This is a genomic window from Planococcus sp. FY231025 (assembly GCF_052078085.1).
In the GTDB taxonomy this organism is placed as follows: Bacteria; Bacillota; Bacilli; order Bacillales_A; family Planococcaceae; genus Planococcus.
Map to the genome: position 1 here is coordinate 168787 of NZ_JBQJJG010000009.1, position 164220 is coordinate 333006.

Annotated in this window: 163 protein-coding genes, 8 tRNA genes, 1 pseudogene and 1 other annotated feature (1 of these 173 only partly in view); of the genes and pseudogenes, 137 read left to right on the forward strand and 35 right to left on the reverse strand. The window is 51.2% G+C overall.

Annotated features, from left to right (window positions below; translation table 11 throughout):
* Positions 1 to 825, reverse strand: partial view of a BCCT family transporter gene (locus ACTL32_RS14415; protein ID WP_441342147.1) — the 5' portion only. It extends 675 nt beyond the left edge of the window; the window shows 825 of its 1500 coding nt (coding positions 1–825); it begins with the start codon at positions 823 to 825; its stop codon lies off the left edge, out of view.
* Between the two features lie 229 nt (positions 826 to 1054).
* On the opposite strand from ACTL32_RS14415, the gene ACTL32_RS14420 reads away from it, so the two are divergent.
* The 9 genes from ACTL32_RS14420 (at position 1055) to ACTL32_RS14460 (ending at position 7329) form a co-directional block, all read left to right on the forward strand.
* The gene (locus ACTL32_RS14420; RefSeq protein ID WP_441342148.1) at positions 1055 to 1669 is read left to right on the forward strand and encodes a 3D domain-containing protein; all 615 of its coding nucleotides are present in this window, start codon (positions 1055 to 1057) and stop codon (positions 1667 to 1669) included.
* A 192-nt stretch (positions 1670 to 1861) separates the two neighbouring features.
* Positions 1862 to 2608, forward strand: a complete 747-nt coding sequence (locus ACTL32_RS14425) for a gluconate 2-dehydrogenase subunit 3 family protein (protein WP_441342149.1) — start codon at positions 1862 to 1864, stop codon at positions 2606 to 2608.
* 19 nt (positions 2609 to 2627) lie between these two features.
* Positions 2628 to 4340, forward strand: a complete 1713-nt coding sequence (locus ACTL32_RS14430; protein ID WP_441342150.1) for a GMC family oxidoreductase — start codon at positions 2628 to 2630, stop codon at positions 4338 to 4340.
* A 15-nt stretch (positions 4341 to 4355) separates the two neighbouring features.
* Positions 4356 to 4556 carry a twin-arginine translocase TatA/TatE family subunit gene (gene tatA, locus ACTL32_RS14435; RefSeq protein ID WP_441342151.1) on the forward strand — a complete coding sequence of 67 codons (201 nt, stop codon included), beginning with the start codon at positions 4356 to 4358 and terminating at the stop codon, positions 4554 to 4556.
* Between the two features lie 10 nt (positions 4557 to 4566).
* Positions 4567 to 5439: a twin-arginine translocase subunit TatC gene (gene tatC, locus ACTL32_RS14440; protein WP_441342152.1), complete on the forward strand. Its 873-nt coding sequence runs from the start codon at positions 4567 to 4569 to the stop codon at positions 5437 to 5439.
* A 197-nt stretch (positions 5440 to 5636) separates the two neighbouring features.
* A complete protein-coding gene (locus ACTL32_RS14445) occupies positions 5637 to 6107 on the forward strand; it encodes a GNAT family N-acetyltransferase (RefSeq protein ID WP_441342153.1) in 471 nt (156 codons plus the stop codon).
* Between the two features lie 67 nt (positions 6108 to 6174).
* Entirely contained in the window at positions 6175 to 6681 is a 507-nt protein-coding gene (locus tag ACTL32_RS14450) for a GrpB family protein (RefSeq protein WP_441342154.1), read from the forward strand.
* A complete protein-coding gene (locus ACTL32_RS14455; protein WP_441342155.1) occupies positions 6681 to 7097 on the forward strand; it encodes an NUDIX hydrolase in 417 nt (138 codons plus the stop codon). The genes ACTL32_RS14450 and ACTL32_RS14455 overlap by 1 nt, the downstream gene beginning before the upstream one ends.
* Before the next feature lie 64 nt (positions 7098 to 7161).
* Positions 7162 to 7329, forward strand: a complete 168-nt coding sequence (locus ACTL32_RS14460) for a hypothetical protein (protein WP_441342156.1) — start codon at positions 7162 to 7164, stop codon at positions 7327 to 7329.
* A 92-nt stretch (positions 7330 to 7421) separates the two neighbouring features.
* On the opposite strand, the gene ACTL32_RS14465 is transcribed toward ACTL32_RS14460, so the two are convergent.
* Positions 7422 to 7730, reverse strand: a complete 309-nt coding sequence (locus ACTL32_RS14465; RefSeq protein WP_441342157.1) for a hypothetical protein — start codon at positions 7728 to 7730, stop codon at positions 7422 to 7424.
* Between the two features lie 405 nt (positions 7731 to 8135).
* On the opposite strand from ACTL32_RS14465, the gene abc-f (ACTL32_RS14470) reads away from it, so the two are divergent.
* Together abc-f (ACTL32_RS14470) and ACTL32_RS14475 are read left to right on the forward strand one after the other, a co-directional pair.
* Complete coding sequence (abc-f, locus tag ACTL32_RS14470; RefSeq protein ID WP_441342158.1) at positions 8136 to 9770, forward strand: ribosomal protection-like ABC-F family protein; 1635 nt, start codon at positions 8136 to 8138, stop codon at positions 9768 to 9770.
* Between the two features lie 89 nt (positions 9771 to 9859).
* Entirely contained in the window at positions 9860 to 10624 is a 765-nt protein-coding gene (locus ACTL32_RS14475; RefSeq protein WP_441342159.1) for an STAS domain-containing protein, read from the forward strand.
* 19 nt (positions 10625 to 10643) lie between these two features.
* Here the strand turns inward: ACTL32_RS14475 and ACTL32_RS14480 are convergent, their stop codons facing one another.
* Complete coding sequence (locus ACTL32_RS14480) at positions 10644 to 10988, reverse strand: winged helix-turn-helix transcriptional regulator (RefSeq protein WP_441342160.1); 345 nt, start codon at positions 10986 to 10988, stop codon at positions 10644 to 10646.
* Between the two features lie 128 nt (positions 10989 to 11116).
* Here ACTL32_RS14480 and ACTL32_RS14485 point away from each other — a divergent pair, with 128 nt between their 5' ends.
* Positions 11117 to 11968, forward strand: a complete 852-nt coding sequence (locus tag ACTL32_RS14485; protein WP_441342161.1) for a VOC family protein — start codon at positions 11117 to 11119, stop codon at positions 11966 to 11968.
* A gap of 26 nt (positions 11969 to 11994) precedes the next feature.
* Here the strand turns inward: ACTL32_RS14485 and ACTL32_RS14490 are convergent, their stop codons facing one another.
* Positions 11995 to 12231 carry a hypothetical protein gene (locus ACTL32_RS14490; protein WP_441342162.1) on the reverse strand — a complete coding sequence of 79 codons (237 nt, stop codon included), beginning with the start codon at positions 12229 to 12231 and terminating at the stop codon, positions 11995 to 11997.
* Between the two features lie 146 nt (positions 12232 to 12377).
* Here ACTL32_RS14490 and ACTL32_RS14495 point away from each other — a divergent pair, with 146 nt between their 5' ends.
* The 9 genes from ACTL32_RS14495 to ACTL32_RS14535 all read left to right on the forward strand — a co-directional run bounded on the left by ACTL32_RS14495 (position 12378) and on the right by ACTL32_RS14535 (position 24335).
* Positions 12378 to 13448 (forward strand): NAD(P)H-dependent flavin oxidoreductase, encoded by a 1071-nt coding sequence (locus tag ACTL32_RS14495; protein ID WP_441342163.1) that lies wholly within the window; start codon positions 12378 to 12380, stop codon positions 13446 to 13448.
* A gap of 261 nt (positions 13449 to 13709) precedes the next feature.
* On the forward strand, positions 13710 to 14843 hold the full coding sequence (locus tag ACTL32_RS14500) for a CAP domain-containing protein (RefSeq protein ID WP_441342164.1): 1134 nt from the start codon (positions 13710 to 13712) through the stop codon (positions 14841 to 14843).
* 107 nt (positions 14844 to 14950) lie between these two features.
* On the forward strand, positions 14951 to 16030 hold the full coding sequence (locus tag ACTL32_RS14505) for an AI-2E family transporter (RefSeq protein ID WP_441342165.1): 1080 nt from the start codon (positions 14951 to 14953) through the stop codon (positions 16028 to 16030).
* Positions 16031 to 16737: 707 nt separating this feature from the next.
* Entirely contained in the window at positions 16738 to 17181 is a 444-nt protein-coding gene (locus ACTL32_RS14510; RefSeq protein WP_441342166.1) for a MarR family winged helix-turn-helix transcriptional regulator, read from the forward strand.
* A 3-nt stretch (positions 17182 to 17184) separates the two neighbouring features.
* The gene (locus ACTL32_RS14515; RefSeq protein ID WP_441342167.1) at positions 17185 to 19809 is read left to right on the forward strand and encodes an MMPL family transporter; all 2625 of its coding nucleotides are present in this window, start codon (positions 17185 to 17187) and stop codon (positions 19807 to 19809) included.
* 729 nt (positions 19810 to 20538) lie between these two features.
* On the forward strand, positions 20539 to 20991 hold the full coding sequence (locus ACTL32_RS14520) for a hypothetical protein (protein ID WP_441342168.1): 453 nt from the start codon (positions 20539 to 20541) through the stop codon (positions 20989 to 20991).
* The gene (locus tag ACTL32_RS14525; protein WP_441342169.1) at positions 20991 to 21461 is read left to right on the forward strand and encodes a GNAT family N-acetyltransferase; all 471 of its coding nucleotides are present in this window, start codon (positions 20991 to 20993) and stop codon (positions 21459 to 21461) included. The genes ACTL32_RS14520 and ACTL32_RS14525 overlap by 1 nt, the downstream gene beginning before the upstream one ends.
* A 106-nt stretch (positions 21462 to 21567) precedes the next feature.
* Positions 21568 to 22596 (forward strand): hypothetical protein, encoded by a 1029-nt coding sequence (locus ACTL32_RS14530; protein ID WP_441342170.1) that lies wholly within the window; start codon positions 21568 to 21570, stop codon positions 22594 to 22596.
* A 95-nt stretch (positions 22597 to 22691) separates the two neighbouring features.
* Positions 22692 to 24335: a serine hydrolase gene (locus tag ACTL32_RS14535; RefSeq protein ID WP_441342171.1), complete on the forward strand. Its 1644-nt coding sequence runs from the start codon at positions 22692 to 22694 to the stop codon at positions 24333 to 24335.
* A 250-nt stretch (positions 24336 to 24585) separates the two neighbouring features.
* Here the strand turns inward: ACTL32_RS14535 and ACTL32_RS14540 are convergent, their stop codons facing one another.
* Positions 24586 to 24786, reverse strand: coding sequence for a cold-shock protein (locus ACTL32_RS14540; RefSeq protein ID WP_006830093.1), 201 nt, complete (start codon positions 24784 to 24786; stop codon positions 24586 to 24588).
* 241 nt (positions 24787 to 25027) lie between these two features.
* On the opposite strand from ACTL32_RS14540, the gene ACTL32_RS14545 reads away from it, so the two are divergent.
* From ACTL32_RS14545 to ACTL32_RS14605, 13 genes are all read left to right on the forward strand, one after another.
* On the forward strand, positions 25028 to 25570 hold the full coding sequence (locus tag ACTL32_RS14545) for a topology modulation protein (RefSeq protein WP_441342172.1): 543 nt from the start codon (positions 25028 to 25030) through the stop codon (positions 25568 to 25570).
* A gap of 72 nt (positions 25571 to 25642) precedes the next feature.
* A complete protein-coding gene (locus tag ACTL32_RS14550; protein ID WP_441342173.1) occupies positions 25643 to 26356 on the forward strand; it encodes a hypothetical protein in 714 nt (237 codons plus the stop codon).
* 101 nt (positions 26357 to 26457) lie between these two features.
* Positions 26458 to 26988 carry an NfeD family protein gene (locus ACTL32_RS14555; RefSeq protein WP_441342174.1) on the forward strand — a complete coding sequence of 177 codons (531 nt, stop codon included), beginning with the start codon at positions 26458 to 26460 and terminating at the stop codon, positions 26986 to 26988.
* An 18-nt stretch (positions 26989 to 27006) separates the two neighbouring features.
* A complete protein-coding gene (locus ACTL32_RS14560; protein WP_441342175.1) occupies positions 27007 to 28539 on the forward strand; it encodes an SPFH domain-containing protein in 1533 nt (510 codons plus the stop codon).
* A gap of 226 nt (positions 28540 to 28765) precedes the next feature.
* Positions 28766 to 30253 carry a UDP-N-acetylmuramoyl-L-alanyl-D-glutamate--2,6-diaminopimelate ligase gene (locus tag ACTL32_RS14565; RefSeq protein WP_441342176.1) on the forward strand — a complete coding sequence of 496 codons (1488 nt, stop codon included), beginning with the start codon at positions 28766 to 28768 and terminating at the stop codon, positions 30251 to 30253.
* A gap of 94 nt (positions 30254 to 30347) precedes the next feature.
* On the forward strand, positions 30348 to 31730 hold the full coding sequence (gene fumC / locus ACTL32_RS14570) for a class II fumarate hydratase (protein WP_441342177.1): 1383 nt from the start codon (positions 30348 to 30350) through the stop codon (positions 31728 to 31730).
* Positions 31731 to 32266: 536 nt separating this feature from the next.
* Complete coding sequence (locus tag ACTL32_RS14575) at positions 32267 to 32929, forward strand: diphthine--ammonia ligase (protein ID WP_441342178.1); 663 nt, start codon at positions 32267 to 32269, stop codon at positions 32927 to 32929.
* 5 nt (positions 32930 to 32934) lie between these two features.
* On the forward strand, positions 32935 to 33930 hold the full coding sequence (locus ACTL32_RS14580) for a GNAT family N-acetyltransferase (protein ID WP_441342179.1): 996 nt from the start codon (positions 32935 to 32937) through the stop codon (positions 33928 to 33930).
* Positions 33931 to 33994: 64 nt separating this feature from the next.
* Positions 33995 to 34492 carry a DUF2243 domain-containing protein gene (locus ACTL32_RS14585; protein ID WP_441342180.1) on the forward strand — a complete coding sequence of 166 codons (498 nt, stop codon included), beginning with the start codon at positions 33995 to 33997 and terminating at the stop codon, positions 34490 to 34492.
* Between the two features lie 4 nt (positions 34493 to 34496).
* Positions 34497 to 35288, forward strand: a complete 792-nt coding sequence (locus ACTL32_RS14590; protein ID WP_441342181.1) for a cytochrome c oxidase assembly protein — start codon at positions 34497 to 34499, stop codon at positions 35286 to 35288.
* Positions 35289 to 35425: 137 nt separating this feature from the next.
* Positions 35426 to 35884: a CopY/TcrY family copper transport repressor gene (locus ACTL32_RS14595; RefSeq protein ID WP_441342182.1), complete on the forward strand. Its 459-nt coding sequence runs from the start codon at positions 35426 to 35428 to the stop codon at positions 35882 to 35884.
* Positions 35885 to 35902: 18 nt separating this feature from the next.
* Positions 35903 to 38362, forward strand: a complete 2460-nt coding sequence (locus tag ACTL32_RS14600; RefSeq protein WP_441342289.1) for a heavy metal translocating P-type ATPase — start codon at positions 35903 to 35905, stop codon at positions 38360 to 38362.
* 26 nt (positions 38363 to 38388) lie between these two features.
* Positions 38389 to 38670 carry a glutaredoxin family protein gene (locus tag ACTL32_RS14605; protein WP_441342183.1) on the forward strand — a complete coding sequence of 94 codons (282 nt, stop codon included), beginning with the start codon at positions 38389 to 38391 and terminating at the stop codon, positions 38668 to 38670.
* 510 nt (positions 38671 to 39180) lie between these two features.
* On the opposite strand, the gene ACTL32_RS14610 is transcribed toward ACTL32_RS14605, so the two are convergent.
* On the reverse strand, positions 39181 to 40227 hold the full coding sequence (locus ACTL32_RS14610) for a glycosyltransferase (protein ID WP_441342184.1): 1047 nt from the start codon (positions 40225 to 40227) through the stop codon (positions 39181 to 39183).
* A gap of 205 nt (positions 40228 to 40432) precedes the next feature.
* Here ACTL32_RS14610 and ACTL32_RS14615 point away from each other — a divergent pair, with 205 nt between their 5' ends.
* Positions 40433 to 41131 (forward strand): ABC transporter ATP-binding protein, encoded by a 699-nt coding sequence (locus ACTL32_RS14615; protein ID WP_441342185.1) that lies wholly within the window; start codon positions 40433 to 40435, stop codon positions 41129 to 41131.
* On the forward strand, positions 41121 to 42386 hold the full coding sequence (locus ACTL32_RS14620; RefSeq protein WP_441342186.1) for an ABC transporter permease: 1266 nt from the start codon (positions 41121 to 41123) through the stop codon (positions 42384 to 42386). Before ACTL32_RS14615 ends, ACTL32_RS14620 begins: the two co-directional genes overlap by 11 nt.
* Positions 42387 to 42483: 97 nt before the next feature.
* Here ACTL32_RS14620 and ACTL32_RS14625 read toward each other — a convergent pair whose 3' ends face one another.
* Both ACTL32_RS14625 and ACTL32_RS14630 read right to left on the reverse strand, forming a co-directional pair.
* Entirely contained in the window at positions 42484 to 43041 is a 558-nt protein-coding gene (locus ACTL32_RS14625) for a hypothetical protein (protein WP_441342187.1), read from the reverse strand.
* 57 nt (positions 43042 to 43098) lie between these two features.
* Positions 43099 to 43653, reverse strand: coding sequence for a M15 family metallopeptidase (locus ACTL32_RS14630; protein WP_441342188.1), 555 nt, complete (start codon positions 43651 to 43653; stop codon positions 43099 to 43101).
* A gap of 101 nt (positions 43654 to 43754) precedes the next feature.
* Here ACTL32_RS14630 and nfsA point away from each other — a divergent pair, with 101 nt between their 5' ends.
* The 5 genes from nfsA to ACTL32_RS14655 all read left to right on the forward strand — a co-directional run bounded on the left by nfsA (position 43755) and on the right by ACTL32_RS14655 (position 46871).
* Positions 43755 to 44486: an oxygen-insensitive NADPH nitroreductase gene (gene nfsA, locus ACTL32_RS14635; protein WP_441342189.1), complete on the forward strand. Its 732-nt coding sequence runs from the start codon at positions 43755 to 43757 to the stop codon at positions 44484 to 44486.
* 12 nt (positions 44487 to 44498) lie between these two features.
* A complete protein-coding gene (locus ACTL32_RS14640; RefSeq protein ID WP_441342190.1) occupies positions 44499 to 45113 on the forward strand; it encodes an NAD(P)-dependent oxidoreductase in 615 nt (204 codons plus the stop codon).
* A gap of 24 nt (positions 45114 to 45137) precedes the next feature.
* On the forward strand, positions 45138 to 45860 hold the full coding sequence (locus ACTL32_RS14645) for an alpha/beta hydrolase (protein WP_441342191.1): 723 nt from the start codon (positions 45138 to 45140) through the stop codon (positions 45858 to 45860).
* A 149-nt stretch (positions 45861 to 46009) separates the two neighbouring features.
* A complete protein-coding gene (locus ACTL32_RS14650) occupies positions 46010 to 46429 on the forward strand; it encodes a hypothetical protein (RefSeq protein WP_441342192.1) in 420 nt (139 codons plus the stop codon).
* Between the two features lie 208 nt (positions 46430 to 46637).
* Positions 46638 to 46871, forward strand: coding sequence for a hypothetical protein (locus ACTL32_RS14655; protein WP_441342193.1), 234 nt, complete (start codon positions 46638 to 46640; stop codon positions 46869 to 46871).
* 51 nt (positions 46872 to 46922) lie between these two features.
* Here the strand turns inward: ACTL32_RS14655 and ACTL32_RS14660 are convergent, their stop codons facing one another.
* The gene (locus ACTL32_RS14660) at positions 46923 to 47177 is read right to left on the reverse strand and encodes a hypothetical protein (RefSeq protein ID WP_441342194.1); all 255 of its coding nucleotides are present in this window, start codon (positions 47175 to 47177) and stop codon (positions 46923 to 46925) included.
* A complete protein-coding gene (locus ACTL32_RS14665; RefSeq protein WP_441342195.1) occupies positions 47174 to 48331 on the reverse strand; it encodes a class I SAM-dependent methyltransferase in 1158 nt (385 codons plus the stop codon). The genes ACTL32_RS14660 and ACTL32_RS14665 overlap by 4 nt, the downstream gene beginning before the upstream one ends.
* A 156-nt stretch (positions 48332 to 48487) precedes the next feature.
* Between ACTL32_RS14665 and ACTL32_RS14670 the strand changes: the two genes are divergently transcribed.
* The 5 genes from ACTL32_RS14670 (at position 48488) to cydC (ending at position 55679) form a co-directional block, all read left to right on the forward strand.
* On the forward strand, positions 48488 to 50131 hold the full coding sequence (locus ACTL32_RS14670) for an AMP-binding protein (RefSeq protein ID WP_441342196.1): 1644 nt from the start codon (positions 48488 to 48490) through the stop codon (positions 50129 to 50131).
* Between the two features lie 242 nt (positions 50132 to 50373).
* Entirely contained in the window at positions 50374 to 50991 is a 618-nt protein-coding gene (wrbA, locus tag ACTL32_RS14675) for an NAD(P)H:quinone oxidoreductase (protein WP_441342197.1), read from the forward strand.
* Positions 50992 to 51068: 77 nt separating this feature from the next.
* On the forward strand, positions 51069 to 51800 hold the full coding sequence (locus ACTL32_RS14680; protein WP_441342198.1) for a hypothetical protein: 732 nt from the start codon (positions 51069 to 51071) through the stop codon (positions 51798 to 51800).
* A 451-nt stretch (positions 51801 to 52251) separates the two neighbouring features.
* Positions 52252 to 53976 carry a thiol reductant ABC exporter subunit CydD gene (cydD, locus tag ACTL32_RS14685; protein WP_441342199.1) on the forward strand — a complete coding sequence of 575 codons (1725 nt, stop codon included), beginning with the start codon at positions 52252 to 52254 and terminating at the stop codon, positions 53974 to 53976.
* Positions 53973 to 55679 (forward strand): thiol reductant ABC exporter subunit CydC, encoded by a 1707-nt coding sequence (gene cydC, locus ACTL32_RS14690; protein WP_441342200.1) that lies wholly within the window; start codon positions 53973 to 53975, stop codon positions 55677 to 55679. The genes cydD and cydC overlap by 4 nt, the downstream gene beginning before the upstream one ends.
* 551 nt (positions 55680 to 56230) lie before the next feature.
* Here cydC and ACTL32_RS14695 read toward each other — a convergent pair.
* Complete coding sequence (locus ACTL32_RS14695; RefSeq protein WP_441342201.1) at positions 56231 to 56461, reverse strand: hypothetical protein; 231 nt, start codon at positions 56459 to 56461, stop codon at positions 56231 to 56233.
* 198 nt (positions 56462 to 56659) lie between these two features.
* Between ACTL32_RS14695 and ACTL32_RS14700 the strand changes: the two genes are divergently transcribed.
* The 3 genes from ACTL32_RS14700 (at position 56660) to ACTL32_RS14710 (ending at position 59509) form a co-directional block, all read left to right on the forward strand.
* On the forward strand, positions 56660 to 57682 hold the full coding sequence (locus ACTL32_RS14700) for a fatty acid desaturase (RefSeq protein ID WP_441342202.1): 1023 nt from the start codon (positions 56660 to 56662) through the stop codon (positions 57680 to 57682).
* 97 nt (positions 57683 to 57779) lie between these two features.
* Positions 57780 to 58913: a sensor histidine kinase gene (locus ACTL32_RS14705; protein ID WP_441342203.1), complete on the forward strand. Its 1134-nt coding sequence runs from the start codon at positions 57780 to 57782 to the stop codon at positions 58911 to 58913.
* Positions 58910 to 59509: a response regulator gene (locus ACTL32_RS14710; RefSeq protein WP_441342204.1), complete on the forward strand. Its 600-nt coding sequence runs from the start codon at positions 58910 to 58912 to the stop codon at positions 59507 to 59509. The genes ACTL32_RS14705 and ACTL32_RS14710 overlap by 4 nt, the downstream gene beginning before the upstream one ends.
* A gap of 117 nt (positions 59510 to 59626) precedes the next feature.
* Here the strand turns inward: ACTL32_RS14710 and ACTL32_RS14715 are convergent, their stop codons facing one another.
* On the reverse strand, positions 59627 to 60175 hold the full coding sequence (locus ACTL32_RS14715; RefSeq protein ID WP_441342205.1) for an alpha/beta hydrolase: 549 nt from the start codon (positions 60173 to 60175) through the stop codon (positions 59627 to 59629).
* Between the two features lie 219 nt (positions 60176 to 60394).
* Positions 60395 to 60763, reverse strand: coding sequence for a DUF2188 domain-containing protein (locus ACTL32_RS14720; RefSeq protein ID WP_441342206.1), 369 nt, complete (start codon positions 60761 to 60763; stop codon positions 60395 to 60397).
* 112 nt (positions 60764 to 60875) lie between these two features.
* Here ACTL32_RS14720 and putP point away from each other — a divergent pair, with 112 nt between their 5' ends.
* The 3 genes from putP (at position 60876) to hflX (ending at position 64590) form a co-directional block, all read left to right on the forward strand.
* Positions 60876 to 62372, forward strand: a complete 1497-nt coding sequence (putP, locus tag ACTL32_RS14725) for a sodium/proline symporter PutP (RefSeq protein WP_441342207.1) — start codon at positions 60876 to 60878, stop codon at positions 62370 to 62372.
* Between the two features lie 127 nt (positions 62373 to 62499).
* On the forward strand, positions 62500 to 63219 hold the full coding sequence (locus ACTL32_RS14730; RefSeq protein WP_441342208.1) for a VOC family protein: 720 nt from the start codon (positions 62500 to 62502) through the stop codon (positions 63217 to 63219).
* Between the two features lie 99 nt (positions 63220 to 63318).
* The gene (hflX, locus tag ACTL32_RS14735) at positions 63319 to 64590 is read left to right on the forward strand and encodes a GTPase HflX (protein ID WP_441342209.1); all 1272 of its coding nucleotides are present in this window, start codon (positions 63319 to 63321) and stop codon (positions 64588 to 64590) included.
* A 306-nt stretch (positions 64591 to 64896) separates the two neighbouring features.
* On the opposite strand, the gene ACTL32_RS14740 is transcribed toward hflX, so the two are convergent.
* Positions 64897 to 66615 (reverse strand): ABC transporter ATP-binding protein, encoded by a 1719-nt coding sequence (locus tag ACTL32_RS14740; RefSeq protein ID WP_441342210.1) that lies wholly within the window; start codon positions 66613 to 66615, stop codon positions 64897 to 64899.
* A gap of 341 nt (positions 66616 to 66956) precedes the next feature.
* Between ACTL32_RS14740 and ACTL32_RS14745 the strand changes: the two genes are divergently transcribed.
* The 5 genes from ACTL32_RS14745 to ACTL32_RS14765 all read left to right on the forward strand — a co-directional run bounded on the left by ACTL32_RS14745 (position 66957) and on the right by ACTL32_RS14765 (position 71030).
* Positions 66957 to 67907: an ABC transporter permease gene (locus ACTL32_RS14745; RefSeq protein WP_441342211.1), complete on the forward strand. Its 951-nt coding sequence runs from the start codon at positions 66957 to 66959 to the stop codon at positions 67905 to 67907.
* The gene (locus ACTL32_RS14750; protein WP_441342212.1) at positions 67900 to 68850 is read left to right on the forward strand and encodes an iron chelate uptake ABC transporter family permease subunit; all 951 of its coding nucleotides are present in this window, start codon (positions 67900 to 67902) and stop codon (positions 68848 to 68850) included. The genes ACTL32_RS14745 and ACTL32_RS14750 overlap by 8 nt, the downstream gene beginning before the upstream one ends.
* Positions 68847 to 69608, forward strand: coding sequence for an iron ABC transporter ATP-binding protein (locus tag ACTL32_RS14755; RefSeq protein ID WP_441342213.1), 762 nt, complete (start codon positions 68847 to 68849; stop codon positions 69606 to 69608). The genes ACTL32_RS14750 and ACTL32_RS14755 overlap by 4 nt, the downstream gene beginning before the upstream one ends.
* Positions 69609 to 69699: 91 nt before the next feature.
* Positions 69700 to 70650 carry a siderophore ABC transporter substrate-binding protein gene (locus tag ACTL32_RS14760; RefSeq protein ID WP_441342214.1) on the forward strand — a complete coding sequence of 317 codons (951 nt, stop codon included), beginning with the start codon at positions 69700 to 69702 and terminating at the stop codon, positions 70648 to 70650.
* A 71-nt stretch (positions 70651 to 70721) separates the two neighbouring features.
* Positions 70722 to 71030, forward strand: a complete 309-nt coding sequence (locus tag ACTL32_RS14765) for an antibiotic biosynthesis monooxygenase family protein (protein WP_441342215.1) — start codon at positions 70722 to 70724, stop codon at positions 71028 to 71030.
* A 398-nt stretch (positions 71031 to 71428) separates the two neighbouring features.
* Here the strand turns inward: ACTL32_RS14765 and ACTL32_RS14770 are convergent, their stop codons facing one another.
* Together ACTL32_RS14770 and ACTL32_RS14775 are read right to left on the reverse strand one after the other, a co-directional pair.
* Entirely contained in the window at positions 71429 to 72709 is a 1281-nt protein-coding gene (locus tag ACTL32_RS14770) for an ammonium transporter (RefSeq protein ID WP_441342216.1), read from the reverse strand.
* Between the two features lie 12 nt (positions 72710 to 72721).
* Positions 72722 to 73063, reverse strand: coding sequence for a P-II family nitrogen regulator (locus ACTL32_RS14775; protein ID WP_204893292.1), 342 nt, complete (start codon positions 73061 to 73063; stop codon positions 72722 to 72724).
* Between the two features lie 130 nt (positions 73064 to 73193).
* On the opposite strand from ACTL32_RS14775, the gene ACTL32_RS14780 reads away from it, so the two are divergent.
* The 22 genes and pseudogenes from ACTL32_RS14780 to ACTL32_RS14885 all read left to right on the forward strand — a co-directional run bounded on the left by ACTL32_RS14780 (position 73194) and on the right by ACTL32_RS14885 (position 95476).
* A complete protein-coding gene (locus ACTL32_RS14780; RefSeq protein ID WP_441342217.1) occupies positions 73194 to 73838 on the forward strand; it encodes a uracil-DNA glycosylase in 645 nt (214 codons plus the stop codon).
* A 99-nt stretch (positions 73839 to 73937) separates the two neighbouring features.
* On the forward strand, positions 73938 to 74747 hold the full coding sequence (zupT, locus tag ACTL32_RS14785) for a zinc transporter ZupT (RefSeq protein ID WP_441342218.1): 810 nt from the start codon (positions 73938 to 73940) through the stop codon (positions 74745 to 74747).
* Positions 74748 to 74943: 196 nt separating this feature from the next.
* The gene (locus ACTL32_RS14790) at positions 74944 to 76161 is read left to right on the forward strand and encodes an MFS transporter (RefSeq protein WP_441342219.1); all 1218 of its coding nucleotides are present in this window, start codon (positions 74944 to 74946) and stop codon (positions 76159 to 76161) included.
* Between the two features lie 177 nt (positions 76162 to 76338).
* Positions 76339 to 77193 carry a GNAT family N-acetyltransferase gene (locus tag ACTL32_RS14795; protein ID WP_441342220.1) on the forward strand — a complete coding sequence of 285 codons (855 nt, stop codon included), beginning with the start codon at positions 76339 to 76341 and terminating at the stop codon, positions 77191 to 77193.
* Between the two features lie 296 nt (positions 77194 to 77489).
* Positions 77490 to 79127 (forward strand): ribosomal protection-like ABC-F family protein, encoded by a 1638-nt coding sequence (gene abc-f, locus ACTL32_RS14800; RefSeq protein ID WP_441342221.1) that lies wholly within the window; start codon positions 77490 to 77492, stop codon positions 79125 to 79127.
* A 56-nt stretch (positions 79128 to 79183) separates the two neighbouring features.
* On the forward strand, positions 79184 to 80152 hold the full coding sequence (locus ACTL32_RS14805) for an ABC transporter ATP-binding protein (protein ID WP_441342222.1): 969 nt from the start codon (positions 79184 to 79186) through the stop codon (positions 80150 to 80152).
* Positions 80149 to 80787, forward strand: a complete 639-nt coding sequence (locus ACTL32_RS14810; protein WP_377340914.1) for an ABC transporter permease — start codon at positions 80149 to 80151, stop codon at positions 80785 to 80787. Before ACTL32_RS14805 ends, ACTL32_RS14810 begins: the two co-directional genes overlap by 4 nt.
* A gap of 13 nt (positions 80788 to 80800) precedes the next feature.
* Positions 80801 to 81709, forward strand: a complete 909-nt coding sequence (locus tag ACTL32_RS14815) for a glycine betaine ABC transporter substrate-binding protein (protein ID WP_441342223.1) — start codon at positions 80801 to 80803, stop codon at positions 81707 to 81709.
* Positions 81710 to 81855: 146 nt separating this feature from the next.
* Positions 81856 to 83004, forward strand: a complete 1149-nt coding sequence (locus ACTL32_RS14820; protein ID WP_441342224.1) for a thiolase family protein — start codon at positions 81856 to 81858, stop codon at positions 83002 to 83004.
* A gap of 18 nt (positions 83005 to 83022) precedes the next feature.
* Complete coding sequence (locus ACTL32_RS14825; protein ID WP_441342225.1) at positions 83023 to 83793, forward strand: 3-hydroxyacyl-CoA dehydrogenase; 771 nt, start codon at positions 83023 to 83025, stop codon at positions 83791 to 83793.
* A 13-nt stretch (positions 83794 to 83806) separates the two neighbouring features.
* Positions 83807 to 84955, forward strand: a complete 1149-nt coding sequence (locus ACTL32_RS14830; RefSeq protein WP_441342226.1) for an acyl-CoA dehydrogenase family protein — start codon at positions 83807 to 83809, stop codon at positions 84953 to 84955.
* Between the two features lies 1 nt (position 84956).
* A complete protein-coding gene (locus ACTL32_RS14835) occupies positions 84957 to 85931 on the forward strand; it encodes a CaiB/BaiF CoA transferase family protein (protein ID WP_441342227.1) in 975 nt (324 codons plus the stop codon).
* 50 nt (positions 85932 to 85981) lie between these two features.
* On the forward strand, positions 85982 to 87622 hold the full coding sequence (locus tag ACTL32_RS14840) for a long-chain fatty acid--CoA ligase (protein WP_441342228.1): 1641 nt from the start codon (positions 85982 to 85984) through the stop codon (positions 87620 to 87622).
* A gap of 105 nt (positions 87623 to 87727) precedes the next feature.
* Positions 87728 to 87960, forward strand: a binding site (T-box leader).
* A gap of 62 nt (positions 87961 to 88022) precedes the next feature.
* Positions 88023 to 89015, forward strand: a complete 993-nt coding sequence (gene trpD, locus ACTL32_RS14845; RefSeq protein WP_441342229.1) for an anthranilate phosphoribosyltransferase — start codon at positions 88023 to 88025, stop codon at positions 89013 to 89015.
* Positions 89012 to 89785 carry an indole-3-glycerol phosphate synthase TrpC gene (trpC, locus tag ACTL32_RS14850; protein WP_441342230.1) on the forward strand — a complete coding sequence of 258 codons (774 nt, stop codon included), beginning with the start codon at positions 89012 to 89014 and terminating at the stop codon, positions 89783 to 89785. The genes trpD and trpC overlap by 4 nt, the downstream gene beginning before the upstream one ends.
* A pseudogene (locus ACTL32_RS14855) lies at positions 89782 to 90354 on the forward strand (phosphoribosylanthranilate isomerase); the annotation flags it as partial. The gene trpC and the pseudogene ACTL32_RS14855, both read left to right, overlap by 4 nt.
* Before the next feature lie 30 nt (positions 90355 to 90384).
* A complete protein-coding gene (trpB, locus tag ACTL32_RS14860) occupies positions 90385 to 91578 on the forward strand; it encodes a tryptophan synthase subunit beta (RefSeq protein WP_441342290.1) in 1194 nt (397 codons plus the stop codon).
* On the forward strand, positions 91575 to 92345 hold the full coding sequence (gene trpA / locus ACTL32_RS14865; RefSeq protein WP_441342231.1) for a tryptophan synthase subunit alpha: 771 nt from the start codon (positions 91575 to 91577) through the stop codon (positions 92343 to 92345). The genes trpB and trpA overlap by 4 nt, the downstream gene beginning before the upstream one ends.
* A gap of 23 nt (positions 92346 to 92368) precedes the next feature.
* Positions 92369 to 92959 (forward strand): DNA-3-methyladenine glycosylase, encoded by a 591-nt coding sequence (locus ACTL32_RS14870; RefSeq protein WP_441342232.1) that lies wholly within the window; start codon positions 92369 to 92371, stop codon positions 92957 to 92959.
* A 69-nt stretch (positions 92960 to 93028) separates the two neighbouring features.
* The gene (locus ACTL32_RS14875; RefSeq protein WP_441342233.1) at positions 93029 to 93550 is read left to right on the forward strand and encodes a type 1 glutamine amidotransferase domain-containing protein; all 522 of its coding nucleotides are present in this window, start codon (positions 93029 to 93031) and stop codon (positions 93548 to 93550) included.
* A gap of 287 nt (positions 93551 to 93837) precedes the next feature.
* Positions 93838 to 94167 (forward strand): ArsR/SmtB family transcription factor, encoded by a 330-nt coding sequence (locus ACTL32_RS14880; RefSeq protein ID WP_204893468.1) that lies wholly within the window; start codon positions 93838 to 93840, stop codon positions 94165 to 94167.
* A gap of 13 nt (positions 94168 to 94180) precedes the next feature.
* Positions 94181 to 95476 (forward strand): arsenic transporter, encoded by a 1296-nt coding sequence (locus tag ACTL32_RS14885; protein WP_441342234.1) that lies wholly within the window; start codon positions 94181 to 94183, stop codon positions 95474 to 95476.
* 33 nt (positions 95477 to 95509) lie between these two features.
* Here the strand turns inward: ACTL32_RS14885 and ACTL32_RS14890 are convergent, their stop codons facing one another.
* The gene (locus tag ACTL32_RS14890; RefSeq protein ID WP_441342235.1) at positions 95510 to 96307 is read right to left on the reverse strand and encodes a GNAT family N-acetyltransferase; all 798 of its coding nucleotides are present in this window, start codon (positions 96305 to 96307) and stop codon (positions 95510 to 95512) included.
* Positions 96308 to 96676: 369 nt separating this feature from the next.
* Between ACTL32_RS14890 and ACTL32_RS14895 the strand changes: the two genes are divergently transcribed.
* The 4 genes from ACTL32_RS14895 to ACTL32_RS14910 all read left to right on the forward strand — a co-directional run bounded on the left by ACTL32_RS14895 (position 96677) and on the right by ACTL32_RS14910 (position 101304).
* Positions 96677 to 97603 (forward strand): manganese-dependent inorganic pyrophosphatase, encoded by a 927-nt coding sequence (locus ACTL32_RS14895; protein ID WP_441342236.1) that lies wholly within the window; start codon positions 96677 to 96679, stop codon positions 97601 to 97603.
* A 603-nt stretch (positions 97604 to 98206) separates the two neighbouring features.
* On the forward strand, positions 98207 to 98914 hold the full coding sequence (locus tag ACTL32_RS14900; protein ID WP_441342237.1) for a DsbA family oxidoreductase: 708 nt from the start codon (positions 98207 to 98209) through the stop codon (positions 98912 to 98914).
* Between the two features lie 94 nt (positions 98915 to 99008).
* Positions 99009 to 99638, forward strand: a complete 630-nt coding sequence (locus ACTL32_RS14905; protein WP_441342238.1) for an FMN-dependent NADH-azoreductase — start codon at positions 99009 to 99011, stop codon at positions 99636 to 99638.
* Between the two features lie 106 nt (positions 99639 to 99744).
* Positions 99745 to 101304 carry an FAD-dependent oxidoreductase gene (locus ACTL32_RS14910; RefSeq protein ID WP_441342239.1) on the forward strand — a complete coding sequence of 520 codons (1560 nt, stop codon included), beginning with the start codon at positions 99745 to 99747 and terminating at the stop codon, positions 101302 to 101304.
* Between the two features lie 56 nt (positions 101305 to 101360).
* Here the strand turns inward: ACTL32_RS14910 and ACTL32_RS14915 are convergent, their stop codons facing one another.
* Positions 101361 to 101882, reverse strand: a complete 522-nt coding sequence (locus ACTL32_RS14915) for a YceI family protein (RefSeq protein ID WP_441342240.1) — start codon at positions 101880 to 101882, stop codon at positions 101361 to 101363.
* 204 nt (positions 101883 to 102086) lie between these two features.
* Here ACTL32_RS14915 and murB point away from each other — a divergent pair, with 204 nt between their 5' ends.
* From murB to ACTL32_RS14940, 5 genes are all read left to right on the forward strand, one after another.
* The gene (gene murB, locus ACTL32_RS14920) at positions 102087 to 103004 is read left to right on the forward strand and encodes a UDP-N-acetylmuramate dehydrogenase (RefSeq protein ID WP_441342241.1); all 918 of its coding nucleotides are present in this window, start codon (positions 102087 to 102089) and stop codon (positions 103002 to 103004) included.
* Positions 103005 to 103097: 93 nt separating this feature from the next.
* Entirely contained in the window at positions 103098 to 104573 is a 1476-nt protein-coding gene (locus ACTL32_RS14925) for a potassium/proton antiporter (RefSeq protein ID WP_441342242.1), read from the forward strand.
* 104 nt (positions 104574 to 104677) lie between these two features.
* Positions 104678 to 107044 carry a penicillin acylase family protein gene (locus ACTL32_RS14930; RefSeq protein WP_441342243.1) on the forward strand — a complete coding sequence of 789 codons (2367 nt, stop codon included), beginning with the start codon at positions 104678 to 104680 and terminating at the stop codon, positions 107042 to 107044.
* A gap of 35 nt (positions 107045 to 107079) precedes the next feature.
* The gene (locus tag ACTL32_RS14935; protein WP_441342244.1) at positions 107080 to 107433 is read left to right on the forward strand and encodes a fluoride efflux transporter FluC; all 354 of its coding nucleotides are present in this window, start codon (positions 107080 to 107082) and stop codon (positions 107431 to 107433) included.
* A complete protein-coding gene (locus ACTL32_RS14940) occupies positions 107430 to 107759 on the forward strand; it encodes a fluoride efflux transporter FluC (RefSeq protein WP_441342245.1) in 330 nt (109 codons plus the stop codon). Before ACTL32_RS14935 ends, ACTL32_RS14940 begins: the two co-directional genes overlap by 4 nt.
* 472 nt (positions 107760 to 108231) lie before the next feature.
* Here ACTL32_RS14940 and ACTL32_RS14945 read toward each other — a convergent pair whose 3' ends face one another.
* The 3 genes from ACTL32_RS14945 to ACTL32_RS14955 all read right to left on the reverse strand — a co-directional run bounded on the left by ACTL32_RS14945 (position 108232) and on the right by ACTL32_RS14955 (position 111189).
* Positions 108232 to 109218 (reverse strand): DmpA family aminopeptidase, encoded by a 987-nt coding sequence (locus ACTL32_RS14945; protein WP_441342291.1) that lies wholly within the window; start codon positions 109216 to 109218, stop codon positions 108232 to 108234.
* A 74-nt stretch (positions 109219 to 109292) separates the two neighbouring features.
* A complete protein-coding gene (locus ACTL32_RS14950) occupies positions 109293 to 109712 on the reverse strand; it encodes a universal stress protein (protein WP_204893455.1) in 420 nt (139 codons plus the stop codon).
* A 13-nt stretch (positions 109713 to 109725) separates the two neighbouring features.
* Complete coding sequence (locus ACTL32_RS14955; RefSeq protein ID WP_441342292.1) at positions 109726 to 111189, reverse strand: SulP family inorganic anion transporter; 1464 nt, start codon at positions 111187 to 111189, stop codon at positions 109726 to 109728.
* 213 nt (positions 111190 to 111402) lie between these two features.
* Between ACTL32_RS14955 and ACTL32_RS14960 the strand changes: the two genes are divergently transcribed.
* The 3 genes from ACTL32_RS14960 to ACTL32_RS14970 are packed head-to-tail and all read left to right on the forward strand — an operon-like array spanning position 111403 to position 114956.
* On the forward strand, positions 111403 to 111774 hold the full coding sequence (locus ACTL32_RS14960) for an ArsR/SmtB family transcription factor (RefSeq protein WP_204893453.1): 372 nt from the start codon (positions 111403 to 111405) through the stop codon (positions 111772 to 111774).
* Positions 111752 to 113821, forward strand: a complete 2070-nt coding sequence (locus tag ACTL32_RS14965) for a heavy metal translocating P-type ATPase (RefSeq protein ID WP_441342247.1) — start codon at positions 111752 to 111754, stop codon at positions 113819 to 113821. Before ACTL32_RS14960 ends, ACTL32_RS14965 begins: the two co-directional genes overlap by 23 nt.
* Before the next feature lie 22 nt (positions 113822 to 113843).
* Entirely contained in the window at positions 113844 to 114956 is a 1113-nt protein-coding gene (locus ACTL32_RS14970) for a GNAT family N-acetyltransferase (protein ID WP_204893451.1), read from the forward strand.
* A 56-nt stretch (positions 114957 to 115012) separates the two neighbouring features.
* On the opposite strand, the gene ACTL32_RS14975 is transcribed toward ACTL32_RS14970, so the two are convergent.
* On the reverse strand, positions 115013 to 115168 hold the full coding sequence (locus tag ACTL32_RS14975; protein WP_204893450.1) for a lmo0937 family membrane protein: 156 nt from the start codon (positions 115166 to 115168) through the stop codon (positions 115013 to 115015).
* 162 nt (positions 115169 to 115330) lie between these two features.
* On the opposite strand from ACTL32_RS14975, the gene mntR reads away from it, so the two are divergent.
* From mntR to ACTL32_RS15005, 6 genes are all read left to right on the forward strand, one after another.
* Positions 115331 to 115753 (forward strand): transcriptional regulator MntR, encoded by a 423-nt coding sequence (gene mntR, locus ACTL32_RS14980; RefSeq protein WP_441342248.1) that lies wholly within the window; start codon positions 115331 to 115333, stop codon positions 115751 to 115753.
* 18 nt (positions 115754 to 115771) lie between these two features.
* Entirely contained in the window at positions 115772 to 116632 is an 861-nt protein-coding gene (locus tag ACTL32_RS14985) for a CvfB family protein (RefSeq protein WP_441342249.1), read from the forward strand.
* Positions 116633 to 116684: 52 nt separating this feature from the next.
* Complete coding sequence (locus tag ACTL32_RS14990; RefSeq protein WP_441342250.1) at positions 116685 to 117572, forward strand: DUF1002 domain-containing protein; 888 nt, start codon at positions 116685 to 116687, stop codon at positions 117570 to 117572.
* A 148-nt stretch (positions 117573 to 117720) separates the two neighbouring features.
* Entirely contained in the window at positions 117721 to 118689 is a 969-nt protein-coding gene (locus ACTL32_RS14995; protein WP_441342251.1) for a ring-cleaving dioxygenase, read from the forward strand.
* Between the two features lie 21 nt (positions 118690 to 118710).
* The gene (locus ACTL32_RS15000) at positions 118711 to 118992 is read left to right on the forward strand and encodes a GNAT family N-acetyltransferase (protein WP_441342252.1); all 282 of its coding nucleotides are present in this window, start codon (positions 118711 to 118713) and stop codon (positions 118990 to 118992) included.
* Positions 118993 to 119345: 353 nt separating this feature from the next.
* The gene (locus ACTL32_RS15005) at positions 119346 to 120113 is read left to right on the forward strand and encodes a DUF4064 domain-containing protein (protein ID WP_441342253.1); all 768 of its coding nucleotides are present in this window, start codon (positions 119346 to 119348) and stop codon (positions 120111 to 120113) included.
* A gap of 75 nt (positions 120114 to 120188) precedes the next feature.
* On the opposite strand, the gene ACTL32_RS15010 is transcribed toward ACTL32_RS15005, so the two are convergent.
* Positions 120189 to 120683 (reverse strand): GNAT family N-acetyltransferase, encoded by a 495-nt coding sequence (locus ACTL32_RS15010; protein ID WP_441342254.1) that lies wholly within the window; start codon positions 120681 to 120683, stop codon positions 120189 to 120191.
* Between the two features lie 95 nt (positions 120684 to 120778).
* Between ACTL32_RS15010 and ACTL32_RS15015 the strand changes: the two genes are divergently transcribed.
* Both ACTL32_RS15015 and ACTL32_RS15020 read left to right on the forward strand, forming a co-directional pair.
* Positions 120779 to 121243 (forward strand): GNAT family N-acetyltransferase, encoded by a 465-nt coding sequence (locus tag ACTL32_RS15015; protein ID WP_441342255.1) that lies wholly within the window; start codon positions 120779 to 120781, stop codon positions 121241 to 121243.
* Positions 121244 to 121315: 72 nt separating this feature from the next.
* Positions 121316 to 121714 carry a hypothetical protein gene (locus tag ACTL32_RS15020; protein ID WP_441342256.1) on the forward strand — a complete coding sequence of 133 codons (399 nt, stop codon included), beginning with the start codon at positions 121316 to 121318 and terminating at the stop codon, positions 121712 to 121714.
* Between the two features lie 25 nt (positions 121715 to 121739).
* Here ACTL32_RS15020 and ACTL32_RS15025 read toward each other — a convergent pair whose 3' ends face one another.
* Entirely contained in the window at positions 121740 to 122876 is a 1137-nt protein-coding gene (locus ACTL32_RS15025) for an MFS transporter (protein ID WP_441342257.1), read from the reverse strand.
* Positions 122877 to 122977: 101 nt separating this feature from the next.
* Between ACTL32_RS15025 and ACTL32_RS15030 the strand changes: the two genes are divergently transcribed.
* The 4 genes from ACTL32_RS15030 (at position 122978) to ACTL32_RS15045 (ending at position 126212) form a co-directional block, all read left to right on the forward strand.
* Positions 122978 to 123883: a diacylglycerol/lipid kinase family protein gene (locus tag ACTL32_RS15030; protein WP_441342258.1), complete on the forward strand. Its 906-nt coding sequence runs from the start codon at positions 122978 to 122980 to the stop codon at positions 123881 to 123883.
* Between the two features lie 295 nt (positions 123884 to 124178).
* A complete protein-coding gene (locus ACTL32_RS15035) occupies positions 124179 to 124964 on the forward strand; it encodes a helix-turn-helix domain-containing protein (protein ID WP_204893430.1) in 786 nt (261 codons plus the stop codon).
* A 172-nt stretch (positions 124965 to 125136) separates the two neighbouring features.
* Positions 125137 to 125916, forward strand: coding sequence for a membrane protein insertase YidC (gene yidC / locus ACTL32_RS15040; protein ID WP_204893428.1), 780 nt, complete (start codon positions 125137 to 125139; stop codon positions 125914 to 125916).
* A 41-nt stretch (positions 125917 to 125957) separates the two neighbouring features.
* On the forward strand, positions 125958 to 126212 hold the full coding sequence (locus tag ACTL32_RS15045; RefSeq protein ID WP_441342293.1) for a hypothetical protein: 255 nt from the start codon (positions 125958 to 125960) through the stop codon (positions 126210 to 126212).
* Positions 126213 to 126483: 271 nt separating this feature from the next.
* Here ACTL32_RS15045 and ACTL32_RS15050 read toward each other — a convergent pair whose 3' ends face one another.
* Positions 126484 to 127635, reverse strand: coding sequence for a 3-phenylpropionate MFS transporter (locus ACTL32_RS15050; protein WP_441342259.1), 1152 nt, complete (start codon positions 127633 to 127635; stop codon positions 126484 to 126486).
* 423 nt (positions 127636 to 128058) lie between these two features.
* On the opposite strand from ACTL32_RS15050, the gene ACTL32_RS15055 reads away from it, so the two are divergent.
* Positions 128059 to 129006, forward strand: a complete 948-nt coding sequence (locus ACTL32_RS15055; protein ID WP_441342260.1) for a M15 family metallopeptidase — start codon at positions 128059 to 128061, stop codon at positions 129004 to 129006.
* A 74-nt stretch (positions 129007 to 129080) separates the two neighbouring features.
* On the opposite strand, the gene cls is transcribed toward ACTL32_RS15055, so the two are convergent.
* The 5 genes from cls to ACTL32_RS15080 all read right to left on the reverse strand — a co-directional run bounded on the left by cls (position 129081) and on the right by ACTL32_RS15080 (position 134677).
* Positions 129081 to 130535 (reverse strand): cardiolipin synthase, encoded by a 1455-nt coding sequence (gene cls, locus ACTL32_RS15060; RefSeq protein ID WP_441342261.1) that lies wholly within the window; start codon positions 130533 to 130535, stop codon positions 129081 to 129083.
* A gap of 167 nt (positions 130536 to 130702) precedes the next feature.
* A complete protein-coding gene (locus ACTL32_RS15065; protein ID WP_441342262.1) occupies positions 130703 to 131533 on the reverse strand; it encodes a squalene/phytoene synthase family protein in 831 nt (276 codons plus the stop codon).
* A 191-nt stretch (positions 131534 to 131724) separates the two neighbouring features.
* Positions 131725 to 132444 carry an HAD-IIB family hydrolase gene (locus ACTL32_RS15070; RefSeq protein WP_441342263.1) on the reverse strand — a complete coding sequence of 240 codons (720 nt, stop codon included), beginning with the start codon at positions 132442 to 132444 and terminating at the stop codon, positions 131725 to 131727.
* Positions 132389 to 133651 carry a glycosyltransferase gene (locus tag ACTL32_RS15075; RefSeq protein WP_441342264.1) on the reverse strand — a complete coding sequence of 421 codons (1263 nt, stop codon included), beginning with the start codon at positions 133649 to 133651 and terminating at the stop codon, positions 132389 to 132391. Before ACTL32_RS15075 ends, ACTL32_RS15070 begins: the two co-directional genes overlap by 56 nt.
* 174 nt (positions 133652 to 133825) lie before the next feature.
* Complete coding sequence (locus tag ACTL32_RS15080) at positions 133826 to 134677, reverse strand: MBL fold metallo-hydrolase (protein WP_441342265.1); 852 nt, start codon at positions 134675 to 134677, stop codon at positions 133826 to 133828.
* A gap of 161 nt (positions 134678 to 134838) precedes the next feature.
* Between ACTL32_RS15080 and ACTL32_RS15085 the strand changes: the two genes are divergently transcribed.
* Positions 134839 to 135960, forward strand: a complete 1122-nt coding sequence (locus ACTL32_RS15085) for an NAD(P)/FAD-dependent oxidoreductase (RefSeq protein ID WP_441342266.1) — start codon at positions 134839 to 134841, stop codon at positions 135958 to 135960.
* A gap of 62 nt (positions 135961 to 136022) precedes the next feature.
* Here ACTL32_RS15085 and ACTL32_RS15090 read toward each other — a convergent pair whose 3' ends face one another.
* Entirely contained in the window at positions 136023 to 137237 is a 1215-nt protein-coding gene (locus tag ACTL32_RS15090) for a helix-turn-helix domain-containing protein (RefSeq protein ID WP_441342267.1), read from the reverse strand.
* 113 nt (positions 137238 to 137350) lie between these two features.
* Between ACTL32_RS15090 and ACTL32_RS15095 the strand changes: the two genes are divergently transcribed.
* Together ACTL32_RS15095 and ACTL32_RS15100 are read left to right on the forward strand one after the other, a co-directional pair.
* Positions 137351 to 138649 (forward strand): MFS transporter, encoded by a 1299-nt coding sequence (locus ACTL32_RS15095; RefSeq protein WP_441342268.1) that lies wholly within the window; start codon positions 137351 to 137353, stop codon positions 138647 to 138649.
* Positions 138650 to 138834: 185 nt separating this feature from the next.
* Positions 138835 to 139692: an SDR family oxidoreductase gene (locus ACTL32_RS15100; protein WP_441342269.1), complete on the forward strand. Its 858-nt coding sequence runs from the start codon at positions 138835 to 138837 to the stop codon at positions 139690 to 139692.
* Between the two features lie 654 nt (positions 139693 to 140346).
* Here ACTL32_RS15100 and ACTL32_RS15105 read toward each other — a convergent pair.
* Both ACTL32_RS15105 and copZ read right to left on the reverse strand, forming a co-directional pair.
* Positions 140347 to 141528, reverse strand: coding sequence for an MFS transporter (locus tag ACTL32_RS15105; RefSeq protein ID WP_441342270.1), 1182 nt, complete (start codon positions 141526 to 141528; stop codon positions 140347 to 140349).
* Positions 141529 to 142005: 477 nt separating this feature from the next.
* On the reverse strand, positions 142006 to 142224 hold the full coding sequence (gene copZ / locus ACTL32_RS15110; RefSeq protein ID WP_204893402.1) for a copper chaperone CopZ: 219 nt from the start codon (positions 142222 to 142224) through the stop codon (positions 142006 to 142008).
* A 255-nt stretch (positions 142225 to 142479) separates the two neighbouring features.
* On the opposite strand from copZ, the gene ACTL32_RS15115 reads away from it, so the two are divergent.
* The gene (locus ACTL32_RS15115; protein WP_377340221.1) at positions 142480 to 142611 is read left to right on the forward strand and encodes an Lmo0850 family protein; all 132 of its coding nucleotides are present in this window, start codon (positions 142480 to 142482) and stop codon (positions 142609 to 142611) included.
* 39 nt (positions 142612 to 142650) lie between these two features.
* Here the strand turns inward: ACTL32_RS15115 and ACTL32_RS15120 are convergent, their stop codons facing one another.
* Positions 142651 to 143838 (reverse strand): FtsW/RodA/SpoVE family cell cycle protein, encoded by a 1188-nt coding sequence (locus tag ACTL32_RS15120; RefSeq protein WP_441342271.1) that lies wholly within the window; start codon positions 143836 to 143838, stop codon positions 142651 to 142653.
* A gap of 159 nt (positions 143839 to 143997) precedes the next feature.
* On the opposite strand from ACTL32_RS15120, the gene ACTL32_RS15125 reads away from it, so the two are divergent.
* From ACTL32_RS15125 to ACTL32_RS15155, 7 genes are all read left to right on the forward strand, one after another.
* Entirely contained in the window at positions 143998 to 144768 is a 771-nt protein-coding gene (locus ACTL32_RS15125) for a hypothetical protein (RefSeq protein ID WP_441342272.1), read from the forward strand.
* Positions 144769 to 144957: 189 nt separating this feature from the next.
* Positions 144958 to 146028 (forward strand): D-alanine--D-alanine ligase, encoded by a 1071-nt coding sequence (locus ACTL32_RS15130; protein ID WP_441342273.1) that lies wholly within the window; start codon positions 144958 to 144960, stop codon positions 146026 to 146028.
* 13 nt (positions 146029 to 146041) lie between these two features.
* Entirely contained in the window at positions 146042 to 147406 is a 1365-nt protein-coding gene (locus tag ACTL32_RS15135) for a UDP-N-acetylmuramoyl-tripeptide--D-alanyl-D-alanine ligase (protein ID WP_441342274.1), read from the forward strand.
* A gap of 12 nt (positions 147407 to 147418) precedes the next feature.
* On the forward strand, positions 147419 to 148117 hold the full coding sequence (locus tag ACTL32_RS15140) for an alpha/beta hydrolase (protein ID WP_441342275.1): 699 nt from the start codon (positions 147419 to 147421) through the stop codon (positions 148115 to 148117).
* A 334-nt stretch (positions 148118 to 148451) separates the two neighbouring features.
* Positions 148452 to 149960 (forward strand): DEAD/DEAH box helicase, encoded by a 1509-nt coding sequence (locus ACTL32_RS15145; protein WP_441342276.1) that lies wholly within the window; start codon positions 148452 to 148454, stop codon positions 149958 to 149960.
* Between the two features lie 175 nt (positions 149961 to 150135).
* Positions 150136 to 150615 (forward strand): PH domain-containing protein, encoded by a 480-nt coding sequence (locus ACTL32_RS15150; protein WP_441342277.1) that lies wholly within the window; start codon positions 150136 to 150138, stop codon positions 150613 to 150615.
* Entirely contained in the window at positions 150608 to 152137 is a 1530-nt protein-coding gene (locus ACTL32_RS15155) for a PH domain-containing protein (protein WP_441342278.1), read from the forward strand. The genes ACTL32_RS15150 and ACTL32_RS15155 overlap by 8 nt, the downstream gene beginning before the upstream one ends.
* A 2-nt stretch (positions 152138 to 152139) precedes the next feature.
* Here the strand turns inward: ACTL32_RS15155 and ACTL32_RS15160 are convergent, their stop codons facing one another.
* Positions 152140 to 152748: a rhomboid family intramembrane serine protease gene (locus tag ACTL32_RS15160; RefSeq protein WP_441342279.1), complete on the reverse strand. Its 609-nt coding sequence runs from the start codon at positions 152746 to 152748 to the stop codon at positions 152140 to 152142.
* Positions 152749 to 152817: 69 nt separating this feature from the next.
* Here ACTL32_RS15160 and acpS point away from each other — a divergent pair, with 69 nt between their 5' ends.
* The 22 genes from acpS to ACTL32_RS15270 all read left to right on the forward strand — a co-directional run bounded on the left by acpS (position 152818) and on the right by ACTL32_RS15270 (position 164061).
* Entirely contained in the window at positions 152818 to 153168 is a 351-nt protein-coding gene (acpS, locus tag ACTL32_RS15165; RefSeq protein ID WP_441342280.1) for a holo-ACP synthase, read from the forward strand.
* 14 nt (positions 153169 to 153182) lie between these two features.
* Entirely contained in the window at positions 153183 to 154286 is a 1104-nt protein-coding gene (alr, locus tag ACTL32_RS15170) for an alanine racemase (RefSeq protein WP_441342281.1), read from the forward strand.
* A gap of 97 nt (positions 154287 to 154383) precedes the next feature.
* Entirely contained in the window at positions 154384 to 154668 is a 285-nt protein-coding gene (locus ACTL32_RS15175) for a transcriptional regulator (protein ID WP_377340230.1), read from the forward strand.
* Positions 154669 to 154672: 4 nt separating this feature from the next.
* The gene (locus tag ACTL32_RS15180; protein WP_204893385.1) at positions 154673 to 155023 is read left to right on the forward strand and encodes a type II toxin-antitoxin system PemK/MazF family toxin; all 351 of its coding nucleotides are present in this window, start codon (positions 154673 to 154675) and stop codon (positions 155021 to 155023) included.
* A 195-nt stretch (positions 155024 to 155218) separates the two neighbouring features.
* On the forward strand, positions 155219 to 156049 hold the full coding sequence (locus ACTL32_RS15185) for an RsbT co-antagonist protein RsbRA (RefSeq protein ID WP_441342282.1): 831 nt from the start codon (positions 155219 to 155221) through the stop codon (positions 156047 to 156049).
* Positions 156046 to 156408 (forward strand): STAS domain-containing protein, encoded by a 363-nt coding sequence (locus ACTL32_RS15190; RefSeq protein ID WP_106534565.1) that lies wholly within the window; start codon positions 156046 to 156048, stop codon positions 156406 to 156408. Before ACTL32_RS15185 ends, ACTL32_RS15190 begins: the two co-directional genes overlap by 4 nt.
* 2 nt (positions 156409 to 156410) lie before the next feature.
* Positions 156411 to 156812, forward strand: a complete 402-nt coding sequence (locus ACTL32_RS15195; RefSeq protein ID WP_204893383.1) for an anti-sigma regulatory factor — start codon at positions 156411 to 156413, stop codon at positions 156810 to 156812.
* A gap of 11 nt (positions 156813 to 156823) precedes the next feature.
* The gene (locus ACTL32_RS15200) at positions 156824 to 157831 is read left to right on the forward strand and encodes a PP2C family protein-serine/threonine phosphatase (RefSeq protein WP_441342283.1); all 1008 of its coding nucleotides are present in this window, start codon (positions 156824 to 156826) and stop codon (positions 157829 to 157831) included.
* An 86-nt stretch (positions 157832 to 157917) separates the two neighbouring features.
* Entirely contained in the window at positions 157918 to 158247 is a 330-nt protein-coding gene (locus ACTL32_RS15205) for an anti-sigma factor antagonist (RefSeq protein ID WP_441342284.1), read from the forward strand.
* A gap of 1 nt (position 158248) precedes the next feature.
* Entirely contained in the window at positions 158249 to 158719 is a 471-nt protein-coding gene (rsbW, locus tag ACTL32_RS15210; protein ID WP_204893380.1) for an anti-sigma B factor RsbW, read from the forward strand.
* A complete protein-coding gene (sigB, locus tag ACTL32_RS15215) occupies positions 158697 to 159479 on the forward strand; it encodes an RNA polymerase sigma factor SigB (protein WP_204893379.1) in 783 nt (260 codons plus the stop codon). Before rsbW ends, sigB begins: the two co-directional genes overlap by 23 nt.
* Complete coding sequence (locus ACTL32_RS15220) at positions 159479 to 160078, forward strand: PP2C family serine/threonine-protein phosphatase (RefSeq protein WP_204893378.1); 600 nt, start codon at positions 159479 to 159481, stop codon at positions 160076 to 160078. The genes sigB and ACTL32_RS15220 overlap by 1 nt, the downstream gene beginning before the upstream one ends.
* Before the next feature lie 188 nt (positions 160079 to 160266).
* Positions 160267 to 162435: a Tex family protein gene (locus tag ACTL32_RS15225; protein ID WP_441342285.1), complete on the forward strand. Its 2169-nt coding sequence runs from the start codon at positions 160267 to 160269 to the stop codon at positions 162433 to 162435.
* A 70-nt stretch (positions 162436 to 162505) separates the two neighbouring features.
* Positions 162506 to 162958: a SprT family protein gene (locus ACTL32_RS15230; protein WP_204893377.1), complete on the forward strand. Its 453-nt coding sequence runs from the start codon at positions 162506 to 162508 to the stop codon at positions 162956 to 162958.
* A 93-nt stretch (positions 162959 to 163051) separates the two neighbouring features.
* A tRNA-Asn gene (locus tag ACTL32_RS15235) sits at positions 163052 to 163126 on the forward strand.
* A 6-nt stretch (positions 163127 to 163132) separates the two neighbouring features.
* Positions 163133 to 163204: transfer RNA gene (locus tag ACTL32_RS15240), tRNA-Glu, on the forward strand.
* 231 nt (positions 163205 to 163435) lie between these two features.
* Positions 163436 to 163512 (forward strand) — tRNA-Met (locus ACTL32_RS15245).
* A 3-nt stretch (positions 163513 to 163515) separates the two neighbouring features.
* Positions 163516 to 163591: transfer RNA gene (locus tag ACTL32_RS15250), tRNA-Asp, on the forward strand.
* Between the two features lie 6 nt (positions 163592 to 163597).
* Positions 163598 to 163672 (forward strand) — tRNA-Gln (locus tag ACTL32_RS15255).
* Positions 163673 to 163779: 107 nt separating this feature from the next.
* Positions 163780 to 163865 (forward strand) — tRNA-Leu (locus tag ACTL32_RS15260).
* Between the two features lie 14 nt (positions 163866 to 163879).
* Positions 163880 to 163956: transfer RNA gene (locus ACTL32_RS15265), tRNA-Arg, on the forward strand.
* A 31-nt stretch (positions 163957 to 163987) separates the two neighbouring features.
* Positions 163988 to 164061: transfer RNA gene (locus tag ACTL32_RS15270), tRNA-Gly, on the forward strand.
* Positions 164062 to 164220 lie beyond the last annotated feature (159 nt).

The following is a 164220-nucleotide window of genomic DNA, read 5'->3' on the forward strand; positions in this document are numbered from 1 at the left end:
ATAGAGTGTCGGTCCAGCGAAGAGGAGGGTAATCAGCAAAATCACCGCCAGCACCATATTGATATTGCTCAGGTACTTGATGCCGCGGCCAATGCCTGACCAGGCGGAACCGATAAATAATATAGTAGAGACACCAAGGATCAATAATTGAAATCCGAATGTATTCGGGGTGCCGAATAGGAAAGAAAACCCTTCATTCAATTGTGCAGTCCCGAAACCGAGCGTAGAAGCGACACCGATAACGGTCGCAAACACAGCTAGGATGTCAATCAGTTTGCCGGGAACCCCAGCCATTGCTTTGGTGCCGAAGATCGGCGTCAACGTGGCGCTGATTAATCCGGGTGCGCCGTTATGGAATTTGAAATAAGCAAGCACCAAAGCGACGATGCCGTAAACTGCCCACGCATGGATGCCCCAGTGGAAGAAAGAGAACTGCATCGCTTCCGATATGGCTTGCGGGGAGCCGATTTCTGACCGGGGAGCGCTAGTGAAGGCGTGGGAGATTGGTTCTGCTGTAGTCCAGAAGACAAGGCCCATCCCCATTCCAGCGCTGAACAGCATCGCGAACCAGGACGGAAGTGAGAACTCCGGCTCTTCATCCGGCTTGCCCAGTTTAATGTTGGCGTAGCGGGAAAAAATCATATAAATGCAGAAAACCAAGATTAAAAAGACGGTGACCAAGTAATACCAACCGAATGTTTCTGAGATGGCAGCCGTCCATTGCCCTGTCATCTCTTGAAAACCGGTCGGTGAAAACAACCCCCATATGACAAGACTTAAACAGAGTGCTAAGGAGATCCAAAATACAGAGGTGACTTTGTTCATGTTATCCCTTCTTCCTTTTTGAAAATTTCTTTAACAATCTATTGTTCCCTAATAGGCACCGAATAAACGCAGGATTCTACTAAAAATGACTTTCTTATATTACAACGTGTAATACAAATCACTTTCACGTAACGTAATTGTTATGTTATAACCGTCGTTTTGTCATCGTCATGAAATACAGAGGTGTTATGATGCTACTTGTGTTAGTGAAAAGGAGGAAATTCATTTTATGAAAAAACAAATCGTTACACTAACTGCTATCGCAGCATTAAGTTTCGGAGCAGCTAGTACAGCTAGTGCCCATTCATCGTATACAGTAGAATCAGGTGACACTCTTTGGGGAATCTCACAGAAAAACAATATTTCGGTTGATCAATTAATGGGTTGGAACGGATTAAACTCTGATTTAATCTTCCCGAACCAAAAACTATCTTTAGAAGCAGGCCAAGCGGCAGCAGCGTCGTCAGCAGCTCCGACGCCAGCAAAAGCGCCAGCTAAAACAGCTGCGCCCGTACAAGCATCTGCACCAGCTCCGGCTGTTTCACAGCAAGCCGGCAAAACCATGACAGTATCAGCAACGGCTTACACCGCTTATTGCGCAGGATGCTCAGGGACGACTGCTACAGGGCAGAACCTTCGTGCAAATCCTAACCAGAAAGTCATCGCGGTAGATCCGCGCGTCATCCCGCTCGGTTCAAAAGTTTGGGTTGAAGGCTACGGAACTGCAATTGCCGGCGACACAGGCGGCGCTATTAAAGGCAACAAGATTGATGTATTCATCCCTTCACAAAGCGCTGCACTACAGTGGGGCCGCAAAAACGTGACGATCAAAGTATTAGACTAATAAACAGCAACAGAGCCGAGGTGTCCATTCCTTCGGCTTTTTATTTTCCTTAAAATGCAAATCCTCAGCGGATTTGCATTTTTTTTGTTAGTGGTTTATTAAATAACCCGGAAAATGGTTTAAAAATCGTAAAAAAAGTATATACTTATATAATATTCAGAATAATTAATTATGTAAAAGGGAGGTTATATAATGGCCAAAAACGAAAAGAATTATTCGCGGCGCGATTTTTTGAAAACTTCAGGAATCGCAGCAGGCGCACTTATTGGCGGCGGAGTTATAGGCGGCTTAATTGGTGCGAACGTCAATGATGGCGCATCCCCTACAGAAGCGCCTGCGACCAGTGATGGTGGTTCAGCCGGTGGCGTAAGAGGGTTGATGTTCTTTAAGAACGATGCAGAGTTCCAAATTCTTGCTCAAGCAACGGAGCGGATTTTTCCTGAAGATGATTTGGGGCCTGGCGCTATCGGATTAGGCGTGCCTTATTTTATCGATCAACAGTTGGCGGGGGCATACGGTGAAAACTCTAAAGAATACATGCAACCCCCATTTTTGGAAGGGGAAAGAACCCAAGGCTACCAAAGCAGGCTAAAACGAAACGAGATGTTCCGTCAAGGTCTTCAAGTTATGCAGCAAGAAGCTCAATCGCGGTTTAAAGCCAACTTCGCAGATTTGGAAGGGGGGCAGATGGATGAAATTTTAACGGCCTTTCAAGAAGAGGAAATTCAAATGAAGGGCGTATCTTCCTTGTTCTTTTTCCGGCTTTTGCGCCAGGCGACGCTAGAAGGCGCTTATGCCGATCCGATTTATGGCGGTAACCAAAACATGGAAGGCTGGAAAATGAAAGATTTCCCTGGTCATCAGGCAGCTTATATCAATCAGATTGAAAGTGAAGATTTTGTGGAGATTGAACCGCAATCGCTTGGAATGGAGCATTAATCGAAGAGGGGGAGTCTAAATGGTCACAACTTTGGATAAAGTAGATGTAGTCACAGTAGGCGTAGGGTGGACCGGAGGGATCATCGCTGCTGAATGTGCAAAGGCGGGTCTAAAAGTAGTCGGACTGGAACGAGGGCATGAACGGAGTACGAGTGATTTCAATATCGTCCATGACGAATACCGCTATGCCATCCGCTATGAGTTGATGCAGGATTTGTCCAAAGAAACGATAACCTTCCGCAACAACCGTCAACAACGGGCCCTTCCGATGCGCCAGATGGGATCATTCTTGCTTGGTGAAAACCTCGGCGGCGCCGGAACCCACTGGAATGGCCAGACATGGCGTTTCCTGCCTTATGATTTTCAAATCAAAACGATGACGGAACAGAAATATGGGGCCAACAAGCTGCCAGCGGAGTACCTGCTGCAGGATTGGGGCATCACTTATGATGAATTGGAACCCTATTTCGATAAGTTCGAGAAGACAGCGGGCATTTCTGGAGAAGATAAGAACCCGTTCTGGGGTAAGCGCTCTGCTGAGTACCCGACGCCTCCGATGAAGAAGACACCGATTTTGCAAAGGTTTGAAACTGCCACTTCCAACCTGGGCTATTCACCTTTCATGATGCCATCCGCTAATTTGTCAGAGCCGTATGAAAATCCTGACGGAGCGGCTATCAATGCTTGCCAGTATTGCGGATTTTGCGAACGTTTCGGCTGTGAATACGGAGCGAAATCCTCCCCCGAAGTTACTGTTGTTCCGACTGCGCTGGAGACAGGGAATTACGAAATCAAGTTTCGTGCCAATGTAGTAGAAGTGATGAAGGAAGGAGATAAAGTGACTGGGGTCCGGTATATCGATACGATCACGTTCGAGGAATTCATCCAGCCGGCGGAAGTGGTCGTGTTGACCAGCTACATCTTGAACAATGCGAAATTACTGATGGTATCAAATATCGGCGAACAGTATGACCCTGCGACTGGCCGCGGTACTTTAGGCAAAAACTACGCGTATCAGATTTTGCCAGGTGCATCGGGTTTCTTTGATGAAAGAATGAACACCTTCATGGGAGCTGGAGCTCTCGGGATGACGGTTGATGATTTTAATGGCGACAATTTTGACCATGGCGACCTTGATTTTATCCACGGGGCCAGCCTTTCGATGACGCAGACTGGAAACCGGCCAATTTTATCAAATCCGATTCCGCCGGATACGCCGTCCTGGGGAGCGGATTTTAAGAAAGCTTCCATCGAAAACTACACGAGAACATTGGGCGTCGGGGGCCAAGGGGCTTCCATGCCGCATAAAGAGAATTACATGGCACTTGATGGCACTTACAAAGATATCTACGGTGTGCCGTTATTGCAGCTGACTTATAATTTCACCGAGCAGGACAAGGCGCTGCATGCTTATATAACGGAAAAGGCAGCGGGCATCATGCAAGAGATGGGCGCCAAGACGGTTGTTGGCGGAAGCCCGATTTCCGATTACGATATTGTACCTTATCAAACAACGCACAACACCGGCGGCACAATCATGGGTGCCGATCCGGCAAACAGTGTCGTCAACAATTACTTGCAGCATTGGGATGCTGAGAACTTGTTTGTGGTCGGTGCAGGGAATTTCGCCCATAACGGCGGCTATAACCCGACGGGCACCGTCGGGGCACTTGCTTACCGGTGTGCAGAAGGTATCATCAATTACAGCAAAAACGGCGGTTCGCTCGTATAAAAGGAGGAGAAAGCAATGGGAGGATTAGCATCAATTGGAGTGCCAGGCCTAATCATTATTCTGGTGATTGTACTTATAATATTCGGACCGAAAAAATTGCCGGAAATCGGCGGGGCGGTCGGAAAAACGTTTTCTGAGTTCAAACGCTCGACCAAAGGGCTCATGGACGATGATGAGGAAGAGGTAAAAGAAGAGAAAAAATCCGAAAAAGTTTGAAGGTGATCCCATGGATCCATATGGAGAAAGAAATTTAGTCAGCCCGTTAAGCAAAAAGAAATCCGAAACAGCAGCGTCCGCCCAATCAGCAGAACCGGAAATTCCTGAGGTGCAAGCGGCGGCAGAGAAGCCGCCGGAAGCGCCGGAACCTCCTCCGGAAGAGCGAGATGCGCATACGGAAACGCTGATTGACCATTTGGGGGAATTGCGGAAACAGCTTATTAAAAGCTTGTTTGTTTTCGCGTTTTTCCTGATTGTGGTTTTTGCAACGCTGAATTTTTGGTTCCCATATGTGGTGAAAGGCCATGACTTGGTCATTCTCGGCCCGCTTGAAGTCATAAAATTCTACACGTCAATTTCTGTGACGCTGGCAATTGGTTTGGCGTTGCCTTTCCTCTGCCATTTCATCTGGCAATTCGTCAAGCCGGGGCTGAAGGAAGAGGAAAGCAAGTTCATCGGCCTATACTCTCCGGCAATGCTGCTATTGTTCATCGGCGGCGTGGCTTTTGGCTATTTCATTGTCAATCCGCTAAGTTTCCAATTTCTGATCGGCCTTGGTGCAGCCAATTTTGCGGTCATGATTTCCGCAAGCGAATATATCCATTTCCTCATCATGACGACAATTCCGCTCGGGCTTCTTTTCGAGATGCCCATCGTGGCGCTTTTTCTGTCGTCCATCGGCATCCTGACTTCTGTGTCGATGAAGAAAGTGCGGAAGTGGTCCTATTTGGTGCTGGCAATTGTTTCGGCACTCATTACACCGCCGGATTTCATCAGCCAATTGTTGGTGCTGATTCCGATGGCATTGCTTTATGAAGCGAGCATCTACATTGTACGGAAAATGGAGGCGAGGAAAGCGTCAATGGAAACAACAGCTGTATAATCAACCCAGGCGCGTTCGGCATAGGCCGATGCGCCTTTTGAGTGTGCATCCGCCTTCACTCGAAGCAGGGAGTATGGTAAATATAAAGAAAATTCCGATTTTTTTACTGGCGCTCTTTCCCCGTTTTCTATACACTGAAAGGGCAAGGCAACTAAAGAGCAAGACGGAATCGGCAGACCATGATGAGGAGGAGCGACATGACACTTGAATGGAAAGAAATTACAGACTTAAAATCAGTCGATGTCTCAAAATTAGTGGAGGAAAGCGAAGCGGAAGGCTACCGCTTTTTGCGTCGGTTGGTTGATCAATACGAGGACGGCACTAACACATTCAATAAAGAAGGCGAAATCTTATATGGCGCTTGGGACAACGGCCAATTGGTCGCAATTGGCGGATTGAACAGGGATCCCTATTCGGATAAAAGCGGAGTCGGCAGGCTGCGGCGCTTTTACATTTCGGAGAAGGTCCGCAGGCAAGGCATCGGAACTCAGTTGCTTAAAAAGATTGTCGACCATGCGCGCGGCCATTTCAAGGAATTGGTAGTCCGTACGGATTCGGCAAATGCGGATGCGTTCTACAGGGCAAACGGCTTTTCCGGGGACCTGGGGCTTCCGGATGCATCCCATGGGCTGACGCTCGACCACGATTATTCAAAAACGACACAATAAAGTTGGGACGGCGGCTTGCATATGCAGGCCGCTTTTTAGTATGTTGAAAACAGCAGGAGGAGTGAGTATGAGAAAAGTGGAGGTGTTTCCGTTTGACCCGGATTGGCATCGCCGGTTTAAAGAGGCAGCCATGGAAATTGAAGGGATATTCGGAGAGGAATGTGCAGAAATTCATCATATTGGTAGCACAGCGGTGGAAGGGCTGTCCGCAAAATCCGTCATCGACCTGTTGCCGGTAGTACGGTCCATTGAAAACGTCGATGCTTTCAACCGGAAAATGGCGGAAGCGGGGTACGTGGCAAAAGGCGAAAACGGGCTGCCGGGCAGAAGGTTTTTCCAAAAAGGCGGCGATGAACGCACGCACCACATTCATGTCTTCGAGAAAGGCAGCCGGGAAATCAGGCGCCATCTGGCATTTCGCGATTACTTGCGCGCCCATCCTGAAAAAGCACAAGAATACGGAGCGTTGAAAGAGAAATTGGCGTCCGAGTACCCGATGGATATCGAAAAGTACATCGCGGGGAAAACAGAACTTGTTTCCGTGATTGAAAAATTGGCAATGGAGGAATCGTAATGGAAATGTCCGATTGGAAAGGTGCAGCCGGTGTCTGCGTCAACGAAAAAAACGAGGTGCTGCTAGTCTTGCAGAACATCTCTGTAGAAGACGGTGATAAATGGGCCGTTCCGGCTGGCGGGGTTGAGCCGGGCGAAAGCCTGGAAGAAAGCTGCAAGCGCGAGTTTTTTGAAGAAACCGGGCTTGAAGTGGCGGTTTTAGAAGAACTGAAAGTCAAAAGCGGGCAATATGAAAACTTTGACGTGTCATTCAATGTGCATTACTTCCGGGTGGAAGTCACGGGCGGCGAACTCAATGTCCATGATCCATTCGGTTTGATCTTGGATGTAGCGTGGAAACCGGTCGGTGAACTGGATGCTTTGGAAATGGCTTACCCGGATGACCGGGCGTTGATCCAGTCCTTGGTGAAAAACTGAAACAGGATTAAAAGCCGTTCCAGGGGGTATTTTAAAGGTAACAGCAAACAGAGGAGGCACGAGCATGAAAAAGGATAAGGAAGGCCATGAAGGGGAAGAACTGATTCCGGAAGTCGAGCCGCGCCGAAACATGCCAGAGAAAAAAGAGATGGATCCGATGCCCGACCGGGACTTGGAATACAAGGAAAACTCCAATGAAAAGTATCGGGACAAACAGCCGGAAAACGAATAAAAACAAGCCAGCATTGGCTTGTTTTTTTATTGTCCCAATCGCTGAAAAGCAAGAGGGAAAGAGAAAAGCAAGAAGCAGCACTTCCCGCTTTTTTAGTAATGGGCTTTGTCTTTTTCTAGTTCCTCCACCAATTCGGAGTAGCGCTGCAGATCGTGGTTTCCGTACTTTTCGATGTAATTGACAATTTGGGTTTTCAATTCTTTCCGCAGGCGTTCAACGGCTACCAGTTTTTCTTTCATTGACTGGCGCCGCCATAATTCGGCATCTTTGACGTCCTCCATCTTTTCCAGCATGTCGATCTCTGCCAGTAAAACGAGCGCTTCCGTCTTTTTGTCTTCATACTTCTTCAATGCTTTCTCCACTTTCCGCGTATCATTGTCAAAAGCCATTTTAGAATACATTGACAAGCTGCCCACCGCCCTTTCTTTGAGCTACTTTTTCCTTATTTACCCTTGCTACCTTCATTATAAGCCCGGCTGCTATGAAATTAAATAGAAATATTCAGATAAATCATTGACGCTTGGACTGGTTTTGATTATGATGGAAGAAATAACGCGAGGGGGTGGGTATGATGGTTCGAACTGGTAAGCGCATGACAGAGTGTCAAGAATATCTTTACATTCTTCATGGCGTTACTTTCACTGAAACACATGTACGGGACAAGTCTGTCCTTTTTCAGACAACTGCATGGAGTGAAAAATACCAGTAAGAGACATCTGCCTGCGAACGGAAATTAGCAAAAGGCATGCGTCCCTGCATGCCTTTTTTGTATGGCGAGGGTCTCTTCGATGGAGAGGAAGAGAACGATGATAATCAGCCAATTTCAACAAATCATGTGCCATTTTGCCAATCAGAAATTATTCAACCATATAAAAGGGGAAGTTGCAGAAGGCCAGCGGATCGGCCTGGTCGGCCGCAATGGCGAAGGGAAAACCACGCTTTTGAATGTGCTGGCCGGTGAACTGCATCCGACCGAAGGAACTGTGACCTGGAAAAAAGGCTGTTCAGTCGGCTTGCTGAAACAGTCGCCGCAAGAAGAGCCGGAATGGACAGTCGAACAATTGCTTAAAACCGCGTTTGCGGATCTGTTGGAAGCCGGCGAGCGTCTGGCAGAAATGGAAAAGAAAATGGAGACGGCTGATCCTGGCACACTCGAGCGCCTGTTGGAACGCTACGGCAGTTTACAGGACGAGTTCAGCCGCAAGGGCGGTTACGAAATTGATGTGCGGATCGACCAGGTACTGAATGGATTGAAGATCACTTCCCTGAAGCATGAACAATGGGGGCATTTGAGCGGCGGTGAACGGACGAAAGCCGGACTGGCAAAGCTGCTGCTCCAGGAACCGGATCTGCTTTTGCTGGATGAGCCGACGAATCATTTGGACTTGGAAGCGATTGAATGGCTTGGTGCATTTATCGGCCATTACAAAGGAACGATTGTCCTCGTTTCCCACGACCGGTACTTCCTGGACGAAGCGGTAACTTGTATATGGGAACTGGATCAAGGAGATTTGATTCAGTACAAGGGAAATTACTCGGATTACGTCAAAGAACGGGAAGCGCGGCTACTTCTTGAATTCCAGCAATACCAGGACCAGCAAAAGAAAATCCAGAAAATGAAAGAGACAATCAAGCGATTGAAAGAATGGGCCAACCGGGCGAATCCGCCCAATGCCGGCATGCACCGCCAGGCAAAGAGCATTGAAAAGGCTTTAGCGCGAATCGAACTGCTCGATCGGCCGGTGCTGGCTAAAAAACAGATGGCCCTTGATTTCAGCATGGCCAACCGCAGCGGCAAAGATGTCGTCCGCATTGAAGGCTTATGGAAAGAGTTCGGCGACCGGACCTTGTTTCAGGAAGCGGGGATGCATGTGCGTTTTGGCGAGAGAGCTGCGATTGTCGGAGCGAATGGCGCCGGCAAGACCACGCTGCTCAACATCATTCTTGGCAGTGATAAGGCGGATGCCGGAGAGGTGCTGATTGGCAGCGGGGTGTCGGCAGGCTACCTGTCCCAACATACACTCGAGATGGACAATGACCGTTCAGTGATTGAAGAATTCCGGGATGTGGTAGCTGTATCGGAATACGACGCCCGGCCGATGCTGGCGAAATTCCTGTTCTTCGGAAATATGGTGTTTCAGCCGGTCCGCCAGCTTAGCGGCGGGGAACGGATGCGGCTGCGGCTGGCGCAATTGATGCACTCTGATTGCAACTTGCTTATCCTGGACGAACCGACAAACCATCTCGATTTGGAAGCCAAAGAAGTAATGGAAGAAGCGCTTTCCGGATTCCCGGGTACAATCATTTCCGTATCCCATGACCGATACTTTCTGGATAAACTGTTTGGGGCGACGTACTGGATCGACAATGAATCCATCGAACGTTTTGATGGGAATTACTCTTTTGCCAAAGGCAAAAAGAGCGCCCAGGTTTTTTCGTGAAAATTCGCCTGAAATCGGCATTAGGGCATAAAGCTGTGGGATAATAGGGATAAGCTTAACGACCAAGACTGAAGAATAAGGTGGAATACATGACAGCCATAGGGACAATACCAGAAAAAATTTCCTTGCTTAACGCGCTCGACCATATCGGCGAAACGATCATGATAGCGGACGAGGCTTACAACATCCGCTGGATGAACAGTGAAGCCCATCGGCTGCTTTCAAAAGTGGTGCCGCTATACGGAATTGAAGATACACGCGAGCTGATCGGCATGAATATGGATGCGTTCCATCAGCATCCGGCACGCCAGCGGGAAAAGATGAAACAGATTAGCGAAATGCACCGCGCAAGAATCACGATCAAAAATGAGTTTGTGACGGATATTGTGGTTACGCCCGTCAAAGGCAAGGACCAGGAAATTTCCGGCTACATCGTCATGCTGATGGATGTGACAACACAGGCAGAAGAGCTGAAACGGAACGAACAGCTTATAAAAGACCTGTCCATCCCAATTCTGCACATCTGGCATAAAACCATAGCGCTTCCGTTGATCGGGGAATTCGACCGGCATCGTTCGGATGAGCTGCTGGCCAAGGTGCTGATGGAATGTTCGAACAGGAATATTGAATATGTGCTGCTCGATCTGAGCGGCATCACTGAGTTTGAAAACGAAATCCGCTACCAGATCCAAATGATGACGGACAGTTTGAAATTGATCGGTACCGATTGCATTTTGGTGGGCATCAACCCCAAACTGGCAATGTCGATTGTTTCGCTTGAAACCTGCACACCCATCTTCAGCACTGCGCATGCAGGCCTGAAGTATATAATGGAACTTCAAGAGCAGCGATAAGACTGCAATAAAAAACAGCTTACCCTTTAGGGATAAGCTGTTTTTTTGTGTCGGCCGGTTCGATCCATTCCTGTGACCAGTCCTGGATGGCATCCATGACGGGCTTAAGGGAAAAACCTTTTTCAGTCAACTCATATTCAATCCGGACAGGGGTTTCCGGATATACTTTTCGAACAACGACGCCTTGTGCTTCGAGATTTTTCAGCCGTTCAGACAACAGCCTGCCGCTGATTCCAATGACTTCCGTCAAATGGCTGAAGCGCTGCGGCCCAGACAATAACTGATATATGATCAAACCGGTCCAACGTTGGCTGAGAAGTGAAATGGCACTTTCAAAACGGGGGCAGATTACAGTAGTATCCATTGCAGTCACTCCTTTTTTACATAATAACATAAATACCGCATTGAATAAAGGAATGTAGTTACTTGACACCTTATTGTTCTTAAAATATAATTGGTTACATAAAGTAACTAGAGAAAAGAGGGCATCCAATGAATTTTCATGTGAAACCCGTCACTTATGTAGGCGAAGTCGGATTAAAAGTTCTGGATTTAGAAGAAATGGTCCGTTTTTATAAAGATATTATCGGTTTCGAAGTGTTGGAAGAAACGGGCAATGCCGCTGTTCTCGGAGCGGGCGGGCAGGCCTTGCTGAAACTGGAGACAGGTGAAGGGATTGTCCCTAAAAATCAGCGTTATGCAGGCTTGTACCATTTTGCAATCTTGTTGCCGGATCGCAAGGAATTAGGGAAAATACTTCTTCACCTCCATAACAACGGGGTGGGGATCGGATCGTCGGATCATTTGGTCAGCGAAGCACTGTATTTAAGCGATCCGGAAGGGAACGGAATCGAAATCTACCGCGACCGGGAACCGGAACAATGGGACTGGAACGGCAGCCAAGTCGTAATGGCAGTGGATCCGATCGATGCTGCCGGCCTTGTCCAGGCTGCTGAAGAGTCTGGCGAAGTGTTTCAAGGGTTGCCTGCCGGAACGGTAATGGGGCATATTCATCTCCACGTTTCGGATTTGGTGAAAGCGAAGGATTTTTACGTGGATGGTTTAGGGTTTGAAGTGGTTTCTTCTTTAGGAGGACAGGCATTGTTCCTGGCAGACCAGAAGTATCATCACCATATTGGATTGAATGTCTGGAACGGCATCGGGATTCCGGCGCTTCCGGAAAACGCAGCGGGCCTCGGGTATTATACATTGGTGCTTGAGAGCGAAGAGAAGCGCAAAGCCGCAATCGAACAGCTGCGTGAGTTCGGATCGGAAGTTGACATGCAAGATGATCTTGTTGAAGTGAAAGATCCAGCAGGAAATACAATCCGTTTAACTGTATAGCACGAGGAAAAGAGGCAGTCTCTGGATTAATCAGAGACTGCCTCTTTTTGTACAGCGACAGGGTAATTGCAGCTGTCGGCTGCCTCTAGCAGGAAATCCAGGTCCGGAGTTTTCGCCGTCTGGTTTTGCCGTGTTTCCATATATACGTTCATTCTCTCTTTGCTTTTCAATTCTTCGAGAGGAATATCGGAATAAGATAAAAGGATCAACCCGAATGCCGCGACGATTAAAGTGATGCCTAAAAGTGAAAGGAATCCCTTCATAGTAAACCCCGCCTTCTAAATGTTTGCTTATGGTAAAGAACGCCTCAGCAAACAGAAAGTTCCTGCTTGAGGAAAAAGGGGATTTTCGCAATACTGAAAAGAAAGAAACTTCATTTTGCGTGAAGTTCCGGAAGGAGGAAAAGAAGATGATTTCATTGGAAACCGATATTTGCCGATTGTTAGGAATCACGAACCCCATTATTCAGGCCGGAATGGCAGGAGGGCCTACCACTGCCAGTCTGGTGGCTTCAGTCAGTGAAGCGGGCGGCCTCGGAAGCCTTGGCGCTGCGTACATGCCGCCTGAGGTGTTGAGGAAGACGATAAAGGAAATCCGCAAACAAACGTCAAAGCCGTTTGCCGTCAATATTTTTGCGGAAAATGCCAAAGACGATTTCGGGAGGGCCGAAGAAGTCCAAACAGCATTGAATAGATTCCGCCGCGAATTGGGGGTAGAGGAAGCGGCCGGTCCATTCTCTTCGCCTGACTGGAGCCGGGAGCAATTTGAAGTTTGCCTTGCAGAAGGGGTGCCGGTCATAAGCACCGCATTCGGCTCGCTGCCTGCCGAACAAATGAAAGCGGCAAAACAGCGAGGCGTGAAAATTATCACAATGGTCACCACTGTACGGGAAGCCTTGGAAGCCGAGCGAGACGGTGCAGATGCCATTGTTGCACAGGGCAGTGAAGCTGGCGGGCACCGGAGTACTTTTTCACTTGAGTCTCACCCGGACGGTGCGCTGGTCGGACTGATGTCGCTTGTTCCCCAAATCGTAGATGCGGTGAACGTTCCCGTGATTGCCGCCGGCGGAATTGCCGATGGGCGCGGGTTGGCCGCTTCGTTGGCGCTGGGGGCCGCAGGCGTGCAGATTGGCACGCGGTTTTTATGCGCCGCGGAATCAGCTGCCCATCCGGCACATAAAAGGGCGATATTCGAAAGTGATGAAGAAAGTACAGTCATAACAAAAAGCTTCTCCGGCCGGCCTGCTCGGGGCATCAAGAACCGCTTCATTTCAGAATTTGATGAAACGGGCTGCCAGCCGCTTCCGTTCCCATCGCAAAATACAATCACCAAAGATATCCGCGCAGCAGCCGCTAAGCGGGGCGATGCCCAGTTCATGTCGCTGTGGGCCGGGCAGTCGACCCGCATGCTCAGCGAAGAAGAAAGCGCCGCAGGCATCGTACGGTCTATTATGGAAGAAGCGCAGCGGATCTGCCGCTAGAAGCGGGTGAAACTTTTCCTTCTGCTGTCCGTAAATGTTCTAAAGGAAAAATATTCGGATAAAAAATGGATTAGATTATGGGATGGATACTAGTATTAGAAGCCGTTCGACCGGAATCTGTTCGCTGTGGCCGGTCTCGGCACGCTGTTTTCAACAAAAAATCCTTTTGCTTGCTGAAGCAAAAGGATTTTTTCCATCCGATAGAGAAGCTTATTACTTTATAGAAACGAATTATATGATTACACTGTGGGAAGAGAGGTGATGCGCGTGCGGAAACTGGTATGGCTGATGGTAGTGCTTGTGGCTGTTTTTTTGGCACGGCCCCTATGGGAAGAAAAAGCAGGGGAATATGTGGATCTCGGTTTTCTTGATTCGATCGATGAGACGATCGGCCAAGTGAAGGATGATCCTTCTTTAGCGGAGGCGTTTGAAGGAGCGAAGCAATTTACGCTCCAGGTCGGCGGCCAGCTGGAATCGATGATCAGGAACAGCACGGCGGAAATGCCTGAAGCGGCAGCGAAGCCTGAACTGGACGATACGCAGTCGCTGTTTGCGGTGCATAATGTGACGCTTGGCATGACGAAAGAACAGGCACAGGCGAACGTAGGGCTGCCGTTGCGATTGATGCGGAATGAATATGGCACGGATTGGCATAGCTACCATCAGGATTACCAGAATTACGTCCTCTTGTCGTATGACCGGGAGGGGCATGTCAATGGCATGTTCACCAATCAGGACCTGATTTCTTCGACAAGGGGGATCACCATGAATTCGCATAAAGCGGAAGTGCGCGCAGCGCTCGGAATCCCGCTTAAAAGCCTGCAAAAAGGAAACGTCCAGTATATTCTCGACACCCGGGACGAATACGACGTCTTTAAAGTCGACTCCTTGTACGTCACTGTGTTTTATGATGTCCACGAGGAAGATACGGTGACTGCGCTTCAAGTGATAGACGGGGAGCTGGAGCAGAAGCGCCCGCAGATATATGCGGAGCCGGACGGAGAGCTTAAGGAAGGTTTCGAATTCCTGTTGTTCGAACTCACGAACTCGGCCCGCATCCAGCGGGAGCTTCCGCTTTTAAAGTGGGACGAAGCGACGCGCGAAACAGCCCGTAAACACAGTGAAGACATGGCGGAGAACAGGTACTTCAGCCATACAAACCTGGTTGGGAAGTCGCCGTTTGACCGGATGGGGGATGACGGCATCTCGTTCTTCGTTGCCGGTGAAAACCTCGCGTACGGACAGTACAGCAGTATTTTTGCACATGAAGGCTTGATGAATTCGATGGGGCACCGTGAAAATATCGTCAAACCCGATTTTGGTTATCTGGGTGTTGGCGTCTCGTTCAATTCCGACGACCAGCCGTATTTTACAGCCAATTTTTTCAATCGATGAAAAGGCAGCCTCCACAGAAAATGGGTGGAGGCTTTTTTATCTGTAAATTTCTATGCTGCATTACGTGATAATATGGGTATACTAGCAAAAGAAAGGAAGTGAACTATTTGACTAATAAACTTTGGTTTCAAGTGGGAGTAGGAGTCATCCTCGTTTTAGTCATTATTCGTTTATTCATTGAAGTCCAGGCAATATTTGATCCATTATTTATCATTGCCCAAACGATTTTCGTTCCACTCCTTCTTGGAGGGGTGCTATTCTATCTCAGCCGCCCATTGCTCCGTTTGTTGGAGAGGCGGAATTTTCCGCGCTGGTCGGGAGTATTGATTGTCCTTCTTTTGATTCTCCTCGTGTTCTATCTGCTGTATGCAATGATCGGGCCGATAGTGTCAAAACAGGTGAACTCGCTGGTCGAAAATGCCCCAGCCATCATTGAAGACGTAGAAGATTATACGATGTACTGGTTCAACCAACGCGACCGCCTTCCGGATTCGATTGAAGAACAGATCAACGGATTGCAAGGCAAAGTCGGGGAATGGGCCGGCAATATCGGATCATGGATCTTGTCATTCATTGGAAGCTTCATCTCAGGGGTCATCACGCTCGTCCTGGTGCCGTTCTTCCTGATTTATCTTTTGCTCGACCATGATAAATTCGCACCGTTTATCGCCAAGTTCTTCAAAGGCGAGCGCAAGACATGGATCCGCAAAACCTTGAGCGACATTGACGCTACATTGCAGGCATACATCCAGGGCCAGCTGTTCGTCAGTTTCCTGGTAGGGATTATGCTGTTGATCGGGTACCTGATCATCGGGCTGGATTACGCATTATTGCTCGCGCTGATCGGCATGGCGACAAACGTCATCCCGTTTCTTGGGCCCTACCTCGCCGTCATCCCGGCGATCATCATCGCGCTGGTGCAGGAACCGATCATGGCTGTTTACGTCATGATCATTATGCTGATTGCGCAGCAGATTGAAAGCAATCTGATTACGCCGAACGTCATGGGGAATGCACTTGATGTGCATCCGCTGACGGTTATTACATTGATCCTGGCAGCCGGTAATATCGCAGGCCTTTGGGGCATCATCCTGGCGATTCCGGTCTACGGCGTCATCAAGACGATTGTCAGCAATATCTACGCACGCCGGCAAGACATCAGGGAAACCGCAACGAAAGAAGTCTAAAGGAAAACCCGTGAACTCTGTTCGCGGGTTTTTGCCTGTTGACGAAAGAATATTTATTTCTCTTAAAGAATAAAGAAACATTTAAGAGAAGCTATCCCGGATCCTCCACTTCAGGCGGACGCTTTCCGGGGGCTCGCGCCGAACTAACTCGGACTGGCGTCCGAGTGGATTTCGGCACTTCGCAATCCCGCAGGCAAAACCGGTGCTCCTGCATCGCTGCGCTGCTTCGTCGCAAACAAGTTGACCGAACTACCTTCGGCCAACTTGCTCGCCGCCTTCCGTTGCGGATCCCGAAGCCAGCGGCTTGTTCCCAGCAGGCCAAAGCAGGATTAGTATTCTTATCACATCTATTAGATACTGGTGGCGCTCCCGACCGGGTTGGCTACGAGACTCCTGTGGGAGCAGCGAAGCGACTCGAGCTGAAGGCTCCGCAGGAAAGACTTGGCCTGCCAAGTCTTTGCGACGAAGCTAGCGCAGCGATGCAGGAGCATGGTTTTTCAGTGACGAGGAGACTGAAGCCGAGCCCACGGAAAGCGAAGTGGCCAGCCCGGTCGGGCTTATACATCTTTATTCATCGAAAGTAGACTTTGTCTACAGTCTGAAACCCGTAAACTCTGTTCTCGGGTTTTTTTCTTATGCGCTCCTTATCTCTTGACTCCAGATAGTTTACCCCCTAAACTGTTATTTAGTTGAGGGGGTAAACTATTATGGATGCACGTATCAAAGAAGCCGTCGATTTGTTCACGGAAGTGATGGTCTATGGCACAGAACGGGTCATCAAATCAGTCGACGATCCGCTTTGGAAGGAATATTCGCCGGAACAGATCCAGCTGTTGAAATTGATCAGGCGTGAACAGCGCATTACTTCGGGCCGTTTGGCGGTGATGCAGGGAGTACATAAGAGCGCCGTCTCTAGCCGCATCAAGAAATTGTTGGAAAAGGATCTGATCCGGGTGGTCGAAACGGCCAACCGCCGGGAAAAACTGCTGGAGCTGACGGATAAAGGGATCCATATCCAGGAGCAATCCGACAAAGTGCTGACGGAATATGTCGAAAAGCTGTTCGGCCAATATATAGAAGATGAGGAAATTGAGCAGTTCCTGACGATTTTCCGCAAGTTGAAAGATATCATCAAAACGGATGGAGTGTAAGGCATGCATACAGTATTGAAATTGAAGTGGCCGATTGCCATCGGCCTGATTGTCTTGACCGTCGCCTTGTTTTTATTGGCGCCGAATTTAACCGAACAGGCGGAGCAGGCAGGCTCGTTCCAATTGTCCGATGAAGCCGCTTCCCGGCAGGCAGCTGCAATTCTGGAGGAAGCCGGCGTTTCTGCCCAGACGATTTCGCTGGTAATGCCGCTTGAAGAAGAGCTTGATGAAGCGATGCGGGAAACACTTTCCGGCATGGCAGCAGACATCGAAGCGCTTGGCGAACCGGTTTCCAGTGTGTTGAATCCGGTGGAAAGCGAAGAGCTTGAAGAACAACTGGTGTCGGAAGACGGCAAGACGGTCCTCATGCCGGTTACCGTTGACGGCACCGATGAAGAAGTGAACGCGGTCGCGGATGAGATCCGTGAGACGGTTGTCCCCGAAGGCATGACCGCTTATGTCACCGGGGAAGCCATCATCAACAATGATGTCAACATCAGTGCGCAGGAAGGATTGAAACGGACGGAAATCATTACGGTGGTATTGATTTTCGGCTTGCTGCTTGCAGTGTTCCGTTCCATTGTCACACCGTTCATTCCACTGGTGGCTGTTGGGATTTCGTACTTGTTGAGCCAATCGATCGTCGCGTTTTTCATCGACTGGTTCGGTTTCCCGGTATCGAACTATACACAGATTTTCCTTGTGGCGATTTTGTTCGGCATCGGGACGGACTATTGTATCCTGCTCTTGAGCCGCTATAAAGAAGAGCTGTCGGCAGGCCACGGAGTTGAAGAATCCATCATCAACACGTATAAAACGGCAGGGCGCACGCTCTTGATCAGCGGTGTCGCCGTATTCATCGGATTTTTTGCCATCGGCTTTGCAGAATTTCCGATCTTCAAGTCAGCTGTAGCAGTTGCAGTCGGCATATTCGTCCTGCTGCTCGTCCTGTTCACCATCGTGCCGTTCTTCATGGCGCTTTTGAAACAGAAATTATTCTGGCCGGCCAAGAAATCAGCATCCCATCATGACAGCAAAATCTGGATCTGGATGAGCAAATTGTCCATCAACCGGCCGCTGCTGTCGATGCTCGTGGTCGCCATCATTACCGTGCCGCTCTTGTTTACGTATAATAACGACTTGTCGTTCAATACCGTAGACGAAATCGGTTCGGATTATGAATCGGTAAAAGGCCTTCGTGCAATTGAAGACGGCTTCGGAAAAGGCGACTCGCTTCCGGTGGAAGTGATCGTGAAATCGGATGAACCGTTGACGGAAGAAGCGGTCGTCCCTTACTTCGAATCACTGAGCAGGGAAATCGAAAAAATCGAAGGCGTTGACACGGTCCGCGCCATCACCCGGCCGACAGGTGAAGTGATCGACGATCTTTACGTCGACAGCCAGTTGGGATTGCTTGCAGACGGTCTCGCTGAAGCGCGGGACGGATTGGGCGAAGTGCAGTCCGGCCTTACGGAAATTGAAACCAACTTGACCGGCATCAGCGAACAGGCCGGTGGCAGCGCAGGTTTGGGCGATGCGGCTGCAGGACTTGCACAATTGAACGGCCAATTGGGCCAAGTGTCGCAAGGGCTTCAGGCAACCGGCAATATTCCGCAAACAGTCGGTGCCCTGAATGAAATCAGCAGCGGCTTAGCTGGTATCCAGCAGGGCCTTGCCGGAGCGGCCGGCCAGTCCGGTGAATTGGGTGCCGGACTGGCGCAGCTTGCGCAAGGCGTCGGAGCTTCCAATGACGGCCTTCTCGAAATCCAGAACGGGCTTTCCGAAGCAGTTGAGATGATGCAGGCCATGAGCGAGAGTGAAACAGTGCGCAGCACCGGCTTGTATATCCCTGACGGAACATTGGAAAGTGAAGAGTTTGCACAAGTGCTGGACCGTTATGCGTTTTCCGACGGTACAGGCATGAAGATGGAAGTCATTCTGGCGGACGATCCGTATTCGCCGGAAGCGATTGAAACGACCGCTGACATCAAAGCGGCCGTTGAGCGCACAGTCAGCGGAACGCCGCTTGAAGATGCAGACATCGCTTACGGCGGCATTGCAAGCATCAATAATGACCTGCAAGACGTATCGTCAAGCGACTTCAGCAAAACGGTCACCATCATGTTGATCAGCTTGTTCGTTGTCCTAGCGCTGTTGTTCCGTTCATTAATCATGCCGCTTTACATGATCGGTTCGCTCTTATTGACGTATTACACATCGATTTCGATAGCGGAGCTGATTTTCGTCAACGGCATGGGCTATGACGGCATCAGCTGGGCAGTGCCGTTCTTCGGATTTGTCATGCTAGTTGCGCTCGGGGTCGACTATTCGATCTTCCTGCTCGACCGCTTCCGCGAAGAGTCGGCAAACGGGGCGACAGTACGCGACGCAATGCGTGTGTCCATGGCGAAGATGGGGACGGTCATCATTACGGCAGCCATCATCCTTGCCGGGACATTCGGTGCCATGATGCCATCCGGCGTCTTGAGCCTGGTGCAAATTGCGACGATTGTCATCACGGGCCTCTTGCTATACGGCTTGATCGTTCTGCCGCTCCTGATTCCGGCAATCTCGGTTTCATTTGACCGGGGTGTCTGGTGGCCATTCGGCAATAAAAAACGTTCGTAACAGAAAGAAAGCTGCCTCGCAAAATTGAGGATGCAATTAAAAGAATAGAGAGTTCTAAGTTTTATTAATATTTATGGAATGAAAGAAATACTGAATCCTCCACTTCAGGCGGACGCGTTCCGCGGGCTCGCGCCGAACTAACTAAGAACCTGTGCTCCTGCGCAAGCTCGTCGCAAATACTTGCCCTCGCAAGCTTCGGTCAAGCATTGACTGGCGTCCGAGTGGATTTCGGCACTTCGCTATCCCGCAGGGAAAACCGGTGCTCCTGCATCGCTTCGCTGCTTCGTCGCAAACAAGTTGGCCGCCTTCCGTTGCGGATCCTAAAGCCTGCGGCTTGTTCCCGGTAGAATAAAGCAGGGTCAGCATCCTTATCTTATCTATTAGTTACAGATGATGCTCCGACCGGGCTGGCCACGGAGACTCCTGTGGGAGCAGCGAAGCGACTCGAGCTGAAGGCCCCGCAGGAAAGACTTGGCCTGCCAAGTCTTTGCGACGAAGCTAGCGCAGCGATGCAGGAGCATGGTTTTTCAGTGACGAGGAGACTGAAGCCGAGCCCACGGAAAGCGAAGTGGCCAGCCCGGTCGGGCTTGTACATCTCTATTCATTCAAATTAAAATTTGTCTACACTTTGAGCTGCCGCCGGGCGGCTTTTTTCTGTTTAATGGGGGATTAGGGCGTGCCGTGTTATACTAAGCTAAGAATGAACAATTATGAAACGGGGTAACTATTGTGCTTACATTTGAACAAAAACTGGCGGTCATTGAATCCTTCCCGGACCTTACACGGAAAGATGTTTCGATGAAGCGTGTGAATTTCCATTATGAAGAAAGCCTCTACGACAAGAAAATCGTTGTCTACCATCTTCACCCGAACGGCAACGGCTTTGTTTACGTCGGCAACTTGCCGCAGTACCAGGCGGATGACAAAGGCTTCGTCAATATCCGTGATTTTTCCGAGACTGAGCTCAGCAGCATTATCGCGGATGCTGTCGACTATTTATCGCTTGAGCCGGAACCGCCTTACGACAAGACATGGACAAACCGGGACAATGTGAAACTGGATCTGGTGTACGAAGAGCCGTTCTGGAACATCTACACCGGCAAGAACTTGGAAGAAAGCTTCGGCACATTCAGTGATGCGGAAGATTACCTGATTGACCAAGGCTTCAAAGAACCGAAATAATGAAGATCCGGCTGCTCGGGAAAGAAGAAGCGCTGCCGATGGGTTTATTGCTCGAAGCGGACCCTTCAGAAAAGCTGGTGCGGGCGTATTGTGCGCCGGGCCGCTGCTATGTAGCGGAAGAAGGGCAGGCCGTGCTCGGCGTCTACGTGCTGCTGCCGCTGAGCGACACTGTTGTTGAAATCAAGAATATTGCCGTTGAAGAAACACGGCGTGGACAAGGGTTGGGCAAGCAGCTGGTGCTGCATGCGTTAACGGAAGCCGAGGGGCTCGGGTTTCGGATGGTGCGGATCGGTACAGGAAACTCGAGTTTCGGCCAATTGGCGCTCTACCAAAAATGCGGATTCCGCATGGCTTCAATTGACCGTGATTTTTTCGTCCGGAATTATCCGGAACCGATTTTCGAAAACGGCATCCCTTGCCGCGATATGATTTATTTGGAATATGAAACAAGCAAAAACCCTCATTACTGAGGGTTTTTTATTTTGGCGTAAAAAAGATTACGCTTTGGCGTAAATTATTATTGCGTTAAAGAGTAATTTAATTTACTATTAAAAGTAACAAGAGAGGAGTGATGAGATGGATGAAATCAGGTTGAATTGTGCGTTGTTAAGGAAACGGGTGCCGAATTTGACGGCAGCTGCCAAAGAAGCTGGCATTCGCCCGGCCACGGTATCCAATTTGTGCACGGGAAAAATCGATTTGGGGAAAGCGGAAGTGAAAACGCTGGTCGGACTGGCGAGGCTGGCGAATTGCACGGTGGACGAGTTGATCATACGGGGGGAGAAGATGAAAATGATCGAAACACAAATCAAGGCACTGGATTTTTTCGCGCCGCTGGTCCAAGGCGGAACGACAGGAATTGTTGCACGTCCGGGAATGGGGCAGGTTGTCATCATTGCCGAACTGCTTCACCGTTTCAAAGAACAAGACTTGAAAACCGTTTATTTGCTGCCTGATTCTCCGCATCCAGAATTGGAAGGCACGGTTGAACTTGCAGACCATACGGCCGATTCGGTCGCGGATACGCTGGCATTATTGAAGCGGCTGGGCGAAAAAGCGGTCCTGGTAACCGATAAAGGGCGCATCGACTCCGGCGAATTGTTCGAACTGCAGGATCAATTGGGGGATCAATCTGTTACGACGCTGCTAGTCGATTTGTCCGGGGAAGTGGTCGACGACGACTTCCCGTTCGGGCCGCTTGAAACGCTTTGGCAATTGGATGCCGATCTGGCTGCACGGCACCAGTATCCGGCTTTGAGCCCGCTGCATTCCGCGTCGTCGATACTCGAAGAAGCAGATGCCAGCGAACGCCATTTGCAGCTTCGCCAACGCGCGCAGAAAACGCTTCGGCGCTATCGCGAGCTGCGGTCGATTGCAGCAGCCCATGGAATGGAGCGCATCCAACAGGCAGAGCTCGAAACATACCGGAGAGGCGAGCGCCTGGAAGCCTACTTTACACAGCCGTTTTTCGTGGCAGAGGAATTTACCGGCCAAAAAGCGGTTTCAGTTCCGCTTGAAGGAGTGCTGCAGGACGTCGAAGCGATTCTGGCAGGCCAAGCTGACAGCCGGGACCTTTCCGAGCTGCAATACACTGGAGCGTTATAAGGAGCCTCGGCTCCTTTTTTTATTGCCATTTCGGGAAATGAAAAAAGAGGAAAAAAACACCGGTTTTCGGTATGCTTAAAGCAAGAGGTGATCGCATGTTCAAGAAAGTGACCTTATACACCGATCGGTTGGAAGAGATGAAAGGGTTTTATGAATACCAGCTCGGGTTCCGGATTGTAGAAGAGGACGAGGCGAGCTTTACGCTCGCAATCGGAGAATCTGTGCTGATCTTTAAGAGAGCCGGCCGCAGTGCGTTCTACCATTTTGCCTTCAACATTCCCGGCAACCAGTTCACACTCGCCAAAAGCTGGGCGAGTTCCCGTGTGACGCTGAACCGCCAGGAAGGCATGGACGAAATCTTCTACGCCAATTTCAACGCGGATGCTTTTTATTTTGAAGACCCGGCCGGCAACATCATTGAGTTCATAGCACGGCGCAACGTGGACCGGATGGGCGACTTCACGATCGACTCGCTCCTCAACATCAGCGAAGTCAGCATCACGACCCCGTTTGTCGAAAAGGTCGGCGAGCAGCTCGAAGCGATGGACATCCCGGTCCGGGGAAATAAAGGCATCGAACCGAAGGCGCTGAATTTCCTCGGCCAAGGCGATGCATTTATCCTGCTTGTGGCGCCAAAACGGGTGTGGTATTTCTCAAAGCACAAGAGTGAAGTCCATCCATTGGCAATCCAATTGCAAGACGGCCGGCAAATCGAGATTGACGAAGAAGGGGATCTGCTTGAAACCCGGCCGGAAGACCCGATTTCAGACGGTCTTGAGGGCATGGCGTTTTCCGGTGTGGTCCTGCTGAAAAAGGATGAAGCCTGGGCAGCTGCCAAGGGGTACGCCGACCGTTCAAACGAACGGCCGAATTCGCTTGGCACCCGGTTCGGCATTGCATCTGGCTGCAAGATTTTCACGGCTATCGCCGTCTGCCAGCTTGTTGAAGAAGGCCTGCTTTCGTTTGACACCAAGCTTTCAGAGCTGTTGCCGGACCATTTTCCGAACTTTCCGGCGGCCATCCACCACCTGCTCACCCATACATCGGGGCTTCCTGATTATTTCGATGAAGAAGCGGAAGGCGGTTTTGAAGCGGTCTGGGCAGAGCAGCCGATGTATAGGATGCAGTCGCCGGCCGATTTTGTGCCGCTGTTCCGGGACAAACCGATGATGTTCAGCCCCGGTGAACGCTTCCACTACAACAATGCAGGATTTATCGCATTGGGGCTGGTCGTGGAAAAAATAACCGGCCGTCCATTTGATGAAGTCGTTGCAGAAAAAATCTTTGCCAGAGCAGGGATGGCAGCTTCCGGCTATTTCCGCCTCGATCAGCTGCCCGCTGAAACCGCAAACGGCTATATTGATGAAGGGGAATCCTGGCGCACGAACCAGTACGCCATCCCGGTCAAAGGAGGACCAGACGGCGGTGCATTTGTCACAGCCGGCGATATGTCGGCTTTTTGGGAACGGCTGATGGACGGCACGCTTTTGTCCGAGGGAATGCTGAAGACCTTGCTGCATCCCCACGCGTCCGGGGAACACAACGATTACGGCTACGGGCTATGGATTCGGCGAGGCAGCGGGAGTCCATCCAAGTACTTCGTCACAGGGTATGACCCGGGGGTCAGTTTCCAATCCGGCTATTATCCGAACGAGGGGGCGACGCTGTCGGTCCTTTCGAATAAAAGCGAAGGCGCATTTGAAGCGATGAAATTGATTGAAGAAAAAATGAAACTTTGAAATTTGCTGAATGAGGTGAAAGCATGGACGGAAAGAAAATAGCCATTTTTATTTTAGGCGGCACGCTGCTCGCCATCATATTGATCTTCCTGGGGTTCCAGCTTTATTTCCAACTGAATCCCACGCAATAAAGAAATCTGGATGCCGGAACTGGACAATGAAAAAAGCGCAGCCTGCATGGGCTGCGCTTTTATTTGTGCATAAAAAAACAGGCTCTTCCGAAGAAGAGCCTGAAATAGGTAGCTTAGAATTAAGCTTTTTGAACGTTAGTAGCTTGAAGACCGCGTTGGCCTTGCTCGATGTCGAAAGTTACTTCTTGACCTTCGTCAAGAGATTTAAATCCTTCGCTTTGGATAGCTGAGAAGTGAACGAATACGTCGTCGCCGCCTTCGCGCTCGATGAAGCCGAATCCTTTTTCTGAGTTAAACCATTTTACTTTACCTTGTTCCATGTGTGTTTCCTCCTCGTATGCATATGCATACATTGTATTACTATCCTTGCTCAAATCTTGCAGATGAACATCTGACACTTTGTTAAAAGTTATCCGAACAAAAATAATTCTTCCTTAGAATAACACGGTCATTTTCATATTGCAAGCGAAAAGCTGAAATTGTATAATCAACTATTCGGATTGTCTAGGGAAAAGCAGTTGGGACAAGGCTTGCCCAGCTGAAAAAAAGGGGATGGAAAGAATGGGGAGAATCATGGTTGTCGGAGTTTCAGCAGGCGTCGGAAAGTCGACGTTTGCAAGAGCGCTCGGAGAGGAATTGGGTTTGCCGGTCTATCATTTAGACCGCTATCATTGGAAGCCCGGGTGGGTCGAGGCGGATAAAAACGAATTCAGGGAAGCGCTTGAAGGGCTAGTCAATGAAGACGCCTGGATCATTGAAGGCAATTACTCTTCAACCATCGACCTCCGGCTGTCTCGGGCGGATACCCTCATTTATTTAGAGCTGCCGCTTCGGGTCTGCCTGTACCGGGTGTTGAAGCGCTGGCTGACGAATATCGGCCGGACCCGTCCCGATATGGGCGAAGGCTGTCCGGAGAGGATGGAATGGGAATTCCTGAAATTCATCATCACTACCTATGGAAGGCGGAAAACGGAGATGCGGCAGCGCCTTGCGGCATTCCAGGAGATGGATCCCCGCTACCGGCCGGTATTGCTCGCGAGCAAAGAGCAGATTGACGGTTTCCTGTCAGGGCTGCGGGAGAACCGCAGGAAAAAGGAACAATAAAAAAATCCTCCCGGGCCTAGAAAAGACATGCTATTCTTAACGTATGAAATCCCACCATTAGGAGAATGCGCCATGAACAATCTATATGAGGGCACCATTACCAACCAGGCGCTCAGCAAGAAAGAGCCGCTGAATATGAAGCGCTTGTATCTAGAGGACCTGCCGGAAATCGAAAAAATCCAGCAGCACGTCATCGATTCGCTTCCGGACAAAGGAACGCTTCAGCCATTGAGCACAGAGGAATTTCTGTTCATTTTGAACGAACGCGGCCTGCTGGTCGGGGCGTATGCCGAAGATCGGCTGATCGGTTTCCGTGCCTTGCTGGTGCCGGAAATCGATGCAGAACATCTCGGCTATGACCTGGGCCTCCCGGAAGAAGACTTGCCCCATGTAATCTACCAGGAAATTTCGGTCGTATTGCCGGAATACCGCGGAAACCGGCTTCAGCAAAAGCTGGCGGACGTGATCATGAAAGAATTGCCGAATCTTGAAGGGCGTTTCCGGTATGTGTGCTGCACAGTCGCACCGCTGAATATCCCGAGCCTGAAAGACAAGTTTTCACAAGGGATGCATATCGGCGCTTTGAAAGAGAAATACGACGGCATGCTGCGCTATATCCTGGTGAAGGATCTGCAGGATGCCGCGCCGGAATACACCGGCTATACATCGGCCAAAATCGACGACTTGGAAAAGCAGCAGGAATTGCTGGCAGACGGCTTCGTCGGAATCGGCATCCTAATCGCCAAAGGCTTCCATGAACTTCAATTTGCAAAACCTGTCCATTAATGGCCAGGTTTTTATTTTTTATTCAATAATTCTGAAACTTAATGGCAAGTGGACCGTATATAAGACAAGAGAAAGACATACTCTTATGGGAGGTTCTGGAAATGGAAGTATTCGGGTTGTCGATGGAGCAATTATATATGTACATACTGATTTTTTCCGGGGCGCTGACCGTGCTGTACGTCTTTTTCGGGGATGTAGCGGATGCAGGGGACGGAGTGCCGTTTTTGAACCCGGCTGTCCTGCTAGCCTTTTTCACCTTGCTGTCAGCCGGCGGCTATCTGCTCGAGGCGGCTACGGATTGGAGCAGCGCTGCCATCCTAATGGCGGCAGCGGCAGCGGCTTTCTTCCTGGACCTCTTGCTTTACTTCTTCGTCCTGGTGCCGCTCGCTTCGGCGGAATCGTCCATCGCCTACACCGATGAGTCGCTTGCGGGGCAAGTCGCCAAGGTCATCACACCGATCCCGGTGGACGGCTTCGGCGAGGTGGTCATCGAAACTTACGGAGGCATCATTTCCAAACGCGCCACCGGCTATGACAACGAAGCGATCGAGCATGGCAAAAGCGTCCTGATCATCGAAGTGGCTGACGGCACATTGTATGTCCGGGATTATGAACCAATGTCCATAAAATAAAAAATAGGGGGAAATGAGATGGAAATGACATGGATTGCAATAGGAGTCGCAGCGTTCATTATTTTAGCAATAGTGGGCGTCTACATTACGAAATACAAGACGGTAGGGCCAGATGAGGCGCTGATCGTAACAGGGAGCTACCTTGGTTCGAAGAACGTCCATACGGATGACTCTGGAAACCGCATTAAAATCATTCGAGGCGGCGGGACGTTCCTGCTGCCGGTCTTCCAGCAGGCAGCGCCGCTCAGCTTGTTATCAAGCAAACTTGAAGTGACGACGCCGGAAGTCTATACGGAACAAGGCGTACCGGTCATGGCCGATGGGACAGCCATCATCAAGATTGGCGGCTCGATCTCGGAAATTGCAACAGCGGCAGAACAATTTTTAGGGAAATCGAAAGAAGATCGTGAGAATGAAGCGAAAGAAGTGCTTGAAGGCCATCTGCGGTCGATTCTTGGCTCGATGACAGTAGAGGAGATCTACAAAAACCGCGACAAGTTCTCTCAGGAAGTGCAGCGCGTCGCATCCAATGATTTGGCGAAAATGGGCTTGATCATTGTATCGTTCACTATCAAGGATGTCCGTGATAAAAACGGCTATTTGGATTCACTTGGTAAAGCACGGATAGCACAAGTCAAGCGCGATGCCGATATTGCGACGGCAGAATCGGAAATGCAGACGCGGATCAAACGGGCGGAAGCCGGAAAAGACGCGCAGCGCGCTGAAATCGAGCGTGCCACGGAAATCGCGGAAGCGGAAAAAGAGAATTTATTGAAAGTAGCTGAATACAAACGTGAGCAGGACAGCGCAAAAGCACGTGCTGACCAAGCGTATGAGCTGGAAACGGCCCGCTCGAAGCAGGAAGTTGTGGAACAGGAAATGCAGATCCGCATCATCGAGCGCCAGAAGCAGATTGAACTGGAAGAAAAAGAAATTCAGCGCCGTGAGCGCCAGTATGATTCCGAAGTGAAGAAAAAAGCGGATGCGGACCGCTACTCGGTCGAGCAGGCAGCAGCGGCAGAAAAGTCCAAGCAATTGGCAGATGCTGATGCACAGAAATACCGCGTGGAAGCGATGGCAAAAGCCGATGCCGAGAAAATCCGCATGGATGGCCTGGCGAGAGCTGAGTCGCAGCGCGCACAAGGTGAATCGGAGGCGGACGTTATCCGCTTGAAAGGTCTTGCGGAAGCGGAGGCGAAACGCAAAATCGCCGAAGCGTTTGAAATGTACGGCCAAGCTGCAACGCTTGATATGATCGTCAATATGTTGCCGGAATATGCGAAGCAGATTGCTGCGCCGCTTGGCAATATCGATAAGATCACCGTTGTGGATACGGGCGGCGGAGAAGGCGGCGGCGCCAACCGGGTGACTTCTTATGCGACGAACTTAATGTCTTCGCTGCAGGAAACGCTGAAAGAGTCATCAGGCATTGATGTAAAGGAAATGCTTGAAAATCTTACAGGGAAATCGGATTATGCTCCGGCGCTCGAGCAATTGCGCTACGAGCTGAATGAAAAAGACAAAGATGCAAAAGAACAGCAAATCAAATAAGGGAAAGCCGGCAAAAAAGCATTATCGCTTTTATTGCCGGCTTTTCTTTGATATTTTTGTAAAAATATGGGTTAAAAAGGGCTTATGACTAAAGAATCACAAAAAAATACGGCAGATTTTCTTAAACGGTTTCCGCGCCTATCGGGAAATGATAGAATAATGACACGAGTCTTATGTAGAGAAGAATCCATGAAACCGTACTTATTCTTACGTTAAGAGGTGCTCAATGAATATGCAATTCGACCACATTCCAGATTTTCCAATCATAGAACAGTTTGGTCCAGCAGAACAAACAATCAGTTCTCTTGTATATAATTCCAATGACGTAAGCAACGGTGCTGCGTTCTTCTGTGTGGCCGGTGAAAATACAGACGGCCATCTCTATATCCCGGAAGCGATCGAAAAGGGGGCGGCTGCCATCATTGGGTCCAATGCGGAGTTATTGGCGCAATATGCCGGGCAATACCACAGCATTTCGTTCATCGTTGTAGCGGATGTACGCCGTGCGCTGGCCTACGCGTCGATCTTTTTCTTCCAAGATGCCAAAGATCGGCTCATCAAAGTCGGCGTCACCGGCACGAACGGCAAAACGACCACAGCGACCTATGTCTACAACTTGTTCAATCTGCTCGGAATCCGCAGCGGATTTATCGGAACGACCGGCGTCTTCAATTCGGACGGGAAATTCCCTTATAAAAAAAGCACGCCCACCACACCGATTTCTTCGGACATTCACCAGATATTTTCGCAGTTGGTATCCCATGGTGACGCAGCGGTGTCGATGGAAGTATCGTCGATTGCATTGGACCAAAAACGCGTCGAAGGCATCGATTTCGATGTTGCCATCCACACCAATATTTCCGAGGAACACCTTGAATACCACAAGACATTCGAGCATTATTTGAACAGCAAATTGCTGCTGTTTGCCCAGGCGAAAAGTGCAGTGGTCAATCTGGACGACGGTATGGCTGAACAGATTTTGGCGGCAGTCGATTATCCTGCGCTCAGCTACAGCCGGTCTGCCGATTCTGGAGCGGATCTGATCTGGGGCAACCTGGACAGCAGCGGTTCCGGCATGCGTTTCGACTTGCGCTACGACAATCAGGTATTCGGAGTGGAAGTGCCGCTCTTTGGCGAATACAATGCTGGCAATCTGACGGCTGCCATTGCGGCTGCCTTGTTGTCCGGCGCCTCGATGGAAGATATCCTTAGCGTCTTGCCGCGCATGCCGCAAGTCGAAGGACGGTTCCAGGTGATTCCGGGTCCCGAGGGCCGGAAGATCATCCTGGATTACGCCCATACGCCAGTGGCGCTTGACCTAGTCATGCGGGAAGTGGGCAAGCTGCCGCATAACCGCCTGATTGCCTTGATTGCCGGGATCGGCATCCGGGATTTCGGGAAGATGCCGAAAATGGCGAAAGCGGCAGAAGGGAAGGCGGACGTCATCATCGTCACAGTCGACCATCCGGACTTCAATGACCCGGAAGACGTAGTCAATGAAGTGCTGAAAGGGTTCACAGTTCCTTATAAGCAGCAAGTAGTGACGGCGCCTACCCGCAAAGAGGCCGTAATGGCCGCGTTGCAAGAAAGCGGGCCGGATGATATTGTCCTGCTGTCAAGCGGCTGCATCAACGGAGCGCAGAAAGTGCGCGGGGAATTCGTGCCGCACTCGGATGAAGAAATCATCGAAGGGTATTTCCAGGGGCAGAACTAGCGTTTTTTTTGAGTGGAAAGGTCGCTTTTTTCGGCCTCCTTGTGTTTAATAGAAGAGAAGGCTACATAACGACATACGAATTGGAGTGAATGGAATGCAATATCGTACAGAGAAAGACACGATGGGCGAAATTCAGGTAGAAGCGGACAAAATGTGGGCAGCGCAGACGCAGCGCAGCCTCCAGAACTTTGCAATCGGCACCGAGCGCATGCCGCATGAAGTGGTGATGGCATTTGCCCAATTGAAAAAAGCGGCAGCGAAAGCCAACCACAAACTCGGCAAGCTTTCCGAAGCGAAGATGAAAGCAATCGAAGCGGCAGCGAACGAAGTGATCGAAGGCAAATGGAACGACCACTTCCCGCTAGTGGTTTGGCAGACAGGAAGCGGCACGCAGTCCAACATGAACATGAACGAAGTTCTGGCACGCCGCGGAAACGAAATCCTGGCGGAGCAATCGTCAGAAGAAAAGCTTCACCCGAACGACGACGTCAACATGTCGCAGAGCTCGAACGATACATATCCGACAGCGATGCATGTAGCGGGCGTTTTAGCCGTAACGGAAAACCTGGTTCCGGCCATCCAGAAACTGAAAGCGACGCTTGATGAAAAAGCGAAGCGTTTCGACGACATCATCAAAATCGGACGCACACATCTGCAAGACGCAACGCCTTTGACGCTTGGCCAGGAAATTAGCGGCTGGCGGCACATGCTCGAGAAAAGCGAGCGCATGATCCGTGCAAGCGTTGAAGAAATGCGTGAACTCGCAATCGGCGGAACAGCAGTCGGCACAGGCATCAACGCGGACCCGACATTCGGCCCGTCTGTTGCGGAGTTCATCGCAGAATCAGTCGGCTCTGCATTCACATCTGCTGAAAACAAATTCCATGCACTGACAAGCCATGACGAAATGGTTTACACGCACGGTGCGATCAAAGCGCTTGCGGCGGACGCCATGAAGATTGCCAACGATGTTCGCTGGCTGGCAAGCGGTCCGCGCAGCGGCATTGGCGAAATCACGATTCCGGAAAATGAGCCGGGCAGCTCGATCATGCCAGGGAAAGTCAACCCGACGCAAAGTGAAGCATTGACGATGGTTGCTGCTCAAGTTATGGGCAACGACGCAACAATCGGATTTGCAGCGAGCCAAGGGAACTTCGAGTTGAACGTCTTCAAACCGGTCATTGCATACAACTTCCTGCAGTCGGTGCGTTTGTTGACAGACAGCTTGATCAGCTTTAACGACAACTGCGCAGTAGGCATCGAAGCGAACCTTGAAGTGATCCAGAACCACGTGAGCAATTCATTGATGCTCGTTACGTCTCTGAACCCGCACATCGGCTACGAAAAAGCGGCAGCGATTGCGAAACAGGCACATAAAGAAGGCACAACGCTGAAAGAGTCTGCAGTGAAGAGCGGACATTTGACGGCTGACCAATTCGACGAATGGGTACGTCCGGAGAATATGGTAGGAAAATGATTTGAATGGGCAGCTGCAGATTTTCTGCAGCTGCTCAAGCTGTCGAAAAATCTTTTATAAGTAAAATCGAGAAACAAAATTTTCACACCGCTTCGGTCGCTTTGGGCATGGCTCCCGCCATGAGCCGAGAAGTACATTCGTCTCCTGGCTTCGCCTAGCCCTTGGACGCGCCGGCGCTGGATAAGCTACTATCAGAGAAATATCCAGGGAATGTATCTAGTTGAGTAAAATTCTTTGAGATATGGAGCAAAACAGCGGAGACGCCTGCGGGAAAGCGAGACAGCCGAGACCCCACAAGGCGCGCAAGCGCCTGAGGAGGCTTGGCGCTCGCCCGCGGCAAGCGGAGCTGTTTTGCGGAATATCGGTGTATCAATAAAAGAGAAAAGCATTTTATATCTTTCTCAATAAGCCACAGCTGCAGATTTTTGCAGCTGTTTTTTTATTTGGCAGCGGCAATCTTGCCGGGTTCCGCAGGTTTTTTGTGGCCCAGCGTCGAACTAGGGAAAGGTAGCGAAAAGCGGAAAAAGAGGTGCAATATGCAAAAAACATTTGTTATGTCCTGGAGCGGCGGAAAGGATTCGGCGCTCGCGTACTACCGGGCAGTCATGGCTGGCCACGTGCCGGCAGCCCTGTTCACCATGTTTGAAAAAGACGGTTCGCGCTCCCGTTCGCACGGGCTCCCGCTCGAGGTCATGGAAGCGCAGGCCGAGCGGATGGGCCTGCCGCTGGTCATCGGCAAAGCGGACTGGGCCGGCTATGAGGAAGAATTTATCCGTCAGCTGAGGCGCTTCAAAGAAGAAGGCATCGGGATGGGCGTCTATGGCGACATCGATCTGGAAGATCACTTGGCTTGGGTGCAGAAGGTCAGCGCCATAGCTGGCGTAGAAGCGAATCATCCGTTGTGGCAGGAGCCGCGGAAAGATCTGTTGCTGGAACTGATCCGGGAAGGCTTTAAGGCGGTCATCACGGTCGTGGATACGGAGCGATTGGATAAACGCTTCCTAGGCCGTGAATTCAATGAAAGCCTGATTGAGGAGCTGGAAGCGAGTGGTGTGGACGCCTGCGGCGAAGAAGGGGAGTTTCATACCGTCATCGTCGACGGCCCGATATTTGTCGAACCGGTTCCAGTGGTTTTTGGAGATAAAGTGGAAAATGGGAACTATCATATGCTCGAGGTAAAACTTCAGACCAAGGAGTGAGTGCAATGATTCGGTTTATGGGCATGGAAGAAAAACACATTCGCCAAATGGCAGCTTTGCTTGCCAAACGCCAGGAACGGGAGCGGAAGATCTTTCCGTTTCTGCCGGCGCGCTTCGAAGAAATCGATGAGGCGGAAGCGGTGATCCGGAAGATGCTTGAGCGCCCGTTTATCGGAGGCATCGCTGCCGTTCGCGGAATTGACGTCATCGGCTACCTGCTGTACGAATTCAAGGAAAATGCCGAACGCGGCAGATACGTCTGGATGGACTATGAATCGATTGCCATCAGCGAACATGAACATCCCCGGCTGGTCCGTCTCCTCTATGCCGATGCCGGAGCGGAATGGATCAAGCACGGCTATTTCACCCATGCACTGATGGTGCCGCTCGGTGAACAGAAGCTGCTATCCGAATGGCTCGACCAGTCATTCCATTTTGAACAGAAATATGCAATGTTGCCGCTGGATAAGTACGAGCCGAAAGAAGTGGTGCCTGACCCCCCGCTGAAGATCCGGCGCGGCACTAAGGAAGATGTCCAGCTGTATAAAAAGATGGCGTTGTGGAACAGTATCCACCAGACCGCTGCCCCTTCCTGGAACCCCATCACAAAAGAAACGATGGAAGAAGTGAAAAAGGGCTATGAAGAAATCTCGGAAGAAGAGAATTCCTATGTCTGGATTGCGGAACAAGGGGAACAGGTTGCAGGTTTCCATGTCTATTACAAAGACGGGGATCCGTTCAATCTGGTGATGCCTGACAAGTGCATCGAGCTGCCGGCGGCATCAACCAATCCGGATCTCCGCGGAAGAGGCGTCGGCCGGTCCATGGCAAACCAATGCTTCGCGGAATTGCAAAAAGAAGGATTTGACTTTATTTATACTGACTGGCGCACGGCCAATCACCTGGCTTCATACTTCTGGCCGCGCCTCGGCTTCGAGCCGGTCATGGTGCGCATGAGCCGCCAGATTGACCCCCGCATCGCTTGGGCGCATGGGCGGTAAAAGGGTTTGAAGAAGTTCCGGAAGGGTGTGTTTTTAGAAAACCTGATAGAAAGAAGGGGAAGGGATGGCAATCCAGTCGGAGCGGTCGGATAGGCAAAACCGTGAGGGATTTCAGAAGGAGCATGCTTCACGCAACCTGTGGTCCGGCCTTCTGTTCGGCATCGGGCTAATGGCATTTGTGGATGAAGTGATTTTCCATCAATTGCTGCAATGGCACCATTTCTATGATTTATTAACACCGCGGATCGGAATATTCGCCGATGGCTTGTTGAATTCGTTCGCCTGGTTTTCAGCGATTGGCGGCTTGTTCCTGTTCGCAGATCTCAGAAGGCGAAGCGCTGTCTGGATGAAAAGATGGACGGCTGCTGTGTTCATAGGGCTCGGCGGCTTTCAATTATTTGACGGCCTCATCGACCACAAAGTCCTGCGGACCCACCAAGTGCGTTATGGCGTTGAGCTGCTGCCGTACGATTTGGCATGGAACCTGTTCGGGGCGGCTCTATTGGGAATCGGCATTTTTCTGATGATGCAGTCGAAAAAGTCCGCAGCGGAAGAAGGGTGATCGAATGGCAGGACATGGCCACGGGGCACCCGGTTTCGGAGGGATGGAAGCCGCGGCATGGCTGCTTGCCGCGCTTTTTGTCGTTTACACCATAGCGGCTGTTGCCTCAGGGGAAAAATACAGGAAATGGCCGGTACGCCGCTATTTATTCTGGTATGCCGGGCTCGCTTCGGCAGCTGCAGCGCTCCTCGGGCCGATCGGGGAGCTTGCCCATTCGAATTTCAAGGCCCATATGGCCGGGCATTTGCTGCTTGGCATGCTTGCGCCGCTGCTGCTGCTTTACGCAAAGCCGGCCACGCTATTGTTAAGGGCATTGAGTGTTCCTTCAGCAAGAAAGCTGACCCGGGTGTTGAAGAGCCGGCCGCTTCGGGTGGCCAGCCATCCGGCGGCAGCGGCCCTTTTGAATGTCGGAGGGTTGTACGCGCTTTATCTGACCGGCCTTTTCGAAGCGATGCATGACTCGGTCTGGCTGTATGCGTTCGTCCATCTCCATGTTTTCTTGGCGGGATATCTGTTTACGATGTCCATCATCTACGTCGATGTGGCCACGCACCGCTATGGGTTCATTTTGCGGTCGGCCGTTTTGGTCCTGGCGCTGGCGGGGCATAAAATCTTGGCGAAGCTGATTTACGCCGATCCGCCGGCCGGTGTCGCAAGAGCGGACGGAGAAGCGGGGGCGCTATTGATGTATTACGGCGGCGATGCCGTTGATTTGGCGTTGATCATCATCCTTTGCTATCAATGGTACCGTTCAGCTGCGCCGCGGAAAGAGCTGCAGCCGGATTTGCTGAAATAAAAGAAGCTGCGTTTCTATTCTGGAATTCCAGAATAGAAACGCAGTTTTTTTTAGGAACAAAGTGGTTGACAAGAAACGATTACAGTTGTAAACTTTGGTTAACGATTACAAATGTAACCGAAAAGGGGCGTGAGGAAATGACTGTCGAAGAAAAGGTGGAAATCACTGATTCGGAATGGGAAATCATGCGTGTTGTTTGGACGCTCGGACAAGCGACGAGCAAAGAAGTGGTCGAAGTGCTGCAGGAAAAGAAAGACTGGAAGCCGGCGACTACCAAGACTTTTATTGGCCGTCTGGTCAAAAAAGGCGTCTTGCTGGCAGAGCCGCAAGGCAATAAATTCATTTATTCCGCGGCGATCAGCGAAGAAGGAAGCGTCAAGAGCGCGACAGACCGGCTATTCGGCCAAATCTGCAGCCGCGCTGTCGGCAAGACGATTGCCGAAATGATTTCGAAAGCGGAACTGAGCCATGAAGATATCCGGCTGCTGACAGAGGCGCTGGAAGCAAAAGCGCCGGAAGCGGTGGATGAAGTAGCGTGCAATTGCGTGCCCGGCCAGTGCAAGTGCAAGGAACATCATCAGATTAGCTGCCATTAATGGGAAGAGGAGTGAAAAATCGTGGAAAAATTATTGAATGTCGAAGGGATGACATGTGCATCTTGTGCGCAATCGGTTGAAAAAGCCATCAAGAAATTGCCCGGCGTGACTGAATCGAATGTCAACCTGGCAACAGAAAAAGTGAAAGTCGTGTACGACGAAGGCGTCGTATCCGTGCAAGATATACAGGAAGCGGTGGAAGATGCGGGTTATAAAGCACTGACTGACACCGTGACGAAAACGTTCGTGGTTGAAGGGATGACTTGTGCTTCCTGCGTCCAGTCGGTTGAAAAAGCGACCCGGAAATTGCCGGGCGTTATTCAATCGAATGTCAACTTGGCTACTGAAAAGATGGCCATCCAATACGATCCCGCATCGTTGAGTGTCGGGGAAATTAAAGCGGCAGTTGTCGATGCTGGTTATGAAATTCACGAAGATGCCGCTACGCAGGAATCGGCGGATGAGGACAAAGAGAAAAAAGAACAGCACATCAAAGAAATGTGGCGGCGCTTCTGGCTGTCAGCCGTCTTTACAGTACCGCTCCTGCTCATCTCGATGGGCCATATGTTCGGCATGCCTTTGCCGTCCATCATCGATCCGGAAGTCAATCATACAAATTTCGCGCTGATCCAGCTGCTCTTAACCATTCCGGTAATGATTCTAGGCGGCAAATTCTTCACAGTCGGCTTCAGAACCTTGTTCAAGGGGCATCCGAATATGGATTCGCTTGTCGCACTCGGAACAAGTGCCGCATTCGTCTATAGTCTGGCGGTCACAGCATTGATGTTTGCAAGCAACGACCATAACGCAGACAACCTTTATTACGAGTCGGCAGCGGTCATTCTGACCTTGATCACTTTAGGGAAATATTTTGAAGCGTTATCCAAAGGGAAAACGTCTGAAGCCATCAAGAAATTGATGGGCATGGCGCCCAAGACGGCAGTGGTCGTCCGCAACGGGCAGGAACAGGAAATCTCGGTCGATGAAGTGGTGGTCGGCGATATCTTGGTCGTGAAGCCGGGCGAAAGAATGCCAGTGGACGGCATTGTCGTAGAAGGCAAGACCGCGGTGGATGAATCGATGCTGACCGGCGAAAGCTTGCCGAGCGAAAAAGGGCCTGGCGACACGATTGTCAGTGCAAGCATCAATAAAAACGGGGCTATCCGCTATAAGGCGACAAAAGTCGGCAAAGATACCACCCTCGCACAAATCATCAAATTGGTGGAAGACGCCCAAGGTTCGAAAGCGCCGATTGCCAAACTGGCGGACATCATTTCAGGCTATTTCGTGCCGATTGTCATTGTACTGGCGCTGCTATCAGGCGCTGCCTGGTATTTTGGCGGACAGACCGGCGTATTCGCCTTGACGATCGCCATCTCTGTGCTGGTAATTGCCTGCCCTTGTGCGCTCGGGCTTGCCACGCCGACCGCCATCATGGTCGGCACCGGAAAAGGCGCTGAGTACGGCGTCCTGATCAAAAGCGGCGAAGCGCTCGAAACGACACATAAAGTGGAAACGATTGTCTTTGATAAAACAGGAACCATCACTGAAGGAAAATTGAAAGTGACCGATATTGTCGGGGCCAACAATGAGATTACTTCGGATGAACTCCTGGCACTTGCTGCGGCTGCCGAAAAAGGGTCAGAGCACCCGATCGGTGAAGCAATCGTCAAAGCAGCGGCCGAAAAAGGCTTGGCGCTGGGCCAGGCGACCGGCTTCCAGGCGGTTCCGGGATATGGAATTGAAGTGGAAGTGGATGGCCGCACGGTAGCAATCGGCAACCGGAAGCTGATGGACAAAAAAGGCATCCGCTTCGGCAATGCGCTCGAAGCGGCAGACCGCCTTGCTGGCGAAGGGAAATCGCTGATGTTTGTTGCAATCGGCGAGCAGCCTGCCGGCGTCATTGCAGTGGCAGACACCATCAAACCTTCCAGCGCTGCTGCGGTGAAGAAACTTCAAGCGATGGGCATTGAAGTAGCGATGCTGACCGGCGACAACAAGCTGACGGCAGAAGCCATTGCGAAACAAGTCGGCATCACGCGGGTACTGAGCGAAGTTTTGCCGGAAGACAAAGCGAATGAAGTGAAGAAACTGCAGGCAGGCGGTAGAAAAGTCGCCATGGTCGGCGACGGCATCAATGATGCGCCGGCCCTTGCACAAGCGGATGTCGGTATTGCCATCGGCACCGGCACGGACGTGGCAATGGAATCAGCGGATATCATCCTGATGCGGAGCGATTTGATGGACGTGCTGACAGCCGTAGAGCTGAGCAAATCGACTATCAAGAACATCCGCCAGAACTTGTTCTGGGCATTCGCCTATAACGTCATGGGCATCCCGGTTGCGATGGGTATCCTGTTCTTGTTTGGCGGCCCACTGCTCAACCCGATGATCGCGGGAGCGGCGATGAGCTTCAGTTCGGTTTCCGTTTTGATCAACGCGCTGCGGTTGAAAGGCTTTAAACCGGCTGCGGCATAAGCAGGAAAACAAAAGGAGCGATAGCGATGAACAACGATTTGGAACTTGTCCTCTACACGCGCCCGACGTGTTCGGATTGTCAGGATGCCAAAGCATATCTGGCTTCCAAAGGCATTCCGTATGAACATAAAGACGTCAGTGCGGACACAGGATTGGAAGAAGACATGAAGAAACTGGCCGGCAATCGGGTCGTTCCGCTTTTGGCTTTCTACAAAAAGGGGCTTTTCGGAAAGCGGAAGCTCGTCCGGCACTATACGGGATTTGAAATGAATAAAGAAGAAATCGACAGCCTGCTCGGCCTTCGATAAGACAAAAACTCCGCTTCCTTGTAAAAAGGGAAGCGGAGTTTCAGACTGTAGACGAAGTCTAATTTGAATGAATAGGGAAGCATAAGCCCGACCGGGCTGGCCACTTCGCTTTCCGTGGGCTCGGCTTCAGCCGCTTCCCTCGCTTTGCTCAGTCCAGGGTCTTCAGCTCGAGCTGGTCCCACAGGAGTCTCGCGGCCAGCACGGTCGGGAGCTTCACCTGTATCAAAAGATAAGGTTAGGATACTGATTCTGTTTTGTATGCTGGGTACAAGCCGTTGACTTTAATATCCGAAACGGAAGGCGGCGACTCCTGCGGGATAGCGAAGTGCCGAAATCCACTCGGACGCCAGTCCGAGTTAGTTCGGCGCAAGCCCGCGGAACGCGTCCGCCTGAAGTGGAGGATCGGGTATGGACTCTTCTAAATGCACGATCATTCATTAAGAAAAATAAATATCCCTCTGTCTATAAGCTCAAACTCCGCTCCCCGATAAAAAGGGAAGCGGAGTTTTTTTATTCTTTCCGGAATACCCAGGCACGCTGGGCGATGAAGCCGAAGATGAAGAGTACGGTGTCGACTCCGACTTTCAGAATGACCTCCCCGCGGCCGAGCCATTCGGCGTACAGCAAATGCACCGAACCGGCGGAAGCCAGCATGATGAACGCTGCCAGGATGTAGTAGCGGATGAACGATTTATGCGACCCTTGCCCGAAGACTTTATTGCGGTTGATATAGTAATTGAATAATGATGACAGTACGCGCGCCGCAATGGTCGCAAGTATGATGAAAAGTTCGGGGGCTTCATCGCGCAGCAATTGGATGAAGATCCAGTAAAGACCGATATCGAGTCCGAACGATGCCGCACCCGAAAGGCCGTAGAACAGGAATACCTTATAGATGTGGAACGAATCCCGGAGCGGGTTGAAATGGGACGACTTGTTTTCATCGAGGTACACCGTTTCAATCGTCACTTCTGAAACCGGGATGTAATTCTTTTTCAGCGCAGCCAGCATGTTCATTTCATATTCGAAGCGTTCGCCGTAGACGGCGAGCAGCCGCTCCAAGTACTTGACAGGAATGCCCCGCAGCCCGGTCTGGGTATCGGACAGGACGGTCCCGGTCGAAAGCCGGAACAGCAGGCGGGTGAACCGGTTGCCGAACCGGCTTCGGAACGGCACATCTTTCTGGGTGAAATCGCGGGCGCCAAGCACGACGTGGCGCGGTTCTTCCTCCAGGCCGCGTGCAATTTTGAGCATGTCGGAGACAAGGTGCTGGCCGTCGGCATCAGCGGTGATGATCGCTTCGTAGGGAAGCTTGTTATTGAGTATGTAATGGAAAGCGGTTTTCAGTGCCCGTCCTTTTCCTTGATTGGCCGCATGCCTCAACAAGGTCACTTCGGGAATGGCTGAAAGCGATTCGAAAATGTCCCTGTACGCCGCGCCGCTGCCATCATCAATGACAATCACTTCAGGAAACCCTGCCGCCAAAATATCACGGATCAGATGGGTGCATCTTTCATCCGGTTTATAAGCTGGAATCACAATGGCGTACTGCTTCATACGACGCCCCCCTTTCAGCAGCTGGTATCTTTCTCTATCAACAAGGATTGCATATCCTTGCAGGCAAGTCAAAACGCTTATTGAATGGATACCCTTCTTTCGGCGGGCTTAATTGCTTTCTTAAGGATTTCTTCAGAAAGACCCTTCCTGTTTGTTAAGAATTCCCTTTTATAATAAGGACAAGCAAAAGGAAGGAGCGATTTTTTTGATCTATATCAACAATCTGTACCATGCATTTGCCATCGGCAAAAAAGGGGAGGAACGGACCATTCCAATATTAAAAGGCGTGTCACTGGAAGTCCGGCAAGGCGATATCACAGCGATTCTAGGGAAAAGCGGCTCGGGCAAATCGACGCTGCTTAATATCGTGGCCGGATTCATGGCACCCGAATCCGGAACCGTCACGGTCAATAAATGCGAGATATCAGCAATGGACGAATCGCAAATGGCTGCTTTCCGGTTGGAGAATTTCGGCTTCGTGTTCCAGAATTTTCAGCTGATGCCGGGGCTGACCGCTTTTGAAAACATTGAATTGCCGTTGAAGATCAAAGGGATTGAAAGCGATGAGCGGAAAGCGGCGGTCCGCGGGCTGATGGCATCCGTAGGCCTTACGGAGGTGGCCGGCCATTACCCGAACGAACTTTCAGGCGGCCAACAGCAGCGCGTCTCAATTGCCCGGGCGCTGATTACCAAGCCGCCGGTGATTTTGGCGGACGAACCGACGGGCAGCTTGGATTCAGAAACCGAACAGGAAATTCTGGAGCTTATCCGTTCCCTGAACCGGGATCTCGGGATCACTTTTGTCATCATCACCCATGACGATGAAGTCGCCGGCATCGCCCACCGGCAGTATCGCCTGCGAGACGGCGAATTGATGAAAGGGGAAAAGCGGCATGCAGTTTAAGGACCAGATCGGCTTTATCAAACAACATATGCAGCGCAATAAACTCCGTGTGGCGACCACCATTCTGGCGGCGACGATGGGATGCGCTTTCCTTATCGTTCTGGCCTCGGTCGGTTTCGGGCTCCATAAGACGTTGACGGATGACGTGCTGGACAATAATATGGTGACGAAAATCGAAGTGGCAGGCAAGGAAGAGGAAGGTGCCGAAATTACGCCGGAAGACGTAGGTGCCATGCGGGAGATGGACCATGTCATAGCGGTTACCGAACGCAGCCGCCCGCAAGCGGAAGCGATGGTCCGCCTTGGCGAGCGAAGCGGTTTTGGGTCGCCGATATTTGCCGGACTTGAAAACGAGCAAAAAGCGGGGCTTGCGTTATCGGAAGGCAGGATGCCGGTGTCAGATGATGAAGTGGTCGTGGGCTACCATTTCGCTGCAGGCTTGTTGACGGAAGAAGAAACAAAGCAAGAGGGCGATGAGCCGAAAGGCTTCCAAGGGGCGGTAATCGGACAGACGTTTGAAATGGAACTTACTCCTTATGAAGGTGAAGGAGAACCGGCAACCTGGCGCTTTAAAGTTTCAGGCGTTGCCGAAGAACCTGCAAAAGACTGGATGATGGATGGTTCCGTCTATATTGACGATAGCTGGGCAGGACCGATAAATGAAAAACTGGGCATCGAAAAATCGCCGAGTGAAATCGCGGTTTTCGCTGATGAGCTCCAAAGTGTCGGCGGCATCACAGAAGCTTTGAAAGATGAAGGGTATTATGTTTATTCGGTCACAGAAGAACTCGGGTCGATGAATATGTTCTTCACAGTGCTGAAGGCCGGCCTCATTTTTGTCGGGACGATTGCGGTATTGATTGCCTCCATCGGCATCTTCAACACGATGACCATGGCCGTGACCGAACGGACACGCGAAATCGGCGTCATGAAAGCGATCGGTGCGAAGCCGAAGCTGATCCAACGGCTGTTCCTGATGGAAAGTGCCGCCATCGGCGTGATCGGCACCGTGCTCGCCGTTGCGATTTCCTATGCCATCAGCATGCTGGCCAATTGGCTCGTGCCGCTTCTCGTCATGAGCTCGCTCGGCGAGGAAGGGGCGAGTGATGTGGACATCCTGATTTCGGTCATCCCGTGGCAGCTCGTTGTTATTTCGGCAGCCATCAGCATAGGCGTGGCTATGGCGTCCGGCTGGCGGCCCGCCCGAAAAGCGACGCGGATCGATGTCATCCAGGCGCTGCGCCAGGAACTTTAGGGGCGGAAAGAGCTGTTTCGGCAAATAAACGAAGCGTTGTGCAAATGAATATAGAAAACCCGCCCGGTTCCATTGGAACCAGGCGGGTTTTTCCTTGTCATTGGACTACTTCGAAACTGATGGCGGCGTGGATATCGTAATCAGTCTTGTCCGCCTCCGGATTTTCAGTATAGAAATTGGCGGATCCGTCCACTTCGTAGAAGCCTACCGGAAAGCGCCCGTCCATCACTCGTTGGATGAACTCCCGGTATTCCTCCGGATCTTCTTGCGCATAGCCGCCGCTGCCGCGGTAGCGTTCACGCAGCGGCTCGCCTTTGATAAGCGTCGTCATAATCAGTGGCTCATTCATAGGATATGGGACTTCGAAATCCCGTGTTTTTTCATGCAGATGAAAATAGAACGGCGACGCGGCGTGATAGATATCGATGCTTTCGCGCTCGCCGGTGTATTCCAGTTCCGCGTACATGCTGACCGGGCCGCCCGCTTTGAACGAATCACTTTCTGCCGCTAGCCGGTAAATGAAATCGCCCTCGGCAGATTCAGCGATAGGATCGGTTTTCCGATCTTCTGGCGGTGCCCCTGCCTGTTCCTCTGTTCCGCAAGCCGCCAACAAACCTGCCATGGCCATCAATAAAAGAATTCCTGGTTTCTTCATCCGCCATCGCCCCTTTACTGAATAAGACGAAGCAGCGGCGCGGGCGTTACAGCGATATTATTCCATGACGTCTTCCGGGCGGTAGCCCTGCTGCAGTTCGGAGATCGACAAGCCGAAAGACATCTGCAGATGCGGATAGTCTTTGAAGTGCTGCCAGTCGCCGCCCCATGTGAAGCCCAGTTCCTTAGCAATCGCCGCGACTTCGAACCAGTCGCGCTTTCCATTGCCGTTGCCGTCCCGCTCGGTATCCCAGACCACTTCTCCATTTTCCAGGCGCAGTGCGAAATCGATGGCAAGCCCATAATTGTGGTAGGATTCGCCGCCGCGCGCATGGGTGACGATGCTGCCTTGGGCGCCCCTGCCTTGGGCATGGAGGCCGTTCTGTTCTTCAATCGAACGGAAGCCGTCCGTAATCAGGATCTTGATGCCCGCTGCTTCCGCTTGCCGCGCCAGTTCATCGGTTTTTTCCTCGACGACGGGGTGCAGCCCGGATGGCAGCGGACGCTGTTGCAATTCTTCCTGGAATTCCATTTCCCGTTGGATCCATACAAATAAAAAACCGCCCAGCACTAACAGAAACAAGACGGAAAAAGCGGTTTTGGCGTGTTTCAATTCGTTCACCTCTGGATTTTATTGTACCAAAAATCGTTGCGGCAGTATCCTTCGGGAGTTTTTGATAGGATAGAAGAAACAAAGGAAAGGGGTTAGGTAAAATGGTTATCGAATTGATGAAATCCCACGCTTCTGTGCGTGATTACAAAGACAAGCAATTGACGCGCGAGGAGGTCAGCGAATTGATCGAAGCGGCGCAGCATGCGGCCACTTCCCATTTTGTCCAGGCGTATTCGATCGTCTGGGTGACAGATCCGGAAAAAAGGAAGGCGCTCGGAGAACTTTCGCGCAATCCGCAGCAGATGGAAGGCGCAGGTGCCGTATTCCTGATGTGCGCCGATTACAACCGGTTGAAGCATGCCGGCGAACTGCAAGGCGAATCGATCGTATTCGACCAGGCGGAAAACCTGATTGTGGCGGTGACCGACGTCGGCTTGCTGGCGCAGAATCTGGCGCTCGCTGCAGAATCGAAAGGTTACGGCATCTGCTACATAGGCGGCGTGCGCAATAATATGGAGGCGGTCAGCGACTTGGTCGGGCTGCCGGACGGCGTATTCCCGGTATACGGGCTGACGGTCGGAGTGCCGAACGAAGCCAACGAAGTGAAGCCACGCCTGCCGGTCGAAGCAATTCTCCACGAAAACGAATATGATGAAGCGAAATATGAAACCCTGCTGCCGGCTTACGACGAGACGATGGCGAGTTACTACGAAGCGCGCAGCACCAACCAGAAACAGGCGACATGGAGCGAGCAGATGGCGCAGTTCCTGAGAAAGCCGCGCCGGCAAGACATCAAAGAAGTGCTGGCGAAAAAAGGCTACCACTTTAAATAAAGGAGGAAGACCATGAAAATCGCGATGTTTGGCGCCACTGGCCGTGTAGGCCAGCAATGGATGAAGCATGCACTTGCCAGTGGGCATGAAGTGAAAGCATTGGTGCGGACGCAGAAACTGGAGACGCTTCCCGGCATTGAAATTCTTCTTGGCGATGTCCGCAATGCCGAAGACGTCGAGCGGACGGTTGAAGGGACAGAAGCGGTCTTTTGCGCCCTTGGCACGGACCGGACGACCACTTTGTCCCAAGCGGTGCCGCTGATCATCAGCGCGATGGAAAAGCGCGGCATCAGCCGGATCATCACCATTGGAACGGCCGGCATCCTCAACAGCCGCCTGACGCCAGGAGTGCTCCGCTACCAAGGCGGCGATTCCAACCGCAAGCTGACATTTGCAGCAGAAGAACATGAAAAAGCGTTCCGCCTTCTCGAAAACAGCGGGCTTGAATGGACAATTGTGTGCCCGACTTATTTGCCTGACGGGGAAGCGCGGGGCAATTACCGCACAGAAAAAGATTTCCTGCCGGAAGGCGGAAAGGAAATCACAGTGGGGGATACCGCGGAATTTGCATACCGTGAACTGGAGCATCCGGCGTTCCTTCGCTCTCGCGTGGGTTTGGCTTATTAAAAGCAGAGCGAGGAGCTGGCAATCATGGTGAAATGGGGCATCCGGCTGCTTTTGGCAGTCGCGGCTTTATTATTGGCGGCTGTTGCCGGCTTCTTCATCTACGCGCAATTCGATTACGGGCCGAGCGAAGAACTGCGGGAACGGGTGGATCTGGCTGCAATTGAACGGGACGGCTCCGGACTTGTTTTCCATCCGGAAAATGCCAATGGCAAAGGCGTCATCTTGTATCAGGGAGCGAAGGTGGAAGCGGCGGCTTACGCCTACCTCGCCGAAAAGCTGCAAGCGGCTGGCTATACGGTGTCCATACCGGACATGCCGCTGAAATTCCCGATTTTGGCGGCGGATCAGGCAGATGAGGTGATTGCCGCTTATCCGTCGATTGAAAAATGGTTTATCGGCGGCCATTCGCTCGGCGGCGTCGCTGCAGCCCAATACGCGGAAGAACATCAGGACGAGCTGGGCGGCCTTTATTTTCTGGCCGCTTATCCGGCAGGCGATTTTGCGTTGAGCGATTTGCCGATGCTGTCGGTGTCTGCGGAGAACGACGGATTGACAACTGCCCAAGACATCGAGGATCGGCGGATGCAGTTCTCGGCAAATAGCAAATTCGTTGAAATTGCTGGAGGCAATCACGCTCAATTCGGCATGTACGGCGAGCAGAAAAATGATTTGCCGGCCGAAATCGGCCCGTTCGAGCAGCAGGACCAAACGGCCGAGGCGCTGATCAATTGGATGGCCAATAAATAAGCGCCGGCTGTCTTGCCTGAAGTTCGTGGCGGGGAGCAGGCGGTCTGCTCCTTTTTCGGCGGGATTTTCAACCTCGCACCCTTCCCGATGCATAATGGCCATCGAAAAAGGGAATGAACCAGTAAACGATACTTACTGGAGGGGTTTCCATGAAAGAATTGCTGGATAAGGAACAAGTGTTGATGGCCTATTATGCACAGTATTACAAAGGTGCCACGTTCGATGAGGTGAAAGCGCTTGACGGGCGCCTTGCGGAAGGCATCGGCAAGGAACGCTACGAAAAAGCCATGAAAGAGCTGCAGGATGAAGGATTGATCATCGGCATTGAAGAAGCGGAAAAACGCAATGGTGAAGGCGTGCCGGCCCCGATGGCGACCAATGAAGGGATGCTTTATATCAACGATACCTTAAATCTCCAGTCCTATGCAGTAGAAGAGCACCAGCTCGACTACCTCGAAAATAATTTGGAGACAAGCGGGCTGCAATTGACGCTTGAACCGGTGAAAAGCTATATCCAGGAAGCGATCCAATCAGAAGCTGATGAAGAACCGAACGCCAACCGTCCGTAAACGGGGCGTGTTGATTGAAAATCCATAGTTCGACTCAGGACAGCGGCCATTCCGCCTGTCCTTTTTTTGCGGAAATTGACTGTGTGGATAGCCATTCATCAGTTGTCCGGCCATGCCCAAATGTTAAGAATCTGTGAAACTGGCACTTTTTTCTTCCCTTTTGCAGTGATTCTCGTATAATGCTGTGTATTGGGAGGGAATGCACAGAATGAGTAAATTGGATTTGAAAGAGATCAAAGAACAAAACAGCAAGTCTGCAAAAGCCATGGGGTTTTTATTTGCAGCGATCATTGCATCGCTGTCCTGGGGGTTCTACCAAGGGTCGCTTCCCGCGTTTCTTCTGGCAGGCGTATTTCTGGTGCTCGCAGCAGCTGAATCCCGAGAGTACAGAAAAAATTATCAACTCGAAATCGATGCATCTAACGACAACCGGATTTCCTGAAAACAGCAAAAGACCGTCAGCCTGCTACAGGCGACGGTCTTTTTTTTAGTGTCATAAGCCAAGTGCGAAAAATGCGATGAAAATAGCAGCGATCACGATGAAATTGGTGATGTTCGCGGTCCGCTTGGCGACAGGCGCTTCGAGTGCTGGAAACCGGTCCACCACTTTCATCAAGCCGTAAATCAGGCCGGCTGTCAGCAGGAGAGTGACGATCAAGTTCATGTCGTAGATCCGCACATCGATAAAGCGGATGAAGATAACGGAAAATGCCAGGATGATGCCGTTGACCAGATTTTTTCGTTTCATAGGAGCTCCTTCAATTCGTTTTCAAGAAACGGCTTCGCCGATAATAATCCTGTGAACGCCTGGTAGCGCTCCAACTGGCCGGGTGCCGGTTTTTTGCCGGTCTGATAGGCCCGGATCAGGATATTTTTCGGTGTATGTTCGATGTCGATGAATTCCATCAGCTGGGTTTCGTAGCCGACCAGCGACAGGAGCTCCGCACGGATGGAGTCTGTGGCAAGCGCACTGAACCGCTCCTTGATCAGGCCATGCTGCAGCATGACGCCAAGCTCCGGTGCGTGGATCTGGCTGTTCAGTTCGTGCTGGCAGCACGGCACGCTGAGGATGACTTTGGCGTTCCATTTCACCGCGCGGGCCAGGGCCATATCAGTTGCCACGTCGCAGGCATGCAGCGTGACGACCATATCAACTGCAGATTCTTCGTTGTAATCATTGATGTCGCCAACAAGGAATTCGAGTTGGCTGTACTGCAAGTCTTCAGCGATGCGCTGGCATTCCTCGATGACTTCTTTTTTCAGATCGAGGCCGGTGACGCGGAGGTCGAGCCCTTTTTCGATGCGCAGGTAATGGTAAAGCGCAAACGTCAGATAGGATTTGCCGGAACCGAAATCGAGGATCCGCACAGTCCGGTCTTTCGGCAGGTGGGCAAGCGCATCATCGATGAATTCGATAAAGCGGTTGATCTGGCGGAATTTATCGTATTTTTGCTTTTTCACTTTGCCGTCGGGCGTTTGGACGCCGAGTCGCACGAGAAACGGATACGGAATCCCGTCCTGCAGCAAATACTGCTTTTGGCGGTTATGGGCCAGTTCAGCGGTTTTGGCGGCAGTCCCTTCCGACTTCCAGGAAACCTTGAATTTTTTGGACAGCTGGACCTGGATCCGTTCCGTACTGAACTGGATCAGCCCCTGGCGAAATTCCCCGAACAGCTCCTCGAGCTTGCCGGCGGCTTCTGCAATCGGCAGGTTTTCGTGTTTCAGCACGTGTTCATGCTGATACTCGAACTGGACGAAATATTGGCCTTTGATCTCCACCGGCTTCAGTTTCACGCGTTTGACATCGTTCGACTTGGAACGGGGCTGGCTGATGGTGCCGGAAACCAGTTCCTTGCGCTCCAGCCGCTCCGCCAATTGTTCATTCATTGTTTGGAATTCCATTGCTCGTTCCTTTCATCATGCATAGTGGTTTTATTTTATCACGGGGCAAGGGGAAAGGGCGAACAGCCTGTTCGGCAAACAGAGGAGGTTCACAAGGTTTGGAATTTTGTGATAATATAGGAGGGTGATGAGAGCGTTTACATAAGGGGGATTCAAATGGCGATTGTACAAAAAACAGTTGGTCAAGTGGTGCGGGAGGCAGCCTCCCGGCATCCGCAGACAGAAGCCTATGTCTATCCGGAGCATGGCATCCGCAAGACCTACCAAGAGTTCGACGAAGAAACAGACCGGCTCGCCAAAGCCTTCATGGGCATCGGCCTCGAAAAGGGCGAACACATCGCCATCTGGTCAGACAATAAACGCCACTGGCTCTTGAGCCAGTTCGCGACAGGCAAAATGGGCGGCGTTCTGGTGACAGTCAACACCAGCTACCAGGCGAGCGAACTGGAGTACTTGCTGCGGCAATCCGATGCCACGACGCTGATTCTGGGAGAGGAATTCAAAGGTTCAAACTACATCGATATCCTGAACACCGTCTGCCCGGAATTGCAGGATGCCCCAAAAGGGGACGTCAAAAGTGAAAAACTGCCGCATTTCAAACGGGTGATCCTGATGGGGGAGAACAGCTATCCGGGAATTTATACATGGAGTGAATTTGAAGCGTTTGCGTCGGGTGTTTCAGATGCCGAATTGGAAGAGCGGTTTTCATCGATGGACCCGGACGATGTCATCAACATCCAATACACATCCGGGACGACCGGTTTTCCGAAAGGGGTCATGCTGACGCATGCCAATGTCGTCAATAACGGCAAACTTGTCGGCGATACCATGAACCTGACGGAAAAGGACCGGCTGTGCATCCCGGTGCCGTTTTTCCATTGCTTCGGCTGTGTGCTGGGGACGATGGCAGCGGTCACGCATGCGGCAACGATGGTCATCGCCGAACAGTTTGAACCGAAAAAAGTCCTGCAGATGGTGCAGGATGAAAAATGCACCGCACTCCACGGCGTGCCCACCATGTTCATCGCGGAATTGAACCATCCGGACTTTGCCTCTTTCAATACCGCGACACTGCGCACGGGCATCATGGCAGGCTCGCCTTGCCCGATTGAAGTGATGAAAAAAGTCATCAGCGACATGGGGGCATCTGAAATCACGATTGCATACGGCCAGACGGAATCGTCGCCGGTCATCACCCAGACGCGCGCGGACGACGACATCGAAAAACGGGTGTCGACCGTCGGCAAGCCCCATGCGGAAGTGGAAGTGAAGATCATCGATCCGGCGACGAATGAAAGGGTGCCGGCCGGCGTGCCGGGCGAGTTGTGCACACGCGGGTACCATATCATGAAGGGCTATTATAAGAATGAGGAAGCCACCCGCGGCGCCATCGACGCGGAAGGCTGGCTCCATACGGGCGACATCGCCGTTGAAGATGAAGACGGCTATATTGCGGTAACCGGCCGCATCAAGGATATGGTCATCCGGGGCGGGGAAAATATCTACCCGCGGGAAATCGAAGAGTTCCTCTATCAGCATCCATCGGTGCAGGATGTCCAGGTGGTCGGTGTTCCGGATCCGAAATACGGGGAAGAGCTGATGGCTTGGATCATTTTGAAAGAAGGGGAGAAATTGGACGCTGAAGGGCTGCGGACATACTGCAAAGGAAAAATCTCGCACCACAAAATTCCGCGCTATATCGAATTCACGAAAGAATACCCGATGACAGCTTCCGGGAAAATCCAGAAATTCAAGCTGCGGGAAATCGCGATCGAGCGCAGCAAAGAAGCGAATGTATGATAGTGCACTCCCGCAAAAGCCATTGCGGGAGGTTTTTTGTTTAAATATGCCGCTATTTGATTGATAAGGAGATGGATGACACACAACGCCGCCATTCGACATTTTAAAGATTTCGGACAATTTCCTGTTTAGGCTTCTGTTGGATAGGGGAAAGGATAGTGTATTGAAGTCTCGGATTCAGAACATTATTTCTCGATTTACAAGATACGATCGGAAATTCGAATCGAAAAGGAGAGAAAAAAATGGCAAATATCAAATTAGCAGTAATCTACTACAGTTCTACAGGCACGAATCATCAAATGGCAAAATGGGCTGAAGAAGCCGCCGCTGAAGCAGGCGCAGAAGTCAAACTGGCTAGAGTACAGGAAAACGCCCCACAACAAGCGATTGAGTCTAATCCTGCTTGGAAAGCACATTTTGATGCCACCCAGGATATTCCTGTAGCAGAACCGGACTTATTGGATTGGGCAGACGCCATCATATTTAGTGTCCCGACACGCTTTGGGCATGTAACATCCCAATTTCAGCAATTCTTGGATACAACGGGCGGCTTATGGGCACAGGGGAAACTTGCAAACAAAGTAGTAAGTGCGATGAGCTCTGCGCAAAATCCGCATGGCGGCCAGGAAGCGACGATTTTGGCGGTTTATACTTCAATGTTCCACTGGGGCGCAATTGTAGCGGCACCAGGCTATAACGACCCTGTCTTGTTTGCAGCTGGCGGAAACCCATACGGCACCAGCGTGACAGTCGACCAAGAAGGAAATATGGTTGAAGATGTCGAAGCGGCAGTGAAATTCCAAGCTAAACGGACAGTGGAAGTTGCAGGATGGGTTAAAAACGGTCAAAGCCAATTGTGAAAATCACACAAAAGTAGGACTTAAAGCAGGCGGTGAATGTCCGCCTGTCTTATTTTTTTTGAAAGGGGCTGAAACGTTTGTTGTGGCTCAGTTTTGCACTGGTGATCGGATTGGTGCTCCTCCATGTCTTTTCAAAAAGAATGACGTTCCTGAAAACCGTTCCGCGGAGCCGGCTCCTTTCAGCCGCAGGCGGCATTTCGGTGGCCTATGTTTTCCTGCACCTGCTGCCCGAACTTGGCGTATTCCAGGAAAACCTGAGAGGGGAAATCGAAGGTTCAGCCTGGAGCTTTCTGGAAAGCCATATCTACGTCGTGGCGATGATCGGCCTCGTTCTCTTCTACGGCTTGGAGCAGATGGTCAAATCTTCGAAACGTCGGCATAAAGAGAAACGGCCGGATGAACCAAAAGACGGCGTTTTCTGGGTCCACATCGGTTCGTTCACGCTCTACAATGCGCTGATCGGCTATTTGCTGGTGCGTGAAGAATACGAAAGCGAATGGGGCATGGTGCTTTTCTTTGTTGCGATGGGCGTCCACTTTATTACGAACGACAAAGGGCTGCGGGAAACCCATAAAGAAGATTACGATAAATACGGAAGATGGCTTTTGGCCGCTGCAATCTTGATCGGGTGGGGCATTGGCGTCATTGCCGAGGTCAGTGAACTGGCCATTTCCATCCTGACAGCGCTGTTGGCAGGCGGCGTCATCCTGAACGTTTTAAAGGAAGAATTGCCGGAAGAACGAGAAAGTAGTTTTGGTTCTTTTTGCATAGGTGTGGTCGGTTATTCCGTGATATTACTATTAATATAAATAAGTTTTTGCTTATTAGTGGAATTTTGCACGTTTTCTTGTTATGCTAGCAAAAATGCGGCGGTATAAAGGCGGGTTATGGAAATAAAATTTTTGGGGTGTAATTAGTGATCACAAAAGAAGAAAAAATGGTCTTCGAATATGAATTGAATAAGCTGAACCATGAGTATCGGACCTGTGCAAATGATTACGTGAAAACTCAAATCAAAGAAGACATCTCTTTTTTGTATACGGTTCTTAGCAGCTTGTCTGATCGAGAAACTGAAATGGAGATGTCTTGAGAAAAAGCCGGAGGGAAAATCCTCCGGCTTTTTCTTTTAGGGAAAATAGGGCGATTTGTGAACAACGCTGTAACAAACCCCGGATTTCTGCCGGAAAGCCGGACGGCTGCAACGGATTACGATCCCGGATGAATTATAATGGAACCATGAAAGTTAAAGGAGAGAATGGCATGGTGGAGTTGAAAAAGCTCGCATATCAACAAAAAAAGATTATGGCGTTCCTGGCGGTTGCTTCAGTCCTGAAAGGGCTGGCAATGGTCGGGCAGGCTTTGTTTTTTGTATGGGTCACCACTGACGTCTTTTTGGGAGGGGCTTCGTTCGGGAAGATTGTTCCGCTCTTATTCGGCTTGTTGGCGGCAATCTTGCTTCGGGTTGCCAGCGGATATGCCATCGGCCGGTCGGGCGTGGAGCTGGCGTCAAAAGTAAAGCGGGAGCTGCGGCAGAAACTCATCGGTTCCTTTGCTGGCGATCCGCTGCTGTCGTCATTCCAAGGGCAGTCCGGACAAAAGGTCAGCCTGCTTTTGGATGCCGTAGACGAAACGGATGGCTATTTCAATAAATACATTCCGCAGATGATCCAGACGTATACCATCCCGCTGATCCTGTTGGCCGTCATTTTCAGCCAGCACTGGGTAACTGGGTTAATTATTTTGATTACGGCCCCCTTTATTCCGGTCTTCATGGCACTGGTGGGCATTCGGACCAAAGAAAAAGCGGATGCACAAATGGAGCAGCTGGGCCGGTTTTCGGGCACATTCCTGGACGTTCTCCAGGGATTGCCGACGTTGAAGCTTCTTGGGCAGGCAGAGCGCCAAAAGGAAACGATTAAGAAAAGCAGCCTCGATTTCCGGGACGCCACGATGGATGTGTTGAAATCCGCGTTCCTGTCATCGTTGGCACTTGAATACATTTCCATGCTGAGCATGGGGATCATTGCGCTTGAAATCGGTCTCCGATTGGTCGTTTTTGACAGCTTGACCTTTTTCACCGCCTTTTTCGTCATGATTCTGGTTCCCGATTTTTTCAATATGCTAAAAGACTTCGGGAGTGCATTCCATACAGGGCGCAGCAGTGCGGCAGCGGCAGGCAAGCTGTCTGAGGAACTGGCGAAAGAGCGCCGGAATGTCCGGTTCGGTTCTGCGGAGCTGCCGGAAGGGCCGGTCCATCTGACATTGGACAACCTGGAATTCCAGTACGGGGAAGGGTTCGGGTTAGGCCCGGTATCCGTGGAGATCCCTCCTTTGAGCCAGATTGCCATCATCGGGAGGAGCGGTTCCGGCAAGTCCACGCTGCTCCATAGCGTTGCAGGGCTCCTGCCGGTAGCGGACGGGAGCATCCGGGTGAACGGGATGCCGCGCGAGAAAATCGCCGAACGCTCCTGGTTTGCCAATTTGAGTTATATTTCGCAGCACCCGTATTTGTTCGCGGGAAGCATCCGCGAGAACATCGCCATCGGAACCGGCCGCGCGGTGACGGATGAAGAAGTGGCCGCTGCGGCGGAACAGGCGGGCATCTCGGAATTGATCCGCTCGCTCGATAAAGGGTTTGACACGCCGATCGGCGAATCCGGAAGAGGCCTGTCAGGCGGGGAAAAACAGCGGATTGCATTGGCACGGGCATTTTTGAAGCAGCCGACCATTGTGCTATTTGACGAGCCGACAACCGGCCTTGATTTGAAGACAGAGCAGATTCTGCAGCGTTCGATCCAAGAGCTCGGCAAGCGGGCGACGATTTTGACGGTTGCCCACAGGCTGCATACCGTCAAACAGGCGGACCGGATTTTGGTGCTTGAAGACGGAAAAGTGGCAGCGTCCGGAACCCGCGAAGAACTCGCAGAGGCCGGACAGCCGTATAGCGGCCTGTTCGCTATGCAGACAGGAGGGGTGGCAAAGTGAGGCAATTGAAGCACGTATTATGGTTGACGCTCCGTGAAAAAAGAGATGTTTCGCTTGCTGTCTTCTTCGGCTTTATTGCAGGGCTTGCAGGTGTCGCGCTGTTGGCATCAAGCGGATATTTGATATCAAAAGCCGCCTTGACGTCACAGATCACCGTGTTAATCGTTTTGGGAGCGGGGTTGAAATTGTTCGGCTTGGCTTCGGCGCTCAGCCGCTATGCGGAACGCCTATTCTCGCACCGGGCGACATTCACAATGCTCAGCGATTTGCGCTCCTCGTTTTTTGAAAAGCTTGCGCCTCTCGCGCCGGGCATCTTTGTCCGCTTCCGCAGCGGCGACTTGCTGGCACGCATCGTCGGGGACGTAGAAAGCCTGCAGAACTTTCTGCTCCGGGTCCTGTATCCGCCGATTGTCCTCGGGCTTGTGTTCTTGAGCACCATCTTTTTCAGCATGTACTTCTCCGTATGGATTGCGCTCGCCATTGCAACAGGGATGCTGCTGACGATTTTTGCAGTGCCAGCCATTTTCGCCTGGAGGCAGCGCAAGTTCGGTTCACAAAAGCGGAAAAGCCGGGCAGCGCTCTCGACGGAAGCGACCGAATTCATCTACGGCTTCCGCGATCTGAAGATCCATCAGGAACTGGAGGCCAAAGAGCGGGAGCTGAAGGCGTTTGCTGAAGCATACGAAGAGCAGCAGCGGAAAGAGGGGCTGGAAGAGAATTTGAGCCAGTCTGCCAATGCGCTTGTTGCGCTTTTGGCTTCCCTTGCCGTGCTTGGCATCGGGGCTTATTTCACAGCGGCAGGCGAATTGGACGGTTTGTACCTGGCCATGCTTGTCATGATCTCGATCGGGGCATTTGAGAACGTCGCCCCGATGGCGGTTTTTTCGGCCCATTTTGAAGAAAACCGGAAAGCCGCCGTTCGCCTGGACGAAGTAGTGGCGGAAGCGCGGCCGGAAACCGGCAGTCTGGGATTGCTGCCGGGTGAAATCGGAATCGAAGTGGACGGGGCATCGTTCACCTATCCCAGCGAAGAGCGTGCAGCGCTCAAGGATCTACGGCTGGCGATAAAACCTGGCACGAAAAATGCAGTTGTCGGGCCAAGCGGTTCCGGAAAATCCACGCTCCTGCAGCTTTTGCTGAACGTGCTTCCGGCTGACGGAGGAACGGTCCGTTTCAACGGGCATGCGCTTGGGGAACTGGATCCGGAAAACTTGTGGGACCGGATGAATGTGGTGCTGCAGGAAAACCATTTCTTCTTCGGCACCGTCAAAAGCAATCTGCAGATTGCAAATGAAGCAGCAAGCGACCGGGAGCTCAAAGAAGCGCTGGACCGTGCCATGCTGGACGGATTGGCTCTCGAACAAGTGGTTCAGGAAAAAGGGCAGAACTTGTCCGGCGGCCAAAAGCAGCGGCTAGCGATTGCGCGGGCGCTCTTGAAAGGGCAATCGCTATGGCTGATGGATGAACCGCTGTCGTCGGTGGACGGCGCCACTGCCAAAACGATTTACGCGGCTCTTTTTGAAGAGCATAAGACCGATACATTCGTCGTGATCAGCCATGACTTGTCAGGGCTTGAAGGGATGGACCAGATCATTGTCATGGAAGATGGCAGAATCGTGGAGAGCGGCACATACAAGGAATTGATGGACCGAAAAGGCTACTTCTACGAAATGAAAGAAATTGAAAAAAGCGTTTTCGCATGAAAATCTCCGCTTAAACAGCGGAGGCTTCAGCTGGTAGACAAAAGAATATTTATTCCTTTTCAAGAACGAAGAGTCATTTAGGTGAAGCTATTCCGGATACTCCACTTCAGGCGGACGCTTTCCGCGGGCTCGCGCCGAACTAACTCGGACTGGCGTCCGAGTTAGTTCGGCACTTCGCTTTCCCGCAGGAGACGCCGCCTTCCGTTGCGGATCCTGAAGCCAGCTGCTTGGACCCAGCTACACAAAGTAAGATAAGTGTCTTATCCTTTTTTAGTTGCAGGTTACGCTCCCGACAGGGCTGGACACGAGACTCCTGTGGGAGCAGCGAAGCGACTCGAGCTGAAGGCACCGCAGGAAAGACTTGGCCTGCCAAGTCTTTGCGACGAAGCTAGCGCAGCGATGCAGGAGCATGGTTTTCCAGTGACGAGGAGACTGAAGCCGAGCCCACGGAAAGCGAAGTGGCCAGCCCTGTCGGGCTTGTACTTCTCTATTCATCATAATTAACCTTTGTCTACAGTCTGAAGCCTCCGCTTAAACAGCGGAGGCTTTTTTCATTTCGTAAGGAGGCTCTGGCGTTCTTTGGCATCATTCAATCGCATCTGCTCCAGCTCGACCCGCATCTTCTGTGTTTCGATGATGTAATTTTCATGCTTAAGTTTCTCGAGCTCCACTTGCGACTCGATCAGTCTCTGTTTAGCGGCAGTATGTTTGCGCAAGTGGGTAGTGATGATAGCTGTTAAAGGAATTGAGAAAATCATAACAATGGCAATTATTCCTTCCACACCGTCCACACCTTTCTGATTTTTCTGATTACTTAAGTGTAACGCAGTAAAGGGTTTTAAGAAAGCGGAAATTCTAAGAAAGATATGACAAGTGTCATGTCTAAACCAAACGTTTATGTCTTTTTTGCAGGAGCCCGATTCTTTATGATAAGGATAATAAGTTATCCGGGACGATGAGCCCGTATAAGGAGGAAGAACATGACTAGAGAGAAAACAGCCCAATTGCGGAAATTCGTAGCACCTTTTGAAAAGGCCGATGTGAAAGCGAGCGTCCAGCAGTTATTGAACACGATTCCACCATTCATCCTTTTTTGGTTCCTGGCTTACCAAGCACTTGATGTATCCATCTGGTTGACCATCGCTTTATCAGCGGTAGCAGGAGGGTTTGTCATCCGTACATTCATCATTTTCCATGATTGCACCCACGGATCGTTCTTCAAAAACAAAAAAGCGAATGCTGTTGTCGGAACCATTACAGGCATCATGACTTTGTTCGCTTACGAAAAGTGGAAACGCGAGCATTCAATCCACCACGCTTCAAGCGGCAACTTGGACAAGCGCGGTGTGGGCGATATCTGGGTCATGACAATTGAAGAGTATATTGAGGCTTCGAAATGGGAACGCTTCAAGTACCGCATGTACCGCAACCCGCTGGTCATGTTCGGTTTCGGGCCATTATTCTTAGTTCTGATCTCTAGCCGTTTCAACCGCAAAGATGCACGCAAGAAAGAACGCAACAACACGTATTTGATCAACATTTCTCTAGTAGTCATCTACTCATTGCTTATCTGGGCAATCGGCTGGCAGGCATTCTTGATCGTTCAAGGGTCGACAATGTTTATCGCAGGAGCTCTTGGCATCTGGTTGTTCTATGTGCAGCACACATTCGAAGATTCGTATTTTGAAGACGAAAGCGAATGGGATTACGTGAAAGCGGCTGTGGAAGGAAGTTCATATTACAAGCTTCCAAAAGTCCTGCAATGGGTTACCGGAAACATCGGTTTCCACCATGTGCATCACTTGAGCCCGCGTGTTCCGAACTACAATTTGGAAAAAGCGCATGAATCGACTCCGCCGCTTCAGCAAGCGACGACAATCACGCTTAAATCAAGCTTGAAATCACTGCGTTACAAACTATATGATGCAAAAAACAAAACCTTCGTCACATTCGGGGACATCAAGCATTTGATGAACCAGGACAAAGACAAGTTGGCTGCATAAGCGTTGCCAGAAGAGAAAACCATTCGGCTGAATGGTTTTCTCTTTTTGCCGTTTGTTTGTTAAAATGAATCTTAATAGTGAATTGAGGAGCGAAATTATGCAAAGCTGGTACCAAATCTTCCCCAAAAACCCTTGGCTCAGTTTATATGCATGGGTCATTTTCTGTATATTGCCGTTCTTTTTCATTTTCCGGTCTTCATCATTGCTGGAAATCGGGGCCGGCATCTTGTTGCTGCTCCTGTTTTTCCTGGCATACCGGCTGTCGTTCAATTCGAAGACGGGCTTTGTGTATGTCTGGATCGGCATTGAAATCGCCATTAACATCGGCATGATTTTCATGTTCGGCTATGTTTACCTGGCCATTTTCCTGGCGTTCTTTATCGGAAATATCCGCAACAAAGTCGGGTTCTTCATCATCTACGGAATCCATATCGGTACAACCCTCCTGGCGCTGGGGTTCGGAATGGTGCTGCACCAATCGCTGTATACTTCGCAGCTGCCATTTATTGTCCTGAGCGTATTGGGCATCATCTTGCTTCCTTTCAATACGTATAACCGGCACAAACGGGAAAAGCTGGAAGGGCAGCTGGAAGATGCGAACAAGCGGATTTCCCAGCTCATCGTCATCGAGGAGCGCGAGCGCATTGCACGCGATCTCCACGATACGCTCGGCCAAAAATTGTCGCTAATCGGCCTTAAAAGCGACCTGGCCGGCAAATTGCTGCACCGGGACGCCGAAGCGGCCATGAATGAAATCAATGACATCCGGCAGACGGCGCGCACTGCGCTGAAAGAAGTGAGGGAATTGGTTTCTGACATGCGCGGCACCAAATTGGAAGATGAACTTCTGCGCATCCAGCAGATTCTCCGGGCTGCGGATATCGACTTTGTGCTGTACGGCAACGCCAAGCTGACCAATACGCCGCTCTTGGTCGAGAACGTATTGAGCATGTGTTTGAAAGAAGCTGTCACCAATGTGGTGAAGCACAGCCAGGCGACCCGGTGCAGCGTTCTCATCAAGCAAAAGCCCGAAGAAGTGCTCGTGCAGGTGCAGGATGACGGCATCGGGCTGGAAGGCGGCCATTGGAACCAAGGGAATGGCTTGGCCGGCATGCGGGAGCGGCTGGAATTCGTCAATGGCAGCGTCGACATCCAGACGATGGATGGGGTAACGCTGAATATTCGCGTACCGAATGTCATCCTTTATCAAAACAAGGAGGAATCGATATGATACGGATTGTATTAGCGGAAGACCAGCGCATGATGCTCGGGGCCTTGGGTTCGCTGCTGGATTTCGAAGAGGACATGGAAGTGGTCGGAAAAGCCGGAAACGGCGAGGAGGCCATTGCATTGGTAGAGGAGTTGAATCCGGATATTGTCATCATGGATATTGAAATGCCGCTTAAAAGCGGGCTTGATGCCGCTGAGCTGCTGAAAGATCATCCCTGCAAAATCATTATCCTCACAACCTTCGCCCGGTCCGGTTATTTTGAACGCGCCCGTAAAGCGGGTGTCAGCGGTTATTTGCTGAAAGACAGCCCGAGCGAAGATCTGGCGGCTTCCATCCGCTCTATCATGGAAGGCCGGCGGATCTATGCACCTGAACTGGTGGATCTCGCATACGCAGATGCCAATCCGTTGACCGAAAGGGAGTCCCAGGTCATGGAACTGATCGCCGAAGGCAAGAGCACGAAAGAAATTGCCAAGGAATTGTTTATCACGACCGGCACTGTCCGCAATTACATCTCGACCATCTTCGATAAACTCGAAGTCGGAAACCGCATCGAAGCCATTTCGCGTTTCAAGGAAAAAGGCTGGTTCAAATAAAGATCCGCTGCATGAGAGCAGCGAATCTTTTCAGGCTGCCGGGGAAACCCGGCGGCTTTTTTTGTTGTTCCGCCGGATGCACCGGTGGCCACGTACAGAAGGGATGGTGTACCGGGTTTAACTTCCACGGATTTCTTCCGCCGCTTCCGGGAGCCCGTCCTGGAAAGCATGGTCGTTTCCGGGCAACTGCCGGACAGCAGCACCCGGCAAATTTTCCATGTATTTCTCCAAATGTTTGAACGGCACGATTTCGTCGCCGATGCTGTGGAAAAGAACGACATCAGGCAACAGGGAAGCCCGGGACACAAAATCTTCCGGCAGCGTAAAGCTTTCCAATTCCCATTCCGCGTCAATTCCCCAAAAAGGAGCGGCAATCGTAATAACTTTCTCAAACGACTTTCCAAGCTCTTCTTCTGACAGGAATTTCAGCAAAGCCGACCCGCCGATAGAATGGCCCACCAACACTGCTCCATCTTCCAAGGACGCCAGTTCTTCCTTCAGCTTTTCTTTCCATGCCGAATATTGCGGGTCTTCGGGATCGGGCATTTTCGGGGCCATCACCTGAAAAGCGGAGCCCAGTTCACGCTCCAGATACTGCAGCAGCCCCGCGCTTCCTTGTCCTTCGCCTTGCGGACCGGCACTATGGATGAATAAAACCTGCTTCATTGCATCCGCCTCCTATGATTTGTCCGGAATCCATCTCCTGAAAGCCATAAACCTGTCTGCCGTTTCATCATTTTCACTTTATGTTTCTCCGTTATCCTGTGGTTCAAACATCCTTTTTTGATTCCGGTATTTTTTCATCCTGAAAGAAGCCGACGAAGGCGGAATCGGCTCCCTGGCCAATGCGAAAATCCGCTGCAAGGGAGCAGCGGATTTTAGCGTTCAGTCATTTTCATAAAGCTTGTCTTCTAGAGAGCCGTCTTTCGTATAGATGTGAAGTTCTCCGTTGTGCTTGTTGGCGTAGCGTTTGGCTTCGCCCATCAGATCGTCTTTGGTATCTTCGATGAGAATCGCTTTTTTGCTGTCCTTCTTCTTGAGCTGCCAGCCTTCGTCGTGTGCCCTGATTTCAAAAATCACCTTTTCCTCTTCGCCTTCCACGCTTTTCCTTGCCCGGTCCAGCGCAATCGGAATGGCCCGCCCTTCTTCGTATCCATCCCGCAGCAGGGCGTTTGCGATTTCAATCGCTTTGTTCCGGACGTCCGTATTCAAGTTCTTGAATGAATCGGGGTAATCATTTTTGCTCCATGGCACGGCAATCGCCTCCTTGTCTTCTCTTTTCCCCCTAAAATTCAGCGGCAAAACAAAATTTTTCTGGTAAAAAGACGGCAAGATGATAAACTTATATCGGAAAGGGGAGATAGAAATGACAGATACAACTTATCAGATTATTGCTTTGGTCATTTACATGGCTGCCATGCTGTTCATCGGCTGGTATGCATACAAAAAGACAGTTAACCTGACAGACTATATGTTAGGCGGCCGGGGCCTCGGCGCTGCAGTCGGCGCCTTAAGCGCAGGAGCTGCGGACATGTCCGGATGGCTCTTGATGGGATTGCCAGGGGCAATTTACGTCAGCGGGCTCGTGGAGGTTTGGATTGCCATAGGTTTGACAATCGGTGCATATTTGAACTGGTTCTTCGTGGCACCGCGCCTGCGGGTTTATTCATTTGTTACAAGCGATTCCATTACGATTCCAAGCTTTTTGGAGAATCGCCTGAAAGACAAGTCGCGCCTGCTGCGCATTGTTTCAGGGATTATTATCTTAATTTTCTTCACCTTCTATGTTTCTTCAGGCATGGTAGCGGGAGGCGTATTCTTTGAAAGCTCATTCGGGTTGGATTATCAGCTCGGCTTGGTGATCGTTTCCGCAGTTGTAGTCGCTTATACGTTATTCGGCGGCTTCCTTGCGGTAAGCTACACGGACTTCGTCCAAGGGCTGATGATGTTCCTGGCCCTGATTGCTGTTCCGATTATCGGGGTTTTTGCAACCGGCGGATTCGGGCAGACAGCTGAAAGCATCCGTTCGGTGGATCCGACATTCCTGTCCTTGACGGCAGGGGCTTCGTTCATCGGCGTCATTTCGGCAGTCGCGTGGGGCCTTGGCTACTTCGGCCAGCCGCACATCATCGTCCGTTTTATGGCAATCAGCACGCTGAAAGAAGTTCGCCAGGCACGCCGCATCGGTATTGGCTGGATGATTTTGAGCCTTCTTGGGGCAACTGCAACTGCTTTGGTGGGGATTGCGTATTTCCAGCAAAACCCGGACATGACGCTTGGCGACCCTGAAGGGGTATTCATCGTCCTTGGCCAGATTTTCTTCCATCCATTGATTGCAGGCTTCATGTTGGCTGCTGTATTGGCGGCAATCATGAGCACGATTTCTTCCCAGCTGATCGTTACTTCTTCAGCATTGATCGAAGATCTTTACAAAATCGCCTTTAAAAAGGCGTCTACCGATAAGCAATACGTCACATTGGGACGCCTTGCGGTATTGGTCATTGCCCTTATCGCCGGATTCCTGGCATGGGAGCGCAACGATACGATTTTGGACTTGGTCGCTTATGCATGGGCAGGGTTCGGAGCCGCGTTCGGCCCGGTCATCCTCTTGTCCTTGTTCTGGCGCAAATTGACGACGTGGGGAGCGCTTGCGGGAATGGTTGTCGGCGCAGCTACGGTCATCATTTGGGATAGCCTCGATTGGGAGTTTGCTGTCAACCTTTACGAAATCGTTCCAGGATTCTTGCTATGTTTGATTACAGCGGTTGTTGTAAGTTTGGCAACGTTCAAACCGAATGCACAAATCGAAGAAGAGTTCAGCGAAACAGAACGTTTGATTAAAGAAAAACCGGCAAAACTATAATCGAACAAAAAGCTTCAGTCCGCCAATTGGCAGGACTGGAGCTTTTTTCAATTCCTCCGCTGAATTAAAGGAACCGAAGCCCGCTGTAGCGAACGGTATAAACAACCATTAAAAAAGAGGTGCTTGGATGTATTTGGATCATATTGTGCATTTTATTGAAGAAGACCCGGAAAAAGCGGTAGATGTTTGGAAGAACCACGGCTTCCATGCCGCAAAAGGCGGACGGCATTTGAATTGGGGAACCCATAATGCATTGCTTTATTTCAAGGACAGCTACATCGAGTGGCTCGCTGTCGAAAAAATGGATATTGCAAAAGGAGCGGATCATCCGTTGACGCAGCTGCTGCTGCACGACCGCAAAGGCTTCGGCACCATTTGCCTGCGGACGGAAGACATTGCACAGCTTGATGCGCGGCTGGAGCGGGAAGGGATCGAAACGACGGGTGTCCTGGCTGCGGAGCGGAAAACGGAATCGGGCGACTTGATCAAATGGAAGATGCTGTTCCTAAAAGAAGCGGTCTCGGACAATCTGCCGTCTCCGTTCTTTATCGAATGGAATGACGGCGACAGCGAACGCTATGAAGGGCTGAGGAAGAGAGGCGCTATTTTGCCGGACAATGAAAAACAATCGATTGAACGCTGTATTTTCGGAGTCCATGAGCCGGCTGCAAGTGCAGAAAAATGGCGCTCTTTGATCGGTTCGCTGGAGCTGCCGAATTGCCGGTTTGAATTCCGGAAGACGGACCGGAAACAGGAGCGCCTTGAAGAAGTGGTCTTGTCTCGTGGGACGCAGGAAGTCTCTTTTGAAGAAGGGGTTTATTGTATTCCGCCTAACGGGAATATATGATAGTACAAGGAATCAAACGGAATTACCGGAAGAAGAGTGCAAACTCTTCTTTTTGCCGTATGGCCAAAGAGGTCCATTGGCATTGAAGGAGGAAAACAAATGGATGTATTGATAGAGAAAGCGATCATTGTAGGGGTTCAGCTGCAGCAGGACCTGCATTTTGAATATGAAATGGAAGAACTGCGCAATTTGGCGGAAGCTTGTGAAGTGGAGGTGGTGGGCGAAATCAGCCAGAACCTTGACCGGATCCATCCCGCAACGTATGTCGGCAAAGGCAAGGTCGAAGAAATCAAAGCGTTCTACGAAGAAGCGGAAGCGAATTTGGTCATCTTCAATGATGAATTGTCGCCTTCCCAGATCCGCAACCTGGAAGAAGACCTGGAATGCAAAGTCATTGACCGGACAATGCTCATCCTGGATATATTCTCGCGCCGCGCCAGAACGCGCGAAGCACAGGTGCAAGTGGAGCTTGCCCAGCTGCAGTATATGCTGCCAAGATTAGTCGGCCTTCGGGCTTCACTCGGTCGGCAAGGGGGGAGCAGCGGCGGCGGATTCTCCAACCGTGGTGCCGGGGAAACGAAACTGGAGCTCGACCGCCGGAAAATCGAAGACCAGCTATCCAAACTCCATAAAGAACTGGAGCATATCCGCGCCCAACGCGAAACCCAGCGCAAGCAGCGCACAAAAACCGGTACGCCGGTCGTGTCGCTGGTTGGCTATACCAACGCAGGAAAATCGACCATCATGAACGGCCTACTGACGAAAACCGGCCAGCATGAAGAAAAGCAGGTATTCGAAAAAGATATGCTGTTTGCGACACTTGATACGTCTGTGCGGCAAATCCGCTTGGAGGACAACAAGCATTTCCTGCTTTCCGACACGGTCGGTTTTGTCAGCAAGCTGCCGCACCATTTGGTGAAGGCGTTCCGTTCCACGCTGGAAGAAGCGCGGAATTCGGACCTGCTGCTCCATGTTGTCGATGTTTCCAACGAAGAATACCGTCACATGATCGATGTCACCAATACAACGCTCCTTGAAGTGGGCGTTGAAAATGTCCCGACACTGTTCGTCTACAACAAAGCGGACCTGGCAGGCATCCCGTATCCGAAAGTTGGCCGCAATGAGTTGTGGATCTCGGCGAAAGAAGGGAAGGGCCTGGATGAACTGCTGGAGATGATCAAAGGAAGCATCTTCTCGGGCCATGTGACGTGCCGTATGCTCGTTCCATTCGAGCGCGGGGACGTCGTGGCGTACTTGAACGATTCAGCAACCATCCTGGAAACCGAGTATGAAGAAGAAGGCACCATGCTGAAAGTCGAACTCGGCAAAGTGGATTACGACCGCTTCGAGCAATTCGTGATCGGAAAATGATAAAAACAGAAAGCCGCGTCCTGCATGGACGCGGCTTTCTATGCAGACTGTAGACAAAGTCTAATTATGATGAATAGAAACGTCAAGCCCGACCGTGCTGGCCACTTCGCTTTCCGTGGGCTCGGCTTCAGTCTCCTCGTCACTGGAAAACCATGCTCCTGCATCGCTGCGCTAGCTTCGTCTAAATGAATCTTCATTTTTGAAGTGGAATAAATATTTTTTTGTCTACAAGCTCAACAAAAAGCCGCGTCCTTTATGGGCGCGGCTTTCTGTTTATTTATTTCTGCTGAAGGGCTTTTATTGCCATCACTGTTGGAACTGGATGCGGTGCAGGTTGGCAAAGATGCCATCCTGTTCGAGCAGTTCAGCGTAGCCGCCCTGTTCCGCGATGCCGTCTTCTGTGACGACGATGACCCGGTCGGCGTCGCGGATAGTGGCGAGCCGGTGGGCGATGATAAGCGTTGTGCGGTTTTCGGCAAGTTCGCCTAGGGCTTCCTGGATCACGCGCTCCGTTTCCGTATCAAGCGCCGATGTCGCTTCATCGAGAATCAGGATCGGTGGATTTTTCAGGAACATGCGGGCGATGGCGAGCCGCTGCTTCTGGCCGCCTGACAGCTTAAGGCCGCGTTCGCCGATCTGCGTGTCATAGCCATGCGGCAGTTTGCTCACGAAATCTTCCAAATGTGCTTTCTTCGCTGCTGCCAAAATTTCTTCTTCACTGGCATCCCGTCTGCCGTACGCGATATTCTCGCGGATGGTGCCGGTGAACAGGAACACATCCTGCTGGACGATCCCGATGTGCGAGCGCAATGAATGCTTCGTCATGTCGCGGATGTCGATGCCGTCAATGGCGATTCTGCCGGATTGGATATCGTAGAACCGGGGAATCAGCGAGCAGATGGTCGTCTTGCCGGCGCCGGATGGCCCGACAAAAGCCACCGTTTCCCCGGATTTCACTTCCAGGTCGATGCCTTTCAGGACCGTCTTGTACTGGTCATAGCCGAAGTGGACGTCTTCGAACGTGATATTGCCTTTCAATCCGGATACTTCAATGGCATCCGGGCTGTCCAGGATTTCCGGCGCTTGGTCCATCAAGTCCTGGAACCGGCTGAAGCCGGCCATACCTTTCGGGTAAAGCTCCAATAGCGCGCTGATTTTGTCGATCGGTTTGATCAATACATTCAGAAACAGCACAAAGCTGACCAGTTCCCCGTACGACAATTCGTTTTGATAGTTCAGCCATGCCCCGTAGACAAGGACGAGGAGCGTCAAGAGGCGCGTCATCATATAGATGCTCGAATGGGTCGCGGCCATGACTTTATAAGCGACAAGTTTTGCGAGGCGGAACCGGCCGTTGTCATTTTTGAAGCGGCTGATTTCATATTCTTCGTTTGTGAAGGACTGGACGACGCGGGAGCCGGAGACGCTGTCTTCCACGCGGCCGTTGACGTCGGCGATTTTCCCGTACATGCTGCTCCACGCGCTGTTCATCTTAATGTTGCAGTATGTGATGAGCCAGATGAGGAACGGGATGACGACGAGCGTGACGAGCGCCAATTTCGGGTTGATCCAGAACATGATACCGAATGCCCCGAAAAACGTCATGATGGCGATAAAGGCGTCTTCCGGCCCGTGATGGGCGAGTTCGCCGATGTCGAATAGATCATTCGTGATGCGGCTCATGACGTGCCCGGTTTTGATGTTATCAAAAAAGCGGAACGACTGGCGCTGCACATGCGTGAACAATTCCTCCCGCATGTCTGTTTCGATATTGATCCCCAGTTTATGCCCCAGGTAGCTGACGATAAACTGCAAAAATGTGCTGAGCACGAATACAGCGAGCAGCAGGATGCTGACGGTTACAATGGTGTTCCATTCGCCGCTCGGCAGCAGGTCGTCGATGAACCATTGCACAGCGACCGGGAACGCAAGTTCAAGGATGGCCACGATCACCGCACTGGAAAAGTCGATGATGAAGAGGCGCTTATGCGGTTTGTAATAACTGAAAAATTGTTTTAATCTCACTAGAAGTCACCTCATGAAGTTTTGTGCTAAAGAAAAGTATAATCGAAAGCGGCCCAATAAACGAATATAAGTTTCTAGAATCGAAATATTTCATGCGAAATTATGGAAGAGTAGCACAGGTCTTTAATTAGGAATACATCTTCTAGGGAGCGCGTATTACCAATTTCCAAATGTGGCAAACTTTTTACAACTGGGAAAAACGAAGGTTTAAATGAAAATAATTCTCATTTAGGTGTTGATAGTTCTTCCCCGAGTGATATACTAAGAAATGTGCAGCACTGATAATGATTATCATTGTTAATTGGTGTTCAGATTTTATTGTTGAAAGATGAGGGGCAGTAATGAAAAAACGTGTTTTAATTCCCATACTGATCATACTGTCGTTCGTCTCGTTATTCGTCGGAGTCAGCAATATCAGTCCAATCGATTTGCTCGATTTCCAGTCGGAAGAAACTCAGATATTCTTGATCAGCCGCCTGCCAAGGCTGGTCGCCATATTGCTGGCGGGAGCAGGGATGAGCATGGCAGGGCTCATCATGCAACAGCTCAGCCGCAATAAATTTGTTTCTCCGACAACGGCAGGCACGCTTGACGCCACACGGCTCGGAATTCTCGTTTCGATGCTGCTGTTTGCAAACGCATCGATGCTTGAGAAGATGACCGTGGCGTTCGCTTTCGCACTTGCCGGGACGTTCCTGTTCATGCAAATTCTCAACCGCATCAAATTCAAGGATGCGATTTTCATCCCGCTTGTCGGGCTGATGTTCGGCAATATCCTTTCATCCATCACAACGTTTTTTGCCTACCGGGCGGATGTCATCCAGAACATGTCCGCATGGCTGCAAGGTGACTTCTCGATGATCATGAAAGGCAGCTACGAGCTTTTGTACGTCAGCGTGCCGGTGTTCATCATCGCCTATATCTACGCCAACCGCTTCACGGTAGCAGGGATGGGGGAGGATTTCTCCAAAAACCTCGGGCTGAAATACCGCAGCATCGTCAACATCGGGCTGACGCTGGTCGCTTTGATTACGGCGACTGTCGTGTTGACGGTCGGCATGATTCCGTTCCTCGGGCTCATCATCCCGAACATCGTCTCGATCTTCAAAGGGGACCATCTCCAAAAGACATTGCCGCACACGGCGATGCTTGGAGCGATCTTCTTGCTGCTCTGCGATATTTTAGGAAGAGTCTTGATTTACCCGTATGAAATCTCCATCAGTTTGATGGTCGGCGTCATCGGAAGTTTCATTTTCCTCTTCTTGCTGTTTAGGAGGAAAGCGTATGCGTGATTTACATAAGATGCTTATCCTTATTGTCTTGGCGCTGGCTGCATGCGGCGTCTACCTGTTCCAGGATTTGAACGGCAGCTTTGATTATGCCTTGCCGCGGCGAGGTGTGAAGGTGTTCGCCATGATCCTCACCGGAGTAGCGATTGCCTACGCGACGGTCGTTTTCCAGACCATCACCCATAACCGGATTTTGACACCGAGCATCATGGGGCTCGACTCGCTGTACATGCTGCTCCAGACCTTGCTGATTTTCTTCCTCGGTTCGGATCACATTACGATTCTCAACAAGCAAGTGAATTTCATGCTGTCGATTGCCGTCATGGTCATCTTCGCCTTGCTGTTCTACCGGCTGCTCTTCAAAGGGGACAACCAGCCGATTTACTTTCTATTGCTGATCGGCATCATTTTCGGAACGTTTTTCTCCAGTATTTCCACGTTCCTGCAAGTGCTGATCGATCCGAATGAATTCCAGGTCGTCCAGGACCGGATGTTTGCCAGCTTCAACAACGTCAATGCCGATCTGGTGTGGACATCGCTGGTGATCATCGCGCTTTTGATCGCGTTTGCCTGGCGCCATAACCCCTCGATGGATGTGCTGTCTTTGGGGCGTGACACAGCGGTCAACCTCGGCGTCAATTACGACTCCCTGGTCAAAGGCATGCTGGTGCTGTCGGCGGTATTGATTGCCATCGCGACGGCTCTGGTCGGCCCGATAACCTTCTTCGGTTTGATCGTCGCCAATTTATCCTATCAATTCTTCAAATCATACAAGCATTCGGTGATCCTTACCGGTGCGATTGTCATCAGCATCATCGCCCTGGTCGGCGGACAGTGGGTGGTCGAGCGGATCTTCACATTCAACACCACGCTGAGCGTCATCATCAACTTCATCGGTGGAGTTTACTTCATCTATCTGCTATTAAAGGAGAGTCGGTCTAAATGATCCAAGTCCGTGAATTGACAAAGCTGTATGGAAAAAAACAAGTGGTGGAAAATGTCTCCGTCGATATCCGGCGCGGGCAGATCACCTCTTTTATCGGGCCGAACGGAGCCGGGAAATCCACGCTGCTGTCCATGGTCAGCCGGCTTTTGGATGCGGATACCGGAGAGGTGCTCATCGATTCGACAAACATGAAAAAACTGAAGTCGAATGAATTCTCGAAACGGGTTTCGATCCTGAAGCAATCCAACTACATGAATGTCCGGTTGACGATTCGCGAACTTGTCTCTTTCGGCCGCTTCCCGTATTCAAAAGGGCGCCTGAATGACGAAGATGAAAAAATGGTCGACCAGGCGATCGGTTATATGGATCTGAAAGAAATGGAAGATATGTATTTGGACGAATTGTCCGGCGGCCAGCGCCAGCGCGCCTTTATTGCGATGGTCATCGCGCAGGACACCGATTATGTGCTTTTGGATGAACCTTTGAACAATCTGGACATGAAACATTCAGTCCAGATCATGAAAATCCTCCGCCGATTGGTGGACGAACTCGGCAAGACAGTGGTGATCGTGCTGCATGACATCAACTTTGCGTCTGTCTATTCCGACCGCATCGTGGCCTTGAAAAATGGCCGTGTCGTTAAAGACGGAACCACCGAAGAAATTATTCAAAGCGATGCCTTAAAGGAAATCTACGATATGGATATTCCGATCCAACAGATGAACGATTGCCGGATCTGCGTTTATTTTAATTCTTAAGAAAAGCAGAAAAGGCCATTGGAGTCTGAACAAGAAACAAAGAGCTGGAAAATGATACGTTAAAAATATTGAATAGAGGAGCCCGGGCAAAATGAAAAAATGGTTATTGATCGCATTCGCATTGGTGATGGCTGCAGTTCTTGCAGCGTGTGGAGCAGAAGAAGCAGCGGATACCGCTTCTGCTGAAACAGAAAAGAAAGAAGAAATGACGGTTACACATGAGTTGGGTGAGACAACTTTCGAGAAAAACCCGAAAAAAGTCGTTGTTTTCGATTTCGGCGTTCTTGATTCAATGGACAAATTAGGGATTGAAGCTGTAGCAGGCGTTCCGCAGGAATCCCTTCCAGGCTACCTTGAAAAATACGCAGACACGGAAAAATACGAAAATGTCGGCACGCTGAAAGAAGCGGATTTTGAAGCGATTCATGCATTGGACCCGGACCTGATCATCATCTCCGGCCGCCAGGCGGATATGTATGAAGAGTATGAAGAAATTGCGCCGACCATCCACATGGCGGTCGACACGGACAATTACATGGAATCTTTCAAAAGCAACATGACGACATTGGGTGAAATCTTCAGCAAAGAGGATGCGGTCAAAGAAGAACTGGCTGCAGTAGAAGTGCAGATTGAAGAAGTGAAAGCGAAAGTCAGCGAAAGCGATGCAAAAGCGCTGATCGTGTTGGCGAACGAAGGCAAAGTAAGTGCTTATGGAGCAGCTTCGCGTTTCGGCATCATCCATGATGTTTTTGGTGTAAAGCAAGCTGACGAAGGCATTGAAGTATCCACGCACGGACAGAGCATCTCGTTCGAATACATCCTCGAAAAGAACCCGGACATGATTTTCGTCGTTGACCGCAATGCGGCAGTAGGGGCGGATGCAAGCGCTAAAGATTCACTTGAAAACGAATTGGTGCAAAAAACAAACGCCTATAAAGACGGCAAAATCATCTACCTGGATCCGGATTACTGGTACCTGTCAGGTGGCGGACTCGAGTCGGTCAGCCAAATGGTGACGGATATGGAATCGGCATTTGAATAAAAGACCGGCCACTCAGCGGGAAGTTTCCTGCTGAGTTTTCATTTTATATAGAAGGAAGAGGAGGTAATTGCATGTTTGTCCAAATGAAAAGAATTGTCGTTAAAGAAGGATTTTCGGAGCGGGTGCTGAACCGTTTTTCGGGAGAAGGGAAGCTGGAGAAGCAGCCAGGCTATATCGACCGGACCGTATTGAAGAAGAACGTCCGGCGCGGCGATGAAGAAGTGATCGTCTATGTCCGCTGGGAATCCGAAGCGGATTGGAAGAACTGGGAAAAGCATCCCGACCACATCGCCGGCCATAAGGCGAACCTCGGGAAACCGAAACCTGATCACGTCATCGAATCCTCCCAGAACACTTACCATGTGCACGCAGTAAGATAAGAAAGAATCGCTGCGGTTCTCCGCAATAAAAATGGTGGGCTGATGTCAATTGCGGCGGACGCTTTCCGCGGGCTCGCGCCGAACTAACAAAGAACCTGTGCTCCTGCGCAAGCTCGTCGCAAATACTTGCCCTCGCAAGCTTCGGTCAAGCATTGACTGGCGTCCGAGTTAGTTCGGCACTTCGCTGTCCCGCTGGAGTCGCCGCCTCCATTCCCATCAGCTGTTATAGAATATTAAAAAGGTCAAAGAAGAAAAAGTAGTGCTTTTTCTCCTTTGACCTTTCTTTTATGAACTGATGGCCAGCCGGGTCGGGCTTATACATCTCTATTCAGTAAAATTAGCCTTTGTCTACAGTCTGAGCATGGCCCTTATCCGGCCGTGCTTTTTTGTATGGAATCTCAAAGTTTGGTGGGCGCAGGCTTCTCGCCTATTTTATTCAGCCGTGTGGCAAAGGATTCGGTTGAAGGGGCGGACCCGCGCAGGACGTCCTGCATAGCGTAAGCCTGTGAGCCGTGTTCCGAAAAGTCCAGGCCGCTCTCTTCTTCTTCGGCGGACACGCGGATCGGCGAAAGGGCATTGACTGCCAGGACCACTAGCCCGGAGGAAATGGAAGTCCAGGCGATGACCGCCAGGACGCCCACGGTCTGGATGCCGAGGATTTCAGGGCCGCCGCCATATAACAAGCCGCCCGTTGTGTCGAAGAAGCCAAGCGCCATGGTGCCCCAGATGCCGGCGACGCCGTGGACAGCGATTGCGCCGACGGGATCGTCCACACGGATTTTCGAGTCAAGCAAGTGAACGGCTTCGGTCATGATGATGCCGGCGAGAAGGCCGATGGCCATGGCGCCGAGGAAGGAGACGTTCGCCGCTCCGGCAGTGATGCCCACCAATCCGGCAAGCGCTCCATTCATTGTCAGTGACGGGTCGATTCGACCGTAGCGCAAACGGGTATAAAGAGCAGTGGAGATGACCGCTGCCGATGCGGCGAGCAGGGTGTTCACGATGACGGGCGGCACAAGTTCAGGATCTGCGGCCAAAGTGCTGCCGCCGTTGAAACCGAACCAGCCGAGCCAAAGGATGAAGACGCCCAATGCGCCGAGCGGCAGGTTATGGCCAGGGATCGAGTTTACGATGCTGCCGCTGTATTTGCCAAGGCGCGGACCCAGTTTCCAGGCGGTGATGAAAGCTGCCGTTGCACCGGTCAAATGGACCACGGTGGAGCCGGCAAAGTCAATAAAGCCGATTTGGGAAAGCCAGCCGCCTCCCCATACCCAGTGTCCGACAATCGGGTAAATGACGGCGGTCATAGCGACCGTCAGCATGATATAAGAAGACAATTTCATTCGTTCAGCAACTGCGCCGGAAATGATGGTGGCGCAAGTAGCGGCGAAGACCGCCTGGAAAACGAAGAAACCGATGTCTTCACGGCCGGCAAGCACGAAGCCATCCGTGCCGATCAATCCGAAAGCGGACGTACCGAACATTAACGCGAATCCGACAAAGAAATACAGGATCGAGCCTAAGCCGACGGTGATCAGGTTTTTCATTAAAATATTCAAGGTGTTTTTAGAGCGGGTAAAACCGGTTTCGAGCATTGCGAATCCGGCATGCATGAAAAAGACCAAAATCGTTCCGAGCATCACCCATAACATATCAACTGAACTTTGAACTGCTTCCATCCGATCTCCTCCTTAACCAACGGCGATTGCGCCGCGTTCTTTTGTTCTGATGCGAATTGCTTCTTCAACGGGAAGGATGAAGATTTTGCCGTCCCCGACTTCTCCGGTGGCGGCGTATTCCAGCAAGGCTTCGACAATGTCTTCGACTTTGGAATCATCCACGACCATCTCTAATTTCAATTTCGGGGAGAATTCCATGGTGTAAGCATTTCCCCGGAACAAGCCGGTGCGCCCTTCCTGTTTGCCGATTCCGGCGATTTCCGTGACGGTCAGGCCGTCAATTCCTTCAAGCGCCAAAGCTTGTCGAACTTCGGCGAAGACCGAGGGACGGATGATGGTTTCAATCTTTTTCATGTTCTCTCCTCCTTGATGTTAGGTTTGTTAACATATTAATCAATATTTTCAGACAATGCAAGCTTTATTTTAAATTTATGTTAGAAAACGTGACATGAAGAATATAGTAAACTGAAAAAGAGGTGATGGCATGTATAAAATATCAGATGATTTGATTCAATTAGGCATTGAAAGGATCAAGGATTTTCCAGTGGAAGGGTTTGTGCCGGGCCATGGGCCTGACAGTCCTGCGCTGATGCTTGTAGGAGAAGCGCCGGGGGAAAATGAGGTGGAAACGCGCATACCTTTTACGGGGCGGGCCGGAAAGGAATTGATGGCGTCGCTCTCCAGTGTCGGGCTTGCCCGCGAAGATGTCTATATCACAAGTGCCGTCCGCAGCCGGCCTTATAAATGGGGGACCAAAAAAGAACGCGACGGGTCACAGACCGAACGGAAGTACAACCGGGCACCTACGAAAAAAGAGATCATTGCCCATGCGCCCATTCTCGATGCAGAAATCCGGGACATCGATCCGCCGCTGATTGTGACGCTCGGGAATATCGGGCTGCAGCGGCTTATAGGGCCCGAGGCCAGAGTGACGCAATTGCACGGCGTGCTGATGGAGACGCCGATTTTGAAGTGGAATGAAGAAAATCAGCGGTTTGAAAAAACTGAGCAGACTTACCATATACTTCCGACATTCCATCCTGCTAGTGTATTTTACAACCCGCCCGTGCGCGCTTTGAAAGAGGAAGACTGGCGTAAGATCGGCGCCTTATTGAAGTTTAAAAAATGAAAGAATAATGGGAAACCTTTCCGTGTTGAAAAATGTTGCGCGAAGGAAACTTTTAGCGTACAATAACATTAATCATTGGAACGGAAGGACGTCGGGTCTATGGATAGTACAGTACTTTTTGCGCTCGGGCTGACTTTGTTCGCCGGTCTGGCGACTGGGATCGGGAGCTTGCTCGCGTTTTTCGCATCCCGCACTAATACAAAATTTCTTTCAGTCTCGCTTGGTTTTTCGGCCGGCGTCATGATCTATGTCTCGATGATCGAGATTTTTGTGAAAGCCAAAGTTTCACTGGTCGGGGCGCACGGCGACACCTTGGGCTATTGGATGACCATTCTTGCGTTTTTTGGCGGCATGGTCTTCATGGCTGTGCTGGACCGGATTTTGCCGCAATTGGGGAATCCGCATGAAGTGCGGACAATTGAAGACATGGACGACGGGCCGAGCAATGCGGAGTACGCCCGGCTCCGGAAAATGGGTATCTTTACCGCACTCGCAATCGGTATCCACAACTTTCCGGAAGGGATTGCGACATTCATGTCGGCTATCCAGGATCCGGCCCTCGGAATCGCTATTGCGATAGCGGTGGCAATCCACAATATTCCGGAAGGCATTGCGGTATCGGTGCCGATCTATTATGCGACAGGAAGTCGCCGGAAAGCATTCCAGTACAGCTTCTTGTCCGGCATTTCCGAACCGATCGGGGCGATAGCGGCTTGGCTGATTTTAATGCCGTTCCTCAGCGACACGCTGTTCGGCCTCATTTTTGCCGGAGTGGCGGGCTTGATGGTCTTCATCTCGCTCGATGAACTGCTGCCGGCAGCGAAGCGCTACGACGAAGCCCATCTGTCGATTTACGGCCTGATTGCCGGCATGGCGGTCATGGCAATCAGTTTGGTGTTGATTGCGTAAAAGAAAAGTGTCAGCCTCTTTGTTCCCGGGTATGGGAACAAAGAGGCTTTTTACATGCGTAAAATTGTAGGGCTTCTTTCGGTTGATTATTCGGAAAAATGGAACTTTTACAGCTGTCTTGCCACGCTGGCAGGCTCGGCGTATAGTGAATGTGTAAAGACACTATATTACATGTGTAAAGACAGGGAGGATTATAATGGCTACAGTATCGGTGAAGAATTCCACCGGGATTTCACGCAATAAATTACTCGGGGTTGCAGGGTTGGGATGGCTTTTTGATGCAATGGATGTCGGCATTTTGTCTTTTGTCATCGCTGCGCTGAAAGTGGATTGGAATTTGACAGTCCAGCAGATGGGCTGGATCGGCAGCGTCAACTCAATCGGGATGGCAGTCGGGGCATTCGTCTTCGGGATTTATGCCGACCGTGTAGGAAGAAAGAAAATATTTATCATCACGCTCTTATTATTCTCTATCGCAAGCGGAGTCTCTGCTTTTGCCACAACACTCGCCGCATTCATGATCCTGCGCTTTTTTGTCGGCATGGGGCTTGGCGGGGAATTGCCGGTTGCGTCGACACTTGTCTCCGAAAGTGTCCCGGCAAAAGAGCGCGGACGCGTCGTCGTGCTTTTGGAAAGCTTCTGGGCTGCTGGCTGGCTTCTCGCTGCTATCATTTCGTATTTCATCATTCCTGAATTCGGCTGGCGGGTCGCATTGATCATCACGGCATTGCCGGCGCTTTATGCATTGTACTTGCGCATCAATTTGCCGGACTCGCCGCAGTTTTCGGCGAAGAAGAATGTCCTGCGTTCCGTATCGACGAATGTTAAAGAAGTATGGTCCAAGAAATACCTGCGTCCGACATTGATGCTCTGGATCGTCTGGTTTACCGTGGTCTTTTCGTATTACGGCATGTTCCTGTGGCTGCCGAGCGTCATGGTGCTCAAAGGCTTTACGTTGATCCAAAGCTTCAAATACGTCTTGATCATGACGCTCGCACAATTGCCGGGCTATTTCTCGGCGGCCTGGCTTATTGAACGGGCAGGGCGCAAGTTTGTGCTTGTCACGTACTTGCTTGGAACCGCAGCAAGCGCGTTGGTATTCGGCAACGCGGAAACAGTTGGCATGCTGATCGGGGCCGGGATTTTCCTGTCGTTCTTCAATCTCGGGGCCTGGGGCGCGCTTTATGCGTATTCTCCGGAGCAGTATCCGACGGTCATCCGCGGCACCGGCACCGGAATGGCTGCGTCGTTCGGGCGTATCGGCGGAATCCTGGGACCGCTTTTGGTCGGTACGATGCTTGCCGCTGATTATGGAGTCGGCTGGATTTTCGCGATATTCTGCGTTGCTATCGTCATTGGCGCTTTGGCCGTTGCCTTCCTCGGAATCGAAACCAAACAAATGGAACTGGAATAAAAAAGGCAGCTCCGACCATTCTGGTCGGGGCTGTTTTTGCCATATTGGAGAGAATCGGCAAGACGCTGCGGGGATGAAAGTGGACAAAGAACAATTTAATGGGAAATCAGGCAGGAGATTTCCCAGATTTAGCTAATACATATTAGTCAGAGAGATTAATTGGAAGCGGGTGGGAACATGGAATGGAAAGTTTATGCGGATCCGCTGGCATACGCAGAGCAAGTGGAGCGTTTATTATATGAACGGGAAGACGAGTACAGCCTTTTTTTAGGGATTCTCGAGCAAATAAAGGCGGAGCGCTACGAGGATTATTTTTTGGCGATCGCTTTTGAAGGCGACGAAGTGGCGGCAGCTTGCCTGATGACGCCGCCGCATCCGCTGCAGCTGATCGTCTTCAAGGAAATGCCGGCAATCGAAGCGCAGGTTGCAGAGCGGTTGATGAATGGAGGAATCGTGGTTGAAGCGATTGTGGGAGACCGCGGCACGGCCCGGCGTTTTGCGGAAGCGTGGACGGCGAAAATGGGAGGCAGTTACCACGTGCTGATGGACCAGGGGCTTTACCGGGCGGATGCTGTCAACCGCAAACTGGAAAAAAGCCCGGGATCCTGGCGGGTCGCCAGCAAAAAAGATGCAGCGCTTCTTGAACAGTGGCTGCTTTTGTTCGAGCAGGAAACCGGCATCGCATCCTCGACGCCCGCCCAAGCGGCGCACCGGATCGATTCGTTCATCGAAGGCAAGGAAGTATATGTCTGGGAAGTGGACGGGGAAGTCGTGTCCTGCATGAAAAAATCGCGGCCTTCCAAGCATGGCATTACGGTTTCGTTTGTTTTCACGCCTCAAAAGCATCGCCGAAAAGGCTATGCCCGGACGCTCGTCGCTGAAGTGACGGAAGAGCTGCTCCAGGAATATGATTTTGCCATGCTGTACACCGATTTGAAAAACCCGACATCCAATAAAATCTACACCGAAATCGGCTATAGCCAGATAGCCAATCCGGTGCACTTGGCGCTTGATGAAGTGCAGCCGGAATAATGTGGTATACTGGATGCATCAAATTGAAGGGAAGATGGGCGGCCGATGAAGTTTTAATCCTTTTTCTGCGAAAAACAAAAAGTTCGCGTTAGTGAAATAGGATTCGTCTGCCCATTTTTAGAAAAGCTGCAAACATACAGGCTGCTGATGCTTCCCGGCTAGGGAAGGTCTGCGGCAATTTTGCGGCAGTTCCAACAAGCAACGGCCCGGCCTTTCGGGCGGCTCGTTGGGCATGCGAATTCTTCCGGAAATCATTCGGAGGAATTTTTTTATTTCTCCGGCAAGGGGGAATGGCAATGGCCATCATAGGAAGATTGAACAAACTGGAAATCGGCTTTAACGGAGAAGTGATTTTGGAGGGCGTGCACGCTGAAATTCATGCCGGTGAACGGATTGGCATCGTCGGGGTGAACGGGTCCGGAAAATCATCGCTGCTCAATGCCATCGCGCGCGGCGATTCTGCCGTCCAATGGAGCGGGCGGCGTCCGAAGATCGCCTATCTGGAACAGGAAGTGAGAGAGTTTCTCGGGGAGGCGCGGACTGCCGAAAGCGCCGTGCTGGAAACCAAATGGAACGTGCCGGAAGGACGGGACGCGCTGAGCGGCGGAGAAGCGATTAAAATGCGGCTTGCCAAAACCTTTGCGGAAGGGGCCGAGGTGCTCCTGCTCGATGAACCGACAAACCATCTTGATGCCGGGAGCGTGGAACTCATCACGGAACAAGTGAAAAACTACCGCGGGACGCTCCTCATCGTCTCGCATGACCGCCACTTTCTTGACAGCGCGGCAACGCGCATCTGGGAACTCGAGGGCAAAAAACTCACGGCTTATGAAGGGAATTACAGTGCATATCGCGAACAAAAAGAACATCGGCAATTGACGCAGACGCGGAAGTACGACAAGCAGCAAGCGGAAATCGCCAAAGTCGAACAGCAGATTTCGGAACTGCAGTCCTGGTCCGGAAAAGCGCATGCTGACTCGACAAAACAGGACGGATTCAAGGAGTTTTACCGTTCCAAGGCCAAGCGCATGGATGTGCAGATCGGAAGCAAGCGCAACCGGCTCGAAAGAGAGCTCCAAAAAGAAAGGGTCAGCCAGCCGAAGGAAGAAGTGGATGTGAAATTCGGCATCGGTGGTGCAGCCAAAAAAGGCAAGCGCGTCCTGGAAGTGAAGGGAGCGGGGAAAAGCTACGACAGCCGGGTTCTGTTCGAGGATGTTTCGTTTACAGTGCAGCAAGGGGAGCGGATCGGGTTGGCCGGCAAAAACGGCAGCGGGAAATCCGCCTTGTTCCGGATGTTTATGGGAGCGGAGGATTACACGGGTGAGATTTGGGTGACAAGCGGCATGAAGATCGGGTACTTGAGCCAGGATGTCTTTGATTTGCCGGAAGGAAAAACGCCAGCGGAAATGTTCGGCTCGGGCAGTTACGCGCAGGGCGGTCGGACCCGCACCTTGATGGACAATCTGGGATTCGAAAAGCGGCACTGGCTGGAGCCGATCGGGCATATGAGCATGGGGGAGCGGGTCAAATTGAAGCTGATGGAGTTTATGCTCCATGACTGCAATGTCCTGCTGTTGGATGAACCGACCAATCACCTGGACCTGCCTTCAAGGGAAGGGTTGGAACGGACGCTCGAGTCGTTTTCGGGGACGCTGCTGTTCGCTTCCCATGACCGTTATTTTATGGAAAAGCTGGCCCGCAAAGTGCTGGTTTTCGAAGATGGAAAGGTTAAGAAATTCGAAGACACCTACAAGGAGTGGGCAGGCCAGCCGCCGAGCCGGCCTAAAGGGGATTTTTTGCAGCTGGATACCGAACGCCAAGCCGTTCTTGGCAAACTCAGTTTCCTGAAGCCCGGAGACAAGGCGTACGGGGAACTTGACCGCCGTTTCAACGAATTGACGGCCGCCATCAAAGCGCTGGAAAATCAGGAGTAGCGTGCCGGGGTTAAGGGTAAAGAAGAAAGCGAAACAAATGGAAAGGGGCGGATGCAGTGATTCGCTTTGACAATGTCACTAAACGTTTTCCGGACGGCACAGAAGCTTTGAAAGGCATTTCTCTGGCGTTTCCGGCGCATCAGCTCACAGCCATCATCGGGCCGAGCGGCTGCGGAAAGACAACATTGATGAAAATGATCAATAAACTTGAAAAACCGACCGAAGGCGAGATCTACATCGACGAAGAGCCGATCACCGGTTTGGAGGAAGTCAAACTGCGCCGTTCGATCGGCTATGTCATTCAGCGGATCGGGCTGATGCCGCACATGACCATTGCGGACAATGTGTCGATGGTGCCAAAGCTTCTCGGTTGGCCGAAAGACAAGACAGAAGTGCGGGCGCGGGAATTGCTTTCGCTTGTCGGCCTTGAACCGGATACGTATTGGAGCCGCTATCCACTTGAACTCAGCGGCGGCCAACAGCAGCGGGTCGGTGTCGTCAGGGCGCTGGCCGGCGATCCGAACATCATCTTGATGGATGAACCTTTTTCGGCGCTTGACCCGATCAGCCGGGAGCAGCTGCAGGATGAATTGCGGAACCTGCAGCAGGAAATCCGAAAGACCATCGTTTTTGTGACGCATGACATGGACGAGGCACTGAAAATCGCTGATAGGATCATCGTTCTGCGTGCAGGGCAGGTGGAGCAGATCGGCACGCCGCAGGAACTGGTGGCGGAGCCTGCCAATGATTTTGTCCGCGACTTTATCGGGACTGAACGGATCAACCGGCAGCGGGCGTTTGGCGAGAAGAAACTCAAGGAATTCGTATTCCAGTTTGATGCCGATTGGAGCGGCGATGCCCGAAAGATCGATTCCTCTGCGAGCATCGAAGAAGCGGCAAGGCAGCTTGAAGCGAGCCCGCACAGCCGCCTTGCCATCACGGAAGGCGGGCATGTGGTGGCTTACGCCGCTGAGCGCGATTTGTTGAAGGCGGCCCTTCAAAAGGATAGGGGGACATCGAATTGAACAACTTCCTGAATACGTTGGCGGCCAGGCAGGAAATGATTCAGACTGCTTTCCTGGAACATATCTATTTATCATTTGTGGCGGTAGCGGTCGGTGTCGCAATTGCACTTCCGACAGGCATCCTCATTGCCCGCTACCGGAAATACGCGGAGCCGATTATAGGCGTGACCGCAGTATTTCAGACCATTCCAAGCTTGGCGCTGTTTGGCTTTTTGGTGCCGATTCTCGGCATCGGATCTCCGACGGCACTGATCGCCCTCATCATTTATGCGCTCCTTCCAATCCTGCGCAATACCTATACCGGAATCACAGGCGTGGACAGTTCCATCATCGAAGCCGGCAGAGGCATGGGAATGACGCGGACACAAATTCTGCGGCAGATTGAATTGCCGCTGGCGCTCCCATTTATCATGGCGGGCATCCGGACCGCGACCGTGCTGACGGTCGGCATCGCGACGCTGGCAACATTTGTCGGTGCAGGCGGCCTCGGGGATATCATCTACCGCGGGCTGCAGTCCTACAACAATTCGCTGGTCCTGGCTGGGGCACTGCCTGTCGCTTTGCTGGCCATCGGATTTGACCTGGTCCTGAAATGGATTGAAAAACGGGCGACGCCTAAAGGATTGAAACTTTAAAGGGGGAAGAAACATGAGAAAACCGGCAGCATTGATTTTATTGGCAGCTTCGGCTGTTTTGGCAGGATGCGGAGGCACGTCAGGCGAAAGTGAATTAGATCCGATCGTTATCGGAGGCAAGCCGTGGACGGAGCAGTACATCCTGCCGCATATCCTTGGGCAGTATATCGAAGCGAATTCCGATTATACGGTCGAGTACGAAGACGGCCTCGGGGAAGTGTCGATTTTGACGCCGGCGCTTGAAAAAGGCGATATCGATATGTATGTGGAATACACCGGAACAGGGTTGAAGGATGTCCTGAAAGAGCAGTCGGAGCCGGGCCAGTCGTCCGAGGAAGTGCTCGAGCGGGTGCGGACAGGCTATGAAGAAACGCTGGGGGCAACGTGGCTGGAGCCGCTCGGATTCGAGAACGGCTACACCCTCGCTTTCTCCAAAGACAGCAGCTTTGTGGCAGAGACCTATTCCGACCTGGCCGAACTCTCCAAGTCTGAAGACATGACGTTCGGCGCGCCGCACCCATTCTACGAACGACAAGGGGACGGCTATGACGATCTGGTGAAGACATATGGCTTCGAATTCTCGGCGACCGAGAGCTTTGATCCGGCCATCATGTATGAAGCGGTGAAAAACGGGGACGTGGATGTCATTCCGGCCTTTACGACCGACAGCCGGATCAATTTGTTCGATCTAGAGACGACCGAAGATGACAAATCGTTCTTCCCGAAATACGACGCTGCACCTGTCGTGCGGATGGAGACGCTCGAAGAATATCCAGAGCTTGAAGAAGTGTTGAGCGGGTTGGCCGGGCAGATCAGCGAAGAAGAGATGCTGGCCATGAACGCCAAAGTCGACGTCGATCAGGAAGTGGCGAGCGATGTGGCCCGTGAATTTTTGGTGGAGCAAGGCTTGATAGAAGAATAAACCCCGAATCCCGCAGAGCTTCTGCGGGATTTTTTCTATGGCATTTACAAGGGTATTCTTGTACAATAACTTTAATGAGTGAATAGTCATTCAATTCAGGAAAATGAAAACGCTCACATATAAAATTTGAAGATGAGGTGCAAATTATGAGAGAAGTTGTAATCGTAGAAGGCGTGCGTTCGGCGGTCGGCCGGCGCAAAGGAATGTTCGCCGGGACGCGTCCGGATGAACTGGCGGCATTGGTATTAGAGGAATTGATCGGGCGTGCAGGCGTTGAGAAGGGTGCTGTGGAAGACGTCATTCTCGGCTGCGTTTCGCAGTCCGGCGAACAAGGCGGGAATATCGCCCGGACGGCAGCGCTCATTGCCGGCTTCCCAGATTACGTGCCGGGTGTCACGATTGACCGCCAATGCGGCTCGAGCCAACAGGCGATCCATTTCGGCGCACAGGCCATCATGGCAGGCGATATGGATATCGTCATCGCAGGCGGGGTTGAAAGCATGACACGGGTTCCGATGTTTTCGAACATGCAAGGGGCGGAACCGAGCAAAAAGCTGACAGAGCAGTACGAAATCATCAACCAGGGCTTGTCTGCAGAACGCATTGCGCAAAAATGGGGATTCTCGCGGGAACAGCTGGATGCTTTCGCCGTCGAAAGCCACGCGCGGGCGCAGCGGGCGATCGACAGCGGGAACTATGAAAAGGAAATCGTGCCGGTCGAAGTGGAAGAAGGCGACGGCGGAAAACGGACAGTGGCTGCCGATGAAGGCCCGCGTCCGGGAACGACGATGGAAGTGCTGGCGGGGCTGAAGACGGCATTCCAGGAAGACGGCGTCATTACGGCAGGGAATGCCAGCCAGATGAGCGACGGCGCTTCCGCGGTATTGCTGATGTCGCGCGAGAAAGCGGACGAGCTGGGCTTAACGCCGAAAGCGCGCATCGTGGCGCGCACGGTCGTCGGTTCGGATCCGACGCTGATGCTGACCGGGCCGATTGCAGCGACGAAGAAAGTGCTGGAGAAGGCAGGGCTTGGAATCGAAGACATGGACCGCTACGAAGTCAATGAAGCGTTCGCGCCGGTGCCGCTTGCCTGGCTGGCGGATATCGGGGGCGATCCGGAAAAGCTGAATGTCAACGGCGGAGCGATTGCACTGGGCCATCCGCTCGGGGCGACTGGCGCGAAATTGATGGTGTCGCTGCTGCATGAACTGGAACGGAGCGGCGGGCGCTACGGGCTGCTTGCCATCTGCGAAGGTATGGGCATGGCGAACGCCACCATCATCGAGCGGCTTTAACGGAAGGGGAGAAATGCAATGGAATTTCGCGATATGAAAGCAATCGTAACCGGTGGAGCATCGGGCCTGGGGGAAGCGACGGTCCGGCGTATTGCGGCAAACGGCGGCAAGGCGGCAATTTTTGACGTCAACGGCGAACGCGCCGAGCGGCTGGTGAAAGAGCTGGGCGAAGAATCGGTCATCTACTTGAAAACCGATGTAACAGACGCCGCACAAGTGGAAGCGAACGTCGCAGAAGTGATCGGGCGGTTCGGCCTCATCAATGCGGCGATCAATTGCGCGGGCATCGGAACGCCGGGGAAAGTCGTATCCAAAGGGGAGCCGCTGGCACTCAACCAGTTTGAAAAAGTGATCCAAATCAATTTGATCGGGACGTTCAACGTCATTCGCGTTGCGGCTGCTGCGATGCAGAAAAATGAGCCGAATGCAGCCGGTGAAAGAGGGCTGATCATCTCGACTGCATCAGTCGCTGCGTACGAAGGGCAGATCGGCCAGGCGGCGTACAGCGCTTCCAAAGGCGGCATCGTTTCGATGACGCTGCCGATTGCACGTGAATTGGCGCGCGACGGCATCCGGGTCATGGCGATAGCGCCAGGGCTCATGCAGACGCCGATGTTCGATGGGCTGCCGGAAGCGGCGGTCCAATCGCTGTCGGCTTCCGTCCCATTCCCGGCGCGTCTCGGCCGGCCGGATGAATACGCGCAACTGGTGCAAAGCATTGCTGAAAATACGATGTTGAACGGCGAAGTGATCCGCTTGGACGGCGCGATCCGCATGCAGCCAAAATAAGGGGGAGAATTGAATGGGCAAGTACCGTTTTGAAGAAGAAGAACACGTGATGTTCCGGAAATCGCTCCGCAAATTCCTGGAAAAAGAAGCGGTGCCGCAGTATGAAGGGTGGGAGCGCGACCATTTGATCCCGAAATCGTTCTGGAAGCGCTTGGGCGAAATGGGTTTCCTTTGTCCGCAAGTGGAAGAACAGTACGGCGGGCTGGGCCTTGATTTCCGCTATGCCGTCATCATCAGTGAAGAAATGGAACGGGTCGGGGCCAGTTTGACCGGCGTCGGGCTGCATAATGACATCACAGTTCCGTATATTGAAGCCTACGGCAATGAAGAACAGAAGCAGCGCTGGCTGCCGGGCTGTGTGTCGGGGGATTATATCACCGCCATCGCCATGACAGAACCGGGAGCAGGGTCTGACCTTGCGAACATCTCGACGACGGCAGTCCGTGACGGGGACAATTACATCGTCAACGGCCAGAAGACGTTCATCACCAACGGCATCAATTCGACGCACGTTGTCGTCGTGGTGAAAACGGATCCGAAAGCGGAACCGAAGCACCGCGGCATTTCGCTCCTGATGATTGAAGAAGGGATGCCGGGCTTCTCGAAAGGCCGGAAACTCGATAAGGTCGGCCTGCATGCACAGGATACATCCGAGCTGTATTTTGAAGATTGTGTCGTACCGGCCGCCAACCTGATCGGCGAGGAAAACAAAGGCTTTACATATTTGATGGAAAAACTGCAGCAGGAGCGCCTGGTGGTGGCGATCGCTGCACAGACCGCTTCGGAAGATATGCTCGAGATGACGCTTGATTATGTGAAATCGCGGAAAGCGTTCGGCAAGCCGATCGGCTCATTCCAGAATTCACAGTTCAAACTGGTCGAGATGGCAACGGAAATCGAGCTGGGCCACTCTTTCCTCGAATCGCTCATCGAAGATCATATGGCCGGCAAAGATGTCGTGTCAAAAGTGTCGATGGCGAAATACTGGCTGACGGATACCGCGAAAAAGATTTCCGGTGAATGCATGCAGCTCCACGGCGGCTACGGCTACATGGAGGAATACAAGATTGCGCGGCGATACCGCGATATTCCGGTCGCAGCCATCTATGCCGGATCCAATGAAATCATGAAAACCATCATCGCCAAGCGGATGGGCTTGTAATATGAAGGATGCGCTGAAAGGGGTCCGGGTGCTGGACGTTACGTATTACGTGCCTGGCCCCTATGCGGGCATGCGGTTGGCGGAGTTGGGCGCGGACGTCATCAAAATCGAGCCGCCAGCCGGCGATCCAGCCCGCTCAATGGGCGGCGGATTGGTGCACAAAGCGAATAACATAGGGAAGACGATCATCAACATCGACCTGAAAACAGAGGCAGGCCATGCGGAAATGATCGAACAGGTCAAAAGGGCGGACGTGCTGTTGGAGACATTCCGTCCCGGCGTCATGGAGAAATTGGGCCTTGGCTACGCCAACCTGAAAAAGGTCAAACCGGATCTCGTTTATTGTTCGCTGTCAGGCTACGGGCAGGAAGGGCCACTTGCCATGCTTGGAAGCCATGACTTGAATTATTTGGCGCTTTCCGGGGCATTGGACCAGATGGCGGACAGCAATGGCCGACCGGTCCATCCGGCTAATACGTTTGCGGATTACACAGGCGGCTTGTTGGCGGCTGAACAGATCCTTGCTGCACTTTTGAAGAAGTTCCGCACCGGCGAAGGAGAGCATCTCGATATCGCTTTAGCGGAAGCGATGGCTGAGTTCCAGGGGAACCACGATATTTACCACGAAGCCGGTGTGTCGGACAGCGGCATCCCGGAAATCGGGGGCACACGCATCTCCTATGCCATTTATGAAACGAAAGACGGCCGTTACGTCACGCTTGGTGCGCTTGAAGAGAAGTTCTGGCATAATTTCTGCCTCTTGGCCGGAAAGCCACACTGGCAGAGCTGGAGCGCCAAAAGGCAGGGCAGCCCGGAACATCGGGAAGTAGCGGATTTCATGAAAGGAAAGACCTGGCGCGAATGGTATGAGCTGTCGCTCAGTGCCGACTGCTGCCTGGCACCGGTGCTGAAAGCGCATGAACGGTTCGGGCATCCGCAGTTTATCGCGCGGCACAAGAAGGCGGCATACCGCTGAATCCGGATGCTGCGCCAAAAAATCGAGGGGAAAAGGGAGTTGGACATTTTATGATGAATGCACCGCTGTTATTATCGTCTTTTGTGAAAAGAGCTGAACGGTACTTTCCTGAAAAACTGATCATTTCCCGTACGGGCGAAAATTCGATCCACCGCATCCCGTACAAAGATTTTGCCAAGCGCACTCGCCAGCTGGCGTCGGCGCTCCAAAAGCTCGGAATGGGCAGAGGTGTGAAAGTGGGCAGCTTCGCCTGGAACCATCACCGCCATTTGGAGCTGTATTTCGGAGTTCCGGGAGCAGGGGCGATCTTGCACATGATCAACATCCGGCTTTCGCCTGAACACATCATTTATGTCATCAACCATGCAGAAGATGAAATTCTGCTGGTGGACCATGACCTGTTCCCGCTGATTGAAAAAATTGCGCCGCAGCTGAAAACGGTCAAGCATTTCATCATCATGAAAGACGGCATGGACTTGCCGCAGACCTCGCTCCAAAATGTACATTCCTATGAAGAGCTGATGGCGGCGGAAGACGGCAGCTATGAATTCCCGGAAGACCTGGACGAAAACACGCCGGCCGGTATGTGCTACACGTCCGCGACAACCGGCAATCCGAAAGGCGTCGTTTATACGCACCGGGGGCTTGTACTGCACAGCTATGCGCTCGGCATGGCGGACTCCATGGCGCTGTCGGAACGGGACATTGCGCTGTCGATCGTCCCGATGTTCCATGCGAATGCATGGGGGCTTCCGTTTGCAGCGGTTTTGTTCGGCACGACGCAAGTCTTGCCGGGGCCGGGCTTTGCGCCGGGCATGCTGCTGGATTTGATCGAGCAGGAAGGGGTCACATTGACCGCTGGCGTGCCGACGATCTGGCTCGGCGTGCTGAAAGAGCTGGAAGCCAATCCGCGCAACATCGACACGCTGCGCATGATCATCTGCGGCGGTTCGGCGTCTCCAAAAGGCTTGATCCGTGCATTTGAAGAAAAGTACAAAGTGCCGTTCGTCACCGGCTACGGCATGACGGAAACGTCGCCGCTTGTCAGCCTGGCGGTCACAACTTCCGCGATGGCGGACCTATCGATGGATGAGCGCATTGACCGGCGTGCGATGGCCGGCCTGCCGATGCCGGGCCTTGAAGTGCGCATTGTCAATGAAAACGGCGAGGCGCCTTGGGACGGCAAGACGATGGGCGAGCTGAACGTCAAAGGACCGTGGATTGCCGATGAATATTACAAGGACGAACGAACGGACGAAGCGTTTCGCGACGGCTGGCTCTATACCGGGGACATCGCCGTCATCGAGCCGGACTGCTTTATCAAGCTGACTGACCGGACGAAGGATTTGATCAAGAGCGGCGGTGAATGGATCTCGTCGGTCGATCTGGAAAATGCGCTAATGACGCATGAAGCGGTGTTTGAAGCTGCGGTCATCGCCATCCCGCATGAAAAATGGCTGGAGCGCCCGCTTGCTTGTGTTGTCCTGAAAGAAGGGTACGAGGAGGGGGAAGCGATGAAGGAAGAATTGCTCGCGTACCTGGAAAGCCAGTTTGCAAAATGGTGGGTGCCGGACGACATCGTCTTCTTGAAAGAAGTACCGAAAACGTCGGTCGGGAAATTCTTGAAAGCCGCACTGCGCAGGGAGCTGGGCGAATATTACGACGGCCGGGATGTCGAAGTTCAAAGATAAGACTTGACAGAATAAACAAAACCTTTTAATATGAGGGACAACTTGTTGAACGAGCGACAAGTCTATTTGAGAGAAGAGCCCAGAAGAGACCAGAATAGAAGAGCGTATAAATCGAGGATTGAGACGAGTAGGCAAGGAAATCCATCTTAGAGAGTCAGCGGCTGGTGAAAGCTGATTGGATCCCTTGTGCGAATGGACTTAGGAGAGCTGGCCTGAAAGCGGAAGCGAGTAAGGGAGACGTAGGCCCTGCGTTAAAGGGAAAGGCGAAGAGCCTGTTTTAAGTGAGTGCAAAATTGCATTAATGCGTGGTGGTACCGCGGTTTAACCCCGTCCCCGCAACCGGATATCAGTCCGGTTGCGGGGATTTTTGCATTTTAATACGAGTCGAGGAGAGCTGAGAATGAGCAGAGTAGAGCATTTGACAGAACAGCAGATGATGGAGCGGTCATTGGATTTATTGGAAGGCCGCATGGAAGAAGGTCAAGTGGAGCGTTTTCTGGTGGATCTTCACCAGAAAGGCGAAACAGCAGATGAGCTCGTCGGCCTGGTCAAGGCGATGCGCCAAAAAGCAGTGGTGCTTCCTGAGGTGGACGGGGAATTGGTGGATGTCTGCGGAACCGGCGGCGACCGGTCAAACAGCTTCAATATCAGCACGATGTCCGCTTTTGTGCTGGCGGGATGCGGCATGACGGTTGCCAAGCACGGAAACCGCAGTGTATCAAGCAAAACTGGCAGTTCCGATGTGCTCGAGGCACTCGGCATTTCAGCGGATACAGACATTTCGAAAATCCCTGAACTGCTGGAAGGGACCGGCATCGCGTTTTTATTTGCACCGGCCATCCATCCGGCTCTCGGGAAATTGCGGGAAGTGCGCAAGCGCATCGGCACGCCGACCATTTTCAACCTGGCGGGGCCGCTTGCCAATCCGCTGCCAGTGACGATCCAGATGACGGGCGTTTACCGCAGCGATGTCATGGAGACGATGGCGGATGCATTGATGCGCCTGGGCAGAAAACGCGGCGCGATTATCCACGGCGCTGGCGGGCTGGATGAATTATCGCTGATCGGCACAAGCGAACTCGTCGTTTTTGATGAAAACGGCAAGCGCCGGATGGCTTTCCATCCGAGTGAAGCCGGCTTGGAAGCGGCGCCGATCGAAGCCATACAGGGAGGCGATCCGAAGCGCAACGCTGAAATCTTCATGGAAGTGCTCAGCGGCAAGGAAAGCCCGTATTTGGATACGGTGGCGTTAAATGCAGGTGCTTGCCTGTTCATCAGCGGGCGTGCGTCAAGCATTGCTGAAGGCGTGCACCAAGCGCGGAAATCGATTCTCGCCGGTGAAACGGCGCGCGTATTCGAACTTCACCGGCTGGCTTCGGGGGTGCTGGTATGACAATCCTCGACCAAATCATCGAAACCAAACGGCAGGAAATCAAGACCTACACAGAAATCGGATCGGGGGAGACCCATTATCCGGCGAAAAACCGGCTGGCTGATTCCCTCCGCAATGCCCGCGGGGTCATTTCGGAAATCAAACGGGCATCCCCTTCAAAAGGCGACATTTCGATGGAAGTGGATGTTCTCGCGCAGGCGAAAAAATACGAGGCAGCTGGAGCGGCGGCGATTTCGGTGCTGACCGATGAAACGTATTTCAAAGGATCCATTGAAGATTTGCGGAAAGTGGCAGGAGCGGTGTCGATTCCGGTGCTTTGCAAAGACTTCATGATCAGTGAGATCCAGATTGACCGGGCAAAAGAGGCAGGCGCCACCATTATCCTTCTGATTGTGGCGGCGCTCGGGCAAAAAGAGCTGCGCGAGCTGTTCGGCTATGCCAGCATGCTCGGCCTGGAGGTATTGGTGGAAGTGCACGATGCAGAGGAACTGGCGGAAGCGCTGGACCTCGGAGCAGAACTGATCGGCATCAACAACCGCGATTTGAAGACATTCCAGGTTTCCCTTGAAAGGACTGCAGAGCTTGCGGAAAATTTTCCTTTCGGCAGCGAGCGCTTGCTGATCAGTGAAAGTGGGCTGCATACGGAAGAGGATGCAGCATTTGTCTTCGGGCACGGCGCGTCCGGCATCCTTGTCGGCGAAGCGCTGATGCGTTCTGATGATCCAGGAGCTTGGATTCGGGAAGCGGTTGCGAAGGGGGCAGTGAAATGACAAAAGTGAAAATATGCGGGCTGATGGAGTCGCAACATGTAGAAGCGGCAGCGGGCGCGGATGCCATCGGCTTCGTTTTCGCACCGAGCAAGCGGCGCGTCTCTATCGAACAGGCGGCCGAGCTTGCAAAGCATGCGCCGGCAGATGTGGAAAGAATCGGCGTTTTTGTCAACGCCTCTCTTGAAGATATCGAACGGGCAGTCCGGGAAGTGCCGCTGACGATGGTGCAATTGCACGGCGACGAACCGGACGAATTGGTCCGCTCTATATCCGTCCCGGTCATCCAGGCGTTTTCGATCCGGAACACAGGAGACGCCGCCCGGCTTAAGGGATCGGGTGCTGACTTCATCCTGGTGGATGCGCCGGGTACGGATTACCGCGGCGGCAGCGGACATGTTTTTGACTGGTCCCTTCTGGAAGGAGCGGATATTGAAACTTCCCGCCTGATTGTTGCGGGTGGGCTGAATCCAGGGAATGTGGACGCGGCAATCCGCCAGACGGCGCCTTATATGGTGGACGTTTCAAGCGGCGTCGAAACAGATGGAAGAAAAGACACGGTGAAAATAACGGAATTTATTCGGAAAGCAAAGGGTGATTCGATGCAGCAGGCAGTTGAGAAAACCGGATTTTTCGGGAAATACGGCGGACAGTTTGTGCCGGAAACGCTGATGAAAGCGGTCAAGGAATTGGAGGACGCATACGCGGAAGCGAAAGCGGACCCCGCTTTCCAAGAGGAATACCATACGTATTTAAAGGAATATGTCGGACGCGAGCAGCCTTTGACGTTCGCGAAACGGCTGACCGAAGCATGGGGCGGCCCGAAAGTTTATTTGAAGCGTGAGGACTTGAACCATACAGGCGCCCACAAGATCAACAATGCGCTCGGCCAGGCGCTCCTTGCGATGCGCATGGGCAAACGGAAAATCGTTGCTGAAACCGGTGCGGGGCAGCATGGCGTCGCGACAGCGACCGTCTGCGCGCTGTTTGACCTGGAATGTGTCATTTTCATGGGGGAAGAGGACATCAAGCGCCAGCAATTGAATGTCTTCCGCATGAAACTGCTCGGCGCCCGTGTAGAAAGCGTCACCAAAGGCAGTGCGACGCTGAAGGATGCGGTCAACGAAGCGCTCCGCTACTGGGTCACCAATGTTGAAGACACGCATTACCTGATCGGCTCCGCTTTGGGGCCGCACCCCTTCCCGACAATGGTCCGCGATTTCCAGAGCGTCATCGGAGAAGAGACGCGCCGCCAGATCGTTGAGCATGAAGGGCGCTTGCCGGATGCGATACTCGCTTGCGTCGGCGGCGGCAGCAACGCAATCGGCATGTTCTATCCGTTCCTGAAAGACGAAGCGGTCCGCTTGATCGGCGTTGAGGCGTCGGGAGAAGGTTTGGATACAGACAAGCATGCAGCCACGATGTCCAAAGGGACCGAAGGCGTCCTACACGGCGCGTTCATGAAACTCCTGCAGTCGGAATCCGGCCAGGTGCTGGAAGCGCATTCTGTTTCTGCCGGCCTCGACTATCCGGGCATCGGGCCGGAGCACGCTTACTTGGCGGATATCGGACGTGTGGAATATGTAGCCATCACCGATGCGGAGGCGCTCGAAGCGGTCGTCGCGTTCTCACGCCTTGAAGGGATCATTCCGGCGCTGGAATCCGCGCATGCGATTTCGCAGGCAGAAAAAACTGCGAAAGAAATGGCGGCGGACGAAATACTCGTCATTTGTGTATCGGGTCGCGGAGACAAAGACATGGCGACTTACGCCGAAAGACTGGAGGGCTTGGCATGAAACAACTCGCAGCATTGAAAGAAGCGGGCGACAAGGCTTTTGTCGCCTATATCATGGCCGGGGACGGCGGCTTGGACCGATTGAAGAGCCAAGTGCAATACCTGCAGGAGGCAGGAGTGACGGCGATTGAAATCGGCATTCCGTTTTCGGACCCTGTTGCAGACGGCCCGACAATCGAAGCCGCAGGCAACCGTGCGCTGAAAGAAGGCGTCACACTCGAAAAAGTGCTGGCCGAGCTGAAGAGCTGGGAGTTTGAAGTCACTGTGCCGCTGCTTGTGATGACCTATCTGAACCCGGTCATTAAGTTCGGCATCGAACGTTTTGTGGGCGAATGCAAAGAGGCGGGGGTGGCGGGCATCATCATCCCGGATTTGCCGTACGAGCACCGGCAGCTTGCCAAAGGCCATCTGGAAAAAGCAGGAATCGCCCTCGTCCAGCTGGTGACGCTGACCACGACCGAACAGCGGCTCGAGGCCATCCTTCAGGAAGCGGAAGGGTTCGTCTACGCAGTCACCGTGACAGGCATCACCGGAGCGCGGGATGAAATGTCGGAAAGCGTGCGTGATTTCATGCGCCGCGTCCGGGCGAAAAGCCCGGTGCCGGTTTATGCCGGATTCGGGATTTCGCGGACGGAGCATGTGGACATGCTGCGCGAGGATGTCGATGGGTTCATTGTCGGGAGTGCAATTGTCCAGGCTTTCCATGAAGGGCGGATTGACCATATCAAACCCTTGATAGAGGCAGTGACGGCTCCGAATCCGGTATAATAGCGGATAGGAGGGATCTGTCTATGTTTACACCAATCGCTGCATCATTTTTTGATGCGCCGACGCTTGAACTGTCGCGCAGCCTGCTCGGCCAGATTCTGGTCCATGAACTGCCCGGAGGCATCGTCGGCGGCCGCATCGTTGAAACCGAAGCGTACATGGGAGCCGGGGATAGGGCTGCCCACAGTTTCGGCAATCGCCGCACCAAACGCACCGAAATTATGTTCGGCAAAGCCGGCAGCGTCTATACGTACCAAATGCATACCCATACATTGATCAATGTCGTCAGCGGACCGGTTGACACGCCGCGGGCGATTTTGATCCGCGCTGTGGAGCCGGTCGAAGGCATCGACCTGATGGCGGAACTCCGCGGAAGACACCTGCCCATCAAGCAATGGACAAGCGGCCCCGGCAAGCTTACGAAAGCGATGGGCATCACGATGGAATATTACGGCCACCATTTCACGGAACGTCCGCTCTACATCGCTGAAGGCGATCCGGTCCACGCGGTCGCTGTCGGGCCGCGCGTCGGCATCGGCAACTCGGGGGAAGCGGTCGATTACCCATACCGCTTCTGGGAGCAGGACAACCCGTTCGTTTCGAAGTTCCGGTAATTCCGGTGTTTAAGAAAGGTCTCTCGTGGAATAATAAGAGAGACTAATTAAACAGAGGAGTGAAAGATTGTGGCGAAAATTGCAACGTTGATTACAGATATGTTTGAAGATGTTGAATATACAGAGCCGACGAAAGCATTTAACGAAGCCGGCCACGAAGTCATTACGATCGAAAAGGAAGCGGGCAAAGAAGTGACCGGCAAGCAAGGAGAAGCGACCGTCTCCATTGATAAAGGAATCGACGATGTGAAACCGGAAGATTACGACGCTCTGTTCCTGCCGGGCGGCTTTTCTCCCGACCAGCTGCGCGCCGATGACCGTTTTGTCCAATTTACGAAAGCGTTCATGGATGCGAAAAAACCGGTCTTTGCCATTTGCCACGGGCCGCAGCTTCTCATTTCGGCGAAGTCGCTTGAAGGCCGCGATGCGACCGGCTACAAATCGATCCAGGTCGACATGGAATACGCCGGCGCGAAAGTGGTCGATAAAGAAGTGGTGGTCTGCCAGGAGCAGCTGGTGACCAGCCGCCAGCCTGATGATATTCCGGCGTTCAACCGTGAAGCGCTGAAAGTGCTCGAAAAATTAGGATAATGAAACCGAACGAAAGCTCCGCTTAGGCGGGGCTTTTTGTTTTGGAGAAAAGGTTGTGTTTGATTCGCAGAAGAGGGGCGCAAGGGAATCCGGAGCTGCTGCAAGTAAAAGGGCATTTGCTGCAAGTAAAGTATGAGTTGCCGCAAGTAAGGCCCTGTTTGCTGCAAGTAAATATCATTTGCCGCAAGTATCCCCCGATTTGCCGCAAGTAAAAAGCGTTTCACCTCTTGAACTTATAAGCATCCGCTTATATAATGGTGGAAGCGTTGAAAAAACGAGGTGAAGAAATGGATTATCTTCAAATGGAATCATACTTGAAAGCGATCAGCGACCATAACCGCATGCTAATTTTGAAATACTTGATGAAAGATTCGCTGTGCATTTGCGAATTCACCGAACTTCTTGATATGACGCAGCCGGCCATCAGCCAGCATATGCGCAAATTGAAGCAGGCAGAACTTGTCACCGAGGAAAAGCGCGGCCGCTGGACGATTTGGTCGTTGAACATCCGGCATGCCCAATACCCGATGCTGATTCATCTGCTGAGTTTGTTGCCGGAGCCGGAGCGGACTGTGGAAACGCTGATTGCACAAGGGAAAAAAGTAGTTTGTGATTAAGGAGCTGTAGAGAGTGGATATTTGGTTAGCCAGTTTTATTTTTCTTGTAACATTGATATTTGTCATATGGCAGCCGCGCGGGCTGTCGATCGGCTGGTCGGCGATTGCGGGAGCGGTTGTAGCGCTGTTGTTCGGCGTAGTCGATTTCGGTGATGTCTGGGCTGTAACAGGCATTGTCTGGAACGCGACATTGACGTTTGTCGCGTTGATCATCATTTCCCTGATCCTCGATGAAATCGGGTTCTTTGAATGGGCAGCCCTGCACATGGCGCGTTTTGCCAAAGGCAGCGGCGTTCGGATGTTCCTGCTCGTCATCGCACTCGGAGCCGTCGTGGCGGCACTTTTCGCCAATGATGGAGCGGCGCTTATTCTGACGCCGATTGTGCTTGCGATGGTGCGGGCATTGAAGTTCAAGGATGCGATGATTCTGCCGTTCATCATGGCTTCCGGCTTTATCGCCGACACGGCATCTTTGCCGTTCGTGGTCAGCAACCTGGTGAACATCGTTTCCGCGGACTTTTTCGACATCAGCTTCACCCAATACGCGTTGAACATGTTCCTTCCGAATTTATTCAGTGTAGCGGCGAGCATGCTGGTGCTGTACTTGTATTTCCGAAAAGACATCCCTGCGCATTTTGACGAAGGGGCGCTGAAGACGCCAAGTGCTGCAATCAAAGACTTGAAGATGTTCCGGCTGTCCTGGGTGGTGCTCGGCATCTTGCTGGTCGGCTATTTTATCGGCGATCCGCTCGGCATTCCCGTGTCGTTCATTGCCGGTGCTGTGGCCATCATCTTCCTGATAATCTCCCGCAGAAGCGAAGCCGTGGAGACCATGACGGTGCTCAAGGGCGCACCGTGGGCGATCGTCTTCTTCTCGATCGGCATGTACGTTGTCGTCTACGGCTTGCGCAACGCCGGACTGACTTCAGTGCTGGCTTCTGCGATTGAATGGACAGCGGACCACGGCTTGTTTGCGGCGACGATCGGCATGGGCTTCATCGCCGCTATCCTGTCGTCGATCATGAACAATATGCCGACCGTCATGATCGATGCGCTGGCGATTGCAGAAACCAATACGACCGGCGTTGTCCGGGACGCGTTGATCTATGCCAACGTCATCGGCTCCGATCTGGGGCCGAAAATCACGCCGATCGGGTCGCTTGCGACGCTGCTTTGGCTTCATGTGCTGAAGGCGAAAGGCGTCGAAATCAGCTGGGGATATTATTTCAAAGTCGGCATCATCTTGACGATCCCGATTCTGTTCATCACATTGACCGGCTTGTATGTATCATTGATGATTTTAAATTAAAGAAAAAAGAGGGTCGCGACTGCGATCCTCTTTTTAGTCTAAAAACTTCGCCATGTAAAGTTCGTTATGCGGCTTGCCATCAATCATCAGTGCCTGCTTGCGGACGCCTTCTTGCTCATAGGCGGTTTTTTCATAAAGTTTGCGGGCTGCCGTGTTTTCTTCCACAACAGTCAGTTCCAGTCGTTTGACGCCTTTCTCTGCGGCCCATTCTTCCGCTTTTTGCAGAAGGGAAGTGGCGATGCCTTTGTTCTGGGCACTTTCCTGGACGCCGAGCACAATCGCTGCCCGGTGTGCCGCTCGTTTAGCGGTATTGCCGATAATCATCAAGTACCCGACATGTTCGCCGTTCAGGATAGCGATGAAAATCGCGGAATGGCCTTTTTGCTTCCATTCGATAATCTGTTTCCGCATGCTTTGAGTGGATTGGACGCGTTCATCCTTGCCGTAAAGCATGAAATCGGATTCGCCTTCCACCACGCGCTGAAGCGCAATAAGAGAGCGGGCATCCCCGTGTTCTGCCTGGCGGATCAAGAGAATATCTTCATTGTCCGCTTTTTCCAGGTCATTTTCAGAGGAGTCGATTTTCTCGAATGTCACCGAACGGTTCGTGATCACATCGCTTACATAGTAGCCGGCATCCATCCATGCATGGAAATGTTTTGCGGGCGGCTTGGTCTTCTTCCACCAGCTTTTGTTCAAGTAGGCGGCGTTCGGAAGCTGCTGCCCCATGATTTGTTCGATTTCATTGAAAGATAAGGTAATTTTTGGATTAGATGCAGAGGCAAAGTAATCGGCTAAAGGAATGTATTTTTTTTCCAAAATTATAGTCACTCTAAACTCTCCTTTCTCGAAAAGAATTGGATTAGTTATGGGGATTATATCATTTGTCCTATTTAAATGTATATAATTATTTCCTTTTTCTTAAAATATTTTTATATGAGAGAATTATCATGTCCTTTTTTCCTGTATTATATATAATAGTAGGTATAAAGAATTACAATTCTCTACAAAAAGAAATAAAATTCGAATTTTTCACTTTGATGGACCATTTCCGGAAAAAGGAATGTGCTTTTCTTGAGTTTCAATGCATAATTCACAATGGAAATGCATTAAAGGTCCCATCGCACAATTGTATTTTGGCTCCCGGGGCAGTTGTGTTAAAATTATCACGGAAACCAACACCATTCAGGAGGCTAAAACATGTCAAACGTTTTTGTATTAGGCCATAAAAATCCGGACACAGATTCCATCTGTTCCGCTATATCGTATGCATATTTGAAAAAAGAGCTTGGAATGGATGCAGAGCCGATCCGTCTGGGCGAAGTGAACAACGAAACGGCATTCGCGCTCCAAAAATTCGGCTTCGACCAGCCGCGCCTGGTTGAACGCGTCTCGGAAGAAGTTTCACAAGTGATCCTGGTCGACCATAACGAACGCCAGCAAAGCGCTGTGGATATCGCGGATGTACAGGTGATTGAAGTGGTGGACCACCACCGGATCGCGAATTTTGAAACAACAGATCCGCTTTATTTCCGCGCCGAACCTGTCGGTTGCACGACAACGATCCTGTTGAAGCTGTTCAAGGAAAATGCGGTCGAAGTGCCGGAAAACGTAGCAGGCCTGATGCTGTCAGCTATCATTTCCGACTCGCTGCTGTTCAAATCGCCGACATGCACCGAACAGGACGTCCAAGCGGCCCGTGAACTGGCAGAGATTGCCGGCGTCGACGCTGCAGAATACGGCCTGGCTATGCTGAAAGCAGGAGCGGACCTCAGCAATAGAACATTGGAAGACTTGATGTCGCTGGATTCCAAGGAATTCGAAGCCGGCAGCCACCGCTTTGAAGTGGCGCAAGTGAACGCCATCGACGTGGCGGAAGTCACCAGCCGCCAAAAAGAAATCGAAGTGCTGATGAATGAAAAAATCGCCCGCAAAGGCCTGGATCTTTTCGTATTCGTTGTCACGGACATCTTGAACAACGATTCCGTTGCAATTGTCCTCGGCAACCGTTCAAGCATTATCGAAGGTGCATTCAAGTCGAGCGTGGTCGACAACCGCGTCCTGCTGCCAGGCGTCGTTTCCCGAAAAAAACAGATCGTGCCGGTCATCACCGAAGCATTAAGCTGACTCCTTTTGGGGTCAGTTTTTTTATTTGGCTGGACTGTCTTAAGAAGGCACAGGCAATAGGACGCCGCTAGTAGAGGAGAAGTTGCGTTGGGGAGGGAGCGGCAGTTTTTGAGGAACACAGATAGATTTTCTGTATCGCAGATAAAATCTGAGAATCGCCGATAAAATCCTGAAATCGCAGATAAAATCTCGGAATCGCCGATAAATTCCTAGAATCGCCGATAAAACACAGAACCGTCCAAATAGCTATTTTCTCCAGCGCTTGTCGGGGCTTTCTTGGGCATCTCCGCATTTCTTTGTCCAGCTCCAGCGGCCAGATTCTCGGGTCGTAAGCCACTTCGGCTGTGCGGCTGAAAACATGCCGCACAGCCGAATCGTCTTACGCCGGTCGAATCTAAACGGCCGCCTCCGCATTTCTCTTGTCCAGCTCCGATGCCCAGCCCCTCGAGGTCGCTTCGGTCTGAGGCCGAATGGCAAAAAACGCCATTCACCCCCAGCCCTCCAGCGCTTGTCGGGGCTTTCTTGGGCATCTCCGCATTTCTCCCAAGCAAAAAAATTGAGGGGGTGGGGGTTCGTTGTTATAGTATTCCGTGAGGTGAGAGAATGAAAATTGAAGTTTGGTCAGATTATGTATGTCCGTTTTGCTACATAGGCAAGCGCACACTGGAACAAGCATTGGAGAAATCAGGTTTTCACACACAAGCAGAAATTACTTATAAAGCTTTTCAATTAAACCCGGAGACGCCGGTCGATTCTACAGTATCGACTTATGAGTCTTTGGCTAAGAAGTTCGGCCGTTCGGTCGATGAAGCAAAAGAGATGACGAAAGGCGTTGCGGACCATGCCCGGTCTGTCGGCCTTGAATATAATTTTGACGGTATGGTGGAAGCCAATACGTTTGCTGCGCACCGTTTGGTGAAGTGGGCGGAAGAATCCGGAAAGGATGCAGAATTGGCTGAAGTGCTGCTGCGCTCGTATTTTGTCGAGGCAAAGAATGTCGGCAATTCTGAAACTCTGCTGGAGTTGGCTGAAGGGGCCGGGCTGCCGCGCAAAGAAGCGGAAGAAGTCTTGAATACGGACAAGTATGCCGCCGAAGTGGCAGGCGATATCGAAGAAGCCCGCCAGATCGGCGTACAAGGCGTGCCATTCTTTGTCATCAACCGCAAATATGCCATTTCAGGTGCACAGCCGCTTCAGGCATTCGTCGATTCGATTGTCCAAATCGCGGAAGAAGAAGGCATCCGCCCAAAATTGAAGCCGATGGGGCAAAGCAAGACTTCCTATTGCACGGGCGATTCATGCGAGGCATGAGCAGATAAATTGAATTGACTCCGGAATTTTATTATACTTAATGTATCTCAAATTCGAGAATAATAATAATAGCGAAAAAGGAGTTTTATAAATAATGAATGTTCTAGTTGTGAAAGCGAATAACCGCCCTGCTACTGAAGGGGTTTCAAGCAAAATGTACGAAGTATTCATGAATGAAATCGGCAGCGATGTCAACGTTAAGACTTTTGATGTGTTTAAAGAAGACATGCCATATTTCGGACAGGACTTTTTTGATGCGATGCAAAAATCTGCTCAGGCAGAGCCGATGAGCGACCTTGAACAGCGCATCTTGACAGCTTCTTCAAAAGCGATGGATGCATTCATGGACGCAGACGTTGTCGTTTTCGCCTTCCCGTTGTGGAACATGACAATTCCGGCAGCTCTGCAGACATTCATTGATTATATCAATCGTGCGGGTGTGACGTTCAAGTACACGGAAAACGGCCCGGTCGGCCTTGTGCCTGAAAAGAAAGTCATTATCCTGAATGCACGCGGCGGCATTTATTCCACTCCTGAAATGGCCCCGGCTGAAATGAGTGTATCGTATATCCGCAACATCATGAATTTCTTCGGTATCCAGGATATCAACGAAGTGATCATCGAAGGCCATGCACTGGACCCAGACCGTGCACAGGAAATCATTGCAGAAGGCCTGGAACGCGTGAAAGAAGCGGCACATTCCCTGCAAGGAATTAAAGCCTAAACAACAAATCAGAACCCGGAAGCGTAAACGCGCTTCCGGGTTTTTCTTTTGATTAAAAAAAGAGAGACAGGGTAGATAACTAGTAAACGAGACTAGGAGGGACGGCATGGCACAAAACGAACAGTTCAGCCGCGTACCAAAGGATATCGAATCGTACTGGAGAACCTATAAAGAAGTTCCCAGCTTCCCAGCCCTGCAAGGAAATGAGTCGACCGATGTCGGAATTGTCGGAGGCGGGATCGTCGGCATCATCAGTGCCTATCTGCTTGCGAAGGCAGGACGGAAAGTGACGCTGATCGACGCCGGCAAACTGATTGATGGCGTGACCGGGTATACGACTGCGAAAGTGACAGCTCAGCATGGTGCGTTCTATTATCCCTTGATCAAGATTGTGGGCGAAGCAAAAGCCCGCTTGTATTACGAAGCAAATATGGAAGGGAAGGATTTTATTGAGCAGACGGCAGCGGAGCTTGGCATCGACTGCGACTTCGCTGAATTGAACGCCTTTGTCTACGCCAACACGGCGCCTGGTGCCCTCATACTTAAAAAGGAAGCGGAAGCTTATGAAAAGCTCGGTATCCCGGGCGGTTTGGCAATGGACGAGGTGGAACTGCCTTTTGATGTGAAAGAAGCGGTCGTCATGCGCAATCAGGCGCAATTCCATCCAGTGAAATTTTTGGCGAAGCTAGTCAGTGAAATCGAGCGCATGGGCGGCAAAATCTATGAAAACACCCGCGCCCAAAAGATTCTCAGCAAACACGATCCGGTCATCCAGACGGAAAACATGTCCCATCTGTCCTGCAATAAAGTAATTGTGGCAACGCATTATCCGTTCAATGATTCGGATGGCTTCTATTTCAGCAGGATGTCAATCAGCCGTTCGTATATCATTGCCGCACGGACAACCGGAAAAATTCCGGAAGATATGTATGTCAGTGTAGATATGCCATCCCGTTCGCTCCGCTATGCATTGGATGAAAATGGCGAAAAGATGCTGTTGATCGGCGGCGATGGCCATCCGACCGGCAAAAGCAAGACGCCGACGATGGAGCATTACAAAAACTTGGAGCAGTTCGGTGAAGAACATTTTGGCCTCACGGATATTCCTTACCGTTGGTCAGCGCAAGATATGACGACACTTGATAAAGTGCCGTATATTGGCACAGTCACAGCTGGCTATGACAATATTCTCGTTGCGACTGGCTTCCATAAATGGGGAATGGCAAACGGTGCCATTGCCGGCAAAATGCTGACCGATCAGATTCTCGGAAGAGCCAACCCATATGCAGAAGTTTTCGATCCGACGCGCACCAAAGTAAAAGCGGTGGATGCTTTGAGCTTCATCAAAGACAATGGCGCTGTCGTGAAGGAACTTGTCAAAGGCAAAGTGCAGTCCACCTCAAAAACAGTTGGTGAGCTGCAAAAAGGTGAAGGCGGCTGGGTCAAAGTAGGCGGCAAAAAAGCTGGCGGCTACCGCGACGAATATGGGCAAGTCCATCTCGTGGATACAACCTGTACGCACATGGGCTGTGAAACGAAATGGAACGATGCGGAAAAATCATGGGACTGCCCATGCCACGGCTCACGATTCGGCTTTGCCGGCGAAGTGCTTGAAGGTCCTGCGGTGAAGCCGCTCAAGAAAATACAGGAACCGGGTTCCATATAAAGCAAAAAAGCAGTGCGGAAAAATGTCCGCACTGCTTTTTTAAGGATTTTTTGAAATTAAGCAGGATTTGCTTGCAGTTCTAGCGAAATCTTAATATCTTCGCCTACTAGCACGCCGCCTGTTTCAAGTGATTGGTTCCAAGTAAGGCCGAAGTCTTTGCGGTTGATTTTGCCTTCCGCATTGAAAGCGACGACTTCGACGCCCCATGGGTTGGTGCCTTTGCCGCCGTATTCAACTTCGAATGTAGCAGGGCGGGTAACCCCTTTGATTGTAAGGTTGCCGTTCAGTTCGTACTCGTCGTCTTTTTGGACGATTTCGTTCGCTTTGAACGTGATGTGCGGGTATTGTTCAGCATCGAAAAAGTCTGCAGAGCGCAAGTGGTTATCGCGGTCCGTGTTGTTTGTAGTGATGCTGGCAGTATCGATTTTGAAGTCGATCAAGGCATTTGTCAAATCTTCTTCGTTCGCTTCTACTTCTGCGTCAAAAGAAGTGAATGAGCCTTTTACTTTCGAGATCATCATGTGTTTTACCGAAAAGCCGATTTCAGAGTGTGCTGGGTCGATTGTCCATTTTTTCATTGTGAGTTCCTCCTAAGAATGTTTATTCTATTCAAACTATAACCCATACTTATCTCGGTGTCAATAATCTCATATTAAAATATCTCGAATTAAAGATATTTATTTTATCGGACTTTAGAACGGAAGATAGGGCTTTCCCTTGTCAAATCGGCTAGAAAAATAGATACTATTAGAAGTGAAAAGTTAAGAAGGGATTTGCTTGGGATGACGAAAGTACAATGGATGACCGATCTCCGCCGCTTTTTGGCTGAGGATCATGTGAAAATCGATGAACCGCTACACCTCCATACGTTAACAAGAATGGGTGGGCCGGCCGATATATTTGTTACACCGACAACTGAAGATGAGACTGCTTATGCAGTGAAATATGCACACGAGAACAATATTCCGCTGCTGCTTTTGGGCAACGGTTCGAATATGGTGGTCCGCGACGGCGGCGTCCGGGGCATCGTCTTGAATTTGAAGAGCCTCAAAACGATCCGGATCGAAGGCACTTCTGTTTATGCACAAGGCGGAGCCAATATCAAAGAGGTTTCGAAAGCTGCAGCATCCAACCGGTTGACCGGATTTGAATTTGCCTGCGGCATCCCGGGTTCCATCGGCGGAGCCATGGCGATGAATGCCGGGGCTTACGGCGGCGAAATCAAGGACATCATCACGCGGGCGACGGTATTGACGCGCGAAGGCGATAAAATAGTCCTTTCCAAGGAAGACTTGGAACTCGGCTACCGGAAGAGCATCATTACTAAAAAAGGCTATTATGTCCTGTCTGCAGAGTTTGAATTGGAATTCGGCAATCAGGCAGTAATCGATGCAAAGATGAGCGATTTGACGCATCAGCGGGAATCCAAGCAGCCGCTTGAGTTCCCATCAGCAGGCAGTGTCTTCAAACGCCCGCCGGGAAATTTTGCCGGCAAGCTGATCCAGGAAAGCGGCCTCCAGGGCAAAGGTTTTGGCGGAGCCGAAGTTTCCACAAAACATGCCGGATTTATTGTCAATAAGAACAATGCGACTGCGAACGATTATATCCAAACGATTGAAATGGTGAAATCGGCAGTCCGTGAAAAGTTCGGAATCGATCTTGAACTTGAAGTGAAAATCGTCGGGGAAGATTCTTTTTGACCCCTGAGCGGCCGCCTTTCGAAGGCGGCCGTTTTTTATGTAGAAAGAGGATTATGATATACTAAACTATCTGACAATAAAAGGAGGTCCGTTATGATTGAATTCTCGACTAACGGTTTGATCCTCATGGGTGGGATTTTCCTGTTGGCCGGAGTGCTGATGACGAAGGTTTCATCGAGGGCCGGTGTGCCGTCCCTGGTGCTGTTCATGATTATCGGGATGGTGCTGGGAAGCGATGTCTCGGGATTGATTTATTTTTCAAACGCGGAAATTGCCCAGCTGGTCGGCATCGTAGCACTCATTTTCATCCTTTTTGAAGGGGGGCTGCAGGCAAAGTGGAAGCACATCCAGCCTGTTCTCGGCGGTTCTTTGTCCCTCGCGACCATTGGAGTCGTCATTACCACCACCATTGTAGCGGTAACCGCAAATTATATCCTCGATATTTCCTGGCTTGAGGCCTTTCTTTTAGGTTCGATCGTCGGCTCGACCGATGCGGCGGCGGTATTTTCCGTTCTTGCCGGACAGAATATCAAATCAAAAATCTCTTCAACGCTGGAAGCGGAATCCGGAACCAACGATCCGATGGCAATGTTTCTGACAATCGCATTCATCCAACTTATTACTTTGCCTGAAGCTTCCGTCGGGACCATGTTTGGCAGTTTCATTCTGGAAATGGGGCTTGGGGCAGTATTCGGAGTGACTTTGGGCTTCCTGGCTTCCTGGACGCTGAACCGGATCCGACTGGACGCTTCCGGACTGTATCCTGTCCTATCCGCCGGATTTGCCATTTTCATTTACAGTGCGACCGCGATGCTTCATGGCAGCGGCTTGCTCGCCGTTTATTTGGCGGCGCTTGTCATCGGGACCCGCCAATTGACGCAGAGCTACTCGATCATCAGTTTCCATGAAGGGGTCGCGTGGCTAATGCAGATCATCATGTTCGTTTTGCTCGGGCTCCTGGTATTCCCGAGCCAATTGTTCGACTGGGATCTCATGTGGAGAGGACTTGTGCTGTCGTTCGTACTCATTTTAGTGGCGCGGCCGATTGCCGTCTTTATTTCCACGCTGTTCTTCAATTACAGTTTGAACGAGAAGCTGTTCCTTTCATGGGCAGGGCTCCGGGGAGCGGTGCCGATCGTGCTGGCCACTTTCCCGATGCTTGCGGGTGTGGAGAACAGCTACCTGTTCTTCAATATCGTCTTCTTTATCGTGTTGACCTCTGCATTGATCCAGGGTTCGACCATTCCCTATATGGCCATGAAGCTTAAATTGAACGGCCGGGCATTGCCGAAACGCATCCATTCACTTGAGCTGATTTCAATGGACCGGGCGAATGCGGAAATGCTGGAAGTGGAGCTGACTGCGAAATCGCCGTTTGCCGGGCAGCTGGTTCAGACGATCGGCCTTCCGAAGCAGACGCTGATCAGTGCCATTATCCGATCAGGAAAGCTGGTCATGCCGACCGGGACGACGAAACTTAAAGTCGGCGACGTCCTTTATGTGCTGACGGAGAAAAAGCAGGTGCCGAAAGTGAAAATGGTGCTTGGCGAAGAAGATATCAACCATTGAGCCCGCTTCTGGCGGGCTTTTATTTATGGGGGAAAAAGGGATTTGCCGGCTGCCGGTCGAAAGGAATAGACAGAACAAAAGAAAGCAATAAGGGGGGAAAGCAAGTGGGGAAAGAGCCGAAAAATAGAAAATGGCTAAAATGGGTTTTAGGGGTTTTAGGCGGCGTATTGATATTGGCAGTCGCGGCACTCATTTTTGTAAACGTTTACATAGGAAAGTCGAGCCCGCAGGTAGAGGGGGAACTGTCAGTCGGCGTCCTTGACAGCAATGTCATAGTGACACGCGACTCGATCGGCGTCCCGCACATCGAAGCGGAGTCGGATGCGGACCTCTACCGGGCACAAGGCTACGTTCAGGCGCAGGACCGCCTGTTCCAGATGGACTTGTCGCGCCGCCAGGCAAGCGGAAGGCTTGCGGAAGTGGTGGGCGCTGCAGCAGTGGACCGGGATAAATTCTTCCGCGCGTTCAGTTTGCGCGATGCAGCCGAAAAATCTTGGGAAGGCTATGATGCGGATGCGAAGCAAGTGCTCCAGTGGTACGCCGAAGGGGTCAATGCATTCATGGAAGAAGCGAAAAAGGAAGGCAAGCTGAGCTATGAGTTTGCCTTGCTTGGCTACGAACCCGAAGAATGGACGCCGACCGACTCGCTGACGATCGGAAAATTCATGGCTTATGACCTGGGCGGCCACTGGTCTTCGCTTGCCGTCCGCCACTGGGCGCTGAACGAATTCCCGGAACCCAAAGCGAAAGAGCTTTTCATCCAATATCCGGAAGACGCGCCTGCCATCATTGCGGCCAATAAAAAACAGCCGGTGCAAGTTGCGGGAGCATTCGATTCATCGCTAGTCCCGCCGGAGTTCAACGGCAGCAACAACTGGGTCGTTTCCGGCGACAAGACGGAAAGCGGCATGCCGCTTCTGGCGGATGATCCGCATTTGGGCTTGTCGACGCCGTCGATCTGGTACCAGATGCATTTGAAATCGCCGGAACAGAATGTCAGCGGCGTCATTTTTGCCGGGATTCCTGGAATCATCCTGGGCCATAACGAGAAAATCGCCTGGGGAGTGACGAACGTTGGTCCGGATGTGCAGGATTTGTACATTGAGACGCCGAATCCGGAGGACCCGACCCAATTCCTCTATGAAGGCGAATGGGAACAGGCGGAAGTCCGGAAAGAACCGATCAAAGTGAAAGACGGCGAGACCGAGGATTTCGATGTGCTTGTGACGCGCCACGGCCCGATTATTTCGGATGTTATCTATAAAGAAGAGGATCCCGGGGCGCAATTCTCGATGCAATGGACAGCGCTCGAACCGACGCTTGAGCTGCAGGCGGTGCTGAGCTTCAATAAAGCCTCGGACTGGGAAGAGTTTGAAGCGGCCCTCGAAGATTTCCAGGCGCCGGCTCAGAATTTCGTCTTCGCTTCGACTGACGGGACGATCGCCTATAAAGCGAACGGGCGCATTCCAATCCGGAAAAATGGCGACGGGCAATTGCCGGTCCCAGGCGATTCAGCCGACTACGGCTGGGAAGGCTTTGTGCCATTCGATGAGCTGCCGACCGTCGTGAATCCGGAAAGCGGATTTATCGCTACGGCGAACAACGAAGTCGTCGATGATTCCTACCCATACCACATCTCCGATTTTTGGGCGCAGCCTTATCGCTATGAACGGATTGCAGAAGTGCTGGAAGCATCGGATGATTTGACGAAAGAAGACATGATTGCGCTGCAGATGGACCAGAAAAATTTGTATGCGGCTGAGTTTCTCGATGAAATGATGGCTGAAGTGCAGAAAGAGACCGATCGATTCGATGAGCTGTTTGCGATGATGGCGGAATGGGATCAGGTGGACAGCCGCCATCAGGCAGCGCCGCTCGTGTTCCATAAATGGATAAAGCAGCTGCCGGAAACCTTGCTCGCTGAAAGTTTCCCTGAAGATGTCTTTACGCTGCTGCCCGGCAAAAACCACATCACCGATGAAATGATGCGGGATGCATTCGAAGGCAACGAAGGCGCATGGATCAAGGAGTATGGCGGCACCGGCAAATGGCTGGCGGACGCTTTGGAGACAAGTGTCCGTGAAATTGAAGAGGAATTTGGGGAAGACCCCGAAGATTGGGAATGGGGCGAAGACCATAAACTGACATTTCCGCATCCGCTTGCCGGAGCTTCCCCGATATTTGCCGAGTTCCTGAATCCGGACCCTGTCCCGATCGGCGGTTCGAACATTACCGTCCAGGCAGCTGCATTTGACAGCGAAGGCAATGTCGACCACGGAGCCTCGTGGCGTTTCGTTGCAGATCTGAGCGACTTGTCGAGTGCCCACCACATTGTCGGCCCCGGATTGAGCGGCCATATGAAGTCGGATTTCTTCCACAACCAAGTGGATGACTGGGCAAGCGGCGATTATCATGAAACTGTGCTCCAAGAGGAAGTGGAAGGGTCGGTCTTAACCTTGCTTGCCGAGTAAGTTATACTGGAGAAAACGGTTTGGGGTCGGTCGGGGTGAAGAACGGATTAGCGGTAGGATTTGGCGGGATGGCAGGGGCTCTATTAAGGGCAGGCATATATGAAATGGCGTCCTCCGCGGCGGCGTTATGGACAGTGAATCTGCTCGGAAGCTTCTTTCTTGGCTGGGTGGCAGGCCGCTTTCAGCAAAAGTCTGCCCCGTTCCGGCTTTTTGTTTCCACTGGCCTGCTCGGTTCCTTCACGACGTTTTCTGCGTTTTCGGCGGAATGGTTCCGCTTGATCGAAGCGTCCTTTGTGCAAGGGCTGCTGTTTGCAGTGGGAATGACGGTTTTGTCAGCAGCAGCAGCAGCTGCTGGACTGGCCGCCGGCAGAAAGGGGGGCGCCGGATGATTGCGATCGCTCTGGGCGGTTTCTTGGGGGCTTTTGCCCGCTATTGCTTCTATATGCTGGCTGAAAGCCGTTCTGCCCAGCCGAAAATTGCCACCTGGTTCGTCAACAGCGCCGGATCGTTCGTGCTAGGCGCATTCCTTGGTGCCGGGAGCGATTCCCTGTTCTGGATAACCGGCTTCCTCGGTGCTTTTACCACGTTTTCCACCATGGCGCTTGATGCCGTAAAGGATTTCGAGGACGGCTGCCTGCTGCAGGCAGCGGGCTACCTCGGGGCTACACTCCTGAGCGGCATCCTGCTGTTCAGTGCCGGGTATTATTTCTTGTAAAATAAAAACCGCTCCGATCACCCGGAGCGGTTTTATTGGTTGTTGAGAAAGATCTGAATTCTCTGTGTTTTAATTGATAAACTGATATTCGTCAAAACAGCTTCGTAAAACCGTATGCTAATGTCTCTACATAGTTCAGTACATGAAAAATTGTTGAGCGCTTTGAGCCATGTCTTGGCGACGAACTTGCGCAGGAGCAGTATGGTTTTCTGCGCTGTCTTGTTCTATATCTCAGAGAATTTTACTCTATCAGCTTCATATTATGTACATTCCTCTGATAGTAAGCCTCTCCAGCGCCGGCGCGTCCTCGGGCTAGGCGAAGCTATGAGACGAGTGTTCTTCTCGGCTCATAGCTAGAGCCATGCCCAAAGCGGCCGAAGCGGGTTAACGGGTTTGTTTCTCTCATTAACTTTTCTCTCGAAGGTTTCTCGATTGTCTGAAAAAACCGCTCCGATAACCCGGAGCGGTTTTATTAGTTAAATTCTCCTTTTTCAATGACGCGGCCCAGCCGGCCTGTGGTGGTTTCGGCATGGAAAAGCGACTGGTAGACCGCTTCTTCGGTTGCTTCGATGGTGCCTTGGAACAACTCGGCCATCAACGGATGCTCATCCCGGAGCAGTGTAGCGGTGCGGAACGCTTCTTTGGAATAGTGGGAAACGCGGCCGGCAGTGGAAAAGGCGATGATAATGTCGCCGCTGCCGTTGTGGATATGGGTGCCGGTGCGTCCGAGGCCGATGGCGGCCCGTTTGGCAACGCGCTTCAACTGGCGGCTGTCGAGCGGGGCATCGGTGGCAACCACAATGATGACCGAACCATCCGGTTTTTCAGGAGCGGGGGAATCGGGCTGCCAATTCGCAATGGCGATTTCCTCCTTGCGCCCGAAATTCGACAGCACCAATGCGCCGACGGTGAACGCTTCATCTTCAAACCGCGCAATGCGGGATGAGGAGCCGATGCCGCCCTTGACGCCGTAGCAGATCATGCCTTTGCCGGCCCCGACAGCCCCTTGGGCGAAATCGGCGGAAGCGGAATCGATCGCTTGCGCTGCGTGCTCCGGTTTGACGGCCATGAGCCGCATCGAATTCAAGTAACTGTCATTGCATTCGCCGACCACGATATTGAGTGAACTGGTCGAATCGCCGATTGCCGGGTTCTGTTTCAGCATCCAGTCCATGGTCCCTTGCAGTACAGCCGCTACGCTGAACGTGTTCGTGAGCATGATCGGCGACTCGAGTACTCCGAGTTCATCCACCTGGATAAGGCCGGCGGTTTTGCCGAAACCGTTCAATACAAAGCTCGCGGCCGGCACTTTTTCTTCGAACCAGTTGCCGGCATGCGGCAGGATGGCCGTGACGCCCGTGCGGACGGCATCGGTTTCCGAAAGGTCCGCATCCAGCGTCGTGTGGCCGACTGTTACGCCTTCAATGTCTGCTATCGAATTCAAGTTCCCTTTTTCCATTGACATCACCATTTTCTTTTTTCTCGATTATACCAAAAAGAGCAGTCCCCGGAATTTCCGTGGACTGCTCTTTTTCATTTCACGATAATGACAGGTGCCTGCACGCGCTTCGCCACTTTATGGCTGACGCTGCCGAGCACCATTTCCTGCAGGGCATTCAACCCGCGGCTGCCGATAAAGACGACGTCATAGCCGATTTCGTTGGCATGTTTGACGATGGTCGGGCCGGGGGTGCCGTGGAGCGTTTTTGTTTCAAAAGCTACGCCTGCATCACGGAAGATCTCCTCGAGCGGCAGCAGATGCTTGCGGCGCTCGAAATGGACTTCGTCGCTGCTTTGCCCATGGAGGATTTCATTGCGTGCTTTTTCATAGTCGATGACGTAAAGCAATGTGACGACAGCATCGGGGTTCGATTTTGCCATCTTCACGGCTTCGCGTGCGGCGCGTTTTGAATGGTCGGAACCATCTGCCGCGACGAGGATTTTCTGGTACATATCAAGTCCCCCCTTAATGTTGGCTTGAACTTCTGCCGGGCTTGCCGAACGTCGCCAGTTTGCTGACAAGCTTCTGGCTCGATTCATTCAATCCGGTAATTTCCACTGTTTCAGCTTTTGCCTGTAGCTTGTTCATGACCCGGTCGATTGCACCGACCCCTGAGTCATCCCAGACATTGGCATCTGAAAAATCGATGGTGATCCGTTCCGCCGGTTCGACGTCATCGAACGCGGAAACAAAATCCTGTGTGGAAGCGAAGAACAATTGCCCGTGTATTGTATAAACATTCGACAAACCCTTGCCCAACCCTTCTTTTCGCACTTCCACTTTCGAAATCTTCGCGGCAAAAAGGATGGCACTCAAGATGACGCCGGCGAAGACGCCTTTGGATAAATCATGCGTGTAAACGACCACTACAACGGTCAACAGCATGACGATGGCATCGGACCGTGGGGCAGAAACCACATACTTGAATGAACCCCAGTCGAATGTGCCGATCGAGACCATGACCATGATGCCGGCAAGCACCGGCATCGGGATCTGGACCACCCATTCCCCGAGGACGATGATCAGGAACATCAGGAAAGCGCCTGCGACAAAAGTGGACAGCCGGCCCCGGCCGCCGGAGCGGACGTTGATGCCGGACTGGCCGATCATCGCACAGCCGGCCATGCCGCCGAAGAACCCGGTGATGAAGTTGGCGATCCCTTGGCCGCGCGCTTCTTTGTTCTTATCCGAGTCAGTTTCCGTTGCGTCATCGATGATGGACGCGGTGAGCAGTGATTCAAGCAGGCCGATGATCGACAGCGCCAAAGCGGTCGGGAAAATGATCTGCAAGGTTTCGAAATTGAGCGGCACATCCGGAAGGAAGAAGGTCGGCAAGGTCTGTGAAATGGTGCCGAGGCTGCCGACGTTCTGCATGTCCATCCCCGTATACATGACGATGCCCGACAGCACCAGAATGGCGATGAGCGGAGCCGGGATCGCCGTGAAGAAGCGCGGCAGGATGTAGACGATCGCAAGCGTCGCGGCTACAAACACATACGTAACGGCATTGACCCCGAAAATGAATGGCACTTGGGCCATGAAAATCAGGATGGCCAGCGAATTGACAAAGCCGATCATGACGGCACGTGGGATAAATTTCATAAAGCGTGCGATTTTGAAAACGCCGAAAAGCACTTGCAGGATTCCGGTCAGGATGGTTGCTGCAAGCAAATAATCCAGCCCGTGGTCGCGCACCAGCGAAACCATAGCCAGCGCCATGGCGCCTGTTGCTGCTGAAATCATGGCGGGGCGCCCGCCGACGAATGCGATGATGACCGCAATGGAGAACGATGCGTACAGCCCGACCATCGGGTCCACACCGGCAATGATCGAGAACGCGATCGCTTCCGGTATCAAGGCTAGCGCAACAACGATTCCGGCCAGGATATCTCCTCGGATATTGCCGAACCATTGTTCTTTATAAGACATGGTGTTCAAAAAATTCCACTTCCTTTTAGATAGAGTTTATTTTTGACTCCTCACTCTCAGAGAAGTCCCGGGTCTGGCCAATAGGTAAAACTTTATCATTTTTTTCTGCCGCTGTAAATACGTTCATTCAAACGAATGTTTGACTAAGAGGCGGCAAAATCGTATACTGGCTGTAACAATCAAACCGAGGTTTGAATGAAAGAGGGATGCGGCATGAGAGAAATCTGTGAAGTTACCAAAGTCCATCCGGAAGTGGTGGAGAATGTCCAAAACCATATGGCGGACTTGTCGGAAGTGGCGAACTTATTCAAGGCCCTGGCTGATGAGACGCGCTTGAATATTGCGTATGCCCTGACCATCGAAGAGGAGATGTGCGTCTGTGACATCGCGGCGGTCATCGGCTCTTCGACCGCCACAGCCTCCCATCATCTACGCTATTTGCGGGAGCGGGGACTGGCGAAGTCGAGGAAAAAAGGGAAGCAAGTGTATTACTCCTTGTCGGACAGCCACGTTTATCAATTGGTGACGATTGCGCATGAACACGCGAAAGAAGGTGGGCAGCATGCAAAAGACATACCGTCTTGAAAACCTTTCCTGCACAAGCTGTGCGGCGAAGTTCGAAAAGAATATCCGGGAAATGCCGAACATCAAAGAGGTGAACCTGAACTTCGGGGCTTCCAAATTGATGGTGGACGGCAATGTATCCATTGAAGAGCTTGAAAAAGCGGGAGCTTTCGACCATATCCGTGTCTACCCGGAAAAAGAGAAAGTGCCGCATGTGCCTTTCTACAAACGCCGGCAGACCATTGAAACGGCAGCGTCGCTGGTTTTATTGATCATGGGGATCATTGTTTCTTTCCAGACGTCTGAAGGGGATCCGCTCGCCATCGGCTTGTTCGCCGGCTCGATGGTGGTCGGCGGCTACCATATGTTCGGGACCGGCCTCAAGAATTTGGCGAGGTTCCAATTCGACATGAAGACATTGATGACCATCGCCATCATCGGGGCGGCCATCATCGGGGAATGGCGGGAAGGGGCCGTGGTCGTCTTCCTGTTCGCTATCAGCGAAATGCTGGAGTCGTATTCGATGAACAAAGCCCGGCAGTCCATCCGCGGGCTGATGGATCTGGCACCTTCACGCGCGTTGGTCCAGCGGGACGGTGTGCTGATTGAACTGGAAACCGAAGAAATTCGCATCGGAGATACGATGATCGTTAAACCGGGGCAGAAAATTGCCATGGACGGCACGGTGGCGCGCGGCGAAAGCTCGGTCAACCAGGCTGCGATTACTGGCGAATCGATTCCGGCTGCGAAGCATCCGGGGGATGAAGTGTTTGCCGGAACGATGAACGAAGAAGGCGCGCTTGAAATCACGGTGACCAAGCGCGTGGAAGACACGACGATTGCGAAAATCATCCATTTGGTGGAAGAAGCGCAGGCTGAAAAAGCGCCTTCCCAGCAATTCGTCGATAAATTCGCGAAGTATTACACGCCCGCTATTATTGTGATCGCGTTCCTGGTGGCGCTCGTTCCGAGCTTTGTGACCGGGAACTGGGAGCTTTGGGTCTACCAAGGGCTGGCAGTGCTCGTCGTCGGCTGTCCATGTGCGCTCGTCGTGTCCACGCCGGTCGCCATCGTGACCGCAATCGGCAACGCGGCACGCCAAGGGGTCCTTATAAAAGGCGGCATCCATCTCGAAGAAACCGGGCGCATCAAAGCTGTAGCGTTCGATAAGACCGGCACGTTGACGAAAGGCTTCCCTGAACTGGCCGACGTCCTTTCAGAAGCCGGCTACACGAAAAAAGAAGTGCTGAAAATTGCGGCTTCGGCCGAAGCGATGTCTCAGCACCCGCTGGCACGCGCCATCACCAGCCAAGTGCCGGAACCCTATAGCGTGACCGGATTCAAATCCGTGACCGGCAAAGGAGTGACCGCTTTAGTCAACGGCGTCCAAGTAAGTGTCGGCAGCCTGGACTGGGCGGAGGAAGCCGGTTTTGCCGTACCGGACGAATACCGGAAATTGCAGCAAAGCGGCAAATCGGTCATGGCGGTATTTTCCGAAATGGAATTGATCGGCGCTGTGGCAGTGGCTGATGCCATCCGCAGCGAAAGCCCGGCAATCATTGAAAGCCTGAAAGGCATGGGCATCGAAGAAGTAATCATGCTGACAGGAGACCATCCGGCGACCGCGGCTGCCATCGCTTCTCAGATTGGCGTGACCGATGTGCGTGCAGGCCTCATGCCTGAAGACAAGCTGTCGGCGATCAAAGAACTGCAGGCGGCTTACGGACCGGTCGCCATGGTCGGCGACGGCGTGAACGATGCGCCGGCCCTGGCTGCTTCATCTGTCGGCATTGCGATGGGCGGAGCCGGCACCGATGCCGCTCTTGAAACCGCAGATATCGCCCTCATGGCGGATGATTTAGAGAAACTTCCATATACTATTCGACTAAGCCGAAAAACTTTGCGTATAATAAAGGAAAATATCATTTTCGCATTGGGTTTGAAAATTATCGCTTTGCTTCTGATCATTCCAGGATGGCTGACGTTATGGATCGCCATCTTTGCCGATATGGGTGCGACCTTGCTGGTCATCTTGAATGCGCTCCGGCTCGTGAAGATTCAAAAGTAACAGCAACATGGGGGATAATGCAGTGAAGTTGACGGAGTGGACGATCGAAGAGCAGGAACAGCTTATTGAATTCATGACGACCAACTCCTGGCCGTTCCACGGACAGGAGCATCCGGTCCGCGCATTGATCGAAAAGACGATCGAAGAAGGCGGCTATAAAAGTGATCAAGTAAGGACTTTTTGGATTGAAAATGACGAAGGCGAGCAAGTGGGCCTTGTGAAGATTTTCGATCTTCAGGACGATATTCCGCTGTTTGACCTGCGGATTGCGGAGCCGTACCGAGGCAAGGGATACGGTCCGAAAGCACTGAAAATGATCGCTGATTTCGTGTTTTCCTTGCCGGAGAAGAAAATCAGGCTCGAAGGCAACACGCGGCACGATAATTTCGCCATGCGCAAAGCTTTCGAACGGACAGGTTTTGTCAAAGAAGCCCATATCCGCCAAGCATGGTTTGCGCCGAAGGAAAACCGCTATTACGACGCGGTGACCTACGGCATGACGCGGGAAGACTGGGAAGCCGGCATTACGACGCCGGTCCACTGGGATGATATCCTGATCGGCAAAAAGCAGCCCCAGTTCAATCCGGTGCTGCTCCAGTTCCCGGATGAGTTCGAATCGGAGCGCCTGCTGATCCGTGCACCCCGGCGGGAAGATGCGGTGCAATGCTACGAGGCGGTGCTGCACTCGCTGGAGTCGCTCCGCCCTTGGCTGCCTTTCGCAGAGAACAAGCCGGAACTCGAAGGAACAGAAGCGGTGCTGATCGAAGCGGCGGCGAATTTCCAGCTTCGTAAGGATCTACGCCTGCATTTCTTTTCGAAAGAAACCGGGGAATTTATTGGTTCTTCCGGCCTCCATCGCATCAATTGGGAAGTCCGGAAATTCGAAATCGGCTACTGGGTCGACCATAAATTCGAAGGCAAGGGCTATGTGACGGAAGCGGTCGAACGCATCACGCGTTTCGCTTTCGAAGAGCTTGAAGCGAACCGCGTCGAAATACGCTGCGATCCCGAAAACGTGCGCAGCCGGGCAGTTGCTGAACGACTGGACTTCGAGCTTGAAGGCATCCTGCGGAACGACTCGATTTCAAAGAATAAGCTTCGGGACACATGTGTCTACGCTAAGATCAGACAATAAAACAAGGCCGGGGACAATTTGTCCCCGGCCTTGTTTTTATGGTTGCTTATGAGTGGCTAAACGCCTTTTCTGCCTGTAACCAAGTTAATAACTAAAATGATAGCTGCGATAATTAGAAGGATGTGGATTAACCCGCCGGCTACATCCATTAAGAATCCGATTAACCAAATAACAATAATAACTGCTAATATAATCCAAAGAATACGTCCCATGCTTTTCACCTAACCTTTCTTTCGAGTTATTAATCTGTACCCCAGCTTAGTTATAATGAAACATCCAGAAAATTTGGTGAGCGCCGCCTTTACGCGGGTTCAGTTGTTTCAGCGGTAGCGGTATAGTAAACTGAAGAGAGTTATGTTAAGGAGGGAACGACTTTGCCGACTCCGAGTATGGAAGACCATATTGAAATAATATACGCACTGATCGAGCAAAAAGGCTATGCGCGAGTATCCGATATCGCGGAAACTTTGTCGGTGCTGCCGTCATCTGTGACGAAGATGGTGCAAAAGCTGGATAAAGACGGATATTTGATCTATGAACGGTACCGCGGACTGGTACTGACGCCGAAAGGCCAAAAACTCGGCAAGCGCCTGTTGAAGCGGCATGATTTGCTGGAGCAGTTTCTGCGGGTGATCGGGGTGGAAGAGGAACGCATCTACAGGGACGTCGAAGGCATCGAACACCATTTAAGTTGGAATTCCATCGACCGCATAGCGGATCTGGTCCAAGTGCTCGAGGAAAGCCCGGAGCTTTTGGCGAAGATGGAAAAACTGAAGAATGACCAAAAAGAAAGTTAAATAGAAGGAGGCTGCAATATGAGTTTGCACCCAGGATTGAAAGCGACTTTGCGCATTATCGACCGTTCCACATCGCTGTGGGTATTGACGGATGGATCAGGCGATGAAGTTGTCATGAATGCATCAGAAATAGAAGAGGGACAGGAAGTCGGAGAGGAAATCGAGGTGTTTCTCTACCGCAACCGCCAAGGCGGCATCGCGGCGACGCCAATGATTCCGCATATCCTGCCGAGTGTCTATGGCTGGGCGAAAGTGCTGAAAGTCTCGCCGCGCGAAGGCGCAGTGGTGGATATCGGCACGACGCGTGAAGTCTATGTATTGCCCGCGGACCTTCCGCAAGTCCAGGAATTATGGCCGCAGCAAGGCGACCATCTGTTCATGACGCTGCGGACAGACCGCTACGGCGATCTATACGGACGGCTGGCGACAGAAGAAACGGTACTGGAGCTGAGTGCCCCGGCACCTGAAGAAGTCTTCAATAAAGACTTGAAAGCGCGGGCATACCGCTTGTTGCCGGTCGGTTCGTTCATGCTGACGGTGCCTGAAATGTACCGCGTGTTCGTCCATGAATCAGAGCGCGAAACAGAACCACGCCTTGGGGAAGAAAAGACAGTGCGCATCATCGGTGTCAAAGAAGACCGCACGCTCAATGGCTCGCTGCTGCCGCGCAAGCAGGAGCGCCTGTCGGATGATGCAGAAATGATCTTGCGCTATCTCGAAGAGTCCGGCGGCCAAATGCCGTTCACGGACAAGTCTTCGCCGGATGAAATCTTTGAAATGTTCGGCTTGAGCAAAGCCGCGTTCAAACGCGCCATGGGGCGTTTGTACAAAGAGCGCAGAATCACCCAAGAAGAAGGCTGGACCAAATTAACGCGCTGACGCAACCTTTTCCGATTAAAAGCGTATTAATTTGGAGAAAGGGGCAATCAACATGAAAAAAATGATAGCAATTATCACCATCATACTGGCATTCTCCTTGCTGGCGCCGCAAGCAGGCTCAGCAAACGTAGGCATAAATGAAAAACTCGGGGTACCGATCGTCGTTTATGGCGGCAACCTCTCCGATGCTGAGAAACAAAGCGTTGCGGAAAGTTTGAGCGTCGCTGAAGAAGCGGAAGTGGAAGAAATCGAAGTGACCGGTGAAGACCTGGTCGCATATATTAAAGACGGCGACCCGCGGGCACGCATGTATTCATCCGCTAAAATCACCCGCAAAGAAGCCGGTGAAGGGCTGGTCATCGAAATCGTGACGCCGGACAACATCACGCAAGTTACTTCTGAAATGTACGCCAATGCGATGCTGACAGCGGGAATTGAAGATGCGACGGTCGAAGTTGCTGCGCCGAAAGCGGTAACGGGACATTCTGCGCTGGTCGGCATCTACAAAGCGTATGAAGTGAACGGCGAACAATTGGACCCTGAGCGGACCGATGTCGCAAACGATGAACTCGAAGTTGCTACTGAACTGGCAGATAACGGCGTGAGCGATGAGAAGGTCAGCGAACTCCTGACAGAAATCAAAAAGGAGATCGCTGCACAAGATCCGGCTACCCGTGAAGAAGTGGAGAAAATTGTCGAAGAGCAATTGGCGAAGCTCCAGATTGAATTGAGCCCGGAAGACCGCCAGCTGCTGGTGGATTTGATGGACCGCATCCGGAATCTCGACATCGACTTTTCAAAATGGTCGACGCAGCTGGAAGATCTGAGCAAGACGATTGAAGACAAAATCGGCACAGTCGTCAACGACGAAGGGTTTTGGCAAGGCGTAAAGAATTTTTTCAACAGACTGATCGACGGGATCCGTGGATTGGTGAGCTAATTTGATAAACAGGCGGTTCCAGGCATTGCCGGGACTGCCTGTTTTTTTATTTTGCAGCTGCCAATCCACATTCTTGCACCGGATAAAAGGAGGTGCTATGATATGATTAATATCTCGAATTCAAGATAATTAAAAGGAGGAATATACCATGAAATTAGAAGGCATCCACCATGTCTCCGCAATCACCGCCAATGCAGACAAAAACCATGACTTTTTCACACGGATCCTTGGCATGCGCTTGGTGAAGAAAAGCGTCAACCAGGACTCGACATCTTCCTACCATCTTTTCTATGCTGATGCAGTAGGGACTCCGGGAACCGACATGACGTATTTTGATATTCCGATGGCAGGGCGGACCTATGCGGGCGTTTCAAGCATCAGCAATACCGCTCTGCGGGTCAAGAGCGAAGAGGCGCTCCATTATTGGATGGACCGTTTCAGCGAACACGGAGTGCCGCACGGCGAAATTGCGGAAGTGTTCGGGCGCAGTGCACTCGCTTTCCAAGATTTCGAAGGTTCCCGGCTGATGCTGGTCGTTGATGACGGCACCGGCATCGAATACGGAATTCCGTGGGCAAAAGCGGGCATTCCGGAAGACTTCGCAATTGTCGGCCTCGGCCATGTCCGTTTGACCGTCCGGAAAAACGACAAGACGGCGAAAGTGTTGACGGAGATCATGGGGTTCCGGCAAATCGGTTCATATCCGCCGCAAGTTCCGGGAATGAAAGAAATTTTAGTGTTTTCAACAGGAAAAGGCGGCCCGGCCGGCGAAGTACATTTAGAGGAGCGCACAGACCTGCCTGTTGAAAGACCCGGAAGAGGCAGCGTCCACCACGTCGCGTTCCGCGTGAAAACATACGAGGAATACAGCAAATGGAACGATTACTTGCGTTCGAATGGATTCATGACATCGGGCGAAGTGGACCGCTATTATTTCAAAGCAATCTATTTCCGCGAGCCGAACGGCATTCTTTTCGAATTATCGACAGATGAACCCGGATTTGCAACCGATGAACCGATGGAGACGCTCGGCGAAAAACTGGCATTGCCGCCGTTCCTGGAGCCGAAACGTGAACAGATCGAAGCGTCGCTCCGTCCGCTGGCAATCAATAAGTAAGTGCGAGGAGGAGAAAACACTGTGGAATTCAAATTGAAGGAACTTGGGCATGAAGAGTTCGCTTACCAGCTCGAAGAGGGAGGCGAGACCGTCGGGGAGATCACCTGGACGCAGTTGGCGGATGTCATGGTCATCGAGCACACTTTCGTTGCAGAGGAAAAAAGAAACCATGGCCTTGCGAAGAAGTTGCTGGACCAGGCCGCCGTTTATGCGCGGGAGCGCAATTACAAGATCGAGCCGGTCTGCTCCTACGTTGTTGTGGCGTTCGACCGCTACAAAGATTACGATGATGTGAAAATTTAAGGCATGCAAAAAAGCAATCCGCTGATCTTAATAGTGGATTGCTTTTGCTATGGTTCGCGTATGTAATTGTGCATCTTGACCTCCAATTATAGTCCTGTCATTAAAAAGACGATTGCTGTTAAAATTGAAGCTCCACCGATACCATACATAAAGTCTGCTTGGTTAAAGATTAATTTCTTTTCCATTATTTAGAACCCCTTTCAAAATTAGGTTTTTCATGCTGATATTAATTAAATACCCGCCACTGGAGATTCTAAACAGGTTTTATTAAAAAATTTAGAGGGAATGGAAGGAATGAACTATTCTTTTCCTTATCTATTAATAGGAAAAATCTTGAGAAAGAGGTGATTCGGATGAATGAAGAAAGAGACGTCAGCAGAGCGGGCGAGAAGACGCTTGGCATTATCGGCATTGTATTCAATGTTCTGGGAATTGCACTTCTGATTTTCGCCATCTTGGGGCTGGGGAATATTGAGAACGACCCTGAATTCCGCCAGATGCTGGAAGAGCAGATTGTTGCGGATCCGACAATAGGAGATATGGGAGATACCCAGGCTTTGATCGATGGATTGCTGACAAGTTTTGATGTAGTCGCATGGGTCATTGTTGCACTTCTGGTCCTGAGCACGATCTTCGCACTTTTCGCAGTGGCTCGTCTTGGACATAACCGCAATCCGAAAGCGGCGGGTGTGATGTTCATTGTGGCAGGGGTTCTTGCCGGGTTGATGAGTTTGACTTCCATCCTTTTCTATATTGCGGCAATCATGTGCTTGGTGCGCAAACCGCGAAACGGCAATGGCAGATACGACAACGACAAGCAGCGCTATGACAATGACCGGCTGCGCGACCAGGATTCGGTCCGCCATGAGGAAGACCGCCTGCGCGACCTCGAACATAAACGCGATGAAGAGCGTTTGCGTGAAGAAGAACACCGCCGCACCGAAGAACAGCGGCTGCAAGAAGAGCACCGCAAGCTTGAAGAAGAGCGCAGTAGAATGGAACAGCAGCGCCTTCGTGAGCAGGAACAGCATACAGACAACGATACCTACGTTGAACGTGATGATTTGAAGCGGCGTGCTGATGAGCGTCTGAGAAAAGACAACGACAACCGTCCGCTATAAGGAAACACCCGCTCTGTGCAACGAGCGGGTGTTTTTTCATGGGAAGATTCCCAACAGACAAAAAAACACCCGCTTTTATACAAAAGCGGGTGTTTTCAGATTATAGACGTATTTGGCTGTCCGCAGCGGATAGCCTTCGAACAAATCTTCGAATTCCTCGACAAATTCAAATCCTGTGGCTTCATAGAAATTCCGGCCTTTTTCGTTTTCGGCTTCCACATAAACGGAAAGCTCTGAGCCGTCCAGCAAATAGGAGAGGCCGCTGCTCAGCAATTGCTTGCCGTAGCCGCTGCGCTGATACTCCGGTTTCAAGTAAAGGGCGATCAATTCGGCATCGCCGTCCTGGTCAAGCTTCGTGAAATTCGCGAAGCCGACCGGCTCCCCGTCATGGGTAGCGACGAGCATGATGGTTTTTTTTAATCTCATTTCCATCATGGGCGTCGAATAGGACTTTTCTAAAAAGCTTTTTTGTATGGGAGAGGGAATGATGCCTTCATAAGTATCATTCCAGCTGATATATGCGATTTCCTGGACAGATGCAATGTCATCAATGGTGCCTGTACGGATCATGTAATCACCTCTGAAATTCTTTTCGTAATCATATCAAAAAAACCCCCGAATAGCCACTGTTGTGGAATAATGGGAGTAAAGGGAGGCGAGGAGTTTTGAACTGGACTACCAACCATTTTGAAGAATTCACAGTGAAAAAACTATATGAAATTTTGAAATTGAGGGTCGATGTGTTCATTGTCGAACAGAATTGCCCATATCCCGAGTTGGATGGCTTGGATGAGGAATCAATCCATATGGCTTATACGGAAGATGGCCGGATTTTGGCATATGCCCGCCTGGTTCCCGCCGGCGTCAAGTACAGCTTGCCATCCATCGGCCGCGTCATTGTCCATCCGGATGCGAGAGGCAGAGGGCTGGCAAAAGAGCTGCTGACAAGGTCGATCGATTATATCTTCAGCGAATGGAATCCGGATGGAATCCAGCTGCAGGGGCAGGTCTATCTGCAAGACTTCTATGAGTCGTTCGGATTTATCCCTGTTTCGGAAGCTTATGATGAAGACGGGATCCCACATGTCGACATGCAACTAGCCAAAAATAAAATCGATGCCGGCCAATGAGTCGGCAGGACTAAAACAGATGCAAAAGGGTATACAGGTAATATGACAGTTATTTTAAAAGGAGTGGAGCGGATGGCTAGAAGAAAAGGCAATAAAGGGTTGTTGCTGGCTGGGTTGGCCGCAGGAGCCTACGCATATTTTAAAAAGCCGGAAAATCGGGAAAAAGCGACTGTAGCTTTCAATAATGCGAAAGAGAAGGTGAATTCTTATATGGAGTCACAAAATCTGGAATCGCAAAACCGTGAAAATGCCGCCAAGGAAACAGAGAGAAAAACAGACATTACCGATATGCGCAAAAACAAGATGACGAACGAAGGCGGTCTGGCAGGTGCCCAGTATTATAACGAAGACGCACCGGAAGACACCGAAAACGACGATTTCAAATTATCATCGAACGATATCAGCGAAGAAAAAGCCGAAAACACGAAGACAATCGCGCCTGAAACTAGGCTCAATACAGATAATTTATAAAGGATGGTTTTCATACCATCCTTTTTCATTGCCGGTTTTTCTTCTCGATAAGCGCAACAGCGGCGGCTACGGCGCCAAGCAGGCCGCCGGTCACTGCGAAGCCTTGGTCTGCAGAAAGCGCAAGCGCGCCGGTGAAGCTGGATCCAGCGACTACGCCCAGTGAGAAGAATGCGTAGAAATAGCCATAGGCCCGTCCGCGGGATTCGGCTTCCGTCGAATCGATGAGCAAGGAATTGATGGACGGGAATAGGAACGCGAAGCCGATGCCGTATGTACACATGATGGAATACATCCCGAAAGCGGAAGAAGATGCACTGAGCAAAAGCAGCGACAGCCCCATCAGGATAAAGCCGGCAAACAGGGTATGCAGCGGCCTGATCTTATCGAAAAGCCGGTTGACCGGCAGCAGGAAGACAAGGATTGCTGCAATGCCGAACGTGCTGAGCAAAAGCCCGCTCATTTCGGATCCGAACCCTAGCTCTTCCACTTTCAAAGGCAGCATATAGGCAAGGACGCCTTGTGAGAACATCAGGAAAAATGCCCCGGTGAATGATTGGATCAACCCCCGGTTGCGGACTATATCGGAAAACGCCAACGGCTTTGATGGCCGGGGCTCTTTTTTTATCGTTTGGCCCTTCAGCGCGAAGAACGCCACAACGCCAAAAACGGCCAATAAGGTCCCCGTGAAGCTCATTGTTTCCTCAACAGAACTGCGGTTCGCAAATATGGCGCCATAAGCAGGGCCGATTATGGCAGCGAGGCCGACAAAAGCACCGGAAACGGCAGCGCTTTTGCCGCGGCGGCTATGGTCGGTCCGGTTTGCCAGATAAGTGAAAGCCGCCGGGACGGTCAAGCCCGCCGCCAATCCATGGAAAAAGCGGATGGCGAGCAAGCTATAGGGGCCGGCGGATAAGCTATAGGCAAACAAGACGGCTCCTGTAGCGAGGAGGCCGAAGACCAGAATGGCATACGGCCCTTTGCGGTCTGAAACGACGCCGGAGGCGATATTGCCGAAAATGTTGGCTAACGAATACATGCCCACCGCCAATCCGGCAAGGAACGGCGTAGCGCCGAGCGAGACGGCAAAAGGACTTATGATCGGCAGTTGGGCGAAAAGATCAAAGAAAGCGAAGAAAATGATGATATAGATGAACGAGCGCAAAAAATTCCCTCACTTTCGAAAATAAAAACCTGATGGATTAACCCTTGATGCATTGGGGGTAAAGAGAAGTATATCCACATTATAGCACCGGAGGTAACCATATGAAAAAAGCGATGTTTATATTGAATCCATCTTCCGGCAAAGAAGAAGCGTCGGATTACCGGGAACAAGTTGAAGAGACGCTCGCCGAGATGGGTTATAGCGTAGATACCCGGGCAACCGAAAAACAGGGGGATGCTACGCAATTTGCACGGGAAGCGTGCGAGCAGCATTATGATTTCGTCGTAGCAATGGGAGGGGACGGAACCATCAACGAAGCGGTTTCCGGCCTTGCCGAGCAGGAACATCAGCCCCTGTTTTCATTGGTCCCGCTTGGCACTGTGAACGACTTTGCGCGTGCGCTGAAAATATCGCTCGATCCGGAAGAAGCCATTGCCGGCATGAAAACCGGATCTGAAAAACGGGTGGATATTGCAAAAGTCGGCGACCATTATTTCATGAACATCCTTGCGCTCGGCCAAGTGGCGGAATCCACGTATGAAGTGACGCCTGAACAAAAAACGAAGCTCGGCGCATTCGCCTACTTTATCGAAGGGCTGAAAGCCATCACTTCCGATGCAGAAGAATACTTCACCATCACCCATGACCATGGGACATGGGAAGGCGAAGCCAAACTGGTCTTAGTGGCGCTGACAAACTCGGTTGGCGGATTTGAAAAGCTGGCGCCGGAAGCGCTGACGGATGACGGCCTGCTGCATTTGTACATTATCAAGAATGCTGCATTGCCGGCGTTTATCCGGATTGCGGGCGCGATGCTGGTCGGCAAGCTGGAAAAAGATCCGGCTGTAGAAGTTATTCACACAACCAAGGTTTCAATCGGGACAAATGAACCATTATCTTGTAATATAGATGGGGATGAGGGTTGTGCCACCCCGTTTTTGGTGGAAGTACTGCCGCGGCATATCCGCGCTTTAGTGCCGCCGGATAAAAAAGACATAGAAAAATAAATTATATTGTGAAAGAGGTCAGCCCTTCGCAACGAGTGGCTGGCTTTTTTGATTTTTTTAAGGGAAATATTGGCTTCTCTTGCCAGTGCCTGCCTGGGATTACGTGCTAATATACATTTTCTAGAGAAATTTAGGTAATATATTTCCTTTAAATAGGGTAAAAAGGCATTTTATTTTTGAATAAAATACATAAAAAAATAAAAATTTACGCACCTAGCTATGTTATTATTGAGCATAACGGTATATAGTAGGAGTAACGACTGCAAAAACTTATGCAAAGAAAGACGGGGAAAACATGAATATGATAGCAATGCCAACAATCCAAGAAACAATTTCCAAAATTTTCATGAACGAAAGTGAAACAATTGGCCAATATGAAGGGTTGGATAAGTTTTTTGAAATAGAAACTCAATTAATTTATGAAATTCATCATTTGGAAAAAGACCGTGCAAAACAGACATTGCGTACATTGATTGATTTGATCGCCGTTCGCTCTGGCAAAGAAACAATCCGGCAAGTGAGAAACTATTATATAGTCCTTTCGTCTGTTATGGCCCGTAAACTCTACGAAATGCGTGTGCCGCCTAAAAAAGCCTTCGCCTTCAACGTTGCTTGCGTTGAATTGGTGGAAAAGCACATGAACGATTCGGAGTTCCTTTACGTAGCGGATGAGCTGATCGAATTTTTCACTTCCATCATTTCAGAGCGGAAACAGCCTTCGTTCGGCCACCAGACCGTCAATAAAGTGGTGATGTTCATCAACGACGAAGTGGAACGCGACCTGTCAGTAGAGGACATTGCCAAGCATTTCAACATTTCGACCAGCCATCTGTCCCGCATCTTCCGTGAACATGCCGGAATCACACTTGTCGAATACTTGAACGTGCGCCGCGTCGAGGAGTCCCAGTATTATTTGCGCCACTCGGACAAAGGCATTTCCGATATTTCAAAGCAGTTCCATTTCTGCAACCAAAGCTATTTCACCCGCATTTTCAAGAAATACACGACGGTCACGCCGAAGCAATTCCGCGACAGCCAGCACATTCCGTATTTCCGCTACAATCTGCCGAATGCCAAATAAGGAGAATTTTTTCTCCTTTTTTTCTTGCGCTCAAACGGCCCGGGAAGCAGATCCGGCAGCCTCAATTTTGTCACAAGCGGGAAGAATCTGCTGCGTTTCATAGTGCCTGATTGAATTTTGTCCGGCTTATGGGTATACTTCTTTATAGTTAAAAAAGGTGTAGGTGACTAAATTGAAAAAGAAAATTACGTTATTATCGTTGCTGACTGCTGCGGTTTTATTGCTTAGCGGCTGTTCGGCCGTGGAAAACAAAGAAGGTTTCTTCTATACACTGTTCGTGGCACCGTTTGATTTCTCCCTGGATTACCTGGGGAATCTGTTTAATGGCAGTTACGGGTTGGCGATTGTTGCCATTACGGTCATCATCCGCCTGGTTCTGATGCCGTTCATGCTGCGCACGTACAAACGCCAGCAAGGCATGAAAGTCAAAATGGACAAGCTGCGCCCGGAAATGGAAGATATCCAAAAGCGCTTGAAAGCGTCAAAAGACAAAGAAGAGCAGATGAAGATCCAGCAGGAAATGATGGGCCTCTACAAAAAGCATGACGTCAATCCGCTCAATATGGGCTGTCTGCCGGTTATCATCCAGATGCCGATCGTCATGGGCCTCTACTTTGCCATCTTGTATTCGCCGGATGTCAAATCCCATGAGTTCTTATGGTTCAACCTCGGTACGCCGGATATTGCGATGACCTTAATCGCGGGTGCCGTGTACTTCTTCCAGGCGAAAGTGTCCCTATGGACGATGCCGGAACAACAGCAGCAGCAGATGAAGCTGTTCATCTACATTTCACCGATCATGATCATGTTCGTGTCGTTCACGTCCATGGCTGCATTGCCGGTTTATTGGGCAGTCGGTGGTGTGCTGTTGATCATCCAGACATTCATCGGACGGAAGTTCTACTCGGAACATCCTGAAAAAGCGCTTGAAGCTGTCGAAGAGAAAAAATAATCATGAAAAGCCGGCCCTGTTGCCGGCTTTCTTTTTTGGAGATGAGAATATTGAACAATAAATTGCTTCTAGGTGTACTGATTGCCTTTCTAAGCATCACGTCCCTCACTTTTCTGATCATGGGGAACCTTGATATGGCGGTGCTCCTGATGACGCTGCTGTTTGTCCTGACCAATAGCTTCCGCTACCGCCAAATGAAAGCACGCGGCATGGACCGTGAAGCGAAATGGATGCTCGGCATGGCCATCATCTTCGGCATCCTCTTTTTCGTGGTGCTGGCGATGGTGGTCATCTGACCATCTGCGCCAATCCTCTTTTAGGCAATTTAAAAACAGCACCGGCTAAATGGCCGGTGCTGTTTTCTATGTGTAAGGGACTGAATCAAGCAGCCGGAACGTTTTCTTCGTGGTCGAACTTTTCTTTTTGGCGTTCTTCTAATAAGGCATCCAATTGGTGCATGAGATTTAAGATGTCTTTTTCTGAAATTTGTTTCAAAATACCCAGCTCCTCGTAATGGTTTGTACTTATTTATTCGTACATGCACGGAGTTTTCTGGGGGTCGAAAGCTTAATAATTGTATTTCTTTTTCGTCAAGAGCACCAATACAAAAGCCGGTGCTGAAAAACTAACCATGCCGAGGAACGACAAGCCCGGCGAAATTTCATATAGGAAGCCGCCGATTACAGTCAGGAGCGCGACACTGAGGCTCATGGCGATGGCTGCGTACATTCCTTGGGCAGCCGGAATATGGGCAGGCTGCAGCGATTTGAAAATATACCGGATAAACGCGAAGTGGGCAACGCCGAATGATAAGGCGTGAAGCACTTGTGTAAAGATGAAGACCCAGACCGACGGAAAGAGGAAAATCAGTGCCCAGCGGAGGGTCGAACCGGCTCCTGCGAGCAGGAACATCGATGAGACGGACCATTTGCTGAAAATCGTGTCGGCTTTTGCGAAAAAGACGATTTCAAAAAGGATGGCGATGTTCAGCACAATGCCGATGTAAAAGCTATTGACTCCGAGGTCCTGCAGGTAAATGAATCCGTAATTATAATAGGCGGCATGCGCGCCTTGCAGCAATGTCGTCACCGCCAGGATGGTCAGGAACGCTTTTGATTTGAGCAGCTGCCGCACTGCGCCGCTGGCCGCCGGATTCTTGCGCTCCGGAATGATCTGCAAAGGCTTGGGCGAAGTGGCAGACTGGGTGATGGCCATGAAAACGAGCCCTGCAAGCATCACCCAAAGGATGGCGCTTTCCTGCCAAACTGCAGTGGCCGCCCCGACCAGCAGCAATGCGATGGTATAGCCGACAGAACCGAAGGAACGGCTCTTGCCGTAATGGATGCGGTCAGTCTGCATCAAGAGCGTCGCGCCGCTTTCCATGGCGGGCAAGAGATTCGGATAAACCAGGTTGAAGGCGAATGTGATGATGAACAGCAGGGCATATGAGTTTGCTGGTATGTACAGGGCCATGATGGCCGCAGAAGCGATCGCGAGCCACTGCATCAGGCGCCCGAGTGAGAACAGGCGGGTCATGACGGGGAAGAACAGCAGCGTCGATAAGGAGCGGGCAATCATGCCGGCGCCCATGATGATGCTGGCTGCAGAAACGCTCATGTCTTTTTCATTGGTCAGCCAGCCGGTCCAATACGGCAGGACGACGCCCCAGGTGAAGAAAAAAGCGAAGAAGTTCAGGGAAAGCCATTTTTGATTGTTCATAATAATTACCTCGTATCTTCGGGAAACGGTGAAGTAGTGAAGAAAATAGTTATATGCCGCTTCGGCGCTTTGGGCATTGCTTCGCCTAGCCCTCGGACGCGCCGGCGCTGGTGCAGTTCATTGGCAAAAGACAACTCTATCTGTTTTAGCAGTACTATCCAAGATATGGAGCAAAACAGCGGAGACGCCTGCGGGAAAGCGAGACGGCTGAGACCCCGCAGGGAGCGAAGCGACCGAGGAGGCTTAGACGCGAGCCCGCGGCAAGCGCAGCTGTTTTGCGGAATATCGTTTACTACTGATCTCTACTTCACCGTATTCCGATAATGTCTATGATAAAGTATACCGAATGTTCACTTGTTTAAGGGGAATTTCCCAGAAACAAATGGTAAAATGAGAAAGAAGTCCAGAGAAGGAAGGCAAGCTATGAAATCCCGTAATTCATTCCACCAAAACCAAAAGAAACCTTATATAAAATGGACCCTTATCGGCGTTTTGTCGTTGGCGGTATTAGCGGCAGCTTCCTGGCTGTATGTCAACGACTGGAACGTGGAGCGCAGCCTGTCGGCATTCCGATCGGCGGATTCAGCCGATACGGAAGTGCCGGATGGACAGCCGGAAGCGCCGGCAGAAGAAGCGCCGGTTCCGGAAAGCCCGCCGGAAGAAACACCGCCCGAGCCGGCCCCGCCGGTTGAAGAAACACCGGAAACGCCGGCCGAACCGGCAACACCACCAGCGGAAGAAGCTCCGGAAACACCGGCCGAGCCGGCCCCTCCAACAGAAGAGGAACCGGCAGTGCCGGAGAAGCCGGCTGATGCCACCCAGTATCCGCCGGATATCGCTTTGCCGCAGCAGCCGACATTCATCAAAGGGATCCTGTTGGCCAATAAGCATTATCCGCTGCCGCAAAATTATGCGCCGGGGGAAAGCAAGGAAGCGCGTGCTGCTTTCGAATCGATGAAGAAAGCTGCGAAAGCGGATGGCATCGACCTGCATGCGTTCAGCACCTATCGTGAATTTGCCCGCCAAAAGGTTCTTTATGAGGGCTATGTCGCAAAAGACGGCCAACAAGCGGCTGACCGCTACAGCGCCCGCCCAGGTTTTTCCGAGCACCAGACCGGCTTGGCATTTGATATCGGGGAAGCGGGGCAGGAGCAGCATTGGGCTTCGACATCATTCGGGGCAACTGCAGGGGGCAAGTGGCTGAAAGCCAACGCCCATAAATTCGGCTTTATCCTCCGTTATCCGGAAGGCGCCGAAAGCCTGACCGGCTATATGCACGAATCGTGGCATTTCCGCTATGTCGGAACGGCAGCGGCTGCTGAGATTTTCTCGAAGGGCCTGACACTCGAACAATATTTGGGCGTGCAATGATCGCCGCTCTTGAAACTTAAAATCATATAGAAAAGGCGTTTCCGGGATTTCCGGAAACGCCTTTTTAAATATTGCTACAGGATCGGAGCCAGCAGCCTGGCGATCGATTCTTTTGTTTTGATCATGCGTGTCCGTGCTAGATAAAGTTCATAAGTGAGTTCGTCGGAAAGTTCCATATCCTGGTAGAAAAGATTTGCCAGATCGTGCGAAACGGCTGAGTCGTAGATGAAGGCATTCACTTCGAAATTCAGCTTGAAGCTTCTCACGTCGATATTGGCTGTGCCAACGGTCGAAGCTTTGTCGTCAATGACGATCATCTTGGTGTGCAGGAATCCGTTGTTGTAGATGAATACACGGGCACCGGCTTTCAGCAATTGGCCGGCATAGGAATACGTCGCCCAGTAGACGAAAGGATGGTCCGGCTTGTTCGGAATCATGATGCGCACATCGATGCCCGACAGCGTGGCAATCCGGATGGCGTCATAAAAGCTTGGATCGGGTATGAAATACGGCGTTTGGATATAGATATAGTCTTTTGCCATATTGATCAATTTCAGGTAACCGTCCTTGATTTGCTCCCATTCTTCATCGGGGCCGCTTGAAACGATTTGCATGGTTGTATTGCCTTTTTCCGGAATCGCCGGGAAGTAGCATTCATCGTATTCGATATCGTGCCTCGCAGATGCCTGGTTCCAGTCCAGGATAAAGCGGGTCTGGAGCGGGTGGAGGGCACTGCCTTCGACGCGCAGATGCGTATCCCGCCAATAGCCGAATCTGCGGTGCAGCCCCAGATACTCATCGCCGACATTGAATCCGCCGATATAGCCGACACGGCCGTCGATGACAACGATTTTCCGGTGGTTGCGGTAATTCAGCCGCGGATTGATCAGCGGCCAGACGGAAGGGAAGAATGTCTCCACTTCGCCGCCGGCTTTGACAAATTCGCGGAAATGCCGTTTGCTCAAGCTGCGCGATCCCATATCGTCATACATCAGCCGAACCTTGACCCCTTGCTTCGCTTTGGCGGTCAGGACTTCCATGATGCGGGTGCCGAGTTCGTCAAGGCGGAAGATATAGTATTGGATATGAATGTGGTCCTTGGCGTTCTCCATATCCTCGATCAGCGCATTGAATTTGTCGCGGCCGTCGTTGAAGATTCGGACCGAATTGTCCTGTGTCAAAACAGCGCCGTTGTTCCGCAAATGGAGGTAGACCATGTCCTTGTAGTTGTTGACATCCGGATTTCTGAAATCGAATTTCCCTTCATGGAGCAGCTCCATTTGATGGGAGATCAACGATTCGATGCCGACGCGGGAACGGCCTTCCCATTTGAAGAGGGTTTTTTTCCGCAGCCTCCGGCCAAGCAGAAGGTAGATGAAGAAGCCGAAAATCGGAATGAAAAACAGCACCAAAATCCAGGCCCATGTAGAAGTTGCGTCGCGCCGTTCAAGGAAAACAAGCGCAGCCGCAAGGAAAATATTGATCAGGAAAATTGCGGCAGTCAAAATGCCGATAATTGAGACGGTCATGGGAATCCTCCGTTTTGATATGTATTCATATACAATTTAGTATAGACTATTTGAACGAAAAATATGAAAAAGAGTTCCGGCATAAGTAAGTACATATTCTTATTTCATTTCCCTTTTGGAGAAAATAAAAAACGCATCCAGTATCCAAATGAATGCGTTTTAGCCAATTAATTGATTTGTTCTTGTTCTTTCAGCTGTTCGACGATGCCTTCCACTTCTTTCCGGGTCATCTTCTCTTTGCCGGATTTCAAAGCTTTCAGGGTGCTATGGGCAAGCGCCAACGGCACTTTGCAGAACATCAGAATCCGCTTGTTCCGGATGGGCTTTACATACAGGTCCGCCTGGGCAAGATGCTCGTTCGCGTATTGGAACATATCATCCCGATTCCAGCCCTTCGGCACAAACGAGACGCCGCGTTCCAGATCTTCATCGAAATTGCGCAGCATGTTGACCGCTTGCAGCCCGCGGCCGAAGCCGATCGCAAGTTCAGGGTCCGTCTCCGTGTTGTCGTACCACTTCCAAATATCAGACAGCATCGTACCGACAAGTCCGGCCACGTAATACGTATAATCGTCCAAGTCTTCTCTTGTTTCGATGGTGAACTTCTTTTCCACCCATTTAGCCATGCCGCCGGCCATCTCCGAAGTCGATTCTTTCACTTTGCCGACAATTTCCGCCGGGCAGACGCTGATCCAATCAGCAAGGCGCTGCGTCACAGGCGGCAACAGGTGAAGATACGGCTTGATGAGTGCTTCATAGGCAGTCCGGTCGAATGTGGTCTGCAGCATGCGGCTGATTTCAAGCAGCAATTTCTGTTTTGCGGCATCTTCCAGCTCGGGATGGTCCTCGATTTCATCGATCGCTCTCATACACAAGTACGCAGACGCGACCGTCTTTTTCAAAGTGGGCTCTAAAAAATTGATTGGGATGAAAAAAGTCCGGCTTGTTTCTTTTAACATGACCATGGACTCTTTTTGCAAATTCGCGACTTTACTCATCTCAATTTCCTCCTGTTCATGGCGCAATATCAAGCCCGCTATGTATAGGGCAACGGCCGGTTTTGTGGATATCATGAAACTGCCTTTCTACTAAATATAAACCAATTAAATAAAAAAACAAATGATTACTCAAGGCGCGGCCGAATCCCGCCATTAAAATAACCTTCCAAAGGCTTTTGGGCCGTGGAAGGTTACTCGCTATGGAAATAGGTCCAAGCTTCATGGATGCCGCCTGCGCAATGTCTGGTGGCGCGGTAGATCATCGGATGTTCCGGGCTTTCGAGAAGCTCTGGCTGGGCATTTCCTACAATGACCGAAGGGAAGCCGAGCGACAGCATTTCCAAATCGTTTCCGGAATCGCCAGCGACCAAAAGCTTTGCGTCTTCAATCTGGTATTTTTCTAAAAGGTATTCGAGCGCTTTGCCTTTGCCGCTCCGATGGGGCAGGACATCCACGTCCCGTCCGCCGCTGAATACCAGCTTGTGCGAAATTCCTGCTTCTTCCAGCTGAAGCTTTAATTCTTCTACCGGCCCTGCGTCGTCTGCGAAATACGAGCAGCGGTTTTCGAGCGGCAAGGGTTGTTTCGTGAGCCCTTCAATTGAAGCGGCAATCGATTCGATGCGCTCCGGCTGCCAGCCTTCACGCATGCGGGCTGCCCATTCCGGATCTTTCTGGAAAGGCTGTCCGGCATAGATGCTGGTGCCGACATCCGTGACCAATACATCCGGCATCGGCAAGTGTTCCTGTTCAATCAACCCAATAACCGAATCGTAATAGCGTCCCGTGATATAGACCAAGGAGACGTCGTAAGCCTGTTCTTCGTAAAAATTTAATAGCTGCTGCAGGCCCTCAGGGTCACCAACTAGCGTCCCGTCCAGGTCTGTTGCTAGTATATGCTTTGCTCCGTGCACTGATGATCACCTCATACATTTTGTCGATGCGTGCTGATATCGCTTCCCAGTCAAAGTCCTTGCGTGCAATGCGTACTGCCTGGCGGCTAAGGCGCTCGACAAGAAGAGTGTTGATGGAAAGCACTTCCATGGCGATTGCCAAGTCGATTTCATTTTTCGTCTCTACAAGAAGGCCGGTAATGCCGTCCTGCACGACGTTCTTTAAGCCTCCCACGTCTGAGGCGATGACGGGGCTTCCGCATGCCTGTGCTTCTGCGGCAACCATTCCGAATGATTCGTAATAGCTCGGCACAATGGTGGCTGTTGCGACATTGAACAGCATCGCCAGTTCTTCCTGTGACTGCGGTCCAAGAAATTCAACCCGGTCTTCGATGCCTGCCAGAATTTCACGCATTTTTGGATCCGTCGGCAATTTTGTTTCCGGATCGATGGCGTCTTCTTCGCCGCCGGCAATCAATAACTGCGGACGAGAGATGTTATCGTTTTTCGTGACAAGCAAACGGAAAGCTTCAAGCAAGGTGTAGATGCCTTTCGTTTCTTCCAGTCTTCCGGCAAAGACAAAGAGGGGTGTCTCGTAACCGAACTTCTTTCTGAGATGTGTACGGATTCCACGCACTTTAAATGCTTGGTCAACCCCGATGGGGATCACTTTGATAGGAGAAGGTGAATCGACATTTTCCAGGATGAGCTGCTTCTCGTTATTGGTAGTGGCAATGATGCGGTCTGCTGCTTTCAAGATGGCTTTTTCCGCCTTCATACGGCGCGCATCTTTGATGCCGGTCGCTTTCGCTTTTGCCCAACCCAAAGAATGGGACGTGTGGACGAACGGCAAGTTGAACTCTTCTTTCAAACGTTTTCCGAGCAGTCCTGACAGCCAGTAATGGGTATGGACCATGTCGTATGTTTCAAGTTCGAGTTCTTCTGTCATTTCTTTATAAAAAGCGGGAAGCATGGTATACATTTCATCTTTTGATACGAAGCCTTTATAGCCGGCCTCGATGCGGATCACCCGGCAAGCAGTTCCAAATTGTTCAATCTTCGGAGCTGAAGCGTCGCACCAATGGGTCACTACATCTATTTGCCAACCTTCTTTTTCGAGGGCGAGGGCTAATTGTTTTACGTAATTGTTTTGTCCGCCGGCTTGTTTTCCGCCGAGTTTAGCAAGCGGGTCGCCGTGGTCGGAAACAAAAAGCGCTTTTTTCGTCATTGTGCTCATCTCCATTCCGTAAATATCCGGTCTAGCAAAAATATTTAGACCGGGTTATTCTTATACCCGATTTCAGAAATCTCTAAACACTTTCTCCCATCTTTTTTACAAAAAGATTTTTAAGGCTGTTTTTTCACAAAAAAACCCCCCTGAAAAAATCAGGGGAAGTGAAAACTAATTTGCCTGGTGTTCGACGAATTTCCCGTATTTCGGGACCGCCCGTTCCTGAAAGTTCTCCGCAAGGTCCACCAGCCCTTTTGCCAATTGGGCACCTCGCATCGGCTTACCGTGGCCGGTCGCTGCGACAGAGGGGCGCAGGTCCGCCAATTTCACGACTGATTCCCATGCCGCACGCCAATCGGTCGTCAAGTAGACAGGAGGGCCATGGATTTCTTTTTTCTGGACAAGGACCTTATACAGCGAATCCTGCTTGACTGTAATAAAAGCATCTCCGGCAAGGAGCACCCGGCCCTCTTCGCGGAATAGGGAAACGTGCCCTTCGGTATGGCCTGGCGTATGGACCCAACGCCAGCCCGGAAGAGGAGGGACGGTGCCGTCCGCCGGCAGTTCCCGCAAGTGGCTTGAGATGTCGATTGCTTTGTTCGGGAATTCCCAGGACATCTTTGCGACGATGCCGCCTTCGACCGTAGTATCCGGTTCCGGGTAATCGGTCGCCCCTTTTAAATATGAGAATTCAAGCGGATGGGCATAGACGGGGACCTTGAATTTTTCCAGGATGTCGATTACGCCGCCGACATGGTCGAAATGGCCGTGTGTCAGGACGATCGCTTTCAATTTATGGTCCGGGCCGAAATGGTTTTCCGCTTCTTCAAGCACACGGTGCGCCATGCCGGGCATTCCGGTGTCGACGAGCACCCATTCGTTGCTGACGGCGGGATTGCCGATGAAAAATACATTGGCCACCTGGACCGTGTAGCAATAAACACCAGACACCACTTCAATGCCGGATCCGCTCTTGAATGAAGTTACCGGCAGCACTTTATCGGTTGATGTACTTCTTTCCATATCATTTTCCTCCTCCGCATTTCTCGATTCACTCTATAGGTTGTTTTACCCCAATTCCTCAAATCGAATCAGGAAAGGCGGAAATTCCTTTCATTCGTTTGAGTCTCATTCTGTTCTCCAGTAAAATGAAGAGATAAGACAGAAAAGGGACAGGTGTTCATATGCAATCAGTCATCATCATCGGATCAGGAATTTTAGGGGCTTCAGCAGCCTACCACGCAGCAAAAGCCGGAGCTGCGGTTACGCTGATCGACCGGGGGGATGCAGGCCAAGCGACCGGCGCGGCTGCCGGCATCGTCTGTCCCTGGATTTCCCAGCGGAGAAACCAGGCGTGGTATGGACTGGCAAAAGGCGGCGCGGCCTATTATCCGGAATTGATCCATGAGCTGGAAGCGCTCGGGGAACGCGACACGGGCTATAAACAAGTCGGCATCGTCAGCATCCACGAGGACAGCAAGCTTGATAAAATGGAGGAGAAAGCTCGCGAGCGGCGCTTGGGCGCGCCTGAAATGGGGGAAGTGCGCCGGCTTTCTCCGGAAGAAACAAAGAAGCGCTTCCCGTTCGCTTCCGAACACTACGGTTCCCTTTATGTAGAAGGGGCGGCGCGTGTCGATGGCCGGGCAGTCCGTGATGCGCTCATCCATGCGGCTGTCAGCCTCGGCGCCGCACAAGTGCACGGGGATGCCGCGCTGATTGTCGAAGAGGGGCAAGTGGCAGGCGTGCGGACAGGCAGCGGCGACTATTTTGCAGATAGCATCGTCTCTGCAGGAGGCGCGTGGGCTGCAGACTTGTTCAAGCCGCTCGGCCTGCTGCTTGATGTGGTACCTCAAAAAGCGCAGATCCTCCATTTGCAGAACGACGAAAAAGCGACCGGGCAATGGCCGGTCGCAATGGTACCGTACGGCCTATATATCGTCCCGTTCGAAGACGGGCGGATTGTCGCCGGCGCAACGCATGAAAACGATGCAGGCTTCGATACGAAACTTACGGCAGGCGGCATCCATCATATTCTCGACAAGACGATTGATGCAGCACCTGGCATCGCCGCTTGCGAATTGGCGGGCGCAGTCACGGGATTCCGTCCGGCTACTACCAGTGCACTGCCGTTCATCGGGGCGGTGCCGGGGCATCCACGCTTGTTTACAGCGAATGGACTGGGAGCATCCGGATTGACTGCCGGACCATATCTAGGCCGCGAACTTGCGAAACTGGCACTCGGCGAAGAACTCGCAATCGATTTGAGCCTTTATCCTATCGAAGAAGTTTTTAAAACAATGGAATAAAAGAAAAATCCCGCCGGAGTCCGGCGGGATTTTTCTATCTCTTATAGATAAAGCGGCACATGTCATCCGTTGATTTTCCGGTAGACGTCCAGGATGAATTGCTTGTAAGGCAGATCGGGCATCGGTTCGATCAGTTCTTTTGCGATCTTTGCATGCTTTTTAGCCAAGCTATGTTTGCTTTGCGCCTCGTAAATCAGTGCCATATAGGTGTCTTTCTCATAATTCATCGATAAATCATACGGATGATGGAGAAAATCCGATGTCCGGTGGCGCTTCAGCCAAGTGAGCGCTTCGTCGAGCTTTCCTTGGCCGTAAAGCGATTTTCCTTTTTCAAGATAGAACTGATGGTGGTCGTCTTCTTCATATTTTTCAAGATTGCGGTCAATCAAGATTTCCGCTTTCACGTAGTCGTGGACATACGAATTCAAATCGTGGGCTTCGAGCAGATCGAGTGTGCTTTCGATCTTGTCGTCATCCGAAAAATCGGCGAACAGCCGGAGTTTATGGACGTAATACTCCTTTTTTTCACGGTTGCCAGTCAAAATCGCGTGGAACCCCATCACCCGGTAGAGGTCATTGATGCGGTAAAAAATCTGGTGTTCCTTGCTGTACTCGATGGCTTCGTCCATCAAGCTCACTGCTTCTTCGTCCTTGCCGAGGGCAAAATACAAAATCGCTTCAAGAAAATCAAAATCCAGCTTTTTCAATGAATCCAGCACAGCGTTGCGGTTTTCAAATGAGCGGCGGGATCCTTGCAGCATTTCCAGCGATTCTGCGTAATGGTGTTCATTGAATTTCATCATGGCGCGGAACATGTGGACATCTGCGCTATTGTTCACGAGGTGGAGTCCCTCATACATTTCTTCCGATTTTTCGAGCGCTTTTTGCCAGTTGGGCATTTTCGCATGATATTGGCAGCGGCTGTAGATCTCAAGGAGCCGGGCAGATTCATAGCGGTACGGCAGCTTATCGGCATAGGGGGCGATCTTTTCAATGATCGGCTTAAAATCATTCAATTCCCGAAGTTCTTCTTTATATAGTTTCTCCACTTCCTGCAGCAGGCCGCGGAGTTCTGTAGTCGGCACTTCTTCAAGCAGCTCGTTGCGGTCGACTTCCAGCTGCTGTGCGATATAGGACAAGCTTTCCATAGAAGGATTCGCTTTATTGTTTTCGATCAAGCTGAGCATGCCTTTGGTCATCTCGCTGCCGGCGAGCGCCTGCAAGGTCAGCCCTTTTTCTTTCCGCAATTTGCGGATGCGTTCTCCAAGCGTTTCCATTCCATCACCTTCTTTTTGAATTAGTTTAATTATATTCAACTTTTGCTTGCGGCGCCAGAAAAATCGTGCTATATTTTGTTTAATTAAATTAAACGAATATGGAGGGCATGAACATGACCCATTCGGCAACTGTCAAACAAGCGACTTATCACCTCTACACTTTTACCATCAGCAAACTGATTTCCACGTTCGGCAGCAGCGTCTACACCTTCGGCATCAGTTTATATGTACTGGCTTTGACAGGGTCGGCCGCCAGCTTTGCGGTCAATCTGATCTGCAGCATCCTGCCGCGCAGCTTGATGGCGCCATTCGCCGGCTATGTGGCTGATAAATACCCGAAAAAAGCGACCATCATCGTTTCGCAGCTTGCCGGTGTACTGGCAGTCAGCGGCCTGTTGGCCTATAGTTTGTCCCAAGGGCTATCGCTTGTTGCGATCTACGCCGCCACGGTGCTGATATCATTGAGCACAATGTTCACCAGTGTGACATTCTCCTCTTCCATTGCCAATTTGATCGACCCGGACCGCATCCAAAAGGCAATGGGGTTCAACCAGTCGGCCATTTCCATCGCGACCATCGGAGGGCCTGTAATCGGTGGCATGCTGTTCGGCTTCGTCTCCATGAACGTCTTCCTGATGATTCAGATTGCCGCTGGCCTGCTCGCGGTTCTGCTTGAATCCACGATGAATTTCAAGCTTTTCACAAACCGGGCTGCCAAGACGGCAGGAGAAGAGAAGGGTTCGGTGCTCGCAGGCATGAAAGAAGGTTTTGTCTACTTGAAGGCGAACCGGGTGATCATGACGATTGTCACCGCTGCCATCGGGCTCAACTTCTTTTTCTCGGCATTGATGATCGGCTTGCCGTTCGTCGCCGTACAGCGGCTGAAAATCGAAGCGACCCATTTCGGTTTTATCGAAGCGATGATTGCCGTCGGCATGCTTCTGGCCTCTATTTATTTCTCCATCAGAAAAGAATTGAAATACCCGCTGTTGTCTTCAAAGCGCGGTGTCCTGGTCATGTCCGCGATCCTCGCCGGCATGGGCTTGCCGCTGGTCATGGAATTGTCCTATTGGGCCAATGTTGCCGTACTGCTCGCGCTGATGCTCGGATTCGGCATTTCGAACGTCTTTGTCAATACGCCGATCGGCGTGCTGATGCAAAAAGATATAGACGAAGAATACCGCGGCCGCGTCTTCGGCATCCTCGAATCGATGGCCATGGCGATGATGCCGCTGGGCTATCTCCTGTTCGGGCTCTTGTATGACCTGTTGCCTGCACAATACGTTATATGGGGAAGCAGTCTGTGCCTGTTCCTGTTGATCGCCTATATGATCCGTCCATCGGTCCTGAAAGAAGCATACCCTGAACTTGGAGGAGATATGCCTGAGAAACCGGTTCTTCAAAAACAGTAAAGCCGGTAAAGGAAATAAATTCCCCTGCCTGACAACACCTGCACCCCCACAGCCGCCTTGGCTATGGGGGGACAACAGGTTCCGTACAGCTCTTCGCTCGGATGCGTAGCGAAAGGGCAGGTTTAAGTCGCCGGGCAAAGGGAAAAATGCCAGAGACATGAAAAATACGGAAAGGGTGAAAGATGATGGAGAAAGATAAGATTTCCCATGTGCCGGCCCAGGAACAGGAACGCCAGCCCGGCTATGAAAGCAAAATGGAGCCGCGCCCGGACTTCAAGCAGAATCTGGCAGGCAAAGCACAGCGGCTTTCCGGCAAGACTGCGTTGATCACCGGGGGTGACAGCGGGATCGGCCGTGCAGTCGCCGTGGCGTTCGCGAAAGAAGGCGCGGATGTAGCCATCATGTACCTCGATGAACATGAAGATGCCGGCGAGACCAAAGGGTTCATCGAACAGGAAGGGCGGCGCTGCCTGACGATTGCCGGCGATATCGGCGACGAAGCATTTTGCCAGGAAGCGGTCCAAAAAGTGATTGATGAATTCGGCAAGTTGGACATCCTGGTGAACAACGCAGCTGAACAGCATATCCAGCAATCGCTCAAGGACATCACCGCCGAGCAATTGGAGCGGACGTTTCGCACGAACGTCTTTGGCATGTTCCATCTGTCAAAAGCGGCGCTCGATCATTTGAAACCGGGAAGCGCGATCGTCAATACGACGTCGATCACCGCGTTCCAAGGCATGCCGACCTTGATCGACTATTCGGCGACCAAAGGGGCCATCTTGTCGTTCACGCGTGCAATGTCCGGCTCTTTGGCCGAACAAGGCATCCGGGTCAACGCAGTGGCGCCAGGCCCGATTTGGACACCGCTGATTCCGGCTTCGTTTGCAGCGGAGAAAGTGGAAGGGTTTGGTGAAAGCACGCCGCTCGGCCGTCCCGGACAGCCCGACGAACTGGCTCCGGCGTATGTCTACCTGGCCTCGGACGATGCATCCTACGTCACCGGCCAAGTCATCCACGTAAACGGCGGAACGCCTTATTAAAATGAAACTCACAGCTCTGAAAGCCTAAGATGAACAACAAAAAGCAAGCGCCTCACACGGAGGCGCTTGCTTTCAGCCTGTAGACAAAGTCTAACTTGAATGAATAGAGATGTATAAGCCCGACCGTGCTGGCCACTTCGCTTTCCGTGGGCTCGGCTTCAGTCTCCTCGTCACTGAAAAACCATGCTCCTGCATCGCTGCGCTAGCTTCGTCGCAAAGACTTGGCAGGCCAAGTCTTTCCTGCGGGGCCTTCAGCTCGAGCTGGTCCCACAGGAGTCTCGCGGCCAGCACGGTCGGAAGCGTCACCTGTATCAAAAGATAAGGTTAGGATACTGATTCTGTTTCTGTTTTGTATGCTGGGTACAAGCCGTTGACTTTAGTATCCGAAACGGAAGGCGGCAAGGGCAAACATTGTGCTCCTGCAGTGCTTCGCACTTCGTCGCAAAGCCAATGGCCGAACTGCCTTCGGCCATTGGCTTTCCTGCGGGATAGCGAAGTGCCGAAATCCACTCGGACGTCGGTCCGAGTTAGTTCGGCGCAAGCCCGCGGAACGCGTCCGCCTGAAGTGGAAGATCGGGTAGGGACTCTTCTAAATGTATGATCATTCATTAAGAAAAATAAATATCCTTTTGTCTACAAGCCCAAGCAAGCGCCTCACACGGAGGCGCTTGCTTTTTCTGTGGTCCGCAGCGTTTTAGCGGATGATTTATAAAGAACGATCAGCCCGATGCTCAAAAAAGCCAACGCGCCGGACAAAAAATAGACCGAGCCGGACTGCATCGTCAACAGCCAGGTGAAGAACAGCGGTCCGATGATGCGTCCGATGTTGTCCATCGAATAGGTCATGCCGGCTGCTGTTCCGTATTTGCCGCCCGATTCCTTGGACGTGAGCGACACGAGCGCCGTCCGCGACAAAGCATTGCCGGCGGTGAAAATACTGAGGGCGACTCCGGCGAACACTAAGCTCGACGTGAACGGAAGCATGAAGAGACCAGCCGCCGTCACCACCTGTGCGCCCATGATCCACTTTGTTTCAGCGCCGTCCTTGATGCGGCGGACAACACCGCCTTGGATGGCTGCATCCACGAGCCCGCTTGCGATGAACAAATAGCCGAGCTGGAGCGGCGTGATTTCGATCTGGTCGATCTGGAACAATTGGAACGTTGATTCCAGGCCGGCAAGCAGGAAGGTCACCATGAACGACATCAGGAACAAATACCGGATCCGATAGTTCCACAGCATTGCACCGCCCTTAGGGAGCAGTTTGCGCTTGACGGCTTCGCCTTGTCGCGCCGGTTCTTTTAAAACCGCAGCGGCATAGACCATCAACAGTAAAATGAGGACTGCCGATGCTGTGAACGGCAGGGAAAGCGAAACGGAACCGAGCAAGCCGCCGATGGCCGGCCCGAAAATGAACCCGAGGCCGATGGACATGCCGAGCAGCCCCATGTATTTATTGCGTTCTTCGTCGGTCGTGATATCCGCGACATAGCCGGTCACCGCTGTGTATAGCGCACCGGAGAATAAGCCGCCGATGATGCGTGAAGCATATAGGAGCACGAGGTTATCGAGGAACAGGGAAAACAGGAAGAAGCTGAGGCTGAACCCGGCAAGGCCGACCAAAATCAGCCGTTTTCTTCCGGTATTGTCCGACAGCTTCCCCCAAAGCGGGGCGGTGAAAAAGGAAGCGAGCGCATAGATCGTGATCAATCCGCCTACATGGATTTCCGCATAGCCCTGATCGACAATGACTTCCGGCAGGACCGGTATAATAATGCCGAACCCGAGATAGACGAAAAATTGGACGGACATCAACAATAGAATGGTTTTCTTCATAAGTAGTATTCCTGCTTTCTCATAAGGCTGTGCTTTCATTTTACCTTTATTTGCAAGGAACAACAACGAAGGAAACGGGAAGCGCCTTTTTACGAATGGCAGAAATGGCTTTTGTACTGCCGCCGGTTTTTTTTAGGTGGGCGGACGCAAGCATATGAAAAGTGGCTGTCCAAAAAGCCCAAAACGAAAAGTCAGAGGAGAAAAAGCAATGCTTTTCTCCTCTGACTTTTTCTTTATCCTATAATGGCTGTTGGGAATGGAGGCGGCGAACAAGTTGGACGAAGTACCTTCGGCCAACTTGTTTGCGACGAAGCAGCGAAGCGATGCAGGAGCATCGGTTTTTCCAGCGGGACAGCGAAGTGCCGAACTAACTCGGAGCGAGTCCGAGTTAGTTCGGCGCAAGCCCGCGGAAAGCGTCCGCCGCAATGGACAGCAGCCCTTTTTGGACAGCTCCTTCTTTATAAGGTGTTGCTTTTATTATTTTGCTGCTCCTACTTCGTAGCCTTGGTCTTCGATCGCTTCAGCAATCTGGCTGACGGAAACGCTGGACTTGTCATATGCCACTTCTACAGAAGCATTTTCAAGCGAAACATCCACTTTATCCACGCCTGGCAATGCAGAAACGCTCTTTTGCACTTTTCCTACACAATGCTGGCACGACATGCCGCTAACCGGTAAAGTCACTTGTTCTGCCATTTTATCTTCCTCCTCGGATAGAATTTTGGAGAAACAGCCTTTGCTATTTCCATTTTCATCATATCACCCGTATTGGATTGAATAAAAGAATTAACACTTTCTTCACATTGTCATCAAAATGAAAAGTTTAAACTCCTGAAAAAATGGTATTATATACGTAGACACAGAAAAGTCAAATATTTCGTAGTTACATATGAAACTAACGGCTGGCCGGAAACGTTTATACAGTATGCAGAATATAAAGAGGTGATATGGATGGCGAAAGACGTAGAAGTTCGCAAAATCGTTTCAAATTTATCGAAACTGGGAATCCAAGCAAAAATCACAAAATCACGAGTGGAATTACTGAAAGCTTTGGCTTTGCCGCAAACCCCGCAAATTCAATGAGCTTACATAAAAAACTCCGACGCCGGGCGTCGGAGTTTTTTAGTCAACTTCTTTATCGTTGCCGAACATATAAGTCTTGTGGTGGAACTTCATGCTGAACACGATGCCGAGAGCGAGCATGTTCCCGATCAGTGAACTGCCTCCATAGCTGATGAACGGCAGCGGGATCCCGGTGATCGGCAGCAGTTGGATGGTCATGCCGATGTTCTGGAAGACATGGAACGTAATCATCGCAATGATACCGGCGCATACATAGGTGCTGAATGTATCTTTCAGCTCGAGCGTGATTTTCGTCAGATGGTAAATGAGCATAAAAAACAGGATGATGACTGTACTGGCCCCGATAAAGCCGAAATCTTCCGAAATGACGGTGAAGATGAAGTCGGTATGGTTTTCCGGCACATAGACTTGCCGTCCTTGGTAGCCTTTCCCGAAAACTTCTCCTGACCCGATAGCGTTCATCGCGGCAATGAGGTTATAGCCGCCTGAATCCGCATAGCTATAGGGGTCCAGCCACGTATAGATCCGTTCGAACATATACGGCTTCAACCCAAAATTATCGGACAGGAATTGCTGCATATTGACCGCCATCCAAAGAAGCGTAGCGCCGAGAACGGCCACCCCGCCGAAACTCGGGGCGATGATTTTCCAGGAGATGCCTGACACAACTGTCAGCGCCAGCGTGATCGCGATAAACACGAGTGCGGTTCCCAAATCGGGCTGCAGCAGGATAAAGCCGAGCGGGATGCTCAACGTAAGAAGGATTTTGCCAAGCAGGACAAAATCGGTTTTTACGGTCTTCAAGGGATTTTTTTCGTGATGGCCCGAAATCATCTTGGCCAGCGCCAATATATAGAAGGTTTTCATGAACTCCGCGGGCTGGATGTTGACAAACGGCGTATGGAACCAAGCTTTCGCGCCGTTGACGGGTTCTGCAATCTGGCCGGGGCCGTCCGGAGAAATCATCAGGACGATCAAGATGAAAATTCCCAAGCCGTATAAATAATAGGCCATTTTCTTATACTGGTCCGGATCGAAATACATGAGCACGGTAATCATGCAGATGGAAATGACGTAGAAAAGCCCTTGCCGGGGCACGAAATTCGTTAAATATTGTCCGGAAGTCTGGGCCGACGAAATGGCGATCAGACTGACGATGAAGAAGAGGAAGAGTATGAAAGCGAGCGACCAATCGATGCGATCGGCAAAGCTCTTGTTATTTTGCATTTGTTTCACCTGTACTTTTTTAAGATTGAGAGTCGGTTAACATTATAGCGCATTCCTAGAAAATATGCCTATACCAAAAGTAATGACGCCAATAGAGCTAGTATGTTTCATATTTCATTGGTTTGGTCGTATAATGTAAAAGGAAATGGAGTGGGGGATATGGTTAAAAAACCGTTGAACGCGGATTATTATATACAGCATCTTTACATATACCTGAACGAAGCCGATCAGTTCGCCCTCTTCAGCGGACTTACGTTTGCCCAATTCATGGATGCTGTGAAAATGCCGAAAAATTTATTATTATTAAAGCATTCTTATGATGATGCGTCCTTTAACATGCATACGCATCTGGAATTTGTTGCCCAAGAAGAGTTCTCCCAGTTCCGAAAAGCGATGGGCAATAAAAAAAGCGAGTTCTGCTGGATCGATTTCAAGAACGAGCGGCAGCTGAATTCATTGTCTCCGCAAGAGCAAGCGGAGCTTTTGTACGTCGGCCATAAAAAAGAAGCGGTACGGCCGCCTTTTTATGCGACGCTGCAAAATGAATTCGTCTACTTGTCGAGCGAAGAAGAGCAGACGACAAAAATCTATTTCCGCTATTTGGAGCGGTTGAACGAACTTGTCGGGAATTACTTCACGCAAGTGATCCGGAGAGAAGCTAACGGCCAAAACTTTTGGCGCCGCAAAACAAAAGACCTGATTCCGGAATTGCCGAAAGACATTTTGGATTCATTGAAGAACGACTACCGGGAAGGGGCGCTCATCTCCCTTGCAGATCCGGAGAAGACGAAAAACACCATTGAGCTGCATATCCGCTCGGTGGAGGAAATCTCCTTCCTTGATGAATTCTGGTCGGATATCCGGGATTATCTGAAGCAGGACGTTGACCGCAAAATCATCTTCGACCGCAAATTGAAGGAATGGAAGTGATGCTTGGAAACAAGCATCATTTTTTTATGGGCTTGGATGGAATCGGAGGCGGGCAGATTTTTTTGCAGCTTGCCTGAAAAAATTTTTCGTCTTTCGCTGTTCATGATAAACTAAGCAATATGCAAAAAGAAATCCAAAAGTGAAAGCGCCACGGTGCTCTTGAGCTGGACTATAGCGGAGGTTTTAGGGATGAAAAAGAAGATCGGTTTATTATATGGCGGCAAGTCGGCGGAGCATGAAGTATCGCTTTCCACTGCCCGCGCGGTAACACAGGCGCTCAATTTCGAAAAATACGAAGTTTATCCTATTTATATAACGCAAGAAGGCGAATGGAAAAAAGGGCGCATGCTCGAAGGGCCTGCCCAGTCAATCGAACAGCTGCAATTGGACGAAGGGACTGCGAATCCGAATGACATCTCCGGCTTCCTTCCCTCCCAAGCAGAGGGGAGCCTGGAAGTGATCGTTCCGTTGCTGCATGGACCGAACGGCGAAGACGGCACGGTACAGGGCCTGCTTGAAGTCATGAACTTGCCGTATGTCGGGAACGGGGTGCTGGCTTCATCTGCAGGCATGGACAAAGTCGTCATGAAGCAATTGTTCGAGATTGCTGGACTGAAGCAGACGCCTTACGTCTACTTTATCCGCAGCGAATGGCAGCAGGACCGCGACGGGCTGATCGATAAAGTTGCAGCAGAACTGCAATGGCCAGTATTTGTTAAGCCGGCGAACCTTGGATCAAGCGTCGGCATCAGCAAAGCCGACAACAAAGAAGAATTGGCGGCGGCGGTGGAAGAGGCTTTGAAATTCGACCGCAAGATTGTCGTCGAACAAGGCGTCGTGGCACGGGAAATCGAAGTCGGCGTCCTCGGCAATGACCAGCCGCAATGTTCCGTTGCCGGCGAAATCAAACCGCTGAAAGCGTTCTATGATTATGAAGCGAAATACAAAGACGGCAACACGGCCATGATCATCCCCGCAGAACTGGATGAAGCGGTCTACGCAGAGCTGGTCGAGTCAGCGATAAAGGCATTCAAAATACTGGATTGCTCCGGGCTTGTCCGGGCTGATTTCTTTGTCACGGCAGAGAATGACATCCTGATCAACGAAGTCAACACGCTTCCGGGATTCACGCCGTACAGCATGTTCCCCCTGCTATGGGAAAACACAGGGGTTCCGTATCCGGAATTGATCGAGCGCCTGATCGGCTTGGCGCTTGAACGCTTTGAAGAAAAACAGATGCTGCAAGTAAAAATAGACTGAGTGGAGACGTTGTATGAAAAAGAAGATTGAGCAAGTAGCCAAATGGCTGGGCATAAAAACGAATTTCAAAGGCATTGAAGTGACAGGCGTGTCCATCAATACGCGGACGATCAAGCCGGGCGATCTTTTTGTGCCGTTCCGCGGCGAAAATGCCAATGGCCATAAATATGTCCATCAGGCATTCGAAGCAGGGGCGGCGGCAAGCCTTTGGCAGCGCGATGAACCGAATCCGCCGAAAGATCTTCCGCTTCTGTTCGTCGACGACTGCAAAACGGCGCTTCAGGAAATGGCGCGCGCCTATCGGGACGAACTTTCGACGATCGTCATCGGCATCACGGGCTCGAACGGCAAGACCTCGACCAAGGATTTGGTCGCAAGCGTTTTAAAGCCGTATTTCAAAGTGCAGAAAACGCAAGGCAATCTGAACAATGAACTCGGCCTGCCGCTGACAATCTTGTCGCTTGATGAAGACACGAAGTTTGCGGTGCTGGAAATGGGCATGAGCGGTTTCGGCGAAATCGAATTCCTGTCAGAACTCGCCCGTCCGGATTATGCGATCATCACCAACATCGGGGAAGCCCATTTGCAGGATCTGGGTTCACGAGAAGGCATCGCGAAAGCGAAGTTCGAAATTACAGCGGGACTCGAGAGTCATGGCAAATTGTTCTACGATGGAGATGAGCCGCTCTTGCAGCCTTTTGTGGAAGATTTCCCGCAAGCGGTATCTTTCGGTTTCGATGAAAACAATGAACTCGCGGTAAGAGATATCAAGGCGACTGAAACCGGCAGCAGCTTCCTGGTCAGCGGCATCATCGACGCGGCGTTCACCATTCCGGTCCTTGGGGAGCACCAGGTCAAAAATACACTGGCTGCCATTCTGGTTGCTCTGGAAGCGGGGCTGACGGAAGAAGAAATCCGGCTGTCCCTGAAGGACGCAGCGCTGACGGATATGCGCATGCAGATCATCCAGGCGGACAACGGCGCAACGTTTATCAACGACGCGTACAACGCTGCGCCGTCTTCGATGAAAGCGGCACTGAATTTCATCCGTGAGACGACGATGAAGGAAGACAAATGGCTGGTGCTCGGCGATATGCTCGAACTGGGCGACGACGAACGGCAATACCATGAAGCCGTTGCGAAATCGATCAGCCCTGAAATTGCCGGCGTCTGCTTGTACGGCCCGCGGATGAAATGGCTGTACGACAAATTGGACGGCTCATTTGGAGGCCAATTGGTCTGGAGTGAAGATGATTACACGCCGATCATTGAGTTTCTGAAAGGGCACATCTCGGAGGATTCGGTCATCCTGGTCAAGGGATCCCGCGGCATGGCGCTTGAAAAAGTCATCGAACCGTTCACGGCACAAGAGAAGTAGGAGGGGAGCCCCATGAAGACCGGTGTTCTTTGTATTCACGGTTTCACTGGCGGCCCTTATGAGGTGCAGCCCTTTGCCGATTACATCATGCAAGAGACGGACTGGACAGTGAAAGTGCCGACGCTTCCCGGGCACGGAGAAACCCTGGCATTGAAGAGGATGACTGCGGACCACTGGCTGATGGAGGCGGAACTGGCCCTTCGCGAGCTGAAAAGAGAAACGGACCGCATCATCATTGTGGGCTTTTCCATGGGCGGGCTGATCGCTTTGTACCTGGCGATGCGCTATAAGGTCGAGAAACTGGTCCTGCTGAGCGCAGCTGCCAAGTACATCAGCGTCGGGCAGATCCTGGAAGAGATGAAAGGCATGGCGGCGGATGCGGCCAAACGGAAATTGGCAGAGAACGAGATGTTCCGCCATTACCAATACAAACTGCTCCACACGCCGATGCTCTCGACATTCGAATTCCTGAAAGTGGTGAAGCTGGTCAGCCCGTTTTACCAGAGCATCCATGTCCCGGTTTGCATTGTGCAGGGGCTGAAAGACGGGATTGTTCCGGCTACAGCGTCCGAATTCATCTATGACAACATAGCCTCTGAAGAAAAGCTGGTCATCCACTCGGCGACCGGCCGGCATTTGATCTGCTACAGCGACGACTGTGAAGATTGGTTCGGGCGGGCATTGGCGTTTATGAAAAAAGGCTTAGAGTAAACTGATTATTGGAACCTTTGCGTATTGATTGCAAGTGCCCAATAATCATGTTATTCTAATGAAAGCAATGGATACATTTTTGAGAACTCTTCCCTGTGAAGGGTATTTTTTTGAGCAAAACGGTTTGTTCTACTTACCGGGCATGAAAAAACCCGCCGATCAGACCGCTCGGCAACGCCCGAGCTTTTTCTGTTCACACATCCCCTCTGACTTAAAACTACAGAGCATGATTTTCGACGTGAAACTTCCTCATAAAGGCTCGACTTTGTCACGATTTCATCTAAAATGTACACCATTTGTAAATAAGATGAAGACAAAAGGAGATTGAAAACATTTGGTAAAATTTTCAGAGTTAAATATTAGCGAAACAACTTTAAAGTCCGTACGACGCATGGGGTTTGAAGAAGCAACACCAATCCAGGAAGGTACAATCCGTCTGGGTATGGAAGGCAAGGACATTATCGGCCAAGCACAAACAGGTACTGGTAAAACAACTGCATTCGGTATTCCGTTGATCGAAAAAATCGACACTAAAGACGGCAATGTCCAAGGTTTGGTAATTGCGCCAACTCGCGAATTAGCAATTCAGGTTTCAGAAGAGCTTTACAGACTGGGCCAAGATAAAAATGTGCGCATCCTTTCAGTGTACGGTGGCCAAGAAATCAGCCGCCAGATCCGTGCACTTAAAAACCGCCCGCAAATCATCGTTGGTACACCAGGACGTTTGCTTGACCATATCAACCGCCGTACGCTGAAATTGGACAATGTAAACACATTGATCCTTGATGAAGCAGACGAAATGTTGAACATGGGCTTCATCGAAGATATCCAGACAATCATGTCAAGCGTGCCAGAAGAGCGCCAGACACTATTGTTCTCAGCAACTATGCCGGATGCGATCCGCCGCATTGCAGAGAAATTCATGAAGACGCCTGAAATCGTTAAAATCAAATCAAAAGAAATGACTGTTGAAAACATCGAGCAGTTCTTCGTTAAATCGGTAGAACGCGAAAAATTCGACATCCTTTCACGTTTGATCAACGTTCAACAGCCGGAACTTGCAATCATTTTTGGTCGCACAAAGCGCCGGGTGGACGAATTGGCAAAAGCTTTGAATATCCGCGGCTATGTAGCTGAAGGAATTCACGGCGACCTTAGCCAAGCGAAACGTATGTCTGTATTGAAGCAATTCAAAGCAGGCAAAGTCGACATCTTGGTTGCAACTGACGTAGCAGCTCGCGGACTTGATATCTCAGGCGTATCTCACGTATACAACTTCGATATTCCACAAGATCCTGAAAGCTATGTCCACCGTATCGGCCGTACTGGCCGTGCAGGTAAAAAAGGAGTCGCAGTCACGTTCGTAACTCCACGTGAAATGGGCTACTTGGGCATCGTTGAACGTACAACGAAGAAAAAAATGGAAGCTTTGATTCCGCCAACTGCTGATGAGGCTGTAATGGGCCAAAAACGCGTTGCAATGGAACAATTGCAAGAAATGACTGAGAAAAACAACTTGGGCGACTACCGCGAATTCGCGGCAGAAATGCTTGAGAAGTTTGATGCGGTTGATTTGATTGCAGCAGCTCTTAAAACAATGACGAAAGAGCCGGAAGATGTACCGGTTTCAATTTCTGAAGAACGCCCATTGCCATCCCGCGGAGGCGGAGGCTATAAAGGCAAAGGCGGACGCAGCAGTGGAGGCGGCGGTTATAAAGGCAGCCGTTCAACTGGTTCTGGCCGTCCATCTTCTAGCCGTACAGGTGCAGGCGCAGGCCGTCGCCGTGAAGGCAGCACAAGTGGCGGAGGGCGTCCAGGACGCACTCGCAGACACGAATCGTAAAAATAAAGAACGGAATCGCCTTTAAAGGCAGGTTCTATATATAGAAGGCAGGCACGAAACAGCAACTGTTTCATGCCTGCCTTTTTTGCGTCTCGATTTTCAGGTACAATAGACTGAAACGTTTGCTGTGTTAGACCGTATTATAATGAAGAAAGACAGAATTGGAGGAGACCCCATGAACAATCAGCCGAAAAACCAGATCTCCCGAAAAGGCTTGACCGTATGGCGCCTATACGGGAGTATCGAAACGCTGGTAATTGCGCTTTTTCTTGCCGGATTTTGGGCGCTCACTTATTTTTTTGAATGGCCGTCCTGGCTTTATTCGATATACATAGGCATTCTTCTTCTTGCCGCTTTTATGCTCATCTTCCTTTTTCCAAAAATCCGCTGGCAGCGCTGGCGGTACGAGGTAAGGGAACAGGAAATCGAACTGCAGCACGGGCTGTTCATCGTCAGAAGGACGCTGGTCCCGATGGTCCGGGTGCAGCATGTGGACACGGCCCAAGGGCCGCTATTGCGCAAATATAATTTGGCTGAAATTTCCATTTCGACTGCAGCGACTACTCATACGATTCCGGCGCTTGTCACAGAAGAAGCTGATGAGCTCAGAGCGCGGATTTCGGTATTGGCAAGGGTGGCGGAAGACGATGTCTGAGAAACGCTATAAATTGCATCCCATTGCTGCATTTTTGAATTTCATCAAAGGGCTGAAAGACCTGATCTTCCCTTTCATTGTCATTTTCGGGGTGAATTTATTCCGGGACGGCGGAGCGGGCTCGATGTTCAGCCAGGGGTGGCAAGGCATGCTGCCGTTTCTGGTCGGCCTGGTCATTGTCCTGTTTATGCTCATCAGCGGCATTATCAAATGGAAACGCTTTGTCTACTGGTTCGAGGACGGGGAATTGCGGATCGAATACGGTTTGTTCATCAAAAAGAAGCGCTACATCCCGTTTGAACGCATCCAAAGCCTGAATTACACGGAAGGGATTTTTCATCGCCCGCTCGGGTTGGTGAAGGTGAAAGTGGAGACGGCCGGTTCCGGGAAAATCGGGGAATCGGAAGCGGAACTGACCGCCATATCCAAGGAGGATGCCGACCGCATTGAAAGCAGGATGGAAGAAGCGAAGCGCGGTTTCCGTCCGGAAGGGGAGCCTGAGATCCAGGAGCAAGCCCCTGCCAAAAAAAGCGTCAAAGTGCTTTACCGCATGACGCTCAAGGAATTGATCGTTCTCGCGACAACGTCCGGCGGCATCGGGGTGGTGTTGTCGGCAGTAGCGGTGTTTTTATCGCAGTTTTCGGATCTCATCCCTTATGAAGCGATTTACGAGGAAGTGATGCTGTTTCTCCGCTTCGGCTATTTGATCGTAGCGCTTTCGGTTTTCCTCGTGCTGGCGATTGCCTGGATCATTTCGGTGTTTTTGACCATTTTCGCAAACTACCAATTCACGATCCAAACGGATGAAGACAATATCTACATCACGCGCGGACTGCTCGAGAAAAAGAAGATTTCCGTGCCGTTCAAAAGGGTTCAGGGCATAAAGATTTCGGAAAACCCGCTCCGTGAACTGTTCGGATATGCAACGGTGACGGTCGAAAGCGCCGGCGGATCGATCGGCGATAAAGACGAGAAAATCCGCTTGTTCCCGCTCGCTAAGCGTTCGGTAATCTTGCCTGTTCTGGCGGAACTTTTTCCGGAAATGCAGTGGGAGCCCCGGATGATCGGCGCTCCAAAGCGGAGCCGGCGCTTTTTCTACCGGCTCGATTTCCTGTGGGTGCTGCCGGCGGCCGGCGCAGCCAGCTACTTCTTTTTCCCATACGGCCTCTGGTCGCTGCTGCTTGTGCCGGCGATCGTCCTGCTGGGAATCTGGCAGCACCGCACGGTAGGCTATTCGCTTATCGGCAGACAGATTGCGATGCGCTTTAGAGGCATCAGCAAACACACTTTCTATATCATGAAAAGAAGGGTGCAGGCCATCGAGGCGAGCCAAAGCTATTTCCAGCGGCGCAAAGGGCTCGCTTCCATCCAGGCGACGATCAAATCGGGCATGCTAGGTGCGGCGGCGCGGGTGGAGCATATGGACGGGGAGGATGCAGCGCGAATTCTTGCGTGGTATGAGCCTTCCAATCAGAAATCCGCAGTGCAAGAAAAAAGCCAGCCGGAGTTGTTCTCCGGCTGACCTTATTTTCTCTTTTTCCAGCTGACGATGCGTTTCGGATGGAAATAGCTCAATCCGATCAAAAATCCGGTAATCATTCCGGCGATATGGGCAGTGGCATTGATGTTCGGCGTCAGGAATGTCATGACGATGCTGATCAGGATGATCGGCAGGATGATCTGCCGCAGTTGAGGCAGCGCCCGGCGCCCGTAGTACAACAGCGCTCCGAATGCACCAAGAATACCGAAAATCGCACCGCTAGCGCCGACGTGCAAATAAGTGGAATCCTGCAAGAAATACGTGGCGATAGTGCCGAAAAGGCCCGCCAATACATAGACCGTCAGAAAGCGGACTTTGCCGGTCAGCTTTTCAAGCTCCGGCCCGAAAAGAAACAGCGAAAACATATTGAACAGCAAATGCATGAGGCCGGCGTGCAGGAACATCGGCGTGATGAAACGCCACCATTCGCCTGCGGCGATAAGGGAATTGGAACCGACGCCGTAATAATAGATCAATTCGCCAATAATGGGCAGCCAACCGAGGAGGTAGACCGCTATATTAATGGCAAGCAATGTGGACACGACCGGGTACATGCGCAAGTATTGCGAAAAACTCTCTGTGCGGATAAACAATGTGGTCACCTCTTTTTCATACAAGTAATTATACCTTTTTAGCGTTTGCGAATGAAAGGAGAAACATTTATGATTATTGGAATCGGACTGGATATCGTTGAGTTGAACCGCATCCGGAGGCTCGACGGCAAGTCGGCCAAGTTCCGCGAACGCATTCTCACTGATCGGGAATTGGCAGAATACGCCGCCCTGTCCCCGGCCCGCAAGACGGAATTTCTGGCCGGGCGCTTTGCCGCCAAAGAAGCATTCGGAAAAGCGAAGGGAACGGGAATTGGAGCGGCATGTTCTTTTCGGGATATCGAAATCCGGAAAGACCCCAAGGGCAAGCCGGGCATCTTTTTCCGCCAACAGGAAATCGGGCTCGTGTCCATCACACATACGAAGGAATATGCAGCTGCGCAAGTTCTTCTGCAATCTTGAATAGGAGTGGAATCATGAAGGCATTTTACCGGCCGACAAAAGCGGTCATAGATCTCAAGGCAATCGAAAACAACTTGGCGGCTTTTAAAAAGCATTCGCCCGAGGCGGAGCAAATTGCGGTTGTAAAAGCTGATGCCTACGGGCACGGCGTAGTGGAAGTGGCGAAGCGGGCTGTGGAAAGCGGCGTCAAGTTTCTGGCGGTAGCGACACCGGACGAAGCGCTTTATCTGCGGGAACAAGGATTTGACGTAAAACTGCTGGTGCTCGGGGCTACACCGGCAGCGTTCATCCCCGTAGCCCAGGAACAGCAAATCGCGGTGGCCGCCATTTCGCTCGAGTGGCTCCGGATGGCGGCGGAAGCCATCGACCCTTCGCTTCCGGCACTCAAGCTCCATTTGAAAGTCGACACCGGCATGCGCCGGATCGGCGTGGCATACGAACAAGCGGAAGAAGCGGTCCGCTTTATCCGCAGCCAGCCGTTTGCCTTCGAAGGCCTGTTCACCCATTTTGCCACGGCGGATGAAAAAGAAGGCGGCTTGTTCCGCCAGCAAGTCCGCCAGATGGCAGAAATCATCCGCCAGATGGCAGATCCGGAAGTCCTTGTCCATGTCTCCAACAGCGCAGCGGCGCTCATGCATCCGGATCTGGCATATGGTGCAGTCCGCATCGGCATCTCGATGTACGGGATTGCCCCGTCGCCATACGTTGAACAGGAAATGCCGTTCCGCCTCGAGCCGGCTATGAGTCTGGAGACGGAAATTGTCCAGGTGAAAAAGCTGCGAGCGGGAGAAGCGGTCAGCTATGGTGCGACTTATGTCAGCGAGAAAGATGAATGGATAGCGACGCTGCCGATCGGCTATGCTGACGGCATGCTGCGCGGCCTTCAGGGCCAGGAAGTGCTGGTGCGCGGGCGCCGGGCGCCGATTATCGGGCGAATCTGCATGGACCAGTGCATGATCCGGATACCGGAAGAGATGCCTGCCGGAGAAAAGGTCCAGTTGATCGGGAAGCAGGAAAACGCCGAAATCCGAATCAATGAATGGGCGGAAAAATTGGGCACAATTACTTACGAAATTTCCTGTATTTTAACAAAAAGAGTCCCGAGAGTTTACCGGTAAAAAGCCCTTCTTTCAAATATGCCTTTTCAGCGCATCCGGTAGATGTTAAGATGAAGGGGTGAAGTTAGAAAGAACGGGATTTTCGGAGGTGTCGGCTGTGTACGAGGAATCTAAACCAAGAGAAGTGGTAGTGAAACTGCCTAAACAATTGATATCAGAGTTGACTACGCATTCAGATGAACGGTTTCAAGAGCGCGGGGACTATGTTTATGTTTCAACGCAAAGGGTAACGAAAAATATATACGATTCACATCATATTCGGGAAGCAATGATCAAAGGCTACGTGGAGATGTCACAAATCAATTTATCCATCGCTTGTGAATGTTCTCATGCAGAGTACGAAGCGGAGCACACGACCGTGCGACTTGTAAGCGGAGGTTGACAATTTGATTGTAAAACGTGGAGACGTTTTTTTTGCAGAACTCTCACCAGTTGTCGGGTCTGAGCAAGGTGGGACCCGCCCCGTATTGGTGATCCAAAATGATATCGGGAACCGGTTCAGTCCGACTGTGATCATTGCAGCCATCACTGCGCAGATCCAGAAAGCGAAATTGCCGACCCATGTGGAAATCGACGCCAAGAAATATGGCTTTGAGCGCGACTCAGTCATCTTGCTTGAACAATTGCGTACGATCGACAAATCCCGGTTGACGGATAAAATTACCCAGCTCGACGATTCATTGATGGAAAAAGTAGACGAGGCACTCGAAATCAGTGTTGGCCTTGTGAAATTCTAAGCATACATACTCCTATCAAAAACGCCTGATGTATAATATGCATCAGGCGTTTTTGCCTGTTTTGCCCCGAAAGCAAAAGACGCCTGACAAAAAAGATGTGAAAAATTCCGTTTTCCGATACAATAAAAGATAGATTACCTAAATGCATTAGGAAATGAACGTTGCATAGAAGTACAGGGAGGTTTCTGGTAAAAGATGAATAAGAAAATGGCCGAATATATTCAACAAAATAACGGCGAGATTATCGCCAAATGGCAAGAGTTGATGAAAAACGAGAAAAATGATCGGTCTTTCCAAGTGATGCCGACGGACCTGATGAACCAGACGAGCAAGGAATTTGCTGATTTGATGGTATCGAATCTACTGGAAAGCCACCAGGCTTATGAGAGCCGCCTGAATGATTTCGCCGAAAAAGTGGTGCGCCTGGGCTGGTCGGTCACATTTGTGACCAAAGCGATCGACCATTTTTCGGAAGTGGTTTTCGAAGGAATGGAAGATGCCGGCCTTATTACACAAGAGAATTTCCGCGCATTTTTCAAAGAGTTCAATAATTGGATCATTCCAATCCGTGACAGCACAGTCGCTACATATTCGAAAACATGGGAACGCACTGTCAGCCTGCAGAAAATCGCTTTGCAGGAATTGTCAGCCTCGCTGATTCCTGTATTTGATAAAGTTTCTGTCATGCCGCTTGTCGGAACGATCGACACAGAGCGCGCAAGACTGATCATGGAAAACCTGCTTGAAGGCGTTGTAAACCACCGGGCAGAAGTGGTGTTGCTGGATATTACAGGCGTTCCGGTCGTTGACACGATGGTTGCCCACCACATTATCCAGGCAGCAGATGCTGTTCGTTTGGTTGGAGCGAAATGCATGCTGGTCGGCATCCGTCCGGAAATCGCCCAGACCATCGTAACCCTCGGCATCAATCTGAACGAATTTACAACAACAAGTACCTTGCAGCGTGGAGTGGAGCAGGCACTCGCATGGACAAATCGCAAAATTGTGGAGGTTGAAGCAGAATGAACTTTCGTATTCCAATCTTAAAACTTAGAGATACATTGATCGTTTCCATCCAATGGGAATTGGACGATCAGACAGCAATCCAATTCCAAGAGGATTTGCTGAACAAGCTGCATGAAACAAGCGCGCGCGGTGTGGTGATTGATCTGACATCCGTTGACTTTATCGATTCGTTTATCGCTAAAGTCCTGGGAGATGTGATCAGCATGTCAAGCTTAATGGGAGCGCGAGTGGTTATTACCGGTATCCAACCAGCAGTGGCTATCACTTTAATCGAGTTAGGAATTCGACTTGAAGACGTTATGACAGCACTGGATCTGGAAAATGGGTTGGATAAACTTCAACTGGAATTGGAGGCTTAAGAATGAGCAACCAGTCTTCGGTGGAAATTTTAACGGAATGGGATATTGTCGCTGCTAGGCAATTAGGCCGCAATGTCGCGAAAGAACTGGGTTTTGGAACAGTGGACCAAGCCCGTATCACGACGGCAATCAGCGAACTTGCCCGCAACATCTATTTATACGCAGGCCAAGGAAGAATTGAAATTCAACAATTGTCAGAAAATGGCATTAAAGGCATCTTGATTATCGCCGCTGACCAAGGGCCTGGCATTCCGGATATACGCAAAGTAATGGAAGACGGATTCTCCACTTCAGGCGGTTTAGGAGCTGGATTGCCGGGAGTCAAACGGTTAATGGATGAATTCAAGATCGATACGATCCCAGGAGAAGGGACAGATATAAGAGCAACGAAATGGCTTCGATAGGGGGAGCGTATATGGTCCACAAAATCGAAAATCAGTACAAGGAAATTCTGAATCAATACATGCAGCGCCAGTCGGAGCAGAACCTGTACGTTGGGCAAAACTTCAGCCGGCAGCTGATTTCCGAGAACATTTCACCTGAAGAGGTCATCAGTGTCCATAAAGCGGCCATGCAGGAAATTTATAAAGATTTGCCGGATGTCGTCTGGCATTCCTTCGATTTCCTCATTGAAATGATGATCAATTACGGCCTGGCATTGCAAGAGCGCCAAAGCCTTTTGCAGCGCCAGGAAGAAATCAGGGTGGAAATGGATTTAGCGGCAAATGTCCAGGAGACATTGCTGAAAACCTCAATGCCGGTTCTGGAAGGTTTGGATATCGGTTTGCTGTCAATACCGGCGAAGAAAATGAACGGCGATTACATATATTTTATCAGTGATGCAGACGGCCACGCCGGCATAGCAGTTGCGGATGTAATCGGCAAAGGCCTCCCGGCGGCTCTTTGCATGTCCATGGTCAAGTTCGGCATGGACAGCCTGAACAATTCCCCAGCCACACCGAAAGAAGTCCTCGGTGTCATCAACCGGGTAGTGGAAAAAAGTATAGACGATTCCATGTTCGTATCGATGTTCTACGGAAGGTACGATGCAGACCATGGGACTTTGACATACGGGTCGGCGGGGCATGAGCCGGCAATCTTATACCGTGCCAAAACAGGCGAGTTCAGTGAACTGTATGCAAAAGGACTGCTGCTCGGCGTATCGCCGGCTGCTGTCTATGAAGAACATACGGTCCAACTGGAACAAGATGATATGGTCGTAATGATGACGGACGGCGTTACGGAAGGCCGTACAGATGAAGGCTTCATCGAACGGGAAGTGCTGTTCCAATTGATTGAAGAGAAGAAAGACGAGCCGGCGCAAGCGATCGTCCAACATGTTTATGACGAGCTGGAACGGATGCAAAATGCACAGCTGCACGACGACTTTACGCTAGTGATTTATAAAAAAGTCAGCATGTAGGTTTAAAAATCGCCGGGAGGTGGTATTTAGACTTACGATGGCTTTTTTAAGTTCATGCGAATTATAAAAAACGGGGTGTCATATAAATGAATATTCAAGTGGAATTAGAAGGATCGGGCAACAAATTGACTGGCTTTATCCGCGGCGAAATCGACGCGCATACAGCACCGGTTCTTCGTGAAAAATTAGAATTACACCAAAATAAAGACGGTTTGAATGCCGAGTTGGACCTATCCGACGTTGATTATATGGACAGCACAGGTTTGGGAGTTTTTGTAGCTTTCTATAAATCAGTGAATGCCAAAGGCGGACATGTGAAGCTAAAAGGGCTCTCCTCACGTTTGAAGCGTCTATTCGACATAACTGGTTTGGGCGATATCATGGATATCGAATCAGTTGGAAAAGGTGGTAATTAATATGCGTCCTTTCGATTATGTTGAAATGAGAGTGCCGGCGAAATCGCAATACGTCGGGGTAGCCCGCTTGACGATTTCTGGATTGGCGAGCCGCATCGGTTTCACATTCGATGATATAGAAGATTTGAAAATCGCTTCAAGTGAAGCAGTAACGAATGCAGTCCAACACGCTTACGCAGAAGGCGAAGAAGGCGAAGTGGTAATTGGCTGTGCGCTTTACGGCGATAAAATTGAAATAATGGTAGCGGATCATGGCCAGAGTTTTGATTTTGAAGAAACAAAAGCGAAAGTGGGCCCGTACCATGACCAGGAAGAAGGGGCTTTTCTTCGCGAAGGAGGTCTTGGCCTGTATTTGATTGAAACTTTGATGGATGAAGTGAAAGTACATCATCAAGAAGGTGTCACGGTCTTCATGACAAAGTATGTTGGAGGAGAGCAGGTGGAAGAGGATGTCGAAACGATCTCATCCTAATCAGCCGACCAAAGAGCAGGTGCTTGAATGGATCGAGGCTTATCAAAAAACGGAAGATGAAGAAGCCCAGACAATGTTGGTGATGAATTATAAACGGCTGGTGGAATCCATTGCGCGGAAATATTCTAATGGTAAATCTTACCATGAAGATATTGCGCAAGTAGGAATGCTGGGGCTCCTCGGAGCAATCCGGCGCTATGACCCTTCTTTCGGCAGAAGTTTTGAAGCATTTGCAGTGCCTACCATCATCGGGGAAATCAAACGGTTTCTGCGTGACAAGACATGGGCGATCCATGTGCCGCGCCGCATCAAAGAATTGGGGCCACGCATCAAATCAACGGTTGAAGTACTGACGCGGGAACTTCAGCGCTCGCCGCAAGTGTGGGAAATTGCTGAATACCTGGATGTCGACGAAGATGACGTACTAGAAGCGATGGAAATGGGCAAGAGCTATCAGGCTTTATCCATGGACCATTCACTTGAAGCCGATTCCGATGGCAGTACGGTGACTTTATTTGACGTTGTCGGGCAAGAAGACGACGGGTACGAGAAAGCGGATCAGCGCATGCTTGTGGCTAATGCGATGAATGTGCTGTCTGAACGCGAAAAGCAGATTATCCAATATACGTATATTGAGCAGTTAAGCCAAAAGGAGACGGGCGATAAGCTGGGGATTTCCCAAATGCATGTGTCCCGCCTTCAGCGGAAAGCGATCAAAAAATTGCAAGAGGCTATTTTGGCTGCTGGTGGAGTGTCGTAGTGGAAACAATCCGACACCAATTTGTGGAAGCATGTATCTTCAATGAAGCAAAAAAAGGGAATTACGAGTCCGGCGACAGCTACCATACAGTGCTGACGGACGAGTATTTCATTTGCTCCATAGCCGACGGTCTGGGAAATGGGCCGATTGCGAGGGAATCTTCGCAGGTCATTCCCCAAATTCTTGAAGAATACCATCATGAAACGATTGATTCGCTCATGCAGCGCTTCAATGGGTTGATGGTGCAAAAACGAGGCGCTGCTGTAGCGATTTTCAAAGTCGACTTTAAAAAGAAGACGCTGGAATACAGCTGTGTGGGCAATATCCGTTTTTACCTCTACCGCAAAGGCACGAATGAAATGATCTACCCGCTGCCGGTAATGGGGTATTTATCCGGCCGACCGCAAAAGTTGCGCACCCAACTCTACACTTATGTAGAAGATGATTTATTCTTGATCCATTCTGACGGAGTGGAACTGCGAAATCCGAAAGCAATGATGAGGCAGGCAGGAATACCTGAACGCCTTTATTACGATATTCTCCGCGAAATCAAAACGGGCGACGACGCCACGTTCATAGCCGGAAGCCTCCTCAAATGAGTAGGCTTCTTTTTTGTGTGATAAAATAAGAAAAGCGGAGGCGCCTTGATAGATTCGACGGGCATAAGACGAACCGGTGAAGCGGCGCTTTTGGCCGCACAGCCGGGGCGGCTTATGACCCCGAGAATCTGGGCGCCGGAGCTTGGTGGCCGCCCAAGCGTTGTCAGGAAATTAAGGAGAGTGGTTTTGTGGAAATGCAGAAGATCCATGCGTTAATCGCCAAAGAAACCGGCGTGCGTACAGACCAAGTGAAGCAAGTGATCGCGTTGATCGAAGACGGCAACACCGTCCCGTTTATCGCGCGTTACCGGAAAGAAGCAACGGGTTCACTCGATGAAGTCCAGATCAAAGCGATCGATGATCGATATACATATATCCAGAATTTAGAGCAGCGCAAAACGGAAGTGATCCGCTCGATTGCCGAGCAGGAAAAGCTGACGCCGGAACTTGAAAAAGAAATCCAGGCGGCGACTGTCTTGCAGCGGCTGGAAGATTTGTACCGTCCGTTCAAACAGAAGCGCCGGACAAAAGCGACCATTGCGAAAGAGCGGGGGCTTCAGCCGCTTGCTGATTGGCTGATGGAATTCTCCAGGGAAGATGCTGTGAAGAAGGCAGCGGAGTTTGTAGACGCAGAGTCCGGTGTGGCGACAGCGGAAGAGGCGCTTCAAGGGGCGAAGGATATCCTAGCCGAGCTCTTCGCCGATGATCCGGACATTCGTGAAAAAGTCCGGTACATGACGCGCAAGGACGGCAAGATCCTGACCGCCGCTAAAAAAGGCCACGGCGACGAGAAACAGGTTTTTGAAATGTACTACGAATACGAAGAAGCGATCGGCAAAATCGTGCCGCACCGCATTCTTGCCATCAACCGCGGGGAGAAAGAGGATGTGCTGCGCGTTTCCATCCAGCCGCCGACGGACCGAATCGTCACGTTGATGAAAAACAAATGGATTAAATCGTCTGCCCCATCGGCCGGCGTCGTTGCCGAAGCAATCGAAGACAGCTACAAGCGGTTGATCCAGCCTTCGGTTGAGCGGGAAATCCGGACGGAGCTGAGTGAAAAAGGCGAAACGCAGGCCATCCATATCTTCTCGGAAAACCTGCGGAATTTATTGCTCCAGCCGCCGATGAAAAACAAGATGGTGTTGGGCGTCGATCCGGCCTACCGGACCGGCTGCAAGCTGGCAGTTATTGACGAGACAGGGAAACTCTTGGAAGTTGCTGTGATCTATCCGCACGCACCGAAAAACGATACAGCCGGTGCAAAAAGGGTCATGAAACGGATTGTCGCAAATTATCCGATCCAAATCATGGCGATCGGCAATGGAACAGCGTCGAGGGAAACCGAACAATTCGTTGCGGATTTCCTGTCTGAAACCGACGCTGACATTTCATACGTCATAGTCAATGAAGCGGGCGCAAGCGTTTATTCCGCTTCGGAAATTGCGCGGGCAGAATTCCCGGACCTCCAAGTCGAAGAGCGCAGTGCGGCTTCCATTGCCCGGCGCCTTCAGGATCCGTTATCGGAACTGGTGAAGATCGATCCGAAAGCGGTGGGGGTAGGGCAGTACCAGCATGATGTTTCCCAGAAGAAGCTGGCCGACCAATTGACGTTCGTAGTCGAGACGGCTGTTAACCAGGTAGGTGTAAACGTCAACTCGGCTTCAGCTTCACTGCTCCAGTATGTGGCCGGCCTCAGCAAAACAGTTGCAGAAAATGTCATCAAGGTACGTGACGAAAACGGCCGTTTCACAAGCCGTGCCCAACTGAAAAAGATTCCGCGGCTCGGAGCGAAAACATATGAACAGGCGATCGGCTTCTTGCGCATTCCGGAAGGGAAGAACCCGCTTGATGCGACCGGCATCCATCCTGAAAGCTACGGCGTGGCCGAGAAGCTGCTCGATTTAGTCGGGGCGGACAAGAAAGACGTCGGCAAGCCGGCAGTCTCCGAAAAGCTGGAGCAACTCCATCTACAGGAGTTGAGCGAGAAGATGGGCGTCGGGCAAGTGACGCTGCAAGACATTCTGGATGCTTTGAAAAAGCCGAACCGCGATCCGCGCGATGAATTTCCGCAGCCGTTGCTGAAAAACGATATATTGAAGATGGAAGATCTGCTGCCGGGCATGGAAGTGCAAGGGACGGTCCGGAACGTTGTCGATTTTGGCGCGTTTGTGGACATTGGCGTAAAACAGGACGGGCTCGTCCATATCTCGAAATTGAAAAAAGGTTTTGTGAAACACCCGCTTGAAGTGGTGGCGGTAGGGGATATCGTGACGGCTTGGGTCGAGAAAGTCGAAAAAGAAAAAGGGCGGATTGCGTTGACAATGCTGCCGCCGAAAGAACAATCAGCACAATAAGAAAACGAACAGCCGAAGAAGCGCTAAAAAGAGTGGCTCTTCGGCCGATCTTTGAATTGAAGGAGTCCATATGAATAACCTGGAGCTGACAGAACTCATCAAGGAGATTTCCGAAACTGTTTTCCATAAGCCATTCCGGCATGCCGGTGTCTTCAATGCCCGGCTGCGGACGACTGGCGGCAGATACTTGCTGCGTTCCCATAACATCGAGATCAATCCGAAGTCATACGAGAGGTTCGGTTACAGCGAGCTTGAAGGAATCATCAAGCATGAGCTGTGCCATTACCATCTGCACATCGAAGGGAAAGGCTATAAGCATCGGGATGCCGATTTCCGGGCGCTGTTGAAAGAGACGGGATCTCCCCGTTTCTGTTCTTCAGTGGAGCCGGAGAGGGCGAAACGTCCGGCAAACCGGTACCTTTACGAGTGCGTCGCCTGCAATACGGAATACGTCCGAAAAATACGGATGAATGTAGAGCGATACCGGTGTGGGAGATGCGCCGGAAAACTTGCTCTGAAATAATAAAAGAAATGGAAAATAAGTGTTGACGATTCTTGAAGACCTCTTTATAATAGAAAAAGTCGACAAGTACTTAAACAGCACTTGCAACGCTATTCCGAAGTAGCTCAGTGGTAGAGCACCGCACTGTTAATGCGATGGTCGTAGGTTCGAGTCCTACCTTCGGAGCCATTTTTTGGCCCCTTGGTCAAGCGGTTAAGACACCGCCCTTTCACGGCGGTAACACGGGTTCGAATCCCGTAGGGGTCATCTTTTATACATAAGCAATTGAAGCTAGTTGTTATTGTAGAATAAGCAGCGATGTTTCCTGGTGATCAGGAGATAAGCGTAAGAGAAACAAAGTATCACCTATATTATTGTCGCGGGGTGGAGCAACGAGCCGTACGAAGACGGCGAAGTAACATCGAAGCAGCCGAAGGCGATGCAGATGTCCATTGCGAAACAAGCGTAAGAGAAACAAAGTATCACCTATATTATTGTCGCGGGGTGGAGCAGTTCGGTAGCTCGTTGGGCTCATAACCCAAAGGTCGCAGGTTCAAATCCTGCCCCCGCAACCAAATGGTCCCGTGGTGTAGCGGTTAACATGCCTGCCTGTCACGCAGGAGATCGCCGGTTCGATCCCGGTCGGGACCGCCATTTTATTGGGGTATAGCCAAGCGGTAAGGCAACGGGTTTTGATCCCGTCATGCCCTGGTTCGAATCCAGGTACCCCAGCCATTTTTTGCTAGAACCTAAAACGTTCAGCTGAAAATAAAGTGAAGTTCCTCGTTGACAATGAAGCGTACATGTTCTACAATAGAATTTGTCCTTAAAATAATATTAATGCGGTCGTGGCGGAATGGCAGACGCGCTAGGTTGAGGGCCTAGTGGGAGAAATCCCGTGGAAGTTCGACTCTTCTCGGCCGCACCATATCTCGCTTGTAAGCGCCCGTAGCTCAATTGGATAGAGTACTTGACTACGAATCAAGCGGTTAGAGGTTCGAGTCCTCTCGGGCGCGCCAATTTCCAAATTGATTTTCTTCTATATAATATGCGGGTGTAGTTTAGTGGTAAAACCTCAGCCTTCCAAGCTGATGATGAGGGTTCGATTCCCTTCACCCGCTCCAAAATTCTTACCATGAACCTTGAAAACTGAACAGCAAAACGTCAACAACATGCAACGGCCGCGCAAAACGGCCCGCGCAAAACTACTGATCAGCTCACGCAGATCAAAGCGAGCCGCGCGTCCTTTTGGACGGCGGAACGCCAGCAAGCATTTGAGCAAT

Bases quoted from the DNA above. Each gene is read 5' to 3' on its own strand.
- ACTL32_RS15090 (WP_441342267.1), bottom strand. From the start codon at position 137,237: ATGGAAACGCTTGGAGAACGCATCCGCAAATTGCGGAAAGAAAAAGGG.
- ACTL32_RS14820 (WP_441342224.1), top strand. From the start codon at position 81,856: ATGAGAGAAGTTGTAATCGTAGAAGGCGTGCGTTCGGCGGTCGGCCGG.
- ACTL32_RS14605 (WP_441342183.1), top strand. From the start codon at position 38,389: ATGAACAACGATTTGGAACTTGTCCTCTACACGCGCCCGACGTGTTCG.
- ACTL32_RS14480 (WP_441342160.1), bottom strand. From the start codon at position 10,988: ATGGATACTACTGTAATCTGCCCCCGTTTTGAAAGTGCCATTTCACTT.
- ACTL32_RS14830 (WP_441342226.1), top strand. From the start codon at position 83,807: ATGGGCAAGTACCGTTTTGAAGAAGAAGAACACGTGATGTTCCGGAAA.
- ACTL32_RS14650 (WP_441342192.1), top strand. From the start codon at position 46,010: ATGAAAGAATTGCTGGATAAGGAACAAGTGTTGATGGCCTATTATGCA.
- trpB (WP_441342290.1), top strand. From the start codon at position 90,385: ATGCAGCAGGCAGTTGAGAAAACCGGATTTTTCGGGAAATACGGCGGA.
- ACTL32_RS14745 (WP_441342211.1), top strand. From the start codon at position 66,957: ATGAAAAAACGTGTTTTAATTCCCATACTGATCATACTGTCGTTCGTC.
- fumC (WP_441342177.1), top strand. From the start codon at position 30,348: ATGCAATATCGTACAGAGAAAGACACGATGGGCGAAATTCAGGTAGAA.
- ACTL32_RS14975 (WP_204893450.1), bottom strand. From the start codon at position 115,168: ATGGGACGTATTCTTTGGATTATATTAGCAGTTATTATTGTTATTTGG.
- ACTL32_RS15020 (WP_441342256.1), top strand. From the start codon at position 121,316: ATGGCTAGAAGAAAAGGCAATAAAGGGTTGTTGCTGGCTGGGTTGGCC.
- ACTL32_RS14895 (WP_441342236.1), top strand. From the start codon at position 96,677: ATGTCAAACGTTTTTGTATTAGGCCATAAAAATCCGGACACAGATTCC.
- ACTL32_RS14825 (WP_441342225.1), top strand. From the start codon at position 83,023: ATGGAATTTCGCGATATGAAAGCAATCGTAACCGGTGGAGCATCGGGC.
- ACTL32_RS14815 (WP_441342223.1), top strand. From the start codon at position 80,801: ATGAGAAAACCGGCAGCATTGATTTTATTGGCAGCTTCGGCTGTTTTG.
- ACTL32_RS15035 (WP_204893430.1), top strand. From the start codon at position 124,179: ATGAATATGATAGCAATGCCAACAATCCAAGAAACAATTTCCAAAATT.
- ACTL32_RS15120 (WP_441342271.1), bottom strand. From the start codon at position 143,838: ATGCAAAATAACAAGAGCTTTGCCGATCGCATCGATTGGTCGCTCGCT.
- ACTL32_RS14905 (WP_441342238.1), top strand. From the start codon at position 99,009: ATGAATGTTCTAGTTGTGAAAGCGAATAACCGCCCTGCTACTGAAGGG.
- ACTL32_RS15080 (WP_441342265.1), bottom strand. From the start codon at position 134,677: ATGGAAAGAAGTACATCAACCGATAAAGTGCTGCCGGTAACTTCATTC.
- ACTL32_RS14710 (WP_441342204.1), top strand. From the start codon at position 58,910: ATGATACGGATTGTATTAGCGGAAGACCAGCGCATGATGCTCGGGGCC.
- ACTL32_RS14780 (WP_441342217.1), top strand. From the start codon at position 73,194: ATGTATAAAATATCAGATGATTTGATTCAATTAGGCATTGAAAGGATC.
- ACTL32_RS15085 (WP_441342266.1), top strand. From the start codon at position 134,839: ATGCAATCAGTCATCATCATCGGATCAGGAATTTTAGGGGCTTCAGCA.
- ACTL32_RS14525 (WP_441342169.1), top strand. From the start codon at position 20,991: ATGAAGATCCGGCTGCTCGGGAAAGAAGAAGCGCTGCCGATGGGTTTA.
- ACTL32_RS14760 (WP_441342214.1), top strand. From the start codon at position 69,700: ATGAAAAAATGGTTATTGATCGCATTCGCATTGGTGATGGCTGCAGTT.
- ACTL32_RS14995 (WP_441342251.1), top strand. From the start codon at position 117,721: ATGAAATTAGAAGGCATCCACCATGTCTCCGCAATCACCGCCAATGCA.
- acpS (WP_441342280.1), top strand. From the start codon at position 152,818: ATGATTATTGGAATCGGACTGGATATCGTTGAGTTGAACCGCATCCGG.
- ACTL32_RS14985 (WP_441342249.1), top strand. From the start codon at position 115,772: ATGAGTTTGCACCCAGGATTGAAAGCGACTTTGCGCATTATCGACCGT.
- ACTL32_RS14840 (WP_441342228.1), top strand. From the start codon at position 85,982: ATGATGAATGCACCGCTGTTATTATCGTCTTTTGTGAAAAGAGCTGAA.
- ACTL32_RS14465 (WP_441342157.1), bottom strand. From the start codon at position 7,730: ATGTATTCTAAAATGGCTTTTGACAATGATACGCGGAAAGTGGAGAAA.
- ACTL32_RS14755 (WP_441342213.1), top strand. From the start codon at position 68,847: ATGATCCAAGTCCGTGAATTGACAAAGCTGTATGGAAAAAAACAAGTG.
- trpA (WP_441342231.1), top strand. From the start codon at position 91,575: ATGAAACAACTCGCAGCATTGAAAGAAGCGGGCGACAAGGCTTTTGTC.
- ACTL32_RS14915 (WP_441342240.1), bottom strand. From the start codon at position 101,882: ATGAAAAAATGGACAATCGACCCAGCACACTCTGAAATCGGCTTTTCG.
- ACTL32_RS14535 (WP_441342171.1), top strand. From the start codon at position 22,692: ATGTTCAAGAAAGTGACCTTATACACCGATCGGTTGGAAGAGATGAAA.
- ACTL32_RS14515 (WP_441342167.1), top strand. From the start codon at position 17,185: ATGCATACAGTATTGAAATTGAAGTGGCCGATTGCCATCGGCCTGATT.
- putP (WP_441342207.1), top strand. From the start codon at position 60,876: ATGACAGATACAACTTATCAGATTATTGCTTTGGTCATTTACATGGCT.
- ACTL32_RS14495 (WP_441342163.1), top strand. From the start codon at position 12,378: ATGATTTCATTGGAAACCGATATTTGCCGATTGTTAGGAATCACGAAC.
- ACTL32_RS14625 (WP_441342187.1), bottom strand. From the start codon at position 43,041: ATGAAGAAACCAGGAATTCTTTTATTGATGGCCATGGCAGGTTTGTTG.
- ACTL32_RS14950 (WP_204893455.1), bottom strand. From the start codon at position 109,712: ATGTACCAGAAAATCCTCGTCGCGGCAGATGGTTCCGACCATTCAAAA.
- zupT (WP_441342218.1), top strand. From the start codon at position 73,938: ATGGATAGTACAGTACTTTTTGCGCTCGGGCTGACTTTGTTCGCCGGT.
- ACTL32_RS14490 (WP_441342162.1), bottom strand. From the start codon at position 12,231: ATGAAGGGATTCCTTTCACTTTTAGGCATCACTTTAATCGTCGCGGCA.
- ACTL32_RS14565 (WP_441342176.1), top strand. From the start codon at position 28,766: ATGAATATGCAATTCGACCACATTCCAGATTTTCCAATCATAGAACAG.
- ACTL32_RS15075 (WP_441342264.1), bottom strand. From the start codon at position 133,651: ATGACGAAAAAAGCGCTTTTTGTTTCCGACCACGGCGACCCGCTTGCT.
- ACTL32_RS14835 (WP_441342227.1), top strand. From the start codon at position 84,957: ATGAAGGATGCGCTGAAAGGGGTCCGGGTGCTGGACGTTACGTATTAC.
- ACTL32_RS14475 (WP_441342159.1), top strand. From the start codon at position 9,860: ATGACAGCCATAGGGACAATACCAGAAAAAATTTCCTTGCTTAACGCG.
- ACTL32_RS15200 (WP_441342283.1), top strand. From the start codon at position 156,824: ATGGTCCACAAAATCGAAAATCAGTACAAGGAAATTCTGAATCAATAC.
- ACTL32_RS14945 (WP_441342291.1), bottom strand. From the start codon at position 109,218: ATGGAAAAAGGGAACTTGAATTCGATAGCAGACATTGAAGGCGTAACA.
- ACTL32_RS14645 (WP_441342191.1), top strand. From the start codon at position 45,138: ATGGTGAAATGGGGCATCCGGCTGCTTTTGGCAGTCGCGGCTTTATTA.
- ACTL32_RS14700 (WP_441342202.1), top strand. From the start codon at position 56,660: ATGACTAGAGAGAAAACAGCCCAATTGCGGAAATTCGTAGCACCTTTT.
- tatA (WP_441342151.1), top strand. From the start codon at position 4,356: ATGGGAGGATTAGCATCAATTGGAGTGCCAGGCCTAATCATTATTCTG.
- ACTL32_RS14500 (WP_441342164.1), top strand. From the start codon at position 13,710: ATGCGCGTGCGGAAACTGGTATGGCTGATGGTAGTGCTTGTGGCTGTT.
- ACTL32_RS15155 (WP_441342278.1), top strand. From the start codon at position 150,608: ATGTCTGAGAAACGCTATAAATTGCATCCCATTGCTGCATTTTTGAAT.
- ACTL32_RS14770 (WP_441342216.1), bottom strand. From the start codon at position 72,709: ATGGAAGCAGTTCAAAGTTCAGTTGATATGTTATGGGTGATGCTCGGA.
- ACTL32_RS15125 (WP_441342272.1), top strand. From the start codon at position 143,998: ATGGTTAAAAAACCGTTGAACGCGGATTATTATATACAGCATCTTTAC.
- ACTL32_RS14795 (WP_441342220.1), top strand. From the start codon at position 76,339: ATGGAATGGAAAGTTTATGCGGATCCGCTGGCATACGCAGAGCAAGTG.
- ACTL32_RS15030 (WP_441342258.1), top strand. From the start codon at position 122,978: ATGAAAAAAGCGATGTTTATATTGAATCCATCTTCCGGCAAAGAAGAA.
- ACTL32_RS14420 (WP_441342148.1), top strand. From the start codon at position 1,055: ATGAAAAAACAAATCGTTACACTAACTGCTATCGCAGCATTAAGTTTC.
- ACTL32_RS15045 (WP_441342293.1), top strand. From the start codon at position 125,958: ATGAGAATATTGAACAATAAATTGCTTCTAGGTGTACTGATTGCCTTT.
- ACTL32_RS15130 (WP_441342273.1), top strand. From the start codon at position 144,958: ATGAAAAAGAAGATCGGTTTATTATATGGCGGCAAGTCGGCGGAGCAT.
- ACTL32_RS15140 (WP_441342275.1), top strand. From the start codon at position 147,419: ATGAAGACCGGTGTTCTTTGTATTCACGGTTTCACTGGCGGCCCTTAT.
- ACTL32_RS14430 (WP_441342150.1), top strand. From the start codon at position 2,628: ATGGTCACAACTTTGGATAAAGTAGATGTAGTCACAGTAGGCGTAGGG.
- ACTL32_RS14560 (WP_441342175.1), top strand. From the start codon at position 27,007: ATGGAAATGACATGGATTGCAATAGGAGTCGCAGCGTTCATTATTTTA.
- ACTL32_RS14730 (WP_441342208.1), top strand. From the start codon at position 62,500: ATGTATTTGGATCATATTGTGCATTTTATTGAAGAAGACCCGGAAAAA.
- ACTL32_RS14655 (WP_441342193.1), top strand. From the start codon at position 46,638: ATGAGTAAATTGGATTTGAAAGAGATCAAAGAACAAAACAGCAAGTCT.
- ACTL32_RS15050 (WP_441342259.1), bottom strand. From the start codon at position 127,635: ATGAACAATCAAAAATGGCTTTCCCTGAACTTCTTCGCTTTTTTCTTC.
- tatC (WP_441342152.1), top strand. From the start codon at position 4,567: ATGGATCCATATGGAGAAAGAAATTTAGTCAGCCCGTTAAGCAAAAAG.
- ACTL32_RS15005 (WP_441342253.1), top strand. From the start codon at position 119,346: ATGAATGAAGAAAGAGACGTCAGCAGAGCGGGCGAGAAGACGCTTGGC.
- ACTL32_RS14610 (WP_441342184.1), bottom strand. From the start codon at position 40,227: ATGAAGCAGTACGCCATTGTGATTCCAGCTTATAAACCGGATGAAAGA.
- ACTL32_RS14870 (WP_441342232.1), top strand. From the start codon at position 92,369: ATGTTTACACCAATCGCTGCATCATTTTTTGATGCGCCGACGCTTGAA.
- trpD (WP_441342229.1), top strand. From the start codon at position 88,023: ATGAGCAGAGTAGAGCATTTGACAGAACAGCAGATGATGGAGCGGTCA.
- ACTL32_RS15095 (WP_441342268.1), top strand. From the start codon at position 137,351: ATGACCCATTCGGCAACTGTCAAACAAGCGACTTATCACCTCTACACT.
- nfsA (WP_441342189.1), top strand. From the start codon at position 43,755: ATGGTTATCGAATTGATGAAATCCCACGCTTCTGTGCGTGATTACAAA.
- abc-f (WP_441342158.1), top strand. From the start codon at position 8,136: ATGATAATCAGCCAATTTCAACAAATCATGTGCCATTTTGCCAATCAG.
- ACTL32_RS15185 (WP_441342282.1), top strand. From the start codon at position 155,219: ATGAATAAGAAAATGGCCGAATATATTCAACAAAATAACGGCGAGATT.
- ACTL32_RS14660 (WP_441342194.1), bottom strand. From the start codon at position 47,177: ATGAAACGAAAAAATCTGGTCAACGGCATCATCCTGGCATTTTCCGTT.
- sigB (WP_204893379.1), top strand. From the start codon at position 158,697: ATGTCGAAACGATCTCATCCTAATCAGCCGACCAAAGAGCAGGTGCTT.
- cls (WP_441342261.1), bottom strand. From the start codon at position 130,535: ATGACCGTCTCAATTATCGGCATTTTGACTGCCGCAATTTTCCTGATC.
- trpC (WP_441342230.1), top strand. From the start codon at position 89,012: ATGACAATCCTCGACCAAATCATCGAAACCAAACGGCAGGAAATCAAG.
- ACTL32_RS14705 (WP_441342203.1), top strand. From the start codon at position 57,780: ATGCAAAGCTGGTACCAAATCTTCCCCAAAAACCCTTGGCTCAGTTTA.
- ACTL32_RS15205 (WP_441342284.1), top strand. From the start codon at position 157,918: ATGAATATTCAAGTGGAATTAGAAGGATCGGGCAACAAATTGACTGGC.
- rsbW (WP_204893380.1), top strand. From the start codon at position 158,249: ATGCGTCCTTTCGATTATGTTGAAATGAGAGTGCCGGCGAAATCGCAA.
- ACTL32_RS14775 (WP_204893292.1), bottom strand. From the start codon at position 73,063: ATGAAAAAGATTGAAACCATCATCCGTCCCTCGGTCTTCGCCGAAGTT.
- ACTL32_RS14425 (WP_441342149.1), top strand. From the start codon at position 1,862: ATGGCCAAAAACGAAAAGAATTATTCGCGGCGCGATTTTTTGAAAACT.
- ACTL32_RS14585 (WP_441342180.1), top strand. From the start codon at position 33,995: ATGGCAATCCAGTCGGAGCGGTCGGATAGGCAAAACCGTGAGGGATTT.
- ACTL32_RS15150 (WP_441342277.1), top strand. From the start codon at position 150,136: ATGAACAATCAGCCGAAAAACCAGATCTCCCGAAAAGGCTTGACCGTA.
- ACTL32_RS14595 (WP_441342182.1), top strand. From the start codon at position 35,426: ATGACTGTCGAAGAAAAGGTGGAAATCACTGATTCGGAATGGGAAATC.
- ACTL32_RS15065 (WP_441342262.1), bottom strand. From the start codon at position 131,533: ATGAGTAAAGTCGCGAATTTGCAAAAAGAGTCCATGGTCATGTTAAAA.
- ACTL32_RS14530 (WP_441342170.1), top strand. From the start codon at position 21,568: ATGGATGAAATCAGGTTGAATTGTGCGTTGTTAAGGAAACGGGTGCCG.
- ACTL32_RS14640 (WP_441342190.1), top strand. From the start codon at position 44,499: ATGAAAATCGCGATGTTTGGCGCCACTGGCCGTGTAGGCCAGCAATGG.
- ACTL32_RS14750 (WP_441342212.1), top strand. From the start codon at position 67,900: ATGCGTGATTTACATAAGATGCTTATCCTTATTGTCTTGGCGCTGGCT.
- ACTL32_RS14550 (WP_441342173.1), top strand. From the start codon at position 25,643: ATGAACAATCTATATGAGGGCACCATTACCAACCAGGCGCTCAGCAAG.
- ACTL32_RS15115 (WP_377340221.1), top strand. From the start codon at position 142,480: ATGGCGAAAGACGTAGAAGTTCGCAAAATCGTTTCAAATTTATCGAAA.
- ACTL32_RS14900 (WP_441342237.1), top strand. From the start codon at position 98,207: ATGAAAATTGAAGTTTGGTCAGATTATGTATGTCCGTTTTGCTACATA.
- ACTL32_RS14960 (WP_204893453.1), top strand. From the start codon at position 111,403: ATGAGAGAAATCTGTGAAGTTACCAAAGTCCATCCGGAAGTGGTGGAG.
- ACTL32_RS14540 (WP_006830093.1), bottom strand. From the start codon at position 24,786: ATGGAACAAGGTAAAGTAAAATGGTTTAACTCAGAAAAAGGATTCGGC.
- ACTL32_RS14555 (WP_441342174.1), top strand. From the start codon at position 26,458: ATGGAAGTATTCGGGTTGTCGATGGAGCAATTATATATGTACATACTG.
- alr (WP_441342281.1), top strand. From the start codon at position 153,183: ATGAAGGCATTTTACCGGCCGACAAAAGCGGTCATAGATCTCAAGGCA.
- ACTL32_RS14620 (WP_441342186.1), top strand. From the start codon at position 41,121: ATGCAGTTTAAGGACCAGATCGGCTTTATCAAACAACATATGCAGCGC.
- ACTL32_RS15135 (WP_441342274.1), top strand. From the start codon at position 146,042: ATGAAAAAGAAGATTGAGCAAGTAGCCAAATGGCTGGGCATAAAAACG.
- wrbA (WP_441342197.1), top strand. From the start codon at position 50,374: ATGGCAAATATCAAATTAGCAGTAATCTACTACAGTTCTACAGGCACG.
- ACTL32_RS14460 (WP_441342156.1), top strand. From the start codon at position 7,162: ATGAAAAAGGATAAGGAAGGCCATGAAGGGGAAGAACTGATTCCGGAA.
- ACTL32_RS14590 (WP_441342181.1), top strand. From the start codon at position 34,497: ATGGCAGGACATGGCCACGGGGCACCCGGTTTCGGAGGGATGGAAGCC.
- ACTL32_RS14765 (WP_441342215.1), top strand. From the start codon at position 70,722: ATGTTTGTCCAAATGAAAAGAATTGTCGTTAAAGAAGGATTTTCGGAG.
- ACTL32_RS14665 (WP_441342195.1), bottom strand. From the start codon at position 48,331: ATGGAATTCCAAACAATGAATGAACAATTGGCGGAGCGGCTGGAGCGC.
- ACTL32_RS14910 (WP_441342239.1), top strand. From the start codon at position 99,745: ATGGCACAAAACGAACAGTTCAGCCGCGTACCAAAGGATATCGAATCG.
- copZ (WP_204893402.1), bottom strand. From the start codon at position 142,224: ATGGCAGAACAAGTGACTTTACCGGTTAGCGGCATGTCGTGCCAGCAT.
- ACTL32_RS14445 (WP_441342153.1), top strand. From the start codon at position 5,637: ATGACACTTGAATGGAAAGAAATTACAGACTTAAAATCAGTCGATGTC.
- ACTL32_RS14925 (WP_441342242.1), top strand. From the start codon at position 103,098: ATGATTGAATTCTCGACTAACGGTTTGATCCTCATGGGTGGGATTTTC.
- ACTL32_RS14670 (WP_441342196.1), top strand. From the start codon at position 48,488: ATGGCGATTGTACAAAAAACAGTTGGTCAAGTGGTGCGGGAGGCAGCC.
- ACTL32_RS15195 (WP_204893383.1), top strand. From the start codon at position 156,411: ATGAGCAACCAGTCTTCGGTGGAAATTTTAACGGAATGGGATATTGTC.
- ACTL32_RS15010 (WP_441342254.1), bottom strand. From the start codon at position 120,683: ATGATCCGTACAGGCACCATTGATGACATTGCATCTGTCCAGGAAATC.
- ACTL32_RS14715 (WP_441342205.1), bottom strand. From the start codon at position 60,175: ATGAAGCAGGTTTTATTCATCCATAGTGCCGGTCCGCAAGGCGAAGGA.
- ACTL32_RS14450 (WP_441342154.1), top strand. From the start codon at position 6,175: ATGAGAAAAGTGGAGGTGTTTCCGTTTGACCCGGATTGGCATCGCCGG.
- ACTL32_RS14990 (WP_441342250.1), top strand. From the start codon at position 116,685: ATGAAAAAAATGATAGCAATTATCACCATCATACTGGCATTCTCCTTG.
- murB (WP_441342241.1), top strand. From the start codon at position 102,087: ATGACGAAAGTACAATGGATGACCGATCTCCGCCGCTTTTTGGCTGAG.
- ACTL32_RS14965 (WP_441342247.1), top strand. From the start codon at position 111,752: ATGCAAAAGACATACCGTCTTGAAAACCTTTCCTGCACAAGCTGTGCG.
- ACTL32_RS14580 (WP_441342179.1), top strand. From the start codon at position 32,935: ATGATTCGGTTTATGGGCATGGAAGAAAAACACATTCGCCAAATGGCA.
- ACTL32_RS14455 (WP_441342155.1), top strand. From the start codon at position 6,681: ATGGAAATGTCCGATTGGAAAGGTGCAGCCGGTGTCTGCGTCAACGAA.
- ACTL32_RS15190 (WP_106534565.1), top strand. From the start codon at position 156,046: ATGAACTTTCGTATTCCAATCTTAAAACTTAGAGATACATTGATCGTT.
- ACTL32_RS14955 (WP_441342292.1), bottom strand. From the start codon at position 111,189: ATGTCTTATAAAGAACAATGGTTCGGCAATATCCGAGGAGATATCCTG.
- ACTL32_RS14880 (WP_204893468.1), top strand. From the start codon at position 93,838: ATGGATTATCTTCAAATGGAATCATACTTGAAAGCGATCAGCGACCAT.
- ACTL32_RS14510 (WP_441342166.1), top strand. From the start codon at position 16,738: ATGGATGCACGTATCAAAGAAGCCGTCGATTTGTTCACGGAAGTGATG.
- ACTL32_RS15055 (WP_441342260.1), top strand. From the start codon at position 128,059: ATGAAATCCCGTAATTCATTCCACCAAAACCAAAAGAAACCTTATATA.
- ACTL32_RS14940 (WP_441342245.1), top strand. From the start codon at position 107,430: ATGATTGCGATCGCTCTGGGCGGTTTCTTGGGGGCTTTTGCCCGCTAT.
- ACTL32_RS14790 (WP_441342219.1), top strand. From the start codon at position 74,944: ATGGCTACAGTATCGGTGAAGAATTCCACCGGGATTTCACGCAATAAA.
- ACTL32_RS14545 (WP_441342172.1), top strand. From the start codon at position 25,028: ATGGGGAGAATCATGGTTGTCGGAGTTTCAGCAGGCGTCGGAAAGTCG.
- ACTL32_RS15105 (WP_441342270.1), bottom strand. From the start codon at position 141,528: ATGAAGAAAACCATTCTATTGTTGATGTCCGTCCAATTTTTCGTCTAT.
- ACTL32_RS14485 (WP_441342161.1), top strand. From the start codon at position 11,117: ATGAATTTTCATGTGAAACCCGTCACTTATGTAGGCGAAGTCGGATTA.
- ACTL32_RS14575 (WP_441342178.1), top strand. From the start codon at position 32,267: ATGCAAAAAACATTTGTTATGTCCTGGAGCGGCGGAAAGGATTCGGCG.
- cydD (WP_441342199.1), top strand. From the start codon at position 52,252: ATGGTGGAGTTGAAAAAGCTCGCATATCAACAAAAAAAGATTATGGCG.
- hflX (WP_441342209.1), top strand. From the start codon at position 63,319: ATGGATGTATTGATAGAGAAAGCGATCATTGTAGGGGTTCAGCTGCAG.
- ACTL32_RS15230 (WP_204893377.1), top strand. From the start codon at position 162,506: ATGAATAACCTGGAGCTGACAGAACTCATCAAGGAGATTTCCGAAACT.
- ACTL32_RS15100 (WP_441342269.1), top strand. From the start codon at position 138,835: ATGGAGAAAGATAAGATTTCCCATGTGCCGGCCCAGGAACAGGAACGC.
- abc-f (WP_441342221.1), top strand. From the start codon at position 77,490: ATGGCCATCATAGGAAGATTGAACAAACTGGAAATCGGCTTTAACGGA.